The organism is Streptomyces sp. NPDC048338, assembly GCF_043201055.1.
Lineage (GTDB): Bacteria > Actinomycetota > Actinomycetes > Streptomycetales > Streptomycetaceae > Streptomyces.
The window spans coordinates 285350-474747 of sequence record NZ_JBICYQ010000005.1 but is presented as its reverse complement, the minus strand read 5'-3'; the positions used below and the strand labels follow the sequence as shown (position 1 = coordinate 474747).

Sequence of the window (189398 nt, the reverse complement as noted above, 5' to 3'; positions counted from 1 at the left end):
CGGCGCCCGAGAGGCACCGGCCCCCCGCCTGGACCCCCTCCCCGGGCCGCCCTCCGAGTGTGAAAAGGCGGGTGAAGGCGACGGGTCAAGGGTGGGCGTAGCCCATCGCGCAGCGACGCGACGAAGGAGCGCCCTTGAAGCGGCGCCGCAACCCGCCACACTCGGAGAGAGGGCGGCCAACCACCAGAAGCCACCGGGGACCCAGCAGCCCAAGACCCCAGGACCCGCACCCCCCAAGCGCCCCCACCCCAACCCCCCCACCCCAAGCACCCCCTCCCCCTCCCCCACCCCCTCCCCCGTCGAGCCGTGAACGATCCAGTGCGATGATCGGATAACTTCCGATCGTGACCATTTCTGCACGAAAGCTGACGGCGCTCGGCCTGCTGGGTGCCGTTCTCGTCGGCTGCGGCGGCGCGGCCGACACGGCGGCCCCCGGCCGGCCGGCGAAACCGAGCGCCATCCGTTCCACCAGCCCCGCCGCCATCGCCTCCCCGCCGCCGAGCACCGTGACGAGCCCGAACCCGAGCCCGAGCGTCGGCGCGAGCTCCGCGGGCAGCCCGAGCGCCGCGCCCGGCCCGGCCACCGTGCGCGAGGCACCCCCCACCCTGGCCCCGGGCCCCGGCGGCGTCACGCCCGTCTTCACGCGGGGCGCCCACGGCGCGGAGAAGGTCGTCGCGCTCACCTTCGACGCCGACATGACGGCCGATCAGGGGCCGCGGGCGGCCGGCGGGGAGCGCTTCGACAACCCGCAGCTGATCGCCACCCTGCGGCGCCTGGGCGTCGAGGCGACCGTCTTCATGACCGGCCGCTGGGCGGAGGAGTACCCGGACCAGGCGCGGTCCCTCGGCAACGACCCCCGCTTCGAGATCGCGAACCACTCCTACAGCCACTACTCCTTCGCCTCCCCCTGCTACGGCCTGCCGACCGTGGCGCGAAACGACATGGCGGCCGACGTACGGCGCGCGTTCGCCGCATTCCGCAAGGCGGGCGCGCGCAACGTCGTGCCGTACTTCCGTTTCCCCGGTGGCTGCTACGACGACGACGCGCTGCGGGCGCTGGCGCCGACGAGGGTGACGGCGGTGCAGTGGGACGTGGTCAGCGGGGACGCCTTCGCCACGGACGGCGACGCCGTGGCGCAGCAGGTCCTCGACGGGGTGAAGCCCGGCTCGCTCGTGGTCATGCACTGCACCCGCAGCGCGGCGCCCGTCACGGAGCAGGCGATCCGGCGGATCGTCCCGGAGCTCCGGGCGAAGGGCTATCGCTTCGTGAAGGTCTCGGAGCTGATGAGCCGCCGGACGCCCGCCGGCTGACGCCCGCGCGGACGCGCCCCGCCGGCGGCGTCGCCGCGTCAGCCGGCCGGGGCGGCTTGGAGGGGGCAGCCGGCGTCCACCCGTTCGACGAGCTCGGCCCGCAGGGCGGTGAGCTCGTCCATGCGGGCGTCGATGATCCGGATCTTGTCCTCGAACAGTGCGGACAAGGCGTCCGCGCTGTTCGGGTCGTCGCGCAGGTCTCCGCCGATCCGCGCGATCTCCGCGAGCGAGAAACCGAGCGTCTGCGCCGTGCGGACGTACAGGAGCCAGGCCACCGCATCCGGCGGGAAGTCGCGGTAGCCGTTGGGCAGTCGCCGGCTCTCGACGAGGCCGAGCTTCTCGTAGAACCGGATGGCGTCCCTGGACACCCCCACCTGGGCGGCGAGTTCGCCGATACGCATGCACCCTCCGTCATGAGTCGGGCTTGACCTTGGAGCGTAGTCCCCTGTCTAGCGTGAGGCGTCGTCGTCCCGAGACAGAGGAGACCTCGTCGTGATCCGTCCGTTCCCGCCCGTCCACCCCGCCTATCTGCGCACCGTCCGTGCGAGCGCCTGGTACGACCTGGTCGTCACCGCCGGCTTCACCACACCGTGGACGTACGCGCTCGTGCACCGCGTGCTGTCCTCCGGGGGCGAGGCGGCGGGTCTGGGAGCCCTTCCCCCGCTCGAACCGATGCAGGTGCTGTTCGCGAACCTGATGGGTTCGGTCGTGATCGTCTGGGCCGCTCTGCGCCTGGTCCGGACCCTGCCCGTGCACGGGCTCCTCGACGGCGTCGCCCGGCTGCTCTTCGCGTCCTGGCAGGCGTACGCCGTGACGCACGGTGCCCCGGCCCTGCTGTGGCCCTTCTTCGCGGTCGAACTCACGCTGGGCGTCGTCCAGCTCGTGCCCTGGTGGCGGACCCGCCGCGCGGAGCGGGCCGCCGGGCCCGCCGCACCGGCCGCCGGCTGAACCCGTCCCCGCGTCCGGTCAGCCGGAGCAGGCGGTGCGCTGGGCTTCCTGCCACTCGCAGACCGGGCAGAGCGTGATGCCCTTCGTCGACTCGGGGTACTCGGTCGGCGCGCGGCACAGCAGGCACTCGGCGAAGGGGCCCTCGCCCGCGGGCTCGGGGCGGGGCGCGGGGCCGGGGTCGCAGTACGACGTGCGCTCGTCCCCGGTCTCAGGGGAGCCGGTGGCGTCGGTGGCGTCCATGGACACGAGCCTAGACGCTCCCTGGAACAACCTGTCCGGAAGGAGGCGTCGTCCGCCCGGACAGGTCCTGGTCACTCGCGCCGGGCCGTGGCCCGGCAGGCGAGTGCCGCGGCCGCGGCCGCCGTCGCCGCGGCGCAGGAGAACGCGAGCCAGGGGACGTGGACGGTCGCCGTCAGCGAGCCCGTGACCAGGCCGGTGACCGCGTACTTCGCGGGGGATCCGGTCGTCACCAGCGTCAGCAGCGAGCCCAGCACCAGGACCGCCAGCGACCAGCCAGGGGCGCGAACGAGGGGCCGGGTGCACAGGACGCCGAGGGCCGCCCCGGTGAGGACGCAGGCGCCGGCCGCCAGGAGCCCGGCGGTGCCGGCGGCGAGCGGACCGACCCGGCGCAGGTCGCTGACCGCGGTCACCCCGAGCACGGCCACCGCGCCCAGCACGGCCATGCATCCGACAGCGGCCAGGAACGCCGCCAGATGGGCCCGCTCCCGGCCGGCGGCGGCCGCCACCACGTGGCGCGCGGCGGCCGGTTCCTGGTTGAGGCAGATCCGTACGAGCCAGGCGGTCACCGGCACCAGTGCGGCGGAGGCGTAGCCGAGCGCGCCGAGCACGGGCTCTCCCGCCCGGACGCCCACACCGACGAAGACCGCGTACAGCAGCAGCGGCGCGAGCCAGCGCTGGGACCGCGCGAGCAGGGCCGTCTGATAGCGGAGCAGGGCGGTCATACCCGGGCGCCTTCGGTGTCGAGTGTGTGGACGTGCCAGGGCGGGCGGGCGTCGAGAAGGGCCCGCAGCAGTGCGTCGGAGTGGGCGGCGTCGACGGTGCAGACGGTGGTGCCGTCGGGGCCGGGGGTGTACGCGGGGGCACCCGGGACGCCTTCGGGGAGCGCGCGGCCGCCGGAGGCCACGATCCGTGCCCTGGTCGCCGCCCAGGGGGCCCGGCCGGGCCCGGCCGTCGCCTCGGCCGGCACGGGGCGCACCCGGCCCGACTCGACCGCGAAGGCCGTGTCCGCCTCCCCCGCGAGCCGCCGTGGGTCGTGGTCGACGAAGAGCACGGTGGCCCCGGCCGCGACGCGTTCGCGGACCGCACGGTCGAGCTCCTCCCGGGCGGCCGTGTCGAGCCCCGTCCACGCCTCGTCGAGGACGAGCAGTCCGGGATCGGCGAGGAGCGCCTGGGCGACGGCGACCTTCTGGCTGCTGCCCTTGGAGAGTTCGTCGAGCGGGGTACCGGCGAAGGCGGTCGCGCCGAACCGGTCCAGCCACTCCCCCGCACCGCGCTCCGCGTCCCGCCGGCCGAGGCCCTGCACGCGGCCGAGGTGGACGAGCCAGCCGGCCGCTGTGAAGGGCAGGGCGACCGGGAAGCGTTCGGGGACGTACGCGGTGCGGCGCGGGCGGCCGGTGATCCGTCCCTCCGTGGGGGCGTCGATGCCGGCGGCGAGGCGGAGCAGTGTCGACTTGCCGGTGCCGTTGGTGCCGGTGACGCGCACGAGGGCGCCGGACGGCAGGCCGAGGGAGACCTCGCGCAGCACCCATGGTCCGCGCAGGCCGTACCGGCGGCCGACCCCGTCCAGGTTCAGTTCGCCGACGCCTTCTGCGGGGTGAGCTCGCTGGGCCGGACGATCACGAAGCCCTGGCCCTCCAGCTTCAGTTGGACGGCTTCGCCGGAGCCGCCTCGGATCATCGAGCCGAAGGACTGCGAGCGGTGCAGCGTGGTGTGCAGCTGCTCGCTCCAGCCGACGACGGCGTCCGTGTCGACGAAGACGGGGGACTGCGGGCTGACCGGGATGACGATCGGGTTGCCCTCGCAGACCAGGGCGATCTTCCCGTGGCCGGAGAAGACGCTGTTGAAGAGGCCGCCGCCGGTCATGCCGGCACCCTTCACGGTCTTGATCTCGTAGGAGAGCGTGGCGTCGAAGCACAGGACGTTGCGGCCGTTGACGGTGAGCGCGTCGTTCTGCTCGATCTCGACGATGAAGCAGTTCTGCGCCTCGTGCGCGAACCATGCCTCCCCCTGGCCGCGGACGGCCATGAGCGCCAGGCCCTCGCCCGTGACGGCCCGCTTGAGCATGCCGCCGATGCCCTGGGCCTTGCGCTCGAACTGGAGGTCGCCGCGGAAGGCGATCATGGATCCTTGGCGGGCGTGCATCTCGCCGTTGACGGCGTACTTGACGGACTTGGCGTTCTGCAGGCTCATGCCCGGGAAAGCCGCTGTCTCGGCCAGGTGTTCGCTTGCGAAAAGATCACTCTTCATGTCGAACATCCTGTCCCGGAACGGTTCGTTCCCACAAACAGCCGCCTGTGACGGGGGTGGCAGACTTGCCGGGTGAGCAGCGATGAGACCACTTCCGAGCCCGTCCGCACCGACTCCCGTGACGAGAAGCCGCAGTTCGTCCTGCCCCTCGTCGTGCGGATCGAGCGGGCCGAGCCGCCGTCCCGCACCGACGCCCTGGAGACGTCGGCCCGTGCGGTCCTGGAGATCCTCTCCGACGAGCGCGCGCACGGTGACGGCCCGTGGGCACAGGTCATGACGGACTGGCAGGACGCCCGGATCCGCAAGGTGGTGCGCCGGGCCCGGGGCGCGGAGTGGCGCCGGGCCGGCGAGCTGCCCGGGATCACGGTCACCGGCCGCTCGGCCGAGGTACGGGTCTTCCCGCCGGTCCCCCTGGACGGCTGGCCCAAGGAGCTGGCCAAGCTCCAGGTGTCGGGGACGGATCTGGACGACCCGGCCGAGCCCGGGGACGTGCCGGCGGGGGCGGCGCTCCTGTGGCTGAACCCGGAGCTGGACATGTCGGCGGGCAAGACGATGGCGCAGACCGGGCACGGCGCGCAGTTGCTGTGGTGGGAGATGCCGGACGCGGACCGCGCGGCGTGGCGGGCGGCGGGCTTCCCGCTGGCGGTGCGGACTGCTCCGAAGGAGCGCTGGGCCGCGCTGACGACGAGCGGGCTGCCGGTGGTGCGGGATGCCGGGTTCACGGAGATCGCGCCCGGTTCGTGCACCGTGGTCTCGGAATTCCCCGCGACCGGTTCCCGCGCCGGCTGAACGCGAGCGCCGTCCCGTCCGTATCCCCCGATACCGCCGAGCGGCTTGAACCGCTGCCCGGTTGGCGGTTCAGTCTGCGGTGACACCACCGCACACCTGCTCGGGAGACACTTTGTCGCTACGCGTCAACGGGACGGCACTCATCATCGCGGCACTGGTCGCGACGGTCGGCGCGCTCGCCTTCCCCGTCTGGTCCTACGCCGACCGCTCCGGTACCGGCCAGGACAATCTCAACGCGTCGAGTGTGGCCACCCAGTGGGGCCCGCTCTCGGCCACCGACCGCGACTTCCTGGTCAAGGTACGCCTGGCCGGCCTCTGGGAACTGCCGGCCGGCCAGCAGGCCATCGAACGCGCCCCCACCCAGGCCATCCGGGACGCCGGCGACCACCTCGTCGTCGGCCACACCGACCTGGACCGGCGGGCGCGCGACGTGGCGGCGAAGCTGGGCGTCGAGCTGCCCAACCAGCCGACCGAGCAGCAGCAGGGCTGGCTGCGCCAGATGACGGCGGCCAACGGGCAGGAGTACGAGCGCCTGTTCGCGAACCTGCTGCGCAACGCGCACGGCAAGGTGTTCGCGCTGGTCGCCGAGGTCCGGCACACCACCCGCAACACCCTGATACGGCAGCTGGCGAGCGACGCGAACCAGACGGTGCTGGACCACATCACCATGCTGGAGGCGACCGGACTGGTGGACTTCGACTCGCTGGCGAACGAGGCGGCCGGCAAGAAGACGGCCCCGCCCACCGGTCCGCCGGTGGTGCCGTCGCCCGCCCAGCCCACGCCGGCGGTGCCGACGGGGGACCAGTCGTTCACCTCGACGCCGGTGCCGGACGGGGGCATCGTCACCCCGCAGTCGTAGGTCCGGCCGGTCCCGTCCGCTCCCCTTCCGGCGGAACCTCAAATCAACCTCTGAACGTCCCTCCGACTGGATTCGAACCGGTTCGGCGGGGCCATCACGTGAGGGACTGAAGGAGGGGGACATGACGGAACTCGGCATCGGCATCGGGTGGCGTCCGGAGATCGCGGAGGCGGTGGAGGCGCTGCCCGGCGTCGACTGGGTGGAGGTCGTCGCGGAGAACCTCTGCGCGGGCCACCTGCCCGACTCCCTGACCCGGCTGCGGGCGCGCGGGGTCACGGTGGTCCCGCACGGGGTGTCGCTGGGGCTCGGCGGGGCGGACCGGCCGGACGCGGGACGGCTCGCGGACCTGGCGGCGAAGGCGACGGCGCTGGGGGCGCCGCTCGTGACGGAGCACATCGCGTTCGTCCGGGCCGGGGGCGCGCTCACCGCGACGCCGGCGCTGGAGGCGGGCCACCTGCTGCCGGTCCCGCGGACCTGGGACGCGCTGGAGGTGCTCTGCGAGAACGTCCGGATCGCCCAGGACGCGCTGCCGGTGCCGCTGGCGCTGGAGAACATCGCGGCGCTGGTCCGCTGGCCGGGCGAGGAGCTCACGGAGGGGCAGTTCCTGGCGGAGCTGGTGGAGCGCACGGGGGTGCGGCTCCTCATCGACGTGGCCAACCTCCACACCAACCACGTGAACCGCGGCGAGGACCCGGCGAAGGCACTGGCGGACCTGCCGGTGGAGGCCCTGGCCTACGTGCACGTGGCGGGCGGTCTGGAGCGCGACGGCGTCTGGCACGACACGCACGCCCATCCCGTACCGCCCGAGGTGCTCGCCGTCCTGTCGGACCTCGCGTCCCGGGTCTCCCCGCCGGGCGTGCTGCTGGAGCGGGACGACCACTTCCCGCCCGCGGAGGAACTGGCCTCGGAGCTGGCGACGATCCGCCGGACGCTGCGGGCGGCGACGGCCGGGGCGGCTTCCGCTCCCGCCACGGCGGAGGTCGCGGCGGACGCCGTGGCGCGGTCGGCGGCGCATGGCCTGCCCGCGCCGGGATCCGGGCTCGCGGTCGTGGACGACGTCGCCGAGCGGCCCTTGCTGATCGGGGCGGGCGCGCGGGCGTCGGGCGGGTTCATGCCCGCGCCGCACCCGGGTCCGGCCGGGACCGACGGCGGGGCCGGGGCACCGGAAGGGCCGGCACCCGGCAGGAGCGGCACCGTATCCTCCGGCACCGTCCCGGGAGGTGCCCGGGAGCGGCTCGCCCTCGCGCAGGCCGCGCTGCTGTCCGCGCTCGTCGCCGGCACCCCCGTGCCCGAGGGCTTCGACGCACGGCGTCTGGGAGTACAGAGCCGGGCGCTGGTCGCCAAGCGGGCCGGGGTCGTCGCGAAGGTGGCCCCGGAACTGCCGGAGATCCTCGGTGCGGGCTTCCGGGCGGCGTTCTCCTCGTACGCCCTGACCCGGCCGATGACCGGTGGCTACCGGCGCGACGCCCTCGACTTCGTGGAGCACCTCCTCGTCGCCGGCCGGCCCGAGGACCCCGAGGCGCGGCGGCGTCTCACCCACTGGTGGCAGGACCGGGCCGGTGCCCGGCCGCCTGGCCGGGCGACCCGCCTGGCCCGGGCCGCCCGCGCCGCGTTCGCGGGGAGGTGGGCGGCATGAACACGCTCGCACTGCTGGTCACCGCGGCCGGCGCCGTCTGCGTCGTCCTGCTGATCGTCAAGCTCTCCCGCACCCGCCACGGTCCCGGCGGCCCGCTGCACGACCGGTACGAGGCCGCGTTCCTGAACGGCGGTACCGCGCGGGTCACCGACGCCGCCCTCGCCGCGCTCCAGGCCGACGGCCGGATCGCGGTCGGCGGGCCGGGCATCGTGTCCGTCCTGCGCGCCACCGCGCACGACCCCGTCGAGCGTGCCGTCCTCCAGGAGCACGCGGCGGCCCCGCACGGTGCCCTGCACCATCTGCGTCTGACGGTGATGCGTCACCCGGCCGTGCAGGAGATCGGCGACGCGCTGGCGGACCGCGGGCTGCTCGTCCTCCCCGCCGCGCGGCGCTCGGCGATCCGCTGGAGCGTCGCGCTCGGGGTGGTGTGCGTGGCGATGTTCCCCGTCTCGATCGTCCTGACGGTCGTGGACCTCGGGTCCTCGAACGGCTTCCCGGTCCCCTTCGTCTTCAAGGTGGCGCCCGCCCTGCTGGGCACCGGGATCGCTGCGGTGGTCTGTGCCTCGCTCGCCGCCTCCCGGGTCACCCCGGCCGGCCGGCGGGCCGTCGCCGCGTACGCGCGGGACCACGGGCATCTCGCCGAGGCGGGGCACCTGGTCGCCCTGCACGGGCTGCGCGCCCTGCCGGACCCGGTGCTGCGGGAGCAGCTGCTCGCGGCGGCCCGGGTGCCCGGGCCCGGCCCCCGGCGGCGCTCCGGCGGCGGCCGGCGCCCGGGGCACCGCGGGACGTACACCGGGACGAGCACCGACACCGCCGGCCTGATCGCCGTCTGGTGCGCGAGTGATGCGGGCGGGGGAAGCGGCGGCTGCGGTGGTGGGGGCGGTGGCGGTGGGGGCGGTTGTTCCGCCGGATCGTGCTCCAGTGGCTCCTGCTCCGGCGGCTCCGGCGGGGGGTCGAGCTGTTCGAGTTCCAGCGGGAGTTCCTGCTCCAGCGGCAGTTCCTGTTCCAGCAGCAGCGGTTCGAGCTGCGGAAGCTCCAGCTGAGGTGTCGATCAGGCCGGATCGGCGAGCGTCGCCCTGCGACTCCGCCTCCGGCCTGATCGGCGAGAAACCCCCTGGCGCACGGCGCTCCCCACCGGTTAGAACTCCCGCATGATCTGGGTCCCTCTCCTGCTGGTGGCGTGCGTCGTGGCGGCGGTCAGCTGTGCGCGGCTGTGCCGCGCGGCCGTCATCGAAGCGGCCCTTCCCGACACGGTCGCGGACGGGCGCCGTGAGCTCACGCTGCCCGAGGCCGCGTACCTCGCCGGCGGCCCGCTCCGCGTGACCGACCTGACCCTGGTCCTGATGCACCGCCACCGCCGCCTGCTGCTCGCGCACACCGGCTGGGCCACGGTCGTCGATCCGGACGGACAGGACGAGCTGGAACGTTCCGTCATCGGGGCGATCGGCCCCGGGGGGCAGTCGCCCACGGCGGCGATACGGCCGGTGATCGCCGCCGCGGACGCCGTACGGGAACTGGCCGACCGGCTCGTCGCCGCCGGACTCGCCGTGCCCGAGGCGGGCCGGCGCAGCGTCAGCGGCGGGGTCCGGTCGGTCCGGTTCGCCCTGGCCCTGACCGTCGCCCTGGGCGCGGGTGCGGCGGCCCTGGTGCCCGGCCACGAACGGATGCCGGTGTACGCCTGGTTCGCGCTGCCGCTGGTGCTCACCTCCGGCTGCCTCCTGATCGCCCGCGCGGAGGTCCATCCGTACAACCGCTGGGCCTCTCCCACCGGCCTGGCGCTGCTCGCCGCCCTCGCCCCGGACGGTCCGCTCGCTCCCGACGACCCGCTCACCGCGCTGGCGACCCGCGGACCCGCCACCCTGGATCCGCAGCTGCGGGCGGCACTTCGGGGACATTGACCACGACACCGCCCGTCGGTCCTTTACTTGGGGCGCGCCGCCCGCTTTCGTCCCATGGGGACGAAGGGAAGTGGCGATGAGAGCCCTCGCACTGTTCGGAGCAGCCGGGTCGCTGGTGCTGTCGTCCCTGACCGCCGCGCCGGTGGCCGGAGCCCTGGAGGCCCCGCCCGCCGAGGCCGTCGGCACCCTCCTCGCCGCCCGGCGCGCGGCCGCCCACCCGCCGCGCTTCGGCACCTGCCCGGCGGCGGAGCGGCTGCCCCCGACCGTCTCGTGCGCCACGGTCACGGTCCCGCTCGACTACGCGGACCCCGACGGGCCCCGCATCGGACTCACCGTCAGCCGGGTCCGGGCGTCCGGTCCGGCGTCCTCGCGTCAGGGCGCCCTGGTCTACAACCCGGGTGGGCCCGGGGCCTCCTCGACCTCCTTCCCGCTGGCCGCCGGGCTCCCGGCCTGGAAGCGGATCGCCGCCGTGTACGACCTGGTCGGCTACGCCCCGCGCGGGGTGGGCAGCTCCGCCCCGGTGTCCTGCCAGGACTCGGCCGACCGGGTGACGGGCCCCACCCCGGCCCCCACCGAGCCGTCGGAGGTCTTCAAGCGGGAGCGGGTCGCCCGCGCGAAGACGTACGCACTGGGCTGCGCCCGCCGCACGGGCGCGTCACTGCGGCACTACCACTCGCTCAACAACGCCCGCGACCTGGAGGTGCTGCGGGCGGCTCTCGGCGAGCCGAGGCTGACGTACATGGGCGCCTCGTACGGCACGTACTTCGGCGCGCTGTACGCGACGTTGTTCCCGCACCGGGTGCGCCGGATGGTCTTCGACGCACCCGTCCATCCCGCGCCGCGGCAGATCTGGTACGCCAACAACCTCGACCAGTCACTCGCGTTCGAGCGGCGCTGGGCGGACTTCCGCACCTGGATCGCCCGGCACGACCGGGTCTACGGGCTGGGCACCACGGCGGACGGGGTGGGCCGGAGCTACGAGCGGGCCCGCGCCGAGCTCGCGGCCCGTCCGGCGGGCGGGCGGGTGGGGCCGGGCCAGTTGCACGCGGTGATGCTCCAGGCCGGCTACGACGACGTGTTCTGGCCCTCGCGCGCCGCCGCGCTCGCCCGGTTCCTGAAGGGCGATCCCGAGCCGCTGATCGCGCTGGCGGCCCCTGCCGGTACCCCGTCGGGGACGGGGGGATCAGCCGGGTCGGCGCCGGGCACGGCGCTCACCGGCGCTGCGCCGTCCTCGGACCCCGGCAACGCGACGGCCGTCTACACCGCAGTGGAGTGCAACGACGCTCCCTGGCCGGAGGACTTCGCCGTCTGGGACCGGGACAACACCCGGCTCGCGCGGCGCGCCCCGTTCGAGACCTGGGACAACGTCTGGGCGAACCTGCCGTGCGCGTACTGGACGGCACCGCGGCAGCGGCCGCTGGACGTCCGCACCGCTCCGGGTGAGCTGCCGCCGGTGCTGATCCTCGCCGCCGAGCGGGACGCGGCCACGCCGTACGCGGGGGCGCTGGAGCTGCAGCGCAGGCTGTCGGGTTCCGCCCTGGTGACCGAGCGGGACGCCGGGACGCACGGCATCGGGGGCGGCGGGAACGCCTGTGTGAACGGCCATCTGGAGACGTATCTCCTCACGGGGGCCGTGCCCGGAAAGACGCCGGTGCGGCGCGCGTCGTGCGCGCCGCACCCGGAGCCGGACCCGGTGTCGCTGGAACAGCGGCGGGAGTCGGGGACCCCCTCCGCCGTCTGATCTTCCGGGTCGAGGGGCGACGAGCCCGGCTGGGCGCCGGGTCGTCACCAGGTCGAGAGGCCGGTCAGGCCAGGCCCGCCACCAGCTCGGCGACGCTCTTGCGGCGGCCGGTGTAGAACGGGACCTCCTCGCGCACGTGCAGTCGCGCCTCGGACGCGCGCAGGTGACGCATGAGGTCGACGATGCGGTACAGCTCGTCGGCCTCGAAGGCGAGGATCCACTCGTAGTCGCCGAGCGAGAACGAGGCGACCGTGTTGGCACGGACGTCGGGGAACCCGCGGGCCATCTTGCCGTGGTCCGCGAGCATCCGGCGGCGGTCCTCGTCCGGCAGCAGGTACCAGTCGTAGGAGCGCACGAAGGGGTAGACGCTCACGTAGTCGCGGGGCGTCTCGTCGGCCAGGAAGGCCGGGATGTGCGACTTGTTGAACTCGGCGGGGCGGTGCAGGGCCATGTTCGACCAGACCGGCTCCAGAGCGCGGCCGAGCCGGGTACGGCGGAAGAGGTTGTACGCCTCCTGGAGCTCGTCGCTCGTCTCGGCGTGCCACCAGATCATGACGTCGGCGTCGGCGCGCAGACCGGAGAGGTCGTAGGTGCCACGGATCGTGATGTCCTTGGCGGCGAGCTGGTCGAACAGCTCCTGGACCTCGTCGGCGAAGCCGGCGCGGTCCTCGGGCAGAACGTCGCGCAGTTTGAACACAGACCACAGGGTGTAGCGGATGACCTCGTTGAGGTCCTTCGCCTTCTTACCGGCGTTCGGGATCTTTTCGGGCGCACTCATACGCCTATTCTCGCCCGTCACGGACAGTGCCCTGCACCAGGGTCGGTGGTTTTCGACGTGGCGATGATCTCGTCCGCCGCGCGGTGGCCGGAGGCGATGCAGGCGGGGATGCCGACGCCGTCGTACGCGGCCCCGGCAAGGCGCAGTCCGGGCAGCCCGGCGACGGCCGCGCGGATGCGGGCGACCCGGGCGAGATGGCCGACGGGGTACTGGGGCAGGCCGCCGTGCCACCGGGTGACGGTGGTGGCGACGGGGCGGGCGGCGAGGCCGGTCGCCACACCGAGGTCCTTGAGGGAGTCCTCGACGAGGTCGGCGTCGTCGCGGTCGACCTGGCCCTCCTCGCCGTGGCGCCCGACGGAGGTGCGCAGGACGAACAGGTCGGGGGCGGCGTCGGTGACCCACTGCCACTTCTGGCTGGAGAAGGTGGACGCCTTGATGGTGCGGCCGTCGACCGGCGGCACGAGGAAGCCGGAGCCGGGCAGCGCCCCGAGGTCGGAGCGGCGGAAGGCGAGGGTGACCAGGGCCATCGAGGCGTACTCGACCGCGGCGAGCTCGGCCGCCGCGGCGGGTTCCTCACCGGCCAGGAGCGTGGCGGCGACGGGGGCGGGCGCGGCGAGGACGACGGCGTCGGCGAGGTGGGTGCGGCCCCCGGCCTCGACCTGCCACCGCGCGCCGGACCCGGCGGTCGTGCCGTCCGGTGCCGGGAGGCGGCGCAGCACCGTCACCGGGGCGTGGGTGAGGATCTCGCCCCCCGCGGCGCGGACCGCGTCCGCCACCGCGTCCGGCAGGGTGCCGATGCCGCCGGCGATGCCCGCGAAGGCGGAGCCGCCGAGGCCGGTGGCCGCTCCGGCCGCGTCGGCCGGTACCGCGGCGCCGGCCCGCTGGACGGCGCGGACGGCGTCGGTGAGCGTCGGGTGGCTGCGGGCGGCCTCGAAGAGCGCGGGCACGGCGGCGCGCAGGGAGATCCGGTAGGCGTCGCCGGCGTACACCCCGCCGAGCAGCGGCTCGACGAGCCGGTCGACGACCTCGTGGCCCATCCGTTCGGAGACGTACGCGCCGATGGCGATGTCGTCGCCGATCTCCGTCGGGGGCAGCTCGCGGTCGCGCTCGACGCGGTCCACGCCGTCGGCGGAGAGCAGTCCGGCCAGGGCCCGGCCGTCGCCCGGCACGCCCATGACGTGGCCCTTGGGCATGGGGATCAGTTCGCCGCGTGACCAGACGGACGCGGTGGTGGTGGCGGGCGGGCACAGGCGGTCGCCGAGTCCGACGGCGCGGGCGAGCGCGACCGCCTCGGGGCGGCGGGCGAGCAGCGACTCGGCGCCGAGGTCGACGCGGGCGCCGGCGATCTCCCCGGCGAGCAGCTTGCCGCCGATCCGGCCGCCGGCTTCGAGGAGGGTGACGCGCGCACCGGCCGAGACCAGTCGGTGGGCTGCCGCGAGTCCGGCGATCCCGCCTCCGACGACGACGACGTGCCCGGGTGACCTGCCCGTGATGTCCGCGTTCATGGCTCCACTCTCTCAGACGGGTTCCGCTGTCCGTTCCGAGGCCGGACCGTGATCGCATCGCTACCGCGGGAGGGCAACCTCTTGCCCTCCCCCATACGTCGAACCGGCAGACATTCACCACCCACCCCCGGGGGATCCCATGCGTGGAACGAGAACGTCCGCGGCACTGCTGACGCTCGCGCTCGCCCTGACCGGCTGCGGCGCGTCCGCCGACGGCGGCGATCGGAGTCTGGGCGACACCAAGGCGGCCGCCCCGGCCGAGCAGGGAGCCGACGGCTACGGCGGCTCGGCGGCCGACGCGGCGAAGGAAGCGGACACGAAGGCTCCGGAGGCGGGGAAGCGGGCCCCCGTGCCGAGCCCGCAGCACGTCATCCGGACCGCCTCGCTGTCCGTCGAGGTCCGCGACGCGGCCCGGGCCCTCGCCACCGCGCGCCGGGTCGCCGACGCCGCGGGCGGGCACGTCTCGAACGAGACGACGGAGCGCGTCGACGACTCGCACGTGACGTCCCACGTCGTGCTGCGGGTGCCGCAGGAGCGGTTCGAGTCGGTGCTCGCGGAGCTGGCCGGCACCGGCCGGCTGCTGTCCCGCAAGGCGGACGCCAAGGACGTCACCGATCAGGTGGTGGACGTGGAGAGCCGGATCGCCACGCAGCGGGCGAGCGTGCAGCGGGTGCGGGCGCTGATGGAGAAGGCGACGAAGCTGTCCGACGTCGTCACCCTGGAAGGGGAGCTGAGCCGCCGTCAGGCGGATCTGGAGTCGCTGCTGGCCCAGCAGGCCTCGCTGAAGGACCGGACGACGCTGGCGACGATCACCCTGGATCTCGTCGAACCGGAGAACGCGCCGGCGGCGCGGGACGAGGGCCGTCCCGGCTTCCTCGACGCGCTCGGCGGCGGCTGGAACGCGCTGGTGACGGCGCTGGCCTGGGCCGGGATCGTGCTGGCGGCGGTGGCGCCGTGGCTGGCCGTGGCCGCGGCGCTGTACGCGGTGTGGCGCCTGCTCCTGCGTCCGCGCCTGTCGCGTCGTACGCGCACGACGGCGTCCGCTCCCCCGGCCGGCGGCGCGGCCGGTGCTCCGCTGCCCGTCCAGGGGCGCAACGCCGCCGGGGCGCCGCTGCGCACGGCGGACCCGGAGGCGCCCGCCGCGCCCAGGGAGGACTGAACGACCGCCCCGACGTAGCGTGTTCGTATGAGCGAACGACTGGTGGTCATCGGGGGCGACGCGGCGGGCATGTCCGCCGCGTCGCAGGCGCGCAGGCTCAGGACTCCCGAGGAGTTGGAGATCGTCGCCTTCGAGCGCGGTCACTTCACCTCGTACTCGGCGTGCGGGATCCCGTACTGGGTCGGGGGCGACGTCGGGAGCCGCGACGAACTGATCGCGCGGAGTCCCGAGGAGCACCGGGCGCGGGGCATCGACCTGCGGACGCGCACCGAGGTGACCGAGATCGACGTTCCCGGGCAGCGGGTGCGCGCCCGGGACGTGGAGTCGGGCGCGGAGACGTGGACGGGCTTCGACAAGCTGGTGGTCGCGACCGGGGCCCGGCCGCTGCGGCCGCCGCTGCCGGGGATCGACGCCACCGGGGTGCACGGGGTGCAGACCCTCGACGACGGCCAGGCGCTGCTGGACTCCCTCGACCGGTCGGAGGGCCGGCGGGCGGTGGTCGTGGGCGCCGGCTACATCGGTGTGGAGATGGCGGAGGCGCTGCTCAACCGGGGTTACGCGGTGACGGTCCTGAACCGGGGCGAGCAGCCGATGGCGACGCTGGACCCGGACATGGGCCGGCTGGTGCACCGGGCGATGGACGGGCTGGGCATCACCACGGTCGGTTCCTCGGCCGTCACCAAGATCCTCACGGGCGGGGACGGAGCGGTCCGGGCGGTGGCGACGGACGACGCCGAGTATCCGGCGGACGTGGTGGTGCTGGGCATGGGCGTGGAGCCGGAGACCTCGCTCGCGCGGCGGGCCGGGCTGCCGGTCGGCGTGCACGGCGGGCTGCTGACGGATCTGGCCATGCGGGTGCGGGGGCACGGGAACATCTGGGCGGGCGGCGACTGCGTGGAGGTCCTGGACCTGGTCTCGGGCCGCGAGCGCCACATCGCGCTGGGCACGCACGCCAACAAGCACGGCCAGGTCATCGGCTCCAACGTCGGCGGCGGCTACGCCACGTTCCCGGGCGTCGTCGGGACGGCGGTGTCGAAGGTGTGCGACCTGGAGATCGCGCGGACGGGTCTGCGCGAGAAGGAGGCCCGCGAGGTGGGCCTGGAGTACGTGACGGTGACGGTGGAGTCGACCAGCCGGGCGGGCTACTACCCCGGGGCGGCCCCGATGACGGTGAAGATGCTGGCGGAGCGGCGCACGGGCCGGCTGCTCGGGGTCCAGATCGTGGGCCGGGAGGGCGCGGCGAAGCGGGTGGACGTCGCGGCGGTCGCGCTGACGGCCGGGATGACGGTGGAGCGGATGACGGCGCTGGACCTGGGCTACGCCCCGCCGTTCTCGCCGGTGTGGGACCCGGTCCTGATCGCGGCGCGCAAGGCGGTGGCGGCCGTCCGCGCGGCGGGCTGACTCCGGGCTGCGGGCCGGAGACGCGCCGCGCCCCCGCCCGGTCGCGGGCGGGGGCGCGGTCCGTGCGGTCTCAGACGGCGGTGCGGGTGTGGACGTACTCCACCAGTCGCGTCAGGGCGTCCGGGTCCATGGACGGCAGGACGCCGTGGCCCAGGTTGAAGATGTGCCCCTCCAGGTCCTTCGCGGCGTCGAGGACCTCGTCCGTCTTGGTCTCGACGGCCTCGCGCGAGGAGAACAGCACGGCCGGGTCCAGGTTGCCCTGGAGCGCCTTGCCGGGGCCCACGCGGCGGGCGGCCTCGTCCAGCGGGACGCGCCAGTCGACGCCCACCACGTCCGCGCCCGCCTCGCCCATGAGTCCGAGGAGCTCGCCCGTGCCGACGCCGAAGTGGATGCGCGGCACACCGTAGGAGGCGACCGCGTCGAAGACCTTGACGGAGGCGGGCATCACCGAGCGGCGGTAGTCGGCGGGGGCCAGGGCGCCCACCCAGGAGTCGAAGAGCTGGACGGCGGAGGCGCCGGCCTCGATCTGGACCTTGAGGAAGGCCGAGGTGATCTCGGCGAGGCGGTCGAGGAGGTCGGCCCACAGCTGCGGGTCGCCGTACATGAGCGCCTTGGTGTGCTCGTGGTTGCGCGACGGTCCGCCCTCCACGAGGTAGCTCGCGAGAGTGAAAGGCGCGCCCGCGAAGCCGATGAGCGGAGTGGAGCCCAGCTCGGCGGTGAGCATCCCGATGGCCTCGGTGACGTAGTGGACGTCCTCGGGGGTCAGGTCGCGCAACCGTGCCAGGTCGGCGCGGGTGCGGATGGGGTCGGCGACGACGGGTCCGACGCCCGGCTTGATGTCGAGGTCGATGCCGATGGCCTTGAGCGGGACGACGATGTCGCTGAAGTAGATCGCCGCGTCGACCTTGTGGCGCCGCACGGGCTGCAGCGTGATCTCGGTGACCAGCTCGGGCCGCATGCAGGACTCGAGCATCGGGATGCCCTCGCGGACCTTCAGGTACTCGGGCAGCGAGCGCCCCGCCTGCCGCATGAACCAGACCGGCGTGTGCGGCACGGCCTCGCGGCGGCAGGCCTTCATGAACGGGGAGTCGTACGTCTGCGACTGCTGCTGCGTCTGCTGGCCCGAAGGGCGGTCGTTGGCACTCACGCCCAGAATCTTCGCATGTGCGCGAAGCCGCTCCCCCGGGCCGGGTGTCCCTCCCTGCGCGAGGGGCCCGTTCCGCCTAGTCTTCCCCGCATGGCTGCGGCTCAGGGACACCTTTCCGATCATTCCGACGGCGACGAACAGGCGGGCGACACGGCGGGTCAAGCGGAGGCCGAGGCGGTTCCGGCCGCCTTCCGGCGGGCGGTCGAGGCGGTGCGTGGAGCCCGGTTGCGGCCGGAGATCGAGATCGACCCGACCCGGCCGCCGCAGCGGCTCGCCCCGCACGCGTACGCCCTGGAGGCGACGGTCGTCGACGGCGAGGAGGACCTGGCCGACGGCCGGCTCGTCCTGCTGCACGATCCGGCCGGCCACGACACCTGGAAGGGAACGTTCCGGCTGGTGACGCTGGTCCGGGCGGAGCTGGAGCCGGAGATGGCGGCCGATCCTCTGCTGCCGGACGTCTGCTGGTCCTGGCTCACCGGCGCGCTCCAGGCGCGCGGGCTCGCGTACGGCGAGGCGAGCGGCACCGTCACGATGGCGGGCTCGCACTACTTCGGCGGGCTCGCGGACCGCAGTCCGGCCACCCAGATCGAGATCAGGGCCTCGTGGACGCCGAGGGAGGACGCCACGGGGGTGCCGGACTCGGGGGCGCACCTGGCGGCCTGGTGCGATCTGCTCTGCCAGATCGCCGGGCTGCCCCCGTCCCCGGCCGATCCGGGCGCCGGCACCACGTCGGGCGCGGGAGTCGTCTCGCTGCCCCAGCGCAGGGGCCCTCAGCAGCCCTGAAGGGGGCGCCGGGGAACACCCGGCACGCCCGGGGATTCACCCGGACGGAGGACTACTCGTCAGATGATCGATCGCGCGTCCGAATTGCACCGAATTATTACTCACCAAATCGTGATCTTTCTCTAAAGGCGGGCGCCCGAGTTGCCGAAGAGGTCAATGACCCCTTCACCGCACGGGTTCGCCCCCGGCTTCTTCCCCGAGCCGGCTCCGTCCCGCACTCCCCAGGAGGCCGTGTGTCCGTTCTCCTCGAGCAGCCCGCAAGTCTGGCCTACCGTCCGAACAAGCCGACCGCCATGGTCGTCGTGGCCGACCCGCGCGTCCGCTCCACCGTCACCCGCCACCTGTGGGCCCTCGGCGTACGCGACGTCATCGAGGCGTCGTCCATCGCCGAGGCGCGTCCCCGCGTCGGCAACCCACGCGACATCTGCGTGGCCGACGTCCACCTTCCCGACGGCAGCGGCCTCACCCTGCTGTCCGAGACCCGCGCCGCGGGCTGGCCCAACGGGCTGGCGCTCTCCGCGGCCGACGACATCGGCGCCGTCCGCAACGCCCTCGCGGGCGGTGTGAAGGGGTACGTCGTCACCGGTACGCGGACGAACATCGGGCACCCCACCCGACCCGGCGCCGCCCCCATCGGCGCCTCGGCCGCCCGCCTCGGCCACCGCCGCCCCCCGGGTGCTCCGAGCCACCCGGGCGGCTACCGCGAGCTCTCCGGCCGTGAGGTCGAAGTGCTCCGGCTGGTGGCCGAGGGCCAGTCGAACAAGGCCATCGGCGTCTCGATGGGCCTGTCCGCCCTCACGGTGAAGAGCCACCTCGCCCGCATCGCCCGCAAGCTGGGCACCGGCGACCGTGCCGGCATGGTCGCGGTGGCCCTGCGCACCGGGATCATCCACTGACCGCCCGGCACGACCACCCCGGAACCGGTCGGTTCCAGGGTCTCCGTACGGGCATCGGCTTCGGCTCGAACGGTTGACAAAAGATCGGCGCCTGTCGACGGAACGTTCCGTCGGCAGGCGCTTGCCGTTCACAGATACCCTTGACACGTGACCGACGCCCAAGAGACCGCAGCAGACACAGCACTGCGAACCACCGGGGGCGCCCCCCCGGACGACGACGTCCCTGCGAACGGGCTGCCGATCCCCTTGCTGGAGCCCCGCGAGGGCGTTCCGCCCGTCGTCGCGACGGAGGAGGCGCTCGCCGAGGTGATCGCCGCGTTCGCCGCCGGAAGCGGTCCGGTCGCCGTCGACGCCGAGCGCGCCTCGGGCTACCGCTACGGCCAGCGCGCCTACCTCGTCCAGCTGCGCCGCGAGGGCGCGGGCACCGCGCTCATCGACCCCGTGGGCTGCCCCGACCTGTCGGGACTGGACCGGGCGCTCGCCGGAACCGAGTGGATCCTGCACGCCGCGACCCAGGACCTGCCCTGCCTGCGCGAAATAGGTATGGCACCGGCCCGGCTGTTCGACACCGAGCTCGCCGGCCGGCTCGCCGGCTTCCCGCGGGTCGGACTGGGCGCCATGGTCGAGACCGTCCTCGGCTTCGCCCTGGAGAAGGGCCACTCCGCGGTGGACTGGTCCACCCGCCCGCTGCCCGAGCCCTGGCTCCGGTACGCCGCACTGGACGTCGAGCTCCTCGTCGACCTGCGGGACGCCCTGGAGAAGGAGCTCGACCAGCAGGGCAAGCTGGAGTGGGCCCACCAGGAGTTCGACGCGATCGCCTCGGCCCCGCCCGCGCCGCCGCGCAAGGACCCGTGGCGGCGGACGTCGGGGATGCACAAGGTGCGGCGCCGTCGCCAGATGGCGGTGGTGCGCGAGCTGTGGACCGCGCGGGACACGGTCGCGCAGCGCCGGGACGTGTCACCGGGCAAGGTGCTCAGCGACGCCGCGATCGTCGAGGCGGCGCTGGCCGTACCGCCGAACGTCGCCGCCCTCACCGCGCTGCCGGGGTTCGGTCACCGCATGGGCCGCCGCCAGCTGGAGCAGTGGCAGGCGGCCGTGGACCGCGCGAAGGCGCTTCCCGACCACGAGCTGCCGCAGCCCGGCCAGCCGGTCGCGGGCCCGCCCCCGCCGCGCGCCTGGGCGGACAAGGACCCGGTGGCCGCGGCGCGCCTGTCGGCCGCGCGGGCGGCGATCTCGGCCCTCGCCGAGGAGCTGAACCTCCCGCAGGAGAACCTGATCACGCCGGACACGGTGCGCCGGGTGTGCTGGGAGCCGCCGGCCCAGGCGACCCCGGACACGGTGGGGGCCGCCCTCGCCGGGTACGGCGCGCGCCCCTGGCAGGTCGGGCTCGTCAGCCCGCTGCTGGCCGCGGCGCTGGCCGTGTCGACCGCCTGACCCGCCCGCACCTCCGGACACGGCCGGCCCGCCGGACCACCCGCCCGGAGTGCCGGACCGCGAGCCCCCGACCGCCCTCGCGCGGCCGGGGGCTCCGTCGTGTCCCGGTTCTGTCACCACCGGGGCGAGTCACCTTTGAACGCGCTCAAAACCCTCTAGGGTCTTGAACATGATCAAAAATGGGTACGCGGACTGGATCGACGACTTCACCGCCGAGCGGGAGCGCCGTGCCGCGCTCGGTGACCCGGACTGGGAGCGCGGCGCCCTGCTGACGCCCGCGCTGATCCGCAGCATCCAGCGGTTCCAGGTCGGCGAGGACGGGGACGGCGCGGAGCTCGGGGCCAAGGCGCGGCGGGCCGGCGACGCCGGCTACGCCGAGGCGATCGGGCTCTTCGTCGCCGAGGAGCAGAACCACGCACGGATGCTGAAGCTGCTGCTCGCGGCGGGCGGGGCCGTCACGCTGACCGGCCACTGGAGCGACGCCGCCTTCGTCCGGCTGCGGCGGCTGCTGGGGCTCCGCACCGAGCTGCTGGTGCTGATGGTGGCCGAGGTGGTGGCCCTGCGCTACTACCGCGCGCTGCGCGACGGCTGCGCCGACCCCCTGGTCTCCGAGGTCGCGGGGCGGATCCTGGGCGACGAGGAACGGCACGTGCCGTTCCACTGCCGCCGGCTGCGCGAGGGCTTCGCCGGCCTGCCCCGCGCCGGGCGGCGCGCGGTGACGGCGGTCTGGCGCGTCCTGCTCGCGGCGGCGGCGCTGGTGGTGGCGCACGACCACGGCCCGGCGCTGCGCGCCCTGGGCGTCGGCCGGCTCGCCTTCGTCCGCGACGTCGTGCGGCTCTCGGGCCCCCTCGCGGCCACGGTGGACGGCCGGGCCGCGGCCCCCGTCGGGCCCGCCGGGCACCGGTCGGCGGTGTGACGTTCGCCGCTCCGGCCCCAGGGACTGGGCAGTCTGGTTACCCGCAAGTAGCATGGGGTCAGCAAGCGCGCGCTTAGTCGCGTGCCGCAGCAGTGCCATCCCGCACCCTGGAGGAGAGCCATCGTGCCTCGTACCGTCAGGGACGTCGTCTTCGTCGACGGCGTCCGCACCCCGTTCGGCAAGGCGGGCCCGAAGGGCATCTACCACGAGACCCGCGCCGACGATCTCGTCGTGAAGGCCATCCGGGAGCTGCTGCGCCGCAACCCCGGCCTCGACCCGGCCAAGATCGACGAGGTGGCCATCGCGGCGACCACGCAGATCGGTGACCAGGGTCTGACGCTCGGCCGCACCGCGGGCATCCTCGCCGGTCTGCCGCAGTCCGTCCCCGGCTACTCCATCGACCGCATGTGCGCCGGCGCGCTGACCGCCGTCACCTCGGTCGCCGGCTCGATCGCCTTCGGCGCCTACGACGCCGTGATCGCCGGTGGCGTCGAGCACATGGGCCGCCACCCGATGGGCGAGGGCGTCGACCCGAACCCGCGCTTCGTGTCGGAGAAGCTCGTCGACGAGTCCGCCCTGTTCATGGGCATGACCGCCGAGAACCTGCACGACCGCTACCCGACCATCACCAAGCAGCGCGCCGACGAGTACGCCGTGCGCTCGCAGGAGAAGGCCGCGAAGGCGTACGCCGACGGCAAGATCCAGCAGGACCTGGTCCCGATCTCGGTGCGCCGCACCAACGCCGAGGCCGGCGAGACCGGCTGGGGCCTGGTCACCGCGGACGAGCCGATGCGCCCGGGCACCACCCTGGAGTCGCTGGCGAACCTGAAGACGCCGTTCCGCGTCCACGGCAACGTCACCGCGGGCAACGCGGCCGGCCTCAACGACGGCGCCACCGCCTCGATCATCGCCTCCGAGGACTTCGCCCGCGAGAACAACCTCCCGGTCAAGATGCGCCTCGTCTCCTACGCCTTCGCCGGTGTCGAGCCGGAGGTCATGGGCTACGGCCCGATCCCGGCCACCGAGAAGGCCCTCGCCCAGGCCGGCCTGTCCATCGAGGACATCGACCTCTTCGAGGTCAACGAGGCGTTCGCCGTCCAGGTCCTGGCGTTCCTCGAGCACTACGGCATCGCCGACGACGACGCCCGCGTGAACCAGTACGGCGGCGCGATCGCCTACGGTCACCCGCTGGCCTCCTCCGGCGTCCGCCTGATGACGCAGCTGGCCCGCCAGTTCGAGGAGAACCCGCAGGTCCGTTACGGCCTCAACACGATGTGCGTCGGCTTCGGCATGGGCGCCACGGTCATCTGGGAAAACCCCCACTGGGAGGGCAAGTGAGCACCACCGCCGAGCTTCTGAAGGGCGCCGCGGAGCTCTTCCCGGACGAGGTCGTCACCAGCGCCCACGTACGGCACTTCGAGCTTCCCGCGGGCGCGGGCCGGTTCGCGCTGATCACGCTGGACAACGGCTTCGACCACACCAAGCCGACCACCTTCGGCCCCCAGTCGCTGGCGAACCTCAACGCCGCCGTCGACCAGGTCGAGAAGGAGGCGGCCGAGGGCGCGATCGTCGGCGTCGGCCTCACCGGCAAGCCGTTCATCTTCGCGGTCGGCGCCGACCTCAAGGGTGTCGAGCTGCTGGGCCGTCACTCCGACGCGCTCGCCATCGGCAAGGGCGGCCACGACGTCTTCAAGCGGCTCTCGTCGCTCGCCGTGCCGACCTTCGCGTACTACAACGGCGCGGCGATGGGCGGCGGTGTCGAGGTCGGTCTGCACTGCACCTACCGCACCGTCTCGAAGGCCCTGCCGGCCTTCTCCCTGCCCGAGGTCTTCCTCGGTCTGGTCCCCGGCTGGGGCGGCTGCGCGATCCTGCCGAACCTGATCGGTGCCGACAAGGCCGTCTCGGTCATCATCGAGAACTCGCTGAACCAGAACCGCCAGCTCAAGGGCAAGCAGGTCTTCGAGCTCGGTATCGCCGACGCCCTCTTCGAGGGCGCGGACTTCCTGGAGCAGTCGCTGATCTGGACGGCCTCCGTCCTCAACGGCACGGTGACCGTCGAGCGTCCCGAGATCGACCGCGGCGCGGGCTGGGACCAGGCCGTCGCGCGGGGCCGGGCCATCGCCGACGCCAAGGTGCACGGTGCGGCCCCGGCCGCCTACCGCGCCCTCGACATCATCGAGGCGGCCAAGGACGGCGACCTGCAGAAGGGCTTCGACGCCGAGGACACGGCCCTGGCCGACCTCATCATGGGCGGCGAACTGCGCTCCGGCATCTACGCCTTCAACCTGGTGCAGAAGCGTGCCAAGCGCCCGGCCGGCGCCCCGGACAAGTCCCTGGCCCGCCCGGTCACCAAGGTCGGCGTCGTCGGCGCCGGTCTGATGGCCTCCCAGCTGGCCCTGCTCTTCCTGCGCCGCCTGGAGGTGCCGGTCGTCCTGACCGACATCGACCAGGAGCGCGTCGACAAGGGCGTGGGCTACGTCCAGGCCGAGATCGACAAGCTGCTCGGCAAGGGCCGGATCAACCAGGACAAGGCCAACCGCCTCAAGGGCCTGGTCTCCGGTGTCCTGGACAAGGCCGAGGGCTTCGCGGACGCGGACTTCATCATCGAGGCCGTGTTCGAGGAGATGGGCGTCAAGCAGCAGGTGTTCGCGGAGGTCGAGGCCGTCGCCCCGGCGCACGCGATCCTCGCCACCAACACCTCCTCGCTGTCCGTCTCGGAGATGGCCTCGAAGCTCCGGAACCCGGAGCGCGTGGTCGGCTTCCACTTCTTCAACCCGGTCGCGATCCTCCCGCTCCTGGAGATCGTGCGCGGCGAGAAGACGGACGACGCCTCGCTGGCCACCGCGTTCGGTGTCGCCAAGAAGCTGAAGAAGACCGCGGTCCTCACCAAGGACGCCCCGGCGTTCGTCGTGAACCGCATCCTGACCCGCTTCATGGGCGAGATCCAGAACGTCATCGACGAGGGCACCCCGGTCGAGACGGCCGAGAAGGCCATCGAGCCGCTCGGTCTGCCGATGTCCCCGCTGGTCCTCCTGGAGCTCGTCGGCCCGGCGATCGGCCTGCACGTCTCCGAGACCCTGAACCGCGCCTTCCCGAAGCGCTTCACCGTCTCCGAGAACCTGGCCGCCGTGGTCAAGGCCGGCAAGCGCGGCTTCTACGTCTACGACTCCGGCCGCCCGGAGCTGGACCCCGAGGTCGCCGCCCTCCTCAAGCAGGGCGACAGCGTCCTGACGGAGGAGCAGGTCCGCGACCGCGTCCTGGACGCGGTGGCGCAGGAGATCGGCCTGATGCTGGAGGAGGGTGTCGTCGCCGAGGCGCAGGACATCGACCTCTGCCTGATCACGGGCGCGGGCTGGCCCTTCCACCTGGGCGGCATCACGCCGTACCTGGACCGCGAGGGCGTCTCCGAGCGGGTGAACGGCAAGCCGTTCCTCGCCCCCGGCGTCGCGAGCGTCCCGGTCCAGGCGTAACGGACCCCGGACAACCGGCGGACGGCCCCGGCACCTTCACGGTGCCGGGGCCGTCCCGCGTCCGGGAGCGGGCGGGCGGGGCCGGGGCCCTGAGCCGAGGTGCCCGGGTCGGGTCGGCCCCGGGTACGCGAACGGCCCGGGATCCCTCGGGGGTGTCTTGCCGATCGGCAAGACACCCCCGAGGGATCCCGGGCCGGTGCCGTCGGGGAGGCGTGCGGCGCGCCGCGTCCTCAGACCCGGGTCCAGGCCTCCATCGCCAGGCCCGACTCCTCCTTCTGGCGCGTGACGCGCAGCGCGCCGTCCTCGCCGATCGCCGCCAGGACCACCCGGCCGAGCCCGTCGAGGGCCATCGCCGGGGCGCCCGCGCAGACCTCGCCGGTCGGCGACCAGTCCAGGCCCGCCCCCTCGGTCTCGGTCGGGTACGCCGCCAGGGCCGGCCGGCCCGAGGCGTCGCGCTGGGCCAGCAGCGTGCAGTCCACACCGTCGACCGGAGTGCGCAGCAGGGCGACCGGACCCGTGCCCGACCCGCCGCCCAGCGGACGCGGCCGGTCGCCGGGGCGCCAGGCGACGACCTCGCCGCTTCCGGCGTCGCGCCAGAAGCGGGTGACCGTCTCGCGTCCGGTGCGGGTCGCCGTGAACGTACCGTCGGCGACCGAGACCTCGGTCAGCTCGTCGGCGCGCGGCATCCGCCAGCCGGGCTCCTTCTGGCTCCAGCGCAGCACGTGGTCCGCGCACGGCGCGGAGACCTCGGCCAGGCCGGCGTCGTTCACGGTCACGGCCACGGTGCCGGACACCCCGCTGCCCTTGATGTCGCCCCAGCCCTTCCAGCGCCCGGTCGTCTCCTGGCTGCGGCCGCTGACCCCGCGTCCGGCGTTGCGGACGAACATGTGCATCGACCCTTCCGGGTCGACCAGCGCGGACGGCAGGCCGAGTTCCGCGGCGAGGTGCCGGTTGTCCTTGGAGGTGTAGGGGCTGTTGAGCGAGTGCCAGTCCCGCAGCGGCCGGCCCGTCTGGTACTGCACGGCGTACACGATCGAGGCGTCCACGTGGTCGCCCCCGCCGGGCAGCCGGCGCAGACCGGTGAGGAAGACGTAGCCCTCCGGGCTCTGCACGATCGACAGGTGCGGCACGAGACCCGGCGCGGGGAGCAGTTCGGGGCCGCTCCACTCGGGCCCGCCGACGTTCTTCTCGGTCCAGCGCAGCACGCCGCCGTCGACGGGGGCGTACGCGGTGAGACGGCCGTCCTTGCCGCGCACCAGCCAGTCGGCGGTGGCGGGGACGGGATCTTTCATCGGCACCGAGGGCGTGAGCTTCTGCGGCTGGGCTCCCATGAGCGAGCTCGGCGCCGAGGCCTGACCGTCCGAAGCGGACTTACGGCTCTGCGACCTGCGCGCGGACCACACGGCCATGGTCTGCGACCACCTTCCCTGACACCTTGAAATCGCGGCGACAATAGCACTGGGACGCCTCTCACCGTCCGCCGGGAGGCCGCAAGATCGCAAGGGCAGGGGACATGCCGCAACATCTCCGACCTGTACTGATCGTGGACGGCGCCAATGTCGTCGGGTCCGTGCCGGACGGCTGGTGGCGGGACCGGCGGGGTGCGGCCGAACGGCTGCGGGACCGGCTTGCGGAGGTGGCCCGGCGGGGGATCCGGGAGGAGCCGGGGCCGCTCGACGTGGTGCTGGTCGTGGAGGGCCGGGCGCGGGGCGTGGAGCCCTCCGCGGAGGTGCGGGTCGCCGCGGCGGACGGGAGCGGGGACGACCTGATCGTGGAGCTGGCCCGCGAGGCGTCGGGCCGGCGGTGCGTGGTCGTCACGGCCGATCGCGAGCTGCGGAACCGGGTGGACGAGCACGGCGCGCGGTGCGTGGGACCGCGCGCCGTCCGAGAGGACTGGACCACCGCCCCGTGATGCCCGCTCAGAAGGCCCTGTACGGGCTTCTGCGGGCCCGGGACGGTGGTCGTGGGCCTGGGGTGGGGTCGGCCTAGTACAGGGCGTCCTGGCCCGCCTTGCCGAGTCGGCTGTGCTTACGTCCGTAGAGGAAGTACACGACGATGCCGATGACCATCCACACGGCGAACCGGAACCAGGTCTCGCCGGGCAGGTTGAGCATCAGCCAGAACGAGGCCGCGATCGACAGGATCGGCAGCACCGGGACCCACGGGGTGCGGAAGGCGCGGTGCAGGTCCGGCCGGGTGCGGCGCAGGACCATCACGCCGACCGCGACGACCACGAAGGCGAAGAGCGTGCCGATGTTCACCAGGGTCGCGAGCTCGTTGATGCTGGTGAAGCCCGCCACGATGGCGATGATGACGCCGAGCAGGATCGTCGGCCGGTAGGGGGTCTTGAAGCGCGGGTGGGTGATCGAGAAGAAGCGCGGCAGCAGCCCGTCACGGCTCATCGCGAAGAACACCCGGGTCTGGCCGAGCAGCAGGATGAGGCAGACGGTGGTGAGGCCGACGGCCGCGCCGAAGCTGATGACACCGGCGTAGAAGGGATGCCCGGCGGCCTTGAACGCGTCCGCCAGCGGCGCGCTGACCGACAGTTCGGTGTAGTGCTGCATGCCGGTCACGACCAGGGCCACGGCGACGTAGAGCACGGTGCAGATGAACAGCGAGCCGAGGATGCCGCGCGGCATGTCGCGCTGCGGGAGCTTGGTCTCCTCGGCCGCGGTGGCCACCACGTCGAAGCCGATGAAGGCGAAGAAGACGACGGAGGCGGCGGTGAAGATGCCCATGACGCCGAAGTTGGTCGGCTCGTATCCGAAGATCAGCTGGACCATCGGGGAGTCCCAGCCGGAGGTGCCCTCGGGCGGGGCGATCGCGTCGGGGATGAAGGGGTCGTAGTTGTCGCCCACGATGAAGAAGAGACCCGCGATGATCACGATCATGACGACCGTGACCTTGATCGCCACCACGACCGCGGTGATGTTGGCGGAGAGCTTCATGCCCAGGACGAGGACCACGGTCAGCACCAGGACCAGCAGGAACGCCAGAAGGTCGAAGGTGCCGCCGGGAACGTCCGGCCCCGACAGCGCGGCCGGCATGTGCCAGTCCACGTTGTCCATCAGGGAGCGCACGTAGCCGGACCAGCCGACCGCGACGACGGCGGTGCCGAGCGCGAACTCCAGGACGAGGTCCCAGCCGATGATCCAGGCCGGGAGTTCGCCGATGGACGCGTAGGCGAAGGTGTAGGCCGAACCGGCGACCGGGACCGTCGAGGCGAACTCGGCGTAGCAGAGGGCCGCCAGGGCGCAGACGATGCCGGCCGCGACGAAGGCCAGCGCGGTGGCCGGGCCGGCGTTCTCCTTGGCCACCTTGCCGGTGAGCACGAAGATGCCGGTGCCGATGATGACGCCGACGCCGAAGACCATGAGGTCCCAGGCGGACAGCGATTTCTTCAGCGCGTGCTCGGGCTCCTCGGTGTCCCGGATCGACTGTTCGATCGTCTTGGTCCGGAACATTCCTGACGACCTGCTTGGCTGCTGGTCCGTACTCACCGTCGTACCTCCGTGCGGTCGGTCCCAGCACCCATGATCGAGAGGGTCGGGGTGCCGCGCGCGCCGGGAGAACGGGTTTCACACGAATGGGCCGGTCGAACCCTCCTGGGAGTGGTCCGACCGGCCCAATGGTGACGCTGTGTCGCGGGAGGTCAGTCGCGCGCGGGCTCCACGGCCCGGCTGCTGCCCTCGTAGCGCCCGTCCAGTCGTGAGACCAGGCCGGTGACCTGGCGGGCGATGTCCGGCGCCGTCAGGCCGATCTCCGCCATGACCTCCTTGCGGGAGGCGTGGTCGAGGAAGCGCGGCGGGATGCCGAAGTCGCGCAGCGGCACGTCGACGCCGGCGTCGCGCAGGGCCTGGGCGACGGCCGAGCCGACACCGCCGACCCGGCTGTTGTCCTCGACGGTGACGACGACCCGGTGCTGCTCGGCGAGCGGCGCCATGGCCTCGTCGACCGGCTTGACCCAGCGGGGGTCGACGACGGTCGTGGTGATGCCCTGCTTGTCGAGGAGGTCGGCGATCTCCAGGCACATCGGCGCGAGCGCGCCGACCGACACGAGCAGGACGTCGGGGACGTCGCTGCCGGGCTCACGGAGCACGTCCATCCCGCCGACCCGGCGCAGGGCCGGTACGGCGGGGCCGACGGCGCCCTTGGAGAAGCGGACGACGGTCGGCGCGTCGGTGACCTCGACGGCCTCGCGCAGCTGGGCGCGCACCTGGTCGGCGTCGCGCGGGGCGGCGATCCGCAGGCCGGGGACGACCTGGAGGATCGACATGTCCCACATGCCGTTGTGGGAGGCGCCGTCCGTGCCGGTGACACCGGCCCGGTCCAGGACGAAGGTGACGCCGCACCGGTGCAGCGCCACGTCCATCAGGACCTGGTCGAAGGCCCGGTTGAGGAAGGTGGCGTAGACGGCGAAGACCGGGTGGAGCCCGCCGGTGGCCAGGCCGGCCGCCGAGACCGCGGCGTGCTGCTCGGCGATGCCGACGTCGTACACCCGCTCGGGGTAGGCCTTGGCGAACTTGTCGAGGCCGACCGGCTGGAGCATGGCCGCGGTGATCGCGACGATGTCCGCGCGCTCCTTGCCGAGCTTGACCATCTCCTCGCCGAAGACCGAGGTCCAGTCGGCGCCGGAGGAGGCGATCGGCAGACCGGTGTCGGGGTGGATCTTGCCGACGGCGTGGAAGCGGTCGGCCTCGTCGGCGAGGGCGGGCTGGTAGCCGCGGCCCTTCTCGGTCAGGCAGTGGACGATCACCGGGCCGCCGAACCGCTTGGCCCGGGTCAGCGCGGACTCCAGCGCCTCGATGTCGTGACCGTCGATCGGGCCGACGTACTTCAGCCCCAGGTCCTCGAACATGCCCTGCGGCGCGATGAAGTCCTTCAGCCCCTTCTTGGCGCCGTGCAGCGTCTCGTAGAGGGGCTTGCCGACGACGGGGGTGCGCTCCAGGATGTCCTTGCCGCGGGCGAGGAAGCGCTCGTAGCCGTCGGTGGTGCGCAGGGTCGCCAGGTGGTTGGCGAGGCCGCCGATGGTCGGGGCGTAGGAGCGCTCGTTGTCGTTGACGACGATGACGAGCGGGCGGTCCTTGGCCGCGGCGATGTTGTTCAGCGCCTCCCAGGCCATGCCGCCGGTCAGCGCGCCGTCGCCGATGACCGCGACGACGTGGTCGTCCTTCCGCAGGACCTCGTTGGCCTTGGCGAGGCCGTCGGCCCAGCCCAGGACGGTCGAGGCGTGCGAGTTCTCGATGACGTCGTGCTCGGACTCCGCCTGCGAGGGGTAGCCGGACAGGCCGCCCTTCATCTTGAGCTTGGAGAAGTCCTGGCGGCCGGTGAGCAGCTTGTGCACGTAGCTCTGGTGGCCGGTGTCGAAGAGGACCTTGTCCTTCGGGGAGTCGAAGACGCGGTGCAGGGCGATGGTCAGCTCGACCACGCCGAGGTTGGGGCCGAGGTGGCCACCGGTCTTGGAGACGGCGTCCACGAGAAACGTCCGGATCTCCTCGGCCAGCTGTTCCAGCTGTTCCGGGGACAGCCGGTCCAGATCGCGCGGTCCCCTGATACGGGTCAGCAGAGCCACCCGTGCCTCCTTGCGTTTGAGCTGGTCGAGCTTGCCGATTTCGTCGAGTCTAATGTTCCGCTCCCGACCTCGGTCATCGGGCGGCGGGGTGCGCGCCACTCGGATGGCCGACACACCGCCGAGCCTACGGGGCGGTACACGGGTCCAGACGCGGCAGTTCCCGGCGCCGGTTCTGCGGCGCCGGGAACTGTGGGGTTCGTTACGCGAAAGGCTGTTCGCCCTTCGTCGTCACGCGCGTCCCGCGGTCTTCTGCGTGCGGCGGGAGACCGAGTCGATCACGACGGCGGCGAGGAGCACCGCGCCGGTGATCATGAACTGGATCTCGTTGGCCATGCCGATCATGTTCAGGCCCTGCTGGATCGACTGGATGACGATCATGCCCAGGAGCGCGGACCAGACCTTGCCGCGGCCGCCGAAGAGGCTGGTGCCGCCGATGACGGCGGCGGCGATGACCAGCATCAGCGTGTTGCCGCTGCCCAGGCTCTTGGTGGCGCCGCCGGAGAGGCTGGCCACGAAGAGACCGCCGAAGGCGGCGAGCATGCCCGACAGGCCGAAGACGAGGATCCGGATCCGGTCCACGTTGATGCCCGCACGGCGCGCGGCCTCGGCGTTGCCGCCGACCGCGAAGACCTTGCGGCCGAACAGGGTGCGACGGGCGACGAAGTCGGCGATCACCAGGACGGCCACGAACAGGACCAGGGCGAGCGGCAGGCCGCGGGCGCCCTCGGGCTCGTTCAGGACGTAGGCGACGACGAAGCAGAGGATCGCGACGACGCCCGTGCGGAGCACGATCTCGCTGGTGGGGCGGGACGGCAGGGCCGCGGCCTTGCGACGCTTGGCGTCGAGCAGCAGCGAGCCGGCGTAGGCGAGGACGGCGACGGCGGCCAGGCCGTAGGCGGCGCCCTTGTCCTCGAAGTAGTACGCGGTGAGGTTCTCGACGATCGAGCCGGTGGGCGCGTTGATCGAGCCCTCCTTGCCCATGAGCCAGATCTGCAGACCGCTCCAGCCGAGGAAGCCGGCGAGGGTGACCACGAAGGCGGGGACGCCGATCTTGGCGAAGAAGAAGCCGTGCAGCAGGCCGATGAGCAGACCCGAGGCCACCGCGATGACCACGGAGAGCAGGTCGTTCATGCCGTTGGTGACGTTGAGCACCGCCCAGACGGCGGCGCCGACGCCCGCGACCGAACCCATGGAGAGGTCGATCTCGCCCAGGATGAGGACGAAGACGATGCCGACGGCCATGATGCCGAGGCCGGAGGAGTACACCGCGATGTTCGCGACGGAGCTCGCGGACAGGAAGTTGCTGTTCTGCACCTGGAAGACGATCGCGATGACGATCAGGCCCAGGACGACGGGCAGCGAGCCCAGCTCACCGCCGCGGATCTTCCGGGAGAACTCGCTCCAGTAGCCCTTGAAGCCCTCCTGGCGGACCAGCAGGCGCGGGTCGACGGTGGGGATGGGGGCGGCGGCCTCGGCGGGGGCGGCCTGGGCCGGCACCGTGGTCTCGGCCGGCGTCGCGGTCTCGGCGGACGCCTCGCTCTCGGCGGGCGTCTCGGGGGTCTTGGCGAGGTCGCTCACTTCGCGTCCTCCTTCGTGGCCGCTGCCGAGGCCGTACGGGCCTGCCGACGGGTCACGGCGTTGTCCGTGGCACCGGTGATGGCGGCGATGATCGTCTCGTGGCTGGTCTCGGCGACCTTGAAGTCACCGTTGTTGCGGCCGAGGCGGAGCACGGCGACGCGGTCCGCGACGGCGCGGACGTCGGCCATGTTGTGGCTGATGAGGATGACTCCGTGGCCGCGCTCGCGCAGCCGCTCCACCAGGTCGAGCACCTGTGCGGTCTGCTCGACACCGAGGGCGGCGGTGGGCTCGTCCAGGATGACGACCTTCGGGTCGCCGATCAGGGCGCGGGCGATGGCCACGACCTGACGCTGTCCGCCGGAGAGGGCGGCGACGGGGATGCGGACGCTGGGGATGCGGATGGACAGGGTGTCCAGCAGCTCCTTGGCGCGCTTCTCCATCGCGATCTCGTCGAGGACGGACGCGGAGCGCAGCTCACTGCCGAGGAAGAGGTTGGCGACGACGTCGAGGTTGTCGCAGAGCGCCAGATCCTGGTAGACGGTCGCGACTCCGAGGTTCTGGGAGTCGTGCGGCTTGGTGATCTGGACGGGGCGGCCGTCCCACTCGATGGTGCCCTCGTCGATCGGGTGGACACCCGAGATCGTCTTGACGAGGGTCGACTTGCCGGCGCCGTTGTCGCCGACCAGGGCGACGACCTCTCCGGCATGGATCTCCAGTTCGACATCGGTGAGCACCTGGACGGCGCCGAATCGCTTGGAGACCCCGCGCAACGCCAGCACGGGCGTAGCGGACACGTGAATCATCTCCTTCGCCGCCTGACCGGCGGGGATGGTGGTGCAGGGGGAGCACTCGGGGTGCGAGAGAAGTCCGGCGTCCCGCCCCCGCTTGCGGGGCGTTGAACGGGGCGGGAGACGCCGGACCGGTTCTGGCGGGCCGTCCGGAACGCGCGCACGGGGGGACACGCGTGGGGGCCGGACGGCCCGGCCGGGGGGCGGGCTACTTGATGCCCGCCGCCTCGCAGGCCGCCTTGTACTCGGCGGTGCAGATGTCGGCGGCCTTGTAGACGCCGTCGGCGATGATCGTGGAGGCGATCTTGTCCTTGGTCACGACCTGGGCGTCGTACAGCTTCGCCGGGATGTCCTTGAACTCACCGGTCAGGCTGGTGACCTTGGTCGGGACCAGGTCGTCGATCTTCTCGCCCTTGAGGAGCTTGACGGCGATCTCGGCGGTGGTCTCGGCCTCCGGCTTGATCTGCTTGTAGATCGTGAAGGACTGGTCGCCCGTCAGGAGCCGCTGCAGACCGGCGAGCTCGGCGTCCTGGCCGCCGACCGGGACCTTGATGCCCTGCTTGGAGAGGGCGGTGATGATGCCGCCGGCCATGCCGTCGTTCGCCGAGTAGACGCCCTGGAAGCCCGTCTTGCCCAGCGAGTCGATGGCGGCACCCATCTTCTTGTTGGCCTCGTCCGGGGACCAGTCCGGGATGTCCTGCTCGTACACGACCTTCTTGACGGCCGTGTCGAGGACGCTGTGGGCGCCCTTCTTGAACAGCGGCGCGTTCGGGTCGGTCGGCGAACCGTTGATCATGACAACGTTGGCGTCCTTCGCCTTGTCGCCGAGCGCGGCGACCAGGCCCTCACCCTGGAGGCGGCCGATCTTCTCGTTGTCGTACGAGACGTAGGCGGAGATCGGGCCCTCGGCCAGACGGTCGTACGCGACGACCTTGACGCCCTTCTTCTCGGCCTGCTGCACCCAGGACTTGGTGGCCTTGTAGTCGACCGAGTCCAGGATGATGACCTTCACGCCCTGCGTGACGAGCGCGTCGAACTGCTTCTTCTGCGTCTCGGTGTCCTGCGCGGCGTTGTTGTACTTGACCTCGCAGTCCGAGCACAGGGCCTTGATCTTCGCCTCGATGATCGGGCGGTCGAAGGTCTCGTAGCGCGTGGTCTTGTTCTCCGGCAGCAGCAGACCGATGGTCTTGCTGTCGCCACCGCCGTTGCCCGAGTCGCTGTCGCCCGCCTTGCCGCAAGCGGCGACGGAGAGAGCCATCGAGACCGCGGCCGTGCCTATGACGATGCGGCGCGTCATTGCGTTCATGTGGGGTTGCCTCCCTGACGAGGCCGCGACGTTGCGGCCGAGGTGGCACGAAGTCAACTCGGCCGCAACACCGACGTCAAGAAGTAAATTCTTAACGAGATGACAACGGTGCCTTTCGTTATCTAAGTGAAGGCAGGCTTGGAGGCGGGCGACGAGGCCGGCGGGGCACTCTCCAACAGGGTCGAATCACCCATTTCACTCAGCACGAGGGCCAGCGCGCCGAGCACCTCGGCCCGGCCGCCGAGCGCCCCGGGGGCGAGCGACAGCTGGCGTGCGGCGCTGGGGATGGCATACCGCGAGACGGAGTCGCGTATCGGTGCGAGCACCAGCTCGCCGGCCTCCGCCAGATCACCTCCGAGCACCACACGGCTGGGGTTCAGGAGGTTGCAGAGGTTGGCGATACCGCTGCCGATATGGCGGCCGACGTCCGCCACCACCCGGCGGCAGCCCGGATCACCCTCCCGCGCCAGCTGGACGACCCGCTCCATGGTCAGGTCGGGCCCGTGGCTGGGCTGGAGCAGGGGCAGGACGTAGCGGGCCGCCGTGAAGGTCTCCAGGCAGCCCCTGTTGCCGCAGCGGCACACCGGGCCGGACTCGTCGAGGGTGATGTGCCCGATCTCCCCCGCGGTGCCTCCAGGGCCCCGGTAGACGCGTCCGTCGATCACCAGACCGGCGCCGACACCGCTGGCCACCTTGATGTAGGCCAGGTCCTTGACCCCCCGGCCGCTGCCCCAGACCAGCTCGCCCAGGGCGCCGAGATTGGCGTCGTTGTCGACGTACACGGGCACCCCCAGACGGCCCGAGAGCTCGTCGGCGGGGTTGATCCCGGTCCAGCCCGGCAGGATCGAGGTGGAGCCCAGCGTGCCGGAGGAGACGTCGATCGGGCCGGGCACGCCGAGCCCGACGCCGATGACCTTGCCCTGGCCGATGCCGGTGGCCTCGATGAGGCGTTTGACCAGCTGTTCCGCCCGGTCGAAGCCCTCGGCCGAGGAGGCGTCGACGTCCAGTGGCTCCGACTCCTCGGCGAGCACCTGGTGAGCGAGGTTGCCCACGGCGACGCGCAGGTGGGTGTGGCCGAAGTCGACCCCGATGACGACGCCCGCGTCGCCCGAGAGGGAGACGCTGCGGGCCCGCCGGCCACCGGCGGAGGTCGGCGTGACCTCGACCGTTCCGCCGTCCTTCAGCTCCCGCACGATGTTGGACACCGTGGCGGCCGACAGGCCCGTGGCACGGGCGATCTCCGCCTGGGTGAGCGAACCGGCCATCCGTACCGCACGGACGACCCGTTCGAGATTGGCCCTGTGCAGAGACGTCTGCGACCCCGGAGTCTCCATCGACTCATCCACTCCCGCCTGTGGTGGGCGGTGCGAGCACCGCCCCGGCCGGGGGCACGCCCGTGTGGACCCCGGCTCATTCTCCAACTTGTGAACTCTAAGGGGAGCCTTTCGGGGTGTTCCCCGTCAAGACCTTGAGCGGGGCAAGGCTCGGATGAGCCGCGCCGGAAACGCCGCGAGGGCGTACGGGTCGAGGCCCCGGCGGAGAGTCCGCCGGGGCCTCGACCCGTACGCCCGTTGACCGGGAGGCGCCTCGGGGGGGCGGGCGCCCGCGCCCGCGGCTACTTCACCGCGCCCGCGGTGAGTCCCGCCACCACCTGCCGCTGGAAGACGATGTACGCGGCGAGCACCGGCAGCATCGCCATCACCAGGCCGGCGAAGAGTCCGGACCAGTCGCCCTTGTAGCCCTGGCTGACCGCGAGCTGCACCAGGCCCTGCGAGAGCACCTTCTGCTCCGGCTCGGTGTTGAGCACGGTCGGCAGCAGGTACTGGTTCCACTGCCCGAGGAAGTTGAAGATGCCGACGCTGATCAGACCCGGCTTGGCCATCGGCAGCATGATCTGGAAGAAGGTGCGGGTGTGCGAGGCGCCGTCCACGAAGGCCGCCTCCGCCACCGAGGTCGGCAGGGTGCGGAAGAAGGCCGTGAGGAAGAAGACGGTGAACGGCAGCGAGTACGCGATGTACACCAGGATCAGCCCGTGCAGCGTGTTGAGCAGGGCCATGTTCTGCAGGACGTAGAAGAGCGGCACCAGCGCGAGGATGATCGGGAAGCTCATCCCGCCGATGAACAGGAAGTAGATGAAGCGGTTGCCCGGGAACTCGAAGCGGGCGAGCACGTAGGCCGCCATCGAGCCGAAGAGCAGGGTGCCGACGAGCGAGCCGCCCACCACCAGGATGGTGTTCAGGAAGTAGTCGCTCATGTGCGCCTCGGTCCAGGCGCGCGACCAGTTCTCGAAGTGCAGCTTGTCCGGCAGGGCCCAGGGCGAGGTGAAGATCGCCCGGTCGGTCTTGAACGAGGTCATGACCGCCCACAGCAGCGGCATCACCACCATGACCGCCCAGATGATCAGGACGCCGTGGGAGAAGACGTTGAGCGTCGCGCCCTCGCGCTTGCCCTCCTTGCGCGGGGCGGGCGCGGCGCCCTTCTTCACCAGCGCGTCGCCGGCGGTGCGCGGACCGGGCAGGTCGCCGGTTCCGGTGGACGGGGTGTCGGTGGTCTTCATCAGTACTCCAGCCGCTCGCGCCGGCCGAACCGCATCACGACCGCCGCGAAGGCCAGCGTGACGACGAGCAGGGCGACACCGATCGTTGTTGCGTAGGCGGCCTGACCGTCCCGGAAGGCCTTCTGGTAGACGTACAGCGGCATGACGATGGTGGAGTAGTCCGGGCCGCCGCCGTTGGGGCCCACCGTCATGATCTGGACGACGGCGAAGGACTCCGCGCCGAGCGCCAGGATGCCCATGTAGATCCAGCCGGACTGCACGGTGTCCCAGAGCAGCGGCAGCGTGATCCGGAAGAAGGTGGTGAACCGGTTCGCGCCGTCGAGCAGCGCCGCCTCGTAGAAGTCCCTGGGGATGGACGCCATGCCCGCGGAGAAGAGGACCACGAAGAAGCCGACCGTGGACCAGACGAGGACGACCATCACGCAGATGAGGGCGAGGTTCGGGTCGCCCAGCCAGTCCGGCTGGACGCTGCCGAGTCCGACGCCCTTGAGCACGGAGTTGATCGCGCCGCTGTTCGGGTTGTACGCGAACTGGAAGAGGAGCGCGACGATCGCGATCGACAGCACCTGCGGGAAGAAATAGACGATCTTGTAGAAGGAGGAGCCGCGGACACCGGCGACGGCCGCTCCCTTCCGGCGCCGACCGCCGACGTTGAGCATGAACGCGAAGAACAGCGCCAGGCCGACGGTGACCAGCGGCAGCACGATCGCGAGGGTCAGGCTGTGCTGGAGCGATTTCCAGAAGACGTCGTCGTCCAGCAGCCGGGTGTAGTTGTCGAACCCGACCATCTGGAATTCGGGGCTGAGTCCGCTCCAGTCCGTGAACGAGTAATAGATGGACTGGACGAAGGGCCATATGACGAACAACGCGTACATGGCCAGGGGGACCGCCAGGAACCCCACGATGAAACGGTACTTGCCGTGTTGCATTCCTACCGACCCCGATCTTCCCGCGGAGAAGCCGCTGGTGCCGTGCGTGGCGTGAGTGCCGGACGCAAGGAGCCGGGGCCCGCTCCCGGTCGGCGGGAAGGGGCCCCGGCACAGCTCACTGGTGCTTGTAGTGCTTGATGGAGGAGTCCTTGGCCGCCTCGTCGGCGAACTTCTGGATCTTCTTGATCGTCTCGGCCGGGGTCGCGCGGCCGGCCATCATCTCGCCGATGCCGGCGACGCCGATCTTCTCCTTCTGCAGGGCCACGTACCAGTCCTGCAGACGGGGGTTGACGACGTTCTGGCCGGCCTTGTCGAGCGCCGCCACACCGGACTTCAGACCCGGGGTCAGGTCGAGGCCGTCGGTGCCGCCGTTGAACGCGGTCAGGGACTTCACGGACTTGGTGAAGTTCTTCGAGGACGCCTCGCTGAGCATGATGCGCAGCTGCTCCATGCCGCCCTCGACGTTCTTCGCCTTGGCCGGGACGATGAAGGGCTCGCCGCCCGAGGCCCAGATGGTGCCGAAGGGCATCTTGTCGGACGCGTCGATGCCGGTCGGCGCCGAGACGGCGAGGTTGAAGTCCGCCGGCATGGTCTTGGCGGCCTCGTTCTCGACCCACGAGCCGTTCGGGATGAAGAGCGCCTTGCCCTCGGTCCAGGCGGTCTGCGACTGGATGTGGTCGAGGCCCGGGGTGCCCTGGAGGATGTAGCCCTTCCTCTGGAGCTCGTAGTAGGCCTCGAAACAGGCCTTGACCGCGGGGTGCTCCCAGGCCTTCGGCTCCAGGTTGTCGATGGCGTCCAGGACCTCGCGGCCGCCGACCTTGGCGATCATCGGGTACAGCGAGAAGGGGATGTAGTACGGGTGCTTGCCGGCGTAGGTCCAGCCCGCGATGCCCTTCTTCTTGGCCTTCTCGCAGACGGCCAGCATCTCGTCCCAGGTCTCGGGGTACTTGGCGTCGAGCGAGTCGAGCGCCTTCTGCGAGTACCAGACGCCGTAGACCGTGTACGCGTAGTACATGATCCAGACCGGGTCGCCGTCGAACTGGCCCATCTCCACGATGCCCGGACGCAGGGTGTCGCGGACCTTCTTGGTCGGGTCGTCGACGGAGGCGGCGTCCAGCAGCGGCGTCAGGTCGGCCAGCTGCTTCTTGCCGACGAGGACACCCATGTCCATCTGCTCGGCACCGGAGTTGTCGATCAGGTCCGGCGGGTTGCCGCCGTTGAAACGCGGCTGCAGCTCGGTGGTGATCTTCTGCGTGGCCGCGAACTTGACCTTCGCCTTGGGGTAGTTGGTCTCGTAGACCTTGACCGCGTCCTTGGCGTACTGCTGGCCGAAGCCGCCGTCGAAGAGGACGAAGTCGAGCGGGGCCGACTCGTTCACGCCGAGCGGGTTCTTGTCCGACTTGGTCCCCTTCTCGACCTTGTCGTTGCTGCCGCTGTCGCTGCTCGCGCAGGCGGACAGGAAGCTCATCGTCGGCACCGAGATCAGACCGAGAGCGGCGGAGCGCTTGATCAGATCGCGGCGGCCGAGGCCCTCGTGGTTGTGCGCGGAGGTGGATCCCATGCTCAAGTCCTCGCCTTCATTCAGGACTCAGGCGGTGTACCGGTCGCCCGTACTGCTCGCCTCAGGCGAAGGGCCCCGCCACCGCATTCCATTGCAGCTTGGGTCGTGCAGTCGTCATTCGAAGTGCTGCGCGGTGCAGCGTCGTGCGTGCGTGCCTCGCCCGGTCGCCGTTCTCCCCGACTGGCCCGGACGCCGACAGGTATAGTCCACTTCCCGCCGCCGGAGCAAGATCGAAAGCGGGTTTGAGCGGCAGTCTTTCCCGAGTTGAGACCTCGGGGATATCCGCGACTCATCTGCACCGGTTCATCCCCGGGATTGCCGTGAACACCCTTGACACCCGGCACCACTTGGACCCCTACTGGTTCCTGCGCCTTTCAGTTGACAACGTTGTCTAACTACAGCAGCGGGAGTGACGACACGGTATGCAGGCCCGACTTCGCCCCGGACCGAGACCTCGACAGGCACACATTCCAGCAGCCGCACTACTGGCGACCGCCGCTCTTCTCGTCGCCGCGACACCCACCACATCCCACGCGCTTCCCTCCCGACCGGGCCAGACGGAACGGGAGTTCTCGAATTCCTTCGAGACGAATGAAATCCAGCCGACCTGGCGCAACACCATCGAAGTCGGACCGGACGGCACGAAGAAGGCGTCCGGGGTCGACGGCGGCTTCGCCGGTGGAATACCGGGCAATGTCACCGACCGGGTGACCACACTGCGCGCCAGCGGCGAGAACGCCGCCTCGGGAGAGACCAAGGAGAACCTGGTCGACCTCCAGAGCGGCACCAAGTGGCTGGTGTTCGAGCCGACCGCGTGGATCGAGTTCGACCTGGACGCCCCCGTCAAGGTCGTCACCTACGCGCTGACCTCGGCCAACGACGCCGCCGAGCGCGACCCCCGCGACTGGACCCTGAAGGGATCGGCGGACGGCAAGGAGTGGAAGGTCCTCGACGGCCGCGAGGGCCAGACCTTCGCCAAGCGCTTCGAGACGAGGACGTTCGACTTCGCGAACGACACGGCGTACGCCCACTACCGCCTGGAGATCACGAAGAACGCCGGCGCGGGCCTCACCCAGCTCGCCGACGTTCAGTTCTCGAACGGGGACACCAGCGTTCCCGTCCCCGAGGAGATGCGCAGCCAGGTCGACCGCGGCCCGGGCGGCTCCCCCACCGCCAAGGCCAACGCCGGTTTCACGGGCACGCGGGCGCTGCGCTACGCCGGTACGCACAAGGCGGACGGCCACGCGTACTCGTACAACAAGGTCTTCGACGTGAACACGGCCGTCGTCCGGAACACCGAGCTGTCCTACCGGATCTTCCCGGCGCTGGCGGAGACGGACCTCGCCTATCCGGCCACGAACGTGGCGGTGGACCTGGCCTTCACCGACGGCACGTATCTGAGCGGGCTGCGCGCCACCGACACCCACGGCGGGCTGCTCACCCCGCAGGGACAGGGGGCGGCGAAGCGGCTCTACGTCAACCAGTGGAACCAGGTGACCGCCGGGATCGGCCAGGTCGCGGCCGGCAAGACGGTCGACCGGATCCTGGTGGCGTACGACTCCCCGAAGGGCCCGGCGAAGTTCCAGGGCTGGATCGACGACGTCTCGCTGCGGCCCCGGGCTCCGGAGAAGCAGCTCGACCGGCTCTCGGAGTACGCCTCCACGATCCGCGGCACCAACTCCAGCGGATCGTTCTCGCGGGGCAACACCTTCCCCGCGACGGCGGTCCCGCACGGCTTCAACTTCTGGACGCCGGTGACCAACTCCGCGTCGAAGAGCTGGCTGTACGAGTACGCGCGGGGGAACAACGCCGACAACCTGCCGGCCGTCCAGGCCTTCGCCGCCAGCCACGAGCCGAGCCCCTGGATGGGCGACCGGCAGACCTTCCAGGTCATGCCGTCCGCGGCGGCCGGTGCTCCGGAGACCGACCGGGTCAAGCGGGCCCTCGCCTTCCGCCACGAGAAGGAGACGGCCCGGCCGCACTACTACGGCGTCACCTTCGAGAACGGTCTGAAGGCCGAGCTGGCCCCGGCCGACCACGCGGCGACGATGCGCTTCACCTATCCGGGCCAGGACGCGAGCGTCGTCTTCGACAACGTGACCGAGGAGGGCGGTCTGACCCTGGACCCGGCGACGAGCTCCTTCACCGGCTACTCCGACGTGAAGAGCGGTCTGTCGACGGGCGCCACCCGGATGTTCGTGTACGGCGTCTTCGACGCGCCGGTCACCTCCTCGGCCGCGCAGGGCGTGAAGGGCCACTTCCGCTTCGACGCGGGCGACGACCGCTCGGTCACCCTGCGCCTGGCGACCTCGCTGATCTCCGTCGACCAGGCGAAGGCGAACCTCGCGGACGAGATACCCGCCGGCACCTCGTTCGAGCGGGTGAGGGCGCGGGCGCAGGACGCCTGGGACGCGATCCTGGACCGGGTCCGGGTGGAGGGGGCGACCCACGACCAGCTGGTGACCCTCTACTCCAGCCTGTACCGGCTGTACCTCTACCCCAACTCCGGTTTCGAGAAGGTCGGCACGAAGCTCCAGTACGCCAGCCCCTTCTCCCCCATGACCGGACCGGACACCCCGACCCGGACGGGCGCGAAGATCGTGGACGGGAAGGTGTACGTCAACAACGGCTTCTGGGACACCTACCGCACGACCTGGCCCGCCTACTCCTTCCTCACCCCGAACAAGGCCGGTGAGCTGGTGGACGGCTTCGTCCAGCAGTACAAGGACGGGGGCTGGATCTCCCGCTGGTCCTCCCCCGGCTACGCCGACCTGATGACCGGCACCTCCTCGGACGTGGCGTTCGCCGACGCGTTCGTCAAGGGCGTGGACTTCGACGCGGAGGCGGCGTACGAGGCCGCGCTGAAGAACGCGACCGTCGTGCCGCCGAGCCGCGGCGTGGGCCGCAAGGGCATGGAGACCTCTCCGTTCCTCGGCTACGCCTCGACCGAGACCCACGAGGGTCTGTCGTGGTCGCTGGAGGGCTACCTCAACGACTACGGCATCGCGAAGATGGCCGAGGCGCTGCACAAGAAGACCGGCAAGAAGCGGTACCAGGAGGAGGCGGCCTACTTCCTCTCCCGGGCGCAGAGGTACGTGTCGCTCTTCGACTCCGAGGCCGGCTTCTTCCAGGGCCGCGACCTGAAGGGCGGCTGGCGGGTGCCCTCGGCGGAGTTCGACCCGCGGATCTGGGGCTACGACTACACCGAGACCAACGGCTGGGGCTACGCCTTCACGGCCCCGCAGGACTCGCGCGGTCTGGCCAACCTGTACGGCGGACGTGCCGGTCTGGGCAAGAAGCTCGACACCTACTTCGCCACGCCGGAGACGGCGAGCCCGGAGTTCGTCGGCTCGTACGGCAGCGTCATCCACGAGATGACCGAGGCCCGGGACGTCCGGATGGGCATGTACGGGCACTCGAACCAGGTCGCGCACCACGTGCCGTACATGTACGACGCGGCCGGGCAGCCCTGGAAGACGCAGGAGAAGGTCCGCGAGGTGCTCTCCCGGCTCTACACGGGCAGCGAGATCGGGCAGGGTTACCACGGCGACGAGGACAACGGCGAGCAGTCCGCCTGGTACCTCTTCTCCTCGCTCGGGTTCTACCCGCTGGTCATGGGCAGCGGGGAGTACGCGATCGGCTCGCCGCTGTTCAAGAAGGTGACGCTGCGGATGGACAACGGCCGCACGCTGGTCGTGGAGGCGCCGCGGAACAGTGCGGAGAACGTCTACGTCCAGGGCCTGAAGGTCAACGGCAAGCGCTGGGACTCGACGGCGCTGCCGCACGCCCTGCTGGCCAAGGGCGGCCGGCTGACCTTCGACATGGGTCCGAAGCCCTCGTCCTGGGGCACCGGCGCCGCGGCGGGTCCGGTCTCCATCACCCGGGACGACAAGGTGCCCTCGCCCCGTGCGGACCTGCTGACCGGGGCGGGCGCGCTCTTCGACGACACCTCGGCCACGGAGGCGCCCGTCGCGTCGGTGGAGCTGCCGGTGGCGAAGCCGGTCCGTGCGGTGCAGTACACGCTGACCTCGTCCGCCCGGGACCGGGCCCCGGCCGGCTGGGTCCTGCAGGGTTCGGCGGACGGCACGACCTGGACCGACCTCGACCGGCGCTCGGACGAGTCCTTCGCCTGGGACCGCCAGACCCGGGCCTTCTCGGTCGCGGCACCCGGCTCGTACGCGAAGTACCGTCTGGTGGCCGCGGGTACGGGCGGCGCGCTGGCGGAGGTCGAGCTGCTGGGCTGACGCCCGGTGACAGCGGAAAGGGCCCGCACCCCCGGACGGGGTGCGGGCCCTTTCGGCGTGTACTAGCCGCGGATCAGGTTGCGGAGCACGTACTGCATGATGCCGCCGTTGCGGTAGTAGTCCGCCTCACCGGGGGTGTCGATGCGGACGACCGCGTCGAACTCGACACCGGTGTCGGTGGTGACCTTGACCGTGCGCGGGGTGACGCCGTCGTTGAGCTCCTCGACGCCGGTGAAGGAGAAGGTCTCCTCGCCGGTCAGGCCGAGGGTCTCGGCCGACTGGCCCTCCGGGAACTGCAGCGGCAGGACGCCCATGCCGATGAGGTTCGAGCGGTGGATGCGCTCGTACGACTCGGCGATGACGGCCTTGACGCCGAGCAGCGCGGTGCCCTTGGCGGCCCAGTCGCGGGACGAGCCGGAGCCGTACTCCTTGCCCGCCAGGATCGCGAGCGGGGTGCCCTGCTCGATGTAGTTGCGCGAGGCGTCGTAGATGAACGACACCGGGGCGTCGTCCTTCGTGAAGTCGCGGGTGTAGCCGCCCTCGGTGCCCGGCGCGATCTGGTTGCGCAGGCGGATGTTGGCGAACGTGCCGCGGATCATGACCTCGTGGTTGCCTCGGCGCGAGCCGTAGGAGTTGAAGTCACGACGCTCCACACCGTGCTCGGTGAGGTACTGGCCGGCCGGGGTGTCGGCCTTGATGGCACCGGCCGGGGAGATGTGGTCGGTGGTGACCGAGTCGCCCAGCTTGGCCAGGACGCGCGCGCCGACGATGTCGGAGACCGGGGTGGTCTCCATCGTCATGCCCTCGAAGTAAGGGGGCTTGCGGACGTAGGTGGACTCGGTGTCCCACTCGAAGGTGTTGCCGGTCGGGATCGGCAGCGCCTGCCACTGGGCGTCGCCCGCGAAGACGTCCTGGTAGGACTTGTTGAACATGTCCTCGCCGATGGCGCTGGCCACGACCTCGTTGACCTCGGCCTCGGTCGGCCAGATGTCGGCCAGGTGGACGGGCTTGCCGTCCTGGTCGACACCGAGCGCGTCCTTGGTGATGTCCACCTTCATGGAACCCGCGAGGGCGTACGCGACGACCAGCGGCGGGGAGGCCAGGTAGTTCATCTTGACGTCGGGGTTGATGCGGCCCTCGAAGTTCCGGTTGCCGGAGAGGACCGAGGTGACCGCGAGGTCGTGCTCGTTGACGGCCTTGGAGACCTCGTCCGGCAGCGGGCCGGAGTTGCCGATGCAGGTGGTGCAGCCGTAGCCGACGAGGTTGAAGCCGACCTTGTCGAGGTAGGGGGTCAGACCCGCCTTGTCGAAGTAGTCGGTGACGACCTTCGAGCCCGGGGCGAGGGTGGTCTTGACCCACGGCTTGCGGGTCAGGCCCTTCTCCACGGCCTTCTTCGCGACGAGCGCGGCGGCGACCATGACGTACGGGTTCGACGTGTTGGTGCAGGAGGTGATCGCGGCGACGGTGACGGCGCCGTGGTCGATCGTGTAGGTGCTGCCGTCGGGGGCGGTCACCTGGACCGGGTTCGACGGGACGCCGTTGGTCTGCGCCGGGGAGTCGGAGGCCGGGAAGGACTCCTCGCCCGCCTCGTCGGCGGTGTCGACGTAGTTGCGGACGTCCTGGGCGAACTGCGCCGCGGCGTTCGCGAGGACGATGCGGTCCTGCGGGCGCTTCGGGCCGGCGATGGAGGGGACGACCGTGGAGAGGTCGAGCTCCAGCTTCTCGGAGAAGTCGGGCTCGGCGGCCGGGTCGAGCCAGAGGCCCTGCTCCTTGGCGTACGCCTCGACGAGCGCGACCTGCTGCTCGGAGCGGCCGGTGAGCTTGAGGTAGTTCAGCGTCTCGCCGTCGATCGGGAAGATCGCGGCGGTGGAGCCGAACTCCGGCGACATGTTGCCGATGGTGGCGCGGTTGGCCAGGGAGGTCGCGGCGACACCCTCACCGTAGAACTCGACGAACTTGCCGACGACGCCGTGCTTGCGCAGCATCTCGGTGATCGTGAGGACGAGGTCGGTGGCGGTGGTGCCGGGGGTGAGCTCACCGGTCAGCTTGAAGCCGACGACGCGCGGGATGAGCATCGAGACCGGCTGGCCGAGCATCGCGGCCTCGGCCTCGATGCCGCCGACGCCCCAGCCGAGCACGCCGAGGCCGTTGACCATGGTGGTGTGCGAGTCGGTGCCGACGAGGGTGTCGGGGTACGCCTGGCCGTTGCGGACCATGACCGTACGGGCCAGGTGCTCGATGTTGACCTGGTGGACGATGCCGGTGCCGGGCGGGACGACCTTGAACTCGTCGAAGGCGGTCTGGCCCCAGCGCAGGAACTGGTAGCGCTCCTTGTTGCGGCCGTACTCCAGCTCGACGTTCTGGCCGAAGGCTTCCTTCGTGCCGAACTTGTCGGCGATGACGGAGTGGTCGATGACCAGCTCGGCCGGGGCGAGCGGGTTGATCTTGGCCGGGTCGCCACCGAGCTCCTTGACGGCCTCACGCATGGTGGCGAGGTCGACGACACAGGGCACGCCGGTGAAGTCCTGCATGATCACGCGGGCGGGCGTGAACTGGATCTCCTGGCTCGGCTGAGCCTGCGAGTCCCAGCCGCCCAACGCACGGATGTGGTCGGCGGTGATGTTCGCGCCGTCCTCGGTGCGGAGCAGGTTCTCCAGCAGCACCTTCAGGCTGTAGGGGAGGCGGGCCGAGCCCTCCACCTTGTCCAGCTTGAAGATCTCGTACGACTCGTCGCCCACCTGCAGCGTGCTGCGGGCGTCGAAGCTGTTCGCCGACACGACAGTCTCCTTCATCAATGTGCGCGTTCTACCGCCATGCTGCCGCCACGGCTCCACGCCGATCCGCTAAGGTAAGGCTTAGTTAGGTAATCCTTACCGCGTGGGCGGCTGCGGTGCGCCGCAAGCAGTTATCTCGATGTCGAGATAACTCTAGTGCATCCCCGCCTCTCGGTCATGCCCGGCATGCGTGTGATCGCTCCCATGCCACGTCACCCGGCGGCTGCCCGCGTGCGCCGGAAGGTACGCCGGTAGGCGTCCGGGGGGACCCCCAGGGTGCGGTTGAAATGGCGGCGCAGCGTCGTGGCCGTACCCATGCCGGTGGCCTCCGCCACGGCGTCGACACTGTCACCGGTGGATTCGAGGAGCTCCTGGGCGCGCCGGATCCGCTGGTTCAGCAGCCACTGGAGCGGGGTGGTGCCGGTCACCGAGCGGAAGTGGCGGCCGAGGTGGCGCGAGCTCATGTTCGCCCGGCGCGCCAGGTCCTCCACGGTCAGCGGCTGGTCGAGCCGCTCGATCACCCAGGGCAGCAGGTCCGCGAGCGGGTGGTCGTCCCGGGCGGGCACGGGCGCGGTGACGAACTGGGCCTGGCCGCCCGCCCGGTGCGGGGGCACGACCAGTCGGCGGGCGACCGTGTTGGCGAACGCGGATCCGTGGTCGAGGCGGACCAGGTGCAGACAGAGGTCCATCGCGGCGGCCTTGCCCGCCGAGGTGAGCACGGTGCCGTTGTCGACGTAGAGCACGTCCGGATCGACCTCCACCAGGGGGTGGCGGGCGGCCAGGACATCGGTGTGCGCCCAGTGCGTCGTCGCGCGCCGGCCGTCCAGCAGCCCCGCCGCGGCCAGGACGAAGGCCCCCGTGCACAGCGAGGCCACCCGCGCGCCCGCCTCGTGCGCGGCGCGCACCGCGTCGACCAGCTCGACGGGCGGGTCGACGTCGACGTCGGCCCACCCCGGGACGATCACCGTGCCCGCGCCCCCGAGCCCGTCCAGGCCCGCGTCGGGCTCCAGCCGGAAGCGGCCGACCCGCACCGGGCCCGGCCCGCAGACGGTGAGGTCGTACGGGGCTCCCCCGAAGACCTCGGACGCCACGGAGAGTTCGAAGTGCAGCATGCCGTCGGTGACGGCCAGCGCGACCTTGCCCATGTCCGGAAGTGTACGGCCCATGTCGTTCCGGACACTCGTCCCGGCCGGCCCTCGGCGACAGAATTTCCGTATCGGACAGGCGGGACGGAAGACGACGGGGGAGCAACCCATGACATCGGAATCGACAGCGGCGGCGGATTCGGCACGGGGGCGGAAGGTCGCGGTGTTCGGCGCGTACGGGCACACCGGGCGCTTCGTGGTGGCGGAACTGCTGGACCGCGGCTTCGTCCCCGTGGCGTCGGGCCGCGACACCGGCAAGCTGGACGCGCTCGCGGAATCCCACCCGGGGCTCGACGTCCGGACCGCCTCGGTGGACGACCCGGCCTCGCTGGACCGGGCGCTGGACGGCGCCGACGCGGTGATCAACTCCGCCGGGCCCTTCGCCGAGACCGCGGCCCCGGTGATCGAGGCGGCGCTGCGGGCCGGGATCCCGTACGTGGACGTGGCGGCCGAGATCGAGGCCAACGTCGACACCTTCTCCCGGTTCGCGGAGCCCGCCCGGGCCGCCGGCGTCCCGGTGGTCCCCGCGATGGCCTTCTTCGGCGGCCTCGGCGACCTGCTGGTGACCGCGGCGATGGGCGACCGCACGGCGGCCGACGAGGCCCACGTGGCGTACGGGCTGAGCAGCTGGCACCCCACGCCCGGCACGCGCACGGCGGGCGCGGTCTCGCGGCGGCGCAGGGACGGCCGGCACGTCCGATTCCGCGACGGGCGCCTGCAGTACGGCGAGGGCGCCTCGCCCACCCTCCGGTGGAACTTCCCCGCCCCCCTGGGGGACCGGTCCGTGATCGGCGACTTCACCATGGCCGACGTGGTCACCGTCCCCAGCCACCTGGCCGTCCCCGACGTCCGCACCTACATGGCCGCCGAGGCGGCCAGCGACCTCTCCTCCGCCGACACCCCGGCGCCGGCCGCCGTCGACGCGCGCGGCCGGTCCGCGCAGACCTTCCTCGTCGACGTGCTCGTGCGCGCGGGCGACACGGAGCTGAGGGCCGTGGCGAGCGGCCAGGACATCTACGCCGTCAGCGCACCGCTCGCGGTGGAGGCGGTGGCCCGGATCCTGACGGGGCGGACCAGGACGGTCGGCGTCGCCTCGGCCGGCGCGATGTTCGACGCGCCCGACTTCCTTCACGCCCTTTCCGGGCACCTTTCGGTGGCATTGCCCTGACAGGGGGGTGCGGGTGGCACGCGGGAGGGCCATCCCCCTCCCGGACGGGCCCGGCGGGTCTCCCCCGTCCGGCCCCGTCCGGGCGCCCGCCGATTGCCGGGGCCGGACCCCGGGGTGACGATCGGAGCATGTTCAGTGGCGCGCACGTGATCCTCCACACCCCGGACGCGGAGGCCGACCGCGCCTTCCTCCGGGACGTACTGGGCTTCCCCCACGTCGACGCCGGCCGCGGCTGGCTCGTGTTCGCGCTGCCGCCCGCCGAGGTGGCCGTCCACCCGACCGAGGGCGAGCCGAAGCACGAGCTCTACCTGATGTGCGACGACATCGTGGGCACGCTGACCGCCCTGGAGGACCGGGGAGCCGAGATCTCACGGCCCGTCAGCGATCAGGGGTGGGGACTGCTCGCCGCCCTGCGCCTGCCGAGCGGCACCGAACTCCCGCTCTACGAACCGCGTCACCCGACCGCGCACGGCCTGTCACCCTGATGGCCCACCCCCACGACAGGCTCATCTCATATCTGAGATAACGTGACGCCATGGCAGACGACTACCTCGTACGAATCGGCAAGCTCATCCGCGATGCCCGCCAGCATCGTGGCTGGACACAGACCCAGCTCGCCGAAGCACTGGCCACCAGCCAGAGTGCCGTCAACCGGATCGAACGCGGCAATCAGAACATCAGTCTTGAGATGATCGCGCGCATCGGGGAAGCCCTCGACAGCGAGATCGTGTCCCTCGGCTACTCCGGCCCCATGCACCTGCGCGTGGTGGGCCGCCGCCGGCTGTCCGGCGCCATCGACGTCAAGACGAGCAAGAACGCCTGTGTCGCGCTGCTGTGCGGCTCGCTCCTCAACAAGGGCCGCACGGTGCTGCGCCGGGTCGCCCGCATCGAGGAGGTCTTCCGCCTGCTGGAGGTCCTGAACTCCATCGGCGTGCGCACCCGCTGGATCAACGACGGCGTCGACCTGGAGATCGTGCCGCCCGCCGAGCTGGACATGGAGTCGATCGACGCCGAGGCGGCGATCCGCACCCGCTCGATCATCATGTTCCTCGGCCCGCTGCTGCACCGCCTCGACCGCTTCAAGCTGCCGTACGCCGGCGGCTGCGACCTCGGCACCCGCACGATCGAGCCGCACATGATCGCGCTGCGCCGCTTCGGCCTGGACATCACCGCGACCGAGGGGCTCTACCACGCCCAGGTCGAGCCGGCCGTGTCCCCCGACCGCCCGATCGTGCTGACCGAGCGCGGCGACACCGTGACCGAGAACGCGCTGCTCGCCGCCGCCCGCCACGACGGCGTCACCGTCATCCGCAACGCCTCGTCCAACTACATGGTCCAGGACCTCTGCTTCTTCCTGGAGGCGCTCGGCGTCCGGGTCGACGGCATCGGCACGACCACGCTGACCGTGCACGGCGTGCCGCAGATCGACGTGGACGTGGACTACTCCCCCTCCGAGGACCCGGTCGAGGCGATGAGCCTGCTGGCCGCCGCCGTCGTCACCGAGTCGGAGCTGACGATCCGCCGCGTCCCGATCGAGTTCATGGAGATCGAGCTCGCGGTCCTGGAGGAGATGGGCCTCGATCACGACCGCTCCGCGGAGTACCCCGCCGACAACGGCCGTACCCGCCTGGTCGACCTGACGGTCCGCCCCTCCAAGCTGGAGGCGCCGATCGACAAGATCCACCCGATGCCGTTCCCCGGCCTGAACATCGACAACGTGCCGTTCTTCGCGGCGATCGCGGCGACGGCCCAGGGCAAGACCCTGATCCACGACTGGGTCTACGACAACCGCGCCATCTACCTCACCGACCTCAACCGGCTCGGCGGTCGCCTCCAGCTCCTCGACCCCCACCGCGTCCTGGTCGAGGGCCCGACCCGCTGGCGCGCCGCCGAGATGATGTGCCCGCCGGCCCTGCGCCCGGCGGTGGTGGTCCTCCTCGCGATGATGGCGGCCGAGGGCACCTCGGTGCTCCGCAACGTCTACGTCATCAACCGGGGGTACGAGGAGCTGGCGGAGCGCCTGAACTCGGTGGGCGCGCAGATCGAGATCTTCCGCGACATCTGAGTCCCTCCCGCACGCCAGGGGCGGAGCCGGTCGGCTCCGCCCCTGGCGTCCTTCGTCCCGCCGTGGTCGTACGGGCCGGCGGATCAGCCCATGCCCGGTGGGCCCATGCCGCCCTTGAGGCGGTCGATGTCCGACTGGCGGACCTGGATCACGAAGATCGCGATCACCGCGCCCACCACGGCGAAGATCGCCGCCGTGACGAAGCCCGCGGAGACACCGGAGGTCAGCACCTGGTCGCTCCAGGGTGGTGGCAGCTGGCCCGTCTTGGCGAACTGGGCCTTCTCCAGCGGGCCGGCCTGGGAGAGGAAGGCGGGGACCTGCTTGTCCGCCTCGTTGCGGCTGGCCGTGCCGAAGACGGTCACCAGGATCGACAGGCCCAGCGAACCGCCCACCTGCTGCATCGCGTTGAGCAGGCCGGACGCGGCTCCCGACTCCCGCGGCTCGACGTTCGACAGGGCCATGATGGTCAGCGAGACGAACATCAGGCCCATGCCGAGCCCGAAGACCAGGATCGGCCCGAGGATGCTGCCCAGATAGGTCGAGTCCACGTCGGTCAGGGTCAGCCAGGACAGGCCGGCCGCGGCCAGGATCGAACCCGTCACCATGAAGGGTTTGGGCCCGTACTTGGGCAGCAGGTTGGACGTGATGCCGGCTCCGACCGCGATGATCGCGCTCACCGGCAGGAAGGCGAGTCCCGCCGCCAGGGGGCTGAAGCCCAGGACCGTCTGCACGAACAGGGTCAGGAAGAAGAACATCCCGAAGATGGCCGCCGCCAGGCAGAGCATGATCGCGTACGTGCCCGACCGGTTGCGGTCGGCGAACATGTGCAGGGGTGTGATCGGCTGCTGGGAGCGGCGTTCGATGAGGATGAACAGCCCCAGGAGCACGACCGCCGCGACGAACGACCCGATGGTGTAGGGGTCGCGCCAGCCCTCCTGTGCGGCCCGGATGAAGCCGTAGACCAGCGCCACCATGCCGAGTGTCGACGTCAGCGCTCCGGCGAGGTCGAAGTGGCCGGGGTGCCTCTCGGACTCCTTGACGTGACGGGGGGTGAGGAAGGCGATGAGCAGGGCGATCGGCACGTTGACGAAGAAGATCCAGCGCCAGTCGAGCCATTCGACGAGCACGCCGCCGGCGACCAGTCCGATCGCGCCGCCACCGGCCGAGACGGCCGCGAAGACGCCGAAGGCCCGGTTGCGCTCGGGGCCTTCGTCGAAGGTCGTGGTGATCAGGGACAGCGACGTCGGCGAGGCGATCGCGCCGCCGACGCCCTGGAGGGCACGGGCCGCGAGGAGTTGCCATTCGCTCTGCGCGAGTCCGCAGAAGAGCGAGGCCATTCCGAAGAGCAGTACGCCGAAGATGAAGACGCGCCGCCGCCCCAGGATGTCTCCGAAACGCCCGCCGAGGAGCAGCAGGCCACCGAAGGTGAGGGTGTAGGCGTTGACGACCCAGGACAGGCTGGTCGTGGAGAAGTCCAGTGCGCTCTGGATGTCTGGGAGCGCGATGTTCACGATCGTGATGTCGAGGACCACCATCAGCTGGCAGGACGCGATCACGAAAAGGGCGATGCCCTTGCCGTCACTGCCCTTCTTCGAGGTGGCGGTCTGTGCCGGAGTCGTCGGCTTGGGTGTACTCATTGGCGCCTCGGGTTCTCGCCTGGTGAGTGAGCCGTGGGCCGGTCAGTCCACCTTTCGACACTAAGCCCGGGTCCTGTGGGTGACCAGTTGATCAAGCGGTGCCGGGCGCCCGGGCGGTGAACGTGCCCGGGGCCGCCGCGAGCCGCCCTCGCGGCGGCAGTTCGGGGGCGCCGGCCGTGCCCGCGGCGCGACACCCCCGGTCCGTGCCGCCCGGTCCCGCGCCCGCGGCGCCCGCCGCGGTGACGGTCAGTCCAGTACCGCGAAGCCGTCCACTTCCACGTGGGCCTGGTCGTCCCACAGCCGCACGACGCCGATCACGGCCATCGCCGGATAGTCGCGGCCGGCCAACCTGCGCCAGATGCGGCCCAGTTCGTGGGCGTGCCGACGGTAGTCGGCGACGTCGGTGACGTAGACGGTGACACGGGCCAGGTCGGCGGGGGAACCGCCGGCGTGCCGCAGCGCGGTGAGGAGGTTGGCGAGCGCGGTCTCGAACTGCTCGGGCAGGCCCTCCCCCACCACCTTGCCGGCGCGGTCCAGACTGGTCTGGCCGGCGAGGAAGACCAGGCGGGAGCCGGTGGCGGTGACGGCGTGGGTGAAGCCGGCGGGCGGAGAGAGCTCGGCCGGGTTGTGCCGGTGGAGGGGGCTCATCCGTACAGCTCCTTCGCGATGATCGTGCGCTGGACCTCGGTCGCGCCTTCGTAGATGCGGGGTGCGCGGACCTCGCGGTAGAGGTGTTCGAGCAGGTGGCCGCGTTGCAGGGCGCGCGCCCCGTGCAGTTGGACGGCGGCGTCGACGACGTACTGCGCGGTCTCCGTGGCGAACAGTTTCGCCATGGCGGAGCGGCGGGGCACGTCGGCGGCGCCGGAGTCGTACGCCGCCGCGGCCGCGTAGACCAGCAGGCGGGCGGCCTCGGTGCGGGTGGCCATCTCGGCGACCTGGTGGGAGACGGCCTGGAGGTCGCGCAGGACGCCGCCGAACGCGGGGCGGGCGGCGGTGTGGGCGAGGGTCGCGTCGAGGGCCGCCTGGGCCATGCCGACGGCGAAGGCGCCGACGCTGGGGCGGAAGAGGTTCAGGGTGGTCATGGCGACCCGGAAGCCGCGGTCGGGCTCGCCGAGGACGTCGGACTCGCCGACTTGCACCCCGTCGAAGACGAGGGAGCCGATGGCGTGCGGGGCGAGCATGTCGAGGGCCTCGCCGGTGAGTCCGGGGCGGTCGGCGGGGACGAGGAAGGCGGTGACGCCGCGGGCTCCGGCGCCGGGGGTGGTGCGGGCGAAGACGGTGGCGAAGTCGGCTTCGGGCGCGTTGGAGATCCAGCGCTTCTCGCCGTGCAGGAGCCAGCCTCCGGCGCCGTCGGGGCGGGCTTCCAGGGCCAGGGCGGCGGCGTCGGAGCCCGCGTCGGGCTCGCTGAGGGCGAAGGCGGCGACGGCGCGGCCGGCGACGACCTCGGGGAGCCAGCGGTCGCGCTGCGCGGCGGTGCCGAAGGCGGCGACCGGGTGGGACCCGAGGCCCTGGAGGGCGAGGGCGGTCTCGGCCTCCGTGCAGGAGTGGGCGAGGGACTCGCGCATCAGGCAGAGGTCGAGGGCGCCGGAGTCGAAGAGCCGGGCGAGCAGGCCGAGTTCGCCGAGGGCGGCGACCAGCGGGCGGTTGACGCGGCCGGGTTCGCCCTTCTCCGCGAGGGGACGGAGCCGCTCGGCTGCGAGCTCCCGGAGCTCCTCACAGCGGGCGGTCTGTGCTGGATCGAGCGAGAATACGGGCATTCGGACCCCTGTCTCCGTCGCTTCATCACTTCTATCGCGCACCGTTGACTGTCGTCACCATCACGATACGCTCGATGGGCGACCCCACCACGACAAGGGGACGAACTCATGGAGCTGACCCCCTCGGCGCACCACGACACCTTCGCGCGCGACCATCTGCCGCCTCCCGGACAGTGGCCGCATCTGCTCTTCGATCTGCCCGGGCTGCGCTACCCGGACCGCCTCAACTGCGGGGCCGAACTGCTCGACCGCACGGTGGAGCAGTTCGGCGCGGACCGCCCGGCCTTCCTGGACGGTGCGGGAAATGTATGGACATACGGACAATTGCGCGAACGGGTGGACCGGATCGCGCACGTGCTGACGTCCGACCTCGACGTCAAGCCCGGCAACCGGGTGCTCCTGCGGGGCCCCACCACCCCCTGGCTGGCCGCCTGCTGGCTCGCGGTGATGAAGGCGGGCGCGGTCGCCGTCACCGTACTGGCCCAGCAGCGGGCGTCGGAACTCGCCGTGATGTGCGAGATGGCCCGGTGCAGCCACGCCCTCTGCGACGTCAGGACGGTCGACGACCTGGTGAAGGCCGAGGTCCCGGGGCTGCGGATCACCGCCTTCGGCGGGGACGCGCCCGACGACCTGCTCTCCCTGGCACGCGCCCGGCCGGCGGTCTACGAGGCGGTGCCCACGGCCGCCGACGACGTGGCGCTGATCGCGTTCACCTCCGGCACCACCGGCCGGCCCAAGGGGTGCATGCACTTCCACCGCGACGTGCTGGCGATCGCCGACACCTTCTCCGCGCACGTGCTGCGCCCCGAGCCGGACGACCTGTTCGCCGGTTCCCCGCCCCTCGGCTTCACCTTCGGCCTCGGCGGACTGGTCGTCTTCCCGCTGCGGGCGGGAGCGAGGGCGCTGCTGCTCGAACAGTCGGGCCCCAAGCAGCTGCTGGCGGCGATCGAGGAGCACCGGGTGTCGGTGCTCTTCACAGCGCCGACCGCCTACCGGGTGATGATGGAGGAGATGGACCGCCACGGCGGCCACGGCGTCTCCTCGCTGCGCCGGTGCGTCTCGGCCGGCGAGAACCTGCCCGCCGCCACCTGGGACGCCTGGCACGCGCGCACCGGCCTGAAACTGATCAACGGCATCGGCGCCACCGAGCTGCTCCACATCTTCATCTCCGCGGCCGACGGAGCCGTCCGCCCGGGCACCACGGGCCGGCCCGTCCCCGGCTGGCAGGCGCGGGTGGTGGACCGGCTGGGCGCCGACGTCCCGGACGGCCAGGAGGGCCTGCTCGCCGTGCGCGGCCCGGTCGGCTGCCGGTACCTGGCCGATCCCCGCCAGGGCGAGTACGTGCTCGACGGCTGGAACGTCACGGGCGACACCTACGTCCGTGAGGAGGACGGCTACTTCCGCTATGTCGCCCGCGCCGACGACATGATCGTCTCGGCCGGCTTCAACGTGGCCGGACCACAGGTGGAGGAGGCGCTGCTGGCCCACCCGGACGTGGTGGAGGTGGCGGTGGTGGGTGTTCCGGACGAGCTGCGCGGCCAGATCGTGGTGGCGTACACGGTGGTCCGGGACGGGGTGCCGCGGGACGCGGAGACGTCGGCGGCGCTGCGGGCCTTCGTGCGGTCCCGGCTGGTGCCGTACAAGAGCCCGCGGAAGATCGTCTTCCTGGACGCGCTGCCCCGGACGGCCACCGGGAAGCTGCAACGCTTCCGGCTGCGGGAGGCGCACGGCGAGGACCGGGACGAGGACCCCCGGCGCGACCGGCTGGGCGCGCCGTAGGGGGTGCCGGCCGGGCCGGGTCCGAGCCCAGCGCAAGCCGTTTTCCGGCCCGACCGGCGAGACACCCCCTAGAGTGATCACGTGGCCGAGCAGCACACTCCCCGTTCCCTGATCGTCTCGCTGTACGGCGCGTACGGCCGCGGCCGTACGCGCGACGAGGCGCCCATGCCGGTGGCGGAGCTGATCCGCCTCCTCGGAGTCCTGGGGGTGGACGCGCCGTCGGTACGGTCCTCGGTGTCGCGGCTGAAGCGGCGGGGGCTGCTGCTGCCGCGGCGGACCCCCTCGGGCGCGGCCGGATACGCCCTGTCGGACGACGCGCGCCAGCTCCTGGACGACGGCGACCGGCGGATCTACGCCCGTGCGGAGCCGGAACTGTCGGACGGCTGGGTGATCGCCGTCTTCTCCGTCCCCGAGGCCGAGCGCCACAAGCGCCATCTGCTGCGTTCCCGTCTGGCGCGGCTGGGCTTCGGTTCGGCGGCGCCGGGCGTCTGGATCGCCCCCGCGCGGCTCCACGAGGAGACGCGGCACACCCTGGAGCGGCTGGAGCTCTCGTCGTACGTGGACCTGTTCCGCGGCGAGCACCTGGGGTACGCGGCGACGGCGGAGGCGGTGTCCCGCTGGTGGGACCTGCCGGCGATCGCCAAGCTGCACGAGGAGTTCCTGGCCGCCCACGAGCCGGTGCTCCGGGTCTGGACGGCTTCGGCGGGCACGGCCGAGGACGCCTACCGGGACTACCTGTTCGCCCTGGACTCCTGGCGGCGGCTGCCGTACGCCGACCCGGTCCTGCCGGCCGAGCTGCTGCCGGTGGACTGGCCGGGGAGCCGCTCGGCGGCGGTCTTCGCGGAGCTGCACGCGCGGCTGCACGAGGCGGGGGCCGCGTTCGTGCAGGCGGACGGGCCCGCCGAACGTCGTCCGGGGGGATGAGCGCGCACCGCTGTTGCCCGGACAGGACCTGGTCTCCCGGATCCGTCGGGGCGGGGCGGCACGCGTGGGGCCCGGCTGCCGCCGGGCCCCGTCTCACGGGCGGGAGCGCAGACTCAGCCGGGGCTTCGGCGCGTCCGTGCGTCCCGTCGGGGGAGGCCGGCTGCCCGCCCGGTACGGGGCGGGCCAGGGCGCGGCCGGGCCCTGGTAGCCCTGTTCGGCCGCCGCGTGCAGGGTCCAGTGCGGGTCGTACAGGTGCGGGCGGGCCAGGGCGCAGAGGTCGGCGCGGCCGGCGAGCAGCAGGGAGTTGACGTCGTCCCAGGAGGAGATCGCGCCGACGGCGATGACCGGGACGGCGAGGGCGTTGCGGATCCGGTCGGCGTACGGGGTCTGGTAGGAGCGGCCGTACTCCGGCCGCTCGTCGGCGACGACCTGGCCGGTCGAGACGTCCAGCGCGTCGGCGCCGTGGGCCGCGAAGGCGCGGGCGATCTCCACGGCGTCCTCGTCGGTGGTGCCTCCGTCGGCCCAGTCGGTGGCGGAGATGCGGACGGTCGTCGGCCGCTCCTCGGGCCACACCTCCCGCACCGCGTCGAAGACCTCCAGCGGGAAGCGCAGCCGGTTCCCGAGGGAGCCGCCGTACGCGTCGGTGCGGAGGTTGGTCAGCGGGGACAGGAAGCCGGACAGCAGGTAGCCGTGGGCGCAGTGCAGTTCCAGCAGGTCGAAGCCGCAGCCGGCGGCGCGCCGGGCCGCCGCGACGAAGTCGTCGCGTACGGCCTTCATGCCGTGCCGGTCCAGGGCGTGCGGGACCTGGTTGACGCCGGGGCGGTAGGGCAGCGGGGAGGCGGCGGTCACCGGCCAGTTCCCCTCGGGGAGGGGTTCGTCGATGCCCTCCCACATCAGGCGGGTGGAGCCCTTGCGTCCGGAGTGGCCGAGCTGCACCCCGATCGCGGTGCCGGGTGCGCGCTCGTGGACGAAGGCGGTGACGCGGCCCCAGGCAGTGGCCTGCTCGTCGGTGTAGAGACCGGTGCAGCCGGGTGTGATCCGGCCCTCGGGGCTGACGCAGACCATCTCGGTCATGACGAGTCCGGCGCCGCCCAGGGCCCGGGCTCCCAGGTGGACGAGGTGGAAGTCGTTCGCCACGCCGTCCTCGGCCACGTACTGGTCCATCGGGGAGACGACCACGCGGTTGCGCAGGGTCAGTCCGCGCAGCCGGAAGGGGGTGAACATCGGCGGTGTCCCGGGCGGGCAGCCGAAGTCCCGCTCGACGGTGCCGGTGAAGACGGGGTCGCGCAGCCGCAGGTTGTCGTGGGTGACCCGGCGGCTGCGGGTCAGCAGGTTGAACGCGAACTGGCGCGGCGGCTGGCCGAGGTGGCCGGCGATCTCCTCGAACCAGCGCAGGCTGGCCGCGGCGGCGCGCTGGGTGGACTCGACGACCGGGCGGCGTTCGGCCTCGTAGGCGGCGAGTGCGTCGTCCAGGGCGGGGTGTTCCGCCACGCAGGCGGCGAGCGCGAGGGCGTCCTCGACGGCGAGTTTGGTGCCGGAGCCGATGGAGAAGTGGGCGGTGTGGGCGGCGTCGCCGAGGAGGACGACGCGGCCGTGGGACCAGCGTGCGTTGACGACGGTGCGGAACGCGGTCCAGGCGGAGCGGTGGGAGCGCAGCGTCCGGCCCCCGAGCGTCTCGGCGAAGATCTTGGCGCATCGGGCGGTGGACTCCTGCTCGTCCATCTCGTCGAACCCGGCGGCGCGCCACACCTCCTCGCGCATCTCGATGATGACGGTGGAGGAGTCGGCCTCGTACGGGTAGCCGTGCAGCTGCATCACGCCGTGCTCGGTCTCGGCGATCTCGAAGCGGAAGGCGTCGAAGGCGAAGTCGGCGGCGAGCCAGATGTAGCGGCAGCGGTGTGTGGTGATGCGGGGCCGGAAGACGTCGGCGTGGGCCTCGCGGGTCGCGCTGTGGACGCCGTCGGCGGCGATCACGAGGTCGTGGGTGGCGGCGAGCCGGGCGGCCGGCGGGGCCTCGGTGCGGAAGCGGAGGCGTACGCCGAGCTCGGCGCAGCGGGCGTGCAGGATCTCCAGGAGGCGGCGCCTGCCGAGTGCGGCGAAGCCGTGGCCGGAGGAGGTGAGGAGCCGGCCGCGGTGGGCGATGTCGATGTCGTCCCAGCGGACGAACTCGTCCTGGAGCGCGCGGTACACGGTGGGGTCGGCGTGCTCGATGCCGCCGAGGGTCTCGTCGGACAGGACGACGCCGAAGCCGAAGGTGTCCTCGGGTGCGTTGCGCTCCCAGACGGTGACCTCGCGGGCGGGGTCGAGGCGCTTGAGGAGTGCCGCGGCGTAGAGCCCGCCCGGTCCGCCGCCGATCACCGCGATCCGCAGGGGTGCGGCGGGGGCCGGAGGGGCGGTGGGGTCGGGCGCGGGGCTCGCGGCGGTGCTCCGGGCCGGCCCGGCCCCGGGCACCGGCCGGGCGGCGCCGCCCTGTGCGGCGGTCACGGTCAGCGCCCCTGCCACTGGGGGGCGCGCTTCTCGGTGAAGGCCGCGTGGAACTCGGCGTAGTCCTCACCGTTCATCAGCAACGCCTGGGTGGCGGCGTCCAGTTCGACGGAGGCCGCGAGCGGCATGTCCAGTTCGGCCGTGAGAAGTGCCTTCGTCTGGGCGTGGGCCAGGGCGGGGCCGTCGGCGAGGCGGCGGGCGAGTTCGGCCGCGCGGACGGCGACGCCGCCCTCCTCGGTGAGTTCGCTGATCAGTCCGATGCGTTCCGCCTCCGGGGCGCGGACCGGTTCGCCGAGCATCAGGAGCCGGGTGGCGTGGCCGAGGCCGACGACCCGGGGCAGCAGGTACGCGGCGCCCATGTCGCCGCCGGAGAGCCCGACGCGGGTGAAGAGGAAGGCGAAGCGGGCGCTGGGGTCGGCGATCCGGAAGTCCGCGGCGAGCGCGAGGACGGCCCCGGCGCCGGCGGCGACCCCGTGCACGGCGGCGATCACGGGGAACGGGCACTCGCGGATCGCCCGGACGACCTGGCCGGTCATGCGGTTGAAGTCGAGCAGCTGCGCCGTGTCCATGGCGAGGGTGGCGCCGATGATCTCGTCGACGTCGCCGCCCGAGCAGAAGCCGCGCCCCTCGCCACCGAGGACGAGGGCGCGCACGGCCCGCTCCCGGGAGAGTTCGGCGAGCAGATCGCGCAGGTCGGCGTAGGCGCCGAAGGTGAGGGCGTTCAGCTTGTCGGGGCGGGCGAGGGTGAGGGTGGCGACCCCGTCGTCGATGTCCACGCGCAGGTGCCGCCACTTCTCGGTACGGAGCGCGGAGCCGGAAAAGGGGCTCATGGGGACGGCCTCCCTCAGCGTACGTGCATCACGAAGACACCTTCGGGAAGGTTATCACTCATACGTGACTGTCGTCACCGGTACGCAATACAGGGGGCGGCGCGCCCGGCCGAAGGTCCCGGACCGGCGATGCCCCAGGTCCCCCACGAATCCGGGCCGGCGCCCCTGGTTCCGGATCCGGCACTCCGTGAAGCTGGAGGCAGGACGTCATGGGCCGTCCCCCTCCCCCTCGTCGAAGGGATCCGCCGTGTGTGAGCCCTCCGCCCCGCGCTCCTGGCGCATCGAGCTGCCCCACACCACCGCAGCCGTGCCGATCGCCCGCGCGCTGATCCGTACGGCGCTAGCGGAGATCGGCGAGGCTCCCGGGGGAACGGACGGGTTCACGGCCGAACTGCTCACCGCGGAACTGGTGGCCAACGCCGTGGAGCACACCTCCGGGGACGCCCCGCTGGCGCTCGTGATCGAGCTCCTGCCCGGCCCCGGCGGCTACCAGGTGGAGGTCCACGACCACGACCCGGCGCCCCCCGAGGCCCTCACCCGGACGGCTCCGCACACCGAACCCGACCCCTGGCAGGAGCACGGGCGAGGGCTGCTGCTGATCCGCGCGCTCAGCAGCTCCTGCGGGCACCGCGCCACCGTGCACGGCAAGGCGGTCTGGTTCACCCTGCCCGCGCTGCCACGCCGGCGCGGGCCGCGGGAGCCGTAGCAGCGAGAATCGGCGGACGGGCCACGGGGCCCTGACCACTACACGGAGGTGCCCGTCAGCGTGGCGACCAGGACGGCCTTGATGGTGTGCATCCGGTTCTCCGCCTCGTCGAAGACGACGGAGTGCGCGGATTCGAAGACCTCGTCGGAGACCTCGAGTTCGGTCAGTCCGTGGCGGGCGTGGATGTCCCGGGCCACGGCGGTGCCGAGGTCGTGGAAGGCGGGCAGGCAGTGCAGGAACTTCACGTCCGGGTTGCCCGTGGCGTTCAGCACGTCCATGGTCACCGCGTACGGGGAGAGGGCGGCGATGCGCTCGTCCCAGACCTCCTTGGGCTCACCCATGGAGACCCAGACGTCGGTGGCGACGAAGTCCGCGCCGCGCACGCCCTCGGCGACGTCCTCGGTGAGGGTGATCCTCGCGCCGCTGGCCTCGGCGAGCTCGTGCGCCTTGGCCACGAACTCCTCGGCCGGCCAGTAGGCCCGCGGGGCGACGAGCCGGACGTCCATGCCGAGCAGGGCGCCGGTGATCAGGTACGAGTTGCCCATGTTGAAACGGGCGTCGCCGAGGTAGGCGAAGGCCATCTCATCCAGCGGCTTGTCCGAGTGCTCCGTCATCGTCAGGACGTCGGCGAGCATCTGGGTGGGGTGCCAGTCGTCCGTCAGGCCGTTGTAGACGGGCACGCCGGAATGGGTCGCGAGGTCCTCGACGGCCTGCTGGCTGTCGCCGCGGTACTCGATGGCGTCGAACATCCGGCCCAGCACCCGTGCGGTGTCCTTGACCGACTCCTTGTGGCCCATCTGCGAGCCGGACGGGTCGAGGTAGGTGGTGGAGGCTCCCTGATCGGCGGCGGCGACCTCGAAGGCGCAGCGGGTCCGGGTGGAGGTCTTCTCGAAGATCAGGGCGATGTTCCTGCCCCGCAGCCGCTGCACCTCGGCGCCCGCCTTCTTGGCCGCCTTCAACTCGGCGGCCAGCCCCACGAGACCGCGGAACTCCTCGGCGGTGAAGTCCAGCTCCTTGAGGAAGGGGCGGCCGATGAGGTCAGTGGCCATGGGGGCACTCCTGGAAGGGTCACAGAGGGGCGGCGACAGGTATGGAAGTCTATACGTATTGCAGTATTCCTATACAGCCCTGGGTGGGTGACGAGGCCCACTCGGCCGGGCCCGCCACCGTCCGCGGGACCGGCCGCGGGCCCTCAGTGTGCGCGCAGATCCCGCCGCGCGCCCGGCCCGGAACCACCCGCGCCCTCGGGACCTCGCCCCTCAGACCGCGTCCCGCTCGACCGGGCAGCTCATGCAGCGCGGTCCGCCGCGGCCCCGGCCCAGCTCGCTGCCCGGGATCTCGATCACCTCGATGCCCTGCTTGCGCAGATGGGTGTTGGTGGTGACGTTGCGCTCGTACGCCACGACCACGCCCGGTTCCACGGCGAGCACGTTGCAGCCGTCGTCCCACTGCTCGCGCTCCGCCGCGTGCACGTCCTGGGTCGCCGTCAGCACCCGGATGTCCTGCAGCCCGAGGGCGGCCGCGATCGCGCTGTGCATGTGCTCCGGCGGGTGGTCGGAGACCCGGAGGGACGCTCCCGCGTCGCCCGGCTCGATCGTGTACGAGCGCAGCATCCCGAGCCCGGCGTACTGGGTGAACGTGTCCTGGTCGACCATCGTCATCACGGTGTCGAGGTGCATGAACGCCCGCCGTTTCGGCATGTCGAGCGCGACGATCGTGCGCGCCGAACCCGCCGCGAACATGCCGCGCGCCAGCATCTCCACCGCCTGCGGCGTCGTCCGCTCGCTCATGCCGATGAGCACCGCTCCGTTGCCGATGACGAGCACGTCGCCGCCCTCGATGGTCGACGGGTAGTCCGTCTGCCCCTCCGACCAGTGGTGGAAGGCACCCGCCTCCGTGCCCGTGAAGAGGGGATGGTGCTTGTAGATGGCCTCGAAGTGGACCGTCTCGCGCTGCCGGGCCGGCCAGCGCATCGCGTTGATGGAGACGCCGTCGTAGATCCAGGCGGAGGTGTCACGGGTGAAGAGGTGGTTGGGCAGCGGCCCGAGGAGGAAGTCGTCCAGGTCCAGGGCGTGGAAGCGCACCGAGGTCGGTTCGCTGAACGCGGCCAGGAACTCGCGCTTCGTCATCCCTCCCACCAGCGCCTCGGTGAGCGCGCCCGAGTCCAGGGAGTCGAACGCCGCGCGCAGATGGTCGGCGGCGAGCGGCCCGTACTCCTTCTCGTCGAAGACGCGGTCGAGCACGAGCGCCCGGGCCGTGGACAACTCCAGCGCCTCCCGCAGCAGGTCCCCGAAGAGATGGACCTCGACCCCGCGGTCCCGCAGGACGTCCGCGAACCCGTCGTGCTCCTGCCGCGCCCGGCGCACCCAGAGCACGTCGTCGAAGAGGAGCGCGTCCTTGTTGGACGGTGTGAGCCGCTTCAGCTCCAGATCGGGCCGGTGGAGGATGACGCGGCGAAGCCGCCCGGTCTCGGAATCGACGTGGAATCCCATGCGCCCATCCTGACGGAGCGGGCGGCCGCGCGCCCCGATCCGCGACGAGATCACGCGGGTCGGCGCGCCCGCCCGCGCCGCCCGCGGCGGGAAACGCACGGTCCGGGGCGGGCGGGCCGCCGTCGGAGGCCCGGAGCCGGGCCCTGGGGGTTGTCCCTGGGGGTGTCTCGCCGTCGCCGTCGGGCCGATCGACAGGACACCCCCGGGGTCCGGGTCACAGCCGCGGATCGACGGGTTCCGACTCCAGGGCGAGCACGGCGAACACCGCCTCGTGGATCCGCCAGAGCGGCTCGCCCTCCGCCAGCCGGTCCAGCGCCTCCAGGCCGAGCGCGTACTCGCGCAGGGCGAGCGAGCGCTTGTGGCCCAGGAAGCGGTTCCGCAGGCGCTCCAGGTTCTCCGGACGGGTGTACTCCGGGCCGTAGATGATCCGCAGGTACTCGCGGCCGCGGACCTTCACGCCCGGCTGCACGAGACGGCCCTTGCCGTCCCGGACCAGCGCGGCCAGCGGCTTGACGACCATGCCCTCGCCGCCGGCCGCCGTCATCTCCAGCCACCAGTCGACGCCCGCCCGCACCGACGCCTCGTCCCCCGTGTCGACGACCAGCCGGCGCGTGACCTGGAGCAGCCCGGCCGGGTCGTGCTCGACCAGCCGGTCGAGCAGGCCCAGCTGCTCGTCGTGCGGCAGGGCCGCCAGGGAGCGGCCGCGGACCGCCAGGATCTGGAACGGCGCGAAACGCACCCCCTCCAGTCCCTGCGTCGGCCAGCAGTAGCGGCGGTACGCCTCGGTGAACGCCTCGGCGTCCGCGGCCCGTTCGCGCTGCTTGGCGAGCAGCGCGTCCACGCCTTCGACGCCCCGGGAGACGGCCTGCTCCAGCGCGCCGAGCGCGCCGGGGAAGACCGCGCGGGAGGCCGCGCCGACGGCCGCGTACTGCGCGCGCAGGAGCCCCGCCGACTTCAGCGACCACGGCATCAGCTCTCCGTCGAGCAGCAGCCAGTCGGTGTCGAGCTCGTCCCACAGCCCGGCCGCGGTGACGGCCGCCCGGAGCCGTGCCAGGACCTCCTCGGTGACCGCCTGGTCGTCGAAGAAGGGCCGTCCGGTGCGGGTGTGCAGGGAGCCCGTCACCCCTTCGGCCGCGTCCACGCCGAACCGTTCGCGCGCCGCCTCGGCGTCGCGGCAGACGAGCGCCACGGCCCGCGAGCCCATGTGCTTCTCCTCGCACACGACCCGCTGGACGCCGTCGGCCGCGTACTGCGCGAACGCCTCGGCGGGGTGCTCCAGGAATCCCTCGGCACGGGACGTGGCCGTCGGCGCCATGGTCGGCGGGAGGTAGCCGAGCAGCCGCGGATCGATCGCGAACCGGCTCATGACCTCCAGGGCCGCCGCCGCGTTCTCCTCGCGGACGCCGACGTTGCCCATCTGGCGGGTCTCCACGACCCGCCGTCCGTGCACGTCGGCGAGGTCCAGCGGACGCCCCTGGTGCCCGCCCGGCGCCTCGGTGGTGAGCGGCCGCGCCGGCTCGTACCAGACCTTCTCGGCCGGTACGTCGACGAGTTCACGCTCGGGCCAGCGCAGCGCGGTCATCTTCCCGCCGAACACCGCTCCGGTGTCGAGGCAGATGGTGTTGTTGATCCAGGAGGTGTTCGGCACGGGGGTGTGGCCGTAGACGACGGCGGCCCGGCCGCGGTAGTCCTCGGCCCACGGGTAGCGCACGGGCAGCCCGAACTCGTCGGTCTCGCCCGTGGTGTCGCCGTAGAGCGCGTGCGAGCGCACCCGCCCGGAGGTCCGGCCGTGGTACTTCTCCGGCAGACCGGCGTGACAGACCACCAGCCTGCCCTCGTCGAGGACGTAGTGGCTGACCAGGCCGTCGATGAACGCGCCGACCTCCGCCCGGAACTCCTCGCTCTCGCGACCGAGCTGCTCGATGGTCTCGGCCAGGCCATGGGTCTCCTGGACCTTGCGGCCCTTCAGCCAGCGGCCGAGCTTGTTCTCGTGGTTTCCGGGCACGCAGAGCGCGTCGCCGGCGGCGACCATGCCCATCACGCGACGCAGCACGCCCGGGCTGTCGGGGCCGCGGTCGACGAGGTCTCCGACGAAGACGGCGGTGCGGCCCTCCGGGTGGTGGCCGTCGACGTAGCCGAGCCTGCCGAGCAGGGTCTCCAGCTCGGACCGGCAGCCGTGGATGTCTCCGATGATGTCGAAGGGGCCGGTGAGGTGGCGCAGGTCGTTGAACCGCTTCTCGGTGACGACCTCGGCCGCGTCCACCTCCTCGACGCTGCGCAGGACGTGGACCTTGCGGAAGCCCTCCCGCTCCAGACCGCGCAGCGAGCGGCGCAGCTCGCGCCGGTGGCGCTGCACGACGTGGGCGGGCATGTCCGCCCGGTCGGGGCGGGCCGCGTTGCGGGTCCGGCACACCTCCTCGGGCAGGTCGAGGACGATCGCGATGGGCAGCACGTCGTGCTTCCGGGCGAGCTGGACGAGCTGACGCCGGGCCTCCTGCTGCACGTTGGTGGCGTCGACGACGGTCAGCCGGCCCGCCTCCAGCCGCTTGCCCGCGATGTAGTGCAGGACGTCGAAGGCGTCCCGGCTCGCGCTCTGGTCGTTCTCGTCGTCGGAGACGAGTCCGCGGCAGAAGTCGGAGGAGACGACCTCGGTCGGCTTGAAGTGGCGCCGGGCGAAGGTCGACTTGCCGGAGCCGCTCGCGCCGATCAGGACCACGAGGGACAGGTCGGTGACGGGCAGCTTGCGGGTGGTGTCGGTCATGCCGAGTCCTCCTTCGGGTTCCGGTCCTGCTTCGGGTTCGGGGCGTGCGTCGGGTTCGGGGCCTGTGCCGGGTTCGGGGCCTGGGTGAAGACGGCCATCTGGGTGGGCGGGCCGACCTCCGGGTCGTCCGGGCCGACGGGGGTGAACCGCACGCCGTACCCGTACCGTTCGGCGACGCCCGCCGCCCAGGTGCGGAACTCCTCGCGGGTCCATTCGAAGCGGTGGTCGCCGTGCCGTACGTGACCGGCCGGCAGGGACTCCCAGCGGACGTTGTACTCCACGTTCGGCGTGGTCACGAGGACCGTCCGGGGACGGGCCGAACCGAACACGGCGTACTCGAGCGCCGGCAGCCGCGGCAGGTCGAGGTGCTCGATGACCTCGCTCAGGACGGCCGCGTCGTAGCCGGTCAGCCGCTTGTCGGTGTACGCGAGCGAGCCCTGGATCAGCTTCACCCGGCCCGCCTGGCGTTCGCCGAGGCGCTCCAGCCTGAGCCGCCGCCCGGCGAGGGTCAGGGCCCGGACGGACACGTCGACGCCGACGATGTCGGTGAAGCGGACGTCCTTGAGCAGCGCCTGCACCAACTGGCCCTGCCCGCAGCCGAGGTCGAGCACCCGGGTCGCCTCGGCGGCCCGCAGCGCGGCGAGGATCGCGTCGCGCCGCTGCTCGGCGAGCGACACCGGCCGCTTCCCGGTGGCGGTGGTCCCGTCGGTGGCGCTGGTCCCGTCGGTGCCGGTGACCGCAGCCGTGTCGCCGGTGGTCGCGTCGCTGTCCGTGGTCGCGTCGGCGTCCGTGGTTCCGTCGGCGTCGACCGCGTTGTCGAGGTCCTCCGCCTCCAGGCCGTCGCTCTCGGCCAGGCGCGCCAGCTCCAGGCGCTCCATCGCCTCCAGGGTCAGACTGCGGCGCCGGGCGAGGTAGCGGCTGGTGATCAGCTGCTGCTCGGGGTGCTCGGCGAGCCAGCCGTCACCGGCGCGCAGCAGCTTGTCGACCTCGTCGGGCGCGACCCAGTAGTGCTTGGCGTCGTCGAGGACGGGCAGCAGGACGTACAGCTGGTTGAGGGCGTCGGCGAGCCGCAACTCCCCTTCGAGGACGAGCCGCACGTAGCGCGAGTCGCCCCACTCGGGGAAGGCGGTGTCCAGCACGACCGGCTCCGCCTCGACCGTGTCCCAGCCGAGCGGATCGAACAGCCGGCGGACGAGCGCGGCGCCGCCGCGGGCCGGGACCGCCGGCACCTCGATACGGAGCGGCAGCGGCTCGGCGGCCCGTTCGGGCAGCGCCTTGCACGCGCCGCGCAGGGCCGACTTGAAGACCGAGGAGAGCGCGACGGCGAGCAGCGAGGAGGCGGCGTAGGGCCGGTCGTTCACGTACTGGGCGAGGGCCGTGTCGGGGGCTCCGCCCCGGCCCTTGCCCTTGCCGCGCCGCACCAGCGCCACCGGATCCACCTCCAGCAGCAGCGCGGCCGTGCACCGCTCGGCGGACGCCTCGGGGTAGAGGACGTGTGCCGTGCCGTGCGAGGTCGAGAACGTCTGCGCGTTGTCGGGATGCTTGTGCAGCAGAAAGCCCAGATCGGTCGCGGGACGCTCGGGGGTGCCGGTGGTACTGATCGTCAGGAACACATGACCGAGTATGGACGGCCCCTCCGCCGCCGACCAGGCATTTTCCCGGCGTCAGGGGTGTCTCGCCGATCCGGTCCGATCGGGCGGACGTCCTGCGTCACGGGGTGGTGCCCCGGTAGGACACCGGGCCGCCCTCCGGGTCGGGGTCGCGGTACCAGTCCAGGTGTTCGCGCAGCGCGCTCGGGTCCCGGTCGTCCACAGCGATGGCCAGGACGTGGAACGGCACGTCGCCGATGCCGTCGCGCACCGTGGGCTGGTTGACGAACGGGCGCTCCAGGAAGATGTTCCGCTCCACCTCCTCCCTGGGGATCCTCGGCTCCGCCTCGTGGTACGCCCACGCGCCGGCCTTGTGGTGCACGGCGACCTCGCCCACGTACCAGACGGCGCCCTGGACGAAGGGGCCGTGCTCGTCCGCGCGGTAGGCGTCCTCGCTCGCGTACCGCGCGATCACCAGGTCGCCCAGGGTGTCGAGCGAGGTGGGCGAGAAGTCCCACGTCCGCGGGTCGACGCCGGTGCCGGCCGCCCAGGCGGCGAAGGCCTCGCGACGTTCCGCCAGCCATCCGGCCAGCCACGGGTGGGGGTCGTTCCGCGCCCAGGGGTCGAGGCCGGGGGTTCGCTCCTTGACCGGCTTCCACCCCGGTACGGACGACCGGCGGGCCTCGACGGCGGCGCCCAGCGCGCGCGCCGTCTCGGTGAACACCTGGAAGTCGGCCCGTTCCTGAGCCTCGATCACCAGCTTGAGCGGATCGAGCGGTTCCAGGCCGAGTTCGGCGTCCGGCTGCACGAGCGGGTGCCCTCCGTCGCTCCAGCCCCACCGGCCGCCGCCGATCTGCATGAGGGACTCGCCGAGGCAGGCCATCGCGCCCTGGAGGAAGTCACGGGACTCGTCGGTCCCCTCGGGCTCGTAGCCCAGGACCAGGGCCTCCTCGAGCAGCCGCAGCGACTCGGGGGTCCTGTCCGTGGCGAAGCCCTCCGGGGTGTGCCAGGTCTCCAGCCGCATCAGCAGGGCCGGGACGTCCGCGATCCACCGGTCCACGTCCGCGCCGGCCGCCGTCCCGCCCTCGAGGTCGTTCCGTTCGTCAGACATACGGCCACCCTAGGGGGTGTCCTGTCGATCAGGCCGGATCAGCGAGCGGTGTCCGGTCTCCGCCGTCCGGACCGGGCCGGCCGCCCGAACCGACTCCCGTGGAAGCCGAGTTGTGTTCCAAACCTTGGCGTGTCCCCGCCATTTCCTTCACAACTCCGCCCCTAGGGTGACTCACGCGCAGGCCACTACCACGGGGGCCGTGGCCTGCCGCACCATCCGCACCGACGAACCCGTGGCCCCCTGACCATGGGACAGATTGCCTTGATCCACTCCATATCCCGGCGCTCCTCCTGGCTCGGCCGCGCGGCCGTGCTGGCACTGGGCGTCGGTATCCTCTCCGGCGGTTTACCGCCCGTCCTGGACAACGCCCAGGAGGCACACGCCGCCGCCAAGCGGTGCACCGAGATGTACCAGACGCCCAACCGGGCGCCCCGCATGGGCAGCCTTCCCGGGTTCAAGCCCGCGGGCAAGTACCAGTGGCGCACCCTGGGCGACACCAAGCGCACCTACGACTTCGAGAATCCGCGCAAGGCGCTCTCCGGGCTCCAACTCCCCGACGAGAGCGTGCTCCGGAAGATCAAGCCGGACCACAACAAGTACTCCAACGCCAGCCCCGAGCACGCCTGGGCGTACTGGAAGGAGAACCAGGCCAAGCCCGAGAAGGACCGCTACAAGGGCACCTTCAACGAGTACGTCAACAGCTTCTACGTCAACGGCGAGACCAACAGCCGCGGCGGCAACGCCTACGAGCGCGAGGTCGCGCAGTACTTCAAGCTGGGCGGCCGCGACTGGTACTGCCAGTACTCGATGGCCGAGGAGATGCCCGAGCTCTTCCAGGAGCTGGTGGAGGAACTCGGCGAGGAGAACGTCAAGAAGGACCGCCGCTTCGACGCGATCAAGACGAACGGCCGGCAGAAGGTCATCTACGAGTTCAAGTCCGGACTCAAGCAGATCGACACCAAGCAGCTCCTGGTGGACAAGGCGCTGGCGCAGCGCGGCTACAAGGTCGTCTACGTCTTCCGTGAGCCGCCCAAGCCCGGCGTCGTCAACGCGCTGAGGGCGCACGGACTCTCGTGGTACGAGCACCGGGCCGTGCCGAACGGCACGTTCACCTCCGACCCCCGCTACACGCGGCAGGACCCGGCCTTCACCGGCCGGCAGTGCAACCAGCCGAGCACCGCGGCGGCGGCCGCCGCGCCGAAGCCGGGCTGCGGCGGAGCGAGCGGCGCGGCCAACGACATGGCCCGCAACTCCGGCCGGACGAAGGAGGAGGCCCAGCGCCGCCAGGCGGCGATCCGCCAGGCGCCCGGCGGGCCCAGCCGGATGCGTGGCCCCGGCGGCATCGACTTCACCACCATGGAGCTGCGGTACATCTCCGAGCCCGTCAAGGGCAAGGGCATGGACTACGGCTTCAAGGCCAGGATGAACGACGACGAGGACGAGAACCCCTCGTGGGGTGGCGGGGCGAAGATCGACCTCTCCTCCGACGCGATGTTCACGTGGCTGGCACTGCATCCCAACCGGTTCTGGGTGAACCTCAACCCCGACCAGCCGAACCAGGTCGTCGACGACAAGCTGGCCAAGACCGACGCCGGCCGCGTCCTGCTGGAAGCGGACCTGGAGATGAAGCACGACCTGGCACGGGTCATGGTCCCCGACAACCCGGTGGGCAACCGGCTGTGGGACTCCTTCCAGCACGTCAACGGCGCTCCCTGCTGGAAGACCTACCGGTACTACATCGAGCCGGCCCCGGCCCAGGTCCGCGAGGAGGACGGCAAGCTGTACATCCTCGACGCGCCCATGGACGTGAAGGCCGCGAAGATCGACTTCAGTGAGGGCTACAAGTGCAAGCAGCCCGAGTCGGTCCAGGAGTACAACTTCGAGCAGATCAAGCGCATCGCGATCCCCGAGGTCGAGAAGCTGGTCAACACGGCCCCGCAGTACGCCGACCTGCGCAGCGTCTACACGTCGCGGATCGCGGCGGAGTGGATCAAGCAGCGGGACGCGGTGCGGCCGGGTGACTTCCACTCGATCATCGGGTCCGACGACGCCACCCGGTGGCCGTCGCGCACCGCATGGGACCGCGAGAAGATCTACGCGGACTACCTGAAGTCCTTCCGGGAGGGTGACTTCCACTTCAAGCGGGAGTACCCGCAGGACGGCTCCGTCCTGGAGTTCTCCTTCTACCTCGGCGGCGTGGACTTCTCCAAGCAGCCCAAGAAGAACATCTCCAAGGCCCGCTTCCAGGCCGAGAACCCGGAGATGCCGGACACGGTGAACGCGGCACAGAAGGCGACCACCGCCTACGCCGACACCGACAGCGCCTTCCTCGGCGGCAACAACACCGGCAAGGGCTCGGGCGGCGGCACCAAGCCGACGCCCACGCCGACGCCGACCGACCCCGGTGGTCCCGACCCGACGGACCAGCCGTCGGCCCCGGCGCCGAGCCCGTCCACCCCGGGCACCGGCGGTCAGACCCCGCCCGCGAAGAACCCCGACGGGGACCTCGCGGACACCGGATCCGACCTCCCGGTGGGCCTGATCGCGGGCATCGCCGCCGCGCTGGCCGCGGCGGGCGCGGCGATGGTCTGGTGGAAGCGGCGCCGTACCGGCGCCCAGGGCTGACCCCGGAGGTGCCCTGCCGGTCGACCTGACCGAAAACCGGCAGGGCACCCCCGCAAGCCCGTCCACCGCGAGCGGCCCCGTACCCGTCAGGGGTACGGGGCCGCTCACGTGACACACCCGCGCATCGCAGGGGTGGGACCGGGGCGGGGGCGGACAGGCCGGCGAAGGGCGGGGCGGCGCCCCGCCTCACTCAGCGGCGGTGACGGCCTCCGCCAGCGCGGTGATCCGGTCGGGGCCGATGCGGCAGCAGCCGCCGATCAACCGGGCTCCGGCCGCCGGCCAGGCAGCCATCCGTGCCGGGTCGAAGGTGACGTCCCCGCGCCAGCTCCTGGCGCGGGCGTCCCACTCCTCCCCGCTGTTGGGGTAGACGACCACCGGCTTGCCGGTGACGTCCGCGGCCGTCCGCACCGCCCGGTCCGCGTCGGCCGGCTCGCAGCAGTTGACCCCGACCGCGATCACCCGGTCGTCGCCCGCGGCGAGCGCGAACGCCTCCGCCAGCGGCTGTCCCGCCCGGGTCCGCTCACCCGCGATCGTGTACGAGAGCCACACCGGCACCCCGCACCCCTCGGCAGCCCGCAGCAACGCCTCGGCCTCGTCCGTGTCCGGCACGGTCTCCAGCGCCAGCACGTCCGGACCGGCCGCCGCGAGTGCCTCGATCCGGGGCCGGTGGAACCGTTCCAGCTCCCGCACCGTGAGCCCGTACCGGCCCCGGTACTCGCTGCCGTCGGCGAGCACCGCTCCGTACGGGCCGACGGATCCGGCGACCCACACCTGCCGTCCCACCCCCGCCGCCGCGGCCCGGGCCAGCTCCACGCTCCGTCCGAACAGCCGCTCCGCCCGCGACCGGTCGACGCCGCGCCGGGCGAAGCCCTCGAAGGACGCCTGGTAGCTGGCGGTGATCAGGACCTGCGCCCCGGCCCGCAGATAGGCCGCGTGCGCCGCCTCGATCTGCTCCGGCCCGTCGGCGAGGAGCCGTGCGGACCAGAGCGCGTCGGAGAGGTCGCAGCCCTGGGCCTCCAGTTGGTTGGACAGTCCGCCGTCCAGGACGAGGACGTCCGTCGCCAGCGCCTGCGCGAGCGAGCGGTCCGAGGCCGTCACGACGTCCTCCCTCAGCCCAGCTGGGACTGGACCTGGGCGGAGATCAGCTCCAGGTGGTCCAGGTCGTCGAGATCGAGGACCTGGAGGTACACCCGGGACGAGCCGATCGCCGCGTACCGCCCGATCTTGTCGACGACCTCGGCCGGTGAACCCGCCAGGCCGTTCGCCTTCAGCTCCTCCACCTCCCGTCCGATGGCCGCCGCCCGGCGGGCCACCTCGGCGTCGTCCTTGCCGACGCACACCACCAGTGCGTTCGAGTACACGAGGTCGTCGGCACGGCGGCCGGCTTCCTCGGCGGCGGTCCGGACCCGCCCGAACTGCCGCTCGCTCTCCTCCAGCGAGGCGAAGGGGATGTTGAACTCGTCGGCGTACCTCGCCGCCAGCCGCGGCGTCCGCACCGCGCCGTGGCCACCGATGAGGACCGGCACCCGGGACTGTGCCGGCTTGGGCAGGGCCGGCGAGTCCTGGAGCTGGTAATGCTTCCCCTCGAAGGAGAACGTCTTGCCGACCTCGGTGCCCCACAGGCCGGTGACGATCGCCAGCTGCTCCTCCAGCCGGGCGAACTTCTCCTTCGGGAAGGGAATGCCGTACGCCCGGTGCTCTTCCTCGAACCAGCCCGCTCCCAGGCCCAGTTCGACCCGGCCGCCGGACATCTGGTCGACCTGCGCCACCTGGATGGCGAGGACACCGGGAAGACGGAAGGTGCCGGCGGTCATCAGCGTGCCGAGGCGGATCCGGCTGGTCTCCCGCGCGAGCCCGGCCAACGTGATCCAGGCGTCCGTCGGCCCGGGCAGCCCGTCGGCGGAGCCCATGCTGACGTAGTGGTCGGAACGGAAGAAGGCGTCGAAGCCGAGGTCCTCGGTGGCCTTTGCGACCGTGAGCAAGGTGTCGTAGCCGGCCCCCTGCTGGGGCTCGGTGAAGATTCGAAGATCCATACCTCCATCCTGCACCGCATGGGCGCCGTCAACCTCTCCGTCACCCCCGGGGCCGCACCGGCTCGGTCGGGTGAATATCCCGCCCCCTGGCGGGGGGCGTTCTTCCAGGCCGGTGACCGTGGCCGGGCACCTGTCGTTGGCTCGGGCGGAGCCGGACCGCCCGGCCCGCGCGCCGGCGGCCGCTGCCGGTGCGTGTTCCTGCAGCGACCCCTCCCGCGCCGGGAGGAGTCCGGCCGAGGAGGCCGCCATGTCCCAGGAAGCCGTGCCGCAACGGGCGCTGTCCGAGCAGCAGGGGTCCGGCGCCCCCAGGGGTCTGCTGCAGCAGATGGAGGAGCTGATGGCGGCCCTCACCGCAGACCTCTCGCAGCTCGGCGCGCACCTCCGGTCCACAGCGGACCGTCGCGACGACACCGACTGATCCCGTCCCCGGCCGCCCGCTCCCCGCGCGGCGGAGGAACTCCTGCCCACCGAGTCCCTCGGGCTTCGCGGGGACCCAACGCCCGCCGCCCTCTCACGGCGGGACCCGTTCACGCCGCACCCCTTCAGGGCGGGCCCGTCGTCGGCCCCGCCCGGCCCCGGGCGGCATCGGGCGGCCGGTCCCGCTCCCGTACCGCGAGACGGCGCAGCATCCCGCGCACCCGGTCGTTCGACTCGTCGGCCGCGTCGATCGCCTCGATGCACTGCCAGTACAGCCCCTCCTCGTCGGTCGCGCAGGCCACCCCGACCAGGGCGATCCCCACTTCCCCGAGGAGCGCGCCGAGCGCGTTCAACGCGACGCGCGCGTCCGCCACTTCGGTCAGCTGGGCGGCCCTCGGCCCGCCCGGGCCGAGCACGGGGTACTCCAGCACCCCGCGCCCACCACCGGTCTCACTCAGCCCTCGCGCCTCGCTCCGCAGCTCCAGCGGTCCGCAGAGCGCGAGGTGACTTCCTATCGCCTGGGCGAGGGCCTGGGCCTGCCAGGCCTCCGCCACGATGTCCAGTGCCGTCCGGCTCTCCGCCAGCGCGCGCCGGCCGGCCGCGATGAGTCGCTCCGCTTCCATGAACGCCGCCCCCGTTCGTACGACTTACTACCCACTCACTCCATTACCCAGCGTGAAGGCGACTGAGCCAAAACGCCAGAGGAATTCGGAAATCTGTGGACAGGAAGCGCGATGAGGAAAAGCCGATCACTCCGCAGAGTGACGATCACCCTCTTCCGTGGGACGCGGCACCTCCTCCGGCCGCTGCCGGACGGGGAAGCGGAGTTCGTTCCGGTCGATCTTCTCCGACAAGGCCACCAAGGGATCGACGCCGAGCGCCCCGCAGAACTGGAGCAGATACGCCAGTACGTCCGCGACCTCGTCGGCGACCCGGTGCGCCGACTTCGGGTCCTCCATCACCCGTTCCGCCTGTTCGGGCGTCAGCCACTGGAAGATCTCCAGCAGTTCGGCCGCCTCGACGCTGAGGGCGGCCGCCAGGTTCTTGGGCGTGTGGTACGGCTGCCACTCCCGCGAGGCCGCGAACTCGGCCAGTCTGCGCTGCAGTTCCGCTACATCAAGTTCACTCACGGCTCCAGGTCTACCACCGACACCCCTCGCACCCCCCGGGCGTCCTCCGCCGCGGCCTGCCCGACCGCGCCGACGAGCCGGATGTGCCCGTCCGCGCAGATGGTGGCGGCGAGGTCGAGCAGGGCACGGAACTGCCGCGCGTCCAGCCCCTGGTCGAGGCCGTCGGCGAGGACGGTCAGCGCCCGCATGGCCGAGGGCACCTCGCCGAGCTGATCCATGGCGAGCACGCCCGGCCCGGTGAGCAGGACGAGCGCCAGCGCCAGGTACCGCAGTTCGCCGTCGCCGAGTCTGCCCAGCGGGGTCGCGGCCGTGGCGCCCGGGCCCGACGCGCCTCTCGCCGCCCGTTCCAGCACCGCCCGCACCGTGGCGTCCGGCAGTTCCTCCACGCCGAGCCCCGTGACCGGTCCGGCGCAACCGGCTCCCGCCACCGAGGCCAGCCGGGCATGGCGGCGCGGGCAGTCGTTGCTGGTGCGGTGCAGCACCTCGGCGAGGTTGTCGCAGCCGCGCCGCAACCGGCCTTCCCCGGTGGGAACGGGGGCCCGCATCCGGTACGGCCGGGGGTCACAGGCGAAGACCGAGCGCAGGGCGACGACGACCTGTTCGGCCGCGGCCAGGACCTCCAACTGTCCCTGGGTCTTGCCGGCCACCCGCAGCGGCAGGAGCGCGGTGCCGAGCAGGTCGTCGGGCAGCGGTGCCCGGGTGACGGGTGTGGCTCCCGCGGTGTGCCATTCGGCCTGCACGGTGCTGCGGCCGGGGTCTCTGAGGGCGGTGGTGAGCAGGGTGCGGCCGGGCAGGGCGAGGCGTTCGCCGACGATACGGAGGCGGGGTTCGGCCTGGACGGCGACGTCGAGCCGGACCGGGCCGCAGGGGCCGTCGACCGTGCAGCCGATGCGGAACCCGCGCCGCCCTTGCGCGTCGGGCCGGGCCCGCTCGGGCACGCATCCGACGGCGTCGGGGAACGCCAGCGCGAGGTCGTCGCCGGAGCCGAGCCGGGCCAGCGCCTCGTACGCCCTGAGGACGGTGGACTTGCCGCTGCCGCTCGGCCCGGTGAACAGGGTCACTGGGCCGAGCGGGTGGACGGCGCCGCGGTGGGCGGCGAAGGCGGAGAGGCGCAGCTCGGTCACCACCGGCCGCGCGGGCCGCCGTTCGGCGCCGGCTCCGGTCGCGCCCCCGGCCGGGAGCGGTCGCGCCCCGTCCCGGGCGGAGGCGGAAGCGGAAGCCGAGCCCGAGGGCACGACGCGAGACGCCGGAGCGGAGGGTGCGACCACGGGCGTCGCCGCCGTGGGGGCCGGCGGACCGGAGCGTAAGGAGCGGGACCCGGAAGCGGATGCGTGGTCGGGCGTGAGACCACCGATGGAGTGCATGGTCGGACCGTACGCAGCCCTTCGCCCGACGAACCGTTCCGGCGAGTCGACCTTCCTACGATCGGGGGACGGCGGTCTCCGCGTCGTCGTCGGCGTCCGGCGCGCCCTCGACCTCGGTGCCGGCGGGGGCCAGCAGGAAGACGTTGCGGTCGACGCGGTGCATGCCGCTGCCCAGGCCGAACACGACGCCGCTGCTGAAGTCCAGGATGCGCTTGGCGACTTCGGTGTCGGCGCTGGTCAGGTCCAGCAGGACGGGGATCTGTGCGACGAGGTACTCGGCGACCTCGCGGGCGTCGGCGAAGACCTGCACCCGCAGGACGACCATGCGGCGCTGCTCCGCGTACGCGTACTGATCGGGGATCGTGCGGTGGTCGATCCTGGACGGCCATTCGTCACGGCCGCGCAGGGGGACGACCTGGGCGAGGCCCTCCCACTGCTCGTCGGTGACGTCGTACCTCTCGTACCTACTCATGTCCCCATCCTCCCGTCCCTCACCCGTTCGGCCCAACAGCGACACGTCCCAACTCGGCCACCGTCCCGCACGGGTCCGTCGCAGGTCACCGGCTCGCGCGGCCTCGCGACCGGTCACCGCCCGTACGGACGGGTCGCGGCTCTCGCCTCATCGCGGGACGGGCAGTCCGCGCGGTTCCTTGACCCGCTTCATGATGATCTGCGAGTTGACCTCCGTGACGCCGGTCAGCGACGTCAGCCGCTCGATCCACAGGCGTTCGTACGCGGCGAGGTCGGCGACCGCGATGCGCAGGAGGCAGCCGGGACTGCCGAAGAGCCGGTACGCCTCGATGACGTCCGGGATGTCCTGGAGCGCCGCCTCGAACGCCTCGACCGTCTCCCGGTCCCGTCGGACCTCGATGGAGACCAGCACCTCGAAGCCGCGGCCGACGGCGTCCGGGTCGATCACCGCCCGGTATCCCTGGATGACCCCGTCCTGCTCCAGCTGGCGCACCCGGCGCATGCAGGCGGAGGCGCTGAGTCCCACCCGCTGGGCGAGCTCCAGGTTGGTCAGCCGACCGTCGTCCTGGAGCTCACGCAAGATATGAGCGTCGATCCGGTCCATGGCGCAATTATGCACGCGACATGAGTCCCAGGAGGGGCGGATTTCGCAATCGCATTGCGGACCTCCTGCTCTATCGTTGCGGCGGCGCCGGTCCCCTCGTACATCCGTGCGCCCGTTCGAGCCCGCGCCCGCATCCCCGCGTCCGAGTTCGCGCTCGAGACGACCCCCCACCCCGGGAGCAGACGACATGGAATGGATCCGCGACGACAGGCCCCGCCGGATCAAGCTGATCAGCACCGGCGGAACGATCGCCAGCCGCTGGCAGGGCACCGGATACGCCGCCGACGCCTCGGGTGACGACGTCCTGGCGACGGCCGCCCTCCCCGACGACATCGAGGTCGAGGTCGTCGACCTGTTCAACGTCAACAGCTCCCGCATGACCACCGCCCGCCAGCTCGCGCTGCTGAGTGCGGTGCACGAGGCCCTCGCCGACCCCGACGTGGCCGGAGTCGTCATCACCCACGGCACGGACACCCTGGAGGAGTCGGCCTTCTTCCTCGACCTGCACCACACGGACCCGCGGCCGGTCGTCCTCACCGGCGCCCAGCGCCCCCTCGGCACGGGCGACGGCGACGGTCCCGGCAACATGTACGACGCGCTCCAGGTCGCTGCGTCCGTGCGCGGACTCGGGGTGCTGGTGGTCTTCGACGGCGTGGTCCACGCCGCGCGCGGCACGGTGAAGGCGCAGACCCTGGCCGCCGCCGCGTTCGCCGATCCCTCCGAGCAGAGCCTCGGCAAGGTCGGCTTCGCCCGGGTGGACGTCCGCCGCCGGCCGGACCGCCCGGCTCCGCTCGCGCTTCCGCGGGCCGCCACGGCCGAGGGGCCCGGCACCCTCCCGCGGGTCGACATCGTCACCCACCACAGCGACGGCGACCCGCTGCTCCTGAACGCGGCGGTCGCCGCGGGCGCGCAGGGCATCGTGCTGGTCGGCACGGGTGCGGGCAACGCCACTCCCGAGATAGCCGAGGCGGTCGCCGAGGCCGTCTCCCAGGGGGTCCTGGTGGCCCTGACCACCCGGGTGCACTCCGGCCCGGTCGCCGAGATGTACACCGGCGGCGGCGCCGTGGACCTGGTCGCGGCGGGCGCGGTGCTCACGGGCACGCTGCGGGCCGGTCAGGCCCGGATGGCCCTCGTCGCGACCCTGCTCTCCGACGTCGCCCCGGGCCGGCGTGACGCCCTGCTGCGCGACCTCCTGAACGGCCCGACCCGCGCGGAACCTGCCCTGGCTGCCGGCGGGTCGGGCTCTCGTTTCTCCGGCGCCCACGCCTCCCCCGCCGCCCGGCAGCACGCCGCGCTCCGCTGACGCCGAAGAACCGAAGGTCGGACACACCATGCAGAACCCCACCCGCCGCGAGCACGACCTCCTCGGCGAACGTGCGGTGCCCACCGAGGTCTACTGGGGCATCCACTCGCTGCGCGCCCAGGAGAACTTCACCGTCACGGGCCTGCCCATCTCGGTGTACCCGCGACTCGTCGAGGCGCTCGCCGCGGTCAAGGAGGCCGCGGCCCTCGCCAACGAGGAACTGGGGCTGCTGCCCCCGGAGAAGGCCCGCGCCATCGTCGCCGCCTGCCGGGAGATCCGCGCCGGGCGGCTCCACGAGCAGTTCGTGGTGGACGTCGTCCAGGGCGGCGCCGGCACATCCACGAACATGAACGCCAACGAGGTCGTCGCCAACCGCGCGCTCGAACTCCTCGGCCACGCCAAGGGCGAGTACCAGCACCTGCACCCCAACGAGGACGTCAACCTCAGCCAGTCCACCAACGACGTGTACCCGACCGCCGTCCGGATCGCGGCGATCACGTCGGTGCACGGGCTCCTCCAGGCCACGGCGGTGCTCCAGGACGCGTTCGCGGCCAAGGCGTTCGAGTTCCGCGACGTCCTGAAGATGGGGCGCACCCAGCTCCAGGACGCCGTGCCCATGACGCTGGGCCAGGAGTTCTCCACGTACGCCGTGATGCTGGACGAGGACCGCAACCGGCTGGCCGAGGCCGTCGAGCTGATCCACGAGATCAACCTCGGCGCCACTGCCATCGGGACGGGCCTCAACGCCCCGGCCGGCTACGCCGAGACGGCCCGGCGGCACCTGTCCGAGATCACCGGCCTGCCGCTGGTGACCTCGCCCAACCTGATCGAGGCCACCCAGGACTGCGGGGCGTTCGTCCAGCTCTCCGGTGTCCTCAAGCGCCTGGCGGTGAAGCTCTCCAAGACCTGCAACGACCTGCGGCTGCTCTCCTCCGGACCGCGTGCCGGCCTGAACGAGATCAACCTGCCCGCCGTGCAGGCCGGTTCGAGCATCATGCCGGGCAAGGTCAACCCGGTGATCCCCGAGGTCGTCAACCAGGTCGCCTTCGAGGTGATCGGCAACGACATCACGATCACCATGGCCGCGGAAGGCGGCCAGCTCCAGCTGAACGCCTTCGAACCGGTCATCCAGCACGCCCTGTCGAAGAGCATCACCTCGCTGCGCGCCGCCTGCCTCACCCTGGCGGAGCGCTGTGTCTCGGGCATCACCGCCAACACCGAACAGCTGCAGGCGACCGTGCGGAACTCCATCGGCCTGGCCACCGCCCTCAACCCGCACATCGGCTACACCGCGGCCACCGCCATCGCCCAGGAGGCGCTGCGGACCGGGCGGGGAGTCGCCGAACTCACGCTGGAGAAGGGGCTGCTGCCCGCCGAACGCATCGCCGAACTGCTCAGCCCGGAGCGGCTGACCGGCGTGACACCGCACCGCGGGTAAGGAGCCCGAACGCCGGCGGCCCGACCGCGATTCCCGGCCAACTCGCCTCCGTGGCGGCGGACCCGCTCGCGGGCCGACTAGGGTGGCGGGCGCAACTGGTTCGCGCCCGTCCGCCAGACGGGACGCGTCGCAAGAGGGAACCCGGTGGGAATCCGGGACTGCCCCGCAGCGGTGAGTGGGAACGACCGCCGTCATACGCACTGGACCTGTACGGGTCCGGGAAGCGACGGCCACTAGGTGTCCGCCTCGGAGAGAGGCGGGCGTGCCCGCGAGTCCGAAGACCTGCCCGTTGCCCGCGCGCGACCGTTCGCGCGCGGACATCCCGGTGACCTCGAGGGCGGGTCGGCGTACAGAGCGGGCGAGCCGCCCCGAACCGATGTGCATGCGTCCGGCATGACACGGCTGGCGGCCACGGTCCGTTCGTCCACGCACCCCTTCGCGCCCTCGTCCCGTCGCCGGGACGCATGGAGACACGCTCGCGAAGGAGAGTTCCGTGACGACAAGGGCGACACGAAGGGCCGCGGCGACGGCCACCCTGTACGGGTACCCCCGCCACGGCCGGGACCGGGAACTGAAGAGGGCCGTCGAGGGCTACTGGCAGGGCCGGGTCGACGCCGAGTCCCTTCACAGGACCGGCCGGGACCTGCGGCGCGCCACCTGGATGCAGCTCGCCGACACCGGCATCACCGAGGTGCCGACCGGCGACTTCTCGTACTACGACCACGTGCTCGACACCAGCGTCATGGTCGGCGCCGTGCCCGAGCGCCACCGGGCCGCCGTCGCGGCCGACCCGCTCGGCGGCTACTTCGCGATGGCGCGTGGCACGCAGGAGGTGGCGCCGCTGGAGATGACGAAGTGGTTCGACACCAACTACCACTATCTGGTCCCCGAACTCGGGCCCGACACCGTCTTCACCGCCGACTCCGCACGGCAGGTCGCGGAGCTGCGCGAGGCGCGGGCGCTCGGCCTCACCGCCCGGCCCGTCCTGCTCGGCCCTGTCACCTACCTCCTGCTGGCCAAGCCGGCTCCCGGCGTCCCCGGCGACTTCCGGCCGCTCACCCTGCTCGACCGGCTGTTGCCGGTGTACGCGCAGGTCATGGCCGACCTGCGGGCTTCGGGCGCCGAGTGGGTGCAGCTCGACGAGCCCGCCCTCGTCCAGGACCGCACCCCGGCCGAACTGAACGCGGCCGCCCACGCCTACCGCGAGCTCGGCGGGCTCACCGACCGGCCCCGGCTGCTCGTCGCCTCCTACTTCGACCGGCTCGGCGCCGCGCTTCCCGTCCTGGCGAAGGCCCCCGTCGACGGCCTGGCCCTGGACTTCACCGGCCCCGCCGCCGCCAACCTCGACGACCTCGCCGCGGTCGGCGGGCTGCCCGGCAGGCGCCTGGTCGCCGGGGTCGTCGACGGGCGCAACATCTGGATCAACGACTACGAGAAGTCCCTCGCCCTCCTCGGCACCCTGCTGGGGCTCGCCGGGCGGGTCGACGTCGCCGCGTCCTGCTCGCTGCTCCACGTGCCGCTCGACGCCACGGCCGAGCGGGGCATCGACCCCCAGGTGGCACGCTGGCTCGCGTTCGCCCGCCAGAAGACCGGCGAGATCTTCACCCTCGCCCGCGGTCTGTCCCGGGGCACCGGGGCGATCGCGGCGGAACTCGCCGCCAACCGCGCCGCCCTCGCCTCCCGTTCGACGTCCGCGCTGACCCGCGATCCGGCGGTCCGGGCCAGGGCGGCGGCCGTCGGGGAAGCCGACCTCAGGCGCCCCCAGCCGTACTCGCTGCGCGCGGCCGCCCAGCGGACCGGGCTCGGTCTGCCGCCGCTGCCCACGACCTCGATCGGCTCCTTCCCACAGACCTCCGAACTGCGCGCGGCCCGCGCCGATCTGCGGGCGGGCCGGCTCGACGCGGCCGGATACGAGGCGCGGATCGAGGCCGAGATCCGCGAGGTCGTCGCCTTCCAGGAGCGGACGGGCCTGGACGTGCTCGTCCACGGCGAACCCGAACGCAACGACATGGTGCAGTACTTCGCGGAGCAGCTGACCGGGTACCTCGCCACCCGGCACGGCTGGGTCCAGTCGTACGGCACCCGGTACGTGCGGCCGCCGATCCTGGCCGGGGACATCTCGCGCCAGGACCCGATGACGGTGCGCTGGACCGCGTACGCGCAGTCCCTGACGCGGCGCCCGGTCAAGGGGATGCTCACCGGGCCGGTCACCATGCTGGCCTGGTCCTTCGTCCGCGACGACCTGCCGCTCGCCGACACCGCCCGGCAGGTCGCCCTGGCGCTGCGCGACGAGGTCGCCGACCTGGAGGCGGCCGGCACCGCCGTCATCCAGGTCGACGAGCCGGCCCTGCGCGAGACGCTTCCGCTGCGGGCGGAGCGGCACGCCGCCTATCTCGACTGGGCGACGGAGGCGTTCCGCCTCACCACGAGCGGCGTCCGACCGGAGACCCAGGTCCACACCCACATGTGCTACGCCGAGTTCGGGGACATCCTGGCGGCGATCGACGCTCTCGACGCCGACGTCATCAGCCTGGAGGCCGCCCGCTCCCACATGGCCGTGGCGGGTGAGCTCGCCTCCGCCGCGTACCCGCGCGAGGCGGGCCCGGGTGTCTGGGACATCCACTCCCCGCGCGTACCGTCAGCGCGGGAGGCGACCGGGCTGCTGCGCGAAGCGCTGAAGGCGATCCCGGCCGAACGCCTCTGGGTCAACCCCGACTGCGGCCTGAAGACGAGGTCCTGGCCGGAGACCCGCGCGTCCCTGGAGAACCTGGTCGCGGCGGCGCGCGAGCTGCGTGCGGAGCTGCCGGGCACCTGACACCAGGATGCCCGCCGGGTCCCGAGCCGGAGGACCCGAGGTCCTCGTACGAGACCTCCGGCTCGGGACCCGTACGCCCCGCGGCGCTGCCGTACGACGTCCCGGAGGGTCGTACGGCACCCTCCCGGACGTCGTACGGTTCCGGGCCGCCGGGTGGCTTCACCTCTCCGGGCGAGCGTCCTGCCCCGGCCGGGGGGAACCACGGTGAGGCGGCGCGGTTCCCGGCGGAGGGCCGCGCATCATGGGCCGACCTGTTCCAGAGCCGACGGAGAAGTATGACCTCCCCGAGCACCCCTCCGGACGACGGTCCGCTGGTCCGGGCCGGCACCCTGCTGCGTCGTCCGCGGTTGTGGGTGATGCCCACGATCCTCACGGGACTGCTCGCCCTGCTGCTGTCCCTCCTCTACATGGGCGGCGTCGTCAACCCCCAGGGCGACCTGCGGAACCTGCCCATCGGCCTCGTCAACGCCGACCGGGGCGCCCCTCCGCCCGGGCAGCAGCAGAACATCGGGACGCAGATCAGCCGGGCGATCACCGGCGACCGGAAGACCGTCGCCGCCGAGTGGCAGACCCTCACCCTCGCCGAGGCGCAGGACCGGCTCGACTCCGGGAAGATCTTCGGTGCGCTCGTCATCCCCGCCGACTTCACCGCGTCGGTCGCCGCGCTCACCACGGCGAACGCGACCGCCCGGCCGACGATGACGGTGCTCACCAATCCCGGCAAGGGCAGCCTCGGCTCCTCTCTCGCGAGCCAGATCTCCACGGCGGCCGCCCACCAGGCGTCCCGCACGATCGGCGAGCGCCTCACGGCGGCCTCGACCGGCGCCGCGACGACCTCCACCACCCGGCTGCTGCTCGTCGACCCGGTGGACGTGGTGACCAAGGTCGGCCATCCCCTGGGCGGCCACAGCGGCCTCGGACTGAGCGCGTTCTACTACACGCTGCTCCTCGTCCTCGCCGGCTTCCTCGGCGCCAACGTCATCAACAACGCCGTGGACACCTCCCTCGGCTACGCCGACAACGAGATCGGCCCCTGGCACGCCCGGCTGCCCACCGTGCCGATCAGCCGCACGCAGACGCTGCTGCTGAAGATGGCCATGACCGCCGGCATCACGGTGCTCAGCGTCTCGCTGGTGATGCTCGCCTGTGTCGTGATCCTCGGCATGGACGCGACCCATCTGCCGTTGCTGTGGACCTACTCCTACTGCGCCTCGCTGGCGGTCGGCCTCGGGGTGCAGGCCATCAACGCCGCCTTCGGCGGGGTGGGCCAGCTGGTCTCGATGTTCGTGTTCATCGTCCTCGGCCTGCCGTCGTCGGGCGCCACCGTGCCGCTCGAGGCCGTCCCCGCGTTCTACCGCTTCCTGTCGTACTTCGAACCGATGCGCCAACTCAGTGACGGGGTGCGGGCGATCCTGTACTTCGACGCCCGCGGCGACGCCGGTCTCGGCCGCGCCTGGATCATGATCGCGCTCGGCACCGTCCTGGCCCTGCTGTTCGGCTTCGCGATGACGTCCTACTACGACCGCAAGGGGCTGAAGCGTCTGACACCGCAACCCGCCTGAACTCCCCCGGCCGCCCGGCGCACGTCAGGAGGCTCCGCCGGACGACTGCTTCGCGCCGCCGTTCCCCGATCCGCCCCCGTTGCCGTTCTCGCCCCCGGCGCCCTTCGACGCCTTCTCCGACGCCTTCTTCGGCTTCTCGGCGGTGTTCGCCGCGGCCGGCGGGTCCGCCGCGGCCGCGGCCCGGTCCGACCGCGGCTCCCGATGGCAGTAGGCGGCGACCCGCTCCTCGCCCCCGGCCGCTGTCGCGAGCCGTCGCCAGGCCGTCGATTCCAGCGTCTCGTCCCGGCCGTCGGCCTTGGCGTCGGTGCCACTGCTGGTGCGGTGCGCCTTGCCGTCGCCCTGTCCCCGCTGCCCCTTCTTCTCCCGGCCCAGTCCCACCGCGTGGCAGAGCGCCTCACGGTTCTCGGCGGGAGGCGGGACCGGGTGCCGGTCCGGCCGGAAGGGGGTGCCCAGGTCCGAGGGTCCCGGCCGGCCGGTCTCCGTGCCCGCGGGGCCGGAGGCCCGGTCGTGCGTGGCGGAGTCGGCGGGACGCGGTGCGGCGGGCGGGTCCAGGAAGCCCGCGGGCAGGCCTCCGGTGGCGAGGGCCACACCGCCCAGCGTGAGGCTCGCGAGGAGCCCGGCCACGACGGCCCTGAGGGCGCTGCCCTGGCACCGTGGCGCGGCGGCCGGCGACCAGTCGTCACGACGGCGCGTCGGCATGGAGGTGTGGAGGCCGGCGTCACGGGCCGTCCGGAAGGCGGCACGGGCTCCCTCCTCGGCCGCCCGGCGTGCGAGAGCGCCGCTCGCACGGCCCTCGGCGTCGGCGCGTGCGGGGACTTCGCGCTCGGCGGCCTCGCGCGCGGGCCGGAACCGCGTGGCGGCGTCGTTCGCCGCATCGTTCGCAGGGGCGTCCTCCGCGGTGTCCGGGCTCCCGCTCAACAGCTCCCGGAGAGCCTCCTCCAGTGCCCTGTCCCACGGCTCGTCAGGCATCCGTCACCTCCCCTTCCCCTTCAGTTGACGGGCAAGTCGCTTCAATCCCCGATGTGCCGCGGACCGTACCGCACCGGGACGCTTGCCCAGTACCCGGGCGGAGGTGGCTCCGTCGAGGCCGACGACGACGCGCAGCAGCACGGCCTCGGCCTGGTCCGGGGGCAGGCCCGCGATCAGCGCCAACGCGCGTTCCGTGGACAGGGCGTCCAGGGCCTCGGCCGCGACGTCGCCGGGGGCGGGAAGCTCCCACACGTCCTGTTCGAGTGCGGTGGCGCGGGGCCGGGAGCGGGCACGCCGGAGATGGTCGAGGGCGCGGTGGCGGGCGATGGTCGCGGTCCAGCCGCGGAAGCCCGCGGCGTCGCCCCGGAAGCGGCCGAGGTCACGGGCGATCTCCAGCCACGCATCGGAGGCCACGTCCTCGGCGTCCTCGCCGACCATGCCCCTCAGGTAGCCCAGCAGCCCGGGGTGCACGATCCGGTAGGCCTCCGCGAACGCCTCCTCGTCGCCCCGCTGGGCACGTTCGACGGCCGAGCCGAGATCCGGGCCGTGTGCCGCCGGGGGCACGTTCCCCGTTCCCTCGCCCACCCGACCCTCTTCACCACACGTACGCGTCCGCGGCTCCGGCCCCACGGTGACACCGGATGGCTTTCATCCTGTCAGACCGTCAGCGACTGCCCGTCGGCACCCTGTCGGGGGCGGCCGGGGCCGCGGCGCGGCGCGCCCGCGGCGACCGGCGGCCGTGCACCGTGAGGAAGTAGGTCTGGAGCGACTCCTGCGGGCCGATCTCGAAACGGTTCACGGTCCGGCCGAGGGGGTTCCACACCCGGCCGTCCGGCAACCGGACCCCGACGGGGTGCCGGAACACCTTCCGGAGCAGGTGCTTGGGCGGCAGGTCCACCCAGACCGCCCCCGCCTCCCGCACCAGCACCTCACCGACGTAGGCACCGAGGCCGAGCAACGGCCCCTCGACGTCGGCCCGTCGGCTCCCGCCCTGGCGCAGGCCGTCGATCAGCCGGTCGACCAGGCGCAGGCTCGTCACGGTGTAGTCCAGCGGCAGCCGTGCCCGGCCGGCGACACGGTCGACGAACTCGGCCGCGTGCCGTCTCATGTCGGCCGCGCACGGCGCGCCTTGCTCGCGGTCCATACGTGAACACCCTCCCCCTCCGAGTGGCGGTCTCGCCACGTGGTCAAGCGGATCCGGGCCGGGAGACATCACGGGGTCGGCACGTGACCCCGGTCACAGAGGGGCTCAGGAGGTGCGACGGCCCCGTGGAGACGGGGCCGGCGGCCGGCGGGCGGCGGCGGGTTCAGCCCGCCTGCGCGACCGCGGCGAGGCCGCGGATCGTGGGGAGGTCGGTGTACAGGTTCTTGCCGGGGCACTCGGTCGGGTAGGCGTCGCGGTGGCCCGAGATCCGGTTCAGGACGGCCTTCTGCCCCTTCCTGTACAGGCCGTTGTCGGCGGTCGACGTGAGTTCGGCGGTTCCGGTGGCGTCGTGGCCGTACAGCCCGAGCTTCCAGGCGGCGACACCCGCGATCGCGTCGAGCAGCACCGGCGAGGAGGCGGCCTCGTTGTGGTTGCCGAGGACGGCGACGCCCGCGGTGTCCGTGTTGAAGCCGTAGGTCTGGGCCCCCACGACGGGCTGGTCGGTGCCGCCCGCCCGGCCCTCGAAGACGGTGCCGCACTTGTCGACGAGGAAGTGGTAGCCGATGTCGTTCCAGCCCTGACCCTGCACGTGGTACAGGAAGATCGCGCGGATGATGTCGGGCGATTCGCCGCAGGCGTAGTCGTTGGTGCCCGCCGTGTGGTGGACGAACACCGCCTTCGTCTCGGCCGAGTACCTCGGCGGGTCGACGACCAGCGACTCGTCCGCGCCCCAGCCGGCGCGCGGGGTGACGGCGGGCCGCGGGGCGGTGGCGACCGAGGACTCGGTCGCCGGGGCGGGTGCCGCCTCCTCGGCGCCGGAGGCGACGGCCGGGTCCACGAGGTCCAGGCGGAGTCCGCCGGGCAGCTGCGCGCCGGGCCGCGCGGTCACCCGCACCTGGACGCCGTCGGACGGTCCGGTCCACAGCGGCTGGGTGCCGGCACGCGGTACGGACTCGCCCGCGGCGGCCCCCGCCTCGGGTGTCCGGACGTCCGACTCGAGCGCGCGCCAGGCCGACCAGACTCCGGTCAGCCGGTCCCGGGTGCGGACCTCGGCCGTACCGTCGAGCCGGGCCCGCGCATCGGCCCAGGTCAGCCCGACCATGCTGAACGGCGCGGTGGAACGCGCGGACAGCTGCCGCAGCGCGGGGCCGGTACCGGTCAGGGAGATGCCGCGCACACCCTTCCCGGTCACCGCGGCGGCGGGCGCCGTCCGGGTGGGAGCCGCGGGCTCGGGCGTGGTGGCGGCGCGCACGGGGGTGGTGAGGCCGACGGAGGCGAGGACGCATGCGGAGGCCGCGGAGACGCGCGCGGTACGACGGAGGAGGTGCGGGATCACTGTGTTCCTTCGGTGTCGGTGGGGGTGCGGGTGGCGGGCGCCTCGCATCGCACGTCTCGCGGCCGAGGAGACCGGTCGTGTCGGAGCACGGGACGCGCCGGCCGCCGGCCGCGATGCCATGGCGGCCGGGGTCTCCGCGAATCCCTGTCCCCCTCCCGGAGTTCGGCCGCGGCCGGACCGGCCGGTGTTCCGTCGGGCGGCATGGCGACCCTTTCGCTCGATGGCATGCGCCTGGTTCTGTCCACCATGCGGATCCCGGAACGCGAGGACGCGGAGCAACCGGACGAAGACCCCCTTTCGGTTGACCGAAACAGCGTCACATGCCCCAATTCTTCCTGGGGTTGACTGACGTGGATCGTTGCACTAGAAAGCGTCCGCCCCATCGGGGCGGTGCTGTCCGACGAGGCGGGAGTCCGTTGTGGGAACGTCACTGAGAATGCTTCGCCTCGCCCCCGACGAGGCGATGAAGGGCGCCGAGCACCTGGAGAGCCGATTCTCGAAGCCCCTGGAGAACGACACGTTCCTGGCGGAGCTGGAGTCCGGGATCCTCTGCAGCCTGGGCGAGGACTGGCAGATGGTCAACGTGCTCCTCACCGGCGAGGACTTCCCCGCGACCGGGGCCGAGTGCCTGCCCGTCCTCGGCGGCGAGCACGTGGCGACCCTCGGGAGCCCGTTCGACGTCCTCCTGGTCCTGCGCCCCGACCTGGTACGGAGCGCCTCGGCATACCTCCAGGGCGTGGACACCGACGCCCTCCTGGAACGGAACAAGGGCAGGCTGCGCGTCGTGGGGGGCGCCCCGGACCGGATGACGGACCAACTGGTGGGGTGCGTCCAGGCGATGAGGCGGTTCTACCTCGACGCGTCCGCGGCGGGCCACGCGGTGGCCAAGCGCATGTACGGCTGACCTCCGGAGGACCGCGCGGCCGGGCGGTACGGGGGCGCACGGCCGGGACTCCGGCACCCGCGTCGCCCGACGCCCTGCGACCGGCACGCCGGAGAGCGGCCGCGGCCCGTCGGCGCGTGACTCACCGAGGGGTGACTCACCGAGGGGCGACCACGATCTCCCGCTTGAGGATCTTGCCGGTCGGACCCTTGGGGAGCTCGGCCGTGAAGGTGACGATCCGGGGGTACTTGTACGCCGCGACCCGGTCCTTGACGTGGTCACGGATCTCCTCGACCGTGGCATGGGCGCCGGTCCGGAGCGTGATCACCGCGGCGATCTCCTCGCCGTGGACCGGGTGCGGCACGCCGACGACCGCGGCTTCGGCGACGGCCGGGTGCCCGTACAGCACCTCCTCGACCTCACGCGGGTAGACGTTGTAGCCACCGCGGATGATCAGGTCCTTCTTGCGGTCGACGATGAAGTAGAAGCCGTCCTCGTCGACACGGGCCAGATCACCGCTGTGGAACCATCCGTCGCGGACCGCTTCCGCCGTGGCCTCGGGGCGGTTCCAGTAGCCGGTCATGAGGTTCTCGCCGCGGATCGCGATCTCACCGACCTCGCCCGGGGGCACCACCCCGCCGTCCTCGGCGACGAGCCGCATCTCGACTCCGCGGACGGGCCGCCCGATCGAGCCCGCCTTGCGGGGGCGGTCGGGGTGGTTGAAGGCCGCGACCGGTGAGGTCTCGGAGAGCCCGTATCCCTCCAGTACGGTGACGCCGAAGCGTCGCTCGAAGCCGTGCAGCACCTCGACCGGAAGCGAGGCGCCGCCCGAGACGGCCAGGCGCAGCCGGTGGGCGTCGAAGCCTTCGGGGAGCTGGGCGTGGAGCAGCGCCGCGTACATCGTCGGCACGCCGAGGAACACGGTGACCCCGTCGCGGGCCATGATCTCCAGGGCGCGCTGCGGCTCGAACCGCGGCAGCAGGGTCAGGGTGGCGCCGGCGGCGACGGCGGTGTTCAGCGCGCAGGTCTGGCCGAAGGCGTGGAAGAGGGGCAGGCCGCCGAAGAGCACGTCGTCAGGTCCGACCTGGAGCAGTGTCTCGGCCGCGGTGGCGGTGTTGGTGGCCAGGTTCCGGTGGGACAGTTCGGCCCCCTTCGGCGTACCGGTCGTGCCCGAGGTGTAGAGGATGAGGGCCGGGTCGTCATCGGTACGGCTGACGACGCCGGGCATCGGTTCGTGAGCCCGCAGCATGTCGTCGAAGGCCAGGGGCTCGGTCACCAGGCATGCCGTTCCGGTCTCGGCGGCGGCCTTCGCGACCTCGTCCGCGAACGGGGGGAACACCAGCGCGATCCGTGCCCCGCAGTCGCGCAGGGCGAAGGCCGCCTCGCGGGCCTTGAGGAGCGGATTCATCGGCACGACCACGCCGCCCACCCGCAGGATGCCGTAGTAGACGACCGGGAACAGCGGCACGTTGGGCATGGTCAGCGCGACGCGGTCGCCGGGCCGGACGCCGCGGTCGCGCAGGAGGGCGGCGACCCTGGCGCTCGCTTCGTCCAGTTCGGCGTAGCTGAGTGTGCTGTCGTCATGGCGCACGGCGATGCGATCACCCCGGGTCGCGGCGGAGTCCATCAGGAAGGTGGCGAGGTTGGTCATGGCGGGTATCTCCTCCGGGCCGGTGAACGGGCGCCATGCTAGGTGGCCCGTGGGCCTCATGCTTGTTCTGACGTGACATCTGACTTATCTTCTCGGGACACAGCCGGGTCAGCCCTGGAGGGTGCACATGAAGCCCCTGGTCCGCACCGCGGCCCTCAGCGGCTACGTCGAGCTGTGCCGCTCGCTCGGCGTCGACCCGCAGCCCCTGATGAAGCGCGTGGGCCTGGACACCGCCGCCCTCGCGGTCCAGGACCGGTGGATCTCCGGGGCGGCCGCGGTCCAGGTGCTGGAACTGTCGGCAGCCGACTCGGGGCACGAGGACTTCGGCGTACGGATGGCCGAGTTCCGGCGCTTCTCCAACCTCGGCCCCGTCAGTCTGGTCGTCCGCGAGGAACCCGACGTACGGAGCGCCCTGCGGCTGCTGATCCGTCATCAGCACATGTACAACGAGATCCTGCACGCCCGGCTGTCCGAGGGCGACGGACTGGCCACGCTCCAGGTCGACCTGCGGCTCGGCGAGGCGATGGAGAGCCGGCAGGCCACGGACCTGGCCGTCGCCGCCTTCCACCGGATCCTGCGCGGCTTCCTGCACACGCGGTGGCAGCCGCTGTCCGTCTGGTTCCGGCATCCCGCGCCGGCGGACCCGGCGACCCACCGGCGCGTGTTGGGCCCCATGGTGGAGTTCGGCCGCGAGTTCGACGGCATCGTCTTCTACGCCGACGACCTGGATGCGCCCAACGCGATGGCGGACCCGCTGCTCCGCGAGTACGCCCGCCAGTACTTCGAGGCGATCGCGGTCCCCAAGGACACCACCGTCGCGGACCGGGTGCGGGAGCTGATCGAGGTCCTGCTGCCGAGCGGGCGCTGCTCGATCGAGCAGGTCGCGCGCAGCCTGGGCGTCGACCGGCGCACCGTCCACCGGCATCTGGGCGCGTCGGGCGAGACGTTCTCCTCGCTCCTGAACGCCACCCGCGTGCACCTCGCCGAGCAGTTCGTCGCGAATCCGAGGCGCTCGCTGACGGAGATCTCCGACCTGCTCGGCTTCTCGTCACTGAGCGCCTTCTCGCGCTGGTTCCGCGAGCAGTTCGGGTCCAGCCCGAGGGCGTGGCGCAGCGGCAGGAGCCTGCAGCAGCCCTCCGGCCAGGACTGACCCCTCGGGCGGCCTGAACCCGGCCGGTCGGGGCGGCGCATACGGCACGACCCCGGGGCGATGTCCCCAAATGACAAATTATCTGTCCCCACGGGTCAAGCGGGCGCGGGTCCTCGCCCCTACCTTGGCAGCACCGCAGAGACGCGGTCGGCCGCCGGAGGAGAGCCGTGGTACTCCCCCTGTGCACGTCCCCTCCGGACCGGTCGAGCGTACCGGGCCGCCCTGTGCCCGCTGTCCCCCGGTGACCCGCATCGATCCCCGCCGGACACCAAGTCCTCGCATCGCACGCGGCGATGCTCCCGGCGAGTGATCACCGATCGCACGAAGGAGACGGACCGTGCACTTCCACGACGATTCACTCTTCCCGGAGAACCAGGAGAAGCTGGTGATCCAGGCCGCCCCCTACGGGCCGGAGTGGCTGCCCGGTGACGCCGACGACCTTCCCCTGACGATGGACGAGCACGTCCAGGCGGCCGTCGACTGCCACAACGCCGGCGCCACCGTGCTCCACATCCACGTACGTGAGCTCGACGGCAAGGGCTCCAAGCGGATGTCCATGTTCAACAAGCTGCTGGGCCGGCTGCGGCAGGCCGTACCGGACATGGTCCTGCAGATCGGCGGGTCGATCTCGTTCGCCCCGGAGGACGAGGGCAGCGAGGCGAAGTGGCTGAGCTACGACACCCGCCACCTGCTGGCCGATCTCACGCCCGCGCCGGACCAGGTGACGATCGCGATCAACACCAGCCAGATGAACATCGTCGAGATCATGACCGACGACGACCTGGAGGGCACCTCGATCGCGAAGCCCGAGTACTACAAGGCGTACCGCGACATGGTCGTCGAGGCGGGCCCCGACTTCTACCTGGAGCACCTCGAGCGCCTGCACGCGAACGGCATCCAGCCACACTTCCAGCTCGCCACCCTGGCCCAGCTGGAGACCGTGGAGCGGCTCATCCGGGCCGGAATCCACACCGGTCCGCTGGTCCTCAACTACGTGGCCATCGGCGGCGGTTTCGCGGGACGTCACCCGGCCGATCTGATCGAGTTCGTCCGCCGCACCCCGGACGGCGCCGTTCTCACCATCGAGAGCTCCATGCGCGCCGTGGCGCCGATGAACGCGATCGGCATCGCCCTCGGCATGCACGTGCGCGTGGGCAACGAGGACAACCTGTGGCGGCGCAAGGGCGAGCGCATGACCACCGTCGAGCAGGTCGAGCAGATGGTGCAGATCTCCGAGGCGCTCGGGCGCGACATCGCGGGAGGCGCCGAGGCGAAGAAGATCTACAAGCTCGGCGAGTACTACTCCGGCGCGGACGAGACCCTGGCCCGCCTCGGCATGGTGCCGAACCGCCGCCCCGGTCAGCGCGGCTTCATGCTGCGCGACGTCTGATCGCGGCACGGGACCACCGCGCCGAGCCGCGCACCCGCGCGAACCCACAGGGCCGTCGGGGTCACGTCCCCGGCCACCGGCGGCCCCCTTCCCCCCTCCTCACCTCCCACGAACAACGGAGCACGTTCATGGCGCACGCCATTCGCTTCAAGGAGACCGGCGGTCCCGAGGTCCTGCGCCGGGAAGAGGTCGTCGTCGGCGACCCCGGCCCGGGCGAGGTGCGGATCCGGCACGAAGCCGTCGGACTCAACTTCGCCGACACCTACTTCCGCAGCGGCCTGTATCCCGCACCGCTGCCCGCCGGACTGGGTGTCGAGGCCGCGGGTGTGGTCGAGGCGGTGGGCGAGGGCGTCACCCAGGTCACCGAGGGGGACCGGGTCACGTACACCGGAAGCCCGCTCGGCGCCTACAGCACGGAACGGGTCATGCCCGCCGACTCCCTGATCCGGCTGCCGGACGGCATCGGCTTCGAGACCGCCGCCGCGATGACCATGCGCGGCCTCACCTCCGCGTACCTGCTGCGCAGGATCCACCCGTTGAAGGCCGGCGACACGATCCTGCTGACCGCGGCGGCGGGCGGCGTGGGCCTCATCGTCTGCCAGTGGGCGAAGCTGCTCGGGCTGACCGTCGTCGGCACCGTCTCCACGGAGGAGAAGGCCGAACTCGCCCGCGCCCACGGCTGCGACCACGTCATCCACTACCAGCGCGAGAACGTGGCCGAGCGGGTGCGCGAACTGACCGACGGCGCCGGGGTCCCGGTCGCCTTCGACAGCGTCGGCAGGACCACCTACGCCGCCTCGCTCGCCTCGCTCCGGCGCCGCGGTCTGCTGGTCTGCTTCGGTACGGCCTCCGGGCCGGTCCCGCCCATCGACGCCATGCAACTGGCCGTCAGCGGCTCCCTGTTCGTGACCCGGCCGGCGCTCGCCGACTACATCGCCGACCCCGCGGAGCGGGCCGAGCTGGCGGGGGAGCTCTTCGACCACGTCGCCTCCGGACGCATCGCCATCGAGATCAACCAGCGCTACGCGCTCGAGGACGCCGTCGGGGCGCACCGCGAGCTGGAGGCGGGACGGACCACGGGATCGTCCGTCTTCGTCCTCTGAGCCCCTGCCGGCTCACGCGCATCACCACCCTCTCGAGGAGGAAGCACCATGGAAAAGACTCTCGTCCCGCAGGAGGGCACGCCCGCTCTGGTGCGCGCCCACTCCCGCGGATCGATCAAGGTCGAGCCGCTGACCTGCACCATCGGCGCCGAACTCTCCGGCGTGAACCTGGGCGACGCCTCACGCGACGACGCCCTGTTCGCCGAGATCAGGGCCCTGCTCCTGCAGTACAAGGTGCTGTTCCTGCGGGCCCAGGACATCACGCGCGCCGAACACGTCGCCTTCGCCGAGCGCTTCGGCCCGCTGGAGGACCACCCGGTCGCCGGCAGCGACCCCGACCACCCCGGCCTCGTGCGGATCTACAAGGACCTGAACAGCGCGCCGGAGCACTACGAGAACGCCTTGCACACCGACGGCACCTGGCGTGAGAACCCGTCCATGGGCGCCGTGCTGCGCTGCATCGAGTCGCCCCCGGTGGGCGGAGACACGATCTGGGTCGACATGGCGGAGGCCCACCGCCGGCTGCCGGAGCACATCAGGACCCAGATCCAGGGGCTGCGGGCCCGGCACAGCATCGAGGCCACCTTCGGCGCCGTCATGCCGCAGGAGAAGCGTCACGCCCTCAAGGCGCAGTTCCCCGACGCGGAACACCCGGTGGTGCGCACCCACCCCGAGACCGGCGAACAGATCCTCTTCGTCAACGCCTTCACCACGCACTTCGTCAACTACCACACGCCCGGGAACGTGCGCTTCGGGCAGGACTACGCCCCCGGCGCGGGCCTGCTCCTGAACTACCTGATCAGCCAGGCCGCGGTCCCCGAGTACCAGGTGCGCTGGCGCTGGACGCCGAACAGCGTCGCCATCTGGGACAACCGCTCCACGCAGCACTACGCCGTCCAGGACTACTGGCCCGCCGTCCGCCGGATGGAGCGCGCCGGGATCGTCGGCGACAGACCGTCCTGACCCTTTCCCTTTCCGTCAAGAGCAGTCGAGGTGATGACAATGGGGTTTCTCACCACTGCGGAACCCGCCCCGGGCAGAACCGGTTCCGGTTCCTCGGAGTGGCCTGTGTCCCGGCGCTACGCCTGGGTCGTCTTTGCACTGAGTTTCGGGCTCCTGCTCTCGGACTACATGTCCCGGCAGGTCCTCAACGCCGTCTTCCCGATGCTGAAGGCCGACTGGCTGCTCTCGGACGCCCGGCTGGGCTCCCTGAGCGGCGTCGTGCCGCTGATGGTCGGTCTGCTCACCTTCCCCCTCTCGCTGCTGGCCGACCGGTGGGGCAGGGTGAGGTCCCTGGTCGTCGCGGCGACGCTGTGGAGTGTGGCGACCCTGGGCTGCGCGGTGGCGGCGAGCTACGGCCAGATGTTCGTCGCCCGTCTCGTCGTCGGCATCGGTGAGGCCGCGTACGGCAGCGTCGGCATCGCCGTGGTCCTCAGCGTCTTCCCGCGCGCCCTGCGGGCGACCCTCTCCGGCGCCTTCATCGCCGGCGGGGCCTTCGGCTCGGTCCTGGGCATGGCCGTCGGAGGCGCCGTGGCCCAGGCGTACGGATGGCGGTGGGCGTTCGCCGTGATGGGTGCCCTCGGCCTGGTGCTCGCGGGCGTCTACGCCGTCGTGGTCACGGAGAAGCGGCCGGCCCCGAGGCAGGGACCGCCCGGCGGCGAGACCGGCACCGAGCCGCCGGCCGCCCCGCTCCGCGTGCTCCTCCCCCGGCTGTTCTCCTCCGTCTCGGTGGTCAGCGCCTATGTCGGCAGCGGTCTGCAGCTGTTCGTCGCGGGCGCCCTGATCGCCTGGCTGCCCAGCTACTTCGACCGCTACTACGACATGCCGACCGCGAAGGCCGGTGTGACCGCGGGACTCTTCGCCCTGGTGATCGGCATCGGCATGATCGTCGGCGGCATCGCCTCCGACCGGATCAGCCGACGCCGGCCGATCCGCAAGTGGGCCGTCGCCATGGGCTGCAGCTTGGGCTCCCTGGTCCTGCTGATGACCGCGTTCCGCCTGCCGACCGGCCCGGTGCAGCTGCTGGTGCTGGCGCTGGGCGCCCTGCTGTGTGCCGGAACGGCCGGGCCGGGGGCCGCCATGGTGGCGAACCTGACCCCCGCGGCCATCGCCGCGACGGCGTTCGCCACGCTCACACTGGCCCAGAGCCTGCTGGGCCTGGCCCCCGGAGCCGCGGTCACCGGCGCGCTCGCGGACCGGCTCGGTCTGCTCGGCGCGCTCCGGCTCGTCCCGCTCGTGGCGGTGGCGGCCACCGGCGCCTTCCTGATCGGCCGCCGCTCCTACGACCGTGACCTGTGCCGTCTGACCGGGCTCGCCCCCATGGCGGAGCCGAGGGAATCGGAGGTGTCCTCATGAGCCCTGCCACCGAGCCGGTGGTCGTGATCGTCCCCGGCCTGCGCGACCACGTCGAGGAACACTGGCAGACCCTGCTGGCGAACCGGCTCACCACGGCGGGCCGCGCGGTCCGTGTCGTTCCCCCGCTGACGCGGAACCGGCTCAGCCGCGGGGCCCGCGTGGCCGCACTGAACACGGTGGTGAAGGAGATCGCCGGGCCGGTGGTGCTGGTCGCCCACAGCGCCGGTGTGATCACCGCCGTCCACTGGTCCCCACGGCACGCGGGCCAGGTACGGGGGGCGCTGCTGGTGACGCCGCCGGACTTCGAGAGGCCGCTGCCGGAGGGCTACCCCACTCCCGAGGTGCTCGACGAGAACGGCTGGACACCCGTACCCCGCGCGCCGCTGCCCTTCCCCAGCGTCGTCGCGGCCAGCTCGAACGACCCCCTGGGCACCGTCGAGCGCGTCGCCGAGCTGGCCCGGAACTGGGGCGGGCGCCTCGTGGAACTCGGCGAGGTCGGCCACCTCAACCCCGCCTCCGGCCACGGCCCGTGGCCGCGGGCCGAAGAACTGCTCCGCGAACTCGAACAGAGCTGATCCCGCGCACAGCCCCCGCTCAGCCCTCTGGTTTCCCGGCGCCCGGCTGAACTTCGCCGAGCGGTGCTTCGCCCTGGCTGCGGACGTCCGCCCGGCGCTGATCCCGAGATGCTCGCCCGGTCGCGGACCTCGCGGCCCGTTCGGCACCGAACAGGTGAACGTATACGGAGATCCGCAGGTCACGCGTCCTTCTTCACCGGCTCCAGGATCGCCACGCACTCCACGTGGTGCGTCATCGGGAACGCGTAGAGGCGCCTCACCGCCGAAGAACGTGCAGGTCAGAGGCGAGATCCTCTTGACGCACGGAGCGCCGTGCGTCAAACGTGCGTCACACCCGAAGGCGCATGCGTCAGAGGCTCGTTGCCCGTGCTCAAGCCGATCACCGATCGAACCGCTGCTGCTGACGGTACCGGAAACGCAGCAGCGTCGGAGGGTGCACCCGCAACGGGTGCGCCCTCCGACGCTGGGAAAGTGCGGCGTGCAAGGTCTGCTCGCCTCGACCACGACCACGCTCGGTTATCAAGTTGGGATGCTCAAGCCGCCGCAGCAGGGATGATCAGCTGGGACTCCAGACGCGTCCAGCCACCCAGCACCGCCTGATGGGCGTCCGGGGCGAGGTGGGCATACCGCTGCGTCGTCTGGTAGCTCTCATGGCCGAGCAGGTGCTGCACCTCGTACAGCGACACTCCGTTCTGCACCAGCCACGAAGCGCACGTGTGGCGCATGGAGTGTGGAGGATAGTGCGGCAGCGGACGCAGGTCCCCGGCAAAATCAAGGAACGTCGCCTCCTTCACCGCCGGCCACCAGACGTACTTCCGCCAATTACCGTCGTCGAGCAGCCGCCCAGCCCGCCCTTTAGTAACGGTGGTGAAAACAACACCGTCCTTCTCACGTCCGTGCATATGGCGCGCCAGCGCTTCGAGCACGTGATCAGGGATGGGGACCTCCCGGCGGCTCCTGGAGCTCTTCGGGTACTCCTTGATCCCGGACTTGGTGTTGACCTCCACCACGAACAGGCGACCGCGGCGCCAGTCCATGCGATGGCCATGCAGCCCCGCGAGTTCACCCCATCGCAGTCCGGTGTAGAAGGCCAGCAAGGCCATGGTCTGCCAGGGCTGGTCCAGCTTCGCGAGGATCGCCTGCGCCTGCGGCACCGTGAACCACTGAGGCGGTTTGACCGCTTCCTTAAGGGCTGTCCCGTAAATGATCGTTGAGTCGCCTCGGGCGCGGGTGGCCGCGGTGTGGTCCGCTGGTCTATCCGGCGAGTGCGAGGTTGTGCATCCGTGCGATGCCGAGCATGGCGTGGTGGACGCCGTCGCCTTTGAGGCGGCAGTCGCGGAGGATCTTCCAGGTCTTCATGCGGGCGAAGACGTGCTCGACGCGGGCCCGGACCTGCTTGTGGGACTTGTTGTGCTCCTGCTTCCACTCCGGCAGTTCCTCGCCCTTGCGGCGGCGGTGAGGCATGACGAGTCCGGTGCCGGGGTAGCCGCCGTCGGCGATCGTGAGGGTCTTGCCGACGGCGGCTTTGACGCCGGATTCCTCCCACGCCTTGCAGTCGTTGCGGTTTCCGGCGAGCGGCCGGCCGACCACGACGACCAGGCGGGTGTCGGCGTCGATGACGACCTGATGGCTGGTGGAGTACCGGTAGTTCTTGGACTGCTCGGCGATGGTGTGGTCGCGGGTGGGGACGAGGGTGCCGTCCACGATGAGCACGGTGTCCTTGGCGAACCGCTTGCGGGGCTGGAGCGCGAGCATCGGCCCGAGGTGGTCGATGATCCGGTCCGCCGCCGACTTCGACACCCCGAACAGCGGGGCGAGCTGCCGCATCGTCAAGTTCGTGCGCCAGTACGCCGCGACCAGGAGGGCCCGGTCCTCCAGCGGAAGACTCCACGGCCGGCCCTTGCGGACCGCGTCCGCACCCTCGCGCCGCAACACGGTCACCAGCTTCCCGAACAGGCGCGGGCTCAGCCCGGTGAACGGGGCTATCCAGGACGGCTCCGACGCCGTGATCACACCAGCCACAGCAAGATCATCTCACCCGTGACCAGCAGTTACGGGACAGCCCTTAGGAAGATCAATGCCGCGACACGGAGTGACCGATATGAGGTCCTCCTCGACCGCTGCCTTCATGATGGACGATGTCAGGTTGTAGGCCCTGCGGATCGCCGAGGCCCCAGTGCCGGCCACCGTCATCTTGCGGACCCAGGACTGCACGTCGAGTCGCGCGATGTCACGAAGCTCCCAATCGGCCCAGTGGGGAGTCACGTGGTTACGGATGGACGACTCATCGCCTCGGCGAGTGTGCGGTTCAACGACACGCGCTTCCCACCATCGATCGTGCCAGGCACCAAACTTGATCTTTCCAGCAAGAGGATCACGGTAGGCGGACCTACTGAGCTTCGCCTCTTCGTCCCTGCCCCAGGCATGGGCCTGAGACCTCAGGGGAAACGTTTCGCTAATCCGATCACCGGCCCGGTTCCTGACAGTTACCTGCCACTTGCCGGACGGAAGTTTACGAAGGTAGGCCATTCATTCTCTCTGTGACGCGATGCATACGATCGAAAAGTAGGAGGCGGAGCTAGGCGGAGCGCCAACACGAAGTTGCTGACGTACGTCGACCCACGAATTCATGCACATCGCGACTGGGTATCCGCACACGCGAGCGCCCATTCCCTGTGCGGAGGTCGACGACCGACAGTTCCCCCAACTCGATGTATCGGTAGACGGACCTGCGGCTGATATCGAGCATCTCTGCGACTCGCGGAACTGAGAGCAGGGAATCGCACACGGTTGGACCTTTCACCTCACGCGGCAAGCCCCGTGAGCGCGATCGCAAGTCGGCTGCCACGAGAGCGGGGCTCACAGGAATGGACAGGGAGGCCAGCACCATCCACCGCCAAGTAGTCGGCGCGACCGATATCCATGGTCTCCAGAATCGCCGGTTAGGCTAACCGGCGTTCATGGGCTATGTTGCGCTCCGCTTCAGACACCTGAGGCAGCCCCTCGTCACAGCTGGCCTCGTCAACGAGCAATCCGATACACCCTCTCGCCTGACGTTTGACGGTCCACAGCCCAAGCAAGAAGACCTTCCTTCGTGAGTCGAGCGAGGCCTCGGAAGGCGACGCGTTCGCAATCTTCAATGGCACGAGCCACCTGTCGAACATCGACTCCGGGATGCCTGGCGACGTAGGCAAGGACAACCCGGTCCCGACGGTAGTCACGTTGCAGAAGATCCTCTCCGAACAGCCCAGCAGTACACGCGCACAGACACAGTCCAGTCGATACACCCCCGAAATCAACACGCGCCTGGGCCAGGGCAGCATTCAGCGCACCTAGGGCAAACAAGAGGGGGCATGAAACCCGAACGAACCCCGAAATCCCTGAAGCACGAAGACTTGCCAAAATCCACCCGTCTAGGCCACTGCGACAATTGGAAAAGGGACGGAGGTGTAGGTTGACATGCTTCTACGCAGGGTTCCACTCCCACTCAGGAAGTTTCGTCTGCTGTGAGCGATTCCGAACCCCGACCTCACCCCTCGGCGGCACCGCGCACCCACTCGAAGGAATCCCACGTCGAAATGGCGACCACCAAGTTGAGCTTCTTGACGTGCAAGGGCTGCACAGCGGCGATCACGCACGTCGGGATGGAGCTGGGCAGGATGCCCGGGCTGATGACGGCCGTACGGATGGCCAGGGCCGATGAAACCGGCCGGCTCACGCGTCCGCGGTGCTCGCGTGCGCAGAGCCGGGGCAGCCGACGAGTATCCGCTGGATAAGGGGCCGCCGGTGCTGCGGCGCGGGAGGACACGGGTTCACGCTCTGGTCCGCCGACGTGCAGCTCGATGCCGGCAAGCACGACACCCTGGCCCGCCTGGGGCTCGCGCAGGCGTCTGCGGTGACGTGCCGCCAGGTGTAGATGGAGGGGCAGCCCTCCTGGTGTTCCTGGTGTCGAACGGGGCGCCCGACCAGGTCTAGCCGGAGGACGACTACACGGGCGATGCCACCGTGGTGGCCTTCCGCCTGGGCTGACGACCACTCCGCGGGCCCAACGTCGGCATTGCGCCTTCCGGGAGAGCCGGCGTCCGGGCCTCCAGTCTTCATTGTGGCTGCGCCATCTTGAAGTGGCTGGTCAGCAGGGGTGGCGTGACCCCGTTTCGGGGTGCTCGTGCTGGTCGTGGGCGGCAGTCTGGGGTGTAGATCGTCCGGCGGGGTGGTTCTGCCGATGAGTTCACCGTCCTTGAACGGTCTACCCAGCGACACGACCGTTCTCGACAGGAGTGCCATGTCCACCATCCAGCCAGTGATCATCACTGCCGACCAAGACGTCCTGGTCGGCTTCTATACGAAATTGTTCGGCGGCGAGGAGATCTTCCGGGTACCGGCGGAAGGCCCGGCCTTCTACCTCGGCTTGCGCATCGGCGACACCGACCTCGGGCTGGTGGCCAAGACGGACCCGGGGACCGGGGCGGCACCGCGGATCCTGCTCAGCATCGGTGTCGACGACGTCGACGAGACGCTCGGCCGGGTGACGGCGCTGGGCGGCTCGGTCCGCGGCGGCCCCAACAACATGCCGTGGGGACAGCGCGTCGCCCACATCCAGGACCCCGACGGCAACCCGGTGAACCTCACCCAGCCGATCCCGGCTCAGTGACGCTGCTCCGGGGGTGCGTTTACTGGTCGCGGGCCGCCTGCGGCAGAGATTAATTTCCTGTAGTGGCCTCGATGTTCGTCAGTACGAGCAGCGCGCGAAGCAGGTGGGTGGCGCGGGCGGGGTCAGTGCGGAGCTTGGTGAGGATCCGCCAGTTCTTCAGGTGGGCGAACCCGCGCTCGACGGGCGCGCGTCCGGCGGCCAGAACCCGGTTCGCCGTCTTCTGCCCGGGGGTGAGCTTGCGGTAGCGGGTGGCCTTGAAACCGGTCACGATGACCAGGTCATCGGGGTCGTCGGGCTTGTCCACGCCGAGGAAGCCCAGGTCGGCGAGCGCGCCGAGGCCGGCCGCCTTGAGATGTTCGACGAGATGGTCATGGCGGGCGGCGGTGGCGTCGTGGGTGCGGCCGGGCCGCGCGGCGGAGATCCAGATCAGGCGGCCCCTCTCGTCGGTCAGGGCGAGGAAGTGCAGGCCGTGACGGTGGTGCTTGCCGGAAAAGTGTTTTCGGTTGTCGCGGCCGGTGCGGCGCTGGGTGGCGATGAGGGTGCCGTCGACCAGGACGACTTCCCCGCCCCGCCTCGCGATCTTCTTCAGGGCCCGGTCCAGGCGCGGAGCGCGGGCGGCGAGCAGGTGGATCATCTCGTCGCGCCAGCGGCGGACGGTGGACTCGGCGATGCTGTTGCCGCCGGCCATGTCGGCCAGGCGCTGATCGTGGCGGAGCACGGCCAGGACGATCACCGCGATCTTCCCCGGCGGCAGCGACCGCCGGCGCGAACCTATCGATTTCAGGTGACGCCGCAGCAGGCCGGCGAGGTGGTTGACGGTGCTCGTGGACAGCGGCAGACGGCACTGGTAGACAAGGGACACGGTGTCCCCGATGTGCTCTTCGGTTTTGCTCACACATTCCCAACGAGCCCCGGGGGCACCGCAGTTACGTCCGCCCCAGGGAACTGCGGGTCACGGTCGGACGGTGAACCGCCCGTCGGGACGCTTGTGCAGCCAGCAGCGATCGGCCAGTTTCGTCAGCTTCCCGCGCAGCGGCTCCAGCTTGCCCCGCACTCCGGTGTCCAGCCCGAGCGCCTCGCCCACCTGCCGGACCATGACCGGCCCGCCAGCAGCACGGACGGAAGCGAGAATTCGCTGGTACTCCGGCGGGAGCGCGGTCTCGGCCATCTCCGGGGCGCGGTGCGGGATCAGAAGCACCCCCTTCCCGCCCACCTGCGCGACAGCCGGCGCCGTCGCGGCCCGTTCGGCGGCGACCTGCTCGCCCATCCGGGCCAGGACCCGCTCCGCCGCCGCCAGGTCCTCGCGTTCGGCCCGAACCTCGGTCAACTCCTTGACCAGCTGTTCTTCCAGATCGTCCAACTCCGCGCGGCGTACCGCGATCCGCTCCTGCACCTCGGGATCCACCATGCGCCGGATCGTAGGGAGGAGAACGAGGCGGCGGACCGGAACAGGCGAACCGCCCTGCCCGACGATCTACATGCTGGACACTGCCCCACCACCAGCCCGAGCAGCCTCACCCGGCATCACACCAGAGGCCCTGACCAGCCAGAATCAAGATGGCGGAGCTTCATTGAACTCCAGGTACCTGCCCGGCATCAGCCAGTCGGCAGCATGCTGTTCCATCCGCCGTGCCCGGATTTCCTCGATTCTCGGGTGCCACGAATTGTGGCGGGAATCCGAAGGCCCCATGGGCAGAGCGTGTGCGGCTCACTACGCTGGCGCAATGGATCACAACAGAGCGGGCGCGGAACCTGAAGGCCCGCCGACCAGCCGCGAGCAGGACGCCGTCCGCCTTCTGCTGCTGATCGATGGGGCCTGCGAGCCGCTCTCCGTACCGGAGCTGGCTGAGCCCGTCCTGCAGCAAGCCGTCGGGGTCATGCGGACGCAGGTCAAGCTGCAGAAGCTCGACTTCTGGCTGCGGAACCCGGACTTCCTCGCCAACGAGCTCCTCAACGGCTACGAGGCCACGGGAGAAGGTGAGCTCCTGGAGCACGCTGCGGTGATCCTGGATTCCGAAGAACCCGAGGTCCGCCGTTATCCGATGCTGCGCCACCATTTCGGTGCCTACGGCTGGCTGGATGACGCTCTGTCGGTTCTGCGTAGTGCCGGACTGATCATCCGCCAGCGGCGAGGAACGATCGATCGTGTGCGCCAGCACGACTACTACCTGCTGCAGCACGGCCGCCAAGTGGTGCAGGAGATCATCCGTGAAGCGCCCGCCTTCGCGTACTACGTCGACCGGGTCGGGCTTGTCCTGGCCCTCGCAGGCGACCGGCGGGGAAGCGAACTCAAGGACATGCAGTACCGGATCCCCGAGTACGCGGAGACGCCGCGGGGACAGGAGATCCGGTCGATCAGCGCGAAAGCGCGAGGGCGCCTGGCGGCGCTTCGCCAGGAACTCGCGACACACGGAGGGGGACAGGTGTGAGTGCGCCACAGGCTGAGGTAGCCCTTGAGGACAGGATCGCGAAGAAGGCGGGCGTTCCGGTCGACGACGTCCGTGACGTGTTCGCGGCCTACGGCCTGCCCCTCGTCGTTACGCCCGCCCGCGCCCGACCTCTGCGCCTGCATCGGCTGCGGCTAGCTGGGGAGCGGACCGGTGACGTCCAGCCGGGTGCGTTCGATACCCCGCTCTACTTCTCGGAAGGTCTCACCGCTTTCGTGGCCTCGAATTTCCGGGGTAAGAGTTCGGTGTTGGAGCTGGTGACGTGGTGCCTGCGCGGAACCTGGCGCGACGCGCTGCAGACCCGGGTTCGCCACTGGCTCCGGCATGTCGATCTGGACGCGACCGTCGCCGGCACTCCCATGGCGTTCCGTCTGGACCTCGAGGAGGGGGAGATCGTCTCCGCCGTCGTCTTGACCGGCCCGGATATCACCGCGCTCGAAGACGTACGCGTCCCCGACCCCCGTCGGGGGATCACACCCCTGCTCCGGGCGGCGAGCACCGCAAGCTACGCGGAGCAGATCGCTGGGCTGATGCTGGGCCGGATGGACCTGCAACCCCTCCTCAACAGCCGCAAGGAAACCAGCACCACAACGCACGGATGGCCTGCGTACTTCGGAGCGATCTATCTCCCCACCGGCGCCGACAAGCCGCTCATGGGCGACGTTATGACCGACGGCCTGCCAGGACGCCTGCTGCAGGTCTTCCTCGACCTGCCGGCCGCCGCGGCTCTGACCCGGGTCAAGACGGTCCGCGACGTGCGGGTCGCCGGCAACAAGGCACGCCGCAAGGAGGCCGAAGCGGCGGCTGCCGCGCGTACGACGGAGCGGAACCGCCTTCAGGACGAACTCGGCAAGGCCCAGGAACTTCTGGCCAGCTTGAGTCCGATCGGCACGAGCGATGTCTCGCTGGTCGACCTCGCGCACACCGCCATGGACCTCGCGCAAGCCGTAGCCGACGCGCAAGATGTCTGGGAGGAGGCAGACCGCACTTTCCGCCGGGCGCGCACGGAACGGCAGCACGCCGCGAAACTCCTCAACGACGTCACCGAGAGCGCAACCGCCCGCCTCCTGTTCCACGGACTCAACCCGACCAGCTGCCCTCGATGCGACCAGACCATCGACGACGAGCGTCGCCGCGAAGAGCGCCAGGCGCACACCTGTGCGGTCTGTGCCAGGGAAGTAGTGGGTGATGACGATGACCCGCAGGCCGTGACCGCCGAAGCCGAGACCCGACTCGAAGCCACCACCGCCGCCGAAGAAGCCGCGAAGACCGAACGCGAGCAGGCCCGAACCGAAGTTCGGCGGCTCACCGGCCAGCTGGAGGAAGCCCAAGCAGAGCTGCGGCGCGCCCAGTCGGCCGCCGACCTGCCGGCGCGGCTCGCCGCACACGAAGCCGTACTGCGCCTCGAAGGCGCACTCAGCGTGCTGGAAGCCCCGCAGGAGACCCCTCCGGACGAGGCGGAGGAGAAGGCCATCCGCATCCTCGATGCTGCCGCCAGCCTGCTTGACGGTGACAGCAAGGCCACAGCGGCGAAGCTCTTCGAAGAGATCAACGACGAGATCGCCAGTCTCGCCACCGGGTTCGGGGTGCCGTCCCTGCAGTCCGTGTCCATTGACCGCGCGGCCCGCCTGAAGATCTACCCCGTCGGTAGCGCACAGGAATGGTTCCAAGGCCAGACAGCCGGCGCGAAACTCCGGCTACGTGTCGCGGTCGCCATCGCCCTCCTGCGGATCGGCCGACGCAACGGCGTGTCGACTCACCCCGGCCTGCTGCTGATCGACAGCCCGAAGTCCGAGGAAATGCAGTCCGCAGACGCCCATAAGCTCTTCCGAGAACTGGCCGCGGTCGCAGCCGACAGCGAGCTCCAGGTCCTCCTCACCACGGCGGACTTCGATCTTGCCAACGCCACGCTCCCCAAGGACACCATCCGACAGGCGGCCGAGGGCGCCCCGCTGTGGTGACCCACCTCCGGCACGTTACGAGAAAGGACGAGGGACATGCTCCAGCTCGCCGACCGGCTCACTGAACTGGCCGCGGGCAGCGAGCCCATCACCTTCCCCGCCATCGGTCTGCCCCCTGACACGGTGGTGGGCCAAGCCGGGGCAGTCGCCGCCGGCCCTCTCGCCCCCTTCCTCGCCGAGGCCGTCGCCGACGCCTACAACCGCGGGGACGCGCAGTGGCAGACCGTCGCAACGACCCTTCCGCCAGGCCTCGCCACCCAACCCAGCGTGCTCCACCTGACCGCCTCGCTCGATGCCCTGCTCGACAGCGCACCGGCGGCCAAAGCCCTCGGAAAGCCGCTGACCACCGCCCTCCTGAACGACCTACTGTCCCGCATCGAAACGACGCCGCTGCTGGCCGCCGCCCAGCTCGAAGGAGCCGTACGGCTGGCGATCGCCGAAGCCGTCAGCCCCTTCAAGGTGTGGCAAGCCCTCGAAGAGGTCCCTGTCGACGGACCCGAGGACTTTCTTGAGCGGCTGCCGCGCATTCTCGGCCTCACTCTCGACCGCTGGGCCCAGGAGGACACGATCGCCGACAGCGTCCGAGACCTCCTCGTGCAGCTCACGAATGACGAAGCCGCCGACGCCGATGCCATGTTCGAACTCGGCTGCGACCTGCTGCGCCGCGCACTCTCCTCGAAGACTGTTGGTGAGGTGACCAACCACCTCGTCCAGGCCCGCAGGCACTTCACGCGCGCGGCCCAGGCCGACGAGGCCCGCCACGACGCCGAGACCTTCGCCGCAGTCTGCGACGCAATCATGGCGTTCAGCCGGCACGACGCGAACGCCATCACCGATGCCGCAGACCGGATCGCGAACCTCCTGGACCGGCGCGAGGCCTGGATCCACCGCACTCACCAGCCCGCCTGGCTGCAGCCCAGACGCTCGGCCGAGATCGCCTGGCACGAGCTCGTCCTGCAACTGCGCGGCGCCGCCCACGCCCTCAACGAGGATGCCTGGCTGGACGGCTGGCAGGCCCTGGGCACGGTGCTCACCGCCTACCGGGCCAGCCGTACCGTCCAGCCGATGACCAGCGACAGCAGCCACGGACTGGCCACCCTGGTCCAGCCAGTGATCGAAGACAGCTTCCTGTGCCAGCAGGCCTTCCTCGCACAGCTACGCCGAGCCACCCAAGAGACTGAGCGCCACGCAGACAGCGGTTTCGACGCGGAGACCGCCAACGCCCTGCTCAACGCGATCGAGAACACCTCATCACAGCGCGAATCCCGCGACGCCAGCTCGACAGGCCAAGATCACTCCGAGGACGACGACCCCGACCGGGCCCTCCTGGCCCGCCTGCAGCGCCGAGCCCCAACCCTGCTGATCCTCCTCGGAGCCGATCAGGCGCTGCGCATCGCCGCCTCCCTGGACGATCCCCAGCTCCTCGCCATCGAGGGGATGGCCCACGACAACGACGTCGCCCGTCTCGAAGCCACAGACCCAGTCATCGTCCCCAAGCTCGACGAACTCATGGAAGCGCTGCAAGAGCATCCCGCGTTCACCGGCGAGACACGAAGGACCTTCTCGGCCCTAGTGCGACAGACCCTGCTGTTCCTCAAGAGCCGCTCCGACCTCACCCGGACAAACCTCGTTGGCAGCAGCAAAAAAGGCAAACCTCCGCCTTTCGACTACAGGCGCAAACCCGAAGGAAGCAACGCCCGCAAGCCGGTCGAGGCCGACCTCCAGCGCGACTTTCACCAATGGCTGCAAATGGGTCCGCTCCACAACGCGGTCATGGTCGAACCCGTCGACGTCGCCATGGGCCGCGGCGACGTCATGGTGCACTTGGGCAGCCTGCGCTACCTCACCGAGATCAAGAAGGACGATTCCGACAACAGTCGCCAGTACCTGGAAGGCCGCTACCTCACGCAGACAGCGGACTACAGCAACACCAACGCGCCGTTTGGACAACTCCTTGTCCTCGACCTCACCTCCAAGACCGGCACCAAGGGCAACCTCCGACTCGAAGAGAGCGTGTGGAGCACAACCCACCGGCCGCACGGAGCAACCGTGGACCGCGCCGTCGTCGTCGGCATCGTCGCCGGTAACCGCACGACGCCCTCCAGCTACTCCCGGAAGTAGCCGGCCCCGGACAGCTCAGCGGTACCAGTCGAGGGGTTCCGCCGCGTACGTGCCGTCGGAGAGAACCGCGTCCGTCAGCTCGAACCGCTGCCGGCGATCGCTGGCCGGCTCCGGCCAGGTGATGACGGTGCCGGCAGGCCGGCTGCTGGCGAGCTGGACCACGTGGCCGTCCGGGGCCCGCGTGCCGATCAGGGTGTACGTGCGGGCGGGTCGCGTCGCCGCCCCGCCTCCGCCCGGTGCGGTGCTGCGCCGGGCACCACGTCGGCGGCGGGCCCCTGCGACGAGGGCGACAGTCACGAACACGGCGCAACCCCCCAGCAGCTCCGCGATCGAGCCAGTGATCACATCGTTCAGCATGTCGGTGAGTTCTCTCCCTCTCTGCCCTTTGCCCGCGTCGCACGTGCCCCTGGGCCCGGTCGCGTGACCGCGCGGGGACCGCAAGGCACCGGTGAAGTTGCCCACTTCCGCCCCTGCGGCCCCATTGAGCCACACGTTGATTTTCCAGCTCCACGGCACTTCGCGGGGTTCTAAAGTGCGGACGTGATTCGCGACGACACCTCACCCGCAGACCGGGAGCTGCTCAGGCACCTCCACGACCGCGACCTGGCCACATCAGCGGCGCAGCTGGAACGCTGGCGGCGAGCCGGCCTGTTGCCGCGGCACGCCCGCAAGGCACTGGGCAGAGGCCGCGGCTCATCATCCGTACTGGGCCCCCGCACCGTGGAGATCGCCGATGTCCTGACGCGGTGCAGCGGGCAGGGCAAGGACCTACGCGCCACGGTCCTGGCTTGGTACATGCGAGCCGGTACACCAGGAGCGCACTCCCGCAGGCCGGTCCCGGAGCCACCCTTCGAACCCGTCCGTGACGCCCTCGTCTGGGCCCTGCGCCGCAGTCCTGTCCAACGCCTGATCGAGCAGGCCCGTCGGGCGCGCGACGACACCGATACGGACGTTCTCTACGCCGACGCGGAGAAATACCTGGCCCGCTCGCCGGGCCCGTTCGGTCATCCGGCACGTATGCGCGAAGCGATGCTCGACAGCGGTCAGGACATCCAGCCGCCACCACGCGCTGGACAGCGCAGCATGGTCAACCTGATCGCGCTACTCGGACTGCCGCAGGGGGAGGTGAGTGGGGAGAGCTTCGCGCAGGCGGTGACCGCCTCTGGGGTACTGCCGGGAGCGGACGGCGCGACGCTGGCCGCAGCTTTCGAGCAAGCTGAGCAGGACGGAACCCTAGAGCACCTCCTACACGTGGTACAGCAGCGTGACGTGGTCGCCGAAGCCGAGACCGTCAGCCCCGAGAGGCTGGCCCGCGCCCGGGAAGCCGCCCGCGTCCTGGGCTTCTGCGGCGGCCTATACCTCATGCATGGCCTGCTGCTCCCGGACACCCCCGGCCAGCAAGCCATCCGCGCAAAAATCGACGAGCTGGGCCTGGGCGAGGCCGCAATCACGGCAGCACAATGCGTCAACAAAGTCATCGCGGCCAACGTGCTCAGCTTCTGCTTGGACCCATCCTTCGACCACCTCATTGCCCAGCTCAACGAGGTCATGATGGAGCACATGGCCGGCGTCTTCCGCCTCCCCGGAGAGGTGGTCTCGGCAGAGGACCTCATGGCCCAGTGGCTGGCAGCGCTCCGGGATGAAGCAGAGCAGTAGCGGGGTTGACCGGCAGTTCCCACCACGAACTGCACGGCGGTGTCCCTACCCGACTGCTTTCCATCCCCACGGGCGCGGCCCCCTCCTTCCTCGTAGGCAGTCAACCCGGCCATGTGCTTCACTCCTCGCCGAGGGATCAAGGTCCGCAATCTGTAGAGCGAAGGTGACGAGCCGGAGCTCGCGGATGCCGCGGAGCGTTGGATACCCAGCCCAGTCCATGACGTCGTGACCGTACTGATCGCAGAAGACCCGATACTTCTCGGCGGAGAGGCTCCCGAAGGTATCGACCTCGATAGCAGTCGACGTCAGGTCCCATTCAGGAGGGCCGAGGGAGGTTCGCTCGTAGTCGAGGAGAACGGCTCGCCGGAACGGTCCCTTGATCACCGCACAGTTTCCCGTCCAGGCATCGCCGTGGACGACGCAGTCACCACGGCTGCCGGGCAGACTCTGCCATTGGCCTTCGAGTTCACGAAGATGACTCAAGAGCCAGGCGCGATCTTCTTCGGATACGGCACGGGAGGCAACGAGCCGTTCCTTGATCCGGACAAACGGGTTGAGCCGACCGATCGCGAAGGTCGGAACAGGGAGGCTATGGAGCTGGGCCAGAAGGCCAGCGAGGTCTGCCTCGGTGCCGGCCTCGTGTGGAGGGAGTAGCGCCCAGAAGGTTGCCGCTCGACCGCCCGCGAGCACCGGCTGGTCTATCGCGAGAGGTTCGACCGTCGGCACGCCGGCGGCACTTAGCCACCGTGCCACGGCGACTTCGCGAGCGGCGGCTGCCTCTTGACCGGGCCTGGCGATCCTGACGACGATATCGGCGGTCAGCCGCCATATCGCGTTCTCGGCCAGTCGGATGAGGGTGGCGCCCTGGGCGGAGAAGCCGCGTGCCGCCGCAGCTTCCGCGAGCAGTGCCCGGGACGCCTCGATGTCGGTCGTGGTCATGCCAGTACGGTACCGATTCTGGCTCGGAGCTCGGCGAGCTCCGGCCTCCGGCTGAAGGGAGCTGCGGCCCTCGCCAAGGAGGCGACATCGGTAGCGGCACGCCGGGAGCGTAGGCGTCCGACGTCGTCCAGGGCCCGGGTGGCCACAGCAACGGCTCGATCCGGCTCGCCTGTCGACATCAGCAGCGTCGCGAGTTTGGTTCCGGATAGTGCACGGGACCGGGTGAATTCGCTGGTGTGTCCCTCCACCGCGGCCTCAAGACGGTTGCGCGCCAGCTCCACTGCTCCCCGGCTGCCTGGAAGCATCGCGATGTCGAAGGCCGCATGCCCTGTGTCGCCCAGGTGCTGGGCGTGGTCGTAGAAGACCATCCAGGGAGCTTCCTCGCCGGCGCCCTTCGCCCGAGTGACGATGTCGTCGGAGAGACCGATCGCGGCACGGGCCTCGTCAGCACGCTTCATCTTGGCCAGAGCGCGCGCCCTCGCGTTGTGGAGCATCGCCTGCTCGCGCGGAGTCAGTCGATCGGACCGCACAAGACCAACCTCCGCAAAGGTGAGCCCTTCCTCTGGATGGCCGCGCCAGATCTCCTGCCTCGCACGCCAGTTGAGGGCGCTGGCCCGCAGGCTCCAGTTGTCGGCCTCCTCGGCGCACTGGCGCCCCAGCTCCAGGAGCGTGGTGGCCTCGTCGTGCTGGAGGCGATCGAAGGCTGCGGCGCCGAGCACGATCGCCAGCCGGCCGACGTCCGTGAAGAGGTCCTGCTTGAGCGAGGTGGGGCAGTCGAGCTGCAGGAGGGCTCGGGCCCTGGCCATCTCCCCCTCGGCGGCGCTCTGGACGAGCCCGTCCCCGCCGAACCGAGCATCCCATTGAGACAGGGCGATGGAGGCGGCTCGGACCTGTTGGATGTCCTCCACACGTACTGCCCTCGGACGGGCCAGATCAGAGGTCACAGCCGTGGCTGCAACGCCGAGCCCTCCAAGCAAGATCATCAGCTTCCGGCGTTCCACTGCAGACATCCTCTTCAGGTAGGAGACCGGGATCTCCCCCACCTTGCCCGAGGGCCGGTCGTCCATGCCGCCCTCCAAGGGAAGGGCTGCACGGTTGTCCGCATGGGAGCCCTCCCGTTGCTCCTCGCGTTCCACGTATCGCCACAGTCGCACTAACGCTCCGCCGGCGTCGAGCGCAACGTCGAACTTGGCCGCCAGCTGTGCCGTGCACCTTCGCTGGTTCTTCTCGATTCGCTCGATCAACGTGCCACTGAGCTGCACCAACTCGCCTAGGGCCCTGGAGGAGAGCCGCCGCACCCGCCGCCAGTTCCGAAGTTCCTTGCCCCACCAGGCACGCACCGAGTGGTTCTCGTCCAACGGCACCGGCCTCTGCGCCATGGCTCCCCCTTTCGGATTCCCCATGCGGACAAGGGGCTTGTCCGCATGAACAGATTTCTTGAATACCCCACTCCACGCTCCGAGTTAGGCCAAACCGACAGACTCCACCCGCCCAGGCGCGGGCGATCGTGGGGACGGACACGACGAAGCCCGGCTCCTCCCAGGGAGGCGCCGGGCCGACACAGGTGGGGCAGGGGTCAGATCGCGCCTTGATCCACCGCGGCAGTGAAGGCTTCCCACGCCTCGGGGCCCACGCTGATCGTGCCGTCGTCGGGTCGCTTGGAGTCACGTACGCGGAGGCCGTTCGACGCGAACGCGCACTCCACGCACTCGTTGTTGGGGGAACCGCTGTAGGAGCTGGTGAAGTATTCGAGCTGGTCTTCCACTGGTCCTCTACTTACTTGCGAGCTGCAGGAATCGATCACGCGCATCGGCGATGAGGGCCGCTGATGCGGATGGGTCCAGCGCCTCCTGGCGCAGGTAGGTGTGGCCACCCGCGTATTCCTCAACTGCCTCTGCGTTCTCCAGGAAGACGCCGCCGGTCTGGTGCTCCAGAAAGACGACGTCGAGGGCCGGGTCGGGCCCACCGAATCCACCGTAGATCACGTAGGCACCGAGCCCCGCGCTGTAGGCGCCGCCTTCGAATGGGAGCACCTGGACCGTGATGGCGTCCTGACTTCCGCGCTCCAGAAGCTGCGACATCTGGGCCGCCATCACCTCGTGTCCGCCGACGGTGCGCCGTAGCACGGCTTCGTCGAGGAACACGTCATACCGAGGCGGCACCTCGCGATCGAGGATCTGCTGCCGCCGCATCCGGAGGCCCAGACGATCCCCCAAGTCGGCCTCCGGCAGGGACCAGCCTGGGGTTGCTTTGATGCTCTTGGCGTAGTCCATCGTCTGCAGCAGACCCGGTATCACCCCGCCGGCGAGCTGACGGATGTGGGTCGCCTCGTCCTCCAGGGCCAGCAGGAGGCGCATGTGCTCCGGAAGCTCGCCTCCGAAGTCCATCCACCACCCACCGCGGTCCTGGCTGCTCTTGGCCAGGTCGACCAGCTCCAGGCGCTCTTCGTCCGACGCTTCGTAGACCCGGCACAACTGGTCCACGAGAGGCCAACGAACCTTGGTCTTCGCGCGCTCGTACCGGCTCAACGTCGCCTTGGAGATCCCTACCCTGGCCCCCGCCTCCTCCAAGGACAGCCCTGAGCGCTTCCGGAGGGCGGCAAGGCGGATGCCGAGCAGGCGAAGACGGGTGGTCGGACCTTCCCAGCCGGGGGCATCAGCCGAGGCGGCTGGCCCTGTCGGCCCTGACAGCATGGCGTACTCCCTTTACGCGAGTGCCGCCATCCTTCCCGCTCGCGCGGGGCGGCCACAAGGCAAGTTACACGGCGCGGTTTCGGCAGCGGCATATGCGTGATCCGCTCATGCGGACACTCTCACCGTGAGAGTTTCACGGCTGCCCTCTCAGCGACATACTCCAGTCGCCGCGCCAAGCAGGAGAGCGGACTTCGGTCCCGAGCGCGACGCAGCCGCCCCAGTACAGCGGCTGCAGACCCGTGCACCTCCCGCAGCAGTCCGCCGTCGCGTACGCCTGAGGAGCCTTCCATGGCAAATGAGCGCAACACGATCGCCTCTCCGCGAAGCCCGAACCTCGCACGTGAGCTGATCGCCCGGGCGAAGCAGTCCGACGAGCACTGGGCCCGTCTCGCCCGGCTGCCGTCGGCCGACCAGCAGGTCGGCGTGGGCCGGCACATCGACCACGCCAACGCCGAAGTCCTGAGCCGCGCTCTCGCGGAGCACGGGTGGCCGGATGTGCCGCTCGTGGGAGAGGGCGGCGCGAAGGCGGCATGGAAGCTCGCGCTTCGGGCTGACACCCGCCCCGACCTGCAGCGGCTCGCCTACCGAATGATGCACGCAGCGGTGGAGCGTGGCACCGCGTCGAAACAGGAGTGGGCCCATCTGTACGACCGATGCCTCCTGGGGGCCGGCCGGCCGCAGTTCTACGGCACCCAGTACCGGCTCGGCGCCTCCGGGCCGGAACTGGAACCCGTTTCCGAACCGGATACGGATCTCGACGCGCGCCGGGCCGCCATCGGCCTCCCGCCGACCTCGATGGCTCTCCATCGGCTGCGACGCCGCCTCGCGGCGGCCCCCCGCTTCGACGACGACGGGTACGTCGATTCGTTGGGGCCCCCGCTGAAAGACGTGGCGTAGCAGCTGCCCGCGCGAATGAACTACCCCGCCCCTAGCTACCGAGAGGGCGGGGCTGGACCGGGGCCCCTCTACCGGCGATCCGCATTTGGCGGGTGAGGGGTGGCGGCGCACCGACAGGAGTGTGTGCCGCCCCGGCCGCTGAGTGGTCCGTCCCGACCCCGAACAGCGGCGGCCGGCCCCTCCCCCTCTCCTGCCCCCCGCGCAGCCATCGGCGAAGGAGACCGGAATGTCCTACCTTGCCCCGACCGGTCTCGTCGTACTGGTGCTCTTCGCGCTCGTGGCCATCGCCGGCCCGTACGTCTCCCTCCGCTTCCGCCCCGCTACCCGAGCCACGGTGCCCACCATGACCGACAGCCCGCCTGACCGCTCCTCACCGCAGTCCCAGCCCGCTCAGCTCCAGGCCGTCCAGGACCGGCTGAAGGACGTTCTGGCCGATGCTCCGGGCCGCCACGTCGTGTCCTTCGAACTGCCCTCTCGGTTGTCGGTGCTCTCCTACCATGGCCCGGTCCTGGGGCTGCCCGAGACGGAGTCGAGCGACGTCACCACCGTCGGCATCGTCCGTAGGGCTCTCGCCGACGCCGGGATCACCGCGGAGGTCGAGCAGTGCTCCGCCAACCTCGCCTACCCCGGTGTTCGCACGACGCTCCTCGACGTCAGGGACGCCGATCGGCTGGTTCGCCTGGTCCTCGACCGGATGCCGCAGCCGATCCTCGTCGCACGAAGGCTGGCGCGGGTGCTGGCCGCGCACGGGTTCGTCTACGCCGACAGGGTAGAAGCGCGGGCGGGCAGGGTGTGGGACGTGCTGCTCCCGCTGGACGACGTCCGTACCGTGCTCGGCGCGCTCGGTGAGAGCACGGAGGAGCTGAGCGCCTACGGGGCCGAGTTGTACGGGCTGGCCGACCGTGTCGGTCAGGTCCTGCAGGACCGGCTCGGCGGCGAGCGGATCCAGATCAGCGCGTTCCCCTCCCGCGGTCAGCTGTGCAGTACGTGTCACGAGGAGATCCTGGCGGTCGAGCCGCTGTCGCCCGAGCAGGCCGAAGCCCTGACAGCCGCGCTCGTCCGGACGCTTCCGGAGCCCTCGTGAAAGGCCAGCCCCAGCTGGAGCTGGTCCCCGCGGTCGCCCTGTGGAGCGACCAGAGCGTCGACATACCTCCCGTGTGTCTCGCCCCCGAAGGCGTCCACCACCAGGGCCCCGAGGACCGGGAGATGGGGGTGCTGTGGCCGAGGGTCTCCGGCACCGCGACCGGAACTCCCCGGTATGCGGACGTGAACCCCTTCCAGCAGCGCAAGGCCATGGCCGAGCTGCGGTGCCAGATCGGCATGGGTCCGGCCACCCGGTCGTCGCTGGGCGTGCTGTGGCTCCTGCCCGTGCCTGAGGGCACGGAGGACGACCCGGCACGCGACTGGGAGGCGGGCGAGAACGTGATCGAACCGCCCACCTGCCTGTTCCACGCTCGTGCGTCCACGGCCAGGTGCCCCGAGCTGCGCCGGAAACACGAGGCGGTGTGGGCCGGCCACTCCGAGCTGGTCGGTGTGGCGGGCGTCTACTACCCGCCCGACCAGCCGCAACCGGTCGAGCGGACGCTCGCCCTTGACGACCCGGACCTCGCCTCCATGGTCGCCACAGCGCTGGTCCGCTACCTGAACGCCGTCACCCCTGTGGACTTGAGCGATCCCCGGCTCGACGCCTACGCGGTGCCGTGCGACGTGCGGCCCGGTACCGCGCCCGCGGTCCGCTGCCCCGCGCAGCCGCTCCCCTCCCTGTTACCCGCCTCTCCCCTGGACGTGAAGTGATCGCCTCTCTTCTGGTTCGCCGCCGGCAGCCGGCGGACCCCTACACCGCACAGACCGCAAACATGTTGGCGGAGGACATCGACAGGCTGCGGTCGGTGAAGGCCCGGCGGGCCAGCGTGTCGACCGAGGCGGTCGAGGACGCCTACCGTCTCGTGCACGCCTCGACCCAGCCCTGGCTCCGCCTGGCCCGGTCCCGACACGCCGCGAGCGACTCCAAGGCCGACCTGGCCCGGTGGGAAGCGTGGGTCGCGGCCCTCACCCCGCCGTCCCACGGCATCCGGGGCACCTGGTCCCAGGTGTGCCTCCTCGCCGGCCTGGGCCGCGAGATGCTGCGAGCTCTGCGTGAGACGCTCGTGCCCTGCCTCTCCGTCGGATCGGTCGCCCAGGAGATCCAGCGGCGCATCGAGCACGGGACCCTGGCCCCGTCCGCCCGTATCCGCCGACGCACGCTGGCGAAGGCGCTGCGGGTCCCAGCCTCGTACATCGGCCTGGCTGTCGTGGACCTGGCCGCGACCGGCCTGGTGGAGGTCCGCTCCAACGGGCGCGCCGCTGTCCCGTCCGCCGGTGGCCGGGTGCCTGTGACCGGCCGGAGGCAGCGCATCGCGATAGGCGCGACCGGGGCGGGTGCGGCGTGAACGCCCGCGTGTCCGCGCTCGCCGAGTCGCCGCTGCCGCACCTGGAGCGGCAGGTCCTGGAGCTGATCGCCGAGGGGCACACGGACCAGGAGGTGGCAGACCGGCTCGGTCTGAAATCTCGTGCTCGCGTGCAGTACCGACTCGACCGGGTAGCGCGCCACTTCCAGCTGGAGACGGTGGTTCGGCCGCAGCTCGTCGACCACGGCTACACCCATGAGGCCATGCCCGTCCCCGGACTGCTCCAGCCGCTGCTGCTGGACGCGAAGGCGTACGGCCTGGTCCGCGCGCTTGCCGCAGGCAGATCGCTCCACGCCTACGCACGACGCCAGGGCCTGAAGCCCCACCACGTCCAGTACCTGCTGAAGACGACCCGGGCCAAGCTGGATGCCACTTCGCGCCCCTCGATAATCCGACGGGCTTGGCAGCGGCAGATCCTCGGCCCGACACCGTTCGCCGCGGACCTGGCCAGCATGCACAGCGAAGCCCCGCAGCCCGGAACAGGGCGCTGGGTGATCGTGCCGCTCCTCAGCGGCTACCGCCTCGCGGGCCCGGCCGGTGGCCTCCACCGCACCCGGCACCTCGACGTCCCCGACCAGGAGGCGGCCAACGCCGCCGCGCGGTTCCTCTCCGGCCGCCCGGGCTTCGCACCGCTGTGGATCGCCAAGCCCCCGCACCCGGGCGACCCGTTCCGCGTCAGCTGGGGCCGACCGCTGTCGGTGGTCCGCACGGCGCCCCGCGTCGTGCCCGTCCGGCCGCACCAGCAGGCCGGCATCTGCCTCCCTCAGCACGCCTGACCGAAGCGGGCCTCTCCCTCTCCCCGTTCACCTCCAGCAAGGACTTCACCCATGTGCGAGCACTCGACCCCCTGTCCGTCCGCCGACTCCCCCGACCGGGAGGCGGCCAAGCCGACCGCGAGCCACTTCGAGCAGGGCTGGACCCTCCTGTGCAACGGCGTACTTCTGTTCGAGGACACCGGCGAGCTGCTGCCCGACGGACAGATCATCGCCCCGCACCGCCCCATGACCCAGGCGGTGGCCGCGTGAGCGCCCTCCCCGCCATCCCCCGCCAGCACACGGTCGACCCCGTGCCGCTCGTCGGCCCGCGAATCGAGGAGGCTTCCTCATGACGGAACTGCGTTTGCTCGTCTGGAACGTGATGAAGGGCGAGCACCTGGCGGAGGCCGGCGCGTACGTCGCCGCCGTACGCCCGGACGTGTGGCTCGCCCAGGAGATCCTCCCGCGCCACGTGGTCCCGTTCGAGCTCGCCACGGACATGCGCTGCTACCCCGCCGCAGCCGCCACGACGTCGCCGAACGACAACGCGATCTTCATCCGGCCCGGCAGTTGGTTCGAGGCGGCCGAGGAGTACAAGCACCCGGACGGCGCGTGGCACCCGCCGGCGAACCTGGCGGTCCGGGACGCCACCTACCGGGACGAACCCGGCGCCCGCCGGATCTCCCTGGTCTCCCATCACCTGTGCTACTTCTCGGCCGACCGGCGCCTGTCGGAGGCAGAGTGGTGCACGACGCTCGCCAAGCCGGCGTGGCTCGCGATCATCGGCGGCGACTGGAACAGCTACCCGTCGGGAGCCGGCCCCGCTCCCTCCCTGTGGGCGAGCCTGCTCGAAGACGACAATCCGTCCCGCGACCGGGCCCTGTACGTCAACCGTACGTACGAAGAGAGCGGCACCCGGCACACCGACGACCGGCCCGACCGGCTCCTGCGGGCGGCCGGCTTCGTCGACGCCGCCCGCTACGCCCGTGACGAGCTGGGCCAGGACCTGGCCATGGACCCGACCACCGGGCACGGCGACCTGGAACGCCAGGGCGGCCAGTGGCGCATCGACCGCGTCTACGTCAGCCGTGAACTCGCCCCCGCCATCACAGACGTCCAGATCGGCGACGCCTCCACCGTAGGGGCGCTCTCCGACCACCTTCCGGTGCTCCTCACCCTCGACACGGACAAGGCACGGGCGCTGCTCCAGCCGCACGGCTCGGTCACGGCCACGGCGAACTGACCACGCCCCCGAACGGCCAGGCGACCGACTGCGGGGCCGATCCCTGCCCCGCAGGCCACTTCCTTGACCGACCCGCACCTCATCGCCCTGGCCGCCTTCTGGGGCCTCCTGCCCAGCCTCTTCAAACCCGCCTCCGGAAGGGAGCAGCCGTGACCCGCAAGGCACGCTTACCCGCCCCCGCCCCCACCACCAGAACCGGGTGGTCCGCCTTCGATCTCCTCGAATCCGTCCCCGGCCTCATGATCCTCGGCATGAACGCCGTCGGTCTCGCCCTGGCCGGAAGCCTGGTAGCCGACGAGATCGACAGCGCCCGCGAACTCGTCGCCGCGTCCGTGCCGGACCAGGAGCCGCAAGCCGAAGAGCAGCCGCAGAACGACGCGGCCAACGCCACGGCCAGCAGCACCCACACGTACCGATACGAGACCTCCTCGACAGGTCCGGCCCACCACTACACCGCCCCGCTGCCGCCGAACGGTGATGGCCTGCACGGGGAGGTCTGGTCGTGACCCTCCGTGCCCAGCCCCTCGCGTTGTCCCGTAGGGCTGGATACCAGACGGACCTGGTCATGGCCATGCCCCGGACGCTTCCGCCAGGACCTGCGGCCAGCATCGGCGCACCGGCCGGCAGCCCCCGCTGACCCGCCGTTCGCCGAAACGGCGCTAGCCCCTCCGAAGCATCAGCCCCTGCTCCCGGTCAAGCACCCGTCACCTGCACCACCCAGGAGCGCCGACTCACCCCGGAGGTGCCCCGTTGTCCCTCCGTCCCTGCCCACCTTCTCTGTCTCCCGGAGTCCCTTCTGTGACAGCGGCACCCGAGATCCACTGCAGACCGCCGCTCGTCGGCCGCGCCCAGGACGTAAGGCGGTCGCTCGCCCTGCTGTTCGCGGGCGAGGGCATCCGCTACGCGGGGACCTCCGTGCACGCCGTGGCCCTGCCTGCTCTCGCCGTCCTCTACCTCCACGCAGACCCGGGACAGGTCGCCCTCCTGGCCTGCGCCGCGAAGCTCCCCGCGCTGGTGGTCACGCTGCCCGCGGGCGTGGTCCTGGACCGCTTCCCGCTGCGCACCATCCTGATCTCCACGGACCTGACTGCGGCGGCCCTGGTGAGCGCGATCCCTCTCGTCGCCGTCCTCGACCGGCTGTCGATGCCTCTCCTCTATGCGGTCGCCCTTGCCCTGGGCGCCGTATCGACCCTGCACACGGCCGCGTCGATGGCGGCCGTCCCCATGCTGGCCGCCGGACAGCTGCACCGGGCGAACTCGCGTTTCACCGCCGTGCTCACCATCGCCGGCACCAGCGGGACCGCTCTGGGCGCCCTGCTCGTCGCAACGATCGGGGCTGCCCGAGCCTTCGCCGCCGACACCCTGTCGTATCTCGTCTCCGCCTGGTGCGCGACCAGGATCCGCGCCCTGCCCACCCCCGACGGCGCCCGGACCAAGCGGCAGCCTGTGATCCGCGAGATCCACGAGGGCATCACCCACTGCGCGAACGATCGGGTACTGCGCCCCCTGTTCCTGGCTTTGGCCATCACCGGAGTAGGGGACGGGTTGACCGCGACCCTCCTGCCCTACCACCTCCTGACCACCGTGCAGGTGGGGGCCACGGGCCTCAGCGTGATCATGGGGGCCGGCAGCCTCGGGGGACTCACCGGGGCCATCGCCGGTCGTCGGCTCGTCCACCGATACGGGACCGGCCGGGTCCTCCTTTGCGCCTGGCCTGGCTACGCTCTGATGCCCGTCCTCCCGCTGCTCGCCCAGCCCGGCCCGGGCTGGCTCGCGATCCTCGCCATCAGCGGATTCCTGCAGTGGGCAGCAGCCACCTGCATCGGCACGACCCAGCGGTCCGTCCAGCAGCAGACCAGCCCTGTGCGGCTCCGCTCTCGCGTCCAGCAAACCAGCCTGTGGCTGACGACCGGAATCATGCCGCTCACCGCGCTCGCCGCAGGCGCCCTCACCACCCTCATCAGCATCCGCACCGTGATGGCCATCGGCGTGATCGTCCTCCTGCTCCCCTTGGGGATGCTGTGGCGCTCCCCCGTCCGGCGCCTACCGGCCATGGACGAGGGAGCCCAGTGAAGGGCCGCCCCCTCCGAAAGTGGAGGGCTGTGCTTGTCGGACGTCTACGCGGCAGTGCCGTCAGTGCGGATCGGCGCCGGCAGAACGCGCAGACGCTCGACCAGCTCGGCGCCAGCACCGGTCGCTGCCCGGTCGAGAAGCCGGGCAAGGCGGGCAAGACGAGCGCGTGCCGTAGCACGGAGCCGCGCGGGCGGGATGAGATCCAGGACGCCCAGCGCACGGTCGGCGGCCTGACCGGGGGTGTCACGGGCCTCGGCGAGAGCGAGCACGAGGGTAGCCGCCACCCATCCCGGGGTGTGCTCAGGAGCTGCCGCGATGGAGGTGCGGGCGACTTCGGCGGCGCGGTCGTAGCGCTCCAGCGTCAGGTGGGCCTCGGCGACGTGAAGGCGGTGCTCGGCGCGGTCGTATCCGAAGCGTCCAGCCAGTTCGACAGCGGACTGCATGATCTCGTCGCTCTCGTAGACGACCTCGTCCGCCCGGGAGGCGTGCCCGAGGGCGGCGAGTGTCGGCAGAAGGGCCCAGCCCAGAAGCTGGGCGCGGCGCAGACCAGCGGGGGCGTGCTCGAGTCCGTGTTCGGCGTGCCCGCGGGCATGGTCCCAGTCCTGGCGGGCGGTCGCGACCATCGCCAGGGCGCCGCTGGACCAGGCGGTGAGGGCGGCTTCTCCGCTGGACTCGCCGATGGCTCCGGCCAGGGTCAGATGGGCGCGTGCTCCTGCACGGTCGTCCAGGTGGAAGGCCAGGTTCCCGAGGAGCGCCGAGAGCCAGCCCACCTGTCGGCGCAGGTCTCGGGCGGTGTCGCGGTCGGCGGCGGGCACCACGGTGGAGAGCAGGTTGCGGGTCGCACGGACCTCGTCGTGGAGCATGGCCGGCGGGTGCTTGCTGTAGTTGAGGGCGTAGTGCTCCACTGCCGCCTCGGCGAGTGCGACGAGCGACGGCGAGCCCTCGGGCGCATCCAGGACGGCCCACTGCACGGATTCACGGATGGCGGGCAGCCCGCTCGCGGTCGTCATGGATGCCTTTCGGTCGATGCCCTGTTCCTCGCGTTGCCGCCGACCGTAGTCGACGGGCAGCGGAGCCGCGCATGTACGGCACCACAGGTGGTTCGTGGCGAGTCCGAGTTGCTCCGGGTCTGCCCCGTACGCCCGGCAGATCATGATCCTGTACTCGTCGCCGGGCTGAGCCTGCCCATGCTCGTACCGGCACAGCAGCGCCTGCGACAGGGCCGGCGGCAGCAGGCCGTCCGCCAGGTAGACCTGGGCGACCTCGCGGATCGCCTGCGCTCGGGACCATCCCAGAGCCAGGCGCCACGCCTCCAACGCCGTCAGCTCGGGAAGCGCCGCCCGGAGCACGGTGACGGTCCGCTCCTGGCTGCTGCCGTCCCGCTGACACTGAGCCCGCAGCCGGGTCGCCTCACGCTGGATCTCCGCACGACGCGCTCGCGTAACTTTCGCCACCGTCCGCCCTTCGGTCGCTCCGCCGCACTCCTCGGCCGTCCGGCTTCCGATGGAATCGGAGCCGTCATTGACCGCCGCCATCAATGTTCCTACAGCGCACTGGCAATGACTGCTCGTCAGCACAAGGCGCATCGTGGAATCTCTCGCGGAGCCGTAGCCGACCGACGTGAGACTCCACACCAGCGCTCCCGGTTCCTGAACAGCGTGCAGCCCACCCACGCCGTGCTTCCTGCTCGTTCCCGCGCTCCTCCTGACCCGTTTCGGGCCGACTGTCACTAGGCGGCGGCAGAAGTAGTCCGACCTCGCTCGCATGGCTGGCGGGTTCCTCCCCGCCAGCAGACCCAGGTCCACAAACCCACTGCCCCGGACATGGTTCGGGGGACCTCGGAAGGAAACACCCATGCCTCGAACTGCCGCACCGCGTCACGCGGTGCTCATCTTCTCCGGCGGCCTGGACAGCGCTGTCACGGCCTACAAGCTCCTCGACGAGGGCGTCTCCGTGAGCTTGCTGTCGTTCGCCTACGGACAGCGCCACGTCAAGGAACTGGCCCACGCCGCGAACCTGGCCGACCAGATCGGGGTGTCCCACGACATCGTCGACCTGACGTCGCTCGGCCGGCTCCTGGGCGGGTCTGCCCTGACCGACCCGGCCATCGACGTGCCGCACGGCCACTACCGCGCCGAGACCATGCGCAGCACGGTCGTACCGAACCGGAACGCGATCATGCTGGAGATCGCGGCCGGCGCCGCGGTCGCGGCCGGGGCGGACGCTGTGGCGTTCGGCGCCCACTCCGGCGACCACGCGATCTACCCGGACTGCCGACCGGAGTTCTTCAACCTCATCGAGGCGTCCATGAAGGCCGGCAACGAGGGCCATATCGCCCCCGATTTCCAGCTCCTCGCCCCCTTCCTGCAGCTCACCAAGACCGACATCGTGCGCGAGGGCTCCCGATTGGGCGTGCCGTTCGAACTGACCTGGTCCTGCTACAAGGGCGGCGAAGTGCACTGCAGAGCCTGCGGGACCTGCGTGGAGCGCCGCGAGGCGTTCGACGAGGCCGGGGTGGCCGACCCCACCGTCTACGCGGTGCCGAAGGGCACCGTCCGATGAGCCAGACCCAGCCCCTCTTCCGGATCGGGAAGACCTTCCGCTTCGAGGCCACCCGACGGCTCGACGGCAACACCTACGACGGACACTCGTTCACCGCGGAAGCCGTGCTGTCCTCCGGAGTGCTCAGCCCGGAGGGATTCGTGGCCGACTTCGGTGACTTGGCTCCGCTCAAGCAGTACATCGACGGCGCGCTGGACCACCAGGTCCTCAATGACCGCGTGACGGAGGTCTCCAACGAAGGGATCGCCAAGCACCTGCTCGACTGGGCCCGTCATCACCTGCCGACCAAGGTCGCTTCCGTGCTGGAGGAGGTCCGGGTCCGGACGGGGAGGCCGCAGTCTCTCCCCTCGGCCGCCTTCGCCACCTTCGAAGCGTCGCACCAGCTGCACGGGCTGCGCGCCGGACATCCGTGCGGACGTCTGCACGGCCACTCCTACGTGCTCAGCGTGCCCGTCTCCGCCATCCCCCGGCTCGGGGACGTCCCCGTGCTCCTGCGGAACCACCTGCGCAGCGCCGTACACGGAAGGGTGCTGAACGACGTGATCCCCGGGCTGAATCCGACCTCGGAGAACCTCGCCCTGCACTTCTCGCAGTGGCTGGCGGACCGAGCCATGGGAGGTACCGGCTGGGGCGGGACGTGCGTGCGTGTCTCGGAGACGGAGACGAGCTGGGCGGAGTACGCGGGAGGCACGGCGTGAGCACACTGCAGCACACCGGCTTACGCATCCGGGTCTCGGAGAAGTTCGGCGGCACGGTCCAGGGCGAGGGCCCGAGCACCGGGGTGCCCGCCTGCTTCCTCCGCCTCGCGCTGTGCAACCTCGTCTGCTCGCCGTGCGACACCCCCTACACCTGGGACAAGACGCGGTACGACCTGCGCAAGGAGTCCCACTACGAGAGCGTCGACGAACTCCTTGTGTGGGTCCTGGACCAGCCCGAGGACCTGGTGGTCATCACCGGCGGCGAGCCGCTGATCCAGATGACCGGTCTGACTGAGCTGGTCAGGGAATTGCGGGCCGTCGGCCGGATGGTGGAGATCGAGACGAACGGCACCATCGCTCCTGGCGAGGCCCTGGTCGCGGCCGGCCCGTACTTCAACGTCTCCCCGAAGCTGTCCCGGTTCGGGGCGGGCATGGTGGAGTCGCGGCGGCTCCGCCCCGACGTGCTGCGGGCTTTCGCGGCCACCGGCCGGGCCCGCTTCAAGTTCGTCGTCTCCGACCCGGCCGAGCTGGCGGAAATCGCCGCGCTGGAGGCGGCCTACGCGCTGACCGACATCTCGGTGATGCCGGAGGGCACCGACCCCGAGGTGATCCTCGCCGGGATGCGCACGCTGGAGGCCGCGGTGCGCGAGCGGGGCTATCGGCTCGGCACCCGCCTGCATGTGCTGTTGTGGGGTGACGAGCGTGGCCGCTGAACACGCTGGCCCGGGCGGGCTGGTGGTCGTGGCGTGCTGCAAGGAGAAGCGGGTGACCACCGGCCCGGTCCCCGCGCTCGACCTGTACGAGGGGTGGGTCGTCCCGCTCATCCGCGACAGGGTCTCCGGGCGCAGCGGGCTGCGCAGCCGGGTCCTGGTGCTGTCCGCCTTGTACGGGCTGGTCACCGCCGACGCACTGGTCTCCACGTACGAGCAGCCCATGACTGAGGAGCGGGCACGGGTCCTGGCCGGGACGGCGCCCGCGGTCTTGCGCGGGCATCTGGCCTGCTTTCCCTCCTCCGAGGCCCTGCTGCTGATGGAGCCCCCGTACGCCCATGTGCTGGGTCCGGTCCCGGTGGCCAGGACACGCCTGATCACCGATCCGATGGAACGCCACGCAGAGATCCACGCCGTCCTCGACTCCTGGAGCTGGCCGTGACCACCCGCATCTTCGAGAACCGTCGCGTCTGGCAGCTCACCCCGGACGAGTTCCTCGCCGCGGCGTGCCTGATCGCGGACCAGGAGGCCGAGCGCCGGCCGTCGGCCGTCCTGGGCATCGCCCGCGGCGGCATCCGCCTGGCCGAGACCGTAGGCGGCAAGCTCGGTGTTCCGGCCGTTATCGTCCGTGCCCGCCACAACGCGCCCGAGGGCATCCAGCAGGCCGCCACCGGCCTGATCCTCCTCGACGACGAACACAACCGGGACGCCCTCGCCGCGCTGCCGGCCTCGGCCCGGTTGCTGGTCGTCGACGACATCTGCGGCTCGGGGGCGACCCTGCGCGCGGTCGCGGACGTGCTCACCGCCACGGTGGGCCCGGCCGAGATCCGCACAGCCGTGCTCTGCCGCAACGAGGGCTGTGACTACCCGCTCGACAGCTGGGGCTGGGACGTCGCCGACTGGGTCCACTTCCCGTGGGAGTCCGAGCCGGAGCACGGCCGCATCGAAACCCTGCCCGCGCTCACCGGTCTCCGGAGCCGCCCCATGCCGCCGGGGTCCCGTGCCTGAGCGGCACTGCCCATACCCGTCCCCCTTCCACGGATCAAGAGGAGGCAGGCCATGTTCGGCCTGAACCCCGGCGACCGCGTTCTGGCCGTCGCCCCGCACCCCGACGACGAAACCCTCGGCGCCGGCGGCACCATCGCCCGCCTCACCACCGCCGGAATCACCGTGCACGTCCTGGCCGTGGCGTGCCTGACGCAGCCCCGGTGGGGCACCCCCACCGACAGCCGGCTGCGGCAGGACGAGTTCAACGCGGCCTGCGACGTCCTCGGCGTCACCGGTCGCCGCATCGTCTTCAGCGACGCCGCCCCGGCCCGCGACCTCGCCGGCCACGTCGCGGAACTGGTCCGCCTCATCGAGGCCGGTCCGGACCTGTCGCTGGCCGCGCTGGAGCCGGCCGCGCTCCTCATCCCGGCCGCAGGAGCCGTCCACCAGGACCACCAGGTCGTCCACCAGGCCGCCTACGCCGCAGCGCGGCCCAGCGGGGCGTTGCGTCACTGGCCCCGGATGGTTCTCGGCTTCCACGGCCCCGAGGACCACGCCTGGAGCCGGGAGGGCGCTCGCCCCACCGTGTGGGTCGACGTCACCGCCACAGCGGCGGTGAAGGACAAGGCCCTGGAGTGCTACGCCCGCGAGCTGCGCGAGGGCGACCATCCGCGGTCCCTGGAGCGGATCCGGGCCATTGACTCCGCGACCGGCGCGGCGTGCGGGGTCGAGCGGGCGGAGGCGTTCGTGGCCTACCGGATGGCGTGCTGATGGGCGGCGTCCTGGTGGCCCACCAGCCGGCCTACCTGCCGTGGCCCGGGTACTTCTCGCGGCTGGCCGACGCGGACGAGCTGGTCCTGCTGGACCATGTGCAGTTCAGCGAACGAGGCTGGCAGAACCGCAACTACATCCGTGGTGCCGCGGGCCCGGTCAGGATCACCGTGCCGGTGCGCCGCCGCTTCGGACAGAGCATCGCCGACACCCGCATCGCCGACACCCCGTGGGCCGGGCGGCACTGGCGCAGCCTCACCCAGACGTATGGGCGCGCCCCGCACTGGCCCGAGCACCGTGAGGCTCTCGAAGCCGTCTACCGGACGCCTTGGACCCACCTGGCGCACCTGAACGAGGCGCTGCTGCGGCTACTGCTCGACGCATTCGGCCTGCCCGTGGCGATGGCCCGCACCAGCGATCGGCCCCCGGCCGGGCGGCAGACCGACATGCTCGTCGGCCTGTGCCGCCAGCGGGGGGCGACGCGCCTGCGGGTGGGGACCGGCGCGCTGCACTACCTCGACCACGGTCTGCTGGCCGAGCACGCCATCACGGTCGAGGTCGCCACCTACTCCCATCCCTCCTACGGCAGCGCGCCGGGCTGGCGGCCGGGCCTGAGCGCCCTGGACCTGCTGCTGCACGAGGGCCCGCACGCCGCTTCCATCCTCCGTGCCGGTGCACGGACCGAGACGAAGGTCAGCGCCTGATGACGAGCCTGGACAACCCCATACCGCGGCCGCGGGTGGATCACGAGCGGGTCGCCGACCTGTGCCGGCAACTCCTGGAAGCGGTGGGGGAAGACCCGCAGCGCGAGGGGCTGCAGGGCACCCCGCAGCGGTTCGCCCGCTGGTGGACGGAGTTCCTCGACCACGACCCCGGCCGCATGGACACCGTCTTCGAGGAGGATCTGCCCGCCGGAACCGACCGCGTCGTCATCGTGCGGGGCGTCGTCGCCTGGAGCCTCTGCGAGCATCATCTGATGCCCATGAGGCTGGAGTTGACGATCGGCTACCGGCCCTGCGGCAGCGTGCTCGGCCTGTCGAAGTTCGCCCGGATTGTCGCCGCCCATGCGCACCGTCTCCAGCTGCAGGAGCGGATCGTCGACGGCGTCGCCGCGGACGTGGCCAAGGCGACCGGATCGGCCGACGTCGGGGTGGTCGCCGACGGCGCGCACCTGTGCATGAGCATGCGGGGCGTCCGTCAGGACCAGGCCCGCACCCTGAGCCACAACCTCAGCGGCGCCTTCGCCGACGGTGGCGCTCTCGGCAGCCAGCTGCTCGCGGCGGCCGGGGTCGGGCCGAGGTGAGGGGGCGAGCGCCCGGACAGGGCCGTCTTTCGCCGGAGGCAAGCCCGCGTGTGCTGGTGAGCGGACCGGTTCTTCCTCCGGGGAACGTACCTGCTGCCCGGGACGCCTCCACGGTAGCGGCTGGTGTCGATCCGGTGGAGTGGATCCGCATATCCGGCGGCCGAGTTCCGGCCGGGGAGTGGCACCCGGCCCAGGAGGTGGCCACGCTGTGGTGGGCGGCCACGCCCCTGGCGATCGCCGGGATCCCGGTCACCGGCCTGACGCTGCCCCACGCCGCCCAGCTCGCCCACCATCTCGACGCCAGGGTCCCGACGTCCGCCGAATGGGAGTGGATGGCCTCCGGCGCGGTCCGCCGCTTCCCCTGGGGCGACGACGCCCCGAGCCGAGGCCACGCCACCTTGCGTGGCCTCGGCCCCGGCCACCCCACACCGGTCCGAACCCATCCGGCCGGCCGGACTCCGGACGGTCTGTGGGACGTCGGCGGCAACATCTGGGAGTGGACGACTGCCCCCTGGCGCCGCGACCGCGTGGCCCTGCTCCGCGGCGGCTCCTACCAGTCCCTCGCCCAGTACGCCGAGTGCGCCCACGCCAACGACGTCCGGCCCGGCATCACCTCCCCCGGCATCGGGCTGCGGCCCGTCCGAGACACCGTCCCCACCCCGCCGACCCATGGAGACACCCCGTGAACGTCGCCTTCGTCCTGCTCACCCACAACCCCGACGAGCCTGCCGGGATCGAGCGCAGCATCGCCGCCCTCACCGCCGGCCTGCGCGAACTGGGCCACCGCGCCCTGATCATCGCCGCCGGACCGGCCACCGCCGCCGACGGCGAGGACCTGCTCCGCCTGAACAGCCTGACCCTGCCCCGCCCCGCGCTGGAGGAGAACCTCACCGCCCTCCTGGCCGACCCCACTCCCGTGGAGAGCGAGGTCCGCGGGCTTCTGGCCGGCCACGCGGTGGACCTGGTGTGTTGGGTGGACGCGGTGTGGGGGCTGGGCTACCTCAGCCCGGCCCCGGCCGGGACGGCCACCGCGCTGATGGTGCACGTCCCGCGCACTGACGCCCCCCTCTACCGCAGCCTGGAACACCGGCCGGGCCGGGTCCTGACGGTCAGCGCCTTCATGGTCGAGGAACTGGCCCGCGAAGGTGTGGACTCCAGTACCTGGGCCGTCGTCCCCAACGCCCTCATGCACACGCTCACTCCGCCGGCGCCGGCTAAGCGGGAGGCGCTGCGCGAGTACGGGCCGGTGCGGATCGTGGCCCGAGCCGAGCCGCACAAGGGCATCGCCGAACTGCTCAAGGCGTACCCGTCCGGGCTGGGCAGGCCGGTGCAGATCGTGCTGGCCGAGGCCGGATTCGAGTATTGGCCGGGCATGCAGAACGACGTCGTCATCGAGTGCCGGGGCCTGGCCGCCGGCCTGCCTGGAGTGGAGATCCTTCCGGCCATGCCCTGGCAGGAGGTTCCGGGATTCCTCGCGGGAGCCGCCGTCACCATCGTCTCCTCCACCAGCCCGGAGACGTTCGGGAACGTCGCCGCGGAGGCCCTCTCGGTGGGAACGCCGGTGGTCGGCTACGGGCTGGGGCACCTGCCGGCCCTCACCGGGCCCGCCGGACGGATGACCCCGCTGGAGAGCGGGCCCGAGGTTCTGTGGGAGGCCGTCATGGGTCTGCTGGACGACCCTGCGGCCTACCGCGTGACCTCCGCCGCCGGGCCGCGCCAGGTCTCCGCCCACACCCCGGCGGCCGTCGCTCAGGCATTCCTGGACGCCACCGGCCCGGCCAGGTGAGCGGGCGTACGGCGGCGCACTCGCTGATGCGGCAGGCCGTCAGCGAGCGTGGGCTGAAGCGGGCCGCCCGCCAGTGCATGGGGCGCACCGGCTCCCCCGGTGCCGACGGCATGACCTGGAAGACCTTCCGCCAGGGCATGCCCGCCCGCATCGCAGCCTTGTCCTCCGCCCTGGCCGACGGCTCGTGGCGGCCGGGCCCGCTGCGCATCGAGGAGTTCGACGCCTGGGGCAAGCGGCACACCGTCACCATCCCCACGGTCGCCGACCGGATCGTCCACCGGGCGCTGCGCAACGCGATCGAGCCCATCCTGGAGCGGGACGCCTACCCGCCCTGGATGTTCGGCTGGCACCGGCGAGCCGGTCGGCCCCTCGCGGTCGCCGCCGCCGCACGCCACCTGCATGCGGGGCTGCCCTGGGTCGCCGACATCGACGTCGCCGCCGCCAGCCGCGGCGTCGTCCTGGAGGACGCGGTCACCTCCGTCGCCCGCTTCGTCCACGACGGCCATGTGCTCGCCCTCCTGCGCCGCATCCTGGCCGCGCTGCCCGACCCGCTCGCGCCGGGCAGCGGTCTGAGCCCGATGCTGACCAACCTCCGGATGACCCCCGTCGACCAGCAGCTGGGCGGATGGACGGCCGTGCGGATGACGGACAACTACACCCTGTTCGCCGCCACCGAACCCGAGGCGGAAGCCGCCTACCGGCATCTGGCCGACCTGCTCACCGCCCACGGAATGAAGCCTGCACCGGCGAAGTCGAAGATCTGGCGCCCGAACCCGGAAGACCTCTACGCCGCCGGCTGACCCGAAGGAGTCCTCGTTGTCCACGACCAACGCGTTGCTGTACTGCGCCGTGAACGGCATCGCCAACAACACCAACGGCATCGGCCGCCAGACCAAGACCTTCCTGGCCACCCTCGCCCGCCACAACCACCGCCTGAGGGCGCACGCCGGCGCCTTCACCCCGTACCTCGCCGTCCCCGAGCCGACCCCGGCCACCTGGGGCTACAACGAGGAAGATCTCCTCTACGCCCGCCGCGTCGTCGAAGCGCTCGGCGGCAAGGTGATCATCTTGCCCTACGACACCCGCCGCCCCTTTTGGCAGCCGGACGCCTGGCGGGAGCTGTCCGTCGAAGCCGCCCGCGTCGCCGGACACCTCGCCGGCCGGCACGCCAAGGTGCTGGCCATCGGCGTCGACACCCCCTTCGCCGGACTCGCCCACCACGCCGGCGCTCACCCGGCCGTGGAAGTCCTGCTGGCCTTGTTCTCCACCGCCCGCATCACCGAACGCCCCCGCCCCGATCCCGACCGCATCGCGTGGGAGGAGGAGGCCATCGCCGCCGCCAACCTCCGCCCCCGCGCATGGGTCGCCGACATCGGCGACTTCCTCACCCGCCACCTTCAGGACCACTACGGCCTCGACCCGGCCAGTCTCCGGTCTTGGCCGTCCGGGCTCCACCTCACCTCCTCCGACCTCACCCCACCGACCAAGACCGAAGCCGAACGCATCGTGCGCGCCCTCGGAATCCCCGCTGGCCGGCCCGTGGTCGCCGCAGTCGGCCGCACCGACCACACCAAGGGCCTCGACGTCCTCATCGAGGAACTCGCCCCGATGCGGGACGACGTCCACCTGGCGATGGTCGCCGTCCCGACCGATGACGAGCGCGCTGCCCTGCTGGACCACTACCGTCACCGCAGCGCCGAGCTCGGGCTCAGCGCCACCATCGTCGGCCGCTACGACCGGGACATCCCCCGCGCGCTGGCCGCCTGGCCCGACACCATCGCCATGGCGGTCCCCAGCCGCGGTGAGACCCTGGCCAACATCGTCTTCGAGACCGCCCTGTGGGCCCAGCACGCCGGCGCCGTGGTCCTGGCCCCGAACATCGACGGCTTCCCCGAACAGATCACCGACGGCCGCAACGGCCTGCTCTACGACCCCGCACCCGGAGCCCTGACTGCTGGCCTGCGCCGGGCGCTCGCCCTGACCAGCGACGAACGCCTCCGGCTCCGCACTGCGGCGCACCGCAGGGTCGTCGCCGAACGTAACGCCGCCGAACACCTCGCCACCCTGCTGGCCACGTTCTGGCAGCCCCGAACCACCCCCGTGGCTAGACTCCATGGTCATCCGGCAACGGATGCCCGTACGCCGCGGTCACAGGCACCCACCAGCACGCACCACCCCCTGGAGGCCACGCCATGACCGCATCCCTGCTGCTCGTCGACGGCCACTACCTCCTCCACCGCGCCTGGTACGGGTTCGCCGCCCGCATCACGAGCCGCGACAAGGCTTCCGACCGCACCGGCGTCTTCGGCTTCACCGCGCTCCTGCGTAAGGCACAGGTACAGCACGCCGACGGGTTCGAGATCTTCGTGGTCTTCGACTCCGAGAACGGCTCGGAGGCCCGCGCCGGACAGGACAGCGACTACAAGGCCCAGCGGCCCGCACCCGAACCCGGCCTGATCGAGTCCCTCGCCCTGGTCAAGCGCGCCCTCGACCACACGGGCGTCCGGTGGATCGAGCAGGACGGCTGCGAGGCGGACGACGTCATCGCCACCCTGGCCACGAGCGCCCGCGCCGAAGGCCGCGCGGTCGACATCATGACCACCGACAAGGACTACCTGCAGCTGCTGGCTGACCCCAGCGTGCGCCTGCTGAACACCGGCTTCGCCATGGAGCGCCGCTACACCGCGGGCGAGCACATCCTCCCCCGCTACGGCGTCCTAGCCGAGCAGTGGCCGGACTTCCGCGCCCTGATGGGCGACCCCGCCGACAACATCGGCGGCGTTCGAGGCATCGGCGCCAAGACCGCCGCCCGGCTCTTGGCCGACGGCCGCCGGCTGGAGAACATCCCCGCCGACGAACTGCGCCCGGCCTGGACGGCGCAGTGGCAGCAGGTCCTGTGCTGGCGCGAGATGATCAAGCTCGACACCAAGACCGACCTCCCCGACGACCTCCTCACCGCCACCCCCACTGCGCCGCTGCCCACGGCTGCGCACGTCCTGGAAGCGCTGGACCTGTGGTGACGGCCAAGGTTGCGATATGGGACTTCGACGGGACGCTCGGCCATCGCCGCCGCGGAACCTGGGCCGAGTGCCTCCTCGAAGTCCTGGACATCCAGCAGCCCGGGCACGGCTGGACGTTCCCCGAAATGTTCGAGGCGCTCGCCACCGGCTTCCCCTGGCACGCCGCGCACGCCCCCCACGCCCACCTGAACGACCCCAACGCCTGGTGGGACCACATCACCGCCGTCATCACCACGGCGCTCACCCGCCTCGGCATCGATCGCCCGCAGGCCGCGGCGGAGGCCACCCGCGCCGCCTACACCGACTCAGCCGCCTGGAGCCTCTACCCGCAGGCCCTACGCGTCCTCGAGCGGCTCACCGCTCACGGATGGCAGCACGCGCTCCTCTCCAACCACGTCCCCGAACTCCCCGCGATCCTGTCCGCGCTCGGCATCGACCACCAGTTCCGGGCGGTGATCAACTCGGCCGCGAGCGGCTACGAGAAACCTCACCCCCATGCATTCCACCTCGCCAAGGAAGCCGTCGGCGTCGCACACCGCCTCGTCATGATCGGCGACAACCCCCAGGCGGATGCCGCCGGAGCCCGACGCGCCGGCATCGACGCCATCTGGGTCCGCCGCAACCAGCGCACCGACACACCCGGCCTCGAAGCAGCCGCCGACATCCTCCTGACGCTCAGCCCCGTCTCGAACCGGCGCCACCCGGCCCTGCACGAGGTTCCCCCGCTGGAGACAACTGCCCCCGGAGTCCTGCCAATCCGGTAACCTCACCGACGTCCGCACCGCGGAAGCCCGGCAGCGCCCCGGCTCATGGCGCACCGGAGCCACCGTGGACGACACCGCCCCCGCACCCGCACAGGCCGACTGCCTCACCTCCTTCGCCGCCCTGCGCGATGGCGCCTACTCGGACCCCGAGACGACGATCGAGCTCGGGGAGGGCTGCAACCGCTTCCCGCCCTCCCCGGACCTCGCCCGCTACCTCTCCACGCTGCTGGACCGCTTCATCCGCGACGGGACCCTCTCCGCGTACGCAGGACGCCACCCAGCCGGCACCCGTGTAGCGATGGCCGAACTTCTCGGCAGCCACCTGGACATGCACCTGGACGCCTCGGACATCTTCTTCACCCGCGGCGGCACCGAGGCCATCAACCTCACCATCGCCCACCTCGCCGAAACCGGCCACGGCCTCGTCCTGCCGCTGCCGAACTACTACGCCTTCGATCAGTCCGCCGTCCGCTGGGGAGCCCCCGTCACCGCCTACTACCGGCACGACGGCGCACTCCACCACACCGGGATGGCCTCCGCACCGCGCACCTGCCTCGTCGAAGTCCTCCCCAACGGCGTCACCGGCGCCCGCCACGGTCTGCCGCAGCTGGCCAGGCCGGACTTCACCCTCATCGACATCCCCTTCCAGGTCGGCGCCGAGGGCCCACAGCCAGCCGCGATACTTCGCGACCGCGCCCGTGACCTCGACCTGGAATCTGCCGCTCTGATCCTCACGGCCTCGAAAGATCTATCCCTGCCCGGCCTGCGCGCGGCGGTCGTCGTCACACGGAACAAGGCCCTGCTGGGCCACTTCGGCCGTGACCGGTTCGAAAGGATGGCCATGAGCGGCGACCCCGTCGGCGAGGTGGTCATGCTCTTCTACGCCTCCCTCATCGCCCTGGCGGACGCCCCTCGCGAGCAGACCCCAAAGCTGCTCCAGATCGCCCAGGACTGCGTCCTCCGCGCCGGTCTGCCCGCCCTCCCGGACGAGGAGACCTACCGCCGCGTCCGCGACCACCTGACCATCATGAGTGAACGCTTTCGCCGCAACGCGCTCGCCATCGCCGACTCCCGGTCACCGCTCCAGCCCATCACCGGCCTGCAGCCCGCCACCGGCTACTCCGCCTTCGCCGAACTCCGAGCGCCCCAGGAGGATTTCCTCCAGTGGGTCGCCCGGTGCGGGCGATCCGGCCTGCGACTCAACCCGACCGTCGTGCACGGCGGCACCTCCGCCGCCTGGGACTCGCTCTACCCCGGTGGTCAGCTTCTGCGGATCAACCTCTCGGAGGACCCGGCCACCATCGATCGCGGTCTGAGCCTTCTCCATCGCCACGCGACCAACCAGCTCCAGCAGGACTTGAAAGCCAGTAGCGAGGTGTCCGGCGAGCAGAAGGACACCGCCCGATGACCTCCCCCGTCGGCCGGCCATCTCTAGCCCCCGGGACAACCCGCGCCCCGACCAGCTGGCGACGCCGCCGCGAGGCTGTTGCTCGATGCGAAACACGCCTGCCCGGAGCACTCCCGACGCCGGGCGCCATGGATCACGGATCCGCCTGCGAGCAGCACCAGGAGGCCGGCGATGACGATCTCCGACCATGCGGTCGTGAGGCTGAGCTTGATCCTTTCATCCGCCGCGCCAAGCAGGGTGAGACATCAGCTTGGAACCTTGCTGACCGCGTACCGCCGCAGAGCTTGGGGGTCGGCGTTTCGGCCATTCCGCGCCTGTCCGAGTGCTCTTGCGCGGCAAGGGTCGGTGCACTGCACACCTTCGAAGAACCGCTGAATCACGGGGCACTCAATCCGTCCGAAAGGAACAGGCGCTCGAAATCGCGTGGCGTCGTTGAACACAGCGACGCCACCACCACGTCCACAAGGGGGGAACACATTGACGCCAGTCGAACCAGACAGCGACGAGATCCAGAGCGGCCCGAAGGGCGGAGCCACGCACAACGTCTCGGACGCCGAGCGGGAGCTGTACGGCGGCCGACTGCGCTACGACCAATCCTACGTCCGCCACGAAGGCCCGCTGACCCGGCTGAAGTTCGGGCACATGGCGGCCGCGCTGCCGCACATGGTGGGCATGGTTCTGCGCACCGGCTGGAAGGCGGACCGGCGCGCACTGATGGGAGTCGTCACGGCCGAGCTCGGGCAGGGTGTGACGGCCGGGTGGGGTTTGGTGGCGGTCAACGGCGTGCTTGCGCAGTTGTTCGCCGACGGTCCGACCGTTGACAAGCTCCGCGACGCTCTTCCGTCCTTGGTGGCACTCGCGGTCGCGGCGGTGGCCGGTGCCGTGCTGTCGGCGTGGTCGACGGCGATGTCGGGGCGGCTGGAGCCGCAGGTGGAGCGGGCGGTCTCCGCCCGGTACTACACGGCCGTCACCGGTGTGGAGGTGGAGGCGACCGAGCGGCCGGAGGTCCAGCGGATCCTGGAGGCGGGGAAGTTCGGCACGGACTCGGCCCGCAGCATGCTGCGACTGTCGGTCGGCGTCGGCAATGTGGTGATCGGCATGGCAGCGGCCGCGGTCGTGCTGGCGTCGCTGCACTGGGCGCTGTTGCCGATGCTGTTGGCGATCGCCCTGCCCAAGGGGTGGGGCGCGGTCCGCTCCGCGCGCCGTGACTATCTCTCCCGGATGAACTGGGTCGACCACCGCAGGGCGATCGCGTCCCTGCTGGCCTATCTAACCCGCCCGCACGCCGCCGGTGAGCTCCGCGTGCACGCCGCCGGCACGAAGCTGCTGTCCAGCTACGAGGAGATGTCCAGGCAGACTGAGGCGGAGCAGCGGCGCCTGGCCCGGGCCCAGGCATCGACGGACCTGGTGGCGGGCGCGTTCGCCGGCGTGGCGTCGCTGGCCTGCTACGGGGTGCTGTGGTGGCTGCTGTCGACCGGCGGTCTTCCGCTCGCCGTCGGCGGGACCGCGGTGATCGCCATCCGTACGTCGACGGCGCGGCTCACGTCGCTGGTGCAGCAGGTGAACCGGCTGTACGAGGAGTTGCTGTTCCTCACCGACACCGAGGACGCGATCAAGGTGGCGGGCGAGAACGCGATCCCGCTCACCGGTACGCCGCTGCCCGTTCCGGTGCGGGAGGTCCGGACGGAGGCGGTCTCGTTCACCTATCCGGGCGCCGACGGCCCCTCCCTGAAGGGCGTGAGCGTGAGCGTGCCGCGGGGGAAGGTGACGGCTCTGGTGGGTGCGAACGGTTCAGGGAAGACCACACTCACCAAGGTGCTGGCCGGGCTGCTGCTGCCCTCCGATGGAGACGTGTGGTGGGTGGGCGAGTCGGGCGAGCGGGTCGAGCTGCGTGAGGCGGACCGCTCCCAGATCTTCGCCGAAGTCGGTTTGTTGGCACAGGACTTCCCGCGTTGGGAGATGACGGCGGCCGCGAACGTAGCCATCGGGATCGGCGACCGTCCCCGGGACATGGACCGTGTCCGCAGGGCCGCTGGCGAGGCGGGCGTGCTCGAGCTGGTCGAGGGCCTGCCGCACGGCTGGGACTCGATCGTCTTCAAGGGCTACGAGCGCGGTGTCCAGCTCTCGGGAGGCCAATGGCAGAAGCTGGGGTCCGCTCGAACAAGGTACCGGCAGGCGCCGTTCCTGCTGGTCGACGAGCCGACCAGTGCGCTGGATCCCCATGCGGAAATCGCCGCGTTCGAGGGGCTGTGGTCCCTGGCCGAGGAGGGGCACGCGGTCGTGCTCGTCACCCACCGGCTCGCCGCGACCATGCACGCCGACCACATCTACGTCCTCGATCAGGGGTGTGTCGTTGAGGACGGCACCCATGAGGACCTGATGTCCCGCAAGGGCGGTTTGTACCAGGGGATGTTCGCCGCCCAGGCCGCGCAGTACGGGCTCGCGGCCACGGCCGACCCGGTGCCCCGGCCCCGGGGCACCCAGCCGTCCGGCCACGAGACGGCGAGCTGATCCACCACAGCGACTTCCCCCAGTCCGACCCGCCACCCCGCCCCCCGCTACTTCGAAGGCGAGACACCGCCCATGCCACCCAGCTCCACCGCGATCCGCAAGACCGTCGAGGCGTACCTCGACCGGCACCCCGGCGAGCGTGACGCCTTGGCCGGGCTCCTTGCCGCGCTGGACCGGCCCGTCGAGGCGACCGCCCGGACGACGCTGCCCGGGCACGTCACGTGCAGCGCCGTCGTCATCGACCGGCAGGGCAGGGTGCTGCACATCCGGCACCGGGCCTCCGGCGGCCTCGTGCTCACTCCCGGCGGCCACATCGAGCCTGAGGACCGCACACTGCTCGCCGCGGCGCTGCGGGAGGTGTCGGAGGAGGCCGGGATCGCGCCGGGCGACCTGTGCCTGACCCGGCAGCTGCTCGGCTCTCCGATCGACATCGACGTCCACAACATCGACGCAAACCCGGAAAAAGGGGAACCGGCCCACCGGCACTACGACGTCCGCTACGTCTTCTACCTCGCCGGCGAGGAGCCGCCCGTGATCGCGCTGCAGGACGAGGAGGTGTCCGGCGCCCAGTGGCTCGCGCAGCCGGAGGTCACCTCGCCGACACTGCGCGCGAAACTCCTCGCGGCGCGGCTGGACGGCCGGCCGGAGCCGGTGAATGCTTCCGCACTCATCCACGACGGGGCCGGCCGCTACCTGCTCCATCTGCGCGACCACAAGCCGGGCGTCATCTGGCAGTCGGGGGCGTTCGCTCTTCTCGGAGGCGGCCGCACGCACGACGACCAGAGCCTTGAGGGCACGCTGCTGTGGGAGCTGTCCGAGGAGGTGCCCGACCTCCGCCTTGAGGACTTGAAGCCCTACGCCGTGGAGGCCGCCACCAGCATCGACGGCCTCAGAGTCCCCGTCCGGGTCTTCGCCGGCCGGTGGCGCGGCAACCCCGACCGTCTCGCGCTGCACGAGGGCGTGCTGCTGCGCTGGTTCACGCTCGATGAGCTGGACCGGCTGCGCCTGAGCCCCGCCACCCGGGACCTGATTCGCCGGCACGCGGCCGAGAACCCTCCGGACAACGGGCCGGACGCGGCTCCTGCCGTGTGGGACGGGGGCAGCCGGACGGTGCTGAACGGCATCGGAGTCCACCTCCACCTCGAAGACGCCGCAGGCCGGGTGCTTCTCGGGCTGCGTCACCCCGACTCGAAGTACGCGGGCGACACCTGGCACTACCTCGCCGGGAGGTGCGAGCAGGAGTCCGCCCTCGCCTGCCTGGTCCGCGAGGCGAGGGAGGAGGCCGGTCTCGTCATCGACCCCGTGGACGTGGAGCTCGCGCACGTCGTCCACGTTGTCGACGCCGCAGGCGCGTTGCCGTTGATGCAGCTGGTCTTCAAGGCCCGCCGCTGGGAGGGGGTGCCGAAGGTCCTTGAGCCTGACAAGTGCCTGACCTGGAAGTGGTGGCCCCGGCATGAGCTGCCGGACCGGATTGTCCCCTATACCCGAACGGCCATCGCCGCGATCGCCGAAGGTCTTCCCTATTCCCAGTTGGGCTGGTGAGCAGGGTGAGCACACCTGTCGGGAACGGGCGGCGAGTCCCGTCCGTCCGCAGGCCGGGGGTGCCGGGATGAGTGCCAAGCCCGACGTCATGGTCGTGGCCGGGATCCTGGCGCTGCTGTACCAGATCACGCCGGCCGCGGTCAGCGAGGGTCCGGCGGGAACGGCGACCCGTAACTACGTGGCCGAGGACCGCGAGGGCCGGCGGTGGTTCGTGAAGGCGTACCCCCGTGGGACCGACATGGATGCGGAACGGCAGGCCTTGGCCCTGGGCGAGGCGGCCAGGGCGGGAGGGGTTCCGGTGCCGTCCGTGCGGCGGACGGTGACGGGCGAGGTGATCGCGTCGGCCGGTGGGCTGTCGGTGTCCGTGACGGAGTACGTCGCGGGGGCTGAGACGGCCGAGGGCGGGCTGTCCGGCGGCCGGTGGGATGCGGTCGGTGAGGCCGTCGGCCGACTGCACCGGGCCCTGGCCCGCCACCCCGTCGGCCCGTCGCGCCCTGTGGCGGCCCGCGAGGTGTGCGACGTCGCGCGGGCCGGACGGCGGCTGGACGAACTACTCGCCCAGTGGGCCGCCACGCCTCCACCGGAAGGGTTCGCCACCTGGGCGCACCGCACCGCGAAACAGCGGCTTGCCGCCCTTCCCGAGGTGGCGGCCCGCCTGGAGAAGCTGCCAGCCACGCTGACGGCGCAGATCGTGCACGGGGACCTCGCCTCGCCCAACCTGTTGCTGCGCGGCGAGACGGTCGCCGCAGTGATCGACTTCCGGCCCCCGGGGCATCGCAGCGCCGCGTGGGAGCTCGGCCGGATCGTGCTGGACCCGCGCACCGTGCTGGCCCGCCCGGACGAATGGATCCGGGGCCTGGCCCGCGCCGTTGGCGCCTACCGTGCGGCGAACCCGGAGCTTGCGGCCGAGGACCTCCTTGCCGTGCCGCGCGTCGCCGCTGGGTACCTGGCCTGCTCGGTCTATCCCCTGTCCGAGCCGCTGGACGACCCTGCCTCGGTCACCCCGGCCCTGGAGGCGTACGGGCGCGCCCGGCACGAGGCCGCGGGCGTGCTGTGGGAGCGCCTGGAGGAAGCCGAGGAGGTGCTCCGTGACGTCCTGCGGTGAGCCCCCCGCCACACCCGCTCCCTCCGGCGACTCGCTGTGGCGGCACCGGGACTTCCGCCGGTATCTGACCGGCCAGGCCGCGAGCATGACCGGCAGCTCGATCACCCAGATGGCGCTGCCGGTCCTGGCCGTGCTCCACCTGGGCGCCACGACCGCCCAGGTCGCGTGGCTGGCATTCCTCGGGCAGCTCCCGCCCGCGCTGCTCGCCCTGCACGCCGGGGCGCTCGCCGACCGGTACTCCAAGCGCCGCCAGATGATCACCGGTGACCTGGTCAGCGCCGCCGTGCTCACCACGGTGCCGGTGGCGGCCGCGCTGGGCACGCTGACCCTGACGCAGCTCATGATCGTCGCCGTGGTCCAGGGAGCGGCGAGCGTGCTGCACGACGCGGCGGCCATCAGCCTCCTGCCCAGCCTCGTCGACCGGTCCTTGATCCAGCGGAGCAACAGCCGCGTGGGGGCGCTGTTCGCGATCGCCGCGACCGCCGGAAGCCACCTCGGCGCCGCGCTGACCGCGGTACTCGGCCCCGCCCGGGCCCTGCTCGGCGACGTCGTCTCCTTCCTGATCAGCGCCGGATGCACCGCCCGCATCCAGGCCCGAGAACCCGCCCCGCATCGCCCGGAGGCCCGCCGGTTGCGAGAGGAGATCGGCGAGGGCCTGCGGTACGTGCACAGCGATGAGCGGCTACGGACCCTGACGCTGGTCAACGCCACCACCTCCTTCGCGCTCGGCCTGCTCAACACCCTGTGGGCCCTGTACCTCCTTGTTCCCGCTTAACGACAGTGTTGCTTTCTGTCTGCCACCCCACCTGAACTGCTTGATCGATTACGACTCGCTGGCTGAACTGCACTCCTACATCGCCCTCGACCGGGCAGCGGCGACGTTCGGATCGTCGTGGCGTCCGCCGGCCCGCTGGGGAGAGCCCCTGTTCGTGACGGAGGCCGACGAGCGCGGCGGACGCATTAACGGGGTCCGTGTGCGGTGGAGCTCACTCAGCCCTGACGAGCGGCGGCGTCTGGTCGCCCCGGAGGGAGGCTCGATGCTGCTGTCGGTGTGGGGCCAAGGACGCCCGTTCACCGGATGGTCCACGGTCTTCGCCAGGACCTCCGACCGCATCCGCGAGCGATACGAGCCGCGCTTCCCGCATGTCAGCCCACACCGGTTGCGTCACACCATGGCCATGGCGACCATGGCGCGACTGATGCGCGGCTGGTACGAGCAGGCCGCTCGGCAGGTCCGCGACACCGATGACGATGCCGCCCTGGCGCACTACCTGCGGACGCAGGAGCCGCTGCTGATTCTGCGCGATCTACTCGGACATACCAGCTCGCTGACCACGGAATCCTACCTGCACCGCCTGGACGTACTGCGCCTGTTCACTTCCCTGTACCGGCAGGTCGGCAAGGAGTACGGGCTGCTGGACAAGGACGTCGAGCTGGAGCTCGGGACCGAGTTCGACGACGAGCCGGCGGTGCTCTGATGCCGGCCATCGTCACCCTGGACCCGCTGGGTGTGCACTGCATCTTCAGCGACGGGTCGGCGTATCGCCGTCGCCTGCGCGTGCTGCGGCCAGTGGAGCTCCCGGAGCTGTCGCGCACCCTGCTGGAGGGTGCTACGGATCTTGTACATCCGCACGGGCAGGTCGACAGCGCGGGCGGCTTCGACCTGTACCTCACGGCCGTCCGCGGCTTCACCGACTGGCTGGTCGCGTTCGGGTTCTCCGGCGGGGCTTGCGACCTGACGCGCGCGCTCCTCGCCCGGTACTGGCGGCAGGGGGTGCGGTCCTCCCAGGAGAGCGCGCTGCGGGCGATGTTGCGCTGCGCGGATGACCAGGATCAGATTCTGGCGCCGGATGTGCGCGCGTTCGTCGATGGCCGGCTGTTCAACACGGGCGAGCGGTACGGCTCACACCAGCCGTACAGCGAGGCCGAATGGGCTCGGCTCATCCGTACCTGCCGGGCCGAGGTCGAGGGCGCCTATCGCGCGTTCTGCGCGGCCCGTGAGCAGGCGTCGTCGGCTGAGGGGCCAGGGGCTTCGCTGCGTGAGCGCACTGCCCATCACTGGCTGGTGGTTCACAACGGGCCCGACCCGCTGGTCAGCGAGATGGCAGAGCGCGGCTCGTTCCCCTTCCGGCAGAGATACGGCGCCGGACTTCGCGCGGTGCTGGATCCGCTGATCCCGACCCTGGATGTGATCATCGCCTATCAGCTGCTGTTCGGCGCCTACACCGGCATCGTGCCGGACGGGATCACGGACCTGGGACTTACCGACATCGAGTGGGCGGGTGACGAGAAGATCCTCCTCAGCTACGTCAAGGGCCGCACGGCGGCGGAGAGCGTTGCTCTGTCACGTCAGGCCACTCGCCTTCTGGAACAGTGGCTCGATCACTCCGCGGTGGCCCGCCGATTCGCGCCCGAGGGGTTGCGCCCCGAGCTCTGGGTGCGTTTCACGCCGAGCGGCACGTGGGCGGGAGAGCGATGGCTGGCCAAGCCGGCCACCCGCCTGTCCGTCGTCCGCTGGGTTGAGCGCCGCCAAGCCGTCGACGAGGACGGGCACCCCACGCAGATGACTGGTGACGACGGTCTCCCCCTGGCCCTTCACCGGCACCTCATCCGCACGACCCACGACGCGCTGAAAGACCGATCACACTGGCGCGGCAGCCGCCGGACCACGCTCGATCCGAATCGGTCCCCCGGCATCGAGGGGGACCACTACCTGACGAACACGACGCCGGCTCAGCGCGAGGCGGCGGAGGACATCATCGCCCAGGCACAGGAGGACCTGGTGCGCCGGGCGCTGCCGCCTTTGGTGCTGGCCACCGCCGATATGGCCGACCTGGTGGAGAACTATTCCGAGCAGATGAAGCGGCTCGGCCTGGACGACAACGCCTTGGCGCAGCTGCTGTCCGGGGAACGCGACGTGTTCACCGCGGCGTGTGGGGATCAGCTGTCGGGACTTCACGGGCCGACGGGCAAGCCCTGTCCGGCACGCCCGTGGGTGTGCCTGTTGTGCCCGCTGGCCTTGTTCGCTCCCCGCCATCTGCCGAACCTGCTGCGGCTACGGGCGTTCTTCTCCCGCCAGTGGCAGCAGATGACCACCGCCGAGTTCATCCCCGTCTTCGGCCCGTACGCCCACCGTCTCGACGAGATCCTGACTCCCGGCCGGTACTTCTCCGAGCAGGCGCTGCGGGCAGCTGCTGTCGAGGTCACCGGCTCCGATGTGGAGCTTCCACTGCGACCTGAGGAGCACACCGTATGATCACCCTGCCCCGGCCCACGGGCCTCGCGGCTGCCTTTCCGCGTTCTGTCTTTCGGGGTGAAGACGTGTGCGCTGCGGCAGGTCTGCCGGTCCACGGCGCGGGCCCGCGTCCTTGCTTCGATGACGCGGTCTGGGACTTCACCGGTGTCATCGGGCTGCCGCGGTACCTTGCGCGGTACGCACGGATCTTGTCCTTCACCGAGATTCTCAATCCCCAGTGGAGGGAACTCGCAAAAGAGTTCATCTTCGCCCGGCTCGCACCGGACCACCACGCTGTGCGGGAACTTGCCCACGCCTACCGCACACCCGTGCAGATAGCCACGGTGCACGGGCGGCTGACGGTGCTCACCGGCTGGCTCAACTGGCTCACCGAACAGGGCGTCGACCGTCTCGGGGAGGTAACCCAGCAGCACTGCGCCGCCTACCTGGAACTTCGCAAGAAGGTACGGGACAAGCACGGCGTCGTGATCCGCGACAGCAGTCCCGGCTACCGCATGGACGTCGTGGCGGTTATCCAGGAATTGGGCTACTACACCGAATTGTTCTCCACCGGCGGCTACGTGCCGGGCTTCCGTCCATGGGGGCGACGCACGGCGTACGCGGTTGCCGGGATGGTCCGTAGGACGGGCAACACAACGCCGCCGCTGAGCAACGACGTGTTCCAGCCGCTCGTAGCGGCGGCCCTGTACGTGGTGGAGGTGCTGGCGCCGCACGTCGTGGAACTCCAGCAACAGCTGCGGGAGATGACGCCGAACCGGCCGGGCCGCAACAGCGGGCGTCCGAGCTGGAAGGTCGAGGTCGTCCGGGCCATCGACCGCCACATCCGGGAGGGCGACCCGTTCGATGTCGCCCTCGATCACGTCGTGGCCGAGCGGCTGGCGGACGGCTGGGATCCGGACGATCCGCTGCTGCTGGTGAACCTGATCTCTCTCGCCCACGAGACCGGACGGCATGCCTTCCACTACACGTGGCTGCCCACACTGCGCGGCCACCTGGAGAAGGCCGTCAGGGAAGTAGGCCTGTCCAAACGCTGGGGCCGGACGGCCGCCCTGGTCGAACGCGCGGACGGACGGGGCAGTGTCCCCTGGACTTTGCCGATGAGCACCACCGAGGCCCGACTGCAGCTCTCCCGGGCCCGCACAGCCTGCCTCATCGCGCTCGCCGCACTGACCGGAATGCGCAAGAGCGAACTGGCTGAGCTGACCCACGACTGCCGCCTGCCTCCCGAACAGCTCGGCGAGGGCCGCGTCCGCTACCGCCTGAAGGGCAAGGTCATCAAGGGCAGGAGACTGGGTGGTGAACACGATCAGTGGGTGACCATCAAGCAGGCGTACGACACCGCCGGCGTAGCCGCCTCGCTCGCCGATCCGGTGAAGAACGACGGTCACCTGTTCAAGTCGCTCTCTTTCTTCACCCCGTACGAATGGTTCCTGACCTGGGTCAATGGCCCAGACGGCCGTCGCCTTGGGCTGGCTCCGATCCCCGAGGTGCCGGTCAGTCTGCGGATGCTTCGCAGAACCCTGGCGGTGGAAATGGCGCACCGTCCAGGTGGTCTGCTGGCCGCCAAGATCCATCTCAAGCACATCTCGGTGGTCACGACCGAGGGCTACGCGGACCGCCCCGGTGGGGCCCAGTCGGTGCTGATGGCCGAGTTCGGCCAAGAGGAGCGCGAGCATAAGATGCGCGTCGCCCTCGACGCATTCCACGACTACCAGAATGGTATCCGGCCCTCGGGGCCTGGTGCCGGAGATCTCCTGGACTTCTTCGCGTTCGTCGACGAGCAGCTGGATTTCCCTGGGGCGCCGAACGTCAAGCGCAGCGACCAGGAGGTGAGGAATCTCCTCGCCAAGCGAGCCAAGTCCCTGCATCTGGGGCCGGCGAACTACTGCTGGTTCCTCGATCCGTCCAAGGCGCTGTGCCTCAAGCTCGCAGGGGCCCGCGCCCGCGGGGCGAAAGAGCCTTTGATCGGCATGTGCGATTCCGCGCGGTGCCCCCAGGCCACCCACCATGCCGGGCACCGCCCGGTATGGGCGGCCAGCGCCGAGAGCAAGAAGGTCTTCATCGCCACCATCGGACGCGCACAGCGGACGGAGAAGGCCCGGCTGAGGGCGGAACTCGCCCGCGATGAACGGGTGCTGGCCGAGATCGACGCCCACTGCGGAACGGGGGCCTGACATGGCCCGCATCAGCGACGAGACCCGGCGGAGCAACGAGAGGGCCATTCGGCAGGTCATGGAACGGCTGCTTGCCGGTGACGTTCCCCCGGGCGGCAAGTGCGACATCAAGACCCTCGCGACCCAGGCCGGGGTCGCCCGCACCGGCTTCTATCCCAAGAGGAACCGCGACGGCTCGCCGCGGCCCGGTCCGTACCAGCACCTGGCCGAGGAGTTCGAGCGCCGCCTGGCCGCACTGCGCGAGGCCGGCGCCATGACCGACCCACGAGCCGCCCAGGTCGAAAGCCTCAAGAGTCAGGTAGCCGGGTTGAAGGACCGGCTCGCCGAGCGGCAGGGGCAACTCGCCGAGCTCGGTGAGTTCAAGCAGCGAGCGCTGTCCCAAATCGCCGCGCAGCAGATGGAGATTCAACGGCTTCGGGAGGCCCTGGCCGCACCGTCGAATCTGCGGGCACTTCCCCGGGCTCAGAGAGGATCTGCCCCCTACGGGTCATGTAGCTGAACTCCGGGCCATATGCGCGGATCCCGGTCATCGCGATGGGCCATATGCCCGGTGTGCCGGGGCTGCGGTCTGGGCAGGACACCGCTCTCAGTCAGGACTCGGTGCAGGTCCGCAGTGGCCGGTGCACCCTCGGTCGTGCCGTCGGCATGGCGGTAGAGCCGGCAGGACAGGCCCGGTTGGAGTCCCTGCGCTTCGAACGGGTCGGCTCCGTCCAGCAGGAGGGTGGGCGAGCCCGACATCCCCAGCCTGACGGCCTCGTCCGCGTCATGGACCTCGACCCATTCCACCGGCACGGCCCGGCCCTGGAGAGCTTCGGTGATGCGCTCGCGGATGAGCGGGGCGTTCGGGCAGCCGGGCACGGTCAGCACCGTAAGGCGCGACGTCTCAGTCTCGGAGTGGTTCATGGCGGACCCCTTCCTGGCGAGGTTCTTCCTGGTGTGTGGACGGTAGACCTTCCCGTGCGCTGGAAGGTCAAGGGCTAGCCTGGAGGGATGCGCATCGGTGACCTTGCTGCCGTCAGCGGGGTGACGGCGAAGACCCTCCGGTTCTACGAGCAGGCCGGGCTGCTGCCAGCCCCGCCCCGTACCGCGGGCGGCTATCGCGACTATCCGCAGCAGACGGTGCAGCGGCTGGCGTTCATCCGTGACGCCCAGGGCGCGGGGCTGAGCCTGGCCGAGATCCGCTCCGTGCTCGCTCTGCGTGATGCCGGCGCCTCTCCCTGCGCCCATGTCACGGCGCTGGTCGAGGCGCATCTTCAGGACATCGACCGGCGCCTGGCCAAGCTGCGCGCCACCAGGGCGGTGTTGCGGGGGCTTGCTGAGCGGGCCGCCGCGACCGATCCGGCCGACTGCACCGACGTCGAGGTGTGCCGCATCCTCACCGGGGCGGGCAGCGCGGTTGGTGAGCGTCCTCACTGAACCGGCGGGCCGGGCCCGCCTAGCGTGAGGGCTCCCGGGACATACCGGTCCCGTTCAGGTAGAGGAGCAGGCCATGCTGCGTGCGGTGTGGAACGGAACGGTGATCGCGGAGGCTCCGCGCACGGTGATCGTCGAGGGCAACCACTACTTCCCGCCCGAGTCGCTTCACCGGCAGTACCTCACGCCGAGCAGGACCAGGTCGCTCTGCTTCTGGAAGGGAGTAGCCCGCTACTACAGCCTCGAGGTCGACGGGCTGACGAATCCGGATGCCGCCTGGTACTACCCCAAGCCCAGCCCTCTGGCCCGGAAGATCAAGGACCATGTGGCGTTCTGGCAGGGCATACGGGTCGAGGGCACGCCGGAGGCGTCGGCAGACGGCAAGCAGTGACCGAGGCGGGTCAGCGGCGGGTCAGGTGCCGGAGGGCGACGACGGCCTGAAGGGCGGCGGCCGGACGCAGCAGGACGGGTCGGGGCCGCTCGGGCATGACGCCGCGGCGCAGGGCGAAGCCGGTGACGGTGACGACAGGCAGCGCCCAGGCGGCGATGGCCGCCACCCGTACGGCGGGGTTGGGCTCGTGACGCAGGGTGAGCCACGTCCAGAACGCGGCGTCGGCGAAGGTGTCGGCGTAGTCGCCGAAGGGAGAGGACGTGTCCTGATGACGGGCAAGCCGCCCGTCGGCGAGATCGAGGCCGACCGCCAGGACGCCGGAGGCGCGGCCGGTACCGCCGGGCAGGGCGGGGAGGTTGGCGCGCAGCAGCGTCAGGACGTCTGCGGCGGTCAGGCGGGTGCGATGCTCCAGCAGCCCCAGGTGCGAGGCGGCGAGGACCCAGCTGGCGGCCACCCAGCGCCGCCCGGGCCGCCTGCCCCGCGCCAGCCGGTACAGGACGCCGTGCAGGGCGGTGAGCTCGGCCAACGCTCGGGGGCGGCGGGCGGCCTGAAGCAGCGACCGGTGCGCGGCCTGGCCGAGGAAACTCACGACGGCGGCCGGAGAGAGATTGTCTGCGCGCAGACCGGCCAGCAGCGCGTTCGTCGCGGCACGACTACCGGCCATCTCGGAAACAGGCTCCACGTTCCTTGGTCCTCCACCACTCGGGGGTGGCGATCAGGGTAGGGGCCGACGCGCCGGGAGGAAGGTGAGCGCGCTCACTGATCGGCGTACATGCCCGGCCTAGCGTCGTAGGTGAGACGGGGACAGACACGCGTGGAGAGGTCGGGCAATGGCGTGGATCGGTGCTCTGGGAGCGGTGAGCGCAGCGGGCGTAGGCGCGGCGGCCGGGTATCTGGGGCTGGTGACCGGGGCACTGCCTCTGGATGTGGGAGTCGGGCGGCGCACACGGCCGCTGGGGCCGCAAACCGTCGACATCGCGGCGCCGCGTGAGGTGGTGTTCGACGTCATCGCCCAGCCGTATCTGGGCCGGGCCACCCGAGCGATGCGCGAGAAGGTCACGGTGCTGGAACAGGGCAGCGACATGGTGCTCGCCGCCCATCGCACCCCGGTCGCGGGCGGGCGGCTGACGGCGACGACGGTGGAGACGGTGCGGTTCACCCGCCCAGAAAGGGTCGACTTCCGCCTGGTGCGCGGGCCCATCCCGGCGGTCACCGAATCCTTCGCCCTCACCGAGCACAAGTCCGGTACGCGGCTGGTCTACGAGGGCGAGCTCGCCACGGATCTCTGGAGGGCCGGACAGTGGTGGGGCGGCCTGGTCGCCCCCCGGTGGGAAGCGACCGTCGCGGCCTCCCTGGGCGCGGTCCGGCACGAGGCAGAGCGGCGCTCGACTCTGAGGTGAGCGGCTCGCCGGTACCGCACGGCGAGCCGACGGACGCGGTGGAGTGCGGGCGGCGTGTCTGTTCGCACGGAGAGGGAAGGCGGCGATGAGACATGGTGGCGCGGCCGAGCGGGCTGGCCCGGCGGGCCGGGACGCAGCATGAGTTGAGGCCGGCGCCGGGCGGCGCGCCAGCGCCTGAGGGGCTGGCCCCCTCCCGCGGTGCCCGGGGTCCGGTGCGGGTGCGTGATCAAGTGGGCGACTGGCTGACCAGGGCTCTCACGCGGGCGGTGTTCTGCTGGCTGCCTCCTCCTCACCGTTGACCGGCCGGGCGCGGGGTCGGCCGCCCCGCTGTCGTGCGTCCGTGCCCCTGGGCGTCAGTCGCCATGGCCGAGGTCGGCCAGGGCGTCTCCCACGGCGCGGTGGAAGGTGGGGTAGGCGAACATCATGTGGCGCAGCCGCTCGACGGGAATCTCGTTCTGCACGGCGAGGGCCAGGCCGTAGAGGACTTCGCCGCCCGCCGGGCCGGCGGAGGTGGCCCCGGCCAGGACGCCGCGGCCGGTGTCCTCGACGAGTTTGACCAGGCCCTGGTTGCCGGCCTTGTGGATCCAGCCGCGTGCCGAGGACGGCACCCGCGCGGTGCCCGTCCGTACGCGCAGGCCCTGCGCGCGGGCGGCGTGCTCGGTCAGGCCCACGGAGCCGACCTCGGGGTCGGTGAAGGTGACGCGGGGCAGGGCCTGGTATTCGGCGTCCGGTCCGGGCCGGCCGAGGATGTCACGGACGGCGACCTCGGCCTGGTACATCGCCACATGGGTGAACAGTCCTCGGCCGGTGACGTCGCCGACTCCCCACACGCCCTGTGCGGCCCGCATCTGCCCGTCTACGGCCAGCGCGCGGGCGCGGGGGTCGAGGCCGATGGTTTCCAGGCCGAGCCCGGCCAGCTGGGGTCGGCGTCCGGTGGCCACCAGCAGGTGCTGCCCGGCGATCTCCTGCCCGCTGTCCAGGGTGAGCCGGAAGGCGTGATCCACGTGCCGTACTCCGGCAGCGCGTGCCCCGGTACGTACGGTGACGCCTTCCTCAGCCAGCACCTCGGCCAGCAGCGCGCCGGCTTCGGGTTCTTCCGCGGGCAGCAGCCGCTCCAACGGCTCCACGACGGTCACCGCGGTGCCGAAGCGGGCGAACGCCTGGGCCAGCTCCACGCCGATCGCGCCGCCGCCGAGCACGAGCAGCGAGGCCGGCGGCTCCTTGACCGAGACCGCCTGCCGGTTCGTCCAATACGGCACGTCCTGCAGCCCGGGGACGGGCGGGATCTGCGGGCGGCTGCCGGTGGCCAGCACCACCGCGCGCCGGACGGCGAACATCTCGCCCTCGGCCTCCACACGGCCCGGTCCGGCCAGCCGTGCACGGCCGCGGACGAAACGCCCGCCCTTGCGGGTGAACCGGTCGACCGCCACCTGGTCGTTCCAGTCGTCGGTGGCCTCGTCCCGGATCCGGGCAGCGACCGGCGCGAAGTCCGCGACCACCTGGGAGTCTCCGGCCATGCCGGGCACCCGCCGCGCCTCGGCGAGCAGGTTGCCAGCGCGGATCATCATCTTGCTCGGGATACACGCCCAGTACGGGCACTCCCCGCCGACCAGTTCCGCCTCCACCCCGACCACGTCCAGCCCCTCCTCGGCCAGCCGCTCAGCGACATGCTCACCGCCGACGCCCATGCCGATCACCACCACATCGACTTCCTGCACCCGCACCATGAGAGCCTCCCTGGCCTACCGTGTTCGAGGGTCTTGGTCATTGCGTATCCGGCGTATCCGGGACGGCGGAAGGCGCCGGTGCCGCCGCGTCGCCGGTGGCACCCGCGTGGCGGGTACGCCGCCCGGCTCGGCCGGTCCGCGAGGTGCCCCACACCAGCGTGCCGGTGAGCATCAGCAGGGTGAGCGGGTAGAAGACCGGGCGCAGCGGGATCAGGACCGGCAGGAGTGCGGCGGCGGTGCTCGCGCCCAGCACGAGTAGGAACGTGGGCACGCAGCAGGCGAATCCGAGCAGGAGCGCCGGGAGCGCGCCCAGCAGCCGGGCGTAGCGGGTGCGGCGGCAGGAGGCGGCCTGCCGGGCGGCGTGGGCGGCGACGGCGATGTTGCAGCCGACCAGCGCCGCCACGACGGCGCCGAGCAGCAGGTTCACCGGGCTGAGGAGGATGGTGAGGTAGCTGCTGGGGTGCCAGGCCAGGACCGGCTCGAACAGATACGGCGCGCGGACCTGAAGCAGCTGTCCGGGAGCAGTCTGGAACACGGGTGCGCCGGTGAAGCGGCCGGAGGCCGAAACGGCGAGGTCCCCGATGGAGAACAGGTACACCAGCAGGGTGAGGCTCGCGGCGATCAGCCCGGTCCTGCGGTGGCGGCGCACAGCGAGGGCGGCACGCACCCGACCGGGCGTGGTCCTGATCGCGACGACGGTGGCGTCCCAGGCGTCGCCCATCCCGGCGAGCAAGGTGAGCAGCCTGCTCATGTCCGCACCTGGCCGCCCGGGTAGAACGCGTACCAGGCGAACCACATCGAGTCGAGGAAGTCCGCCGGCTCCCACCCTTCCGATGTCTGCTGGACGACGCGGGCGGTGCCGAGCCGGTCGTCCCAGCGGGCCTCCACCCGCGTGCCGCCTACCTCGGCGCGTACGGTCCGGTGCGTGCGGACGAGGTCCTTGTCGATGGCGAGGCGCTCCTTGCCGACCCGGACGCCGATGACGACGTCCTTGTCGGCGAGCCGGTCGCTGGTGGCGAGGACGGGGAAGATCGGCCAGCCCTTGGCGTAGTAGCCGCCCCGGTCCGGATAGGAGTCGTAGGAGCCGTACGGGTCGCTGCCGTACGAGCGCAGCAACCCGGTGTCGGTGGACAGCACCTCTGTGTCGGGGTGCGCGGTCCGCCACTGCTTCCACGTGGTCCACACCAGCGGCACGGTGTCCAGCTTCGTGCCCTTGAGCGGGCCGCTGACCGCGGTGCCGATCAGCTGGGGCCACTCGGAGCCGGTCTGCCGGTCGTACATCAGCAGGTTGGAGTTGACGAGCTTGCCCGTGGTGCCGAACGTCAGGTCCTGGACGCCGGGCGGGGCGGAGAAACCGATGACCGTGCCGGTCAGCGGGCAGTACGTGACCGCGAGCGGCCGGCCGCCGACGGTGTCGTTGACGATCTCGTGCCACACCAGCACCAGCTGCGGATAGGCCCGCACCTCACCTTGGTACTCCAGGCCGAAGACCGGATCGTCGTCGTCGAGGAAGCCGGCCTTGCTCGCAGGGACGAAGCGGGGCTTGTCGATGGAGGGGATGCCGTCCTTGCCTGGCCCGCCGGACACGGCGGCGCCGGCGAGCGCCTCCAGCGACGGGTCCTGGCCCGGCTGCACGGCCGTCACCGGGGCGGAGGGCCCATCTGAGGCCAGCTTCCCGCCGAGGATCGCCCCACCCGCGAGCACGAGGCTGACGGCGCAAACCACGGCCCCGCCCTTGAGAACCTGCCGCCGCGACGGGCGAGAAGGCATCCGATCGTTCTGGCCGGTCACCTGGCACCTCCCGAACCCCCTGGGATCCGTACTGCCGATCGTGCCCTGTGCCGGGAGGCGCTTCGGTGAGCGCGCTTACAGTTCTCGCCCTCCTTGGCGGCCTACGGTCGGATCATGGTGCTGCGGATCGTGCTCGGGACGGTATATACGGCGATGGCGATCGGCCAGCTCGCCTCCTTCGGGCACATGCCCGGGATTCTGGCCGCGTACGGGCTGGTGGACGGCGCCGGGGCGACCGCGCTGGCCGCCGCGCTGATCGCGGGCGAGCTGGTGGCCGGCGTCTGGTTCCTGGCCCGCCCGCGGTCGAGGGCCCTGGCACCGGTGTGGGTGTACACGGGTGTATCGGTGGTGTGGACCATGCTGGCCGTGCAGGCGTACGCGCGGGGCCTGACGGTGGACAACTGCGGCTGCTTCGGCATCTACCTCACGCAGCGCCTGAGCTGGTTCGTTCTCGTCCAGGACGCCCTGACGCTGCTGTACGCGGGCATCCTGATCCGCTCCGCCCGCCGAGCGCCCGCGCCGTCGCCCGCTGACCGGGAGGAGGCGAGCCGCGATGTCCGCATCCCGTGAACGGTCCGGCCTCGGCGGCCTCGCGGCGGTCGTAGGTGCCGGGCTGCTGATGGTGGTGTGCTGCGCGGGCCCGCTGCTCGTGGCCGGCGGAGCACTCGGCGCCGTCGGAGGGGCGCTGGCCAACCCATGGCTGATCACCGTCGGTGCGGTCGTGCTGCTCGCCGGCACCGGCTACGCCCTGCGCTGTCGAGCGCGTCGCCGCCGCGGCGCCGGGCCGGAGGACTGCTGCACGACCGTCCCAGCCAAGCCCCAGCCACACGAAGAAGCCGATCCGGGCGGCGACGTCCGCTGAACGCAAGCCCCCATGGAAGAGGAGTTCTGCGATGACCCAGGCGCCAGCGCCGAGGCGCAAGGCGGACCGGGACGAGGTGTTCGTGGAGTTCACCAAGTCCATCTGCCCCCTGTGCAAGACACCCATCGACGCGCAGGTCAACATCCGCGCGGACAAGGTGTACCTGCGCAAACGCTGCCGCGATCACGGCGAGTTCGAGGCACTGGTGTACGGGGACGCGGAGGAGTACCTGTCCTCGGCGCGGTTCAACAAGCCCGGCACGATCCCCCTGACGTTCCAGACCGAGGTGAAGGACGGCTGCCCGCTCGACTGCGGGCTGTGTCCGGAGCACAAGCAGCACGCCTGCCTGGGCATCATCGAGGTCAACACCGGCTGCAACCTGGACTGCCCGATCTGCTTCGCCGACTCCGGCCACCAGAGCGACGGCTACTCCATCACCCACGAGCAGTGCGAGCGGATGCTCGACGCCTTCGTCGCCTCCGAGGGCGAGGCGGAGGTGGTGATGTTCTCCGGCGGCGAGCCCACCATCCACAAGCACATCCTCGACTTCATCGACCTCGCCCAGGACCGCCCCATCAAGAACGTCAACCTCAACACCAACGGCATCCGCCTGGCCACCGACAGGAACTTCGTCGCCGAGCTTGGCAAACGCAACCAGATTCCGAGCCGGTCGGTAAACGTCTACCTCCAGTTCGACGGCTTCGACGAGCGCACCCATCTGGAGATCCGCGGCCGGGACCTGCGCACGTTCAAGCAGCGGGCCTTGGGCAACTGCGCCGAGGCCGGGCTGACCGTCACCCTCGTCGCGGCCGTCGAGCGCGGCCTGAACGAGCACGAGCTCGGGGCGATCATCGAGTACGGCATCGACCACCCCGCCGTACGCTCCGTGGCGTTCCAGCCGGTCACCCACTCTGGACGGCACGTGGAGTTCGACCCGCTGAACCGGCTCACCAACCCCGACGTCATCCGGCTCATCAGCGCCCAGCGGCCCGACTGGTTCGCCAAGGGCGACTTCTTCCCCGTCCCCTGCTGCTTCCCCACCTGCCGCTCCATCACCTACCTGCTGGTGGACGGCGAACCGGGAAACCGCACCGTCGTGCCCATCCCGCGGCTGCTGAACGTCGAGGACTACCTCGACTACGTCACCAACCGCGTCATGCCCGACACCGGCATCCGCGAGGCCCTGGAAAAGCTCTGGTCCGCCTCCGCGTTCATGGGGACCGAGACGACCCAGGAGAAGCTGCGGGCCACCGCCGAGGCCCTGGACTGCGCGGACGCCTGCGGCATCGACCTGCCCGAAGCGGTCAAACAGCTGAACGACAAGGCGTTCATGATCGTCGTGCAGGACTTCCAGGACCCCTACACCCTCAACGTCAAACAGCTGATGAAGTGCTGCGTCGAGGAGATCACCCCCGACGGGCGACTCATCCCGTTCTGCGCCTACAACTCCGTCGGCTACCGAGAACAGGTCCGCGAGCAGATGTCCGGCGTCCCCGTCGCCCCGGTCGCACCGAACGCACTGCCCCTCGCCGGCCGGCTGACGACGACCCCGTACGGCTCGAAGACCACCCGCACCGGGAGCGAGGAGCGCCGGCCGTGAACCACGAGGAGATCAAGTCCTGCTGCGCGGACGCCTACTCCAAGGACATCGTCGCGCTGCTGCTCGGGGACTCCTACCACCCCGGCGGCACCGCCCTGACCCGCCGCCTCGCCGACCGGCTCGCGCTCACCCCCGGCGGGCGGGTCCTCGACGTCGCCTCGGGCCGCGGCACCACCGCGCTCCTGCTCGCCGACGTCTACGGGGTGCGGGCGGACGGCGTCGACTACGCGCCCGCCAACACCGCCCTCGCCCAGGGAGCCGCCCAGGCCGCAGGGCTGGCCGACCGGGCCGTCTTCACCATCGGCGACGCCGAGCACCTGCCCTACGACAATGAGGTTTTCGACGCCGTGGTGTCGGAGTGCGCGCTGTGCACCTTCCCCGACAAACCCAGGGCCGCAGCCGAGGTCGCCCGCGTCCTGAAACCCGGCGGACGCCTCGGCATCACCGACGTCACCGCCGACACCGACCGCCTCCCGCCCGAGCTGCGGGGTTTGACCGCCCGCATCGCCTGCATCGCCGACGCCCGCCCGCTCGACGACTACGCCGAGCTCCTCGCCGCTGCCGGGCTGCGCACCCTCACCACGGAACGCCACGACGAGGCGATGATCCGCATGATCGACCAGGTCCAGGCACGCCTGGACCTGCTGCACATCACCGCCCCAGCCCGGCTCGCCGACGCCGGCGTCGACCTGACCGCGGCCCCGGCCGTCCTGGACGCGGCCCGCGCCGCCGTCACCGACGGTGTACTCGGCTACGCCCTGCTGACCGCCGTGAAGGCATCCCCCTGACGGCCCCGGCGATCTACCGCCGGGTACGTAAGCGCCCTCACATACCCGCACGGGCACTGCGCCCTAGCGTCAGCGGCGAGAGCGGAAGGACAACCGCAAAGGAGGACGATCACCATGGCCACCACTGTGCACGCATCCCCGAAGACCGCCGCGATCCCGCTGTACGCGGTGTGGGGCGCTGTGGCCGGACTGGTCGGCGGTATCGGGATGGGCATCTGGATGTCGGTGTCCCGGCCGATGATGGACACCGCCATGATCACCATGGTCGCGGGGCTCCTCGGCTCCACGAACGCCTTCGTCGGCTGGCTGATCCACCTCGGGATCGCCACCTTCGCCGGCATCACCTTCGGCGTGGTCCTCGGACAGCTCGCCCAGCGCATCGCCCCCGCCGTCATCCTCGGCCTCGCCTACGGCGCCGTGTGGTGGACCCTAGGCGCCCTGTGGATCATGCCGGCCAACATGGGAATGCCCGTCTTCGAATGGAACGACGTCACCGCCTCCAGCCTCGGCGCCCACCTCGTCTTCGGGCTCCTCGCCGGAGCGACGTTCGCCGGCATCGCGCAGGCGATGGGCAAGGACACGGCCCGATGAACCGTGAGGCTCCCTCGTCTACCTCCGACCCCATAGCCCCATCGCCGGGCGCGGCACTGCGCCGCATAGCCGTCGAGAGCGGTGCGGTGCCCTACTGTCTGGCCAGCAGCGCCGAGGCGCTGGCCAGCCCGGCATGGGGCACCGCACCACCACCGTGGGCCCCGGGACGACGCGAGGAAACGCACCACATGAACCACGCCACATCGGACGACGACACCGAGCGGACCTGGTGCCTGGCCGAGGTCGACATCTTCTGCGACCTCTCCGAGCAGGAGATGGAAGCCATCGCCGCCGCGGCACCAATGAAGACCTACCACGCCGGCGAGATCCTCTACTCGCCCACCCAGCCCTCCGAAGTCCTGTTCATCCTGAAAAAGGGCCGGGTCCGTATCTTCCGGGTCTCCGTCGACGGCCGCGCACTCACCACCGCGATCATCTCCCCAGGCACCATCTTCGGCGAGATGGTGCTGCTCGGACAGCACATGTACGACAACTACGCCGAAGCCCTTGACGACACCGTCGTCTGCGTCATGAGCCGCGCCGACGTACACACATTCCTCTTGTCGGACGCCCGGATCGCCGCCCGGATCACCGCGATCCTCGGCCGCCGGCTGGCCGACCTCGAACAGCGGCTGTCCGACAGCGTCTTCAAGACCGTCGCCCAGCGCGTGGCGACCACCCTGGTCACCTTGAGCACCGCCCAGCCGCCGAGCAGTCCGCTGCTCCCCGGCGGACGCCACCCGCAAATCGCCCTCACCCACGAACAACTCGCCGCGCTCGCCGGCACCTCCCGCGAGACCTGCACCAAAGTGCTACGCGAACTGGCCGACCACGGACTGCTCCGGCTCGCCCGCGGCCGTATCACCGTGCTCGACCGCGAGCGGCTCCAGGACGCAGCAGGCTAACCCCTGTAAGCGTCACCGAACCGTAAGGCCACCAGCACCCCACGACCGGAGGAAGCGATCTACGCTCCCCTCCGGTCCCCGACACACAGGAGTCGTCCATGCGTCCCCGCACCCTCATTCCAGCCACCGTCGCCGCCGCGCTGCTCGCTCTCACCGGGTGCGGCGCGAACGGCGGCTCGGATTCCGCCGGTGACGCGGGGGCGGTGTCCCCGTCGACGGCGTCGTCCCCCGCCCAGCCTCCCGCCGGCTCGGACGCAAGCGGCACCGGGGCGGGTGGGGCCAAGGTGCCCGCGGCACTGGACTTCACCGCCACCACGGTGGACGGCAAGCCCTTCGACGCGAAGACGCTCGCGGGAAAGCCGACCGTCCTGTGGTTCTGGGCACCGTGGTGCCCCAAGTGCAAGGCACAGGCCGCCGAGACCGCCAAGGTCGCCGCCGACGAGCAAGGCAAGGCGAACGTCGTCGGCGTCGCCGGCCTCGACACGAACGCCGCGATGAAGGACTTCGTCTCCGACACCGGCACCGACTCCTTCCCACACCTGTCCGATGAGAAGGGCGAGGTGTGGAAGCGGTTCAAGGTCACCGAGCAGAGCCGCTACGTCATCCTCGACAAGGACGGCACCACCGTCTACGAGGGCGTCCTGCCCGCAGGCAAGGGACTGGCCGACAAGGTCGCCGGACTCACCGGCTGAACCGACATGTCCGACCTGCCTCTCGCCCTCGCCCTCACCGCTGGCATGCTGGCCGCCGTCAACCCCTGCGGCTTCGCCCTGCTCCCCGCCTACCTCTCCCTCCTCGTCCTCGGCGACGACACGCCCACGCGGGCCGTCGCCGTGGGCCGGGCCCTGACCGCCACGGCCGCCATGACCGTCGGATTCGCCGCCCTGTTCGGCATATTCGGCCTCGTGATCCAGCCCGTCGCCGGACAGGTCCAAGAGCACCTGCCCTGGTTCACCATCGCCTTCGGACTGCTCATGGCCGTCGCCGGTGGCTGGCTGCTGGCCGGACGCCAACTCCCCGCCCTGACACCCAAGGTCCGCCGGGCCCCGACCGTCACCCGCTCCGTCCCCTCGATGGCACTGTTCGGCATGGCCTACGCCACCGCCTCACTGGGCTGCACTATCGCCCCCTTCCTCGCCATCGTCGTCTCCGCCTTCCGCGGCGGCTCCACCACCCACGGCATCCTTCTGTTCACCGCCTACGCCGCCGGCATGGGCCTGATCGTCGGCGCCGCCTCCCTCACCGTCGCCCTCACCCGCACCACGGCGGTGACCCGCCTTCGCCGGGCGGGTGCCCTCGCACCCCGCCTCGGCGGCGGGCTCCTCCTCGTCGTCGGCGCGTACGTCGCCTACTACGGCTGGTACGAGATCCGCACCCAGCGTGATCCCGCCACTACCGACCCCGTGATCGACGCCGCCGGGGCCGTGCAGCGCGCCCTCGCGGGCGCCGTGGACGCCGCCGGTCCCGCACTCATCGCCGCGCTGCTGGCCGCGCTCCTGCTCACGGCCTGGGCGGTCCGCCGCCGGCGAGCACACAAGCCCGCCCCTGCCGATCACGGCACGACACGCGGCTCAGGACCGGAACACAGCCGTTGAGGGCTGGGGTAGGCAGTTCTACGCGGCCACGGAAGGCGCACCTGCCGGCCGTGGAACCCAGTCACGGGTGACAGCCCTACACAGAGCACCGAGCCCGGCGTCACGCTGCGAGGGCGCGTGCGGTCAGTCCGATTCCGACCAGGACGACGAGGCAGGAGGTGGCCGTCGGTCCGACCCATGCGGCGGTGTCGACGAGCCGGCGAGCGCGGGGGTGGCTGTCACCGAGGGTCCTGATGCGGTCCTTGACGTGGAGGAGGAGGAGCCCGGCGAGGGTGAGGGTGGCGGCCATGCCCAGTCCGTAGGCGAGGACGAGGAGGACGCCGAAGGCGGTGCGGCCGAGGGCGACGGCTCCGAGGAGGACGACAAGAGCGGAGGGACTGGGCACGAGTCCGCCGGCGATGCCCATGCCGATCAAACCTCTCCTCGCCCCCGGGCTGCGGGCTTGGGTGCGGCCGGATGAGGCGTGATGGTGTGGATCACCCTGGACCGATGCCGGTGCCGGTGCGGTCAGGGTGCGAGTGCGGGTGTTGCCTGAGGCCGCTTCGGGGGGACCTGTACGGGCTGCGGGCACAGGTCCGGCTGACGGGGCGGGGCCTGGGTGGTGATCCCTCTCGTGGTCGTGGTCGTGATCGTGGTTGTGGTTGTGGTGTCCGGGTCCGTGGTGATGATGGTGGGTGTGATGACCGTGATGGTGATGTTGGTGGTCGGGGTCGTTGCGCAGGGCTCTGGTCAGGAGCCATAGGCCGATGGCGGTGACGATCAGTCCGCTGATGGTTCCGAGCCAGGCCAGGACGGTTTCGCCGGCGAGGTGGGTTGCGGCGGGGAGGGCGAGACCGAGTACGAGGACGCCTGCGGTGTGGGTGAGGGTCACCGTCGCGCCGACCGTGACGGCGTCACGGCGGGTGCCGCGTCGCCCGGCGAGATGGGCGGCCATGATGGTTTTGCCGTGGCCGGGCAGGAGGGCGTGTGAGGCGCCCAGGACGAGGGCGAGCAGGAGCGCGAGGAGTCCGACGGGAACGGTGAGTTCGCGGCGGGCGACCAGGGAGTCGAACCAGGCCGCTACCCGGTCGACTGTCTGCCCGACCACAGGCGGGCCGGGCAGCACGCTGGTGGCTGGGGGATCGGCGGAGGGTGTGGTGCGCAGTTCGGCGGTGCGCTGGTCGAGCGGCGTGGCGAGCGGATCCGGCGGGTAGCGGCGGAGCTGGTCGGTGGGTGAGGTGGCGGGCAGGTCGGTTCCGGTGATCGCCAGTCCGGCGCCCTTGGCGGTGATCTCGCGCCAGCCGATGCGGGTGGTGTCGTAGGCCGTGCGGACGCTGACGTCGCCGCCGCGCTCCAGTGGGGCCGCGGTGGTGTATGCGCAGGTAAGCCGGCTTGTCTTCAGGCCCGCTTCGCCCGCCTCCCAGGTCAGCTGTGCAGCCCGGGGGCTCCATCGGGCGGGGCCGGCCGGGGTGCGCAGGTCGAGTTGACCGGCCAGCGCCGTGCACCTGGCAGTGGCGTAGCGGGTGGTTTCGGCGGCGGTGAGGGTGTTGTCGCCGTCGGTGTCGATGCGGGGGCGTTCTTGGAGGGCGGCGATCTCGGCGCGGTCGACGATGACGGTGGCGTCGATGTGGTCGGGGTGCAGGACAAGGCCGGTGTGGTAGTTGACGGTGAAGTTGCCCAGGGGGTGGGCCGGGGCCGCCGCGGCCGGGGTGGTGAGGCAGCAGGCGGTGATGAGTAGGCCGGCGGCTGCGGTGAGGGTGCGGTGTGCGGGGGTCATGGGCGGGTGCCGATTCGTTCGAGCAGGGCACGCGCGTGGGTGGCGTGCAGGGGATGGAGTGCGGGGGTAGGGCCGAGGGCCGACTCCAGGTCGGCGGTGGCCGCCTGATCGTTGCCCAGCGCGTGGTGGATGGCGCCTCGGTGGTAGCTCCACAGTGCGTGGCGTGTCCCCAGGGCGAGGGCCTGGTCGGCGTGGGCGAGGGCCTCCCGGTGGCGGCCGGCGCGGTGCAGGGCCCAGGCAAAGGCGTCGTGGACGGCGACGAACGGCCGTGCGCGCAGTGCTTGCTCGGCCAGGGCGACCGCGCGAACGGGGCTGCCGTGGTCGGCTTCGAAGAGGATGGCGTCGGTGTCCGGCGGTCCGCCGTCGGAGCTGCGGAGGGTGTCCTGGGCTCGCAGGATCGTGTACTGGGCTTGGGCCTGTTCGTCGTGTCCGAGAGCCTGGTACGTCTCGCCGAGGGCGAGCAGGAGGTGCGGCAGGGGTGCGATGTCCGTGGCGCGCTGCCAGTCCGCGCGTGCCTGGTCCGTCTTGCCCAGGGCGGCGTGGGCGCGTGCTCGGGCGTCGAGGAGGGCGGGGTCCTCTGGTGCTGTGCGCAGTCCCTGGTCGGCTTCGTCGAGTGCCCGTCGTGCGTCGCCGTCCTCGAGGGCGAGGCCGGACAGGCAGGCGCGGGCAAAGGCGCGTTCACTGTCGGTGGTGGCCGCGGTCAGGGAGCGGCGCATCAGTTCGGGGGCCCGTTCGGTGTTGCCGCGCAGTTCGAAGGTGTAGGAGGCGCGGGCCAGGGAGGCGGCGTCGGGCCGCAGGTCGTTCATCTTCTGCACGGCCCGCTCCGCGTCGCGGTAGTGGCCCAGCTGGGTGTGGGCGTCGGCCAGGACTCCGTAGGCGGCGGGGTTGTAGGGGTCGCTGGTGAGGGCCTTCCTGGCCCAGGTGCGGGCGGTGGTGAAGTCGTGGCGGGCTGCGGCGAGGGCGGCCATGCCGGTCTCGGCGCCAGTGTTGCCGCTCGGCTGCAGGGCGAGGGAGCGGCGCAGCGCTTTGTCGGCTCTGGTGTAGAGCGCGGGGTCGGCGGTGGTGCGGGCCTGCTCGATGTGGGCCATGCCGAGGGCTGACCAGGTGTTCCAGTCGCCCGGAAGGCGTTGAAGTCTCGTTGTCAGGGCCGCGGCCGTGTCTGCCGGCCGGGCGGCAGACACGGTGCCGCCCGGTGCGGGCGCGTCGGGGTTGGCGGGTGCGATGAGTACGGCCCCGGCAGCGAACATCGCGGTGCCCAGCGCGAGGGTGACGGCGACGGCTGTCACGCGGTGCCTGCGGCGGGGCATACGGGGGTCAGGGTGCATCGGAGGGGGTCCTTCGTGCGTGAGGTGACGCGCTCCGCGGCCGGACGATTCCGGTCCGGCCGCAGAGCCTTAACGGAGCGGTGGCGTCACATCAGGCGCGGTTGCGGCGCATCCGCCATCCGGCCGCCGCCAGCAGGGCGGCACCCGCGCCGCCGAGGGAGGCCGCGGACTTCTCCTTGCTCATGGTCATGCCGGACGGTCCGCTGTTGACGGACTTGGTGTGCGGCAGGGCCAGGTAGGGGAAGGAGGTGCCGAAGGGGACCTCGTTGGCGTTGACCTTGTCGCCGTCGGCGAGCGCGGGAATGAGCTGTCCGGTCTGGGCGGCGCCTTCGACGGCCTGGAGGGAGATGTCGATGACGTCGTCGGTCAGGCGGCGTCCGTTGGGGAACCCGGCGAGGTCGCCGGCGAGGACGCCGTACCGGTTGGGGTTCGCGGTCGGGGGTACGGCCATGTTGAGGCGCAGCTCCTCCGCGGGCACGATCTTGCGGAGGTTGGCGTCGCGGTTGAGGCGGTGGGCGTTGAGGTCGGCCTGGATGGGCCCGCACGCCTTGCAGATCCCGGTGAGGTAGATCTCGAACAGGTCGTTGCGCGGGGCGGGCGGGGCGGGGATGCCGTAGACCTGCTGGATCAGCTTGGGCAGGATCGGGTCGAGGACCTTGTCGACGACCGGCTGGACGGTGCGGTCCTGGTCGGGGTTGAGCGTGTTGAAGGCGTCCTTGAACTTCAGCGGGACGACGACCTCGTTGACCAGCGGGTTACCCAGGCGGGAGACCTGCTTCCACTTGTCGCCGTGGCCGGTGCGCGAGTCGGAGACCTGCACTCCCTTGCGGTCGGTGGTCGACCAGATCCCGACGACTGGGTTCCTGGAGGGGTTGCCGCCCAGGGCGAGGTGCTTCTTCGGGATCTGCAGGGCGACGGAGTTGACGTTGTAGCCGGCCAGGGTGTCCTGCCCGCGCTCGGACAGGTCCCCGCCGTACAGCAGGTCGAAGACCCGGAGGTCCGCGAAGAACGGGTCCTCGGCCTGTCCGGCGAACGCCTTCCCGCCGCCCGGCAGGGAGCGCACGGCCTGGGCGCGCAGTGAGGCGTAGTCGGGCATCGAGGCCGGTCCCACCCGGGACGGGGCGGCAGGCACGTTGGACAGCAGCACCTTGATCCTGCCGTGGCGGGTTTCGACCAGGTCGTAGACCTGCCGGAAGTTCAGGTCCGGATCGTCCAGGGTGGTCACCTGGCCGGTGTTGTAGAGGAACTGGTCGGCGGCGTCGCGGATCCGGTTCTTGAACCGCCAGGTGTAGGTGACGTCGGCATTGCCGTCACCATTGTTGTCGATCTTGATGTTGTAGCGGAGGTCTTCGCCGAAGGCGTAGAAGTTCGGTCCGCCGTTGGGCTCCTCGAACGGGATCCAGTTCGCCAGCAGGGTGACGGTGTCGCTCTTGTCGGGGCTGGTGAACGCGTAGACATCGGTGTTGTCGGCGCGCGGGTCGCCGGCGATCAGCGGCGCCTCACGGTGGCTGGAGGCGGAGCTGACGCCGGGGCCTAGGGTGAGGACGGCCATGGCGGTCGCGAGCGCGCCGGAGCCGAGGACGAGTAGGGACTGGTCCAGCAGCCGGCGTCGACCGGACGCCGCGGGTGTTGCCTTCACGGAGAGGTGGTTCCTTCCCAGCAGGGTGCGCACCGGGCCCGGCCTGAATCGGGCGGGCGGCGGTGCCGCTACGGGTTTGCGCGGGTGACGGTCGGCACCGCGGCGAACCAGGGGGTTCGCACTGCCCAGGCACGGCCAGGAAAGGCAACGGGGACTGGCCGAGGTCCGGGCACACCATCGCGCAGGGCTGCGCAGGCCGAAGGAAACCACGCCCGGAGGCAGCCGCGCTGCCGCTCGCCTGCCCGCGCCGGCATGCCCAGGACCGCGGAAGGTGGTGATTCCGCAGTTCAGAGCTCTGACGGTGGTCGCCTGCGGCGGCTTCCAGGAGTGGGCGACACGCAGCGTCAGGGTTAGGCCGAACGAGCCAACAACCGCTTATTGCAAGAGAGTTGCAACAAGGTGCCGGTGGTGCGGGGCGTGCCCGTTCACCTGCCCGGGTGCGGCAGGCCGGGGGCCGACCGCACGGCCTCTGCGGCACGCAAGTCCCCATCAGCCGCTTCACCACCAGGATGACCGTCGAGCTCGCCGACGGACCGCAGCCACCGGCCCGCAGCGCTGCACCGAAGAGCGGCTCCTCTCACGTACCGAACCGGGAAAGCTCCGTCAGGGCCGCTCCCTGCGCCAGCACGGGCGGGCACGCGACCGGGGCCTCCTGGTCTCCCAGCGCTGCCGCCAGGGAGCGGGGCAGGACCTCCTGCCAGCCCAGCAGCCGCAGCCCGCGTACCTCGTTCCCGTCCCGGCAGATCTCAAGCCCCGCACAATCCGTGGGCAGCCATCTCTCATCCGTAGCCACGACCACACCCTCAACCCGGCAACGTGATCCCGCCCGGGAGAGGACAGGCGCGCCGCCGTTCCCACCCAGTTGGCGCAGCCCGGAACGGCTCCCTTGGGCCATGAGAGTGGCATCCTCCCCGGTCACCGATCCCCCGCGGCGCCGGTGGCGAATGCATCACGAGACCTGGGCCACCCTGACCCAGGCCCGATGAAGGAGTGATCATGCGCAACCGGACCATGACCGCGGCTTCCGCGGTCGTACTGGCTGCCCTGTGCGCGGCGCCCGCGCTCGCGGCGTCCGACCCGGCCTCGAACACGCTGCCCGCCCACGACCACAAGGCCCTGCACGCCATCGGCCTGACCGGCGACCAGCGCCTGGTCGAGTTCGACGTCCACAAGCCCTCCAAGACCTGGTCCCTTGGCAAGGTCACCGGGCTGTCCGGCGACACCAAGCTCGTCGGAATCGACTTCCGCGTCCAGAACGAGAAGCTCTACGGCGTCGGCGACAAGGGCGGCATCTACACCCTGAACACCACCAACGCCAAGGCCATGAAGGTCTCCCAGCTGACCGTGGCCCTGGCCGGGAGCGCGTTCGGCGTGGACTTCAACCCCGCCGCCAACCGGCTCCGGGTCATCTCCAACACCGGGCAGAACCTGCGGCACAACATCGACGACGCGGCCGCCCCGCTGACCACGACCGTCGACGGCACCCTGACCAACCCGACCATGCCGCCGTCGACCGCGATGGGGGTGACCGGCGCCGCGTACACCAACAACGACCTGAACGCCGCGACCGCGACGACGCTGTTCGACCTCGACACGATGGCCGACCGGATCTCCCTGCAGTCCCCCGCCAACGCCGGCACCCTGGCCCCCACCGGAAACCTCGGCCTGGACGCCGCCCTCGACGCCGGCTTCGACATCTACTCCGACCCCAAGACCGGCATGAACCACGGCTTCGCGGCCATCGGCACCGGCGGCTCCTACCGCCTCTACGCCATCGACGTGCTGACCGGCAAGGCCACCGGCAAGGGCGCGTTCCCGAGGATGTACCAGGTCACCGACCTGGCCCTGCCCATCAACCAGAAGTAGACCGCCCGCCGGGCGGCCCGGGTGCCGCTGGGTGCTGCGCCCGGGCCGGCCGGGTCCTCGTACGGGGCGTTCACGCCGTGGCCCTGCACCCTTCCGAAGAGGATGGGGTGCAGGGCCGTGGAGGTTTGCCGATCTCGCGCGAGGGCCTACTTGGGCATCAGGACGGTGTCGATGATGTAGACGTTGGCGTTGGCGGTCTTGACGTTGCCGCAGACCACGTTGGCGGTGTCGTTGACCTTGTAGGACTCGCCGGACCCGGTGGTGGTGATCATGCCCTTCTGGAGGGTTTCGAAGCTGCCGTTCTCCAGCTGCTTGGGGGTGAGCTTCTGGCCGACGACGTGGTAGGTGAGGATCTTGGTGAGCATGTCCTTGTCGGCGAGGACCTTGTCGAGGTCGGCCTTCGGGATCTTGGCGAAGGCGTCGTTGGTCGGGGCGAAGACCGTGATGTCCTTGGCGTTGTTCAGGGTGTCCACCAGGCCGGCCTGCTTGACCGCGGTCACCAGGGTGGACAGCGCCGGGTTGTTCGACGCGGCGGTGGCGACCGGGTCCTTGGCCATACCGTCGAAGGAGCCCGCGCCTTCCTTGGGGACGCCCGCGCAGGCGGGGCCGAACGGCTGGTCGCCGGTCATGGTGCCCTCCGCCGGGGTGCTCTCGCCGGTCTTCGCGGCGTCCTCGGCGGCCGCGCTGGGGGCGGCCGTGGTGTCGCTGCCGGAGTCGGAGCACGCGGCGAGGGAGAGGGGCAGCAGGGCGGCCGCGGCGACGGCGATCGCGGTACGGCGGATCTTCATGCTGTTCATGATCTTGGGCTCCTCGTGGGACTGTCTGTACGGGTATTCGGTGATGGGTTGTGCTGTGCTGCTCGGGCCGGCCTGACGGCCGGGTCCGGTGGTCTAGGAGACGGTGACGAAGACGCTGTGCCAGCCGCTCGCCCCGTCGGGGATGGTGCGGGTGCGCTGCTCGGTCTGCGTCTGACCGGTGCCGTCGGTGGCGCGGACGGTGAGGTTGTGTCCACCGGGGGTGGCGTTCCAGCGGTAGGACCACTGGCGCCACGTGTCGGCACCTGCCTGGGCGGCGAGGTCGGCGTCCTGCCAGGGGCCGTCGTCGACGCGGATCTGGACGCGGGTGATGCCGCGGCGCTGGGCCCAGGCGACCCCGGCGATGGTGACGGGACCGGCGGCGGGGCGGGCGAAGGGTTTGGGGGTGTCGATGCGGGACTGGGTCTTGACCGGCGCCCTGCGGGCCCACTTCCGCTTGACCCAGTACGGGTCGTAGGCATCGAAGGTGGTGAGCTCGATGTCCTCGATCCACTTGCAGGCCGAGACGTAGCCGTAGAGGCCGGGCACGAGCATGCGGACGGGGAAGCCGTGGTCGAAGGGCAACGGCTCGCCGTTCATGCCGACCGCCAGGATCGCGTCGCGGCCGTCCATCACGTCCTCCACCGGGGAGCCGAGCGTCATGCCGTCCACGGAGCGGGCCACCAGCTGATCCGCCCGCCCACCCTTGGACGGCGGCCGGACGCCGGCTTCCCCCAGGAGGTCGGCGAGGGGGATGCCGAGCCAGCGGGCGTTGCCGATGTAGGGGCCGCCGACCTCGTTCGAGACACAGGTCAGGGTGATATCGCGTTCGATGAGCGGGCGGGCGAGGAGCTGGTCGAGGGTGTAGGTGCGGGGGCGGGTGACGCCTTTGCCGTGGATGCGCAGCCGCCAGGTGCCGGCGTCGACCTTGGGAACGGTCAGGGCGGTGTCGACGCGGTAGAAGTCGGAGTTGGGGGTGGTGAAGGCCGTGATGCCGGGCACCTTCAACTGGACGCCGGCCGGTACGGCGGGGGCCGGGGAGGCAGGCTTCGGTAGGACCAGGTTCTCTCGCGAGGCGATCGCGCCTTGGCCTTGCCGGCCGGTGAAGTACCGGCCCAGCGCACCGGCCGACGTCGCCGCGACTGCGGTCACTCCGGCCGTGGCAAGGAACCCGCGCCTGCTCCACACCCCGGTGGCTCTCTGGCCGTCCGCACCCGCCGCGGCAGTGGAGGGGACGGCGGCTTTGGCCGCCAGCACATACAGGGCGAGGGCTCCCGCGACCGCCCCGGCGATCGAGGGCAGCGCGTCACCGATGCCGGTGGAGTCGGGGCGGCTCAGCGCCGCGGCGGCGCCGACGATCCCGAACACCAGAACCCCCGCAGCACCGGCCAGCCGATGGGCCAGGGCGAAGACACCGAGACCGACGGCGATAAGAGCGAGAATCACAAGGATCCCCAGCTGGAGAACAATCTTGTCGTTCTCTCCGAACGTGCGGATCGCGAAGTCCTTCACCGCGGCAGGCGTCCGGTCGATCACCGCCCCGCCCACCACGGTCACGGGCCCGGCCGCCGGCCGCACCAGTCCGGCGACCAGCTCGGCCACCGCCAGGGCCGTGAACGCGGCCAGGAGTCCGGCCAGCGCGCCGAGTGCGGCGCGGACGAGTTTGCTGCGGAAGCTGCTCACATCCGGCATTCGACAGCCCCCGCCCGGCGGATTGGTCCAACCCCCGAACGAGTGAACCGCTTGCCCGGTGTTGCCTTACGCAGTTGGCGTGGAGGCAGCGGGGCGGCTCGGGTCACCGGAGCGCGGGGCGGGGCCGGTGACGGGGCGCCGGTCACCCGGGAGGCGGATGGGCCACCAGGAGCGGGGGCCGAGGTCGAGGATGAGGGCGGGGACGAGGAAGAGGCGTACCAGGAGGGTGTCGATGAGGACGCCGAAGGCGACGATGCATCCGATCTGTGCCAGGTAGAGCAAAGGCATCACGGTGAGGGCGGCGAAGGTGGCGGCCAGGATGAGGCCGGCGGCGCTGATGACGCCTCCGGTGGCCGCCAGCCCACGGCGCACACCGTCCGCCGTGCCGTGCCGGGCCGCTTCGGCGCGGATCCGGTGGACGAGGAAGATGTTGTAGTCGACCCCGAGCGCGACGAGGAAGACGAAGGAGAACAACACCACGGCGGGCTCGGTCACACTGCTACCGAACACCAGTTGGAAAAGGAGTGCGGCGGCTCCAAACGCGGTGAACAGGCTGACCCAGGCGGCCGCGACCAGCAGCAGCGGCAGCAGCAGGCAGCGCAGCAGGATGATCAGGACGGCCAACACCACCGCCAGCACCAGGGGCATGATCAGCCGGTGGCCGCGCACCGATAGCTGGTGCAGATCGGCGAGCTGCGCGCTCTGGCCTCCGACCAGCGCCCCGGTCCCGGCCAGCGAGGCCCGCAGCCGGGCCACTGTGTCCCGGGCGCGGGCGCTGTCCGGGGTGTCCGACAGCGTCGCCAGGATCTGCACCCCTCCGGTAGGCCCGGGTGGAACCGCGGCTGTGGCCGCCACGCCCGCTGTCGCAGCGATCCGGTCGCGGACCTCGTCCGACCGGGCAGCGGGAGCGAGGACGACCAGGGGGCTGGCGGTGCCGGCGGGGAAGTGGCGTGCGAGGACGCTCTGCCCGGCCACGGAGGGAGCCTTGGCCGGCAGGGCCTGGTGAAGGGGGACGCCGGTCTGGGTCAGGAGCGGCGCCAGGGCCGCTCCGGCGACGAGGAGAACGAGGCAGCCGATCCAGACCCGGCGCCGCCGGTGCTCGAGCGTGCGAGCGAGCCGGGCCCACTTGTCGCCCGGCCGTGCTCCTGTGTGCGGCCGCAGCACGCGCCGCCCGCACAGCGCCAGCACGGCCGGCAGGAAGGTGAGGGACACGGCGGTGCAGCACACCATCGCGATCGCCACCGCCGGCCCCAGGGCCTGCTCGGAAGGCAGGTCGGTGAGGACGAGGGTCATCATGGCGCAGGCGATGGTCGCGGCGCTCGCCAGCACGGGCGGGGCGGTGGCCCGGCGCGCTGCCGCCATCGCCCGGCCGATGTCCCGCTGTCCGGCGAGTTCTTCGCGGGCCCGGGCCACCAGGAGAAGGGCGTAGTCGGTGCTTGCACCGACTACCAGGACGAACACGATGCCCTGGGCCTGGCCATCGATGGACAGCCAGCCTGGTCCGGCCAGCGCGTACAGGACGGCGCAGGCCACCGCGAGGGCCAGGAGCGAGCCCGTGATCACCAGCAGAGGCATGATCACGCTGCGATAGACCAGCAGCAGGATCAACAGAACGCCACCGAGGGCAACGGCCAGGAGGGCGCCGTCGATACGCGTGAAGGCCGCGTCGAGGTCTGCTTGAGCGATCGCGGGCCCTGCCAGGTGCACGCTCGTGCCTGCGACCGAGGCCGCCTCTGTGGCGACGGCAGCCAGGCGGGCGGCTCCGCCGTCGGGTTCGGCGGTGATCACCGCGGTCAGAGCCCGGCCGTCCGGGGAGAGGACCGGAGTGCCGGCGGTGCCGGTCAGGCGGACGATGACCTGACGCGCCGCCTGCTGCTGGCGCGCCGTGATCTGTTCGCCCTCCGGGCGGGAGGTCCAGACCACGGCGAGAGGCACGGCGACCTCCGCCCCGGTGGGGTTCAGCAGCCGCTCCACCCGGGCCGACTCCGTCGGCGCCCGTAGCGTTACATCCCCGCCGGCCTGCGTGACCTCGCCGAGTCGGACGGTGTAGGGACCGGCGGCCACGGCCAGGACTAGCCACAGCAGGGCCATGGCGAGCGAGCCTGACCGAGTGAAACTCCGCACGCGCACGCGCCTCTCCGTTGATGCCGGGCCGATGCCGGCTGGCGGGCTTGGCCCGGCCCCGCTCCGTGGCCGTGCCTCCACTGATCCGCTCGGCCGATTCGCCACGAGAGCACGGCCGGATGGGGCCGACGCCCGCACATCACCCGAAAGAAGGCCCACCCGATTCGGTCGCTTACACAATCCATCACCTAATTCGTCCCGAATCCCACATGTGAGGCTCCTGACGGAGCCGCACGTCACCCCGATCGACAGGCTGCGAGGAGGTACCGGCGATGACCGCATCCCTGCGGACACGGCGGCTGGTAGCCGGTGCTGCGCCGACCCGGCTCCTTTGCCGACACATCCGTGCCGAACCTCTCCGCTGCGGCGCACGCCGCTTCCGCGCCTTCCGCGGTGACCTCCTTGGTCCCGCCGGCGAGTGGGACCCCCGTCACGCCCAACTAAGGGAACCGGCACGACGGCTGGTGGGCCAAGCGCTACAGGAAGCAGCACCAGGCACCCCTGCTGCTCGTCAGTCATGGTGTGCCCGGCGATGGGAACTGCCACGACGAGTGGTGTCCCCGGCGGGGTCACCGGAACCCCAGGTCAGTCTCCTCCACTCCACCGGTCCGATTTCTGGGGCCGCTCCCCCTCTCAGGAGTCATCATGGACACCGCCCTCGCATCCCGTGCGTGTCCGGCAACCCTGCACATCCAGCTTCCGTCGGGTGCGCAGGCGGTCCGACAGGCCCGTCAGAGCGCGGCACGCCTGCTGGCCCTGGAGACGGTGCCCTGTCCCGGCGGTGTCGCCGAGGACCTCGCGCTCATCGTCTCCGAACTGGTCACCAACGCGGTCCTGCACGCCGATGGCCCCTATGCGCTCACCCTCGGTGTCGGTCCCGGACGGGCCGGCATCGCCGTCAGCGACTCCTCGCCCGACCTGTCCGGTCGCCACGACGGCGCCCGGCGTACCGAGCCGGGTGGGCGCGGCCTGAAGATCGTCCGGGCGCTGGGCGCAGAACTTTTCGTCAGCCCCTCACACCTCGGCAAGCAGGTCATAGCAGTCCTCACCTGGTAGGCCCGGCACAGGATCGGGATACTGCGGGTGGCTGTGCCGACAGCCACCCGCAGCAGACCTACCCAGCTCACGGTGCGTGCAAGGCGTCCCCAGGACTGCCTCGCACGCCGTAGCCGGGGCAGGTCACCGGTCCGCGCCGCCCCGTCTTGTCGGCGACGGACCGGGGCTCTTGGCCCGGCGTCCGGTCAGGCGTTGACGCAGGTATTCCCGAACGACGGGTTGAGCAGGCCGATGACGCTGACGGTGTTGCCGCAGGCGTTGACCGGGATGTGGATGGGCACCTGGATGAGGTTGCCGGAGCCCACACCCGGCGAGTACGCGGCCACACCCTGAGCCCCGGCGTCGGCGGACGCCGCCGACGCGCCGCCCACCACGACCGCACCGGCCGCCAGTGCCACCGCCAGACCTCGTCGTACCTGAACCATCTCGACTACCTCCCATGGGATACCTGCGGCCGTGCGGAGGGTTCCGCGCGACCGGTGAGGAAACCGCCAAGCTCCTTGTTCCCTCACCCGCCCCTTCGCGGCCGCCGGCCCGGCGGCTGGGTCGGCACAGCATGCTTCCCTCGAACGGGGGAACCGTCGGGGGCGCGGGTGACGAAGTCCCCTCCCATCCGTACGTCCGTCCGCTACGAAGAACTGCTGACACGCCCACCTGCTGCGGTGGCCGGACCAAACCCGCGGGGGCGGTCCGGCCGGCGCTCGATCGACACGTCAAGGACTGGCATGCGATGGACACCCCGCCCTCCAGCGGCCTTCCCCGGCCGCCCCTTCGCCTTCTCTCCACAGCCGGAGCCCCACCGGTGAACGAGCCGCTCCCCTTCGGTCCTGGACCGGCCGCAGACCGCACCGACCTCGCCCACGTGATGGACAAGGTCGCCCACGGCGACAAGCAAGCTTTCTCCGCGCTCTACGACGCCCTCGCACCCCTGGTCTTCGGGACCGTGCTCAAGGTCGTACGCGACCGGGCGCAGTCCGAGGAAGTGGCTCAGGAGGTCATGATCGACCTGTGGCGGCAGGCCGCCCGCTACCGCCCCGACGCCGGCGCGGTGACGACGTGGGCGGCGACGATCGCCCACCGGCGGGCCGTGGACCGGGTGCGCTCCGCCCAGGCCGCGACCGACCGGGAACAGGCCCAGGCAGCCCGCGAGCACACCACCGCCTTCGACGAGGTCGCCGAACAGGTCGAGACCCGCCTGGAATCGGAGCAGGTCCGCCGCTGTCTGCGCGGCCTCACCGAGCTCCAGCGCCAGGCGGTGACCCTGGCCTACTACCGGGGGCTGACCTACCGTGAAGTCGCCGAAGCCCTGCGCACTCCGCTTCCCACGATCAAGACACGCATGCGCGACGGGCTGATCCGGCTCCGCGACTGCATGGGGGTGACCACATGAAACACCACGCCACCGACGCCCACACCCTGGTTGCCGCCTACGCGCTGGGCGCACTTGACGATGCCGAACGCGAGGACTTCGACGCCCACCTGCGGGCATGTGAGGCATGCCGGCAGGAAGCCGCCGAGTTCCAGGCGACCGCGGCGCGCCTGGCAGCCGCGGTCTCCCAGCCTCCGCCTCCGGCCGCCAAGGCCCAGGTCATGGCCGCCATCGACGGGGTGCGCCAGTTGCCCCCACGCGTCCCCGCCCCCAGCGCACCTCCCGCTCTTGGCGGCATCCTGCGCCGCCGGGCCGTGCCCCTGGCGCTGGCCGCCAGCGTGGCAGCTGCCGCGCTGGGCGGAGTCGCGGTGTGGCAGACGCAGAACGGACAGGACCTCGAACGGCAGGCTCGCCAGGCCCAGCAGCAGCTCGACGCGGTCAGTGCCGTACTGGCGGCCCCGGACGCGCGCACTGTCCACGGGCAGGCCGCCAACGGAGCCCTGACGACCGTCGTCGCCTCCGAGCGGCAGAACAAGGCCGTCTTCACCGCCGCGAACCTGCCCGCCCCGGGAGCGGGCAAGACCTACCAGCTGTGGCTCGACCACGACGGCACCATGCGCCCCGCCGGACTCATCCACGGCGACGGCACCGTCGTCCTGACCGGCGACCCCGCCGACGCGGGCGCGGTCGGCCTCACGCTCGAACCCGCCGGAGGCTCCCCCCAGCCCACCACCACCCCCCTGCTCCTGATGACCCTCCCCGCCTGAATCCGCGGCGCCCACCACCATCGCCGGACGCGTGCCCGCGCGTACAGAATCGAGGTCCCCATGGCCCCCACCCCGAAGATCGGGGACACCGTCGCCGACTTCCGCCTCCCTGGCGGGCACCTGGACGGCGAAACCTTCCACCGCCGCGACTACACGCTGTGCGAACAGCGCGGCAAGCCCCTCATCCTCGCCTTCTACCCGGGCGACGACACCCCCGTGTGCACCGCGCAGCTGTGCTCCTACTCCGACGGCCTGGCCCAGCTCCAGGCCACGGGCGCGGCCGTGTGGGGCATCAGCCCCCAAGGGCTCGACAGCCACGAGCAGTTCGCGCGCGGCCGCGGCCTGCGTATGCCCCTGCTGTCCGACCAAGGGCGCGTGGTGTCGAAGTCCTTCGGAATCACCGCACCCCTGATCGGTCTGCGCCGGGCGGTGTTCATCCTCACCGCCACCGGCCGTCTGCACTGGAAGCACGTCACCGCCGTGGGCGCCACCTATCCGCCTGCCGCCACCCTGACAGCCCGGCTCGCTGCCCTGGCCGCCTGAACACGCGCACGACCTGCGTGGCAAGTGCCGCACTGCCGTAGATCTCCTCCAATCCGGCCGTCGGGCCGCTGCGAATTACGGGTGAAACGCAGCAGCCTGGCGGCGTGTCGAGTGGCGGGAGCGGTTGTGGTGGCAGACCGGAAAGTGGCGGTCATCGGCGCGGGAGTGGCGGGCCTATCCGCCGCCTACGTCCTGGCGTCCTCGTGCGAGGTCACCCTGTACGAGGCGGACGGGCGGCTCGGCGGCCACGCCCACACCCGCGACTTGCCGGCCCCCAGCGGGCGGCAGGTCGCCGTGGACTCCGGGTTCATCGTCCACAACGAACACACCTACCCCACCCTGCTCCGTCTGTTCCGGGAGCTGGGGATCGGCACGCAGGAAGCCGAGATGAGCATGTCGGTCCGCTGCGACGGCTGCGGCCTGGAGTACGCGGGCGCCCGAGGCCCGGCAGCTCTGTTCGCCTCCCGTCCCACCTTGCGGGGCCGCTACCTGCGGCTGCTGGCGGAGGTTCCGGGCTTCCACCGCGGCGCCCGCCGCCTGCTGGCCCGACAGCCGCATGCGGGCATCACCTTCGGGGACTTCCTGCGCGAGGGCGGGTTCTCCTCCTACTTCGTCAGCCACTTCGCCCTCCCGCTGGTCTCCGCGGTCTGGTCCTGCCCGGCACACACCGCCCTGTCCTACCCCGCCGCTTACCTCTTCGCCTTCCTCGACCACCACCGCCTGCTGTCCCTCACCGGCTCCCCGCAGTGGAAGACCGTCACCGGCGGCTCCGCCGCCTACGTCACCGCCGCCGCCAAGCACATCCAGCGCATTCACACCTCCAGCCCCGTCGACGCCGTCCGGCGTACCAGCCGAGGCGTGCTGATCACCACCGGCGACGCATCCACCGACGCCCACGACGCCGTCGTCATCGCCACCCACCCCGACCAGGCGCTGCGCATGCTCGCGGACCCGACCACGGACGAGAAGCGACTCCTGGGTGCCTTCACATACTCCCGCAACCCCACCGTCCTGCACACCGACACCTCCGTCCTGCCCCGCGCGCCGCGCGCCCGCGCCTGCTGGAACTACCGCATGACCGGCTGCGATCCCTCGGCCGAGCCCGTCCGCGTCAACTACGACATGCAGCGGCTCCAGCAGCTGCCCGCCGGCGCCGACTACGTCGTCACCCTCGGCACCGAGGACGGCATCGCCGCGGGCCGGGTGGTGGAGCGGATGGTGTACGAGCACCCGGTGTACACCCCGACCTCGGTGGCCGCACAGCGGGAGCTGCCCCGTCTCAACACGGGCACGACCGCGTACGCAGGTGCCTGGCACGGCTGGGGCTTCCACGAGGACGGCTGCCGCTCCGGCGTGGAGGCCGCCCGCTCCCTGGGGGTGAGCTGGTGACTCGATCCGACACCACCGCCGCGCGCACCAAGGCCGGAACGCCGGCGCTGTACGAGTGCGTGATCACTCACGTCCGCCGCACGCCGCTGCGCCACGCGCTGCGGCACTGCACGTACCTGTGGTGCGTGGACGTCGACCGGCTGCCGGTGCTGCCCCGGCCGTTGCGTCCGCTCGCCCGCTTCGACGCCCGCGACCACTTCGGCGGATCCGCCGGGTTCCTGCGCGCCGGGCTCGACGCCTTCCTCGCCACCTACGGCGTCGACCTAGACGGCGGGCGGGTGGTGATGCTCGCGCACGCCCGCGTCTTCGGGTTCGTCTTCAACCCGCTGAGCGTGTTCTGGTGCCACGACTCCTCGGGCGCGCTGGTGTGCGTGGTCGCCGAGGTCCACAACACCTACGGGCAGCGCCACTGCTACCTCCTGCGTACCGACGAGGCCGGTGAGGCGGAGGTGGACAAGGAGTTCTACGTCTCGCCGTTCTTCGCGGTCGAGGGCCACTACCGGATGCGGCTGCCGGTGCCCGGTGAGCGGCTGACGCTGACCGTTCACCTCGACAACGCAAACGGCCAGGCGTTCACCGCGGTGGTCCGCGGCCGCCGCCGGCCCGCCACCGTAGGTGGCCTGCTGTCCGCCGCCGCCCGCAGGCCCTGGTCCACCGCCGCGGTCTGGGCCGGCATCCGCCGCCACGGGATCCACCTGCTGCTGCGCGGCCTGCCCGTACACCCCCGGCCCCGTTCCACTCCGCAGAAAGGCATGCTGCCGTGACCCGCCCCGCCCTCACCTCTCAGGGCCGCTACCGGCCCGCCGGCCGAGCCGTCGGGATCCCCCCGCAGAAGCCGGGCACCGGCCCCGCGGCCGCCGCGCCCGCCGTCCGCCGTGCGGACGTCGACGCCCGCCGCTGGCCGGACGTGGCCCAGGTGCCGTCGGCCGGACGCGCCCGGACCGCCGTCGCCAGGTACCTGGCGAGCCGCGCCCTGGACCGGCTGGCCCTGACCGGTCCATCAGGCCGCGCCCGCCCGTCGGCCGTCGGCCCGCAGCTGACGCTCCACAACCCGGACGCCTTCCACCGGCGTATCAGCCGGCACGGTCTGATCGGCTTCGGCGAGTCCTACCTGGCCGGTGAATGGGACAGTGACGATCTGGCCGGCGTCCTGACCGTCCTCGCCGGCCACGTGGAGGAGCTGGTGCCCGCTCCGCTGCGGCGGCTGCGCGGCCTGTGGGTGCCCGCCCGCCCCGCCGCCGACCGGAACACTCGCGACGGGGCACGTGCCAACATCCAGCGCCACTACGACCTGTCCAACGACCTGTTCGCCACCTTCCTCGACCCCACCCTCACCTACTCCTCCGCCGTCTTCACCGCCTTTCCCGCCCGCTCCGAGTCCCTCGCCCGCGCGCAGCACCGCAAGATCGACCGGCTCCTGGACCTCGCCGAGGTCGGCGAGGGCACCCAGCTGCTGGAGATCGGCACCGGCTGGGGCGAACTCGCCCTGCGGGCCGCCGCCCGCGGCGCACGGGTCACCACCCTGACCCTCTCCGCCGAACAGGCCGCCCTGGCCCGCGAGCGGATCGCGGCCGCCGGACTCGCCGACCGGGTGGACGTCCTGCTGCGCGACTACCGCGACGCCGAGGGCCGGTTCGACGCAGTGATCAGCGTCGAGATGATCGAGGCGGTCGGCGCCGACTACTGGCCCGCCTACTTCACGGCCCTGCGCCGCGCGCTCGCGCCCGGCGGCAGGATCGCCCTACAGGCCATCACCATGGGCCACCAGCAGATGCTCCACACCGCCGCCACCCACACCTTCATCAGCAAGTACGTCTTCCCCGGCGGCCTGATCCCCTCCCGCGAGGCCATCGCGGAGCACTCCGCCGCCGCGGGTCTGCGCACGCTCGCCGACGTCGGCTTCGGCGACCACTACGCCGAGACGCTGCGTCTGTGGCGCGAACGGTTCACCGCCCACCGCCCCGCGGTCACCGGGCTCGGCTTCGACCCGGTCTTCCAGCGCATGTGGGAGTTCTACCTCGCCCACTCGGAATCCGGATTCCGCTCCCGCTACCTCGACGTCCGCCAGCTCCTCCTCACCGAAGGAACCCGATGAGCCCCGCCGCCGACCGACTCGCACAACTCCTCGGCCATTTCCTCCCGGGGCCGCTCCCCGTGCGCCTGCGCGCCTGGGACGGCAGCCAGACGGGCCCGGCGGACGCGCCCCCGGTGGTCCTCCGCTCGCCCGACGCCCTGCGGCGGCTGCTGTGGCAGCCGGGCGAGCTCGGCCTGGCCGAGGCGTACGTCACCGGAGACCTCGAGGTCGAGGGCGACCTCGCCGACGCCCTCTCCCGAGCCGGCCGGAGCGTCCGCGACCGGCCGGCCACCCGCCCCGGGCCGGCGGGCATGGCCGCGGCCACCGCCCTCGCGGTACGCCTCGGTGCCGTCGGCCCGCCCCCGAAGCGCCCCGACGGGCGGGCCCGCCTGACCGGCAGCCTGCACAGCCTCTCGCGCGACCGCGCGGGCATCAGCCATCACTACGACCTCTCCAACGACTTCTACGGCCTTCTCCTCGACGAGTCGATGGCGTACTCCTGCGCGTACTGGACCCGGCCCGACGACCCGACCTACGCCCTGGCCGACGCGCAGCGCGACAAACTCGACCTGATCTGCCGCAAACTCGGCCTCGGCCCCGGGGACCGGCTGCTCGACGTCGGCTGCGGCTGGGGCTCCCTCACCGTCCATGCGGCCCGCGCGTACAAGGCGCGCGTCACCGCCGTCACCCTGTCCCGCGCCCAGCACGACTTCGTCACCGAACGCGCCGCACGCGAGGGGGTGGCCGATCTCGTGAACGTCCATCTGCGGCACTGGCGTGAGATCGACGGGGGCGGATACGACGCGGCGGCCGCCGTCGAGATGGGCGAGCACGTCGGCGACGCCGAGTACCCCGCCTTCGCCGCCAAGCTCCACGACGCCCTGCGCCCCGAGGGCCGGCTCCTGATCCAGCAGATGTCCCGGGGCTCCCACGCGCCCGGCGGAGGCGCCTTCATCGAGACCTACATCGCCCCCGACATGCACATGCGCCCCGTCGGCCGCACCGTCGACCTGCTGGAGAACGCCGGCCTGGAGACCCGCTCCACCGAATCGCTCCGCGAGCACTACACGGCGACCATCGACGCCTGGCGCGCCACCCTCGAACAGCGCTGGAGCGACATCGAGGCCCTCGTCGGAACGACCACCGCCCGCGTATGGCGCCTCTACCTCGCCGGTGCCTCGCTCGCCTTCACCGAACGCCGCATGGGCGTCGACCAGATCCTCGCCGTACGACCCACCCGCGAAGGAGCCTCGACCATGCCGGCCACCCCCGCCGCCTGGTACACCCCCACGGACCCGGCGTGAGCGCCACCGACTGGGGCGCCCTCGGCGCCAACCTCGCCGCCACCGCGGCCACGGCGCTGACGGTACTCCTCGCCACCTTCGCCGTCGCCGTACGCCGCGGACTGCACCGGATCGTCGACATCGCCTGGGGCCTCGCCTTCGCCGCCGTCGCCGCCGTCACCTGGCTGCTGTCCGCCGGACACGGCGACGACGGCCGACGCCTGCTCGTCGCCGCGGCGACCGCTGTCTGGGGACTGCGGCTGGCGGCCCACATCGCCCATCGCTCCCGCGGCCACGGCGAGGACCCGCGCTACACCGCCCTCCTCGACAAGGCCCCCGGCAACCGGACCCTCTACGCGCTGCGCACCGTCTACCTCGGCCAGGCCGCCCTCGTCTGGCTGATCTCCCTTCCCGTCCAGGCCGCCTCCTACAGCTCCGCGCCCCTGGACGCCCTGGCGTACTGCGCACTCGCGGTCTGGGCGACCGGACTCGCCTTCGAGGCCGTCGGCGACCACCAGCTCGCACGCTTCAAGGCGGACCCCGCCAACCGGGGACGGATCATGGACCAGGGCCTGTGGGCCTGGACCCGGCACCCCAACTACTTCGGCGACAGCCTCGTCTGGTGGGGCCTGTACCTCCTCGCCGGCACCGCCTGGCAGCCCGCCCTCGCCGTCCTCGTCTCCCCGGTCCTGATGACCCTGCTCCTCACCGTAGGCAGCGGCAAACGCCTCCTGGAGAAGCACATGGCCCACCGCCCCGGCTACGCCGCATACGCTGCCCGCACCAGTGGCTTCGTCCCCTGGCCACCCCGCAAGACCGCTCGCGGCACGCAGGAGAGTACAAAATGAGCACGTCCGAGCGAGGCGGCGCCTTCCATGCTCTCCAGATGCCGGAGCCCCGGTTTCTGCCCGCGGCAGGCGCGGTACTGCTCCTGCACGGCGGACGTGCCGACTCCCTCGCACCCCCGCCACCCCTCAACCTGCCCGACCTGAGAATGAGAGCTTTCGCCCGGACGCTCTCCGAAGCCCCCTCCCATGCCGGCGTCCTCATCGGGCACGTCCGCTACCGGATGCGCGGCTGGAACGCGGAACGCGCCGATCCCGTTCACGACACACGCCGCGCCCTGGCCGAACTCGCGGACCTGGCCGGCCCTGTTCCCGTGGTACTGCTCGGGCACTCCATGGGAGCCCGGGCCGCGCTGCGCGCCGCCGACGATCCGCACGTCCGCGGCGTCGTCGCCCTCGCCCCCTGGTGCCCGCCTGGCGAGCCGGTCACCCACCTGGCCCACCGCACCATCGTCGCCCTGCACGACCCGGCCGACCCGGTAACGTCCGCCGGCGACACCTGGGACTACCTCCACCGCGCCGAGGCGGCCGGGGCCCGCGTCCGGGGCATCCGCATGCCCGGCGGCCGCCACACCATGATCAGCCGCTCGCGCCTCTGGCACAACCTCGCCACCCGCAGCACAGCCGACGTCCTCGGTCTGGAATCCCCACCTCGCCCCTCCGCCACAGCTCCTGACCCGGTGTGGGGGGCCGACCCGCTGGACGCCGCCATATTCATCTCCGGTCGCCGGTGAACGTCACACGCTCCGCCTGCGTCGCCGCAACCGATCGGTACGCTCAGGCGTCCGCTCCTGCCCGCCCCCGTGACCGAAGGACCTTTCCATGTCCCCTGCGCGTTCCGCGCTTCTGCTCGCCGGGCTGATGGCCTCGGCAGGTGTCGCTCACTTGGTCGCACCCAGGCAGTTCGACTCCATCGTGCCGCGTTCTCTGCCGGGCAGCCCCCGGACCTGGACCAAGGCCAGCGCCGTGGCCGAACTGGCCTTGGCCGCCGGTCTCGCGCTGCCGGCGACCCGAAGGGCAAGCGCCCGGGCAACCGCCCTGTTCTTCGCCGGAGTGTTCCCGGCGAACGTCAAGATGGCCTACGACTGGCGTCACCGTTCGAAGACGGCGAGAGCCATAGCCTGGCGCGGCTTCCCCTCCAGTTTCCGCTGATTCTCTGGGCCCGCCGCGCGGGTATGCCGGACGCCAGGCGTGGCCCCGTCGGCGCTGGCGGGTGAGCAAGAGCAGCGAGGCGGCAACGAGTGCCAACACTTGGGCGACGACGACGAGGTTCTTGTCAATGAACCAGGCCGGTTCATACATATTGGGCAGGGGGCCGAGCTCACCGACGTCGACGTAGCGGTAGAGCAGGAGAGTGGCGAGTCCGCCGGCGGCGACGGTCCAGGCGAAGGCGTCTGCCAGGGGGCGGCGCCAGGCGAGGACCAGCAGCGTCGCGAGTGCGGCGACGGCGGCTTCGACACTGAAGAGGGTGCCCTGGCTGAGGGTCGCGGAGACTGCGTCGTAGCGGTCGGCGAGGCGCGCGTGGAAGTAGGCGTCGGCTGCAAGGCCGACTGCGGCCAGGAGACGGGCGACTGCGCGCAATCTCCGGTGTGCAGTGGCCGGGCGAGTCAGATCATGGGGCATGGGGTTGCTCCGGCGTGAGACGCCGTGTGGCCTGCGCTGGTCAGCGGACGGTGAGAGTGCCCGTCATGGACGGATGAATGTCGCAGACGTAGCGGTAGGTGCCTGCAGTGAGCGGTGCGGTGAAGGCGGCTGTCTGACCGCCTTCGATGGTGCCGGTGTCGAAGGCGTTGGCGTCTTCTGCCGTCACGGTGTGGGGGGCGGAGTCCTCGTTCACCACGAAGACCCTGGCTCCGGGTGCGACCGTGAGGTCGGCCGGCGCGAAGCGGAAGTCTTTGATATCGATGCGTTCTTCGCTGACCGACGTGGCGGACGGCGTCGAGGGCGACGGCGAGGCGGGCGCGGGCCCGCCGGAGGCGGAGCAGCCGACAAGGGCGATGAGCAGACACAGCACCGCGATCGCCACAACCATGTGCAGACTGCGGGAGCGGAGACGGACAGGCATGGGATCCTCCTGGGTGGCACGGGGCGGAATGCCCGACTCCCACAGAGGCCAGATGGTGCGCACGGCGGCTCCCCGGACAACCGAGACGGTGCGCGAACCGGGTGGGGCCGAAATCCTGGATGGACGGACGGTGACGGCCTCGGCGCCGAAGTGGCCACCGAGGCCGTCGCGAGGGCGAAACGGCTGCGGCCCTTATGGCGGTGGGCGCCACCCTTTCACTGAGGGTCAGTACTTACCCATGGAGCCGCCGCTGTGGCCTTCGATGACGCCACAGCTGGCAGGAGCGGTGGCTTCCTGGGGCAGCTTCGGGTCGAGTTCACTCTTGCCCTTGCCGAAGTCGTACACGCCGTTACCATTCGGGTCGATGCCGTGCTGGACGACGTGCAGGTAGGTGATGTTGTCGGCGACAGCCTGGGACACGGTGATCGTCCGCGAGTAGGACAGGTTGCCGTTCTTGTCCGCGACCGGCATCCGGTCGACGGCAAGACCGCTGGCCTTGGTGGTGTCGCCCTTGGTGGTCAAGGAGATGTTGATGTCTCCATAGGCGGGCAGGCCCTCGGCGGTGGTGACAATGCCGTCGCCATTCTTGTCGGCGCTGGCGTCGGGGCAGGTGAAGTCGTGGCCGCTGGTGGACCCGTGGATGTGCTGGGCGTGCGGCTGTCCGGGGACCAGGCCCTGGGCGTTGATCTTCACCGTGAGCTGGCGGCCCTGCAGGGTGAGCTGCGCGGTTCCGCGGACTCCCGAGTCGTTCAGCTGCCGCAGGTCGACCTTGTAGCTCCGGCCGTTCTGCGCCTGCTGGCCCGCGTCGTTCGTGTCATGGGCCAGTGCCGGGGCCGCCACGGCGAGCGTGAGGGCAGCGGGCAGGGCGAGGAGGGTGGTGAGGCGGGTTGAGCGCTTGACTGTCATCGCGACGCATCCCCTTCCGGGGAGTTTCACCGGCATGAAGCCGGATCGCGTTCGGACATTCGTCCCTTTCACTATTCATTCGGGGCGATCGGGAAGGGGGATTGCTTACCGGTCGCACCACTCTTCACGCGTGAGCGTGAAGGCGCCGCTCCCCCGCTGGGGGCCGCTCCGCCGCGGGGCGCCTGCCTCGCAGGCCCCGCGTGGAGCGCACCGGCGGACCCCGGGGTCGGCCGGTGCAAGGGCTGATGTCACCTCGTAGGCTGCCGACATGACCGAGAAGATCCTGACACCCACGCCCCGTGACGCTTTCGACCTGCTCATGTCCGGTAACCAGCGCTTCGTCTCCGGCGCCTCCGAGCATCCGAACCAAGACGCCGCCCGCCGCACCGAGACCGCACCGTCCCAGAAGCCCTTCGCTGTGCTGTTCGGATGCTCCGACTCCCGGCTGGCCGCCGAGATCATCTTCGACCGCGGCCTGGGCGACCTGTTCGTGGTCCGCACCGCCGGACACGTCGCCGGCACCGAAGTGCTCGGAAGTCTCGAGTTCGGCGTCGCGGTCCTCAACGCGCCGCTGGTCGTCGTCCTCGGCCACGACTCGTGCGGCGCCGTCGCCGCGGCCTGCTCCGCCCTGGAGAACGGAAAGACGCCGGGCGGCTTCGTCCGCGACGTGGTCGAACGGGTGACTCCCAGCGTGCTGGCCGCCCGTGCCGCCGGACGCGAGAAGCCCGAGGAGATCCTCGCCGAGCACATCGAGCACACCGTCGACCTGCTGCTGGAGCGCTCCCGCATCCTGGCCGACGCGGTGGCGGCGGGCCGCCTCGGCGTGGTGGGACTGTCGTACCGGCTGGCCGACGGCAGCGCGCAGCTCGTCGCCACGCGCGGCCTCGACGTGGCGGTTCCCACCGCGTCCTGACCACTCCCGGCGCAGCGGCGCCCGGGCTGGCCGGCGGGCGGACTACTTCTGATTGATGGGCAGGGCCAGGCCGGTGGCCTGGTACGGCCCTGTCACACCCCTGGCCCCCGCCGGATCGGCGCGGAGCGCGGGTTGCGGGGTGTGCCGGAGGCGGATGGGCAACGGCGTCACTGACGGCCGGTACAGGTCAGACGACGGGTCGGGGCCCCGCGGCGCGGCGGAGCCGATTGGCGATCGCCAGGCCCAGCCCCTCCTCCGCGGGAACGGAGGCGACGATGAGGTCGCATCCCTGCTGGTCGAGGTGGCGCAAGAATCCGTACAGCCCGCGCGCGTACTCGGCCATCGCGGCCGGGACCGGCAGGACGGCGTGCGCCTCCACCGGAGTGCCGGCGAGGCAGGCGGGCAGAAGGACACCCACCTGGTGTCCCAGTTCGTGTGCTCTCCCTGCTTCGGTAACGACCTGCTCGGGCTCGACCAGCACGACCCGTGCACGGGGCGCGTAGTGCGACGGGTGCTGGCCCGGCACCCGGACCTGGCTGGTCGAGGGGACCGCGAGCGGGCGTCCCAGCACCGCTTCGAGCTCCTCGCGGGTCACCCCGCCGGGCCGCAGGATGGTCGGGGTGCCGCTGGTGACGTCGACGATGGTGGATTCGACGCCGACGCGGCAGGGGCCGCCGTCCAGCACGAAGTCGACGGTTTCGCCGAGCTCGGCGCGGACGTGGGCCGCGGTGGTGGGACTGACGGAGCCGAAGCGATTGGCCGACGGAGCCGTGACTGCACCACCGAACGCATTGAGCAGTGCAAGGGCGACGGGGTGGTCGGGCACGCGCACGGCCACCGTCTCCAGGCCGCCGGTCGCTTCCAGCGGCACCCGGGAGCCGCGCCGCAGCACCAGCGTCAGCGGCCCCGGCCAGCAACGTTCGGCCAGCCGACGCGCAGCCTCCGGTACCTCCTGGACCCAGTCGTCCAGCTGCTCCGCACCAGCGATGTGAACGATCAGCGGGTGGGAGGGCGGACGGCCCTTGGCCTGGAAGATGCGGGAGACGGCGGCGGGGTCCTCGGCGTTGGCGCCCAGTCCGTAGACGGTTTCGGTCGGCAGCGCCACCAGGCCGCCGGTGCGCAGCACACCGGCTGCCTTCTCGATGTCATGAGTACTTGCCGTCACGCTGATGATTCTAGAGCGGTGGCCAAGGGCTGGCCGTTCCTTTGGTCAGGAGCGGGTGAAGCAGTCCCGCAGCCGCCGCTCGGCGAGCGCAGTGACACGCTGCTGACGACGATCGGGATCGTGCAGGGCTCCGTTCTCGATGGACAGCTCTGTGACAGCACGGCGCAGGAACCCTGTCGTGCGACGCTCGGCAGTCACCCGCTGCCCTGGCAGATCCGGTCACCCCGCCCTGGGTCGACCGCGCAACCTCAAGATCTGCACCCATCGGAAGCCGTGTCGGCCATAACTCTGCGCAGCAGCTAGGTGTTCTGTCCCGGGACAGACGAAGAACGGGATGTGGAAGGGGTCCGATCAGCCGGAGACGGCGACGCGGATCAAGGTGCGGACCGTGCCCGACTGCCCGAACGCCCCGCTCCTCCGCGTGCGGCTTGCCGATGCCCTCGAAGGCCGAACGGTGATGCGGACGCCGCCAACCGGCAGCGGATGATGGGTTCGCCCACCGCCCTTCTAAATGGCATCGATCCGTTCGCCCACGACAGCGTGGAGCCGAGCCTGTCCTGCTGGCTTTAACCCCACGCCGACGGCACGACCGGCGGGCCCGGCCGTCGCAGACCTCCGCCGCGCTCTGACCGGCGGCCGACCCGAGACGACCGGGAAGGAGTTAGGCAGGCCGCCCTCTTACGAAACGGTGGCGCTCTTGTTCCGCTCCACCCGCTCGCGCAGCGTCCACCCGAACTCCGGCCAGCCCACCTAATCGACCCCACGTTGACCTTTGACGCCCGCTACAGTGTGGCGTTCGCCACGACAGCCGTTGGAGATAGCGACACGGTGAACAAAACGCATGCGAAACATGCCAGGTCCGCGTTCCCCCGGTAAAGCGACACAATCTGCGGGGGACACAGCTTCTGCGGAAACAAACCTGTTGAGGACCCTCGCCATGGGCGCGACCGCCTTCGGTGTGATTCTTGGCCTGGGCGCCCTGGGCGCGGCCGCCGGAGCACTGACCGCCCCAGTGCTCGCCCGCCGGTGGGGCCCGGGGCCGATGATGCTGACCGCGCTCGCGATCACCCCGCTGACCCAGCTCCCGCTGCTGCTCGCCTACCCCGGCCTTCGCTGGCAGATCACGCTCGGAGCGGCGCTGTTCCTGCAGCTCGCCTGCGCCGGTGCCGCAGGCACTACCCAGCGGTCGATTCGTCAGATCATCACCACGGTCGGGATGCAGGCGCGGATGCAGGCCGTGAGCACGTGGCTGACAGCCGGCGCCCGGCCCGTGGCCGCGCTGCTCGCCGGCGGCCTGGGCACGTGGATCGGCGTGCGGCCCACCCTGACCGTCGGGACCTTCCTGCTGCTCGTCCCGCTAGTGGTCCTCGCCCACTCCCCGCTGCGTGCGCTGCGGCACATGCCAGACCAGCAGCCCGCCGCGCCCAGAACAGGCGGCGACCCCGTACCGCCGTCGCCCCCGCTACGGACGGCCCCTGCGGCCGTGCCCACGCCCGCCCGGGCGGAAGACGCCCGTCACGACCGCTCGCCCGGAGGAGATGCCACGTGAACACGCTGCCGAACACGGCGGCGGTGCCGTCCGCCGTGCCCGCCCCATCCGAGCCCCTCGGGTGCACCGGGCGCAGCGACCCCGCCCAGTCCGCCGCGTCCATCGCCCCCTTCCTCCCGCTGCAGTCCGCCGGCGACACCTCCGGGGCCGCGGACGCCCGGGCGGCGATGGTCGCTCGGCTGGAGGAGAGTGGGGAGCTGCGCCCCGGGCCGGTGCGCGAGGCTCTGCTCGCGCTGCCGCGCCAGGTCCTGATGCCCCAGGCGTACGTACGGCGCAGCGCTCCCGACGAGACCCCGCCGCGATGGGATCTACTGGACTGGACCCGCCCGGCGGACCGGGACGAGCTGCTGGAGCGGCTGCACAGCGGTGACAGCGTCTCGATCCAGCACGATGGCGAGCCGGTCCTCGGCCGCGCTGCCGGGCCGCGCCGCGGGGGCGCCATGACCGCGATGTCGAGCACGATGGGCATGACCGCCGACCTGCTCCAGATCCTGGACCTGCGGCCCGGGCAGCGCGTGCTGGATGTCGGGACCGGCGCCGGGGTGACCGCGGCGGTGGCGTGCTTCGTGTGCGGCCACGACCGGGTCGTCACCCTCGACATCGACCAGCACGTCACCGCCGCCGCCCGCGAGCGCCTGTTGGCACTCGGCTACCAGCCGACTGCGGCGACCGGGGACGGCACCGCAGGCTGGCCCGACGCGGGCCCGTACGACCGGGTCTTCGTCTCCTTCGCCGTCCGCCGCGTGCCGACAGCCCTGGTAAGGCAGTTGGCGCCGGGCGGGCGCGCCCTGATGACGCTCGGGACGTCGTCGCCGTCGTGGCCGGGCCTGGCCGTGATCGATAAGCGGCCGGATGGGCCCGTGGAGGCGGAGCTGCGCGCGGTCGAGTTCGGGCACCGCGCCGGTGCCGGCTTCGACCGGCTGTTCCTGTCCGCCTCCTTCCGCGACACGATCACCACGGCCGACGGGCCGACGCGGCGCACCCGGGTCGCGCCGCCGGCGGACACGGCGCGCGGCATGTGGCTGGCCCTCGACGCCCTGCACCCTGGGCTGGTTCGCCACTTCGGGGCCGAGGACCTTGTGATCGGCGCGCCCGAGTGCGGGTCGTGGATGCGCGTGCGAGCCGCCGGCCGCTGCCAGTGGGAGGTGACGATCTGCGGCCCGCGGGACATCTGGGCGGAGGTCCAGGACGCCGCCGCCCGCTGGCGGGCGGCCGGCGAACCGGCCGCCTACCGGCTTCACCTCGACGTCGACGGTGTCCAGCGGGCCACCAGCCCGAACGGCGCCCTGACCTGGCAACTTCCCCACACTCCTGGAGATTCACGATGACCCGCCCCGACCAGCCGGCCTCCGCGGCGGTCTCGGATGCCCTGTTTGGGTCCGAGGCCGACGACTACGCCCGCTACCGTCCCGGCCTGCCCGACGCCGCAATTCACCTCCTGGCCGCCACCCAGCACGGCGTACCCGACCCCGTCCTGCTCGACCTGGGCACTGGCACCGGCCAGGTCCCGCGCGCGCTGCTGCCCGTCCTGCGCCGACTGGTTCACATCGACTTGGTCGACGTGAACCAGCACATGCTCGAGACGGCCCGCGCCGCAACGGCCCGCGCCGCACTCGAACCGGTCCGCGGGGCCTGCACGGTAAGCGCCTTCACCGGCGAAGCCCACACCTTCACCCCTACCGCGCCCGGCCGAGCACCCACCTTGATCACCAGTTGCCGGTCCTTTCACTGGATGTCCCGCCCCGAGGTCCTGGACATGGCCGGTCGGGTGGCCGCGCCGAACGCCGTCGTGGCGATCATGGGAGACGGCAGCCTCTGGACCCACGAAGCGGACTGGACCGCCGCCCTTCGGGGGCTGATCCAGACCTACCTTGGCGAGGAGCGTCGCGCGGGCACTCGCGGCACGTACGCCGGACCGGGCCGCTCTTACGAGGACGACCTCGCCGACTCGGCGTTCAGCGACGTGAGCGAGCACCACTTCCCCGTCGCCCGCGTCTGGACCCCCGAGGACATCGTCGGCTACCTGCGTACCACCAGCTTTGCCCGCCCCGCCCTGTTCGCCGGCCGTCACCGCGAGTTCGAGGCCGAGGCGCTCGGTCTCCTTAAGGCCCATGCCCGCGGCAGGGTCCTGCCGGAGGACGCGGTGTTCACGGTGCTGCTCGGCCGCCGCCCCGGAGGTGCTCCGTGACCGGCTCCCAGCGGCACACCGAGCCGCTCGACGTCCACCTCATCGCCGTGCGCGACTGCGAGGCCGGGCAGCCCGAGGTGCTGCTGTCTCGGCGGGCCGGAGACGTGTACGCGGCGAGATGCTGGCATCTGGTCAGCGGGCACCTGGACGGCCCGTGGGAAGACGTGGTCACGGCCCTGGTGCGCGAGACCCGGGAAGAGGCTGGCATCGTCGTCGATCCTGCCGACGTCCGCGCGGCCGTCACCGTGCACCACCGCTCCCCCGCCGGCGGCGCCCGCCTCGGGGTGTTCTTCGAGGTGAAGCGCTGGCAGGGCATCCCGCAGGTCATGGAGCATCGGGTCTGCGACGCCATGGGGTGGTTCGCGGTCGACAACCTGCCGGAGCCGATGGTGGCGTACTGCCGGGCCGGATTGGACGCCTACCGGGCCGGCGCGCGGATGGCCGTGCACTTCCAGGAGCCCGGCGACCCGATCGCCTACACCCCGGACGCCGACCGCACGGTCCTGGTCCCCGAACCCGGCAGCCCGGGCGCGATCCCGGAGGAGGAGGTGCGCGCCTTCGCCGAGCGGGCGGTGGGCCGGATCACCACCTGGACGGACGCGTCCTGGGCGCGTGAGGAGAGCCGCGTATGGCGGGCGCGCGGCGCCGAGGGCGGCACCTGGTACGTGAAGATCCACCAGAATGGCCGTTTCCATCAGCGCGAAGTCGCCGCGCTCCGGGGCTGGGTCGCTGGCCTTGGCGAGGCCGCGCCCCGCCTGGTGGCTGCGGATGCGGATCTGCGGGCCGTCGTGCTCACCGTGGTGGGAGGCCGGTCCCTGCATGGCGCCACGTACGCGCCCGAGCAGCAACGCCGGATCTTTCACCGCATCGGGCAGCTCGCGGCCGCCATCCACACCAGCGCCCCACCGCGCCCGGCCGCCGGCGCCCTGCCGCTGGGGAAGCTGGAGCGGCACCTGGACGGCGCCCGCATCCACCTGGCGCCCGGGGATGAGGACTTCATCCGCGCTGTCGCCGAGAAGGCCACCGGCTTGCCCGCCTTGGAGGCGGTCCCCACGCATGGTGATCTCCAGCTGCGCAATCTGCGATGGGATGAAGATGCCGATGCGCTCTACGTGATCGATTTCGAGCGGTCGGAAGTTGGGCCGGCAGTACGGGACTTCGTGCGGCTGTCCGATGCCTGGCACGGCCGCCCCGACCTCTTTCAGGCCGTGTTGGACGGCTACGGCCGCCCCTTCACCCCGGAGGAGGAGGCCCAGCTCACGGCCCTGTCCGTCCTCGATTCCGTCTCCGGCATCGCCTACGGCACAGCCCACGG

The 189398-nt window shown here is 71.5% G+C and carries 172 protein-coding genes, 2 pseudogenes and 1 riboswitch (1 of these 175 cut by a window edge); of the genes and pseudogenes, 103 read left to right on the top strand and 71 right to left on the bottom strand.

Annotated features, from left to right (window positions below; genetic code table 11):
• Positions 1-344 precede the first annotated feature (344 nt).
• Positions 345-1310 carry a polysaccharide deacetylase family protein gene (locus tag ACGFZF_RS15455; protein ID WP_393554221.1) on the top strand — a complete coding sequence of 322 codons (966 nt, stop codon included), beginning with the start codon at positions 345-347 and terminating at the stop codon, positions 1308-1310.
• A gap of 38 nt (positions 1311-1348) precedes the next feature.
• Here the strand turns inward: ACGFZF_RS15455 and ACGFZF_RS15450 are convergent, their stop codons facing one another.
• Positions 1349-1711 (bottom strand): MerR family transcriptional regulator, encoded by a 363-nt coding sequence (locus tag ACGFZF_RS15450; protein WP_393554219.1) that lies wholly within the window; start codon positions 1709-1711, stop codon positions 1349-1351.
• 91 nt (positions 1712-1802) lie between these two features.
• Here ACGFZF_RS15450 and ACGFZF_RS15445 point away from each other — a divergent pair, with 91 nt between their 5' ends.
• On the top strand, positions 1803-2258 hold the full coding sequence (locus ACGFZF_RS15445; protein ID WP_393554217.1) for a hypothetical protein: 456 nt from the start codon (positions 1803-1805) through the stop codon (positions 2256-2258).
• Between the two features lie 18 nt (positions 2259-2276).
• On the opposite strand, the gene ACGFZF_RS15440 is transcribed toward ACGFZF_RS15445, so the two are convergent.
• From ACGFZF_RS15440 to ACGFZF_RS15425, 4 genes are all read right to left on the bottom strand, one after another.
• Complete coding sequence (locus ACGFZF_RS15440; protein WP_393554215.1) at positions 2277-2498, bottom strand: hypothetical protein; 222 nt, start codon at positions 2496-2498, stop codon at positions 2277-2279.
• Between the two features lie 71 nt (positions 2499-2569).
• Positions 2570-3220, bottom strand: coding sequence for an ABC transporter (locus tag ACGFZF_RS15435; protein ID WP_393554213.1), 651 nt, complete (start codon positions 3218-3220; stop codon positions 2570-2572).
• The gene (locus ACGFZF_RS15430; protein WP_393554245.1) at positions 3217-4071 is read right to left on the bottom strand and encodes an ATP-binding cassette domain-containing protein; all 855 of its coding nucleotides are present in this window, start codon (positions 4069-4071) and stop codon (positions 3217-3219) included. Before ACGFZF_RS15430 ends, ACGFZF_RS15435 begins: the two co-directional genes overlap by 4 nt.
• Positions 4068-4745, bottom strand: a complete 678-nt coding sequence (locus tag ACGFZF_RS15425; RefSeq protein WP_393554211.1) for an AIM24 family protein — start codon at positions 4743-4745, stop codon at positions 4068-4070. Before ACGFZF_RS15425 ends, ACGFZF_RS15430 begins: the two co-directional genes overlap by 4 nt.
• Positions 4746-4817: 72 nt before the next feature.
• Here ACGFZF_RS15425 and ACGFZF_RS15420 point away from each other — a divergent pair, with 72 nt between their 5' ends.
• From ACGFZF_RS15420 to ACGFZF_RS15395, 6 genes are all read left to right on the top strand, one after another.
• On the top strand, positions 4818-5534 hold the full coding sequence (locus ACGFZF_RS15420) for a peptidyl-tRNA hydrolase (RefSeq protein WP_393554209.1): 717 nt from the start codon (positions 4818-4820) through the stop codon (positions 5532-5534).
• Between the two features lie 112 nt (positions 5535-5646).
• Positions 5647-6393 (top strand): DUF4142 domain-containing protein, encoded by a 747-nt coding sequence (locus ACGFZF_RS15415; RefSeq protein WP_393554208.1) that lies wholly within the window; start codon positions 5647-5649, stop codon positions 6391-6393.
• 121 nt (positions 6394-6514) lie between these two features.
• Complete coding sequence (locus ACGFZF_RS15410) at positions 6515-8029, top strand: DUF692 domain-containing protein (RefSeq protein WP_393554206.1); 1515 nt, start codon at positions 6515-6517, stop codon at positions 8027-8029.
• On the top strand, positions 8026-9072 hold the full coding sequence (locus ACGFZF_RS15405) for a TIGR04222 domain-containing membrane protein (RefSeq protein WP_393554204.1): 1047 nt from the start codon (positions 8026-8028) through the stop codon (positions 9070-9072). Before ACGFZF_RS15410 ends, ACGFZF_RS15405 begins: the two co-directional genes overlap by 4 nt.
• 108 nt (positions 9073-9180) lie before the next feature.
• The gene (locus tag ACGFZF_RS15400; RefSeq protein WP_393554202.1) at positions 9181-9927 is read left to right on the top strand and encodes a TIGR04222 domain-containing membrane protein; all 747 of its coding nucleotides are present in this window, start codon (positions 9181-9183) and stop codon (positions 9925-9927) included.
• Between the two features lie 76 nt (positions 9928-10003).
• Positions 10004-11668, top strand: coding sequence for an alpha/beta hydrolase (locus ACGFZF_RS15395; protein ID WP_393554200.1), 1665 nt, complete (start codon positions 10004-10006; stop codon positions 11666-11668).
• A 64-nt stretch (positions 11669-11732) separates the two neighbouring features.
• On the opposite strand, the gene hemQ is transcribed toward ACGFZF_RS15395, so the two are convergent.
• Together hemQ and hemG are read right to left on the bottom strand one after the other, a co-directional pair.
• Positions 11733-12446, bottom strand: a complete 714-nt coding sequence (gene hemQ / locus ACGFZF_RS15390) for a hydrogen peroxide-dependent heme synthase (RefSeq protein WP_147980603.1) — start codon at positions 12444-12446, stop codon at positions 11733-11735.
• A gap of 17 nt (positions 12447-12463) precedes the next feature.
• Positions 12464-13951: a protoporphyrinogen oxidase gene (hemG, locus tag ACGFZF_RS15385; protein WP_393554198.1), complete on the bottom strand. Its 1488-nt coding sequence runs from the start codon at positions 13949-13951 to the stop codon at positions 12464-12466.
• Positions 13952-14090: 139 nt separating this feature from the next.
• Here hemG and ACGFZF_RS15380 point away from each other — a divergent pair, with 139 nt between their 5' ends.
• Complete coding sequence (locus tag ACGFZF_RS15380) at positions 14091-15110, top strand: DUF4349 domain-containing protein (RefSeq protein ID WP_393554196.1); 1020 nt, start codon at positions 14091-14093, stop codon at positions 15108-15110.
• Between the two features lie 27 nt (positions 15111-15137).
• The gene (locus ACGFZF_RS15375) at positions 15138-16511 is read left to right on the top strand and encodes an FAD-dependent oxidoreductase (RefSeq protein ID WP_393554194.1); all 1374 of its coding nucleotides are present in this window, start codon (positions 15138-15140) and stop codon (positions 16509-16511) included.
• Between the two features lie 70 nt (positions 16512-16581).
• Here the strand turns inward: ACGFZF_RS15375 and hemE are convergent, their stop codons facing one another.
• The gene (gene hemE, locus ACGFZF_RS15370; RefSeq protein WP_356778915.1) at positions 16582-17658 is read right to left on the bottom strand and encodes a uroporphyrinogen decarboxylase; all 1077 of its coding nucleotides are present in this window, start codon (positions 17656-17658) and stop codon (positions 16582-16584) included.
• Between the two features lie 90 nt (positions 17659-17748).
• Between hemE and ACGFZF_RS15365 the strand changes: the two genes are divergently transcribed.
• From ACGFZF_RS15365 to ACGFZF_RS15340, 6 genes are all read left to right on the top strand, one after another.
• Positions 17749-18441 (top strand): DUF3000 domain-containing protein, encoded by a 693-nt coding sequence (locus tag ACGFZF_RS15365; protein ID WP_393554191.1) that lies wholly within the window; start codon positions 17749-17751, stop codon positions 18439-18441.
• Positions 18442-18674: 233 nt separating this feature from the next.
• Positions 18675-19337, top strand: a complete 663-nt coding sequence (locus ACGFZF_RS15360; protein WP_393554189.1) for a LuxR C-terminal-related transcriptional regulator — start codon at positions 18675-18677, stop codon at positions 19335-19337.
• A gap of 147 nt (positions 19338-19484) precedes the next feature.
• A complete protein-coding gene (locus tag ACGFZF_RS15355; RefSeq protein WP_393554187.1) occupies positions 19485-20771 on the top strand; it encodes an HRDC domain-containing protein in 1287 nt (428 codons plus the stop codon).
• Between the two features lie 169 nt (positions 20772-20940).
• On the top strand, positions 20941-21687 hold the full coding sequence (locus ACGFZF_RS15350; protein WP_393554185.1) for a ferritin-like domain-containing protein: 747 nt from the start codon (positions 20941-20943) through the stop codon (positions 21685-21687).
• 123 nt (positions 21688-21810) lie between these two features.
• Entirely contained in the window at positions 21811-23025 is a 1215-nt protein-coding gene (locus ACGFZF_RS15345) for a thiolase family protein (RefSeq protein ID WP_393554183.1), read from the top strand.
• Positions 23022-25157: a 3-hydroxyacyl-CoA dehydrogenase NAD-binding domain-containing protein gene (locus tag ACGFZF_RS15340; RefSeq protein ID WP_393554181.1), complete on the top strand. Its 2136-nt coding sequence runs from the start codon at positions 23022-23024 to the stop codon at positions 25155-25157. The genes ACGFZF_RS15345 and ACGFZF_RS15340 overlap by 4 nt, the downstream gene beginning before the upstream one ends.
• A gap of 230 nt (positions 25158-25387) precedes the next feature.
• Here ACGFZF_RS15340 and ACGFZF_RS15335 read toward each other — a convergent pair whose 3' ends face one another.
• Positions 25388-26566, bottom strand: a complete 1179-nt coding sequence (locus ACGFZF_RS15335; RefSeq protein WP_393554180.1) for a hypothetical protein — start codon at positions 26564-26566, stop codon at positions 25388-25390.
• 104 nt (positions 26567-26670) lie between these two features.
• Here ACGFZF_RS15335 and ACGFZF_RS15330 point away from each other — a divergent pair, with 104 nt between their 5' ends.
• On the top strand, positions 26671-27069 hold the full coding sequence (locus ACGFZF_RS15330) for an NTP pyrophosphohydrolase (RefSeq protein ID WP_393554178.1): 399 nt from the start codon (positions 26671-26673) through the stop codon (positions 27067-27069).
• 73 nt (positions 27070-27142) lie between these two features.
• On the opposite strand, the gene ACGFZF_RS15325 is transcribed toward ACGFZF_RS15330, so the two are convergent.
• From ACGFZF_RS15325 to ngcE, 9 genes are all read right to left on the bottom strand, one after another.
• Positions 27143-28621 carry an amino acid permease gene (locus tag ACGFZF_RS15325; protein ID WP_393554176.1) on the bottom strand — a complete coding sequence of 493 codons (1479 nt, stop codon included), beginning with the start codon at positions 28619-28621 and terminating at the stop codon, positions 27143-27145.
• 188 nt (positions 28622-28809) lie between these two features.
• The gene (gene dxs / locus ACGFZF_RS15320; RefSeq protein ID WP_393554243.1) at positions 28810-30729 is read right to left on the bottom strand and encodes a 1-deoxy-D-xylulose-5-phosphate synthase; all 1920 of its coding nucleotides are present in this window, start codon (positions 30727-30729) and stop codon (positions 28810-28812) included.
• 228 nt (positions 30730-30957) lie between these two features.
• Complete coding sequence (locus ACGFZF_RS15315) at positions 30958-32307, bottom strand: sugar ABC transporter permease (protein WP_393554175.1); 1350 nt, start codon at positions 32305-32307, stop codon at positions 30958-30960.
• Complete coding sequence (locus tag ACGFZF_RS15310; RefSeq protein ID WP_147980617.1) at positions 32304-33110, bottom strand: ATP-binding cassette domain-containing protein; 807 nt, start codon at positions 33108-33110, stop codon at positions 32304-32306. The genes ACGFZF_RS15315 and ACGFZF_RS15310 overlap by 4 nt, the downstream gene beginning before the upstream one ends.
• 193 nt (positions 33111-33303) lie before the next feature.
• A complete protein-coding gene (locus ACGFZF_RS15305; RefSeq protein ID WP_393554172.1) occupies positions 33304-34401 on the bottom strand; it encodes a substrate-binding domain-containing protein in 1098 nt (365 codons plus the stop codon).
• A gap of 122 nt (positions 34402-34523) precedes the next feature.
• Positions 34524-35735, bottom strand: coding sequence for an ROK family transcriptional regulator (locus ACGFZF_RS15300; RefSeq protein WP_356607529.1), 1212 nt, complete (start codon positions 35733-35735; stop codon positions 34524-34526).
• Positions 35736-36016: 281 nt separating this feature from the next.
• Entirely contained in the window at positions 36017-36958 is a 942-nt protein-coding gene (locus ACGFZF_RS15295) for a carbohydrate ABC transporter permease (protein WP_393554170.1), read from the bottom strand.
• Positions 36958-37887 (bottom strand): sugar ABC transporter permease, encoded by a 930-nt coding sequence (locus ACGFZF_RS15290; protein ID WP_356607533.1) that lies wholly within the window; start codon positions 37885-37887, stop codon positions 36958-36960. Before ACGFZF_RS15290 ends, ACGFZF_RS15295 begins: the two co-directional genes overlap by 1 nt.
• A gap of 115 nt (positions 37888-38002) precedes the next feature.
• Positions 38003-39448 (bottom strand): N-acetylglucosamine/diacetylchitobiose ABC transporter substrate-binding protein, encoded by a 1446-nt coding sequence (gene ngcE / locus ACGFZF_RS15285; RefSeq protein WP_393554167.1) that lies wholly within the window; start codon positions 39446-39448, stop codon positions 38003-38005.
• A gap of 422 nt (positions 39449-39870) precedes the next feature.
• Here ngcE and ACGFZF_RS15280 point away from each other — a divergent pair, with 422 nt between their 5' ends.
• The gene (locus ACGFZF_RS15280) at positions 39871-43692 is read left to right on the top strand and encodes a GH92 family glycosyl hydrolase (protein WP_393554165.1); all 3822 of its coding nucleotides are present in this window, start codon (positions 39871-39873) and stop codon (positions 43690-43692) included.
• A 62-nt stretch (positions 43693-43754) separates the two neighbouring features.
• Here ACGFZF_RS15280 and acnA read toward each other — a convergent pair whose 3' ends face one another.
• Both acnA and ACGFZF_RS15270 read right to left on the bottom strand, forming a co-directional pair.
• The gene (acnA, locus tag ACGFZF_RS15275; RefSeq protein ID WP_393554163.1) at positions 43755-46469 is read right to left on the bottom strand and encodes an aconitate hydratase AcnA; all 2715 of its coding nucleotides are present in this window, start codon (positions 46467-46469) and stop codon (positions 43755-43757) included.
• A 209-nt stretch (positions 46470-46678) separates the two neighbouring features.
• Positions 46679-47611 (bottom strand): helix-turn-helix domain-containing protein, encoded by a 933-nt coding sequence (locus ACGFZF_RS15270; protein ID WP_393554161.1) that lies wholly within the window; start codon positions 47609-47611, stop codon positions 46679-46681.
• Positions 47612-47720: 109 nt separating this feature from the next.
• On the opposite strand from ACGFZF_RS15270, the gene ACGFZF_RS15265 reads away from it, so the two are divergent.
• From ACGFZF_RS15265 to ACGFZF_RS15255, 3 genes are all read left to right on the top strand, one after another.
• On the top strand, positions 47721-48779 hold the full coding sequence (locus tag ACGFZF_RS15265; protein WP_393554160.1) for a saccharopine dehydrogenase family protein: 1059 nt from the start codon (positions 47721-47723) through the stop codon (positions 48777-48779).
• A 128-nt stretch (positions 48780-48907) separates the two neighbouring features.
• The gene (locus ACGFZF_RS15260) at positions 48908-49264 is read left to right on the top strand and encodes a VOC family protein (protein ID WP_393554158.1); all 357 of its coding nucleotides are present in this window, start codon (positions 48908-48910) and stop codon (positions 49262-49264) included.
• A gap of 50 nt (positions 49265-49314) precedes the next feature.
• The gene (locus ACGFZF_RS15255) at positions 49315-50844 is read left to right on the top strand and encodes a UDP-N-acetylglucosamine 1-carboxyvinyltransferase (protein ID WP_147980625.1); all 1530 of its coding nucleotides are present in this window, start codon (positions 49315-49317) and stop codon (positions 50842-50844) included.
• Between the two features lie 83 nt (positions 50845-50927).
• Here the strand turns inward: ACGFZF_RS15255 and ACGFZF_RS15250 are convergent, their stop codons facing one another.
• The 3 genes from ACGFZF_RS15250 to ACGFZF_RS15240 form a co-directional block, all read right to left on the bottom strand.
• Positions 50928-52481, bottom strand: a complete 1554-nt coding sequence (locus ACGFZF_RS15250; protein WP_393554155.1) for an MFS transporter — start codon at positions 52479-52481, stop codon at positions 50928-50930.
• A 246-nt stretch (positions 52482-52727) separates the two neighbouring features.
• Positions 52728-53129, bottom strand: a complete 402-nt coding sequence (locus ACGFZF_RS15245; RefSeq protein WP_393554153.1) for a RidA family protein — start codon at positions 53127-53129, stop codon at positions 52728-52730.
• Positions 53126-54238: an acyl-CoA dehydrogenase family protein gene (locus ACGFZF_RS15240; protein WP_393554151.1), complete on the bottom strand. Its 1113-nt coding sequence runs from the start codon at positions 54236-54238 to the stop codon at positions 53126-53128. Before ACGFZF_RS15240 ends, ACGFZF_RS15245 begins: the two co-directional genes overlap by 4 nt.
• A gap of 108 nt (positions 54239-54346) precedes the next feature.
• On the opposite strand from ACGFZF_RS15240, the gene ACGFZF_RS15235 reads away from it, so the two are divergent.
• Together ACGFZF_RS15235 and ACGFZF_RS15230 are read left to right on the top strand one after the other, a co-directional pair.
• Entirely contained in the window at positions 54347-56017 is a 1671-nt protein-coding gene (locus tag ACGFZF_RS15235) for an AMP-binding protein (protein ID WP_393554149.1), read from the top strand.
• Between the two features lie 81 nt (positions 56018-56098).
• On the top strand, positions 56099-56941 hold the full coding sequence (locus ACGFZF_RS15230; protein WP_393554147.1) for a PaaX family transcriptional regulator C-terminal domain-containing protein: 843 nt from the start codon (positions 56099-56101) through the stop codon (positions 56939-56941).
• A gap of 93 nt (positions 56942-57034) precedes the next feature.
• Here the strand turns inward: ACGFZF_RS15230 and ACGFZF_RS15225 are convergent, their stop codons facing one another.
• Both ACGFZF_RS15225 and ACGFZF_RS15220 read right to left on the bottom strand, forming a co-directional pair.
• Entirely contained in the window at positions 57035-59311 is a 2277-nt protein-coding gene (locus tag ACGFZF_RS15225) for a bifunctional salicylyl-CoA 5-hydroxylase/oxidoreductase (protein ID WP_393554241.1), read from the bottom strand.
• A gap of 116 nt (positions 59312-59427) precedes the next feature.
• Positions 59428-60255, bottom strand: a complete 828-nt coding sequence (locus ACGFZF_RS15220; RefSeq protein WP_393554146.1) for an enoyl-CoA hydratase family protein — start codon at positions 60253-60255, stop codon at positions 59428-59430.
• A gap of 247 nt (positions 60256-60502) precedes the next feature.
• Between ACGFZF_RS15220 and ACGFZF_RS15215 the strand changes: the two genes are divergently transcribed.
• Positions 60503-60961: an ATP-binding protein gene (locus tag ACGFZF_RS15215; protein WP_393554144.1), complete on the top strand. Its 459-nt coding sequence runs from the start codon at positions 60503-60505 to the stop codon at positions 60959-60961.
• A gap of 38 nt (positions 60962-60999) precedes the next feature.
• Here ACGFZF_RS15215 and argF read toward each other — a convergent pair whose 3' ends face one another.
• The 5 genes from argF to ACGFZF_RS15190 all read right to left on the bottom strand — a co-directional run bounded on the left by argF (position 61000) and on the right by ACGFZF_RS15190 (position 68914).
• On the bottom strand, positions 61000-62010 hold the full coding sequence (argF, locus tag ACGFZF_RS15210) for an ornithine carbamoyltransferase (RefSeq protein WP_393554142.1): 1011 nt from the start codon (positions 62008-62010) through the stop codon (positions 61000-61002).
• Positions 62011-62220: 210 nt separating this feature from the next.
• Entirely contained in the window at positions 62221-63453 is a 1233-nt protein-coding gene (locus tag ACGFZF_RS15205; RefSeq protein ID WP_393554140.1) for an arginine deiminase, read from the bottom strand.
• A 214-nt stretch (positions 63454-63667) separates the two neighbouring features.
• On the bottom strand, positions 63668-66214 hold the full coding sequence (locus tag ACGFZF_RS15200; RefSeq protein ID WP_393554138.1) for a polynucleotide kinase-phosphatase: 2547 nt from the start codon (positions 66212-66214) through the stop codon (positions 63668-63670).
• Complete coding sequence (locus tag ACGFZF_RS15195) at positions 66211-67827, bottom strand: 3' terminal RNA ribose 2'-O-methyltransferase Hen1 (RefSeq protein ID WP_393554136.1); 1617 nt, start codon at positions 67825-67827, stop codon at positions 66211-66213. The genes ACGFZF_RS15200 and ACGFZF_RS15195 overlap by 4 nt, the downstream gene beginning before the upstream one ends.
• 97 nt (positions 67828-67924) lie before the next feature.
• Positions 67925-68914, bottom strand: coding sequence for a hypothetical protein (locus tag ACGFZF_RS15190; RefSeq protein WP_393554134.1), 990 nt, complete (start codon positions 68912-68914; stop codon positions 67925-67927).
• A 261-nt stretch (positions 68915-69175) separates the two neighbouring features.
• Between ACGFZF_RS15190 and ACGFZF_RS15185 the strand changes: the two genes are divergently transcribed.
• Positions 69176-71539: a hypothetical protein gene (locus ACGFZF_RS15185; RefSeq protein WP_393554132.1), complete on the top strand. Its 2364-nt coding sequence runs from the start codon at positions 69176-69178 to the stop codon at positions 71537-71539.
• Positions 71540-71725: 186 nt separating this feature from the next.
• Here the strand turns inward: ACGFZF_RS15185 and mmuM are convergent, their stop codons facing one another.
• The gene (gene mmuM, locus ACGFZF_RS15180) at positions 71726-72637 is read right to left on the bottom strand and encodes a homocysteine S-methyltransferase (protein WP_393554130.1); all 912 of its coding nucleotides are present in this window, start codon (positions 72635-72637) and stop codon (positions 71726-71728) included.
• 11 nt (positions 72638-72648) lie between these two features.
• Entirely contained in the window at positions 72649-73572 is a 924-nt protein-coding gene (locus ACGFZF_RS15175) for an LLM class F420-dependent oxidoreductase (protein ID WP_356607576.1), read from the bottom strand.
• Positions 73573-73819: 247 nt separating this feature from the next.
• Between ACGFZF_RS15175 and ACGFZF_RS15170 the strand changes: the two genes are divergently transcribed.
• A complete protein-coding gene (locus ACGFZF_RS15170; RefSeq protein WP_393554128.1) occupies positions 73820-73990 on the top strand; it encodes a hypothetical protein in 171 nt (56 codons plus the stop codon).
• A 124-nt stretch (positions 73991-74114) separates the two neighbouring features.
• Here the strand turns inward: ACGFZF_RS15170 and ACGFZF_RS15165 are convergent, their stop codons facing one another.
• The 5 genes from ACGFZF_RS15165 to ACGFZF_RS15145 form a co-directional block, all read right to left on the bottom strand.
• Positions 74115-74612, bottom strand: a complete 498-nt coding sequence (locus tag ACGFZF_RS15165) for a DUF6099 family protein (RefSeq protein ID WP_393554126.1) — start codon at positions 74610-74612, stop codon at positions 74115-74117.
• Between the two features lie 126 nt (positions 74613-74738).
• A complete protein-coding gene (locus ACGFZF_RS15160) occupies positions 74739-75119 on the bottom strand; it encodes a nucleotide pyrophosphohydrolase (protein WP_356607582.1) in 381 nt (126 codons plus the stop codon).
• Complete coding sequence (locus tag ACGFZF_RS15155; RefSeq protein WP_393554123.1) at positions 75116-76483, bottom strand: AAA family ATPase; 1368 nt, start codon at positions 76481-76483, stop codon at positions 75116-75118. Before ACGFZF_RS15155 ends, ACGFZF_RS15160 begins: the two co-directional genes overlap by 4 nt.
• A 55-nt stretch (positions 76484-76538) precedes the next feature.
• On the bottom strand, positions 76539-76955 hold the full coding sequence (locus tag ACGFZF_RS15150) for a cell division protein SepF (RefSeq protein ID WP_393554121.1): 417 nt from the start codon (positions 76953-76955) through the stop codon (positions 76539-76541).
• 147 nt (positions 76956-77102) lie between these two features.
• Positions 77103-77558 carry an Lrp/AsnC family transcriptional regulator gene (locus ACGFZF_RS15145; RefSeq protein WP_147976800.1) on the bottom strand — a complete coding sequence of 152 codons (456 nt, stop codon included), beginning with the start codon at positions 77556-77558 and terminating at the stop codon, positions 77103-77105.
• Positions 77559-77745: 187 nt separating this feature from the next.
• Here ACGFZF_RS15145 and ACGFZF_RS15140 point away from each other — a divergent pair, with 187 nt between their 5' ends.
• The 4 genes from ACGFZF_RS15140 to ACGFZF_RS15125 all read left to right on the top strand — a co-directional run bounded on the left by ACGFZF_RS15140 (position 77746) and on the right by ACGFZF_RS15125 (position 84676).
• Positions 77746-78861, top strand: coding sequence for an asparaginase (locus ACGFZF_RS15140; RefSeq protein ID WP_393554118.1), 1116 nt, complete (start codon positions 77746-77748; stop codon positions 78859-78861).
• 28 nt (positions 78862-78889) lie between these two features.
• Positions 78890-80299, top strand: a complete 1410-nt coding sequence (gene aspA / locus ACGFZF_RS15135) for an aspartate ammonia-lyase (RefSeq protein WP_393554117.1) — start codon at positions 78890-78892, stop codon at positions 80297-80299.
• A 131-nt stretch (positions 80300-80430) separates the two neighbouring features.
• A riboswitch (cobalamin riboswitch) is annotated at positions 80431-80583 on the top strand.
• A gap of 209 nt (positions 80584-80792) precedes the next feature.
• On the top strand, positions 80793-83114 hold the full coding sequence (gene metE, locus ACGFZF_RS15130; protein ID WP_393554115.1) for a 5-methyltetrahydropteroyltriglutamate--homocysteine S-methyltransferase: 2322 nt from the start codon (positions 80793-80795) through the stop codon (positions 83112-83114).
• A gap of 275 nt (positions 83115-83389) precedes the next feature.
• On the top strand, positions 83390-84676 hold the full coding sequence (locus ACGFZF_RS15125; protein ID WP_393554113.1) for a YhgE/Pip domain-containing protein: 1287 nt from the start codon (positions 83390-83392) through the stop codon (positions 84674-84676).
• A 24-nt stretch (positions 84677-84700) separates the two neighbouring features.
• Here the strand turns inward: ACGFZF_RS15125 and ACGFZF_RS15120 are convergent, their stop codons facing one another.
• The 4 genes from ACGFZF_RS15120 to ACGFZF_RS15105 form a co-directional block, all read right to left on the bottom strand.
• Positions 84701-85645, bottom strand: a complete 945-nt coding sequence (locus ACGFZF_RS15120) for a hypothetical protein (protein WP_393554111.1) — start codon at positions 85643-85645, stop codon at positions 84701-84703.
• 3 nt (positions 85646-85648) lie between these two features.
• A complete protein-coding gene (locus ACGFZF_RS15115; protein ID WP_393554109.1) occupies positions 85649-86209 on the bottom strand; it encodes an RNA polymerase sigma factor in 561 nt (186 codons plus the stop codon).
• A 100-nt stretch (positions 86210-86309) separates the two neighbouring features.
• Positions 86310-86789, bottom strand: coding sequence for a hypothetical protein (locus ACGFZF_RS15110; RefSeq protein ID WP_393554106.1), 480 nt, complete (start codon positions 86787-86789; stop codon positions 86310-86312).
• A gap of 163 nt (positions 86790-86952) precedes the next feature.
• Positions 86953-88125 (bottom strand): N-acetylmuramoyl-L-alanine amidase, encoded by a 1173-nt coding sequence (locus ACGFZF_RS15105; protein ID WP_393554104.1) that lies wholly within the window; start codon positions 88123-88125, stop codon positions 86953-86955.
• A gap of 436 nt (positions 88126-88561) precedes the next feature.
• Between ACGFZF_RS15105 and ACGFZF_RS15100 the strand changes: the two genes are divergently transcribed.
• Positions 88562-89029 (top strand): DUF1877 family protein, encoded by a 468-nt coding sequence (locus ACGFZF_RS15100; protein WP_393554102.1) that lies wholly within the window; start codon positions 88562-88564, stop codon positions 89027-89029.
• Positions 89030-89165: 136 nt separating this feature from the next.
• Here the strand turns inward: ACGFZF_RS15100 and ACGFZF_RS15095 are convergent, their stop codons facing one another.
• On the bottom strand, positions 89166-90659 hold the full coding sequence (locus ACGFZF_RS15095; RefSeq protein WP_393554100.1) for a long-chain fatty acid--CoA ligase: 1494 nt from the start codon (positions 90657-90659) through the stop codon (positions 89166-89168).
• Between the two features lie 127 nt (positions 90660-90786).
• Between ACGFZF_RS15095 and ACGFZF_RS15090 the strand changes: the two genes are divergently transcribed.
• The 6 genes from ACGFZF_RS15090 to ACGFZF_RS15065 all read left to right on the top strand — a co-directional run bounded on the left by ACGFZF_RS15090 (position 90787) and on the right by ACGFZF_RS15065 (position 97232).
• Positions 90787-91809: an AraC family transcriptional regulator gene (locus ACGFZF_RS15090; RefSeq protein ID WP_393554098.1), complete on the top strand. Its 1023-nt coding sequence runs from the start codon at positions 90787-90789 to the stop codon at positions 91807-91809.
• 337 nt (positions 91810-92146) lie between these two features.
• Positions 92147-93199 carry a 3-keto-5-aminohexanoate cleavage protein gene (locus tag ACGFZF_RS15085; protein WP_393554096.1) on the top strand — a complete coding sequence of 351 codons (1053 nt, stop codon included), beginning with the start codon at positions 92147-92149 and terminating at the stop codon, positions 93197-93199.
• 128 nt (positions 93200-93327) lie between these two features.
• A complete protein-coding gene (locus tag ACGFZF_RS15080) occupies positions 93328-94302 on the top strand; it encodes a quinone oxidoreductase family protein (protein ID WP_393554094.1) in 975 nt (324 codons plus the stop codon).
• A gap of 48 nt (positions 94303-94350) precedes the next feature.
• Positions 94351-95265, top strand: coding sequence for a TauD/TfdA dioxygenase family protein (locus ACGFZF_RS15075; RefSeq protein ID WP_393554092.1), 915 nt, complete (start codon positions 94351-94353; stop codon positions 95263-95265).
• A gap of 105 nt (positions 95266-95370) precedes the next feature.
• Positions 95371-96657, top strand: coding sequence for an MFS transporter (locus ACGFZF_RS15070; protein WP_393554091.1), 1287 nt, complete (start codon positions 95371-95373; stop codon positions 96655-96657).
• Positions 96654-97232 (top strand): RBBP9/YdeN family alpha/beta hydrolase, encoded by a 579-nt coding sequence (locus ACGFZF_RS15065; RefSeq protein WP_393554089.1) that lies wholly within the window; start codon positions 96654-96656, stop codon positions 97230-97232. Before ACGFZF_RS15070 ends, ACGFZF_RS15065 begins: the two co-directional genes overlap by 4 nt.
• Positions 97233-97765: 533 nt before the next feature.
• Here ACGFZF_RS15065 and ACGFZF_RS15060 read toward each other — a convergent pair.
• The 5 genes from ACGFZF_RS15060 to ACGFZF_RS15040 all read right to left on the bottom strand — a co-directional run bounded on the left by ACGFZF_RS15060 (position 97766) and on the right by ACGFZF_RS15040 (position 101088).
• Positions 97766-98386, bottom strand: a complete 621-nt coding sequence (locus tag ACGFZF_RS15060) for a tyrosine-type recombinase/integrase (protein WP_393554087.1) — start codon at positions 98384-98386, stop codon at positions 97766-97768.
• Positions 98387-98486: 100 nt separating this feature from the next.
• Positions 98487-99254, bottom strand: a complete 768-nt coding sequence (locus ACGFZF_RS15055) for a transposase (protein WP_393553992.1) — start codon at positions 99252-99254, stop codon at positions 98487-98489.
• 12 nt (positions 99255-99266) lie between these two features.
• The gene (locus ACGFZF_RS15050; protein WP_393554085.1) at positions 99267-99761 is read right to left on the bottom strand and encodes a hypothetical protein; all 495 of its coding nucleotides are present in this window, start codon (positions 99759-99761) and stop codon (positions 99267-99269) included.
• A gap of 49 nt (positions 99762-99810) precedes the next feature.
• Positions 99811-100122, bottom strand: coding sequence for a helix-turn-helix domain-containing protein (locus ACGFZF_RS15045; RefSeq protein WP_392582154.1), 312 nt, complete (start codon positions 100120-100122; stop codon positions 99811-99813).
• 639 nt (positions 100123-100761) lie between these two features.
• Positions 100762-101088: a hypothetical protein gene (locus ACGFZF_RS15040; protein ID WP_393554082.1), complete on the bottom strand. Its 327-nt coding sequence runs from the start codon at positions 101086-101088 to the stop codon at positions 100762-100764.
• 426 nt (positions 101089-101514) lie between these two features.
• Here ACGFZF_RS15040 and ACGFZF_RS15035 point away from each other — a divergent pair, with 426 nt between their 5' ends.
• A complete protein-coding gene (locus tag ACGFZF_RS15035; protein WP_392582156.1) occupies positions 101515-101883 on the top strand; it encodes a VOC family protein in 369 nt (122 codons plus the stop codon).
• A 49-nt stretch (positions 101884-101932) separates the two neighbouring features.
• Here ACGFZF_RS15035 and ACGFZF_RS15030 read toward each other — a convergent pair whose 3' ends face one another.
• Positions 101933-102778 (bottom strand): transposase family protein, encoded by an 846-nt coding sequence (locus tag ACGFZF_RS15030; protein ID WP_392582157.1) that lies wholly within the window; start codon positions 102776-102778, stop codon positions 101933-101935.
• Positions 102779-102835: 57 nt separating this feature from the next.
• Positions 102836-103291 (bottom strand): hypothetical protein, encoded by a 456-nt coding sequence (locus tag ACGFZF_RS15025; RefSeq protein WP_392582158.1) that lies wholly within the window; start codon positions 103289-103291, stop codon positions 102836-102838.
• Positions 103292-103607: 316 nt separating this feature from the next.
• On the opposite strand from ACGFZF_RS15025, the gene ACGFZF_RS15020 reads away from it, so the two are divergent.
• Genes ACGFZF_RS15020 through ACGFZF_RS15010 form a run of 3 tightly spaced genes read left to right on the top strand, consistent with a single transcriptional unit; the run spans position 103608 to position 108412 of the window.
• Entirely contained in the window at positions 103608-104312 is a 705-nt protein-coding gene (locus ACGFZF_RS15020; protein WP_392582159.1) for a hypothetical protein, read from the top strand.
• Complete coding sequence (locus ACGFZF_RS15015; protein WP_392625674.1) at positions 104309-106291, top strand: hypothetical protein; 1983 nt, start codon at positions 104309-104311, stop codon at positions 106289-106291. The genes ACGFZF_RS15020 and ACGFZF_RS15015 overlap by 4 nt, the downstream gene beginning before the upstream one ends.
• Positions 106292-106327: 36 nt before the next feature.
• On the top strand, positions 106328-108412 hold the full coding sequence (locus ACGFZF_RS15010; protein ID WP_392582163.1) for a hypothetical protein: 2085 nt from the start codon (positions 106328-106330) through the stop codon (positions 108410-108412).
• A 15-nt stretch (positions 108413-108427) separates the two neighbouring features.
• On the opposite strand, the gene ACGFZF_RS15005 is transcribed toward ACGFZF_RS15010, so the two are convergent.
• Entirely contained in the window at positions 108428-108769 is a 342-nt protein-coding gene (locus ACGFZF_RS15005; protein ID WP_392582164.1) for a hypothetical protein, read from the bottom strand.
• A gap of 183 nt (positions 108770-108952) precedes the next feature.
• On the opposite strand from ACGFZF_RS15005, the gene ACGFZF_RS15000 reads away from it, so the two are divergent.
• Entirely contained in the window at positions 108953-110068 is a 1116-nt protein-coding gene (locus ACGFZF_RS15000) for a hypothetical protein (protein WP_393554078.1), read from the top strand.
• A gap of 45 nt (positions 110069-110113) precedes the next feature.
• On the opposite strand, the gene ACGFZF_RS14995 is transcribed toward ACGFZF_RS15000, so the two are convergent.
• The 4 genes from ACGFZF_RS14995 to ACGFZF_RS14980 all read right to left on the bottom strand — a co-directional run bounded on the left by ACGFZF_RS14995 (position 110114) and on the right by ACGFZF_RS14980 (position 113700).
• Positions 110114-111007, bottom strand: a complete 894-nt coding sequence (locus ACGFZF_RS14995) for a phosphotransferase family protein (protein WP_392582166.1) — start codon at positions 111005-111007, stop codon at positions 110114-110116.
• A complete protein-coding gene (locus tag ACGFZF_RS14990; protein WP_392582167.1) occupies positions 111004-112386 on the bottom strand; it encodes an XRE family transcriptional regulator in 1383 nt (460 codons plus the stop codon). The genes ACGFZF_RS14995 and ACGFZF_RS14990 overlap by 4 nt, the downstream gene beginning before the upstream one ends.
• A gap of 197 nt (positions 112387-112583) precedes the next feature.
• Entirely contained in the window at positions 112584-112772 is a 189-nt protein-coding gene (locus tag ACGFZF_RS14985) for a DUF397 domain-containing protein (RefSeq protein WP_392582168.1), read from the bottom strand.
• Positions 112773-112779: 7 nt separating this feature from the next.
• Entirely contained in the window at positions 112780-113700 is a 921-nt protein-coding gene (locus ACGFZF_RS14980) for a helix-turn-helix domain-containing protein (RefSeq protein WP_392582169.1), read from the bottom strand.
• A 288-nt stretch (positions 113701-113988) separates the two neighbouring features.
• Here ACGFZF_RS14980 and ACGFZF_RS14975 point away from each other — a divergent pair, with 288 nt between their 5' ends.
• The 9 genes from ACGFZF_RS14975 to ACGFZF_RS14935 all read left to right on the top strand — a co-directional run bounded on the left by ACGFZF_RS14975 (position 113989) and on the right by ACGFZF_RS14935 (position 121115).
• On the top strand, positions 113989-114597 hold the full coding sequence (locus ACGFZF_RS14975; RefSeq protein ID WP_392582170.1) for a DUF6624 domain-containing protein: 609 nt from the start codon (positions 113989-113991) through the stop codon (positions 114595-114597).
• Positions 114598-114823: 226 nt separating this feature from the next.
• Complete coding sequence (locus tag ACGFZF_RS14970) at positions 114824-115681, top strand: hypothetical protein (protein WP_392582171.1); 858 nt, start codon at positions 114824-114826, stop codon at positions 115679-115681.
• Positions 115678-116391 carry a hypothetical protein gene (locus tag ACGFZF_RS14965; protein WP_392582172.1) on the top strand — a complete coding sequence of 238 codons (714 nt, stop codon included), beginning with the start codon at positions 115678-115680 and terminating at the stop codon, positions 116389-116391. The genes ACGFZF_RS14970 and ACGFZF_RS14965 overlap by 4 nt, the downstream gene beginning before the upstream one ends.
• Before the next feature lie 62 nt (positions 116392-116453).
• The gene (locus tag ACGFZF_RS14960; RefSeq protein WP_393554073.1) at positions 116454-117026 is read left to right on the top strand and encodes a hypothetical protein; all 573 of its coding nucleotides are present in this window, start codon (positions 116454-116456) and stop codon (positions 117024-117026) included.
• Positions 117023-117820 carry a DUF6302 family protein gene (locus tag ACGFZF_RS14955; RefSeq protein WP_392582174.1) on the top strand — a complete coding sequence of 266 codons (798 nt, stop codon included), beginning with the start codon at positions 117023-117025 and terminating at the stop codon, positions 117818-117820. Before ACGFZF_RS14960 ends, ACGFZF_RS14955 begins: the two co-directional genes overlap by 4 nt.
• Positions 117821-117871: 51 nt before the next feature.
• Entirely contained in the window at positions 117872-118069 is a 198-nt protein-coding gene (locus ACGFZF_RS14950) for a DUF5999 family protein (protein ID WP_392582175.1), read from the top strand.
• A gap of 79 nt (positions 118070-118148) precedes the next feature.
• Positions 118149-119042 (top strand): endonuclease/exonuclease/phosphatase family protein, encoded by an 894-nt coding sequence (locus ACGFZF_RS14945; RefSeq protein ID WP_392582176.1) that lies wholly within the window; start codon positions 118149-118151, stop codon positions 119040-119042.
• A 149-nt stretch (positions 119043-119191) separates the two neighbouring features.
• A complete protein-coding gene (locus ACGFZF_RS14940; RefSeq protein WP_392625672.1) occupies positions 119192-119548 on the top strand; it encodes a hypothetical protein in 357 nt (118 codons plus the stop codon).
• A 292-nt stretch (positions 119549-119840) separates the two neighbouring features.
• Entirely contained in the window at positions 119841-121115 is a 1275-nt protein-coding gene (locus ACGFZF_RS14935; RefSeq protein WP_392582178.1) for an MFS transporter, read from the top strand.
• Between the two features lie 44 nt (positions 121116-121159).
• Here the strand turns inward: ACGFZF_RS14935 and ACGFZF_RS14930 are convergent, their stop codons facing one another.
• Entirely contained in the window at positions 121160-122650 is a 1491-nt protein-coding gene (locus tag ACGFZF_RS14930; RefSeq protein ID WP_392582179.1) for a Twin-arginine translocation pathway signal, read from the bottom strand.
• A 319-nt stretch (positions 122651-122969) separates the two neighbouring features.
• Here ACGFZF_RS14930 and queC point away from each other — a divergent pair, with 319 nt between their 5' ends.
• The 23 genes from queC to ACGFZF_RS14815 all read left to right on the top strand — a co-directional run bounded on the left by queC (position 122970) and on the right by ACGFZF_RS14815 (position 146211).
• Positions 122970-123677: a 7-cyano-7-deazaguanine synthase QueC gene (gene queC, locus ACGFZF_RS14925; RefSeq protein ID WP_393554068.1), complete on the top strand. Its 708-nt coding sequence runs from the start codon at positions 122970-122972 to the stop codon at positions 123675-123677.
• Positions 123674-124375, top strand: a complete 702-nt coding sequence (locus ACGFZF_RS14920; protein WP_392582181.1) for a 6-pyruvoyl tetrahydropterin synthase family protein — start codon at positions 123674-123676, stop codon at positions 124373-124375. The genes queC and ACGFZF_RS14920 overlap by 4 nt, the downstream gene beginning before the upstream one ends.
• Positions 124372-125088 carry a 7-carboxy-7-deazaguanine synthase QueE gene (locus ACGFZF_RS14915; RefSeq protein ID WP_392582182.1) on the top strand — a complete coding sequence of 239 codons (717 nt, stop codon included), beginning with the start codon at positions 124372-124374 and terminating at the stop codon, positions 125086-125088. The genes ACGFZF_RS14920 and ACGFZF_RS14915 overlap by 4 nt, the downstream gene beginning before the upstream one ends.
• Positions 125078-125527 (top strand): DUF6884 domain-containing protein, encoded by a 450-nt coding sequence (locus ACGFZF_RS14910; protein ID WP_393554066.1) that lies wholly within the window; start codon positions 125078-125080, stop codon positions 125525-125527. The genes ACGFZF_RS14915 and ACGFZF_RS14910 overlap by 11 nt, the downstream gene beginning before the upstream one ends.
• On the top strand, positions 125524-126093 hold the full coding sequence (locus tag ACGFZF_RS14905) for a phosphoribosyltransferase (protein WP_393554064.1): 570 nt from the start codon (positions 125524-125526) through the stop codon (positions 126091-126093). Before ACGFZF_RS14910 ends, ACGFZF_RS14905 begins: the two co-directional genes overlap by 4 nt.
• 51 nt (positions 126094-126144) lie before the next feature.
• The gene (locus ACGFZF_RS14900; protein ID WP_392582185.1) at positions 126145-126843 is read left to right on the top strand and encodes a PIG-L deacetylase family protein; all 699 of its coding nucleotides are present in this window, start codon (positions 126145-126147) and stop codon (positions 126841-126843) included.
• A complete protein-coding gene (locus tag ACGFZF_RS14895; RefSeq protein ID WP_392582186.1) occupies positions 126843-127547 on the top strand; it encodes a WbqC family protein in 705 nt (234 codons plus the stop codon). Before ACGFZF_RS14900 ends, ACGFZF_RS14895 begins: the two co-directional genes overlap by 1 nt.
• Positions 127547-128146 (top strand): GTP cyclohydrolase I, encoded by a 600-nt coding sequence (gene folE, locus ACGFZF_RS14890; protein ID WP_392582187.1) that lies wholly within the window; start codon positions 127547-127549, stop codon positions 128144-128146. The genes ACGFZF_RS14895 and folE overlap by 1 nt, the downstream gene beginning before the upstream one ends.
• 134 nt (positions 128147-128280) lie before the next feature.
• The gene (locus tag ACGFZF_RS14885; RefSeq protein WP_392582188.1) at positions 128281-128832 is read left to right on the top strand and encodes a formylglycine-generating enzyme family protein; all 552 of its coding nucleotides are present in this window, start codon (positions 128281-128283) and stop codon (positions 128830-128832) included.
• Positions 128829-129932, top strand: a complete 1104-nt coding sequence (locus ACGFZF_RS14880) for a glycosyltransferase family 4 protein (RefSeq protein ID WP_392582189.1) — start codon at positions 128829-128831, stop codon at positions 129930-129932. Before ACGFZF_RS14885 ends, ACGFZF_RS14880 begins: the two co-directional genes overlap by 4 nt.
• Complete coding sequence (locus ACGFZF_RS14875; RefSeq protein ID WP_392582190.1) at positions 129929-130732, top strand: reverse transcriptase domain-containing protein; 804 nt, start codon at positions 129929-129931, stop codon at positions 130730-130732. Before ACGFZF_RS14880 ends, ACGFZF_RS14875 begins: the two co-directional genes overlap by 4 nt.
• A 16-nt stretch (positions 130733-130748) precedes the next feature.
• The gene (locus ACGFZF_RS14870; RefSeq protein WP_392582191.1) at positions 130749-132128 is read left to right on the top strand and encodes a glycosyltransferase family 4 protein; all 1380 of its coding nucleotides are present in this window, start codon (positions 130749-130751) and stop codon (positions 132126-132128) included.
• Positions 132125-132952 carry a 5'-3' exonuclease H3TH domain-containing protein gene (locus ACGFZF_RS14865; protein WP_392582192.1) on the top strand — a complete coding sequence of 276 codons (828 nt, stop codon included), beginning with the start codon at positions 132125-132127 and terminating at the stop codon, positions 132950-132952. Before ACGFZF_RS14870 ends, ACGFZF_RS14865 begins: the two co-directional genes overlap by 4 nt.
• Positions 132949-133716: an HAD family hydrolase gene (locus ACGFZF_RS14860; RefSeq protein ID WP_392582193.1), complete on the top strand. Its 768-nt coding sequence runs from the start codon at positions 132949-132951 to the stop codon at positions 133714-133716. The genes ACGFZF_RS14865 and ACGFZF_RS14860 overlap by 4 nt, the downstream gene beginning before the upstream one ends.
• Before the next feature lie 64 nt (positions 133717-133780).
• Positions 133781-135124, top strand: a complete 1344-nt coding sequence (locus tag ACGFZF_RS14855) for an aminotransferase class I/II-fold pyridoxal phosphate-dependent enzyme (protein WP_392582194.1) — start codon at positions 133781-133783, stop codon at positions 135122-135124.
• A gap of 477 nt (positions 135125-135601) precedes the next feature.
• On the top strand, positions 135602-137635 hold the full coding sequence (locus ACGFZF_RS14850; protein ID WP_392582195.1) for an ATP-binding cassette domain-containing protein: 2034 nt from the start codon (positions 135602-135604) through the stop codon (positions 137633-137635).
• 72 nt (positions 137636-137707) lie between these two features.
• On the top strand, positions 137708-139177 hold the full coding sequence (locus ACGFZF_RS14845; protein ID WP_392582196.1) for an NUDIX domain-containing protein: 1470 nt from the start codon (positions 137708-137710) through the stop codon (positions 139175-139177).
• Positions 139178-139244: 67 nt separating this feature from the next.
• On the top strand, positions 139245-140282 hold the full coding sequence (locus tag ACGFZF_RS14840; RefSeq protein ID WP_393554057.1) for a phosphotransferase enzyme family protein: 1038 nt from the start codon (positions 139245-139247) through the stop codon (positions 140280-140282).
• Positions 140266-141057, top strand: a complete 792-nt coding sequence (locus ACGFZF_RS14835; protein WP_392582198.1) for an MFS transporter — start codon at positions 140266-140268, stop codon at positions 141055-141057. The genes ACGFZF_RS14840 and ACGFZF_RS14835 overlap by 17 nt, the downstream gene beginning before the upstream one ends.
• 40 nt (positions 141058-141097) lie before the next feature.
• Positions 141098-141760: a hypothetical protein gene (locus ACGFZF_RS14830; protein WP_392582199.1), complete on the top strand. Its 663-nt coding sequence runs from the start codon at positions 141098-141100 to the stop codon at positions 141758-141760.
• Positions 141760-143538: a hypothetical protein gene (locus ACGFZF_RS14825; protein WP_393554054.1), complete on the top strand. Its 1779-nt coding sequence runs from the start codon at positions 141760-141762 to the stop codon at positions 143536-143538. Before ACGFZF_RS14830 ends, ACGFZF_RS14825 begins: the two co-directional genes overlap by 1 nt.
• A complete protein-coding gene (locus ACGFZF_RS14820; RefSeq protein ID WP_392582201.1) occupies positions 143535-145712 on the top strand; it encodes a site-specific integrase in 2178 nt (725 codons plus the stop codon). The genes ACGFZF_RS14825 and ACGFZF_RS14820 overlap by 4 nt, the downstream gene beginning before the upstream one ends.
• A 1-nt stretch (position 145713) precedes the next feature.
• Positions 145714-146211 (top strand): hypothetical protein, encoded by a 498-nt coding sequence (locus tag ACGFZF_RS14815; protein ID WP_392582202.1) that lies wholly within the window; start codon positions 145714-145716, stop codon positions 146209-146211.
• On the opposite strand, the gene ACGFZF_RS14810 is transcribed toward ACGFZF_RS14815, so the two are convergent.
• On the bottom strand, positions 146193-146615 hold the full coding sequence (locus ACGFZF_RS14810) for a hypothetical protein (protein ID WP_392582203.1): 423 nt from the start codon (positions 146613-146615) through the stop codon (positions 146193-146195). The genes ACGFZF_RS14815 and ACGFZF_RS14810 overlap by 19 nt on opposite strands.
• Before the next feature lie 87 nt (positions 146616-146702).
• Here ACGFZF_RS14810 and ACGFZF_RS14805 point away from each other — a divergent pair, with 87 nt between their 5' ends.
• Entirely contained in the window at positions 146703-147128 is a 426-nt protein-coding gene (locus ACGFZF_RS14805) for a heavy metal-responsive transcriptional regulator (protein WP_392582204.1), read from the top strand.
• Between the two features lie 73 nt (positions 147129-147201).
• Positions 147202-147516, top strand: coding sequence for a DUF427 domain-containing protein (locus tag ACGFZF_RS14800; protein ID WP_392582205.1), 315 nt, complete (start codon positions 147202-147204; stop codon positions 147514-147516).
• 10 nt (positions 147517-147526) lie between these two features.
• Here the strand turns inward: ACGFZF_RS14800 and ACGFZF_RS14795 are convergent, their stop codons facing one another.
• Positions 147527-148198 carry a CDP-alcohol phosphatidyltransferase family protein gene (locus tag ACGFZF_RS14795; protein ID WP_392582206.1) on the bottom strand — a complete coding sequence of 224 codons (672 nt, stop codon included), beginning with the start codon at positions 148196-148198 and terminating at the stop codon, positions 147527-147529.
• Between the two features lie 175 nt (positions 148199-148373).
• Between ACGFZF_RS14795 and ACGFZF_RS14790 the strand changes: the two genes are divergently transcribed.
• A complete protein-coding gene (locus tag ACGFZF_RS14790; RefSeq protein WP_392582207.1) occupies positions 148374-148916 on the top strand; it encodes an SRPBCC family protein in 543 nt (180 codons plus the stop codon).
• 353 nt (positions 148917-149269) lie between these two features.
• Here the strand turns inward: ACGFZF_RS14790 and ACGFZF_RS14785 are convergent, their stop codons facing one another.
• The 3 genes from ACGFZF_RS14785 to ACGFZF_RS14775 are packed head-to-tail and all read right to left on the bottom strand — an operon-like array spanning position 149270 to position 152368.
• Entirely contained in the window at positions 149270-150643 is a 1374-nt protein-coding gene (locus tag ACGFZF_RS14785; protein WP_392582208.1) for a dihydrolipoyl dehydrogenase family protein, read from the bottom strand.
• Positions 150644-150680: 37 nt separating this feature from the next.
• A complete protein-coding gene (locus ACGFZF_RS14780) occupies positions 150681-151394 on the bottom strand; it encodes a hypothetical protein (RefSeq protein ID WP_392582209.1) in 714 nt (237 codons plus the stop codon).
• Positions 151391-152368: a DUF3179 domain-containing protein gene (locus ACGFZF_RS14775; RefSeq protein ID WP_393554048.1), complete on the bottom strand. Its 978-nt coding sequence runs from the start codon at positions 152366-152368 to the stop codon at positions 151391-151393. The genes ACGFZF_RS14780 and ACGFZF_RS14775 overlap by 4 nt, the downstream gene beginning before the upstream one ends.
• Before the next feature lie 180 nt (positions 152369-152548).
• On the opposite strand from ACGFZF_RS14775, the gene ACGFZF_RS14770 reads away from it, so the two are divergent.
• The 8 genes from ACGFZF_RS14770 to ACGFZF_RS14735 all read left to right on the top strand — a co-directional run bounded on the left by ACGFZF_RS14770 (position 152549) and on the right by ACGFZF_RS14735 (position 158775).
• Positions 152549-153004, top strand: a complete 456-nt coding sequence (locus tag ACGFZF_RS14770) for a MauE/DoxX family redox-associated membrane protein (RefSeq protein WP_392582211.1) — start codon at positions 152549-152551, stop codon at positions 153002-153004.
• Positions 152988-153296 (top strand): mercury transporter, encoded by a 309-nt coding sequence (locus ACGFZF_RS14765; protein ID WP_392582212.1) that lies wholly within the window; start codon positions 152988-152990, stop codon positions 153294-153296. Before ACGFZF_RS14770 ends, ACGFZF_RS14765 begins: the two co-directional genes overlap by 17 nt.
• Positions 153297-153327: 31 nt before the next feature.
• A complete protein-coding gene (locus ACGFZF_RS14760) occupies positions 153328-154896 on the top strand; it encodes a radical SAM protein (RefSeq protein WP_392582213.1) in 1569 nt (522 codons plus the stop codon).
• A complete protein-coding gene (locus tag ACGFZF_RS14755) occupies positions 154893-155684 on the top strand; it encodes a class I SAM-dependent methyltransferase (RefSeq protein WP_392625668.1) in 792 nt (263 codons plus the stop codon). The genes ACGFZF_RS14760 and ACGFZF_RS14755 overlap by 4 nt, the downstream gene beginning before the upstream one ends.
• Before the next feature lie 114 nt (positions 155685-155798).
• The gene (locus tag ACGFZF_RS14750) at positions 155799-156275 is read left to right on the top strand and encodes a hypothetical protein (RefSeq protein WP_392582215.1); all 477 of its coding nucleotides are present in this window, start codon (positions 155799-155801) and stop codon (positions 156273-156275) included.
• A 188-nt stretch (positions 156276-156463) separates the two neighbouring features.
• Entirely contained in the window at positions 156464-157180 is a 717-nt protein-coding gene (locus ACGFZF_RS14745) for a Crp/Fnr family transcriptional regulator (protein ID WP_392582216.1), read from the top strand.
• Between the two features lie 98 nt (positions 157181-157278).
• Positions 157279-157872, top strand: a complete 594-nt coding sequence (locus ACGFZF_RS14740) for a redoxin domain-containing protein (protein WP_392582217.1) — start codon at positions 157279-157281, stop codon at positions 157870-157872.
• A gap of 6 nt (positions 157873-157878) precedes the next feature.
• Entirely contained in the window at positions 157879-158775 is an 897-nt protein-coding gene (locus ACGFZF_RS14735; protein WP_392582218.1) for a cytochrome c biogenesis CcdA family protein, read from the top strand.
• A gap of 100 nt (positions 158776-158875) precedes the next feature.
• Here the strand turns inward: ACGFZF_RS14735 and ACGFZF_RS14730 are convergent, their stop codons facing one another.
• The 3 genes from ACGFZF_RS14730 to ACGFZF_RS14720 all read right to left on the bottom strand — a co-directional run bounded on the left by ACGFZF_RS14730 (position 158876) and on the right by ACGFZF_RS14720 (position 163408).
• Positions 158876-160531 carry a nickel transporter gene (locus ACGFZF_RS14730; RefSeq protein ID WP_392582219.1) on the bottom strand — a complete coding sequence of 552 codons (1656 nt, stop codon included), beginning with the start codon at positions 160529-160531 and terminating at the stop codon, positions 158876-158878.
• A complete protein-coding gene (locus tag ACGFZF_RS14725; protein WP_392582220.1) occupies positions 160528-161856 on the bottom strand; it encodes a tetratricopeptide repeat protein in 1329 nt (442 codons plus the stop codon). Before ACGFZF_RS14725 ends, ACGFZF_RS14730 begins: the two co-directional genes overlap by 4 nt.
• Positions 161857-161947: 91 nt before the next feature.
• Positions 161948-163408, bottom strand: coding sequence for a DUF4331 domain-containing protein (locus ACGFZF_RS14720; RefSeq protein WP_393554239.1), 1461 nt, complete (start codon positions 163406-163408; stop codon positions 161948-161950).
• Between the two features lie 1083 nt (positions 163409-164491).
• Between ACGFZF_RS14720 and ACGFZF_RS14715 the strand changes: the two genes are divergently transcribed.
• Complete coding sequence (locus ACGFZF_RS14715; RefSeq protein ID WP_392582222.1) at positions 164492-165361, top strand: DUF4394 domain-containing protein; 870 nt, start codon at positions 164492-164494, stop codon at positions 165359-165361.
• A gap of 146 nt (positions 165362-165507) precedes the next feature.
• Here ACGFZF_RS14715 and ACGFZF_RS14710 read toward each other — a convergent pair whose 3' ends face one another.
• The 3 genes from ACGFZF_RS14710 to ACGFZF_RS14700 form a co-directional block, all read right to left on the bottom strand.
• A complete protein-coding gene (locus ACGFZF_RS14710) occupies positions 165508-166158 on the bottom strand; it encodes a fasciclin domain-containing protein (protein WP_392582223.1) in 651 nt (216 codons plus the stop codon).
• Positions 166159-166251: 93 nt separating this feature from the next.
• Positions 166252-167847, bottom strand: coding sequence for a molybdopterin-dependent oxidoreductase (locus ACGFZF_RS14705; RefSeq protein ID WP_392582224.1), 1596 nt, complete (start codon positions 167845-167847; stop codon positions 166252-166254).
• Positions 167848-167913: 66 nt separating this feature from the next.
• Positions 167914-169971, bottom strand: coding sequence for an MMPL family transporter (locus ACGFZF_RS14700; RefSeq protein WP_393554043.1), 2058 nt, complete (start codon positions 169969-169971; stop codon positions 167914-167916).
• Positions 169972-170616: 645 nt separating this feature from the next.
• On the opposite strand from ACGFZF_RS14700, the gene ACGFZF_RS14695 reads away from it, so the two are divergent.
• Positions 170617-171027 carry an ATP-binding protein gene (locus ACGFZF_RS14695; RefSeq protein ID WP_392582226.1) on the top strand — a complete coding sequence of 137 codons (411 nt, stop codon included), beginning with the start codon at positions 170617-170619 and terminating at the stop codon, positions 171025-171027.
• A gap of 185 nt (positions 171028-171212) precedes the next feature.
• Here ACGFZF_RS14695 and ACGFZF_RS14690 read toward each other — a convergent pair whose 3' ends face one another.
• Positions 171213-171452 (bottom strand): chaplin, encoded by a 240-nt coding sequence (locus ACGFZF_RS14690; protein ID WP_392582227.1) that lies wholly within the window; start codon positions 171450-171452, stop codon positions 171213-171215.
• A gap of 377 nt (positions 171453-171829) precedes the next feature.
• Between ACGFZF_RS14690 and sigK the strand changes: the two genes are divergently transcribed.
• The 11 genes and pseudogenes from sigK to ACGFZF_RS14635 all read left to right on the top strand — a co-directional run bounded on the left by sigK (position 171830) and on the right by ACGFZF_RS14635 (position 180938).
• Entirely contained in the window at positions 171830-172417 is a 588-nt protein-coding gene (gene sigK / locus ACGFZF_RS14685; protein ID WP_392582228.1) for an ECF RNA polymerase sigma factor SigK, read from the top strand.
• A complete protein-coding gene (locus ACGFZF_RS14680) occupies positions 172414-173163 on the top strand; it encodes an anti-sigma factor domain-containing protein (RefSeq protein ID WP_392582229.1) in 750 nt (249 codons plus the stop codon). Before sigK ends, ACGFZF_RS14680 begins: the two co-directional genes overlap by 4 nt.
• Before the next feature lie 60 nt (positions 173164-173223).
• A complete protein-coding gene (locus ACGFZF_RS14675; RefSeq protein ID WP_392582230.1) occupies positions 173224-173706 on the top strand; it encodes a peroxiredoxin in 483 nt (160 codons plus the stop codon).
• Positions 173707-173835: 129 nt separating this feature from the next.
• Complete coding sequence (locus tag ACGFZF_RS14670; RefSeq protein WP_392582231.1) at positions 173836-175095, top strand: NAD(P)/FAD-dependent oxidoreductase; 1260 nt, start codon at positions 173836-173838, stop codon at positions 175093-175095.
• Complete coding sequence (locus ACGFZF_RS14665) at positions 175092-175859, top strand: DUF1365 domain-containing protein (protein WP_392582232.1); 768 nt, start codon at positions 175092-175094, stop codon at positions 175857-175859. The genes ACGFZF_RS14670 and ACGFZF_RS14665 overlap by 4 nt, the downstream gene beginning before the upstream one ends.
• Positions 175856-177190 carry a class I SAM-dependent methyltransferase gene (locus ACGFZF_RS14660; RefSeq protein WP_393554041.1) on the top strand — a complete coding sequence of 445 codons (1335 nt, stop codon included), beginning with the start codon at positions 175856-175858 and terminating at the stop codon, positions 177188-177190. The genes ACGFZF_RS14665 and ACGFZF_RS14660 overlap by 4 nt, the downstream gene beginning before the upstream one ends.
• Positions 177187-178473, top strand: coding sequence for a class I SAM-dependent methyltransferase (locus ACGFZF_RS14655; RefSeq protein ID WP_392582234.1), 1287 nt, complete (start codon positions 177187-177189; stop codon positions 178471-178473). The genes ACGFZF_RS14660 and ACGFZF_RS14655 overlap by 4 nt, the downstream gene beginning before the upstream one ends.
• Positions 178470-179300, top strand: coding sequence for a DUF1295 domain-containing protein (locus tag ACGFZF_RS14650; RefSeq protein WP_392582235.1), 831 nt, complete (start codon positions 178470-178472; stop codon positions 179298-179300). The genes ACGFZF_RS14655 and ACGFZF_RS14650 overlap by 4 nt, the downstream gene beginning before the upstream one ends.
• Positions 179301-179338: 38 nt before the next feature.
• A complete protein-coding gene (locus ACGFZF_RS14645; protein WP_392582338.1) occupies positions 179339-180031 on the top strand; it encodes an alpha/beta fold hydrolase in 693 nt (230 codons plus the stop codon).
• Between the two features lie 88 nt (positions 180032-180119).
• Positions 180120-180514: pseudogene (locus ACGFZF_RS14640) on the top strand (DoxX family protein).
• Between the two features lie 34 nt (positions 180515-180548).
• Complete coding sequence (locus ACGFZF_RS14635; protein WP_392582236.1) at positions 180549-180938, top strand: hypothetical protein; 390 nt, start codon at positions 180549-180551, stop codon at positions 180936-180938.
• A gap of 22 nt (positions 180939-180960) precedes the next feature.
• Here ACGFZF_RS14635 and ACGFZF_RS14630 read toward each other — a convergent pair whose 3' ends face one another.
• Together ACGFZF_RS14630 and ACGFZF_RS14625 are read right to left on the bottom strand one after the other, a co-directional pair.
• Entirely contained in the window at positions 180961-181425 is a 465-nt protein-coding gene (locus ACGFZF_RS14630; protein WP_392582237.1) for a cupredoxin family copper-binding protein, read from the bottom strand.
• A gap of 174 nt (positions 181426-181599) precedes the next feature.
• Positions 181600-182268 (bottom strand): annotated as a pseudogene (locus ACGFZF_RS14625) (hypothetical protein); the annotation flags it as partial.
• A gap of 268 nt (positions 182269-182536) precedes the next feature.
• Here ACGFZF_RS14625 and ACGFZF_RS14620 point away from each other — a divergent pair.
• Positions 182537-183181, top strand: coding sequence for a carbonic anhydrase (locus ACGFZF_RS14620; RefSeq protein WP_392582238.1), 645 nt, complete (start codon positions 182537-182539; stop codon positions 183179-183181).
• Positions 183182-183368: 187 nt separating this feature from the next.
• Here ACGFZF_RS14620 and ACGFZF_RS14615 read toward each other — a convergent pair whose 3' ends face one another.
• Positions 183369-184346: an L-threonylcarbamoyladenylate synthase gene (locus tag ACGFZF_RS14615; protein WP_392582239.1), complete on the bottom strand. Its 978-nt coding sequence runs from the start codon at positions 184344-184346 to the stop codon at positions 183369-183371.
• 45 nt (positions 184347-184391) lie between these two features.
• Positions 184392-184544, bottom strand: coding sequence for a hypothetical protein (locus tag ACGFZF_RS14610; protein WP_392582240.1), 153 nt, complete (start codon positions 184542-184544; stop codon positions 184392-184394).
• 739 nt (positions 184545-185283) lie between these two features.
• On the opposite strand from ACGFZF_RS14610, the gene ACGFZF_RS14605 reads away from it, so the two are divergent.
• The 4 genes in view from ACGFZF_RS14605 to ACGFZF_RS14590 are tightly spaced (each overlapping or abutting the next) and all read left to right on the top strand, a layout consistent with a single transcriptional unit that may run on beyond the window.
• A complete protein-coding gene (locus ACGFZF_RS14605; RefSeq protein ID WP_392582241.1) occupies positions 185284-185895 on the top strand; it encodes a hypothetical protein in 612 nt (203 codons plus the stop codon).
• Entirely contained in the window at positions 185892-187223 is a 1332-nt protein-coding gene (locus tag ACGFZF_RS14600) for a methyltransferase domain-containing protein (RefSeq protein ID WP_392582242.1), read from the top strand. The genes ACGFZF_RS14605 and ACGFZF_RS14600 overlap by 4 nt, the downstream gene beginning before the upstream one ends.
• On the top strand, positions 187220-188083 hold the full coding sequence (locus tag ACGFZF_RS14595; protein ID WP_392582243.1) for a methyltransferase domain-containing protein: 864 nt from the start codon (positions 187220-187222) through the stop codon (positions 188081-188083). Before ACGFZF_RS14600 ends, ACGFZF_RS14595 begins: the two co-directional genes overlap by 4 nt.
• Positions 188080-189398, top strand: partial view of a phosphotransferase gene (locus ACGFZF_RS14590; protein ID WP_392582244.1) — the 5' portion only. Its footprint extends 67 nt past the window's final position; 1319 of the gene's 1386 nt are visible here — the first part of the coding sequence; the start codon lies at positions 188080-188082; the stop codon falls past the right edge of the window. Before ACGFZF_RS14595 ends, ACGFZF_RS14590 begins: the two co-directional genes overlap by 4 nt.

Bases quoted from the DNA above. Each gene is read 5' to 3' on its own strand.
- ACGFZF_RS15450 (WP_393554219.1), bottom strand. From the start codon at position 1,711: ATGCGTATCGGCGAACTCGCCGCCCAGGTGGGGGTGTCCAGGGACGCC.
- ACGFZF_RS15440 (WP_393554215.1), bottom strand. From the start codon at position 2,498: ATGGACGCCACCGACGCCACCGGCTCCCCTGAGACCGGGGACGAGCGC.
- ACGFZF_RS15435 (WP_393554213.1), bottom strand. From the start codon at position 3,220: ATGACCGCCCTGCTCCGCTATCAGACGGCCCTGCTCGCGCGGTCCCAG.
- ACGFZF_RS15425 (WP_393554211.1), bottom strand. From the start codon at position 4,745: ATGAAGAGTGATCTTTTCGCAAGCGAACACCTGGCCGAGACAGCGGCT.
- ACGFZF_RS15410 (WP_393554206.1), top strand. From the start codon at position 6,515: ATGACGGAACTCGGCATCGGCATCGGGTGGCGTCCGGAGATCGCGGAG.
- ACGFZF_RS15405 (WP_393554204.1), top strand. From the start codon at position 8,026: ATGAACACGCTCGCACTGCTGGTCACCGCGGCCGGCGCCGTCTGCGTC.
- ACGFZF_RS15400 (WP_393554202.1), top strand. From the start codon at position 9,181: ATGATCTGGGTCCCTCTCCTGCTGGTGGCGTGCGTCGTGGCGGCGGTC.
- ACGFZF_RS15395 (WP_393554200.1), top strand. From the start codon at position 10,004: ATGAGAGCCCTCGCACTGTTCGGAGCAGCCGGGTCGCTGGTGCTGTCG.
- hemQ (WP_147980603.1), bottom strand. From the start codon at position 12,446: ATGAGTGCGCCCGAAAAGATCCCGAACGCCGGTAAGAAGGCGAAGGAC.
- hemG (WP_393554198.1), bottom strand. From the start codon at position 13,951: ATGAACGCGGACATCACGGGCAGGTCACCCGGGCACGTCGTCGTCGTC.
- ACGFZF_RS15380 (WP_393554196.1), top strand. From the start codon at position 14,091: ATGCGTGGAACGAGAACGTCCGCGGCACTGCTGACGCTCGCGCTCGCC.
- ACGFZF_RS15375 (WP_393554194.1), top strand. From the start codon at position 15,138: ATGAGCGAACGACTGGTGGTCATCGGGGGCGACGCGGCGGGCATGTCC.
- ACGFZF_RS15365 (WP_393554191.1), top strand. From the start codon at position 17,749: ATGGCTGCGGCTCAGGGACACCTTTCCGATCATTCCGACGGCGACGAA.
- ACGFZF_RS15350 (WP_393554185.1), top strand. From the start codon at position 20,941: ATGATCAAAAATGGGTACGCGGACTGGATCGACGACTTCACCGCCGAG.
- ACGFZF_RS15335 (WP_393554180.1), bottom strand. From the start codon at position 26,566: ATGGCCGTGTGGTCCGCGCGCAGGTCGCAGAGCCGTAAGTCCGCTTCG.
- ACGFZF_RS15330 (WP_393554178.1), top strand. From the start codon at position 26,671: ATGCCGCAACATCTCCGACCTGTACTGATCGTGGACGGCGCCAATGTC.
- ACGFZF_RS15325 (WP_393554176.1), bottom strand. From the start codon at position 28,621: ATGTTCCGGACCAAGACGATCGAACAGTCGATCCGGGACACCGAGGAG.
- ACGFZF_RS15310 (WP_147980617.1), bottom strand. From the start codon at position 33,110: ATGATTCACGTGTCCGCTACGCCCGTGCTGGCGTTGCGCGGGGTCTCC.
- ACGFZF_RS15305 (WP_393554172.1), bottom strand. From the start codon at position 34,401: ATGAACGCAATGACGCGCCGCATCGTCATAGGCACGGCCGCGGTCTCG.
- ACGFZF_RS15300 (WP_356607529.1), bottom strand. From the start codon at position 35,735: ATGGAGACTCCGGGGTCGCAGACGTCTCTGCACAGGGCCAATCTCGAA.
- ACGFZF_RS15295 (WP_393554170.1), bottom strand. From the start codon at position 36,958: ATGAAGACCACCGACACCCCGTCCACCGGAACCGGCGACCTGCCCGGT.
- ACGFZF_RS15290 (WP_356607533.1), bottom strand. From the start codon at position 37,887: ATGCAACACGGCAAGTACCGTTTCATCGTGGGGTTCCTGGCGGTCCCC.
- ngcE (WP_393554167.1), bottom strand. From the start codon at position 39,448: ATGGGATCCACCTCCGCGCACAACCACGAGGGCCTCGGCCGCCGCGAT.
- ACGFZF_RS15280 (WP_393554165.1), top strand. From the start codon at position 39,871: ATGCAGGCCCGACTTCGCCCCGGACCGAGACCTCGACAGGCACACATT.
- ACGFZF_RS15270 (WP_393554161.1), bottom strand. From the start codon at position 47,611: ATGGGCAAGGTCGCGCTGGCCGTCACCGACGGCATGCTGCACTTCGAA.
- ACGFZF_RS15265 (WP_393554160.1), top strand. From the start codon at position 47,721: ATGACATCGGAATCGACAGCGGCGGCGGATTCGGCACGGGGGCGGAAG.
- ACGFZF_RS15260 (WP_393554158.1), top strand. From the start codon at position 48,908: ATGTTCAGTGGCGCGCACGTGATCCTCCACACCCCGGACGCGGAGGCC.
- ACGFZF_RS15255 (WP_147980625.1), top strand. From the start codon at position 49,315: ATGGCAGACGACTACCTCGTACGAATCGGCAAGCTCATCCGCGATGCC.
- ACGFZF_RS15250 (WP_393554155.1), bottom strand. From the start codon at position 52,481: ATGAGTACACCCAAGCCGACGACTCCGGCACAGACCGCCACCTCGAAG.
- ACGFZF_RS15245 (WP_393554153.1), bottom strand. From the start codon at position 53,129: ATGAGCCCCCTCCACCGGCACAACCCGGCCGAGCTCTCTCCGCCCGCC.
- ACGFZF_RS15240 (WP_393554151.1), bottom strand. From the start codon at position 54,238: ATGCCCGTATTCTCGCTCGATCCAGCACAGACCGCCCGCTGTGAGGAG.
- ACGFZF_RS15235 (WP_393554149.1), top strand. From the start codon at position 54,347: ATGGAGCTGACCCCCTCGGCGCACCACGACACCTTCGCGCGCGACCAT.
- ACGFZF_RS15220 (WP_393554146.1), bottom strand. From the start codon at position 60,255: ATGAGCCCCTTTTCCGGCTCCGCGCTCCGTACCGAGAAGTGGCGGCAC.
- argF (WP_393554142.1), bottom strand. From the start codon at position 62,010: ATGGCCACTGACCTCATCGGCCGCCCCTTCCTCAAGGAGCTGGACTTC.
- ACGFZF_RS15205 (WP_393554140.1), bottom strand. From the start codon at position 63,453: ATGGGATTCCACGTCGATTCCGAGACCGGGCGGCTTCGCCGCGTCATC.
- ACGFZF_RS15200 (WP_393554138.1), bottom strand. From the start codon at position 66,214: ATGACCGACACCACCCGCAAGCTGCCCGTCACCGACCTGTCCCTCGTG.
- ACGFZF_RS15190 (WP_393554134.1), bottom strand. From the start codon at position 68,914: ATGTCTGACGAACGGAACGACCTCGAGGGCGGGACGGCGGCCGGCGCG.
- ACGFZF_RS15175 (WP_356607576.1), bottom strand. From the start codon at position 73,572: ATGGATCTTCGAATCTTCACCGAGCCCCAGCAGGGGGCCGGCTACGAC.
- ACGFZF_RS15170 (WP_393554128.1), top strand. From the start codon at position 73,820: ATGTCCCAGGAAGCCGTGCCGCAACGGGCGCTGTCCGAGCAGCAGGGG.
- ACGFZF_RS15165 (WP_393554126.1), bottom strand. From the start codon at position 74,612: ATGGAAGCGGAGCGACTCATCGCGGCCGGCCGGCGCGCGCTGGCGGAG.
- ACGFZF_RS15155 (WP_393554123.1), bottom strand. From the start codon at position 76,483: ATGCACTCCATCGGTGGTCTCACGCCCGACCACGCATCCGCTTCCGGG.
- ACGFZF_RS15150 (WP_393554121.1), bottom strand. From the start codon at position 76,955: ATGAGTAGGTACGAGAGGTACGACGTCACCGACGAGCAGTGGGAGGGC.
- ACGFZF_RS15145 (WP_147976800.1), bottom strand. From the start codon at position 77,558: ATGGACCGGATCGACGCTCATATCTTGCGTGAGCTCCAGGACGACGGT.
- ACGFZF_RS15140 (WP_393554118.1), top strand. From the start codon at position 77,746: ATGGAATGGATCCGCGACGACAGGCCCCGCCGGATCAAGCTGATCAGC.
- aspA (WP_393554117.1), top strand. From the start codon at position 78,890: ATGCAGAACCCCACCCGCCGCGAGCACGACCTCCTCGGCGAACGTGCG.
- ACGFZF_RS15125 (WP_393554113.1), top strand. From the start codon at position 83,390: ATGACCTCCCCGAGCACCCCTCCGGACGACGGTCCGCTGGTCCGGGCC.
- ACGFZF_RS15120 (WP_393554111.1), bottom strand. From the start codon at position 85,645: ATGCCTGACGAGCCGTGGGACAGGGCACTGGAGGAGGCTCTCCGGGAG.
- ACGFZF_RS15110 (WP_393554106.1), bottom strand. From the start codon at position 86,789: ATGGACCGCGAGCAAGGCGCGCCGTGCGCGGCCGACATGAGACGGCAC.
- ACGFZF_RS15100 (WP_393554102.1), top strand. From the start codon at position 88,562: ATGCTTCGCCTCGCCCCCGACGAGGCGATGAAGGGCGCCGAGCACCTG.
- ACGFZF_RS15095 (WP_393554100.1), bottom strand. From the start codon at position 90,659: ATGACCAACCTCGCCACCTTCCTGATGGACTCCGCCGCGACCCGGGGT.
- ACGFZF_RS15090 (WP_393554098.1), top strand. From the start codon at position 90,787: ATGAAGCCCCTGGTCCGCACCGCGGCCCTCAGCGGCTACGTCGAGCTG.
- ACGFZF_RS15080 (WP_393554094.1), top strand. From the start codon at position 93,328: ATGGCGCACGCCATTCGCTTCAAGGAGACCGGCGGTCCCGAGGTCCTG.
- ACGFZF_RS15075 (WP_393554092.1), top strand. From the start codon at position 94,351: ATGGAAAAGACTCTCGTCCCGCAGGAGGGCACGCCCGCTCTGGTGCGC.
- ACGFZF_RS15065 (WP_393554089.1), top strand. From the start codon at position 96,654: ATGAGCCCTGCCACCGAGCCGGTGGTCGTGATCGTCCCCGGCCTGCGC.
- ACGFZF_RS15050 (WP_393554085.1), bottom strand. From the start codon at position 99,761: ATGGCCTACCTTCGTAAACTTCCGTCCGGCAAGTGGCAGGTAACTGTC.
- ACGFZF_RS15045 (WP_392582154.1), bottom strand. From the start codon at position 100,122: ATGGTGCTGGCCTCCCTGTCCATTCCTGTGAGCCCCGCTCTCGTGGCA.
- ACGFZF_RS15035 (WP_392582156.1), top strand. From the start codon at position 101,515: ATGTCCACCATCCAGCCAGTGATCATCACTGCCGACCAAGACGTCCTG.
- ACGFZF_RS15025 (WP_392582158.1), bottom strand. From the start codon at position 103,291: ATGGTGGATCCCGAGGTGCAGGAGCGGATCGCGGTACGCCGCGCGGAG.
- ACGFZF_RS15020 (WP_392582159.1), top strand. From the start codon at position 103,608: ATGGATCACAACAGAGCGGGCGCGGAACCTGAAGGCCCGCCGACCAGC.
- ACGFZF_RS15010 (WP_392582163.1), top strand. From the start codon at position 106,328: ATGCTCCAGCTCGCCGACCGGCTCACTGAACTGGCCGCGGGCAGCGAG.
- ACGFZF_RS15005 (WP_392582164.1), bottom strand. From the start codon at position 108,769: ATGCTGAACGATGTGATCACTGGCTCGATCGCGGAGCTGCTGGGGGGT.
- ACGFZF_RS14995 (WP_392582166.1), bottom strand. From the start codon at position 111,007: ATGACCACGACCGACATCGAGGCGTCCCGGGCACTGCTCGCGGAAGCT.
- ACGFZF_RS14990 (WP_392582167.1), bottom strand. From the start codon at position 112,386: ATGGCGCAGAGGCCGGTGCCGTTGGACGAGAACCACTCGGTGCGTGCC.
- ACGFZF_RS14980 (WP_392582169.1), bottom strand. From the start codon at position 113,700: ATGCTGTCAGGGCCGACAGGGCCAGCCGCCTCGGCTGATGCCCCCGGC.
- ACGFZF_RS14975 (WP_392582170.1), top strand. From the start codon at position 113,989: ATGGCAAATGAGCGCAACACGATCGCCTCTCCGCGAAGCCCGAACCTC.
- ACGFZF_RS14970 (WP_392582171.1), top strand. From the start codon at position 114,824: ATGTCCTACCTTGCCCCGACCGGTCTCGTCGTACTGGTGCTCTTCGCG.
- ACGFZF_RS14960 (WP_393554073.1), top strand. From the start codon at position 116,454: ATGTTGGCGGAGGACATCGACAGGCTGCGGTCGGTGAAGGCCCGGCGG.
- ACGFZF_RS14950 (WP_392582175.1), top strand. From the start codon at position 117,872: ATGTGCGAGCACTCGACCCCCTGTCCGTCCGCCGACTCCCCCGACCGG.
- ACGFZF_RS14945 (WP_392582176.1), top strand. From the start codon at position 118,149: ATGACGGAACTGCGTTTGCTCGTCTGGAACGTGATGAAGGGCGAGCAC.
- ACGFZF_RS14930 (WP_392582179.1), bottom strand. From the start codon at position 122,650: ATGGCGGCGGTCAATGACGGCTCCGATTCCATCGGAAGCCGGACGGCC.
- queC (WP_393554068.1), top strand. From the start codon at position 122,970: ATGCCTCGAACTGCCGCACCGCGTCACGCGGTGCTCATCTTCTCCGGC.
- ACGFZF_RS14920 (WP_392582181.1), top strand. From the start codon at position 123,674: ATGAGCCAGACCCAGCCCCTCTTCCGGATCGGGAAGACCTTCCGCTTC.
- ACGFZF_RS14900 (WP_392582185.1), top strand. From the start codon at position 126,145: ATGTTCGGCCTGAACCCCGGCGACCGCGTTCTGGCCGTCGCCCCGCAC.
- ACGFZF_RS14895 (WP_392582186.1), top strand. From the start codon at position 126,843: ATGGGCGGCGTCCTGGTGGCCCACCAGCCGGCCTACCTGCCGTGGCCC.
- folE (WP_392582187.1), top strand. From the start codon at position 127,547: ATGACGAGCCTGGACAACCCCATACCGCGGCCGCGGGTGGATCACGAG.
- ACGFZF_RS14865 (WP_392582192.1), top strand. From the start codon at position 132,125: ATGACCGCATCCCTGCTGCTCGTCGACGGCCACTACCTCCTCCACCGC.
- ACGFZF_RS14845 (WP_392582196.1), top strand. From the start codon at position 137,708: ATGCCACCCAGCTCCACCGCGATCCGCAAGACCGTCGAGGCGTACCTC.
- ACGFZF_RS14840 (WP_393554057.1), top strand. From the start codon at position 139,245: ATGAGTGCCAAGCCCGACGTCATGGTCGTGGCCGGGATCCTGGCGCTG.
- ACGFZF_RS14825 (WP_393554054.1), top strand. From the start codon at position 141,760: ATGCCGGCCATCGTCACCCTGGACCCGCTGGGTGTGCACTGCATCTTC.
- ACGFZF_RS14820 (WP_392582201.1), top strand. From the start codon at position 143,535: ATGATCACCCTGCCCCGGCCCACGGGCCTCGCGGCTGCCTTTCCGCGT.
- ACGFZF_RS14815 (WP_392582202.1), top strand. From the start codon at position 145,714: ATGGCCCGCATCAGCGACGAGACCCGGCGGAGCAACGAGAGGGCCATT.
- ACGFZF_RS14810 (WP_392582203.1), bottom strand. From the start codon at position 146,615: ATGAACCACTCCGAGACTGAGACGTCGCGCCTTACGGTGCTGACCGTG.
- ACGFZF_RS14805 (WP_392582204.1), top strand. From the start codon at position 146,703: ATGCGCATCGGTGACCTTGCTGCCGTCAGCGGGGTGACGGCGAAGACC.
- ACGFZF_RS14800 (WP_392582205.1), top strand. From the start codon at position 147,202: ATGCTGCGTGCGGTGTGGAACGGAACGGTGATCGCGGAGGCTCCGCGC.
- ACGFZF_RS14785 (WP_392582208.1), bottom strand. From the start codon at position 150,643: ATGGTGCGGGTGCAGGAAGTCGATGTGGTGGTGATCGGCATGGGCGTC.
- ACGFZF_RS14780 (WP_392582209.1), bottom strand. From the start codon at position 151,394: ATGAGCAGGCTGCTCACCTTGCTCGCCGGGATGGGCGACGCCTGGGAC.
- ACGFZF_RS14770 (WP_392582211.1), top strand. From the start codon at position 152,549: ATGGTGCTGCGGATCGTGCTCGGGACGGTATATACGGCGATGGCGATC.
- ACGFZF_RS14765 (WP_392582212.1), top strand. From the start codon at position 152,988: ATGTCCGCATCCCGTGAACGGTCCGGCCTCGGCGGCCTCGCGGCGGTC.
- ACGFZF_RS14760 (WP_392582213.1), top strand. From the start codon at position 153,328: ATGACCCAGGCGCCAGCGCCGAGGCGCAAGGCGGACCGGGACGAGGTG.
- ACGFZF_RS14750 (WP_392582215.1), top strand. From the start codon at position 155,799: ATGGCCACCACTGTGCACGCATCCCCGAAGACCGCCGCGATCCCGCTG.
- ACGFZF_RS14745 (WP_392582216.1), top strand. From the start codon at position 156,464: ATGAACCACGCCACATCGGACGACGACACCGAGCGGACCTGGTGCCTG.
- ACGFZF_RS14740 (WP_392582217.1), top strand. From the start codon at position 157,279: ATGCGTCCCCGCACCCTCATTCCAGCCACCGTCGCCGCCGCGCTGCTC.
- ACGFZF_RS14735 (WP_392582218.1), top strand. From the start codon at position 157,879: ATGTCCGACCTGCCTCTCGCCCTCGCCCTCACCGCTGGCATGCTGGCC.
- ACGFZF_RS14730 (WP_392582219.1), bottom strand. From the start codon at position 160,531: ATGACCCCCGCACACCGCACCCTCACCGCAGCCGCCGGCCTACTCATC.
- ACGFZF_RS14725 (WP_392582220.1), bottom strand. From the start codon at position 161,856: ATGCACCCTGACCCCCGTATGCCCCGCCGCAGGCACCGCGTGACAGCC.
- ACGFZF_RS14720 (WP_393554239.1), bottom strand. From the start codon at position 163,408: ATGGCCGTCCTCACCCTAGGCCCCGGCGTCAGCTCCGCCTCCAGCCAC.
- ACGFZF_RS14715 (WP_392582222.1), top strand. From the start codon at position 164,492: ATGCGCAACCGGACCATGACCGCGGCTTCCGCGGTCGTACTGGCTGCC.
- ACGFZF_RS14710 (WP_392582223.1), bottom strand. From the start codon at position 166,158: ATGAACAGCATGAAGATCCGCCGTACCGCGATCGCCGTCGCCGCGGCC.
- ACGFZF_RS14705 (WP_392582224.1), bottom strand. From the start codon at position 167,847: ATGCCGGATGTGAGCAGCTTCCGCAGCAAACTCGTCCGCGCCGCACTC.
- ACGFZF_RS14695 (WP_392582226.1), top strand. From the start codon at position 170,617: ATGGACACCGCCCTCGCATCCCGTGCGTGTCCGGCAACCCTGCACATC.
- ACGFZF_RS14690 (WP_392582227.1), bottom strand. From the start codon at position 171,452: ATGGTTCAGGTACGACGAGGTCTGGCGGTGGCACTGGCGGCCGGTGCG.
- ACGFZF_RS14680 (WP_392582229.1), top strand. From the start codon at position 172,414: ATGAAACACCACGCCACCGACGCCCACACCCTGGTTGCCGCCTACGCG.
- ACGFZF_RS14675 (WP_392582230.1), top strand. From the start codon at position 173,224: ATGGCCCCCACCCCGAAGATCGGGGACACCGTCGCCGACTTCCGCCTC.
- ACGFZF_RS14655 (WP_392582234.1), top strand. From the start codon at position 177,187: ATGAGCCCCGCCGCCGACCGACTCGCACAACTCCTCGGCCATTTCCTC.
- ACGFZF_RS14645 (WP_392582338.1), top strand. From the start codon at position 179,339: ATGCCGGAGCCCCGGTTTCTGCCCGCGGCAGGCGCGGTACTGCTCCTG.
- ACGFZF_RS14620 (WP_392582238.1), top strand. From the start codon at position 182,537: ATGACCGAGAAGATCCTGACACCCACGCCCCGTGACGCTTTCGACCTG.
- ACGFZF_RS14605 (WP_392582241.1), top strand. From the start codon at position 185,284: ATGGGCGCGACCGCCTTCGGTGTGATTCTTGGCCTGGGCGCCCTGGGC.
- ACGFZF_RS14595 (WP_392582243.1), top strand. From the start codon at position 187,220: ATGACCCGCCCCGACCAGCCGGCCTCCGCGGCGGTCTCGGATGCCCTG.